Consider the following 224,875-nt stretch of genomic DNA (forward strand, 5'->3'; position numbering starts at 1 on the left):
CGTCGGGGACGGAGAAGATCACGGTGGTCCAGAGCCCGTCCCAGGGCCGGCCGGGGGTGCCGAACTCCATCACGCGCCGTTGTGTCTGTTCCAGTACGCGGGCCGTGACCGGCGTCATCCGGTAGTACGTGCGGCGCCCCCGCTTCTCCGCTTCCAGGACACCTCGGCGGGCGAGCCGCCCGATGGCCGCGCGGGCACTGACCGGTGTGCTGCCGAAGTCGGCGAGCAGGGCCACCAGGGCGGCGGACGGCAGCGGTTCAGCGGTCGCGGACCAGTGGTCGGTGAACAGGCCGAGGACGAGGTGCTGCGGGTTGGCACCGGTCTGGGACCTCGGCAGGTCGACATCGGCGAGAATCTGCGCGTTCATCGGCGTGAGCGTACGTGGCCTCACACCGCGGGTTCGACGAGGGTGTCGAAGTGCGCGGCGCCGGCGTCGGGGATGCTCGGCTGCTCGAACACGTTCACCGCGTACGAGACGAGGATCATCGAGAACAGCAGCCGCAGCAGCCGCAGTTCGGGCTCGGGAAGGTCGTCGATGTCGAGGGGGTCGAGATGGGCGATGGCGGCCTCGGCGCGCGGTGCGATGGCGTCGTAGAACGCACCGAGTTCCGTCATGTCCTTGCTCAGGCGCATGTCGTAGCGCTCCTGCCTGGTGGGCAGCGCCCAGTCGGCGACGTACGGTTCGAGCGCGCGGAAGCCCTCGGGAAGCATGGTCATCGTGTCTCCTCGTGGGCGGCGACGGTGTCGCGGACGGTCTTGTGGAAGTGCCGGATGAGGAGTTCCTGGTCGCTGAGGTGGAACTCGCGGTTGGCGCGGGACTTGAGGCCGGAGTGGGTGGCCTCGATGGTGTTCACGTCCTGCATGGCGAACTCGATGGTGCTGTCGACGACGAGTTCCTGCGCGAGCCGCTGCTGGGCGTTCTCGGGCGGCACGAAGTAGAGGTCGATGTCGTAGGTGTGCGAGTCGACGCTCTCGGGCCAGTACGTGTACGTGACGTAGAAGCCGCGGGCCCAGATCTGCACGGAGAGGTTGGGGAAGAGCCAGAACTGGTCGTTGCCCCAGGAGCGGATGTTCCCCTTGTTGAGGAACTCGGGGAGCGGACCGAGCTCGGGCACGTCGTCGGGGCCGAACAGTCCGGCGCGGAACAGCCGGTACACCCACTTCTGGTCGCCCTGGGCCGGCCCGAGCACGCCCGGCTCACGCGGGGGCAGCGGCGGCGGCCCCGGCACCGAGGTGAGCATGTGCGGGGTGAACAGGTCGTAGTGGTAGGAGTCGACGGGTGGCACCATCTTCTCGGCCTTGGAGACGTCCTTGTCGATGAAGCGGGCGTGCACGTACGGCGGGTGGTACCACTCGCACACCGAGTCGACGGCGAGCTTCCAGTTGCCCTTGATGTGCGCGCGGAAGCCATGGCGCCGTGTCATCTTCTCGAAGGGGTACTGCTCCAGCTCGAGGAGACGGTCACCGAGGTAGCTGCGCAGCGGCACCGGGTCCTCGGCCAGGTTGACGAACACGAACCCGGCGAACTCCTCGCAGTGCACCGGCGGCATCCGCAGCCGCTTCTTGTCGAGGTCGAAGAACTCCTGCTCGTTCGTGACGTGGCTGACCTGTCCGTCGAGCCCGTAGCGCCAGCCGTGGTACTTGCAGTGGAACTGCCGGCACAGGCCGGCGCTCTCTTCCTGCGGGTGCTCCTGCCACACGACCTTGTTGCCCCGGTGCGCGCAGACGTTGTGGAAGGCGTGCACCTGGCCGTCGGTACCGCGGGTCACCACGATCGAGGCGAGGCTGCCCGGCAGTTCGCGCGTGAAGTACGCGCCACGGCGGGCCAGTTGCTCGGCGCGACCCACGTAGAGCCAGGACCGCTGGAAGATCGCGGCGCGCTCGGCCTCGAAGAACTCGGGCGAGACGCAGTCCTCGTAGGAGACGGGTCCGGTGCCGAGCTCCGGGTAACCGGGCGTGAACTTCCCTTTCCCGGTGGCCAGTCGTTCCTGAAGTTCCGTCATGGAGCGCTTCCTCTCGGTCACTTGTGCCGATCGCTCGCTGTCACACCCCCATATTAGACAGATTCAGCAACTAGGCGCCACAGAACTGTCTCCTATCAGGTCCACGGCTCCTCGTCGTACGCGCGGTCCAGGGGCGCCATGCCGCCGCCGAAGGGGAAGAACTCCTGCTGCGCGTACGTTTCGCGGCCCAGGCCATGACCGAGTTCGTCGAGGAAGGCGCGCTTGAGGTTCTGGGTGAACAGCTGCCGGGTGTAGCGCAGGACCAGATACGGGCGCTTGGCCAGTTCACGCGCCAGCTCCCACGCGCGGTCCAGGACCGCGTCCTTGGGGTGCACCTCGGCGACGGCGCCCCACTCCTTGGCCTCCTGCGCGCCGAGCTGCTTTCCGGTGAGCAGCAGGTAGCGGGCGCGGTTGTGGCCCACCAGGAAGGGCCAGATGACGTGCTGCCCGTCGCCCGGGACCTGGCCGCGCGGGAAGTGCGAGACATCCTGGAAGTAGGCGTCCTGCGAGGCCAGCACGATGTCGCCCATGAGCGGGACCTCGGAGTGGATGTTGCAGGGGCCGTTGACCACGCTGATCATCGGCACGTCGACATCGAGCACGTTCCACATGAGGTTGCGGTTGTACCAGGCCTTCTCGTCGAGCTTGCGCAGCCCGCGGACGCCCGGCATCGCGTCGTACATGGGTGTCTCGGGGAGTTCGCCGCCTGGCAACCGCCCCCAGTCGGCGTTGTAGTTGGCGCCCGTACCCGTGTGGATGAGGACCTTGATCTCGCGGTCGCCGGCGACGTCGGCGAACGCGTCGGCCATGTCGTCGTGCGCCTTCCAGTCCCACACCAGGCTGTCGCCGTCGGTGTGGCACTGCATGAACAGGATGCCTTCCTCGCTCAGCTCGAAGCGGTAGTTGCGGTAGCGGTCCTTGTACTCGGCGAAGCGTGCGCGCTTGACCACAGGCCCGGCCCTCCCGTTCCCGATCGTCGCGGTCAGGGCATGGCGCCCCAACTGCTGGACAGTTATCGTGAGTTGCGTGACAAGTGTGCAGCCATTCAGGTTCGCCGTCCAGGCGACGAAGGCAATATCCGCGAAGGAGTGGCGTGACACCGCGCGCTCCGTCCAGGACCTCGGTTACAGCACCCTGTTCCTCGCCGACCACTACCTCGGGCCGGGGCCGGCCCAGCGCGAATCCCGGTGGCCCGCCCAGCACTTGGCGCCGCTGACGGCGCTGGCCACGGCCGCCGCCGTCACCGACACACTGCGGGTCGGCTGCCGGGTGTTCTGCGTCGACTATCACGCGCCGGGCGTCCTGGCGAAGGAGGCCGCGACGCTCGATCTCCTCTCCGACGGGCGCCTCGAGTTCGGCATCGGCGCGGGGTGGAGCGAGCCCGAATACCGGGCCATGGGGCTGGAGTTCGCGCCCGCGGGGCGGCGCGTGGACAAGCTCGTCGAGGTGGTGGCGCTGATGAAGGCGCAGTGGAGCGGTGAGCCGCTGGAGCTGCGGGGCGAGCACGTGACCGCGGTCGACCACGCGGGGCTGCCCCTGCCGGTGCAGCGCCCGCACCCGCCCCTCATGATCGGGGGCTCCCGGCGCCGTGTGCTGTCGTTCGCGGCGCGCGAGGCGGACATCGTGAGCCTGGCGAACGTGCCGTTCGACGCCCGCAACGCGGCGGGCCGCACACCCACCGAGGAGGCGGCGCACCGCTACGGGACGGTCAGGAAGGCGGCGGGCGGGCGCATCTCCCGCCTGGAGGTGGAGAGTTCACCGTTCTTCGCCCGGATCACCGACGATCCGGCGTCCGCAGCGGATCGCGTGGCTCGCACCCTGGGTGTCCCGCCGGACGGGCTGCCCGACCACCCGAACGTACTCATCGGCACTCTCGAAGAGGTGATCGACCGCCTCCGGGAGCGGCGCGAGCACTTCGGCGCCAACTACATCACCGTGCAGCAGGGCGAGGCGGAGCGCTTCGCGCCCGTCGTCGCGCGGCTCACCGGGACCTGAGGAGGCACCGTGACACACGGTCCGCTGCACGGCCTGCGCGTCATCGAAATCGCCACGCTCGCCGCGGGCCCCACCGTGGCGACGACGCTCGGCGAGTTCGGCGCCGATGTCATCAAGGTCGAACAGCCCGGCTCCGGCGACCCCATGCGCACCTGGGGCGATCGCCGCGACGGCATCGGCCTGCTGTGGAAGAGCATCGCCCGGAACAAGAAGTGCACCACGCTCGACCTGCGTACGGAGGCGGGACAGGACCTGCTCCATCAGCTCCTGGAGGTGAGCGACGTCCTGGTCGCGGGCAACAGGCCCAGCGCGCTGACCCGTTGGGGTCTCGACTACGACTCCGTCCACGCGGCTCACCCGCACATCGTGATGGCACACATCACCGGCTACGGAAGCGGCGGGCCGAAAAGCGACCGCCCCGGCTACGGCACCCTCGCCGAGGCCATGAGCGGCTTCGCCCACCAGACCGGACAACCCGACGGGCCGCCCACGCTGCCGCCGTTCATGCTCGCCGACGGGGTGGCCGGGCTCGCGACGACGTACGCGGTGATGATGGCCCTCTACCACCGCGACGTGCACGGGGCGGGCGGCCAGCTCGTCGACGTCAGCCTCGTCGAACCGCTCACCCGCCTCCTGGAGACGGGGACCCTCGCCTACGACCAACTCGGCCTGGTGAAGGGCCGGTCGGGCAACATGCTGCCGGCCAGCGCGCCGCGCAACACCTACCGCACCGCCGACGGGCGATGGCTGGCCATCTCCAGCGCCTCGCCCAGCATCGCCGCGCGGGTGTTCCGTGCCATCGGCCGGGTAGACATGGCACGCGACCCGGATCTCATCGACCCGGTGCGCCGCCAGGAACGGGCGGTGGAGGTGGACGAGGCGGTCGCCGACTGGGTGGGGCGCCACACCCTCGACCAGGCGATGACCGTATTCGAGGCGGCCGAGGCGGCGGCGACCGCCGTGTACGACGCGCCGGCGCTGCTGGCGGACGAACACCTGCGGGCCCGCGGGACCTTCGTGGGCGTCCCGGATCCGGACTTCGGCGAGGTCACTGTGCAGTCACCGGTGGCGCGCCTCAGCGGAACTCCGGGACAAGTCGTCCACCTGGGACGCGGCCTCGGCGCGGACAACGAAACCGTCTACGGCGAACTGCTCGGCCTCTCCCCCGCCAAGCTGGACGAACTGCGCGCGGAAGGAACGATCTGATGCCGGTTTCCGGAACGGCCCGGACACACCGGCGCCACCCCCGACGCAGCGAACTGGCCACTCCCGCGAGCAGCGAGCGCATGTGCGCCAAGGCCCCGGCATCGGGCGCCGACCTGGTCTTCCTGGACCTGGAGGACGCCTGCGCCCCGTCCGCCAAGGAGTCGGCGCGGTCCACCGCGGTGGCAGCCCTCACCGAACAGAACTGGGGAGGGACACTGCGCGCGGTCCGCGTCAACGGCCTGGACACACCCTGGTGCCACGACGACCTGATCGAGGTCGTCACAGGCGCCCGGGAGGCGCTCGACGTCGTCATCATCCCCAAGGTGCGCACGGCGTGGGACGTGTGGTGGGTCGACGTCCTCCTCACTCAACTCGAACGGAAGCTGGGTCTGGGCAAGCGGATCGCCCTGGAGGTGCTGATCGAGGAGGCGGAGGGCCTGGCGAACGCCCTGCCGATCGCCCGCGCGAGCACCCGCCTGGAAGCCCTCATCTTCGGCGCGGGCGACCTTTCCGTGTCATTGCGGGCCCGCGTGGACGGCAACTTCGATCCGCTCTCCCCCTACCCCGGCGACTTCTGGCACTACGCGCGCGCCCAGGTGCTCACCGCCGCACGGGCCGCCGGGATCGACGCGATCGACGCGCCGTTCCCGGCGTACGGCGAGCCGGAGGCGTACCGCGAGTCGGCCCGCCAGGCCGCCTTGCTCGGCTTCGACGGCAAATGGGCCATCCACCCCTCCCAAGTGCCGTTGGCACACGCGGAGTTCACCCCATCCAAGGAGGAGATCACGTCAGCCGAGGACGTGATCGCACGCTATCGCGCCGCCGAGGCCGAGGGCACGGGAGCGATCGGCCACGACGGTCGCCTCATCGACGCGGCCCACGTCCTGCTGGCCACCAACGTGTTGGACAGGGCATCCCAACAACCAACGGAGTTCTGATGCACATCACGGGCGACCAGGTGGCCGTCATCACCGGCGGAGCCAGCGGCATCGGCTACGGCCTCGCAGAGGCCCTCGCCGGGCGCGGGGTCCGCCTCGTCGTCTCCGACGTACGCGAGGAGGGCCTGGCGAAGGCCTGCGCCGCGCTCGCGGAGGCCGGTGCCGAGGTGACAGCGGTGGTGGCGGACGTCAGCGACGAGGCGTCGGTGCGCGCGCTCGCCTACCGGACGGTGTCCGCGTACGGACGGGTGGACCTGGTGTGCAACAACGCCGGCGTGGTGTCACCCGCGGCGCCCCTATGGGAACAGACCTCCCACACCTGGGAGTTGATGATCGGCGTGAAGGTGCTCGGCGTCGTCCACGGCGTCCGCGCGTTCGCTCCCCTGCTCATCGAGCGCGGCACGGGCCACTTCCTCAACACGGCGTCCTCCGGCGGCCTCGCCCCACTGCCCGACCGGACGCCGTACACCACGACCATGCACGCGGTGGTCGGCCTGACCGAGACACTCGACGCGGAGCTCAAGCGTGTCTCCCCCGCCCTCGGCGCCACGGTCCTCTGCCCGGGCCTGGTCGACACCCCTCTCGGCCAGAACTCCGAAACCCTGGGCGCGATCCGCCTCCCACCCGGCGCCCCCACGTCAATGCGCGGCATGGCTGCCGCACGCGGCGGCATCCTTTCCCCGCGCGAGGTCGCGGAGGCGGCGCTTACGGCCGTGGAGGCGGGGCGGGTGCATGCGGCGCCCGGCGGGGGTGTGGTGGAGCGGGCGCGGGCGCGGGTCGAGGGGCTGCTCAAGAACCTTGAGGAGGGTGAGCGGTGATCGGGCGGGCGGGAAGTCGGAGGCGTACGGGCCGCGGCATTCAGAGGGATATCGCTCCCGTGACGAGCGCCGCCGCCGTCATCACGAGCGTCGTGCCGAACGCCCAGCGGAAGATGAAGCGCTGGTGTTCGCCGAGCTGGACGCCGCTCATGCTGACGAGGATGAAGGTGGAGGCGGTGAGCGGGCTGAGCGGGAAGCCGGTGGTCATCTGGCCGAGGATGGCGGCGCGGGCGATCTCCGCCTGGTCGGCGCCGAAGCCGGACGCCGTGTGGGAGAGCACGGGCAGTATCCCGAAGTAGTAGGCGTCCGGGGTGAAGGCCAGGCTCAGCGGCATGCCGGTGACGGCGACGATCGGCGCGAGGTGGCCGCCGAGAGAGTCGGGGACGACGGAGACGAGTGCCTCGGCCATCTCGGAGATCATCTTGGTGCCGGTGAGGACGCCGGTGAAGACACCCGCCGCGAAGATCATCGTGGTGACCAGGACCACGCTCTTGGCGTGCTTCTCCAGAAGTGCCTGCTGCTGTTCCCAACGCGGGTGGTTGACGACGAGGGCGAGGGCGAAGGCGACCGCGAACAGCACGGGCAGCGGCATGACCTGCAGGACCAGTGCCACGATCAGGACGACGGTCAGCAGGGCGTTGAACACGGTGAGCGGAAGGGGAGGGCGGGTCGCCGCGGGCATCAGCGGGGTGCCGGGGCCGTCACCGACGACGTGGGCTCCGGTCTCCTGCCGGTCCTCGCGCTGGGCCGGCACCGCGCCGAGGCGGCGGCGTTCCCGGCGGCCGATCCAGTACGCGGCGAGCAGCACCCACACGATCCCGCAGGCCATCGCCGGCAGCACCGGTGTGAAGACCTCCGAGCTGTCCAGCTTCAGCGCCGCCATGGCCCGCACCGTCGGCCCGCCCCACGGGACCATGTTCATCACGCCCGCGCCCAGACACACCACACCGGACAGCACGAGCGGGCTCATGCCGAGGCGCTTGTAGACGGGCAGCAGCGCGGAGACGGTGATGAGGAACGTCGACGCGCCGTCGCCGTCGAGCGACACACACATGGTGAGGACGGCGGTGCCGAGCGCGATCCGTGCCGGATCGTTGCGGGCGAGCCGCAGGATGCCGTTGATGAGCGGGTCGAACAGTCCGGCGTCGACCATCAACGTGAAGTAGAGAACCGCGAAGGCGATCATGATGCCGGTGGGTGCCACGGTGTTGAGGCCGTCGAGGATCATGTCGCCCATGTCCCCGGCGAAGCCGCCTGCGAGGGCCGCGAGGACCGGCAGCAGCACGAGCGCCACCAGGACGGAGACCCGTTTGGTCATGGTGAGCACGAGGAACAGCCCGATCGTGGTAAATCCCAGCGCTGCCAGCATGGTTCTCGCTCACCTTCTCGATCGGCTTGTTCCCGCCGATGAGTGTCGGAGCGGCGGCGTATCGGCGTCCAGCATCAAACCGAGATCTATCCATGCGGTTCCCGCATCAGTTTCCGTATCCATGGCGCGGGCGGGCACGTAGGGTCCCTGGCCATGGACAGCACTCTGCGTCAACTCACGGCCTACGCCGCCGTGGCCCGCGCGACCAGTTTCACGGCGGCCGCGACACACCTGCGTGTCTCCCAGTCCTCGCTCAGTCGCGCGGTGGCCGACCTGGAGCGGCAGTTGGGGGCACGGCTCATGGAGCGTGACACCCGTAACGTGGAGCTGACCGCGGCGGGTGTCGAGGCGCTGCGCATAGCCGAGCAGATCGTGAACGCCCACCGCTCCGGCATGAAGGAGCTGGAGCGCTTCCTGCTCGGCGAGTCGGGCACGGTCGCCGTCGCCACCCTGCCGTCCGTCGCCGCACTGCTGCTGCCGCAGGTGATCCTCGACTTCCGGCGGCAGCGGCCGCAGGTGGCGGTGCAGCTCATGGACGGGCTCGAGCAGTCCGTGCTGAGCCGGGTGCTGTCCGGGGACGCCGACTTCGCGATCACCACCGGCGAACCGTCCGGGCAGCTGGAGCACCGGCCGCTGGTCCGCGACCGGTTCGTGGCGGTGCTGCCGCAGGAGCATCCGCTGGCCGAGCGCGCCGAGGTCACCTGGGACGACCTGGCCCGCGAGCCGTTCCTCGCGGTCGGCCCCGACTCCAGTGTGCGGCGCCTCACCGATGCCGCGTTCGCCCAGATCGGCGCGGGGTCGGTGCCGGCCGCCGAGGCGGGCAATGTCGCCACCGTCGGCGGGCTCGTCGCCGCGGGCCTCGGGGTCACCGCGATGCCCGCGCTGGTCCTGCCGCTCCTGGGCACGGGGCCGTTCGTGCACCGGCCGCTGGTCGAGCCGACCGTCCATCGCCGTCTCGACATCGCCGTACGTGCCCGCCGCCCGCTCCCCCTCGCGGCCGACCGGTTCCTGGAGACCTTGCAGGAGTTCCGCGCGCGACGCCACGAGCTGCCGCCCGGAGTCACGTGGGCCTGAGCCGGGCCACTCCACTTATGCGCAGATCGCAAGGATTGATCGACCTTTCATGCTGGACGCTCATGCCTACGGCTCGGCAATCTGAGGTGTGCCGCAAACGAGCGCGCGATTCGGGGAGTTGGGGAGCGCAGTGGTGTCGATCAAGGAACAGGGAACCGCCGGACGGGGTCAGTTGCAGGGCCTCAAGGTGGTCGAGTTCGCGCATGTCGTGGCGGGGCCCCTGGCCGGTTCCATGCTCGCCGACCAGGGCGCCGACGTCGTACACGTGGAGCCGCCGGGGGCCGGTGACGCGGCACGGGCCATGGGGCCGAAGAAGGACGGGCAGCCGCTCTGGTTCAAGGTCGCCGGACGCAACAAGCGGTCCGTGACGCTCGACCTCCACCAGGAATCAGGGCGCGAGCTCGCCCAACGCCTCGTCGCCTGGGCGGACGTCGTCATCGTCACACTTCGAAACGGCCGGCTCCGCTCCTGGGGCCTGGACTGGGAGTCAGTGCACCGCGTCAACCCGAAGGCCGTACTGCTGCAGATATCCGGTTTCGGCGCCACGTCGTCGCGCGCCGACGAACCGGGCTTCGGCAAGGTCGGCGAGGCCCGCAGCGGCGTCGTACACCTCACCGGCTTCGCCGACACCCCGCCCGTCCACACCGGTTTCTCCCACGGTGACGCCGTGACAGGGCTGATGGGCGCCTACGCCGTGCTGGCCGCCCTGCACCGCCGTGACAATGACGGGGACTTCGACGGCGAGTGGATCGACCTCGCCCTGTTCGAGCCGCTGTTCCGCCTCGTCGAGTGGCAGGTCATCGTGCACGACCAGCTCGGGACGGTGCCGGAGCGCACCGGCAACCAGCTCGCTGTCGCGCCGGCTGCCGTCATCAACACCTACCAGTCGCGGGACGGCGAATGGATCACGGTGACATCGGCGACCCTGCGCTCGGTCCGGAACGTGGCCGTGCTGCTCGGCCACGACGAGGCCGACTTCGCCACCACGGAGCAGCAGTTCGCGGGGAGGGCCCAGCTGGACGCGGGTCTGCGGGCGTGGGTGGCCGAGCGCACGGCGGCCGAGTGCCTTGAGGCCTTCGCGCGCGCCGAGGTCGTCGCGTCACGGGTGTTCAGCGCCGCCGACATCGCCGCGGATCCCGTGTACGCCGAGCGCGAGGACATCGTCACGGTCGACGACGCCGACCTCGGTCCCGTACGGATGCAGTCGGTCATCCCGCACTTCCGGCAGCGGCCGGGAGCGGTGTGGCGGACCGGGCCCGCGCTCGGGCAGGACAACGCACTCGTCTACCGGGAGTGGCTCGGCCTGGGCGAGGACGAACTCACGGATCTGGAGAAGCACGGTGTCGTCTGACCTGTCGTCCGCCGCCTCCGTGCCTACGCACCGGCTGCCGCTGCGCTCCCTGCTGTTCGTGCCCGGCAACAAGACCACTGCCTGGCTGCCCAAGGCACGGTCGGCCGGCACCGATGCCGTCGTCCTCGACCTGGAGGACGCCGTACCCGAGGCCGACCGGTCGGCGGCCGTGCGTCAGGTGACAGAGGCGCTCGCGGGCCGGGCCACCGACGCCTCCGGCCCGGCGCTCTTCGTCCGCGTCAGGCCGCTGGACGGGTGGGCGGCGGCCGAGGAGCTGCGTGCGGTGTGCGGGGCGGGCCTGAGCGGGATCGTGCTGCCCAAGGTGGCGGGCGCTGCCGACGTGCGGCTCGCCGACCGGTTGCTCACGTGGTGCGAACGCGAACACGAGCTGTCTCATGGGCAGTTGGCGCTTGTGCCGCTGCTGGAGACGGCTGCCGCACTCCGGGACGCGTACGGCTGCGCGACCGCCGCCGCCGACCGTGTCGCGTACCTCGGAGCGGTCACGGGAGCGGGTGGCGACGTCGAGCGCGCCGTGGGCTACCGCTGGAGTCCCGAAGGACACGAGACACACGCCCTGCGCTCCCGTGTCCTGCTCGACGTACGAGCGGCGGGAGCGCCACATCCGGTGGCCGGGCTGTGGACGCGGATCGGCGACCTCGACGGCCTGCGCGCCTTCGCGGAGCAGAACCGGGCCATCGGCTACACGGGGATGATGGCGATCCACCCGTCCCATGTCCCGGTCATCAACGAGGTGTTCGCCCCGGCCCCCGACGAACTCGCCCGCGCGGCACGACTGATCGCCGCCATGGAGGAGGCACAGGAACACAGCGTGGGCGCGGTGACATTCGAGGGCGAGATGGTCGACGAGGCGATGGCGGCGACGGCGCGGGCGTTGCTGGCCAAACACACCTGAGAGACGCTTCCATGCGTCATACCGACCATCGAAGAGAATCCCATTTACGCGTAGCGGTAACGTTATTGACACCCACTCGGCGTACCCATAGCGTGATTCGGCGCGCAGGCCGCAGCCGAGCCGAGGAGGTTCCATGGGTTCCACGGGTGATGAGACATCTCCCGTACTTACCGTGACCGCCGACAACGACGTTCGCGTCGTCACGCTCAACCGGCCCGATCAACTCAACGGTGTGTCGGCCGAGTTGCACCGTCGGCTCGCCGAGGTCTGGGACGAGATCGCCGCGGACGGCGACGCGCGGGCCGTGGTGCTCACCGGCGCCGGGCGGGCGTTCAGTGCCGGTGGGGACTTCGAGCATCTGCTGCGCCACACGAGCGACGCCGAGCTGCGTGAGCGTTCCATCCGGCTCGACCGGGCGATCCAGACGGCGATGATCCGCTTCCCGCTCCCGGTGGTCGCCGCAGTCAACGGGCCCGCAGTCGGGCTTGGTTGCTCGCTTGCGCTCGGGTGCGATCTCGTCTTGATGTCCGATGACGCGTATCTCGCCGATCCGCATGTGTCCATCGGGCTCGTCGCGGGGGACGGCGGTGTCACTCTGTGGCCGCTGCTGACCAGCCTGTTGCGGGCCAAGGAGTATCTGTACACCGGGGATCGCATTCCGGCCGAGACGGCGGTCGAGTTCGGGCTCGCCAGCCGGGTCGTGCCGGCGACCGAACTCACCGAGCGGGCCATGGCATTGGCGCACCGGCTCGCCGCCCAGCCGGCGCAGGCGCTGCGCGCGACGAAGGCCGCGCTGGCCGTGGTCGTGGAGCAGATGTCGCGCGGCGGCATGGAGGCCGCGCTCATGGCCGAGCAGGCCACCATGACCAGCCCCGACTATCTGCGGATCGTCAGCGCGCTCGCCGAGCGCGGCGCCAAGGGTGCGGGGCGCGTCTCGTCCGGCGACGACCGGACGGAGTGAGCGGTGCAGGCGGAGGAGTTCCGGCTGGTCCGCGAGGCGCTCGGCGCCTTCGTCGCCGATCACCGGTGCGCGTCGGCCGAGCCGACGGCGGCACAGCGGGCCGCGGCCCAGAAGGCGCTCGATGGGCTCGGACTCGTCGAACTGCGGCGCAGTGCGCGGCCGTTGGCGAGCGCACAGGAGTGTGCGCTGCTCGCCGAGGACTTCGGCCGGCAGCCGATGTCGGCATCGTTCCTCGGCACGGTGCTGCTGGCGCCTGAGGTGCTGCGGCTCGTCGAGGCGGGCGGCGGGGACGTGTCCTACGAGGGCACGCCCACCATCGCGCTCGGCCGTGATCTGCGGTTCGACAGCGGCAGCGGCAGCGACAGCGCGGACGACTACCGCGCCTGGGACGCCGAGGGCGCCGACAGCGCCTTGGCCGTAGCCGCCGACGGGGTCGTGCGATCCCTGGCGCTCGGTGATGCGGCGCCCACCACCGATCCGCTTCGTACCGTCCGCGTGTCCACGGCGCCGTCACAGGTCGTCGGGCGGCTGGACCGCGAGCACGTGTGTACCTGGCAGGCCTGGGCGCTGGTCATGGTGAGCAGTGAACTCGTGGGCGCGGCCACCTCGTTCGTCGAGCAGGCTGCCGCCTACGCGCGCGATCGCGTGCAGTACGGGCGGCCCATCGGCTCCTATCAGGCGGTGCAGCATCTGCTCGCCGATGCCACGGTCGCCGTCGAGGCCTGCGCCAGTGCCACCCGGTACGCCGCCTGGTGTCTCGATCACGCCAGTCCTGACGCGGCGCTCACCGCTGCCCGCGTCGCCAAGGCCGAGGTGGACGTGTCGGCCCTGGAGGCGGTGTACGCGGGGATGCAGATATTCGGTGGGATCGCGCAGACGTGGGAGCACATCGCCCATCTGTATCTGCGTCGGGTGCGCGTGGGCGCCACGGTGCTGACCGGCACCGCCGAGCTGCTGTCCGCACTCGCCGCCCCGCCGACCGCTGACGCCACGGAGACGACCGATCCCGCGGAGGCGATGTGACCCGCCAGGACCTGCCTCTGGACTTCGGTGACCCGTCGGACCTCACCCGGCTGCGCCACGAACTGCGCGCCTGGCTCGCCGAGCACCCGCTGCCCGAGCGCCGCCCCGACGAGGAACCAGCCCTGTTCCTGCACCGCTGGCACCGCATGCTGCACTCCGGCGGCTGGGTGGGCCTCGACGTGCCCGAGGAGTACGGCGGCCGGGGCCTGACCGCACTGCACCAGGTGGCGGTCAGCGACGAACTGGGCGCCTGCCGGGCGCCGGGCGTGCCGCGCATCGGCTACCTGGCCCACGCGCTGCTGGAGTTCGCCTCGCACGAGCAGCGGGCCCGGCTTCTTCCGCGCATGCTCACCGGTGACGACGTGTGGTGTCAGGGCTTCAGCGAGCCCGGCGCGGGCTCCGACCTCGCGGGCATGGCGACGTACGCGCGCCGCGCCGAGGACGGCGGCCACTACACCATCAACGGGCAGAAACTCTGGACCAGTTACGCCCAGTACTCCCGCTACTGCCTGCTGCTCGCCCGCACGGACACCGAGGCTCGTGCCCACCGGTCGATCACCGCGTTCGTGCTGCCGCTCGACCGCCCCGGTGTGACCGTGCGCCCCCTGAAGGCCGCCAACGGTGATGACGAGTTCTGCGAGCTTTTCCTCGACGACGTACGCATCGAGGCCGCCGAGCGGATCGGCGCCGAGGGCGACGGCTGGCCGCTGGCCATGACCACCGTGAACTACGAGCGCAACGCCCTCGACACCGGCCATCTCTCCAAGTACGGGCTGCTACTGGAGCGTCTGCGGCGCGAACTGCACGACCGCTCAGGGGGGTTGCCGGACGGCATCGTCTCCGCCGTCGGGCGGTGCGTCGTCGACTATGAAGTACTGGTCGCACACGCCCGGCGCCGCACCGCCGAACGCCTCGCGGGCCGCACTGCCGGGCCCGAGTCGTCGATCGACAAGCTGCTGATGACGCGCGCCGAGCAGCGCCTGTACGAGACCGCGCTCCGGGTGCTGCCGGATCAACTCGCGGAAGCGGGCGGGGCGGTGTACGGCGAGTACCTGTACTCGCGCGCCGCGTCCGTGTACGGCGGCACGTCCCAGATCCAGCGGAACATCATCGCCAAGCGGCTGCTGCGGCTGCCGTCGACCTCGTGAGTGTCGTGCAGGGGAAAACGGAGCCCATGATGCGCTACGACCAGGAATACCTCAGCATCCCGAACGTCGTCCGCCGGGCCGCCGCACAGTACGGTGACGCACCCGCCCTCGTGGACGGCGCGACACGTTGGAGCTTTCGCGAGCTCGACCGGCAGATGACGCGAGCGGTGCGCGCCGCGCTCGCTCTCGGTGTCTCCCCCGGCGACCGGGTCGGCATCTGCGCCCCGAACCGCGCGGAGTGGATCGTGGCCGCACTCGCCGTGCAGGGCGCGGGCGGCATCGTCGTCCCCCTCAACACCCGCTTCAAGGCCGCCGAACTCGCGTACATCCTGCGCAAGTCGGGAGCGAAGGCCCTGTTCGCGGCGCCGTTCCTCGACACCGACTATGTGGCGGAACTGCGCAAGCACGAGCCCGAGTTGAGTGCCTTGCACACCACCGTGTCCCTGACTGCCGAGCGCGGGGACGCCGACTACTCGTGGAACGACTTCCTCGGCGAGGGCAGTCGCGCGGGAGACGAAGACGCCGCACGCGCCTCCATCGACCGGATCACCCCCGACACCGTCTCCGACATCATGTTCACCTCCGGCACCACGGGCCACCCCAAAGGCGTCGTCCTCACCCACGGGCAATCGCTGCGCGCCTACGGGTGGATGGCCGAGCAGTACACCTTCCGCACCGGCGACGTGTTCCTCGTCGTGCCGCCCTTCTTCCACTGCTTCGGCTACAAGGCGGGCTGGCTCGCCTCGTTCCTGCACGGGGTGACCGTCGTCCCGATGGCGATGTTCGACCCGGCCCTGGCCCTGGAACTCATCGAGCGGGAGCGCGTCTCCATCATGCTGGGGCCCCCGACGATCTTCCAGGATCTGCTCGCCGCCCCGGACCGCGACCGCCGTGACACCTCGTCCCTGAGGATCTCCATGACGGGCGGCACCACCATCCCTGAGCAGCTGATCCACGCGATGAAGGACGAGCTGTCGTTCGACATCGTGATGAGCGCGTACGGGCTCACCGAGGCCTCCGCCCTTGTCACCACCACCCGCCTCGGGGACACCCCGGCGACGGTGGCCCGCGGCAACGGCCGGCGGATCCCCGACGTGGACGTACGGATCGCCGACGACGCGGGCAAGCCGGTCCCGGTCGGCGGGACGGGCGAGATACAGGTGCGGGGGTACACCGTCACCAGCGGTTACTGGGACGAGCCGGAGGCCACGGCCGCCGCGATCGGCGACGACGGATGGCTGCGCACCGGTGACATCGGCAGCCTGGACGACGAGGGCAATCTGGCGGTCGTCGACCGCAAGAAGGACATGTTCATCGTCGGCGGCTTCAACGCCTACCCGGCCGAGATCGAACGCCTCCTCCTCGGCTACGGTCCGGTCGCCGAGGCCGCCGTCATCGGCGTGCCCGACCAGCGCCTCGGCGAGGTCGGCTGCGCCTACCTGGTGCTCCGCCCGGGTGAGACGACCACGGCCGCGGATGTCATCGCCTGGTCACGCGCCAACATGGCCAACTTCAAGGTTCCGCGGGACGTCCGCTTCGTCGACCAGCTGCCACGCAACGCCAGCCGCAAGGTCCTCAAGCACGAGCTGCGCGCAGCGTTCACCGGCCCCGCTTCCCAGGGCGGCGACGCGTGACGGCGGGCCCGCTGGCCGGTGTCACCGTCGTCTCGGTCGAGCAGGCGGTGTCGGCGCCGCTGTGCACGCGGGCACTCGGCGACCTGGGCGCCCGCGTCATCAAGGTGGAGGCACCCGGCGGCGACTTCACCCGGTACTACGACGACGTGGTGCACGGCCTCGCCGCCCACTTCGTGTGGGTCAACCGGGGCAAGGAGTCCCTGACACTCGACCTGAAGTCGGCCCACGGCACACACGTCCTGCACCGGCTCCTCGACCGGGCCGACGTCTTCGTATCGAACCTCGCGCCGGGCGCCGCCGCCAAACTCGGCATCTCCGCAAGCGACCTGACGGCCCGCCACCCGGATCTCATCACCATGGAGATCGACGGCTACGGCCCCGGTGGCCCGCTCTCCCACAAGCGCGCGTACGACCTGCTCGTCCAGGCCGAGGCGGGTGCGTGCGCGATCACCGGACTGCCGGGACAGCCCGCGAAGCCGGGACCGCCGATGGCAGACGTGTGCACCGGCCTTTACGCGGCACTGTCCATCACGGCACTGCTGGCCGAGCGTGGACGCGGAACCGCCACCGCCACGGCCACCGGGTCCCCTCAAGGGTCCGCCTCCGTCTCGGTCAGCATGTTCGACACGATGACCGAGCTGATGGGCTACGCCCTGACGTACACCCGCCACACCGGCATCGACCAGCAGCCCGTGGGCATGGGCTCCCCCGCCGTCGCCCCCTACGGCGCGTACGCCACCGCAGACGGTCACACCGTGGTCCTCGGCACGACCAACGACCGCGAGTGGCAGCGCTACGCCCGCGACCTCCTGGGGCGCCCGGACCTCGCCGACGATCCCGGCCTCGCCACCACCGCCGACCGGGTCGCCGCCCGCGAACGCCTGGATGCGGAGATCACCCGCTGGTGCGCCGCACACACCCTCCACGACATCCAGGCGGCGGCAGACACGGCGGGCATCGGCAACGCCAAGCTCAACACTCCCAGCGAAGTCCTCACCCACCCCCAACACACCGCACGCGACCGCTGGCGCGAGATCGACACGCCGGGCGGGCCGACCCTGGCGCCGCTGCCACCACCCGTGTTCGAGGGACGCGGTCAGCCGCCCATGGGGGACGTACCGGCGCTCGGCGAGCACACGGGCGCGATCCTGCGCGAACTCGGAATCACCGACGGTGAGTTGACCTCGACCATGAAGGAGGGCGAACAGTGACACCCGACCGTCGTGAGGCCGTGATCGTGGAGGCCGTGCGCACCCCCGTCGGCAAGCGGAACGGCTCGCTCGCCGACATCCACCCCACCGACCTGTCCGCGCACATCCTGAGCGAGCTGGTCACCCGCACCGGCATCGACCCCGCCGACGTCGAGGACGTGATCTGGGGCTGCGTAGGGCAGATCGGCGACCAGTCCGGGAACATCGGACGCTACGCGCTGCTCGCCGCCGGCTGGCCGGAGACGGTTCCGGCGACGACGGTGAACCGGGCCTGCGGCTCCAGCCAGCAGGCCATCGACTTCGCGGCACAGGCCGTGCTGTCCGGCCAGTACGACATGGTGGTGGCGGGCGGTGTCGAGGTGATGAGCCGGGTGCCGCTGGGAGCGGCGCGGACCGGCGGGGCGCCGTGGTCTCCGAGCGTCCTTGAGCGCTACGACCACTTCAGCTTCAACCAGGGCGAGTCGGCGGAGAGCATCGCCCGCACATGGGGCTTCGACCGGCAGCAACTGGACGAATACGCTTCCCGCTCGCACGAGTTGGCGGCTGCGGCGCAGGACGCGGGGGCCTTCGACGCCCAGCTCGCCCCGCACCCCGACACCGCGCTCACGGCCGACGAGGGAGTCCGCCGGGGTACCACGCCCGACACACTCTCCCGTCTGAAGCCGTCCTTCGACCCGAGCGGCGTTATCCACGCGGGCAACGCCTCGCAGATCTCCGACGGCGCCGCCGCCCTCCTCGTCACCACACCGCAGCGGGCACGCGAACTGGGCCTGACTCCACTGGTGCGCTACCGGGCGGGCGCGGTCACGGGCGCCGACCCCGTCCTGATGCTGACCGGGCCGATCCCGGCGACCGTGCGGGTGCTGACCCGGGCCGGGCTCACCCTCTCCGACATCGGCGCCTACGAGGTCAACGAGGCCTTCGCGCCAGTGCCGCTGGCGTGGCTCGCGGAGACCGGCGCCGATCCGGCCCGCCTCAACCCGCTCGGCGGCGCGATCGCGCTCGGTCACCCGCTCGGCGCGTCCGGCGCGGTCCTGATGACACGCCTGGTCCACCACATGCGGGACCGTGGCATCCGCTACGGCCTCCAGACGATGTGCGAGGGCGGCGGCACCGCCAACGCGACCGTCGTCGAACTCGCCGAATAGGACCTGGGGTCACGGGATGCGCCGAGACATCTACACCGCCGACCACGAGGCGTTCCGGGAACTGGTGCGGGACTTCGTCGCCCGCGAGGTCGTCCCCTCCTACGAGGAGTGGGAGCGGGCGGGGCGGATGCCGCGCCGGGTCATCGAGCAGCTCGGGGACATCGGCGTCATGGGCCTGGCGATCCCCGAGGAGTTCGGCGGCGCGGGCACCGACGACTACCGCTACAACACGATCCTCCAGGAGGAGGCCTCGCGCGCCCTGGTCACCCTGGGCACGGTGCGCACCCAACTCGACGTGATCCTCCCGTACTTCCTCGCCTACGCGAACAAGGAGCAGCGCGAGCGCTGGTTCCCTTCGCTCGCCGCGGGCCGTCTCCTCACGGCGATCGCCATGACGGAGCCCGGCACCGGCTCCGACCTCGCGGGCATCCGCACCACGGCGGTGCGGGACGGCGACGACTACGTCCTCAACGGGGCGAAGACGTTCATCACGGGTGGCCTGCTGGCCGATCTGGTGATCGTCGTGGCCCGTACGGCGAAGGACCCGGACAACCGGCGGGCGGGTCTCACGCTCCTCGTGGTGGAGGACGGCTTGCCCGGCTTCACGAAGGGCCGCGAGCTGGACAAGATCGGGATCCGCGTGCAGGACACCGTGGAGCTGGCCTTCGACGACGTACGCGTCCCGGTCGCGAACCGGCTCGGCGAGGAGGGCGAGGCGTTTTCCTACCTGGGCCGCAATCTGCCGCAGGAACGGATGACGGTCGCGGTCGGCTCGGTCGCCCAGTCCCGTGCGGCCCTCGACACCACGCTCGCGTACGCGAGGGACCGCAAGGTCTTCGGGAACGTACTGGCCTCGTTCCAGAACACGAAGTTCGAACTCGCGGCGGTGTCCACGGAGGTGGAGGCGGCGCAGGCGATGCTCGACCGGGCGATCGTGGAACTGGTGGAGGGCCGTCTCTCGGGAGCGGACGCGGCGCGGGTGAAGCTGTTCTGCACGGAGGCGCAGGCCCGCTGTGTGGACCGATGCCTTCAACTCTTCGGCGGTTACGGATATATACGCGAGTACCCGATAGCCCGGCTGTACGCGGACGCGCGCATCACGCGGATCTACGCGGGGACCAGCGAGGTCATGAAGGTGATCATCGCGAAGTCGCTGAACCTGTGAGGGAGTTGACGAGTTGACGGACGACGACAACCAGGACTTCGGTGGCCGCAAGGGCGCGGCACTCGTCGCGGGCGGCACCGGCGGCATCGGCGCGGCCGTCGTCCGCACGCTGGCCCGGCGCGGCAGCGCGGTGCTGTTCACGTACCGCGCGAGCGAGAAGTCCGCCGAGGACCTCACCGCCGAACTCCGTGCGGAGGGCGCCCAGGTGGAGTCCGTGCGGGCGGACCTGACGGACGAGGACGAGGCGGCCTCGGCGATCCGCTCGGCGGTGGACCGGTTCGGCGCGCTGCACACGCTCGTCTACGCGGCGGGCCCGCACGTGCCGATGGTGCACCTGAGCCGGGTACCGCCGTCCCAGTACCGGCAGCAGCTGCACGCCGACACCCTGGCCTTCTACAACCTGATCCACCCGGCGCTCGACGCCCTCCGCGCGAGCGCCGGCAGTGTCGTCGCCGTCACGACCGCGGCGACCCGGCGCTACCCCGTCCGCGACGGCCTGTCCTCGGGCACGAAGGGCGCGGTCGAGGCCGTGGTCCGTGCCCTCGCAGCGGAGGAGGGGCGCTACGGGGTGCGGTTCAACTGCGTGGGCCCCGGCATGCTCACCGACGGCATCGCCGCCCGCCTCATCGAGGACGGCGAACTCGACGACGCCGCCCTCCAGGTGACCCGCCGCAACATCCCCCTGCGCCGCTTCGGCAACGCCCAGGACATCGCGGAAGCGGTGGCCTTCCTGGCGTCGGACCGGGCCGGTTTCATCACGGGCCAGCACCTGGCGGTGGACGGCGGCTATACCGTCTGAGGATGCAGAGATCCGAAGCCACGCGTGGGGTGACCGCGGCCAAGTCGATTGCCGCCTCACTTGGACTCGACACCGCCGACGCCGTCGTGCTTCACGACTCGAACAAGCTCACCCTGCGGCTGCTGCCGTGTGACGTGCTGGCCCGTGTGGCGCCGGTCGACGATCAGATCGCCGAGTTCGAGGTCGAGCTGGCGCAGCGGCTCGCCGAAGCCGGGTGTCCCGTGGCCGCACTCGACCCTCGGGTGGAGGCGCGGGCCTACGAGCGGGACGGGTTCGTGGTCACGTTGTGGACGTACTACGAGTCCGTGGCACCGTACGACCTGACGCCGGACGACTACGCTCAGGCTCTCGCGCGGCTGCATGCCGGCATGCGCGAGGTCGACGCGGAGACTCCGCACTACACGGATCGTGTCGCGCATGCGGAACGGCTGCTGGCGGACCACGAGCGGACTCCGGGGCTCGACGCCCCGGACCGGGAACTGCTCCGCACGGCCTTGCGAAGCGCGGTGCGGACGATCGGTGAGCGCGGTGCCGGTGAGCAACTGCTGCACGGTGAGCCGCACCCCGGCAACGTCATCGCTACCCGGCACGGGCCGGTCTTCATCGACCTGGAGACCTGTTGCCGAGGGCCCGTCGAGTTCGATCTCGCCCATGCGCCCGAGGATGTCGCCGCGCACTGTCCGGGTGTCGATCAGGAGGTGCTGCGGGCGTGCCGGATCCTCGTTCTGGCCGTCATCACGACCTGGCGATGGGATCGGTACGACCGGTATCCGCGCGGGCGTGCCATGGGTCTGGAGTGGCTCGGCCGGGTCCGCGCGGCGGTCGGCTGATCAGGGGCGCGGAGCGGCGACCTCCGTGCCGTCGACGGCGATGCGCTTCATCCCCGTCTCGCGCGGGGCGTCGGCCGCCGTCGTCCGCTCCCCCAGCGTCGACAGGTCGTACGACTGCCGCGCCAGCCAGAACCGCAGGAACCCGGTGAGCGAGTACCGCAGGTACACCGCGCCGCCCACCACCGCGCACACCACACCGGTGAGGCCGATGGCGAGCGCGTCGCGCTGGGCGAGCGGGTCGTCGGTGGCGTGGGTGAGGGGGAAGGTGAGCACGCCCAGGACGAGGCCCACCAGGAGGAGGGCGCCGCCCGCCCGCAGCCACAGGCCGTTGCGGGCGGTCGCCGGGTCGGGGATCTTGAGCGCGGCGAGGTCCCGGGCGAAGCGGTCGGCGCGGTCGGTGGTGTGGTCCGGCTGAGCTGTCATGCGGCGCTCCCGAGGTAGTAGGAGGACAGTTCGGCGTGCAGGGAGCTGTCGGGGTGGCCCTGCCACTGGACGCTGCCGCGTACGACGACGGCCGCGTGGTCGGCGATCTTGAGGACTGCGGTGGCGAACTGTTCGACCACGAGGACGGCCACACCCCTGCGGGCCAGCTCCGCGACGTGTTCGTACAGTTCACCGACCACCAGCGGTGCGAGGCCCATGGACAGTTCGTCCAGGAGGAGCACCGCCGGGTCGGTGGCGAGGCCGCGGGCCAGGGCTAGCATCTGCTGTTCGCCGCCCGAGAGGGTGCCGGCGGCCTGGCGGTGCCGTTCGCCGAGGACCGGGAAGCGCTGGTACGCGATCTCCTCGATCTCCGCCCGGTCGCGGCCGGTGAAGGTCATCATGCGGAGGTTGTCGCGCACGGAGAGGTTGGGGAAGATGCCGCGGCCCTCGGGGATGAGGCAGACCCCGGCCCGGGCCAGATCGCGCGGGTGCGCCCCGGTGACCTCGCGTCCGCCGAGCAGCAGACGTCCCGCACTGGGGCGGTGGGCGCCCGCCGCCACGTTGAGGGTGGTGGTCTTGCCTGCGCCGTTGGGGCCGAGGAGCGCGACGACCTGGCCCGCCGAGACCTTCAGGTCGATGCCGTGCAGCACGGCGATCCGGTCGTAGGCGGCGCACACGCCGCGCAGTTCGAGCAAGGGGTCCATCGCCATCACCTTCAGGCCTCTCCCAGGTAGGCGGCCAGGACCGTCTGGTCCTGCTGGATGTCGGCGGGCGGGCCGCAGGCGACGATCTTGCCGAGGTCGAGGACGTACACCTGGTCGCAGACGCTCATCACCAGGCCCATGTCGTGTTCGACGAGGACGACGGCGCAGCCCTCGGCGGCGACGTCGCGCAGCAGAGTGGCGAAGCGCTGGGTCTCGTCGGCGTCCTGGCCTGCGGCCGGTTCGTCGAGGAGGAGGACGCGGGGCCGGCCGGCGAGGGCCCGGCCGACCTCCAGGAGGCGGGCGGCGCCGGTGGGCAGTGCGTCGGCGGCGGTGTCGGCGTCGGCGGTGAGGCCGATGCGTTGGAGGATGCCGTCGGCGGTGCCGGCCGAGTTCCGGCCGCGGGCGCCGAGTTCGGCGGCGACGAGCAGGTTGTCGCGGACGGTGAGGCGGCCGAAGAGCTCCAGGCGCTGGAAGGTGCGGGCCATGCCGCGCCGGGCGCGCCGGGCGGGGGTGGCGCGGGTGATGTCGTGCCCGTCGAGGGTGACCGTGCCCGACTGGGGCCTGCGCAGGCCAGAGACGACGTCGAAGAGGGTCGACTTCCCGGCTCCGTTGGGGCCGATGAGGCCGGTGATGCGGCCGGCCTCGGCCTCGAATCCGGCCTCATCGAGGGCGCGGTTGCCGCCGAAGACGACGGTGACTCCGTCAGCTCGCAGCGATGCCACGCGCGATCACCTCCCGGTCCTCGGGCCGCCAGGGGCGGCGTATCCCCCACCACTCGACGGGGTCGGGCGGCAGGTGCGGCCCGGCCTGCCGTGCCGTGGCCCACATGCGCAGGGCCGTCGACGCCACGATCAGCGTGACGAGGAAGAGCGCGCCGCCGACCCGGTCGGTTCCGTACAGGAGCCACAGCAGCCCGACCACCGCTCCGGTGACCGGGAAAAGCACGCGGTCGCGCACCAGCGGCAGCCATTCGGCCCGCAGGCGCGGCACGATGCCGCCGGGGCTGTGCGCGAGGCCCATTCCGGCGAGCGCGATGAGGAGCGTCGACGCGTCGTGGGCCCAGTCGCCGAAGTGGCCGAGCAGTTGGGGCGGGGCCACGTAGGACAGGCCGGTGAACAGTCCGGTGCCGACCGCGCCGAGGCCGCCGATGACGGCGATCAGGAAGATGGGCAGATTGGCGACGAGGTTGAACTGCTCGGCGGTCACGGTGCGTTGGACCATCCCGTAGAGGGCCCCGCCCAGACCGGCGAGTGCGGCGGACAGCGCGAACACGGCGACCTTCGCGCCGAGCGGCCGGCCGCCGAGCGTCGCGTAGGCGGCCTCACTGTCGCGGAGCGCGATGAGCGCGCGCCCGAACCTGCCGCGCCGCAGCCAGGCGACGGCGAGCGAGGCCAGGGCCAGCAACACGGCGCAGAACAGCAGGAGTTCACGTTCGGAGGCCAGTTGCCAGCCCAGCAGGTTCGGGCCGTGCACCTCTACCGAGCCCTGGTCGAACAGGGCGATGCGGACGCCGAGGATCTCGAAGGACGGCAGCGTGAACACCCATCGGTCAAGCACCACCGCGAACGCCGCCGTACCCAGGGCGAGATAGATACCGGACAGGCGCAGCGCCGGTATCGCGATGAGCGCGCCGACCGCCGCCGCGACGAGCACCGCCACCGGCAGCGCCCACAACTGGCCCTGGCCGCCCAGGTGTCCCCACACGATCGCCCCGATCCCGGCGATGCTCAGCTGGCACAGGGAGATCTGCCCCGCGTACCCGGCCAGCGGCACATACGAGAGGGCGACGACACCGAGTGCGAACAGCGGCCCGTACGAGATGAGGCCCTCGCTGTCGAGGACGGTCGCAAGGAACACGGCGAACAGCAGCACACACCCCGCGAACACGAGTGTGCCGCGCAGGGTCGGCAGCGGCACCTGCACGAGTCGGCGGTCACGCCCGCGCAGGCGCCGGTGCGGGAAGACGATCAGCGCGAGGAAGAGCAGCAGCGCGGGGGCGGCGAGGCGCAGGCCGGGCAGGTAGTCGTTCTGCGGCAGATAGCCGGTCAGGAAGCTCTCCAGGCAGCCGACGACGAGCGCGCCGAGGAAGGTCAGCGGCAGGCTGCGCAGTCGGCCGAAGACGGCGGCGGTGTACGCGGAGACGATGAGGAGGGAGAGCTGCTGGGCGTCGAGGGCGACGGTGGGCGCGATCAGGATGCCGCCGATGGCCGCGAGTTGGGTGCCGAGCACCCACGCGAGCCGGGCGGCGCGCTGTGGCGAGGCCCCGGTGAGTCCGGCGAGCGCCCGGTCGTCGACACACGCCCGCATCTCGGTGCCGGCGCGGGTGCGGCCGAGCAGGAACCACAGCCCTGCGGCGACGAGTACGGCGACCGCGAGGGTGAGCGCCTGGTGCCAGGTGATGGCGGCGGGGCCGAGGTCGATCGCCGGTGAGTCGGCGAAGAAGGGGCGCAGCGGGCGGGCGGCGCTGGGGTCCCAGATCCAGCGGGCCATCGAGATGCAGCCGGTGAGCAGGGCCACGGCCATGACGAGCCGTTCCGCCTCCCCGAGCGACTGCACGGGACGCATCAGGACCCGCTCGACGAGCAGCCCGAAGCCGGGCGCGAGGACGAGGAGGACGAAGGCGAGGGCGAGCGGCACCGGCCAGCCCCACCCGAAGGCCAACTGCCAGTAGGCGAACGCGGAGAGCATGCCGGCCGCGCCGTGCGCGAAGTTGAAGACTCCAGCGGTCGTGTACGTCAGGACGAGGCCGCTGCCGACGATGGCGTAGATGGCGGCGGTTGTCAGTCCGACGACGCCGAAGGTGAGGAACTGTTCCACGAGTTTTCCTCCCCGGCCCTCTCCATTGGCTGGGCCTAGGGGTGGAAACTAGCTTCTCGCTGTCGGAGAATCAACCATCCACACCAACTGGAAGGGATGGGCACCCCGTTGACCGCTGAACACACACCTACCGGATCCAGTCGCAGGTACGACGACCTCGCCGACATCCAGCAGCTGCTCGCCCGCTACGCCGTGGCGATGTCACAGGGCGACACGGACCGCGTCCTGGCCGTCTTCACCCCGGACGGCAACTACAGCGCGTTCGGCGACACCTATCCGCTCGACGACTTCCCCGAGCTGATCGCCGCCGCCCCCCAAGGGCTGTTCATGACGGGCACGCCGGCCGTGGAGTTCGCCGACGACGGCCGGAGCGCCACCGGCACCCAGCCCCTGTGTTTCGTGGAGCACTCACGGCACGACATGCGCATCGGTTACTACAACGACACCTACCGGCGCACCCCGGACGGCTGGCGACTGCACACCCGCGCCATGACGTTCATCCGCCGCAGCGGCGCTCACGACTCGGGCCGCCCGCACGCCTTCGAGCGGACACGGACGTGACCTCCATGGACACTGCCACGTTCCGCCGGGAGCTGCGCGACTGGCTGGACGCAAACGACCTGTCCCCCGACCCGACGGACGATTCTCTCGACGGCCACGTCGCCCAACTCGACCGCGTACGCCGTGCATTGTGGGAGGCAGGCTGGATGCGGCACGGCTGGCCGGAGGCGGTGGGCGGGGTCGGCGGACCGAGTGTGCTGCGCGGCGTGCTCGGCGAGGAGGTCGCCACGCGGGGGCTCGCCCAGCCGGGCCTGTACTCCATGGTCGAGGTCCTCGTGCCCACACTGCTCTCGTACGCGCCGCCCGCGCTGGCCGCCGACATGGTGCCGCGGCTGCTTGGCGGCCGGGAGCAGTGGTGCCAGGGCTTCTCCGAGCCGGGCTCCGGCAGCGATCTGGCGTCCCTGACCACGAGGGCCGTACCTGCCGACGACGGCGACGGATGGGTGATCAGCGGGCAGAAGGTGTGGACGAGCCTCGCCCAGTACGCGGCGCGCTGCGTACTGCTCGCCCGGACCGGGCCCGACCCCGGGCACGCCGGTATCAGCGCGTTCTTCCTCGACATGGACTCGCCCGGCATCACGGTCAGGCCGCTGCGCACGATGCACGGCGTGGACGAGTTCGCCGAGGTGTTCCTCGACGACGTACGCGTACCGGGTGACCGGCTGCTCGGCGCCGTGGGCGACGGCTGGAAGCTGGCCATGGACCTGCTGCCGCACGAGCGCTCCACCTGCTTCTGGCACCGGGTCGCCCACCTCTACACGCGCCTCGACCGGCTCGTCGACCGGATGTCGGCGCCAAAGGACGAGGCGGCGGCGCTCGGCGAGGCGTTTCTGGCGCTGCACACCGTGCGCTGCCGCTCACACGCCACGCAGGCGCGGCTCGCGGCGGGCGGCCGGCTCGGCCCGGAGACGTCCGTCGACAAGATCCTCCTCGCCACCGCCGAGCAGCACCTGTACGACACGGCACGGGACCTGCTGCCGGGAGCCGTGGAGCTGACGGATCCCGGCTGGCGCACGGAGTACCTGTACTCGCGTGCCGCCACCATCTACGGCGGCACCGGTGAGGTCCAGCGCAACATCGTGGCCCGGCGCCTGCTCGACCTCGGCAAGGAGTGATCGTCGACGTGACCGGCACCATGGACGACAGCGAACGGGAACTGCTCGAAGAGGCGTTCCGCAAGACGATGACCGCCCCCGCCGAGGATCGGGGGCCGCTCGACGCCGCGCTCACCGGCCTCGGCTGGCCCGAGATGCTCAACGAGGCCCCGGCCGACGCGATCCGCACCGTCTTCCGCCTCCTCGGCGAGACCGGCACCCGGACACCCGCTCTCAACGATGTGCTGCTGCACGAGGCGGGGCGGCCACTGGGCGGCACGGTGCCGATGCCGTACGCGGGTGGGCTGTGGGTGTCCTGGGAGCGGGACGCTGCCGGGGTGGAGCCCGCCGGTATCGACCCGGAGCTTCCGCTGCGGGTCCTGCCCGAACCGAGCGCCCCGGTACCGCTCGCCCTCGGGCGCCAGGCCCTCGGCTGGTGGCTCGTCGGCACGGGGCGCGCGATGCTGACGCTGGCCCGCCAACACGTCCTGGACCGCCACCAGTTCGGCCGCCCGCTGGCTTCCTTCCAGGCCCTGCGGCACAAACTGGCCGAGACACTGGTGGCCCTGGAGGGCGCGGAGGCCACCCTGCTCGCCGCCGACGGCGACCTCAGCTCCCTCCTCGCCAAGGCGGCCTCCGGCCGTGCCGCCCTCACCGCCGCCCGGCACTGCCAGCAGACCCTCGGCGGCACCGGCTTCACCGCCGAACACGAACTCCACCGGCACGTGAAGCGGGCGCTGACCCTGGACGGGCTGCTCGGCAGTGCGCGCGAACTCACCCGCGAGGCAGGACAGTTGATCGCGGCACGCGGCACGACTCCCCGTCTCGTACACCTGTAGGCACGGCACCTGGAGGAGTTTCGAATGACCGACCTGTGGAACGATCTGCTCCACTGCCTCGCCCCCAAGCCCCTCGGGCAGGGCGTGTACGAGGCACCTTCCCAACAGCTCGCGTACCACCGCCTGTTCGGCGGACAGCTCCTCGCACAGACCGCGCGCGTCGCCGAACTCACCTGCCCGGGCAAGGCGGTCAAGTCCCTGCACGTCCTGTTCCCGCGCGAGGGCAAGGGCGGGCAGCCCGTGCGCTACGAGACGGACTGCGTACAGCAGGGGCGGACGTACGGGACCGTGCAGATTCAGGCGCGGCAGGATCACGGCGTCGTCGCCGTGGCCACGGTCGGCCTGCACACGTGGGAGGGCGGGCCGCAGCGGCAGACCGTGGAGCCGGCGGGCCAACTGCCGGGCGAGGAGCGGCGGATCGACCTGGAGCTGCTGCCGTGGGAGACCCGCGCCGCCACCGACCTGGACTCCCCCGACAGCGAGACACCCGCCTACGAGCTGTGGACGCGCACCCCACCCGTGGCCGCCGAACTCGGCCCCGCACTGCTCGCCTACGCCACCGACCTCACCCTCATCGGGACGGCACTCCGCCCCGTCTCCGGGGTCACCCAGCACGACGCGGGCCGCGCCTTCGCCTCCGCCGTGACCTCGCACTCCCTCTGGTTCCACCAGCCGGTGCGCGCCGACACCTGGCTGCTCCTGCGCCAGCACAGCCCGCTCGCGGCGCACGGGCGCTGTCACGGGCGGGGCGATGCCCTCACCGTGCAGGGCGAGTTGGTGGCGTCGTACGCGCAGGACGCACTGCTGCGGTTCACGGAGCAGTAGGGAACAGAGCGGTCACCCGGCCTGCACGGGAGCGGGCCGGGTGTCCGTCGGTCTCTCCCCCACCGGCTGAGTGCCCAGCAGCAGCACCGCCATCGTCTCCCGCACCGTGTCCTGGTAGCGCTCGTCGTCGCTGTCGACCATCCACTGCTGCTGCATGCCCTCGAAGAGCGCCATCAGGGCAGTGGCCGCGGTGCGGGGCGTGAGACCGCTGGGGAGGCGTTCGCCGAAGCGTCCGGTGAAGCCCTCGGTGAGCATGTCGATCAGTTCGCGGTAGCGCTCGCGGGCGAAGCCGCGGGCCGGCTCCTGACCGGTGGCCGCCTCCGCCATCACCACGCTGTGCACCTGCGCGAGGGACGGGATGCCCTGGTCGAAGGCGAGGGCCTCGGCGAGCGTCGACGGCATGTCGGGGTCGTTCCAGTCGGACTGCAGGTGCCGCCGGTTGAGGTCCTCGCGCAGGTGCATCATGGCGAACAGGAGGCGCTTCTTGCTGGGGTAGTAGTGCAGCACACCCTGCCGGGTCAGGCCCGCGCGCTCCGCGACGGCGTCGATGGACGCGCCCCGGTAGCCGCGCTCGGCGAACACCTCCAGCGCCGCCTCGAGTATCTCCTCATGCCGCGCCGAGGCCATGGACCCACCCGCCCTCTCCGCTCTCCGTCGTCCGGTAGCGAACCGTTCGCGCTGCTCACCCTACGTACGGTGGGCGCGCTGCGGGAGAGGGCGGGAACCCGCGATCAGCGGGCGCCGGCGTCGGTCACTTCACGTCGGACATCGACTTGCCGACGTCGGCGAGGGTGGCGGGCTCGACGTACTTGCCCCGGTACTTCACGGCAGGCGCGTCACAGCGGTAGGGGCCCTTGTCCGGCTTGAAGTCGGCCGGCTTCCAGCCCTTGGAGGTCGCCTCGACGATGGAGTAGCACTTGTCGGGCGTCTGGAGCTTGGACAGGTCGAACGGGGCCTGGATGCCGCCGGCCGTCCAGCCGGTGTTCTTCGTGGCGTTCTCGTAGACGCACGTCCGCGTCAGTTCGGCGCAGTCGCGGGCCGAAGTGGCGAACAGCAGCCAGGAGGAGAAGGCGCGCAGCGACAGGTAGCTGACCTTCGCGTCGGGGGCGTACTTGGCGTACAGCTGCTTGATCTTGTCCGTGGTGGGTGACGATGTCTCCAGGGGCGCCGTGGCGAACAGTTCGGCGTAGTTGTGCTGGGTCTTCAGGGCCGACCCGGCGAGCTTCAGGAAGGGGTCGCCGTAGGAGTTGCTGTTGGAGTCGATCCAGTCGGGTGCGTAGCCGAGGCTGGTGAGGGACTGCTCCAGCTTGGCGAGCGAGCTGAAGTCGCCGAGGAAGACGAGGCCCTTGACCTTCTTGTTCTTGATGGACTGGGCGTACGGCGTCCAGTCCGATACGCCGGTCGCCGGGTACAGCTCGGTGTAGGAGACCTTGCCGCCGAGCTGGGCGATGGACTCCTTGAACTGCGCGGTCATCATCTTGGTGACCGGGCTGTCCCCGGAGATGATGCCGACGTTCTTGGCGGACGACGGGTACTTCTCGGTGATCAGCCACTTGTAGAGGCCGGCGTACTGGAAGTAGTCGGCATACGGTCCCGAGCCCACCACCTGCAGGTCGGAGCCGATGGCGGGTGCCAGGCTCGACTGGGCGGCGAAGTTGGGGAGCAGGCACTTCAGGCGGTCCTTGACGCCGAGCCCGTCGAGCGCGGCGGCTCCGCCGGCCAGGACGAAGTCCTCCTTGCAGGCCTGCTGCATGCGCTGGCGCACTTCGAGGAGCTTCGCGTCGTGGGTGACGGGTGTGAGCTTGCGGCCGTTGATCCCGCCGTTGTCGTTGCACCAAGAGGTGAACACCTTGGCGGCGTCGACGAAGTCGGGGGTCTTGTTGAAGCCGACGTCGGTGAAGACACCGGTCTTGATCTCCTTGGCGGTGACGCCCTGCGCGCTGCCGCCCTTCGTCTCGCCCTTCCCGCACACGTCCTTGAGTGTCCCGAAGTCGGCGCCGCCTGCGGCCGCGGCCGAGGCACTCGCCTTGGCGGGCTCCTTGTCCTCGGTACCGGCGTTCTTCGAGTCCGAGCGGGTGGAACATCCGGCGAGCAGCACCGCGAGCACGGTGACCACGCCGATGAGTAGCCTTCGCAACGGTCCTCCCCAGGGGGCGTACCTCGATTGCGGCGGAAACTACATTCTCTGTTGAGGCGAAGCAACGTTCCGGACAGGAGAATCTTGCCCAGCATTCGTGCGGTGGACGATTCGGTAGGGCGATGCCACACGCTTTTCACAGAGGCGGAGTATCGTTCTGCCATGAACGCCGTCCCCGCCGAACCCGCTCCGCCCGCCTGGCGCCAACGCGCCGTCGAGCGGTCCACCCGTGCCGCCAAGCTCCGTGCCGAGGAGCGCATTCAGCGTTTCCTGGATGCCGCCCAGGAGCTGATGGGCGAGAAGGGCACCACCGACTTCACCGTGCAGGAGGTCGTCGAGCGCTCGAAGCAGTCGCTGCGCAGCTTCTACCAGCACTTCGACGGCAAGCACGAGCTGCTGCTCGCGCTCTTCGAGGACGCCCTGTCGCGGTCCGCGGACGAGATTCGCACGGCGACCGCCGCCAAGAAGAAGCCGCTGGAGCGGCTGCGGGTCGCGGTGGACCTGCTCTACAAGAGCTCGCAGCCACGCCCGAACCAGCAGAGCCCCCTGTTCACCGACTTCGCGATGCAGCTGCTCGCCACCCACCCCGCCCAAGTGGCCACCGCGCACGTACCGTTGCTCGACGTGTTCACCGAACTCGTCGAGCAGGCCGTCGAGTCGGGCGACGCCCGTGCCGCCAAGCCGCGCCGGGTCGCCGCGCTCGTGATGCAGACGGCCATGTTCACGGCCCAGACCCCCGGCGTCCCGACAGGCAGCAAGTCGACCCCCGTCACCTCCAAGGAGGTCTGGGACTTCTGCCTGGGCGGGCTGGTGGGGACCGGCAGCTGATACGACCCCTGCCCGTGCGGGCATGCTGGGGCGATGACCGAATCCCCCTTGCCCGGAGGCTCCATCAACGCCGTGGTACGCATCGGGGACACGGTGCATCGACCCGCGTCCTCGGAGTTCACACGTGACCTGCTGAGATGGTTCGAAGTACGAGGCTGGAGCGGCGCTCCCCCGTATCACGGCTCCGACGACGAGGGCCGTGACGTCCTCGGCTTCCTGGAGGGCCATGTCGCGTGGGAGGCCCGGCAGCCGGCGTCCGTCTCCTCGGACGGGAGCCTGGTCGCGCTGGCCCGGCTGACGCGCGAGTTCCACGACCTCACGGCCGGTACCGAGTTGGCCGGCGCCGAGGAGGTCGTGTGCCATAACGACCTGTCACCCAAGAACACCGTCTACCGGCCGGTCGACGGCGCCCTGAGGCCGGTGGCGTTCATCGACTGGGATCTTGCGGCGCCGGGGATGCGGGTCCATGACGTGGCGCATGTGTGCTGGCAGTACCTCGGGCTCGGCCCCTCGACGACCGACGTGGACGACGCGGCCCGGCGCATGCGGCTGATCGCCGATACCTACGGGCTGGACGAGCGGCGCGGACTCGTGGCGGCGGTGCTGTGGTGGCAGGACCGGTGCTGGCGTGGCATCCAGGCCGGGGCCGACAGGGGCGATGCCGCGATGGCGCGCCTGCGCGACTCCGGCGCGGTCGACGACGTGCGCGGGGCGTACGAGTGGGTGCGCGGGCACCGGGCCGTGCTGGAGCGGGCGTTGGACTGACCCGATCGTCACCGTGCGCCACCAACAGGCCTTCTCTTCTTGACAGTTGATGCGTGCGGTCACACACTCATGGCGAAAGCGAAGACGGTTTCGCTATTGCGAAATACACAGGTGGCCCAGCGGCGTTCCCCGTCGAGGCCGGAGGCGTATTCGCGAAGGAGAGATTCGATGAAGCTCGATCTGCTCTACGAGTTCCAGCCGAAGATCGGCCCCTCGGCCGAGCCGTTCCCGCTCGGGCAGAAGCGCGCCGAGCAGCAGACATACGCCGAGGCGCTCGAAGAGATCAAGTTCGCCGACCGGCTCGGCTTCCAGACCGCGTGGGTGGTCGAGCACCACTTCCGCAAGGGCCGTTCCGCGTCTCCGTCCAACGAAACCATCCTCGGCGCGCTGTCCCAGGCCACCGAGAACATCCGGCTCGGCTTCGGCGTGGTCCTCCTCCCCTCCGGATTCCAGCATCCCGTGCGCGTCGCCGAGAAGGTCGCCACCGTCGACGTGCTCAGCGGCGGCCGCGTGGAGTGGGGATCGGGCCGCTCGACACCCAACGAACAACTCGCGTTCAACGTCCCGGCCGACGACCGCTCCCGCGACATGTGGCGCGAGGCCTTCGAGTTCGTCATCGCCGCGTGGACGCAAGAGAAGCTGAAGTGGAAGTCCGAGACCATCGACTTCCCCGAGCGCTTCATCACCCCACGCCCCTTCCAGGACCCGCATCCCCCGGCATGGCTGGCCGCAGCCAGCTCCCAGTCCGCCCACAACGCCGGGAAGCTGGGCCTCGGCCTGCTGTCGTTCGCGCTGATGCAGCCGGTGGAGAAGATGGCCGAGCAGATCGCCGTGTACCGGGCCGGCCAGGCCGAGTGCGTCGAGCCGCTGCCCCGGGCCGTCAACGACCGGGTCGGCGCCTACACCCTGGTGCACTGCACGGACGACCCCGAGGAGGCCGCACGCTACGGGCTGTGGGACTCGGTGAAGTGGTGGTACCAGAACCTCGCCGAGTTCACCCTCGAATGGGAGCTGGCACATCTGCCGGAGGAGGAGAAGGAGAAGGCGTTCCCGCTGCTGCGGCCCACCATGCGCGGCGAGATCGACCTCGCGGAGTACACGGAGCAGGACATGATCATCGTGGGGACGCCCGAGGAGTGCCTGGAGAAGATCCTCAGGTACGAACAGGCCGGTGTCGACCAGCTGTTGTGCTACACGCAGTTCGGTTCGCTGCCGCACGAGAAGGTCATGCGCAGCCTCGAACTCCTCGGCACCCGCGTCATCCCTGAGCTGGAGCGGCGGGGCCACCGAGTCGACTACGAGGCCCTCTTCGGCGGCGCCTGACAGGAACCATCGCGCGGGGCGCTAGCCGGGAAACCGCCCACGAGTCTGCTTCGTCACCACGGTCGCGCACGCCCGCACACACTCCGCGACACGCACGGTCTCCCTGCCGCTGAGGCCCGGCGAGAATCCGGACGCCGTGATGGCGACGAGCACCCGCCCGTCGGCGTCGAAGACCGGTGCCGACGCCATCCCGAGGTCGTACTCCCCCTCCGGGTCGACGGACGGCAGGTCGTAGTCGTCGTCGAAGGAGGCCGTCCAGGTCCACACGTCCCGGTCCGTCGCCGGCCGGTCCTCGGCCCTGGTGCCCTTCAGGGCCCGGTGGGCCGACGTGGCCAGGCCGAGCGCGTAGCCGCGCTCGCGCACCGTCGTCAGCGCCAGCTCGACCCGGTCGCGGTCCACCGCCTCGGGGGCGCGCTTCAGCCACGACTCCACCTCCGCGGGAGGCGCCCACGCCATGAACACGAGGCCCAGCGGCGGCGTGAGCGGCACCCGCTCGCCCTCCCGGAAGCCGGGCCCGTACCGGGAACCCGTCCCGCCCACGGCGACGGACACGATCTCGGTGGGGGTGCCCGCGCTCACCACCACGTCGGCCTCGAGTTCGGCGGCGAGGGGCCCGATGCGCTCGGCGGCGACCCGGATCGCCGGATGCTGCTCAAGGGCGGCCATGCCCGCGCTCACCAGGGCGGGGCCGAGCCCGTAGGTCCGCCGGGCCGGGTGCCGGGCCAGATAGCCGGACTCCTCCAGGACCGCGAGGACCGCGTGCGCGGAACCGAGGCTGCTCCCGGTGCGCCGGGCGATGTCGGAGATCGTGAACTGTTCACCGCGATGCGACACCAGCAGGTCGATGATCTTCAGCGCCTTCGCGGCTGCGGGGGCCGGTCGCGCCATCACGTCCTCCTCCGCGGATCGGGGCGGGCAGCCGCCAACGTACCTCACCTGTACGGGATTTCGCCTTGCCGAAGAATCCTTCATGGAAGCGAACGATGCACGAGTCGATGGGCTCCCCGCCCCGGCCGGCGCTCCCCGGTGTGGACATCCGCGACATGCGGTACGGGGACGTGCCCGGCGTGGTGTGTACTCCGTCCCAGCCGCGCGGCACCGTGCTGTACTTCCACGGCGGTGGCTACCGGATGGGGTCCATGGCACTGTCCACGGCATTCGCCGCGCGGCTCGCCATCGCTACGGGCGCCCGTGTGGTGGCCGCTGACTACCGGCTGGCGCCCGAGCACCCCTTCCCCGCCGCGCCGCACGACGCGGCGCAGGTGTACGAGCGGCTGCTGGCCGGTTCCGGCGTCCCGCCCGTCGTGCTGGGCGACTCGGCGGGTGGCGGGCTCGGGGCGGCGCTCGCGGTGGCGTGCGCGCGGTCCGGCGTGCCGGTCCCGAGCGGGCTCGTACTGCTGTCGGCGTGGCTCGATCTGCGCTGTACGGCGGGGAGTTACCGCTCGCGGGCCGCCACGGACCAGCTGTTCTCCCACGAAGCGGCCCGGCAGGCCGCGGACCAGTACCTTCAGGGTCATCCTGCGGACGATCCCCTGGCCTCCCCGCTCCTCGGCGACCTCTCCGGGTTCCCTCCCACGCTGCTGTGCGCGAGCACGGACGAAATCCTGCTCGACGACTCCGTGGCATTCGCCTCGGCGCTCGCCCGCGCCGGAGTGCCGACGTCCGCCTCGTACGTTCCCGGAGTACCGCACGCATGGCCGAGCGTCTTCCTCGACCTCCCGGCGTCGGCGCGGGCCCTCGACGTCATCACACGGTTCGCCCGTCCCCTACTGGCGAAGGAGCCGTCATGACCTGTCGGGAGGAGTACGCGGCCCACGTGAGCTGAAAAAGAGCGCAACTCTATTTATGCGAGAACGCCACTTCCCAAATTGAACAGTGTGCCTCTACCGTGGCAACGCCGGGTCGACTCGGACCGCGGCGAGCGGGAGGTGCTCGATGGGGAGCGAAGCGTTCGACGGCGTACGGGTGGTCGAGCTCGCCCAGTGGGTGTTCGTGCCGGTGGCCGGCGCCCTGCTGGCCGACTGGGGCGCGGACGTCATCCGCATCGAGCGGCCCGAGGGCGACCCGTACCGGGGGCTCGCGACCCAGCGCATCGGAACCGACGGCGGCGGTGTGAACCTGTCTGTGGCGCTCGCCAACCGCGGCAAGCGGTCCGTCGCCCTCGACCTGCGCCGCGAGGAGGGGCGGGCGCTGCTCGACCAACTCCTCACCACAGCCGACGTGTTCCTCACCAATCTGCGGCCCGGCGCCCTCGACCGGCTCGGGCTCGGCGCCGAGGAACTCGCGCGCCGCTTCCCCCGGCTCGTGTACGCGCGGGGCCACGGCTACGGCGTCCGCGGCCCGCATGCCGACCGGGCCGGGTACGACTCGTCCGCGTTCTGGGCACAGGGCGGGATGGCCCATGTACTCACGCCGCCGGAGCGGGAGTACCCGATCAGTCAGCGCGGGGCGATGGGCGACCGCAACGGCGCCATGGCGCTCGCGTTCGGCGTGGCAGGCGCGCTGCTGAAGCGCGAACGCACCGGTGAGGGCTCCGTGGTGGATGTCTCGCTGCTGGCCACCGCGATGTGGACGCTGTCGTCCGATGTGCTGTCGGCGCTCGCGGGCGGAGAGCCGCGCGGTGTGTCGGGGCGCGGTGGTTCCGTGAACCCACTCGTAGGGGCGTACCGGACCAAGGACGGGCGCCACATCCAGCTGGTGTTCCTCCAAGGGGACCGGTACTGGCGGGAGTTCTGTGCGCTCATCGGGCGCCACGAGCTCGCCGACGACCCGCGCTTCATCGATCTGCGGGCGCGCGGCGAGAACCGGGAGGCGTGTGTCGCCGAGCTGGAGGCCGAGTTCGCGCGGCGGACGTTCGAGGAGTGGAAGGGTCTCCTTGAGGGGATCGACGCGCCGTGGGCGCCGGTTCAGGCCGTCGAGGAGCTGCTGACCGATCCGCAGGTCGTCGCCAATGACTACCTCGGCGAGGTCGAGCTGGAGGACGGTGGCTCGTATGCGATGCCGACCGTTCCCGTGCAGTTCGACGAGCGGCCGCCTGCGCTGCGGCGGGCTCCCGAGCACGGCGAGCACACCGAGTCCGTGCTCCTCGAACTCGGCTACGGCTGGGCGGAGATCGCCGAGTTGAGGGACGCGGGGGCGATCACATGAGCGCCCCACGTCCCGTGCCCGTACCGGACGCGCAGTCCGCCCCGTACTGGGAGGCGACCGCGCGACACACCCTCGTTCTCGCTCGCTGCGGCCGGTGTACGGCCTTCGCCCTGCCGCCCGGCCCGACGTGTCCGCACTGTCGCGCGACCGATCCCGACTTCTCGTACGAGCAGGTGAGCGGCCGGGGCACGGTGCGGTCCTGGACCGTGGTGCGGCAGTCGGCGCTGCCGGGCTTGGCGGATGAAGTGCCGTTCGTGCTGGTGGATGTCGAGCTTGAGGTGCAGTCCGGACTGCGGATGATCGGGCGACTGCTGGACGGGCCCGATGCCCCCTTGCGTGTGGGCGATCGCGTAAGGGTCGGCTTCGAGGATGTCGAACCCGGTGTCTGCGTAACCGCGTTCGCGCTCGGCGAGGTGGCGTCGTGAGCGGGAGGTTCGCCGCCGGTGGGCAGGTCGCGATCGTCGGGTACGGGCACAGTGCCGTACGGCGGCATGCCGAGCGGCCGCTGGGCACCCTCGCGGTCGAGACGGCCCGCGCCGCGATCGCCGACGCGGGACTCACCTCGCATGACGTCGACGGGTTCGTCGGCTCCGCGCTGTTCCCGACCTCCGGGGGACACGCCGCCGAGGACGGTGTCAGCACGGTCACACCGGCGTGGCTCGCCGAGCACCTCGGCGCCCGGCCGTCCTACGTCGCCGGGTTCCAGGGCATCGGGCAGATTCCCGGTTCCGTGGCGATGGCGGTCAACGCGGTGGCGAGCGGCGCCGCCGACCACGTCCTCGTCCACCGTGCCCTGCACAATCCGCGTGCCTCGTATCACGGCACCGCACAGCGGGAGTTCGGCGGAGCACAGCAGTGGACGGCACCGCAGGGCTTCTTCGGGCCGCTGCCGATGATCGGGCTCGCGTACAACGAGTACCTCCAGCGGTACGGGGCGGGCCGTGAGGCGATGGCCGCGGTCCTCGTCGAGGCACGCAAGAACGGGGCGCGGATCCCCTGGTCGTACTGGCACGGACGGCCACTCAGCGCCGAGGAGTACCTCACCGCCCCGATGGTCAACGACCCGATCTGCCGCTACGACTGCGACATCCCGGTCGACGGAGTCGCGGCCTTCGTCCTCACGTCCGCCGAGCGGGCCCGCGACCTGCCGCACCGGCCGGTGTACGTCGCCGGATACGCGGGCAGCGCTCCGGGACCACGCCGCCTTCCCCTCCACTGGCCGCTCGACGACATCATGGCCGGGGGCGCGGGCACGGCACGGCGGCTGTGGGAGCACGCGGGCGTGAAGCCCGCCGACATCGACGTTCCGCAGCTGTACGACGGGTTCTCGCCGTTCGTGTACTTCTGGCTGGAGGCCCTGGGCTACTGCCCGCCCGGCGAGGCACACCGCTTCGTCCTGGACGGCGGCATCGACAGCGACACACCGGGCGGCCTCCCCGTACTCAGCGGCGGCGGCGCGCTCGGCAACGGGCGCATGCACGGGGTGCCTCAAATGTTGGAGTGCTACCTGCAGTTGGCGGGGCGGGCCGGTCCGCGCCAGCGGGCGCAGGCCACGTTCGGGCTCGCCTGCCACTCGTCACCCCATTACGGGGGCGCGGTCGTGTACAGCGCACTTCCCTGGTAGCTCCACCAACTCCCTTGTTCGCCGCGCCGGTTCACGGCGCGAGAGAGGCGGAACCGTGCACGACATCATCGAGCAGCGGCGCTCGTACGTCGCCGGGAAGTGGGTCGACGGCGAGGAGCGGCTGGCCGTCGAGAACCCGGCCGACGCCTCGCACGTGACCGATGTGTCGGTGACACCGCTGCCCGAGATCGAGCGCGCGGCCGTCGAGGCGCGAGAGAGCTTCGAGCGCGGTGTGTGGGCCGACATCCCGGCCGCCGAGCGGGCCCGCGTCCTGTACGCCTTCCTCGATCACGTCGAGGCCTCGCGGGACGCGCTGGTCGCCACGATGGTCGCCGAGGCCGGACAGCCGCCCGCGTTCGCCGAACGCGCCCAGTTGCGGGGCGGGTTGGCGGTGGCACGTGGCGCGATCGACCTGTACCTGCGGATGCCGCACGAGTCGGCGACGCCCGTGCCCGTCGACGAGCTGGTCCGCGGCCGGGTCGCGCTCAGTGTGGAGCGGCACGAGCCGGTGGGCGTCGTCGTGGCGATCACGCCGTACAACGGGGCGATCGTGATGGCGTTGCAGAAGCTCGTCCCGGCGCTGATGGCGGGCAACTCCGTGATCCTGCGGCCCAGCCCGCTGACCCCGCTGTCGTCGTTGGTGTTCGGCGCGGCGGCGGACGCGGTGGGACTGCCGCCGGGTGTGCTGAGTGTGGTGGTGGAGGGCGGCGCGGACGGCGCCGAGCTGCTGACGGGCCACCCGGCCGTCGACATGGTGTCGTTCACCGGGTCCACGGCCGTGGGCCGCCGCATCCTCGCGCAGGCCGCACCCACCGTGAAGCGTGTCGCCCTCGAACTGGGCGGCAAGTCGGCGCAGATCTACCTCGACGACGCGGTGGGCCGGGCGGCGGCCGGAGCGGTCGCCGTCGTGGCGGCCACCGCGGGCCAGGCGTGTGTCGCCGCCACGCGAATGCTCGTACCGCAGGAGAGGAAGGACGAAGTCCTGGAGGCCGTGAGCGCGGCGTACGCGCGGCTCGTCGTCGGCGATCCGACGGACCCGAAGACCACGCTCGGGCCTGTCATCAGCGCGGCCCAACTGGCGCGCTGCGAACGGTTCGTGGCGCTCGCCACCCAGCACGGCGGCACCGTGGTCAGCGGCGGACGCCGCCCCGAAGGTCTGCCACCAGGACACTACTTCGAGCCGACCGTCCTCGACCTGCCCGGGGGCGACAACCCCGCCGCCCAGGAAGAGATCTTCGGCCCGGTCCTCGCGGTCCTCGGCTACCGCGACCTCGACGACGCCGTACGGATCGCCAACGACAGCCCCTACGGCCTGTCGGGCCAGGTCTACGGCGCCGACACCGCCGCCGCGACCGCCGTGGCCCGCCGGCTGCGCACCGGGGCGGTCAACGTCAACACCGCCGTCTTCAGCGCCTACGCCCCCGGCGGCGGCTACAAGCAGAGCGGCCTCGGCCGCGAGCGCGGGATCGACGGCATCCGCGCGTTCCAGGAAGTCAAGCACCTGGCAATCGGCGAACTCCACTGAGCACGCACCGAGTTGAAGGAGCAACCGTGTCCACAGACCGCACCGCCCCCGATGTCACGGCAGACCGCTCGCTCGACTGGCTGATCTCCGTCGACGACCACATCCTCGAACCGCCCCACCTGTGGGTGGACCGCGTCCCGAAGGCCGACCGCGACCGTGCGCCGCACATGGAGACGGACGACAACGGCCTGGACTACTGGGTCTACGACGGCAAGCGGTTCCCGAGCTCAGGACTGAGCGCGGTGGTCGGCAAATCGAAGGAGGAGTTCAGCCCCGAGCCGCTCCCGTACAGCGAGATGCGGCCCGGCTGCTACGACCCGAAGGCCCGCATCGAGGACATGAACCAGGCCGGGATCCTCGCCTCGCTGTGCTTCCCCACGGTCACGCGCTTCTGCGGGCAGCTGTTCATGGAGGCCGGCGACCGCGAGTTCGGGCTCGTCTGCCTCAAGGCCTATAACGACTGGATGCTGGAGGAGTGGTGTGCCGCCGCGCCCGGCCGCTACATCCCGCTCGTCCTCATCCCGCTGTGGGACCCGGCGCTCGCCGCGAAGGAGCTGGAGCGCTGCGCCGCCAAGGGCGCCACCACGTTCGCGTTCTCGGAGAACCCGGCGCCGCTCGGCCTTCCCACCATCCACGACAAGGGCCGCTACTGGGACCCGGTGATGGCCGCGGCCAACGACCTGGGGATGGTCGTGTCGATGCACGTCGGCTCGTCCTCCACCGTGCCGCAGATCGCGCCCGACGCCCCGTTCCTCGCCAACCTCGCCTGGGGTGCCACGCGCACCTCGGGGGCCATGCTGTCGTGGCTGTTCAGCGGCATGTTCCAGCGCTACCCCAACCTGAAGATCGCGCTGTCGGAGGGCGAGATCGGCTGGATGCCGTACTTCCTGGAGCGCGCCGAGCAGGTCCTCGACACGCAGCGGCACTGGATCAAGCGCGGTGTCCGCTTCAACGACCACGCGGGCAGCGACGCCGTCGACCTGGACACCCTCGACATCCGCGCCACGTTCCGTGAGCACGTCCACGGCTGCTTCATCGACGACGTGCACGGCATCGCCAGCATCGACGTGATCGGCGAGGACAACATCATGTGCGAGACGGACTATCCGCACTCCGACTCGACGTGGCCGAACTGCATCGACCTCGTCAAGCGCCGCGTCGCCCACCTGTCGCCCGAGCGGCAGTACAAGATCCAGCGCGGCAACGCGGAGCGCCTCTACCGCTTCACCCCGGCGAAGCCGCCCGTTCTCGCGGCAGCGAAGGCCTGACGTGTCAGGACCGCGGGTGGTCGTCGACCGGGAGCGGTGTCTCGGCACCGGCATCTGTGTCGTCTACGCCCCCGACACCTTCACCCACGACGAGGAGGCGAAGGCGGTCGTCGTCGGGCCGCCCGAGCCGCTGGACGCGGTCCGGACGGCGGTCGAGGGATGCCCCACGCAGGCGTTGCGGCTTGCACACAGCGATCAGGAAGGGCGGTGACGTACATGCTGCTCGAAGGACGAACGGCCATCGTCACGGGCGCCGGGTCCGGCGTCGGCGCCGCGTCCGCGCTGCGGTTCGCGCAGGAGGGCGCCCGCGTGGTGTGCGCGGACATCCGCGCCGACGCCGCGAAGGAGACGGTGCGTGTGATCGAGAAGGCCGGCGGCACCGCCGCGGCGGTCGCTTGCGACGTGTCCCGTGAGGAGGACGTGGTGACCGCCGTCGTGGCGGCTGTCGAGCGCTTCGGCCGGCTCGACATCGTCTTCAACAACGCGGGCATCCCAACACCCCGGCTGGGCGCGCAACTTGAGGACCACACGGCCGAGGACTTCCAGCGCCTGGTCGGCGTCAACTTCGCCGGGGTGTTCCACGGCTGCAAGCAGGCGGTCCTCCAGTTCAAGCGGCAGGGCGGCGGCGGAGCCATCCTCAACACCGGTTCCGTCGCGGGACTCGTGGCCTGGGGCGGCTCGGTCTACGGGGCCACCAAGGGGGCCGTGCACCAGCTCACGCGGGCGGTCGCGATCGAAGGTGCCCCCTTCGGGATCCGCGCCAACGCCATCGGCCCGGCCGGGATGCCGCTGACCAACTTCATGCCGACGGGCGGGCTCGGCACCTCGGACGCGGACGCGCTGGAGCAGACGGTGCGGCGGGTCGCGGCGAGCCATCCGCTGGGGCGGGCCATCACGGCCGAGGACTGCGCCGAGGCCGCCCTCTTCCTGGTCTCCGACCGGGCCGCCAACCTCACGGGCGTCGTCCTGCCGGTCGACGGCGGATACGTGGCGAGGTGACGCCATGACCACGCCCGCGAACCTCGACCGCGACCGGGTCCGTGAACTGTTCGACCTGCGCGGCGCCTACCTCGCACAGGTCGGCGGCGGCTACCACGACGACCCCTACCCGGCCTGGCACCGGCTGCGCGCCGAGGCCCCCGTCCACCCCGGAACCGTGCACGAACTCACCGGCTACGACGGGCCCGCGCACTTCCAGGGCCTGCCGTACCCGGACCGCCCGCACTTCTCGGCGTTCAGCTACGCGGCCTGCGACGAGGCGTATCGCAACGCGGACGTCTTCGCCGCCGCACCGACACCCATCGACCCGCGTACCGGTGAACTCGCCGCGCAGAACAGCATGTTGTCGATGGGCGGCCCGCAGCACCGCCGGTACCGCGCCCTGGTGCAGCCGTCGTTCGTGCCCGGCAGGGCGCAGTGGTGGATCCGCAACTGGATCGAGCAGACGGTTCACCTCCTCGTCGACTCCTTCGCCGACGACGGCCGCGCGGAGCTCAACGTGGACTTCTGCGCGGCCATTCCCGTGCTCACGATCACCGGCAGCTTCGGTGTCCCGGTCGAACGGGCCCTGGACATCCGGGCCGCGCTGCGCGATCCGCAGGCCATCGTCGAGATCCTCGCGCCGGTCGTCGCGGCCCGCCGTACCCACCCGCAGGACGACCTCATCAGCGTACTGGTCGAGGCGGAGATGACCGACGAGGACGGTGTCGCGCACCGCCTTTCCGATGCCGAGATCTACTCCTTCGCGGTCCTTCTGCTCACGGCCGGCTCTGGTACCACGTGGAAGCAGATGGGCATCACGCTCACCGCGCTGCTCCAGCGCCCCGAGGTCCTTGCGGCCGTGCGCGAGGACCGTGACCTGCTGCGGCCCGCCATCGAGGAGGCGCTGCGCTGGACGCCGACCGACCCGATGTTCTCCCGGTACGTCACACGCGACACCGATCTGCACGGCGTACACCTCCCGGAGGGCTCCGTCCTGCACCTGTGCATCGGCGCGGCCAACCGCGATCCGGCGCGCTGGGAGCGGCCCGACGAGTTCGACATCACGCGCAGGTTGCGCCCGTCGTTCGCGTTCGGCGGCGGCGCGCATGTGTGCCTCGGGATGCATGTGGCGCGCGCCGAGATGCGGGTCGGAATCGGAGCACTGCTCGACCGGCTGCCCGGGCTGCGCCTCGATCCGGACGCGGCGCCGCCGCGCTTCATCGGTCTTTACGAGCGGGGCGCCACGGAGATCCCGGTGGTCTTCGAGCCCTCGACGGAAGGGAACGGCAGTGAGTGAACCCGCGTACCAGAAACCGGACTTGGCGCTCGTCGGCGCCGAACACGTGGACCGCTACCGGGAGACCGACGGCGAGGTCGGCTACGAGTGGAACGGCGTCCCCGTCCTGCTGCTCACCACCACGGGCCGCAGGTCCGCCGAGCCCCGCACCAAGGCGCTGATCTTCGGACGCCACGGGGACGACTACCTGGTGGTCGCCTCGACCGGCGGGGCGCCGAAGCATCCGTCCTGGTATCTGAACCTTCTCGCCCACCCGCGAGCGGAGATCCAGGTCAAGGGCGAGCACATCCCGGTCGTCGGGCGCGGTGTCACCGCGGGCGCCGAGCGGGAGCGCCTGTGGCGGGCCGTCAACGACTACTGGCCCAACTACGACACCTACCAGGCCCGGACCGAACGCCTCATCCCGGTCGTCGTGCTGACACCCACCACGGACACGTAGGACGAGGAACCGTCACATGTCGAATCCGAACCCCACCACCTGGGCCGACCACGCGGCCGACCGCTCCCCCTCCGTACAGCGGTCGCGGGCGCGCAGCGTCCAGCAGGCGCAGGCGATCACGCGGGCCGCGCACCGGCTCGCCTCGGAGAAGGGAAGCGCCTTCACGACACAGGAGTTGACCCGCGAGTCCGGCGTCGCCCTCCAGACGATCTACCGGCACTTCCCGAGCAAGGACCACATCCTGCTCGCCCTCGTCGAGGAGATCATCGCCGTCCAGGCCGCGCGCATGCGGGCCGCGGCGCGCGAGCTTCCCGACCCGGTCGGCCGTCTGCGGTTCTACATCTCCCACATCCTCGACGGGCTCGGCGGCGGGCGGGAGCGCACGGGCCCGCGGTTCATCACCGCCGAGCACTGGCGGCTGCACCAGCTGTTCCCGGACGAGATGGCGCGCGCCGCTCAGCCCTTCGGTGACCTTGTCGAACGCGAGTTGCGGGAAGCGGCGGCCCTGGGGCTGCTGCGGCCGAGGGATCCGGCGCAGGACGCGTGGTTCGCGATGAAGCTGGTCACGTCCGCCTACCACCACTACGCGTTCGCCACCGCGCACGAGCCGGTCGAGGACGTCGCCGGCCGGCTGTGGGAGTTCTGCCTGGCCGCGTTCGGCGGACCGCCGACCGAAGGGACGGGGGAAGCATGAGCGAGGCTCCGGTCTTCGCCAAGGGCCGTGATCTCGACGCGGCCGCGGAAGCCCTGCGCCCGTGGCTGGCCGTCCGGCTGGGCGCGGGCACCGCACTGGACGTACGTCTCGCGAACCTGGTGTACCCCCTGGGCGCCGGTGTCTCCAACGAGACGATCCTCTTCGACGCCCACGCGGAAGGGCGTGTGCATGAACTCGTCCTGCGCGTGGCTCCCGCTCCCGAGCACCAGATGTTCCTCGATCCGAGGTTCCGGCTCCAGTACGAGATGCTGACCGCGCTGCGCCGCCTCGGCACGGTCCGGGTGCCCGAAGCACTCTGGTACGAGGAGGATCCCGCGCTGCTCGGCCGGCCGTTCTATGTCATGCGCCGGATGCGGGGCCGGGTTCCGGTGAGCATGCCCGTGTACAACGAGACGGGCTGGCTGACCGGGGCGACATCCGGCGAGCGCCGCACGCTGTGGGAGGGCGCCGTACGGCAGCTCGCCGCCATCCACCGCGCACCCACCGAGGACGTCGCCTTCCTCCACGACCCCGGCGAGGGCGCACCCGGGGACGAGCAACAGCTCGTGTACTGGCGCCGGTTCGCGGACTGGGCGCTGGAGGACGAGATTCCCGACACCGTGCGCGAGCTCTTCGCCTGGGTGACGGCCACTCGTCCGGCGACGTCAACTCCTGGCCTTTCGTGGGGAGACGCTCGCATCGGAAACATGATGTTCGGCGACGACTACGAAGTCATCGGCGTCATGGACTGGGAACAGGCCTCGCTCGCCGGGCCGATGGCCGACCTCGGCTGGTGGCTGCTCTTCGACGACATCCACAGCGTCGAGCAGGGCATCGCACGCCTCGACGGACTCGGCACGAGACAGGAAACCCTCGACCTGTGGCGGGAGTTGACGGGCCGTCCGGTGGAGCATCTGCACTGGCACGAGGTGTTCGCCGGGCTCAAGGCGGGCCTGCTGGCGCTGCACACACGGCGCTCCATGAAGCTGCCCGCGGCCGGGCGGCCGAACCCGTTCATCGAGCGTTCGTGCCGCTTGCTGGGTTGGCCGGCAGCAGGGCGCGACACCGGAACCGTGGAGGCGTCATGACCGTCACGAGCGTTCCCGGCGGCCCCGCGCCGCACGACCTCGACACAGCCCTCTCTCCGGCCTGGCTCACCGCCGTGCTGCGGCAGCGGCACTCCGGCGTCACGGTCACCGCGACGGAGGTGACCGAGCGGATCGAGACGGTGGCCACCAAGGTGCGCTTCGACGTCTCGTACGCGAACGGGGCCGCGCCCGAAGGCGCCCCGCGGGCCCTGTGCGTGAAGGCCTACTTCAACCCCGCCACCCGGCAGCGCGGCACATCGCGCGCCGAGGTCGACTTCTACCGGCTGCTCGCCGGATCGCTGCCCGTGCGCACGCCGCCGTGCGTGCACGCCGAGGTGGACGAGGAGACCGGGCATCCGCTGCTCCTGATGCACGACCTGGTGGCCACGGGCCACCGGTTCGGTGACCCCCTGATGGGCTTCGGCCGGGACCAGGCGGCGGGCACGCTCGACCAGTTGGCGGCGCTGCACGCGGCGACGTGGGACGGCGCCGGGCAGAAGGTGGACCTCGCCGCCGCCTTCCCGCCCCGGCTGGCCCGGCTCACCGGCTACATGGGCCCCGAGCGCCTGCAGGCCCAGCTCGACGACGGCCGGGCCCCTGACGTCCCGGCCGGTGTGCGCCGCGCCGACCGGCTGCTCGCCGCGGTGAACGCACTCGCCGAGCTGTCGCCCGCGCACCCGCGCTGCCTCGTCCACGGCGACGTACACACCGGCAACGTCTACGCGACGGCCGACGGTTCGCCCGGACTCATCGACTGGCAGGTGGTGCAGTACGGAGTGTGGGCACTCGACGTCGGGTACCACCTCGCCGCCGTCCTCGACCCCGACGAACGCGCCCGCAGCGAGCGGGAGTTGCTCGACCACTACCTCGACCGGCTCGCCGCGCACGGCGGCACACCACCCGGCCGCGACGAGGCGTGGTGGGCGTACCGGGCGCAGCTGCCCTACGGGTTCTTCCTGTGGGGCATCACGCGGGCCGTCGAGCGGCCGATCACCGAACGGCACACGGGGCGGCTCGCGCAGGCCGTCGCGTGGCACGACAGCTTCGGCCTGCTCGGCGTCTGACACCCGGCACCCGGCACCCGAACGTCCCGTCGGCTCATCTGGAGGAGTACGACCATGGAACGCGGAACGAGCATCGCCCTGTTGATCAGAAAGCTGGCGGCATCGTGCACGGGCGCCGAGGTGCTGCACCATGTCGCCGCGGACGGCACCGAATCCGCCTACTCCTGGCGGAAGTTGGACCGCCTCTCGGACCAGCTGGCCGGCGCGCTGGCGGCACGCGGCCTCCGCGAGGGCGACCGCCTCTCGCTGGCCCTGCGCAATTCACCCCAGCTCGTACTCGGTGTCTTCGCCGCGTGGAAGCTGGGCGCGGTGCCCGTGCCGGTGCGCTGGGATCTGCCCGAGTGGGAGTCGGACCGGTTGCGCGAGGTGGTGCGGGCGGCCGTCCACCTGGGCGCCGAGGACCTGCCGTGGATCGACGCGACGGCGCACGCGCATGTGCCCACCCTGCCGTTCGACGTGATATCTCCCTACGCGCACGGCATTTGCAGCAGTGGCTCGACGGGTACCCCCAAGGTCATCCTCACAGCGCGTCCGGCCCTGCACGCCCCCGCGTTCAGCACCCCGCTCATGCAGTCCTGGACCCCGGTGCCGCGCCCGCAGACGATCCTCGTACTCGCGCCGATGTACCACGCCAACGGATTCACCACGCTGTTCGGCCTGTTCGACGGTGACCGCTTGGTGGTGATGGAGAAGTTCGACGCCGCCCGTGTGGTGTCGGCGATCGAGGACCACCGGGTGACGACCTTCACGGCCACCCCCACCATGCTGCAACGCATCGCGGACCTGCCCGGTGTCGACGCGCGCGATCTCAGCAGCCTGGAATGGATCCTCCAGGGCGCCGCCCCCATGCCTCCGGCCCTCGTACACCGCTGGGCGGGCCTGATCGGCGCCGAGCGCATCGTCATGGCGTACGGCATGACCGAGGGCCTCGGGATCACCGCGCTGCGCGCCGACGAGTGGATGGCGCACGAGGGCAGCGTCGGCCGCCCGCTGCGCGCCACCGAACTGCGCATCCTCGACCCCGGGGGCAAGGAGGTACCCGTCGGCGAGACCGGCGACATCTACCTGCGCTCCCCCAGCTACCACGGCTACGAGTACCTGGGCGACGCCCCGTCCCTGAAGACGACACCCGACGGCTTCCAGACGGCCGGGGACGTCGGACACCTGGACGCCGACGGCTATCTCTACCTCCTCGACCGCCGGGTCGACATCATCATCAGCGGCGGCGCGAACGTCTTCCCCGCCGAGGTCGAGGCGGCCCTCATCGACCACCCGGCCATCGCCGACGTCGTGGTCATCGGCCTGCGCGACCCCGAGTGGGGCCGCCGGGTGCACGCGCTGATCGAACCCTCGGACCCGGCCGCGCCACCCTCCCACGAGGACGTCGTCGCATACGCACGCGCTCGCCTTGCCGCGTACAAGCTGCCCAAGACGACCGAGTTCGTCGACGTCATGCCGCGTAGCGCGGCGACCAAGGTGAACCGCGGCGCGCTGGTGGCGGCACGCGGTGGCTGATCACCAAGCACACACCATCGGTCAACTTCCCTTCCCCGAAAGGCAGGACAGCCCGTGAGGCCCCAGAGGACCATCACCGCCCTGACGGTGGTCGCCGCGCTGTTCGCGGCCGGTTGTTCCACCCGTGGCGACAGCTCCGGCCGCGGCGACCCCGAGACCGGCGAGAAGGCCGCGGCCCGAGCGTCCGCGGCGCCCGCGTCGGGCGACTTCGGCGACCTGAAGAACGTCTGCGGCTCCGGTGACCCGAGCGGTTCCCCGGCCCAAGGCGTCACCGCGAAGGAGATCCACGTAGGTGTCATGTCGGACGTCGGCTTCACCAAGAACACCGAATTCGCCGACGCCGCCAAGGCGTTCACGTCCTGGTGCAACGAGGCCGGCGGCATCAACGGCCGCAAGATCGTCCCGACGGTCCGTGACACCAAGATGGTCGAGGTCCGCCAGCGGGTGAACGATGCCTGCCGCGCCGACTTCGTCCTCGCCGGCGGCAGCGCGGCACTGGACGGGCTCGGGGTGAAGGACCGCCTCTCCTGCCTGCTGCCCGACTTCCCCGCCCAGACGGTGCAGCACAAGAACGAGGGCTCGGAGCTGCAGCTGTCCATGCAGGCGGGCGGCCCCTCGTACTTCCGCTACGCGGGCTTCTACGAATGGCTGATCAAGAAGGCCTACCCGGACACGGCCGACTCGGTGGGCATCATCTCCGGCGACTCCCCCGTCACCCGCTCCTCCCTCGACCAGCGCGTGGACTACTTCCGCTCGCGCGGCGTCAAGCCCGCCTACACGGACCTCTATCCCGCGACCGGTGTCACCAACTGGACGCCCTACGCCCAGGCCATCAAGAACGAAAAGGTGAAGGGCCTGATCTTCATGGGTGACTTCAGCTCCCTGGCGAAGCTGGAGCAGGAACTCACCGCGATGAACTACAAGCTCGACTGGATCGACGCGAACAGCAACGCCTACGGTCCGGCCTTCCTCAAATTGGCCGGCCCCGCGGTCCTGGCCGCCCAGAACAACCTCGCCGATGTCAGCGGCATCTACCCCATGGAGAAGTCGGGCTCGAACCCCGCGACCCAACAGGTCGTCGACCTCTTCAAGAAGTACGCACCCGACAAACAGCTCACCCTCCCCGCGGTCAAGGCGATGTCCGCCTGGCTCCTCTTCGCCAAGTCCGCGACGAGCTGTGGCAACGACCTCACCCGCAAGTGCGTCCACGACGCGGCCCGCGAGGAGACCTCGTGGACCGGCGGCGGCCTCCAGGCACCGGTGAACGTGTCCGTCCAGGACTCCCCCGTGAAGTGCATGAACATCGAGAAGGCGACACCGGACGGCTGGAAGCCCGCCGACTTCGACGCCGACAAGGGCGCCTACCGCTGCGACATCGCGTCGTACAAGCTCAGCGACCGGTACGGGAAGGCGGGGAAACTGGCGGACGTGGGCAAGACCCTCAAGGACCTGAAGTAGGCCGTGTCGTTCCGTCCCGCACTCCCGCCACCACGTCCCGCAGCGCCTCCCCCAACGGCAGCTCCACCCGCACACCCCACCGGTCCCCGCGGGTCGGCTGGTTGTTGACGATCAGGACCGGTGTTCCGGCGTCCGCGGCCTGGCGCACGAACCGCAGGCCGGACATGACGGTCAGCGAGGAGCCGAGGACGAGCAGTGAGGTGGCCCCGGCGACCAGTTCCCGACAGGCGGCGACCCGCTCGGGCGGCACGTTCTCGCCGAAGAAGACGACGTCCGGCTTGAGCACTCCGAAGCCGCAGGCCGCGCACGGCACCACCCGGAACTCACGCACGGCCTCGTCCGGGAGCTCCACGTCGCCGTCGGGGTTGACCCGCGCGGACCGGTGCCGCTCCGCCTCGGCCTCGAACCGCGGGTTCGCCTCGCGCAGCCGCCGGTCGAGGTCGGCACGGTCGGTGACCGCGCGGCAATGAAGACAGACCACCCTGCTGAGGCTCCCGTGCAGCTCGATCACGTCAGGGGTACTGGCGGCCTGCTGCAGACCGTCGACGTTCTGCGTGATCACGCCGGTGACCAGGCCCGCCGCGGCGAGCTCGGCCACGGCCCGGTGTCCGGCGTTGGGCTCGGCGCGGGTCATCGCCCGCCATCCCAGCTGACTGCGCGCCCAGTACCGCTGCCGGGCCTGCTCGCTGCCGGTGAATTCCTGGTACGTCATGGGGGTGTGCCCGCGCCGCAGGGATCCCAGCTCCCCACGGTAGTCCGGGATCCCCGACTCGGTGGAGAGCCCGGCCCCGCTCAGCACGACGACACCGCCCGCACGCACGCTCTCGACGACGGGCCGCACGTCGGTGGTGGCGGGCGGCAGGTCTCCGCTGGGTTCCCAGGTCAGGGTCGGACGGGTACGCATACGAGCCAGCTTACGTATGCGGGGCGGAGAACCACGGGTGTGTTGCCCCCGTAGCCGATCTCGACCTGACCTCCCGGCGGCACGGCGGTGGAGGCATCGCCCCCGGATCAGCCCGTGAGCGAGGCCAGCAGGTCCCTCGTACGCTTCCGGGATGCCCGCCGATCGGCGCCCACCGGAACGGCGAATGCCTGGATGTCGGTCGCGCCCGCGTCGAGCAGGGCTCGCAGTTGGCGGGTCACGCTGTTCTCGTCGCCGAGGACGGCGACGTCGGCCGGGCTCCGAGCGTCGCCGATCGCCATGATGCGCTCATAGTTGGGCAGCCCCTCGTAGACGTCCGCCGTTTCCGCCGTCGCGGCGCGTGCCTCTTCCACGTCGTCGTGGACGGCCACCGGGAGACCGGCGACGATCCGTGGCTCGGGCCGGCCCGCCGCCTCGGCGGCAGCACGCAGCCGAGGCGCCACATGGGTTTCGATGGCGCGCGCCGACGCCATGAACAGGACCACTCCATCGGCCAGTTCACCGGCGACGCGCAACAGCCTCGGCCCCAGGGCCGCAAGCAGGACGGGCACCGGCCGGGGGACGGAGATACCGGCCCCACGAGCCGTCCACTCCGCGCCCTCGTGCGTGACCTCCTCCCCATGCAGCAGCCCGGTGAGGATGCGCAGGTACTCCTCCGTGTTGAGACCGGGGCGGTCGTACGAGAGGCCATAGCGCCCGTTGACGACACGTTCGTGGGACGGGCCGATGCCCAGCACGAGCCCCGACCTGCCCATGGCCTCGGCGGTCGCGGCCACGCGGTTGGCCTGGAGCAGCGGATGGCAGGGGTAGGTCTGCAGGACGGCCGTGCCCAGCTCGATGCTCGATGTCTCGCGTCCCGCGACGGCCATGGCGGCGAGCGGGTCGCCGAGGACGGTGCTGTCGAACCACATCGAGCCGAACCCGTCCTCCTCGGCGGACCTGGCCTGCTCGATCAGTTTGTCGGTCGTGTACGGGCGGGCCGTCAGGCCGATTCTCATGCCGGGGCCTCTCGTCGCGACGCGAGTTTCCTCCCGCACCCCTTCGGGTCCGGTCGCCGATGTTATACGTTCGTAAAACACGCGCGGAAGGTGTCGGCGCACCCGAACTTCTTCACACCCGGGAGGCACTCATGTCCGTACCGGAGTCCAAGTCCGTGAAACAGGAACTGCAGGAACTGCGCACCACGGTCCGGTACTTGACCGACCGCTCGGCGATCCTCGACTGCGTCATGAAGCAGGCGCGCGGACACGATCGCCACGACATCGAGTTGATGGCCGGCGTCTACCACGCCGACGGGGTGGACGAGCACGGACCCGCGGTGGTCCCCGGACCGGAGTACGGCGAGCACGCCAACACCGCCCACGCCTCCGTCTTCGTCGACCACTTGCACAACATCACGACACACACCTGCGAGATCGACGGCGACGAGGCCCACTGCGAGAGCTATGTCATCGGCGCGATGCGCTCCCGCGACGGCAAGAGCGTGCATCTCTTCGGAGGCCGGTACCTCGACCGCGTGGAGCGGCGTGCCGGAGCCTGGCGCATCGCGCTGCGCCGGTGCACGCTCGAGTGGACCATGAACGGCGACACATCATTGCTCGCTTCCGGAGCGTTCAATGGTTTCATCAAGGGCGCCTGGGACACGTCCGATCCGTCCTACGCCCGCCCGCTCGACCTCGAGGAAACCCCGGTCCGCAGGTGGTGACGGCGCCGGGTGACGGCGCCCACCCGGAGTTCCCGGTCGCGAAAGGAAGCCGATGGCCATCACCCGACGAGTCGGTACGGCGCAGTCCAAGACCCGCGCGCTCATCCTGGACTGCGCCGAGCGGCTTCTGCTGAAGAAGGGCTACGCGTCCCTCTCCTACCGCACCTTGGGCACCGAGGCCGGGGTGACCGGGGCTCTGGTGCAGTACTACTTCCCCACCTTCGACGACCTGTTCGTCGCGCTGGTCAGGGACCGGTCGGAGCGGACCCTGAAGACGCTGACAGCCGGGCTGGACACGGACCACCCCCTGCGCGCCATCTGGGACTACGCGAACAACAAGCACGCCGCCGCCCTCACCGCGGAGCTGATGGCCGCCGCCAACCACCGCAAGCGCCTGCGCGCCGAGATCGCGCAGGCCGGCGAGCAGGCACGGGCCGCGGCGCTCGAAGCGGTGTCACGGACCACGGAGAACTGTCCGTGGCCCGCGGCACCGATCCCGCTGGAAGTCCTGGTCTTCCTCATCACCAGCACGCCCCGCATGATCGTGATGGAGCGCTCGATGGGCATAAAGACCTCCCTGGACGAGACCATCGCGTACTTCGAGCGGTTCCTCGACGAGGTCGAGCCCCTGGACGGCACCCAAGGCTGAGGCGAGCTCTGCCCTGAGGCCGACCTTCACCGAGCGCCTCAGCGCAGCTTGTTCACCGCCGTCACCGTGGTCTTCTTGAAGGCGGCCACCGGCGCGTCGCCATAGGAGCCCATCCGACCCCAGCGGACCACCGTCACGGTGTTGCCGTCCCGGCCCACCGAGAGCAGGTTGATGTCGGACGCGCCCCACGTGGTCGTGGTGTGCACGCCGTAGACGTACGCGCCCTCCTCCACGGGGAGCCGGCCGTAGTACTTCTGCGTGGCGTTCACGTCGGGGTTCTGCCGCATCACCGCCTCGGCACAACCGGCGAGCTTCTTGCGCAGCAGCGCCGCGAAGTCCTTGGCGCGCTGGTTGTCGCGCTCGACCACCGTCACCTGGAGCGCGGTGGCGTCGAGGTCGGTGTGGTACGCCCGGTGCACGGAGATCGACGGCAGGGCCTCACCCACGCACATCGGCAGCGGGTCCGGCTGCCCGGCGGTGACCGGGCCGGCGTACCAGGGCGACGACGGGTGCGGCGGGAGCTGGGACGCGGCCAGGAACCCCGGGCCGCCGGACGCGGACGCGGCCGTCGGCGTGACCGCCACGCCCACCGTCGCGGCGGCGAGGGCGGTCAGCCCCAACAGGCCTTTGCGGATACGGGAGTTGGCGCTACGGGTGTGGATCCGGGTGTTCGTCATCGCTGCGTCGGCAAGGCTCATCGGTACATCCCCACATGGTTGTGCATGACTTCGCGCATGCTTGTTCCGAATGTTCCGTACGCCCTGTACGACCGGCGGCGCGACACTCCCGTTGCCCTGGTTTGTGTCACGGCTGTGTCACCGCATGCAGTGCCTCACCGTGTCAGGCGGTGCTGCCCTGGACTCCGCCGGTACCTCCCTCGTAGCGCCCCCGCGCGAGTTCGTGCACGGTGCCGAGCGTGCCCCACTCGTCCTTGCCCAGCCGCGACAGTGGGCGCAGCCGGGTGACCTCGGGGTGTCCTTCGTCGCACACGGCCTCGTCCACGGCGATGTGCACGACCCGGCCGAAGACGACCGTGGAGTCGCCGAGCCGGACGGTGCTGTGCAGCTCGCATTCGAGGGCCACCGGCGACTCCGCGACCCGTGGCGGCCGTACGACGGCGCTGGGCTCTCGCCGCACGCCCACCGCGTCGAACTCGCTGACGGTCCGCGGGAAATCGGTGGCGGTGGCGTTGACCTGCTCGATGAGCGGCTCGGGCGCGAGGTTGACCACGAACTGACCGTTCGCCTCCACGTTGCGCAGCGAGTCCTTGCGGCCGACGGAGGTGAACTGCACGATCGGCGGGCTGGCGCAGGCGACGGTGAAGAACGAGTGCGGAGCCAGGTTGTCCGTGCCGTCCGGGGACACGGTCGACACCCAGGCGATGGGGCGAGGCACCACCGTGGCGGTCAGCAGGCGGTAGACGCTCCGGGCGTTCTGTTCGGCAACATCGAAATCGAGACGCATGCCCGCCAGTATGCGCTCACCAGCACAGACGCCTGCCGTGACCTCCCCCGCACCCACCAGGACGGAGTGACACGGGGCGCCGTCACACATCCGAGCTCCGGATCGCGCGGCCTCAACTGCCGGGAAAGGAGACCTTCGTGAGCTCTTCGGAGACCTGCCACATGCGTCGGGCCTCCTCCCCGCCACTGAGGCGCGAATACAGCTTCTGCTCCGCGGGCGGGCCGCCCATGTGCCCGATTCCGCGAGGCCCGTAGAACCGGCCGCGCTCGGCTCCCGGGGAGGTGGCGGCGTAGAGGGCGGGAAGCTGCGCCGTGTGCACGGTGCCGACGATGAGGCCGCGGGCGGACAGCGTCCTGATCAGGCGTACGCCCATCGTGTCCTTGGCGCGGCCGACCTCGGGGCGGGCGGCGAGGAGGTTCGTGGGAGCGATGCCGGGGTGGGAGAGGTTGCTCGTGATGCCCCAGCCGCCGGCCCGGCTGCGCCGGTCGAGTTCGAGGCCGAAGAGACCGAACGCGATCTTCGACTGGCTGTACGCCTTCATACCGTCGTAGGAACGCTCCCAGTTGAGGTCGTCCCAGTTGATGGCGCCCTGGTTCGCCGCGACGCTCACCTGCGAGGTCACCCGAGCCCGGCCGGCGCGCAGCAGCGGCAGCAGGTGGGCCACCAGGGCGAAGTGGCCGAGGTGGTTGGTGCCAAACTGCAGCTCGAAGCCGTCGGCGGTCGTCTGGCGCTCGGGCGGCGTCATGACGCCGGCGTTGTTGATGAGCAGGTGGATCGGCCGGTCCTCCGCCCGCAGGCTTTCGCCCAGGGCCGCGACGGAAGCGAGCGAGGACAGGTCGAGTTCGCGCAGCGACACATTCGCGTGCGGGACCTTCTCACGGATCGTGACGAGAGCGGCCTCGCCCTTGCCCGGATTACGCACGGGCAGGAGCACCTCGGCCCCGGCCGCGGCGAGCCTCGTGGCGAGGCCGAGCCCGATGCCGTCGCTCGCTCCGGTGACCACGGCACGCTTGCCGGACAGGTCGGGGACGGTGATGTCGATGGGTTTGCGTGGCATGCTCCCGAGCTTCGACCGGCGCCGCGACGACGGCAACCGGTGAAGGGGGGATCGACAATCCGTGGTTACCGCGGCGCGCGGACGGTAGTAATGGACGTCAGGGCAGGTGCCGGCGGCGGTATCGGAGGCACGGGTGATCGACAGGACGGGCCTCGCGGAGTTCCTCCGGCGCCGCCGCGAGTCGCTGCAACCGGAGGATGTCGGCCTGCCGCGTGGACGCCGCCGCAGGACGACCGGTCTGCGGCGGGAGGAAGCGGCCACGCTGTGCCACATGTCGACGGACTACTACGCGCGGCTGGAACGTGAACGCGGGCCCCACCCGTCCGAGCAGATGATCGCCTCCATCGCGCAGGGGCTCCACCTCTCCCTCGACGAGCGCGACCACCTGTTCCGGCTCGCCGGACACACTCCGCCCCCGCGCGGGCCGGACGGCGAGCACATCGGCCCCGGCCTGCTGCGCGTCCTCGACCGCCTCCACGACACCCCCGCGGAGATCGTCACGGAGCTCGGCGAGACGCTGCGCCAGACCCCGCTCGGCGTCGCGCTCACCGGCGACCAGACCGTCCACACCGGCCCCGCCCGAAGCATCGGCTACCGCTGGTTCACCGACCCCGCCACACGCCGGCTCTACGCCCCCGAGGACCACGCCTTCCTCACCCGCATGTTCGTCTCGGGCCTACGGGGCGTGGCGACACTCCGGGGGCCCGGTTCCCGCGCGTCCCACTACGCCGAGCTGCTGCTCGCGCAGAGCGAGGAGTTCCGCCGGGTGTGGGACGCCCACGAGGTCGGCATCCGCCCCCACGAGGTGAAGCACTTCATCCACCCCGAGGTCGGCGCACTGGACCTGACCTGCCAGACCCTCGTCGACCCCGGCCAGTCCCATCTGCTCCTCGTCTACACGGCCGTCCCGGGCAGCGAGAGCCACGAGAAGCTGCAGCTGCTGTCGGTCATAGGGGCGCAGGAGCTGCTGCGCTGAGCCGGCGGCCGGGCGACTCCTGAGTCCGGACGTCAGGAGTCGCCCGGCGCGCCGGCCATGACGCGGGCCGCGAACTCCGCCAGTTGGGCCCGCATCCGTTCTCTCGGTACGCGCTCCTGACCGGCCAGGTGCTCGACGAGGTCGGCGCGCGTGGCGGCCAGCAGCGCGTGGGCCGTGAAGTCTCCGTCGACCAGACCGGGAATCCGCTCCAGCACGGAGCGGAGCAGGCCGTGCCACCACTCGTAGTGCTCCGCCCGATACGGGCTGCCGCTCCCACTCCCCTCCAGGGCCAACGCGAGCCGACGGTTGTCCAACTTGAAGCACAGCACGACGTCGAGCAGGGCGGTGACACGCTCCCGCGGTGGTGTGTCGGGGCCGAGGGGCGACGGGCCGGATTCGACGGCCTCGGTGACCGGTTCGAGCCGCGCCTCGTACAGCGCGCGGAGCAGTCCGGTCCGGTCGCCGTAGGCCCGAAAGAGCGTGCCCTTGCCGACCCCGGCCTCGGCCGCGATGTCGGCCATGGTGATGTCCTCGGGACTCGCACCGCGGGCGAACAGCGCGTCGGCGGCGGCGAGGACGGCCTCCCGGTTACGGGCGGCGTCCTTACGGGGCTTGCGTTCGGGCATGCGGTTCCTCTCGTTCCCCTTCATTGCAAAACGGACCGACGGTCCGCTACATTCAGAACCGGACCGCTAGTCCGGATTCTACGTGCTCGGTCGTGGGCGGGTGAGGACGACGACGGCTGCCGCCGCCGCGAGGGCGCAGAGCAGGTCGAGGCGGCGACGCGTTCCGGCGAGGGCGACGGTGAGCGGGCCGAGGAATTCGAGGGTGACCGCGAGGCCCAGGCCGATCCGGTCGATGGCCGAGTACAGCGTCAGGTTCATCGTGGCGAAGACCGCGGCCAGGGCGAGCACGAGGCGCCACTGGGCGGCGGTGAAGGAGCGGATGCGCGGCCGGCCCGCCGTCAACAGCACTACGGCGGCGACCCATTGACGTACGGCCACGACACCTGTGGGGCCGAGGACGGGGAAGGCCAGAGCCCCCAGGGACGCGCCGACCTGGTTGGACAGTCCGCTGCCGAGCATCAGCGCGACACCGGCGGCGGGAGCGGTATCGGTGGTGCGGGTCGGCTGCGCGGAGGGGTGGGAGGTGGTCGCCATGGTGTGAGATTCGCCCCGTCCGGGCCATACGCAAAATGCATGTGCCGCCACTCGCATACGCTGAGCGTATGGATGAGGGAAGCGGCCTGGCGGGGCTCGAACTGCGGCATCTGCGCTGTCTGCTCGCGATCGTCGACACGGGCAGCTTCACCGACGCCGCGATCCAACTCGGCGTCTCCCAGGCCTCGGTGTCCCGCACCCTGCACTCGCTGGAGACCGTGCTCGGCGTACGCCTCCTGCACCGCACGAGCCGCACCGTCACACCCACCACCGTCGGTGTCCGGGTCGTCCACCGCGCCCGGCAGCTGCTCACCGAGGCCGAGAACCTCGTGCGCGAGGCCACGACGGGCCACTCGCGGCTGCGGATCGGGCACGCCTGGGGAGCGTTCGGGCGGCACACCACCGAGTTCCAGCGCCGCTGGCACGAGCGGTATCCCGACGTCGAGTTGCTCCTGGTGCGGCACAACAGCCCCACCGGCGGACTCGCCGAGGCGGCGTGCGATCTCGCCGTCGTACGCCACCGGGCGGATCTGCGCCGCCGTTACGCCTCCGCCGTCGTCGGTCACGAACCCCGCTACGTCGTCATGGCCGCCGACGATCCCTGGGCCAAGCGCCGCCGCGTCCCCCTCGCGGACATCCGCGGACGCACCGTCGTCGTGGACCGCCGCACCGGCACGACCACCGCCGACCTGTGGCCCGGCGATCCGCACGGCGACGTCGAGTACACGGCCGACGTCGACGACTGGCTCGCCGCCATCGCCACCGGCCGCTGCGTAGGTGTCACCCCGCAGGCCACGGTCGCCCAGTACCGGCGCGAGGGCGTCGTGTTCCGGCCGGTGCCGGGGGCGGATCCCGTGCCGGTGCGGGTGATATGGGACGAGAGGGATCCGCATCCCAGTACGCACGCGGCCATCGCGTTGCTGAGCGAGTTGTACGGCGGGTGAGGCCTGCTGAGGCCGGCGCGGCAGAGTCTCTCACTCCAGTCCCAACCGGCCCAACACCCTCTCCATTGCCGCCGTCACCGCCTCCCGTGCGGAATCACTGTGGTCCACTCCCTCGAATGCGTGCGGCGCCCCCGGTACGTCGATCACCTCGACCGGAGCGCCGCCCGCCTCCGCCGCCCCGACGAACTCGGCCACCGTCGCCGCGACCGCGGAGGCCTCGCGGCCGACCCGGATGAGGACGAACGGCGGCGTCCCCCCATGCGCCACCACGTCCGCGGGCCGGAACCGAGGGTCGGTCACACCCCAGCCGGGCAGCGGCGCCATGATCGGATAGCTCGCCGCCAGGCACCGCAGCCACGTCGGGGCCTCGCTCAGCCACGGCGCCGTCAGCGGGCCGCCGCCGGAGAAGAACCACAGCGCGATCCGGTCCGCGTCGACCCGCGGATCGGCGCGCACCTCGGCCACCGCGGCGGCCACGTCCTCGGCCGCCGTCGGATACGCCGTGACCGCGTGCAGCCGGTGGTCGAGGGTGACGCCGATCGCGCCGCGCGTCGCCGCGAGGCGGGCGTAGCCGATCAGGGTCGGCCAGTCGCGTGGTGTCGGTCGCGCGTCCTCCGGCACGGGGCCGCCGTGCACGATCACGATCGCCGGGCGGGGCTGCGCCGACGCGTCCTCGGGGACGTACAGGTCGATGGCACCGCGTCGTTCGCGCGGGATCTCCGGTACGTCCAGGAGGAACGGCCGGAGGTATCCCGACTGCTCCGTCCCTTCCTCCCCCACGGGGTCGAGCCGGGTGCCTTCGTCGGCCGCCGCCCGCAGCAGCACGTCGGCGAGTGCGTCCGGGCAGGAGAGCATCGGCCAGTGCCCGGTGGGCAGTTCGAAGAAGGTCACCTCCGGGCGGACGAGCGCCTTGATCGTCGGGTCGCCGAAGCGGAGCATCATGCGGACGGTGTCGATGGTCGCGCCGCTCTCCGTGCAGAGCACGCCAGTGGTCGGCAGGGCGTCCCCCGCGCCGGTCAGCCGCAGTGGTTGCAGCAGGGTGCCGAGCGGCTGGGGCGAGGCGCGCGCGGTCAGCCGGTCCAGGGCCTCGCCGGAGACGCCGGCGGTGCTGCCCCAGCGCTGCCACTCCTCCTGGGAGGGAGCTGGCAGTTCTCCCTTCGTATCTCCCTCTTTGGCGAGGCGCTCGCGCAGTTCCTGGTCGAGGACCGTCGCGAGGGCCACGGCGCCGTCCTGCACCGGTCCCGTGTCGAGGTACACGACCCGTGCGACGCGGTGGGCCCGCCGGTCCGCCGCTCCCACCGCCGCGTACGCGCCGTAGTCGTGCCCGACGAGGACGATGTTCGGGCCCTCGGCTCCCTCTGCGACGGTGTCGATGGTGTCGATGGCCGCTACGACACGTGCGATGTGCGCGTCCAGGTCGGTGGCGGGACCGAGGTCCACCACCTGGACCTTCGCGCCCTCGGACGCCAGTTTCCCGGCGGTCTCCCGCCACGTGTCCGGGCCGGTGAACAGGCCCGGGACCAGCACGAACGCCTTCGTCCCCGTATCCATCTCCACGTCCTCCCTCAGTGCTTGTCAGTGGTGGGAGGTACGTTAGGAACTCCCCCTGAGGGAGGTTCAAGTGAACGTGCCGACCGGATCGTCCGATGGGCTGTGGAGCATCGGTGAGCTCGCCGAGCACGCGGGCACGACCGTCAAGACCGTCCGCTTCTACTCCGACAACGGTCTGCTCCCGGAGCGCACCCGCAGCGCGGGCGGGCACCGCCGGTACGGCTCCGACGCGCTGGACCGGCTCCGGATGATCCGCTCGCTGCGGGGGCTCGGCCTGCCGGTTCCCGAGGTGCGGCGCATCGTCGACGAGCGGGCGGGGGCGGACGGGGCGCTGGAGGACGCCGTCGCGGGGCAGTTGCGTACTCTCGGCTCCCGGCTCAGCGCGCTGCGTTGGCAGGAGGCGGCGCTGCGCCTCGTTCTGGAGTGCCCGCCGCAGGAGCGGGCGGATCGGCTGCGGCTCGTCGGCGCGCTGGACACGCCTCCGAGTACGGCTCCGCTGGCGAGGTTCTGGCGGGCCTGGCTGCCGCCACGTATGCCGGCCGCGTCCCGAACGGCCTTCCTGGAGGCCGCCGTTCCGCAACCGCCCGACGCCCCGGCCCCCTCCCAGGTACTCGCCTTCGCGCGCCTGTGCGCGCTGGTGTCACGCCCCTGCACACCTGACACGGGTCCCACCCAGCCCGCCGCGCACAGCACGGTCGGCGCGCGCGAATCCTCCGTGCTGTACGCCGGGTTGGCCGAGTCCTACGATCTGGCGGGCAGACCGATGCGGGCGGGCGAGACCCCCGCGCCGGGTGAGGCCCTCGACTGCTTCGTCACGACGTACGCGAGTGTGACCAGGTCCCGCGACACTCTGGCCTTCCGCCGGGGGCTCGCACGCCAGCTCGCCTCCGACCCGCGCCTCGACCGCTACTGGGACCTGGTGTCGGAACTGACCACCCCGGACGGCGCCCACCCGGAGCCGACACCTGGGACGGCCCACGACTGGCTCCTCGCGGCGCTCGACACCCAGCTCGCCGACGCCTGACCTCCCGCCTCACGTCCTCCGGTCGGACGGTTTCGCTCCGGACGAGGGGAAGAGCGGCGAGGGTGTGTACCCGGAGGTCGGCACCCGAAGGGTGGGCAGCCCCGGCTGCTTGGGCTTGGTCGGCCGCTTGTCGCCGTGGTCCGACGGGCTGTCCGAGGGTGAAGGGGAGGGGGACGGACTGGACGAAGGCGCTTTCGACTGCGAGCCGCCCTTACCCTTGCCCCTGCCCTTCTCTCCCTTGCCGCCCTCTCCCTTCCCCTTGCCGTCGTTCCGCTTCCCGGACTTCCCCGGCGTCTCACCTTCTCCGGGCAGCCCGGCCGTCGGCACCGCCCCGTCCCCGTACGCCCGCATCCAGCTCAGCACCAACCGCAGGTACGAATCCGAGTGGTTGTACGCGAGCACGGCCCTGCGGATGCCGGCGCTCCGCGTCAGGTCGCCGCCCGCCGCGCACAGGTAGCGGCCCGCCGCCAGCCATGCGTCGTCGATCTGGTGGGGGTCGCGGGTGCCGTCTCCATTGCCGTCGCTGCCCCAGCGGCGCCATGTGGAGGGGATGAACTGGGCGGGGCCCACGGCGTGGTCCCAGGCCCGGTCGCCGTCCCAGACTCCGTTGTCCGAGTCCTGGATGGCGGCCACACCAGGGCTGCCGTCAAGTCGGGGACCGAGTATGGGAGTTCGGGTACGGCCGGTCGAGTCCAGTGCGCCGCCGCGGGCGTGCCCGGACTCCACCCGGCCGATCGCCGCGAGCAGCGGCATCCGGACTCCGCACTCCGGTGTCTCGGCCGCGAGGTCCTTGACGGCGGTCCGGTAGGCGGCGAGGACGCGGCCGGGAATCCCGTGCGTCGTCGGTAGCGCCGGGAGTGCCTTCCGGGCGTCACCGCCGTCGCGTTTCCCGCTCTTGAACGGCACCGGCCGCGTCCCCGGAATCTCCGTCGGCGCCTGCGGATACAGCGGCGGGCTGCCGCCGCCCGCCTGTGAGCTGCCGGACGAGGGCGTCGTGGCCCCGACCGGTGACATGTCCGCCAGCTGCCAGACCGTCGCCGTCGCCATGCCGCCCGTCGCCGCCACGGCGACCGCCCCGGTGACGATCTGGTGCCAGAGCAGGCTGCGGCTGCGTCCGCTGCGCCGAGCCTCCGGTCGGCGGCTCACCAGCAGAACGCCTTTCCACCGGACATCGCCGTCCACTGGCCGCCCGAACCCCGCATCCCGAAGGCGCACTTGGTGTCGTTCGAGCCCTTGCTGGTGTACGTCAGTGGAACGGTCAGGCCGTCGAAGCGCTGACCGCGGAAGGTGCGCAGCTCCTTGATCAGTCCGGCTCTCGTGATGTCGCCCGCGCCGCGCGCCGCCTTCTCGAACACCTTCGCCGAGGCCCAGCCCTGCGCGGCCGAGGGGCCGGGCGCCTTGCCGCCGCCGTACTTGTTCCAGGCGGAGTTGAACTGGGCGAAGCCGGCCGCCGACGACCCCTTGAACGGGAACACCGGGGTCGCCGCCAGTACGTTCTTCAGGCCGGGCTTGGAGGCGGTGGTGCCGTCGACCGTGGCGCCCGGTTGCAGGAACTGCGGGTTGAAGTTCTGCCTGCTGCACGACGACGCGACCCGGTTCACGGTGTTGGGGTCACCGGTCACCAGCATCAGGTCGACGTCCGCGTTGCGCGCCTGGATGCACTCGGCGGTGAAGTCGGGCTGGGTGACGGAGATCTTCGCGTTGTAGACGGGGTCGAGGCCGTAGCGCTTGGCGGCGTTTCCGCTGCCGAAGAACCGCTCGTGCACATGGGTGCAGGCGTCGGAGTCGGTGCAGAACAGGGCGCCGAGCTTCTTGCCCTTGCCGTACTTCGCGCCGACCTGGGCGAGGCCGTCGAGCGCGGAGTTGGTGCCGGGGCACTCGCTGAACAGCATCGGGCTCGCGGTCCACGCGGTGGTCGAGCAGTCGCCTCCGATGACGGGGACCTGCTTCTTCTCCACGTAGCTCTTCCAGGCGTTCATGGTCTGCGTCGTGGTGAACGAGGCGACGATCGCGACGACCTTGCGCTGTTCGACGAGTTCCTGCATCTGGCTGCGCCCCTTGGAGGCGTCGGCGCCGTCGTCCATGACGACGACCTGGACCTTGCGGCCGTCGATGCCTCCCTTGCCGTTGACGCTCGCCGCCCAGGCCTGGAGGGCTCGCGGGCCCTGCGCGAAGGCGACGCCGCCGGGCCCCGATGTCGTCCCGACGCTGCCGATGACGATGGGGCCGCCGCCGGACTTGCCTCCTCCCGCCTTTCCGCCACCGCCGCCGGAGTCCGAGCCACCACCACCGCCGCCACCGCCGGCTCCTGTCCCGCTCCCGGACTTCCCTTCCGTCTTCGAACCGTCGCCGGACGTCGCAGTGTCGGACGAGCCGTCGGCGCCGACTCCGGTGTCCGAACCGGCGGCCCCGGTGGCCACTTTCCCGCCGCTGCCGACGGAACGTACGACGGTGTCGTGGTCGACCCGGCTGCCGCAGGCGGCGAGCACCAGGCTCAGCGCCGCCACGGCCGCCAGGGTGGCGCGTGCACGGGTTGGGGTCATGGTTCTCCTCCGGAGCGGGTACGAAGCGGTGTGCGCTGGGGTCAGGTGTGAGTACGCGGGTGTGGTCAGGTGTGCGTACGCGGGTGTGGTCAGGTGTGAGCACCCAGGTACTGGGCGACGAGCCGGTCACCGTCCAACTCGCCCGGTTCTCCGGCGAATTCGATGCGGCCACGGTTCATCAGGTAGACGTAGTCGGCGAGTTCGAGGGCGCGGGAGACGTACTGCTCGACGAGGAGGAGGGCGCGGCCGTCCTGGGCGAGTTTGCCGAGGAACTCGAAGATCTCGTCGACGACGACGGGGGCGAGGCCCATCGACACCTCGTCGAGGAGTACGTAGTCGGCATTGGTGACATAGGCGCGGGCGAGGGCGAGCATCTGCTGCTGGCCGCCGCTGAGCGAGCCGGCGGGCTGGCCGAGTTTCCGGCCGAGGATCGGGAACGCCGCGACGGCGCGTTCGACGGCTTCGTCGACGTCGCCGCCCGCCGCTTGGATGAGGATGTTCTCCTTGACGGTGAGGGTCGGGAACACGCCGCGCCCTTCGGGGACATGGCAGACACCTGCGTGGGCAAGGGTGTGCGGGCGCTTGCCGGTGAGGTCCTTGCCGGCCACGGTCAGGCGCCCGGAGGTGGGTGCGAGGATCCCGGAGGCGACCTTCAACAGGGTTGTCTTTCCTGCTCCGTTGGTGCCGAGCAGCGCCACCACGGACTTCGGCGGCAGCCACACACTCACCTCGCGCAGGACGCGGGCGCCACCGTATCCGGCGTCGATGTCGTCGAGTTCCAGCACTACGCGGCCTCCGATCCCAGGTAGGCGGCGCGCACGGCGGGGCTCGCGCGCACCTCGGCCGGGGTGCCGTCGAAGATCATGCGGCCGAAGTCGAGTACGTAGAGGTGGTCGCAGACCGACATGACGAGGCCCATGTCATGCTCGACGAGCAGCACGCCGCAGCCGCGTTCCGCCACGACTCTGGTGACGATCGCGCCGAACTTCTCCGTCTCGGCGGTGTCGAGGCCCGACGACGGCTCGTCGAGCAGCAGCAGCTTGAACTCCCCGGCGAGGACCCGGCCGAGGTCGACGAGGCGGCGCTGTCCGGTGGAGAGCGCGCCCGCGATCTCGTGGCGCAGGGCACGAAGCCCGCACAGTTCGAGGACCTCCTCGGTGGCGGCCCGGACGGACTTCGACTCGGCAGGCGTGGCCAGGAGCTGCTTGAGGGGGTTGCCGCGGGCGAGACCCGCCTCGCGTCCGAGCGCGATGTTCTGCTCGACTGTGAGGGAGTCGAACAGGTCCATGCGCTGGAAGGTGCGCCCGAGGCCGAGTTGGGCGCGGGCGGCGGGCGGCAGCCCGGTGATGTCCTTGCCGAAGAGCCGGATCGTTCCCTGGGAGGGGCGGAGCAGCCCGGAGCAGGCGTTGAAGGTGGTGGTCTTTCCGGCACCGTTGGGCCCGAGGAGCCCGGTGACGCGGCCGAGCGGGGCGGCGAAGGTCGCGGAGTCGACGGCGGTGTTGCCACCGAAACGGATGGTGAGGTCGCCGATCTCCAGGCCGCGGTCGCCGATCTCCAGGCCGCCCCCGCCGGGTGTCTGCCCTTCCCTCTCGCTCATCGCGCCGCCTCCTTCCGCAGGCCCGAGCCGACCCGGACCCGTGCCGGGGCCGTCCGCGCGGCCCGCGCTCTCCTTGCCGCCGTCAGGCGCTGTCCCGCCGGGCCCGGCACCCCGAGGCGTTCGTCGGAGCGTGACCCCTGCGGCCGGTCCCGCGGAGGCGTCCCCGCGCCTCGCCGTTTCGACGCGCCCGCCTCGTACAGGGCGACGAGGAGCGCCCCGAGGCCGAAGAAGACCGGGAGGGCCTGGGCGAAGGTGTCGTTGGTGAGGTAGGCGGGGACGACCGCGACCAGGACCGCCGCCAGGGGTGGGCCCGCCGCGCGCAGGCCCGCACACAGGACCAGGACGGTCAGCCAGGTCAGCGAGGTGTACGAAAGGAAGGGCGCGCCCGTGGCCGAGCGGCCCTGGGCGGCGTACAGGGCGCCCGCGATTCCGGCGACGAACGCCGAGATGGCGAAGACGGTGACGCGGGTGACGTTCACGCCGAGGCCGAGCGTGGAGAGTGTCGTGGGCGAGTCGGCCATGGCGCGGAGCAGGCGTCCGAGGCGGCTGCGGCCGACGAGCGCGATGAGCAGCGAGCCCGCGACGGCGAAGGCCAACAGGACGTAGTAGAAGGCTTCGTCGCCCTCGAAGAGGCCGGGGCGGGGCGCGGGCAGTGTGTTGGTCTTGCCGAACATCCAGGACGTGCCGTAGATCGCCCGTTCCAGGAGCAGCCCCAACCCGAAGGTGGCCAGGGCCAGATAGAGCCCGGAGAGCCGGATCGCGGGGATCGCCACCAGCATGCCGACGGGCACGGCGACCACTCCGGCGAGGAGCACGGCGAGCAGCCACGGCAGTCCGGCGCCGACCGCGAGGTGGGAGAAGGTCGAGGCGCCCACCGCGACCAGCGCGGCATGGGCCAGCGAGACCTGTCCCGAGGTACGGACGAGGAGTTGCAGCGAGGCGAAGATCAGAACGTACACCAACGCCGAGGAATAGACGGGGAGTTTGGACGCCGCCACGAGCGGGACGCAGCCCGCGACGACCACCGCGACCACGGCGACGATCCGGCCGGTCGCCCGGCTGACCAGCGGTTTCGACGCGGGCGCAGGACGGTGTCCGCCGATCTCGGCGAGCCTGCCCCGGCCCACGAGGAGCAGCACGGCGAACAGCACCACGAATGGCATCGCGGGCGGCAGGCCTGAGAGTGTCTCGGACGTGGAGACCCACTTCGTGGCGAGGGCGGAGAGTACGCCGATGAGCAGCCCGCCCGCATAGGTGAGAGGGAGGCTGGAGAAGAGACCGACGGCCGCGGCGCCGTAGGCCTGGACGACCAGGAGCGTCAACAGCAGTACGTCCAGGCCGAGTTGGGGAGCCAGCAGGACGCCGGACGCGGCGGCGAACCAGCAGCCGATGAGCCAGGCGCGGGTGCGTACCGCGAACGCGCTGGTGCCGGAGAGTTCCAGCAGGTCCGGGTCGTCGACGACGGCCCGCATCCGGACGCCCATGGAGGACAGCCGGAAGAGGAGGAAGAATCCGAGAGCTCCGGCCGCGGCCACGATCGCCGAGGTCAGCTGGTCGATGCCGACGTGTACGCCGATCACCGTGACCGTGTCGGTGGGCAGGAAGCCGGGGAAGTCGAGGGCCGAGCTGCCGTAACCGGCGATCAGCGCGCTCGTGACGACGAGTTGCAGTCCGACGGTGGCGACGACCTTCGTGGCCACCGTGGCCGCGGCGAGCGTGCGCGTGACGCGTTCCATGAGCAGCGCGATGACCGGCGGCACGACGACCACGGCGACGGCGAGCGCCACGGGCCAGGGCAGCCCCCGCAGCGTACGCAGGTCGTAGTACACGAACGCGGAGATCGCGGCGATGGCACCGTGCGCGAAGTTGAAGATGCCCGAGGTCTTGTAGGTGAGGACGAGGCCCATGGCGGCGAGCCCGTACACGGATCCGGTGGTGACACCGACGACGAGGAACGGCAGCAGTTCGTTCACGGCGCGCACACCCCGCACGGTTCGCCGGCGCCGATCGCGGCCGGCGTCACCTCCTTGCCCGCGACCAGCGGGCAGTCGGGTCGGTGCGGGCGGTCCATGCCCTCGGCGCGCACGAGCGGCAGGGCGAGTGTGTCGTCCGTGCTCTCGGCGCGACGGGCGGGCCTGGGCCGCGTGTCCTCGTCGTCGTCCGCGGGTGCGAGGGCGATCAGGGTCACGCGCCGCTCGCCCAGTGCCCGGCGTGCCCGCAGCAGCCACAGGCACAAGCCGCCCGCGCCGACCGCGAATCCGGCGACGCCGAGGTTCAGCCAGGCCGCCTGCCGCGACGTCGACACCTCGGCGCTCGCGCCGAACCACGCGGTCACGATCAGGGCGAGCCCGGCGAGACTGGTGCCGCAGACGGTGACGACGTCGCGGTCGCTCCAGGGCACGGCGCGCGGGTCGACGCCATTCATTGCACGCTCCCATCAACCTTGGGAACCACGGCAGTTGGTGTCTCGTCGCCGCCTGGCGCCTCGGTGGGGGGCGGCACCTCGGCGGCAGGGGCCGCCCCAGCGGGAGGGGCCGCCCCGCCGCCCGCCCGCAGCGCCTGCTCGATCCGGTCGAGTTTGCGCCACTCGTCGCGCAGGTCGGCCGAGAGCCACAGCGCGCTGGAGAGGCCGAGCAGGAACAGGCTGCCGAGCCCGGCACTGACCACGTACGGCAATTGCTCGGCGGGGTACGGTGTGCCGCTCACCCCGCGCCAGCCGAGGACGAGGGTCGCGGCGCCCGCGAACGCGGTGACGGCCGCGGTCAGCCGGTCCCACTGGCTGCGTATCCGGGTCACGATGTCCAACGTGTCTTCACTCCCAACAGGCGCAGCAGGGTGCCGGCGGCGAACGTGGCCACGGCGCCGAACGCGAGCACGAGGTAGAGGCCGGTGACACCCATGTCGGTCGGATTGGTGGCGAGTTGGACGGGCCGGGTGTCCTTGGGCGTGGCCGGGCCGTCGTTCTCGGACGGTGTCTTCGGGGTGTCCGGACCGCCGCCCGCGGGTGCCTGCGCGCCCGCCCCGTCGTCGGTGCCCGGCTCGGCGGGGGCCTGCGGTGCTCCGGCGGGCGGCAGGTCGCCGCTGCCGGGAGGCGCCTCGACGCGGTTCGCGTCGGCGGAGGCGCGGCCGAACACGTAGGTGACGGTGAAGACGGACCCGGACTGGGTGTCCTGCTGACGGGCCGTCACTTCGAGCCCCGCCGACACGATTCCGTGCCCGGTGTGCTTCTCGTCCAGGTATCGGATCTTGACGCCCGCGTTCGCGAGGGCCTTCGTCAGCGGCGCGAGCGGATCGGTGCCGGGCAGTTTCGCGGACTGCCCCAGGACCTTGAGCCCGTCCGGTGTGACCGCCACGCCCTGGCCGGCGATCTCGGTGCGGCCGATGCTGAGTTCGGAGTCGCGTACGACCTTGCCGTGGCGGTCGACGCCCGCGCTCGCGGAGCTGAGGACGCGGCCGAGTTCGAGGACCCCGTTGACCGACCACGGCCTGGTGTCGGCGGACGCCTTCGCCTCGCCGGTGAGCGCGCCCGGGTCGACCGACGCGTCGGCGACCGCCTTGGTGGACGCGCCCGTGCCGTCCTGGCCGAGGACCGTACTTGCCTGCGCCTCGGTGGACGTCTTGGTGCTGTGCGCGCGCATGACGTGCGGCGTGCGGCCCGCCTTCGCGCTGTCCTGCGAGGGGTACTTGGAGGCCGCGTACAGCGGGTAGTCGGGGAACTTCTGCCCGGTCTGACTGCCGATGAGGGCGGGTGCGGAGATGACCGTCTCGCCCGGGTACGGGCTGCTGGCCCAGCCTGAGGACTCGCCGACCGCGTAGTCCACACACGACTTGGCCACCGGGATGCCGGCGCCGACGGGCGCCTGCAGCAATGTGTCGTTGCTCTTGCTCACGGTCACCTGCACGCCCTGCGCCGTCGCGGTCACCGGGCAGTCCCCGCCCTCCGCCGCGTCCGGCTCGGCGGCGCCCGCCGTCCCGGCCGTCGCCGGCAGGAACACCAGGAGCGCGGCCGTACCGGCGCCGCAGAGCGCGCGGGCCCGCCGAGGGGAGGCGTGGGATCCTCGCACGGACATCGATGCCCTTCACGTAGATTCACCTGGACCCGGCGGTCGGGGACCCGACAGCCGGTGACGAGTGCATTCGACGGACTTGACAGACCGTCAGATGCGCCCGACCCGCCGCACTCTGTGGGTGAGCGGCGCGACTCGGAAGGGCCTGAGCAGCAACATCCCACTGGCCGGGCCTGCCACTCCCGCTCAGTGGGACTCACCGACGGACGCGCACCACACCGCCGGGCCCCCGCGCCCCGCCGCCTGCCATCCACCGCTCGCCGCCTGCCCGCCGCCCACTCAAAGGTGAGGATTCTGTATGCGCACGGCAGGAGCCTCGCAAGGGGCTCGCCGCGCACCGGGATCACGGTCGATACTCGGGCGTCCCGGTCAGCACGCCCCGCCAGGGAGGCGACCATGACAGCACCGGCGACACCCGGCACACAGGCGACATCCAGCACACACGCGAGTGACGCTCCCGCCCCGATCTCCATGATCGAACGCATGACGGTGATCCTCGACGCGTTCGACCCGCACACCCCGAGCCTCTCCCTGCTCGACCTCGCCGACCGCACGGGTCTGCCGCGCTCGACGCTGCACCGCATCCTCGACCAGATGATCCGGCTGCGCTGGCTCACCCACTCCACCGGCGGCTACCGCCTCGGCATGCGCCCGCTGGAGCTCGGCGGGCGGGCCGCGGGGCACAGCGAGATCAGGGACGTCGTCACGCCGCTGCTGCACGAGATGTGCCGGCGCACCGGGCTCGCCGGACACCTCGCCGTCCTCGACGGGCGCGAGGTGGTCTTCCTCGACAAGGCGGGCGGCCGCCCCGCGGCCCGCCTTCCCACCCGGCTGGGCGCCCGGCTGCCCGCGCACACGACGGCCGTCGGCAAGGCGATCCTCGCCACCCTCGAACCCGGTCTCGTCGACTCGGTGTACCGCGGGGCGCTGCCCCTGAGCACCGCGCGCAGCCTGCGCACGGCCGCGGATCTGCGCCAGGAGCTGACCCGGATCCGGGGGCGCGAGGGTCTGGCCGTCGACAACGAGGAGACGCTGTCGGGCATCCGCTGCATCGCCGCGCCCTTGCGCGGCAGCGGCCCGGCCACGGCGGCGCTGTCCCTGTGCGGGGACCAGCAGGCGCTCGACTTCAAGGAGCTGGCGCCGCTCGTGCACGACCTCGCGGGCGAGGCGCGGCGGGCGCTGTTCCCGCGGCTTGGGCAGCACCGAACGGGGTAGAGCCGGTTCGGGACCCCGCCCGCCCTCAGGAGGCCGCCATGCCGGAACTCGTCGACGCCCTCGCCGACCTCGACGCGCTGTCGTACGAGCCGCTGACCCCCACCGCGTACCTGGACCGTGCTGCCGCGGCGCACGGCGACAGGATCGGTGTCGTCGACGGTGAACAGCGGTGGACCTACGCGGAGTTGCACGAGCGCTGCACCCGCCTGGCCGGCGCTCTCGCACCGCTGGCCGACGGACGGCCGGTGGCGGTGCTCGCGCCGAACTCCCACGTACTCCTGGAGGCGCACTACGGCGTGCCGTGGGCAGGTGTGCCGCTCGTGGCGGTGAACACGCGGCTCGCGGCGGCCGAAGTGGCGTACATCCTGGGCCATTCGAAGGCGGCCGTACTGATCCACGACCCGTCGTTCGACGTCCTGGTGGATGACGCGCTGGCCCGCCTGGACACCCCGCCGCCGCACCGGATCCGGGCGGGCGCCGAGTACGAAGCGCTCCTGTCCGCCGCCGAACCCCTGCATCGCACCCCGTCCGACGAACGCTCCCTCCTCGCCATCAACTACACATCGGGCACGACAGGCCGCCCCAAAGGCGTGATGTACCACCACAGGGGCGCGTATCTGCAAGCGGTGGCGATGGTCGGCCATACAGGGCTCACCCCCTCCGCCGTGCACCTGTGGACCTTGCCGATGTTCCACTGCAACGGCTGGTGCTTCCCCTGGGCGGTGACCGCGGCGGCGGCCACGCACGTGTGTCTGCCGAAGTTCGACCCCGCCGAGGTGTGGCGGCTGATCCGCGAGGAGGGCGTGACACACCTCAACGGCGCGCCCACGGTCCTCTCGATGATCGCGTACGCGGCGGAAGCGGCCCCCCTCCCGCCGGGGCGGGCCATCCGCATGGCGACGGGCGGCGCCCCGCCCTCCCCCGCGATCCTGCGCCGGATGAGCGAGTTGGGCTTCGACGTCACGCATCTGTACGGGCTCACGGAGACGTACGGCCCCGCGATGCTGTGCGACTGGCGCCCCGAGTGGGACTCCCTCGACGGCGCGGCGCAGGCCCGCCTCAAAGCCCGCCAGGGCGTGGGCAACATGATCTCGTGCACGGCCCGCGTGATCGCCGACGACGGCTCCGACGTCCCGGCGGACGGCACGACCACCGGCCAGATCGCGCTGCGCGGCAACAACGTCATGCTCGGCTACTTGGACGACCCCGGGGCGACGGCGGCCGCCGCCCCGGACGGCTGGTTCCGTACCGGTGACATCGGCGTCGTGCACCCCGACGGCTATGTGGAACTCCGTGACCGCTCCAAGGACGTCATCGTCTCGGGCGGCGAGAACATCGCGTCGGTCGAGGTCGAGCAGGCCATCATGGACCACCCGGCGGTCCTGGAGGCGGCGGTGATCGCGGTCCCGGACGAGCGCTGGGGCGAGGTCCCGGCCGCGTACGTCACCCTCCGGGAAGGCACTTCGGCCACCGATACGGAGATCATCGACCACGTCCGCACCCGGCTCGCCCGCTTCAAGGCTCCGAAGTCGGTGACCTTCGGCGAGCTCCCCAAGACGTCGACCGGGAAGATCCAGAAGTATGTGCTGCGGGAGAAGGCGTGGGCGGGGGCGGAGCGGCGCATCAATTGACCGGGAGCCACGCATCAATTGACCGGCCCCTCGGAAGACGAGCCGTCGTGGTCTAGCCTCGGCCCCGTGATCGGCAATCGGATACGTGAGCTGCGCAAGGCCCACAAGATGACCGTGCGGGAGCTGGCGGCGGCGGCCGGCGTGTCGACCGGGCTTGTCAGTCAGGTCGAGCGCGGGCTCACCGACCCCAGCCTGGAGACGCTGCGCCGGCTCTCGGCTGCGCTCGGGCTTCCGCTGTTCGACCTGTTCCGGCAGGACGAGGCGGAGGAGGTCGCGCTGGTGCGGCAGGACCGCCGGATCCAGGTGCGGTCGCCGCAGGGCGGGATCGAGTACACACGCGTGTCGGCCGGGTCGGCGCGGCTCGAGGTCCTGGAGGGCACTTTAGAGCCGGGCGGGGCCTCGTCCGACGAGCGGTACAGCCATCCGTCCGAGGAGTGCGTGCTGCTGCTGAGCGGCAGCCTGGTCGTCGAAGCAGGCGACGGGCGCTACGAGTTGGGGCCGGGCGACAGCTGCACGTTCGACTCCCGTGTCCCGCACCGCTACGTCAACGAGGGCGGCGAGACCGCGCGGTTCCTGGTCAGTGTGACGCCGCCGAGCCGGTAGCCCGCAACTCCTCGTACGCACCCACCCATTGACGCTGCACACATCCGGCTGGTTCGATCACCCGCACTGAACACGTTCACCGGGATTGAATGCGAGTCACCCGTGCCGATCGACACCCTGGACACCCCCGAACGCTTCCGCGCCCGCTTCCCGTCCCTCAAGGACACGGTCCACCTGGCCAGTTGCAGCCAGGGAGCGGCCTCGGAGCACATGCTGACGGCGCTCCAGGAGTTCCAGTGGTCCATGCGCAGCCACGGCGCGCCCTGGGGCGAGTGGATGGTGCAGGTCGACGCGGCTCGGGCCGCGTTCGCCGCGCACATCGGCGCCGCCACGGACGAGATCGCGGTGGTGAGCTGTGCCTCCGAGGGGGCGTACCAGGTGGCGTCCACGCTGGACTGGTCGCGCCGTCCGGGCCTTGTCACGACGGACATGGAGTTCCCGTCCATCGCGCATGTGTGGCTGGCGCAGGGCGGGCGGGGCGCCCAGGTGCGGCACGTGCCGGACGAGGACGGGATCGTCCCCGCCGCCGGGTACACGGCCGCGATCGACGAGTCCACCAACCTCGTCTCCATCCCTCTCGTCTCGTACCGCAACGGCGTCCGGCTGCCGGTCGCCGAGACCGTGCGGGCGGCGCGGGCCGCGGGCGCGCGGGTGTTCGTCGACGCGTATCAGGGCCTCGGCGTACTCCCCGTCGACGTACGGGAGTTGGACTGCGACTACCTGGTGTGCGGCGCGCTGAAGTATCTGCTGGGCGTGCCCGGCATCGCCTTCCTGTATGTGCGGGGCGGTGTGCGCGACGAGGTGGCGCCGCAGCTCACCGGGTGGTTCGGGCGGGTGGACCCCTTCGGTTTCGACCCCCGTTCACTCGACTTCCCTGACACCGCGCGGCGCTTCGAGACCGGCACGCCGTCGATTCCTTCCGCGTACGCCGCCGCTGCCGGGCTTCGCACGCTGGCGGAGGTCGACGCCGAGGACATCGAGGCGCACATCCGCGAGCTCACCGCGTACGCACACCAGCGCCTCACCGAGGCCGGCGAGACCCTGGCCTCACCCGCCGACCCCGAACTGCGCGGACCCCAGGTGGCCATCACCGACCCGGCCCCCGACGCGCTGGCCGCCGCGCTCGGCGAACGCCGCATCGTCACCAGCCCGCGCGGCACCCTGCTCCGCGTCTCATTCCACTACTACAACACCCTCTCCGACGTCGACGCGCTGATCGCCGCGCTCGGCGAGATCCGCGCCAAGTAGCACCAGCACGTCCAGGAACACCGCACCCACCACGGAGCGAGTGACATGCCCGACGAGCCCCGCAACGACTCGGCACCACCGCAGGACCACGGCCTCAAACGGTCCCTGACCGGGCGTCAGCTCAGCATGATGGGGCTCGGCGGCGCCATCGGCACCGGCCTGTTCCTCGGTTCGAGCCTCGCCATCTCGGCCGCGGGCCCGGCCACGGTGATCGCGTACGTGGTGTGCGCCCTGATTGCCCTGGTGATCGGCTGGGCGCTCGCCGAGATGACATCCGTGCACCCGGCGGCCGGCTCCTTCGGCAGCATCGCGCGGCACTATCTGGGCCCGCCGGCGGGGTTCGTGATCCGCTGGACGTACTGGACGATCCAGGTGATCGCGATCGGCGGCGAGGTGATCGCAGCCGGTATCTATATCCGCTTCTGGTGGCCTCAACTCCCCCTCTGGCTCCCGGTGGTGGCGTTCTCGCTGCTGCTCCTCGCGGCGAACGCGCTGAGCGTCGGGGTGTTCGGCCGCCTGGAGTACTGGTTCTCCACCATCAAGATCACCGCGATCGGTGTCTTCGTCCTGCTCGGCTGCGCGTACGTGTTCCTCGGCCTGCCGGGACACCCGGCGGTCGGCACCTCGAACCTTTCCGGCCACGGCGGACTGCTGCCGCACGGCATGAGCGGCCTCGCCACCGCCTTCGTCTTCGTGATCTTCAGCTACATCGGCACGGAGATCATCGCGGTGACCGCGGCCGAGTCCGAGAATCCGGTGCGCGACATCCCTCGCGCGGCCCGGCGGATGGTCGTCCGCCTCGCGCTCTTCTACGTCCTGGCCATGGCGGTCGTCGTCACCGTCGTGCCGTGGACGCGCACCGCGAAGGGCGGCGACGTCACGGCGAGCCCCTTCGTGCAGCTCTTCGACGTCGCGGGCATCCCGGCAGCGGCCGGCATCATGAACTTCGTCGTCCTCACCGCGGCCCTCTCCAGTGCCAACGCCAACACCTACCTGGCCACCCGCATGATCCATTCCCTGGCGGTGGACCGGCACGCGCCGCATGTGTTCGCACGGGTCGGCACGCGAGGCGTCCCGCACCGGGCGCTCGCCGTCTCCGGCATCGGCCTGGGCGCGGCCGCACTCCTCTCGGTGCACTCCGAGGACACGGCGTACATCCTGCTCTTCGGCATCTCGGTGTTCGGCGCGCTGGTGGTGTGGATCCTCATCCTGGCCACGCACTTGGCCTTCCGCCGCCACCGCACCCGGCACGGCCTGCCCGCCGCACCGGCCCGGCTGCGCGGCGCACCCTTCACCACGGTCGCGGCGGCCCTCGTCCTCGCGGCGATCCTGGTCTCCACCGTGTTCATCGATGGCCTGGACGACTCCTGGAAGGCGGGCCTGCCGTTCTTCGCGGTGCTCCTGTTGGTGTACCGGTTCGGGGCCCGGCGGTACGAGACGGCGACGGCGCTGCCGGACAGTACGGCGCCGGAGACTGCGCTCCCTGCCGCCCGCGAACCGGGGGAACACGCCGACGAGCCGGATCACTCCAGGTAGTGGGCGCGCCCGTCGTCGTCCATGTCAACGGACCCTTCGGGCAGGATGCAGAACTCGTTGCCCTCCGGATCCGCCATCACCAGGAACCCGCCCTCGTCGTACTCCGTGAGCCTCCGCCCACCGAGCGCCTCGATCCGCTGTTGCTCGGCGGCCAGGTCGGGCGAGGTGAGGTCGACGTGCATGCGGTCCTTGCCGGGCGTGGGCGTCGGATTCCGCTGGAACCCAAACACGAGGCCGTCCGTGCGGCGCAGCCAGATGTACGGTCCCGTCCGGCTCTCGATGGGCCGCCCCAGCACCTCGGACCAGAACGCGGCCAGCCGCTCGGGGTCCTCGGCGTCGATGACGAGGGCGGTGATCTGCGGGAGTTTCGCTGACATGCGGTGACCTCCAAGGGGTGTGCCTCTCACGTCCATCGGCATCCAGCGGTCGGCCCCGCGGGCACGACGCGAAGGACTTGGCCCATGACTGTCCACCCGATGCGGTGCGGCTCGGGACCGACGTGGGGACGGGCATGTGCACGTGAGCCTGCCCGGCGAACGTTCCCTCGGCACGGCCGAGAAGCCGGCAGAGGCGAAGCTCGGTGGGCTGCCGGTCCGCCGCGAGCAGATGGCGGTGGTGGCCAATGTCCACCGTGCCGCCGCGGTCGTGCGGCAGCACCTCGAAAACTCGGTGCTGCGCGAGTCCGAGCTGACCTGGACCGCCTTCGTGGTGCTGTGGGTGGTCTGGGTGTGGGGCGAGTCAGAGACCCGGCGCGTGGCGGAGGAGGCCGGGATCTCCAAGGGGACGCTCACGGGCGTCGTCCGCAGGCTGGAGCCGCGGGTTTCGTGCGGCGGGCCGGCCATCCCGAGGACGGCCGGCTCGCGCCGCTCAGCCTCACCGACGAAGGCGAGGGCGAGGCCGAGGGCGAGGCGCAGCGGTCGCCGCCTCAGGGCGTGATCACCAATTCCGCCCCGGCGGCGTCCGGTTGCCTGACAGAATGCCGGTCGTGGCTCTGCGAACCGTCCTCCTCTACTGCTGCGCGGTGGCCGTCATCGTGCCCGGCATCCAGATCCTGGCGGCCGTGACCTCGGCGTCGACGGGTACGGACGGTCCGCCCACGCCGCGCCGGATCTGGCATCGGCCGGTGCCGCCGGCCGCCGTGCTGCTGGTGGCCGTAATGGTGGCCCTCGCCGTCGTGCAGAGCGTCGTTCCCTCGCTGGTCGACCATCTTGAGCGGGTCCCGGGCGGGCCGTGGTGGCGGGCGGTCACCGCCTTGCTGGTGCAGTCCTCGGGCTGGTTCCAGGTCGTGTTCAACCTGGCCGCCCTGGCAGTGGTCGCGCCGATCGCCGAGCGGGCGTTCGGCGCCGTCCGCATGCTGGGTGTCTACGTGGTGAGCGGGGTGGCGGCGCAGGTCGTGAGCATGGCGGGCTGGAGCCCACGGGGAGCGGGTGACTCCGTCGCCGTGTGCGGTCTCGTCGGCGCGCTGGCCACCGCGTACGCGCTGCGCGGCCCCCTGCACACCGTGCGTCGACTGGCCCTGCTCGTGCCCGTGAGCGGCATCGTTTTGTGCCTGATCGACAACAACCACGGAGTGGGCGTCGTTGTCGGCTGCGCATTGGGCGCGGTGTTCACCGTGTCGGGGGACGTCGCGCTCGCCGACCCGTCAGCGGGTTCCTGACGTCTCCACCAGCGCGTCGAAGATCTGCTGCTGCGCCGGGTCTTCGTGGGCGGTGTCCTCGGGGTGCCCCTGCACGGCATGGAACAGCGCGTGGTGGGTGGGCAGTTCGAGAGCTTCCACGATGCCGTCGGCGGCGCGGGCCGTGCTGTGCAGACCCTCTCCCGCCCGACGATGCCGACCTGCATCTCGTTGCAGGCGAGCAGGGCGACGTACGCCGCGCCCGAGCCCCACGGCGATGTAGGTGTAGGGGGTGGGGCGGCGGGTTCGGTGATGAGGCCGACGGCCATGACGCGCCCAAAACGGCTTTCCGGCAAGGGGGCTGTCATGGAGATGTCTCCGTAGGCGCCCACTGGGCCGACGGCCCACGGCCGACCGGTCCGGTTCGCGTCACTGAGCGCGGACTTGAGGAGCCGTCACCCCCGGTCCAGATACGCCAGCACCGCAAGCACTCGCCGGTTGTCGTCGTCCGACACGGTGAGCTCCAGCCTTTGGAAGATGTTGGCGGTGTGCTTGGACACCGCGCGTTCCGTGACGACGAGTTTCTCGGCGATGGCGGCGTTGGAGCGGCCCTGGGCCATCAGTTCCAGGACTTCGGTCTCCCGGGGCGTGAGGCGGTTCACAGCGCGGTCGCGGGTGGAACTGCGGGCCAGGAGCTGGGAGATGACCTCGGGGTCCATCGCGGTGCCGCCCGCGGCCACGCGGCGTACGGCGTCGACGAACTGCGCGGCATCGAACACGCGGTCCTTGAGCAGGTAGCCGGTGCCGCCCTTGCCGTCGGCCAGGAGTTCGCGCGCGTACAGCTGCTCGACGTGCTGGGAGAGGACCAGGATCGGCAGGCCGGGGCGGGCGCGGCGGGCGGCGAGGGCGCACCGCAGGCCCTCGTCGGTCTGGGTCGGCGGGAGCCGGACGTCGACGACGGCGACCTCAAGGCTCGGCTCCTCGAGCGCGCGGGCGAGGTCGGGTCCGTTGTCCACCGCCGCGAGCACCTCGAAGCCGAACGCCTCCAGCATGCGGACGAGTCCGTCGCGCAGCAGGAAGAGGTCTTCGGCGATCACTACGCGCACGCTGGCTCCCGTGGGGATCTCGGCAATCGGCTCACGCCACGCTACCGGGCGGGAGCAGTCGGCACGGGATCTCCATCGTGACGCTGGTGGGGCCGCCCTCGGGGCTGTGCACGGTGAGGGTGCCGTCGAAGGCGTCGAGGCGGCGTGCGATGCCGCGCAGACCTGAGCCTTCGGGGTCGGCGCCGCCGCGGCCGTCGTCGGTGACGTCGATGCGCAGGACGCCGTGCCGGTGGGTGAGTTGGAGGAGGACGCGGGTCGCGGCGGCGTGCTTGGCGGCGTTCGTCAGCGCCTCGCTCGTCGCGAAGTAGGCGGCGGATTCGACGGCGGCCTCGGGGCGGCCGGGCAGCTCGGTCCGGGGATCCACGGGCACGGGCATCCGCAGGGCCAGCGCGCGGACGGCGTCGGCGAGGCCGCGCTCCGCGAGGACCGGCGGGTAGATGCCGCGGACGAGCTCGCGCAGTTCCTCCAGCGCCCGGACGGAGTCGGCGCGGGCCCGGGCGAGCAGCGCACGGGCGGTCGCCGGGTCGCTTTCCATGAGTGCGTCGACGGTGCCGAGGTGCATGCCCATGGCGACGAGTCGGGCTTGCGCGCCGTCGTGCAGATCGCGTTCGATGCGGCGCAGTTCGGCGGCGGAGGCGTCGACGGCGTCGTGCCGGGTCCGGGCCAATTCCTCGACGCGGTGCCGCAGTTCGGCGCCGCGCGGGGCGAGCAGCCGTCGGGTGAGCGTGAAGTGGACGCGGAGCAACGGCTCCGCCGCGTAGTAGGCGGCGCAGGCGATGAGGGTGGCGAGTACGGCGGCGGCCAGTGCGGTGCCCTGACCACTGACCGGGACGAAGCCGTACCACCACGCTCCCCCGCCGAGTACGCGCCAGAGCCCCGCCGCGAGCGCGTAGCCCTCGATCGGGTAAGCGACGAGCGCGGCGGGCAGCAGCGCGGTGCCGAAGCCGGCGGTCATGTCGGCGGCCAGCCAGCGCAGGTCCCGCCAGGTCGCCGGGTCGCGCAGCATCCGCAGACACGCGTCCGGCTGCCCGAGCGGACCGGGCAGCCGGTCGCCGGGCCGGGGCCGGGGCCGGTACGCGGCCCGCGGGATCGTCACACCGCACCAGCGCTCCGCCAGTGTGCGCCGCACGTCGACGTGGGAGCGGACGAGCCGCAGCAGCGCCGGGGTGGTGAACAGGCCGACTCCGACCACGACGCAGACGATCGAGACGATGCACGTCACCAGCAGGGTGAGGGAACCGGCGAGCGACAGCAGGGACAGCGCGAGGCCACGAGCCCCGGCCAGCGCCGCTGCCTTGATCCGTTTGATCCGCTCGACCCGTTTGATCCGTTCGATCCGTATGCCGTGCATGTCGGTGATCCGTCCGCCGCCCCGTAGGCCCGTGCCGCTCCGATTATGCCGGGCCGCCCCCGGCGCTTCAGGCGGCAACGGCCACCGCCTCCACCGCCGGGGCCCGCAGCACCCGCCGTGTCGTGGCGAGACCGGTGCCGAACGTCGCCGCGACGGCGACGGCCACCGTGGCCAGCCAGATCCACGGCGCCTGCCCCGGCAGCACTCCGTCGGCGCGCACCACGGTGTACGGCACGAGCCCGGCGATCGCCGCGACCGTCCCCGCCACCACGCCGGTGACCGTCAGGACCGCGCTCTCCGCGCCGACCATCGTGAGGACCTGGCCCGGGGTCGCGCCCGCGAGCCGCTGACCGCCGAACTCGCGGCGCCGGTGAACGGTCGCCGCGTACAGGCTGTTGATCAGCATGATGCAGGCGAAGACGACGATGACACCGACGACGATCAGGTTGAGGGACGCGAGGTTCTTGTCGTCGACGGTGCGCGCCAGACCGGAGGCCGCGACCGCGTCGTTCTCCACGGCCTGCATGGAAAGCGTCGCCGTCGCCACACCGATGAACAGGATCAGCGGCATCAGCACGGCGGAAAGGTCCCCGGCTCGCTGTCGCAGGTTGTGGACCGTCAAGTACCCGCTCGCGCCGGTCAGCGAGATGAGCGGCCAGGTGAGCACCGCGAGCGCGGTGCGCAGCAGCGCGGGGGCGAACGCGGCGAAGCCGATGGAGAGCAGAATCGAGCCGTACGCGGGGAGCGCCATCAGCGCCGGATCGGTCGTGTCGAACGCGAAGGTGGCGCTCGCCGAGCAGACACCGAGCACGAACGCCGCCGTCCCGCCGACGGTCCGCAGGCGTCCGCGCGGTCGTCGCTCGCCGGCCTGCTGCCGGGTGGCGCGGCGCACCGCGAGGAACGCGGCACCGGCCGACGCCAACACCGTCACCGCGGCGCCGCTGCCCACCGCGACCGTCCCGAACACCGGATCGACACCGTGCGCGACCTGTTCGGTGTCCTGGAAGGCACCCACCAGCGCACGCCCGCCGAGCACCGCGGGCCCGATGGCGAGCAGCGATGCGACGACCCCGATCACGGCCGCCTCGCCGACGACCATGCGCTTGATCTGCGCGGGCGTCGCTCCGCAGCTGCGGAGCAGGGACAGTTCCACGGCGCGCTGCCGTACGTTCACGGTCAGCGTGGAGGCGATCGCGAAGAACACCAGGAGCGTGCCGTATCCGCCGACGACGCTCGCGGACGTGGTCAGGGTCGTGGCGCTGGTGTCGTCGACGCCGGCCTGGGCGGCGGTGTCGTAGAGCGAGTCGAAGGACATGACGATCACCGCGCCGAGGAACGCGGACAGCAGTGTCGCGGCGAACCGTCCGGGGCGGTGTCGCACGGAGCGCAGGGCCAGGGAGAACATGCGCTCACACCTCCATCTTGGTGTGGGGCGCGGCGTTGGCCGTGGCGGTGGCGGTCGCCGTCGGACGGTCCCCGAGATGCGCGAGCCGTTCGGCGACGGCGTCCACGCTCGGCGCGTCGAGACGCCCGACGAGCCGGCCGTCCGCGAGGAACAGCACCGTGTCGGCGTACGAGGCGGCCACCGGGTCGTGCGTGACCATGACGACGGTGCGGCCGTGCAGCCGCGCCGCCTCCCGCAGCAGGGTGAGGACCTCCCGCGCGCTGCGGGTGTCGAGCGCGCCGGTCGGCTCGTCGGCGAAGACCACGGCCGGTTCGGCGACCAGCGCGCGGGCGATCGCGACGCGCTGTCGCTGGCCGCCGGACAGTTCGGCGGGACGGTGGGCGAGACGGTCCGCGAGCCCCACCTGCCGCAGCATCTCCCGGACCCGCGGCCGGTCGACCCGCCGCCCGGCGAGTCGCAGCGGCAGGGTCGTGTTCTGCTCCACGGTGAGGGTGTCCAGGAGGTTGTACTGCTGGAACACGAACCCGATCCGTGTGCGCCGGAACTTCGTGAGCGCCGCTTCGTTGCCGCCGGTCAGCTCTTCACCGTCGACCGCGACGATCCCGCCGTCCGGCCGGTCGAGCCCGGCCGCGCATTGCAGCAACGTCGACTTGCCGGAGCCGGACGGTCCCATGACCGCGGTGAAACTCCCGGCGGGCAGGCTCAGCGACACCTCGTCCAGCGCGGTCACCGCGGCGTCGTCCGTCCCGTACACCTTGCGCACCCGGTCGAGCCGCAGTGCCTCCGGGCTCCGTGCCGGCCGGGCCTTCCTGCGCGCACGACTCGTACGTCCGAACATCGTCGGCACCTCCACGTCATCACGTGGGGCACCGCTTGTGCCCCGGTCACGACGCTATGGAGCGACAGGTGCGGGCGCATTGGGCGCAGTGCCCGTCGGCGGGGTGGAGTTTCCTACACCGGGCGGCGGGGGTTTCCCTGCGATCCTCTCGTCTCGTCCGGGGCCCCGGTCGGAGCGGTCACCGTCACGTTCACAGGCGGGCTCGCCGCGCTCGGCATCTACGCGGTGCCGGCGGTGGCGTTCCTCGGCGCGCCGGCCGCGTCCGTCCTCGTGTACGTGCTGGTCGCGGCCAGCGGCGCCATCGCCTTCGTCGGCCTGGTGCTGCCGCACCTGGTGCGCAGGGTGGTCGGTGCCACCCACGCCCGGTTGCTGACCGTCGCGCCACTCGCCGGGGCCGTTTTCATGGTCTGGGTCGACCTGGTCTCCCGCACCCTGGCCGCCCCTCGCGAGCTGCCCCTCGGTGTCATCACCGCGCTCGTCGGCGTGCCGGCCTTCATCACGTTGATGCGCCGCAACGGCTATGTGTTCGGGAGCCGACCCGAGGTCGTCATCGTCCTGGACTACGGCGACCAGCCCGCCAAGAAGAATCGGCCCGTCAATGCTCCGAGTCGCGGACCAGGAGGGCGATCTGTACCCGGTTCTCGACCCCCAACTTGGCGAACAGGCCACCGATGTGCGCCTTGACGGTACCGACGCTGATGCGCAGCCGCTCGGCGATCTCGGGGTTGCCAAGCCCGTCCGCGATGGCCCTGGCGGTGTCGAGTTCGCGCGCGGTCAGCAGCGACAGCCGTTTGCGTGCCGCCTCGCGTGAGGTGTCGCGGGAGTGGGCTGAGTCCGGTGCGGTGGCCGCCGCGATGACCCGTGCCGTGGCCGCGGGGGACAGCACGGGTTGGCCGTCCGCGACGGTGCGCACCGCGTCGACGAGCTGTGCCGGCCTGGTGTCCTTGAGGACGAATCCGAGGGCGCCCGAGCGCAGCGCGCCGAGCACCAGCTCGTCGGAGTCGAAGGTGGTCAGCATGAGCACCTTCGGGGGTGTCGGTCGGCCGAGCAGTTCCCGGGTCGTGCTGAGGCCGTCGCGTCCCGGCATCCGTACGTCCATCAGCACGACGTCCGGCCGCAGTTCCGCGGCGGCCGCGAGCGCGCTGTCGCCGTCGGCCGCCTCCGCGACGACGGTCAGGTCGGGTTCACCGTCGATCACGAGCCGCAGTGCCATCCGGACGAGTTCCTCGTCGTCGACGATGAGGACGCGCACTGACTCCTGCCGGCTGGTCACTCATGCCCTCTTTCGTTGTGCTGCTTCGCGTTCGGCCAGGGTAGGCGAGCCGTGAGGACGTAGCCGTCGTCGGCCGTGGGGTGGTGGTCGAGTTCGCCCCCGGCGAGGGTGATGCGTTCGCCGAGTCCGAGCAGCCCGTATCCCGAGCGCGGTGGTGGTGCGACCGCCGTGGTGGCCCGGGAGTTGCGGACGCTGACGTGCAGTGTGTCGCCGGCCGTGCCGTCCAGCGTGATGTGCACACGGGAGCCCGGAGCGTGTTTCGCGGCGTTGGTGAGTCCTTCTTGGACGAAGCGGTAGCAGGTGCGCCCCAGTGCGTCGGGCGGGTCGCCCGTCACAGTGGCGGTGCAGTCGACGTCCACTCCGGACGAGCGGGCTTCGGCCACGAGGTCCGGGATCCGGTCGAGGGAGGGCTGCGGTGGTTCCGGTCCCGCCGGGTCGGCGCGGAGCACCCCGAGCACGTCACGTAGTTCTTCGAGTGCCTGTCGGGAGCCGTCGGCGATGCCGCGGACCAGCGTGCGGTTCTCCTGCGCCGGCAGATCGCCACGGTGGTCAAGGGCTCCGGCCTGCATGGCGACCAGGGAGATCCGGTGTGCGAGGACGTCGTGCATCTCGCGGGCGATCCGGTTGCGCTCCACTGCCCGCACCTGTGCCACGCGGGCGGCGTGTTCCCGCTCCATGCTGTGCGCCTGGTCCCGCAGGGACCGTACTTCGACGCGCCGCGCGCCGATGGCCATGCCCACGGCCACGGCGATGCCCGCGGCCAGCGCCGGGAGCACGATCTGGAGCCACCACGAGCCCTCCGGCGTCCGGACCGGGTAGACCCGGCCGGTGAACTGCGCCCCGGTCACGTAGGCGAGTACGACTGCCCCGGTCTCCAGCGGGCGGCGGCGGGTGGCGATCGAGCCCAGCGCCCACAGCACCGCCCCGGTGGCAGCCGCCGAGACGGTCCCGGCGGCCACGACCGTAAGGGCGACGGCGACAGGGAAGCGCCGCCGCCACAGCAGCACCGCCAGGCATCCGAGCGCCACCAGCGGATCGCCGACGAGGAACCAGGCCCCCGTCCCGTCACCCTGCCAGTGCACCGCCACGCCGGTGTAGAGCCAGGCGACACCGCCCACGGCCGCGGCCGCCAGCAGCCGCCAGGTCTGCTGCCACGCTCCGGGGCGTGGCGCGTTGTCCGTGTTCACCCGGCAATTATCGCGAGGGGATCCGGCCGGTGCGTCCGACCTGAGGCGGGTGCGCCTATGACCCAGGTCGAAGACGGTCCGGGCCGCCGGGTCGATGTGCGGGCCGCACCGGGCGGCCAGAGTCGATCACACGCCGTGCCGGCCGGAACCGCCGGGCGCTCCCAGGCCACCCCGCAGGAGGAAAGCAGATGCGCAGAACGCCCCTGTCCCTCGCCCTCGCCATCCGCGCGGTCGCGGCGACCGCGGCGACCGCGACGACGACCGGAGCGTCGGCGGCGACGCCGGACACCCCGGCGAGAGCGGCCCGCTGGGGCGCCTGCCCGCAGAAGCAGGACTCGTCGCCCTGCCTCGAATGCTCGACGCTCCAAGCCCCTCTCGATTACGGCGAACCGGAGGGTCGGCAGATCGAGACCGCCATCTCCCGCCTGGCAAGCGAGAAGCCCTCCAACGAGAAGCCCTCCGAGCGTCGTGGCGTCCTGTTCCTCAACCCTGGCGGTCCCGGTGGCGAGGGGCTCGACTACCCGGCCCTGCTCGCGCCATCGCTGCCGCAGGGTGTACTCGACTCCTACGCCGTGATCGGCTTCGACCCCCGCAGCGTCGGCCGCAGCACACCGGTGAACGGCACTGGGCGCGCCGATGCCGTCCTACCTCGGCCACTCCTACGGCACACACCTCGGCGCGGTCCAAACGACGCTGTTCCCCGAGCGCGGCGACCGGAACGTCTTCATGGCGCAGGACGAGCGGGATCCCGGTACGCCGCCGGCCGGGGCAAGGAAGCTGCGTGCGGCCTTCGGTATACGGGCCACGATGGTGACGGCCGATCAGGGCGGGCACGGTGTCCATCTGTTCGGCCGCAACACATGCGCGAACGACACGGTGACCGCGTTCCTGACGATCGGTCAGCGCCCGTCGCGGGACCTCGCGTGTGCGGCGGAGCCGGCCAAGTGACGGGGGCGCGCACATGATCGGGGAATGGCAGCGGCGCCGGGCGCTGCGGCGCGTGGAGCCGGGTGACGGCCGTCCGCTGAAGCGGTTCCGTTGGTGGCAGCTACCGTTCCGGGCACTGTTCCATCTGCGCCTGACACACCCCGACGGCCACCTTGAGGTGTACTCCGTCGACGTCAGGCACGGCCAGAACCAGTCGTCCGGCAACGTCAAAGCCCGCCTCTACCTCTCCGGCAGACTCCACTCGCAGTGCCGGCTTCCCGCCGTCCTGCCCGTCCCCGGCGGCGTCGTAGAGGTACGGATGAGCGGTTTCGGACTCAGGCGCTGCCACTACGTCACCCATGACGGGGCCGAGTACCAACTCGCCCCGGATCCGGCCTCGGCCGAGGGACGCCGGGCGCGCCTCGACCGGGCGCACCCCACGCTGAGCCGCTGCGTCGCGGCCCTCTCGGTACTCGTCCTCCTCGCCGCGGTGGCCGTCCTCGTGCCGCAACTCGTCGAACAGCTCACGGCGCCTCCCGCCGTCGCCGAGCACACCGGCCGCTTCCACTCCCCCGTAGACCTGTCGAAGTGGGGCAACGTCGCGGTCGGCATCGCCACGGCGGCGGCCAGCACGGAGCGGGCGCTGCGGCTGCGCTACAGCCGGCTGCTCGACGGCGCGGCGGGCTGAACGAGCCGGTCCCGTGGCCGTGGTGCGGCGTCAGCCCCCGGGCCGCACCGTCGACGCCCGCGGGATCAGCCGCAGCGGCATCTCCCGGTGCGGGGCGGGATCGGCCTCCGGGTCCGCGATCAGGTCGGTGACCAGGCCGCCGGCCACCGTGCCGAGGCTCACCGGGTCCTGCGCGACGGTGGTCAGGCGGGCCCACTCCGCCACCGGGTGGTCGTCGAAGCCCACCACGGAGAGCTGTTCGGGGACCTCGATACGGGCCTCGCGCAGGGCGGTGAGGAGTTCCAGCGCGAGTTCGTCGGTCTCGGCGAAGACCGCGGTGGGCGGGTCGGACAGACTCGTCATGTCACCGATGGCTTCCAGTGTCTCGCGCCGCCCGCGCGGCACCTCGCGGACGAGGGCGGGTTCCGTCCCGGCCGCTTCCAGGGCCTGGAGGCAGCCGGTCCTGCGCTGCCGCGAGCTGTAGGTGAAGCCGGCGCTGCGGCTTCCGCAGAGGTAGGCGATGCGACGGTGACCGAGGTTCAGCAGGTGTCGCGTGGCAGCGCTGCCACCGGCGACGTCGTCCACGTACACGCTCGGCCGGCCCTCGACCTTGCGGCTGACGTACACGACCGGCATGCCGAGGCCGTCGAGGCGTGCCGTCTCCTCCTCGGTGAGGTCGAAGCTGAGCACCATCAGCGCGTCGGCGTTGCGCCGGGCCGGGAGCCGCTCGAAGAAGGCCTCCCGCTCGGCCAGTTCGGCGACGGGGTAGATCAACAGGTCGAGGCCGGCGCCGCTCAACTGTGTGCTCAGGCCCTGAAGCACACACCCCACGAACCAGGAGGAGAGCGTGGGCGCCAGCACGGCGACGTTTCCCGTGCGCCCCGTGACCAGTGAGGACGCCTGCCGGGACACGACGAACTCCAGGTCCCTGGCGGCCTGTTCGACGCGGCGGCGCGCCTCGGGAGAGACGGTGGACATGCCGCGCAGGGTGCGCGAGACGGTGGAGACCGACACCCCGGCCCGCTCGGCCACATCCGCCATGGTCGGGTATCGCTGGTCGGGTATCGGCATGGCGGGAACGTAACACGTCCTCGACGCGCTTCGACAGGAGCGTGAAAACGTTGTCTCGGGCTCCGTGCTGTGCAGACCCATTGACCTCACCGGACGGTGCTGCCTAGCGTGCAAGCGTTCTCAGGAAGTTGTCAGCGATGGGTCAGCCGCCCCTTCGGCAGGAGCACCTCCCCATGACATTGAGCCGTAGAAGAACCTTGTCCTCCTTGGGTATCGCTGCCGGTGCCGCCGCCGCTGCCCCGCTCGTCTCGTCCTGTTCCCGGGCTTCCGCCACTCCCCCGGATCCGGCCGAGGCGCAGCAGGTGCCACGCCACAAGACGACCATCGACTGGTGGTACAGCTCGGTGGCCGCCAAGGACGGCGGTGATCTGGCACCCCGCCTGATCAGCGCTTTCCGTGAGCGGTACCCGCAGATCTCGGTGAACATCATCAAGGCGCCGGCCAGTACCGACACCCAACGCTCGGCACTGTCCACGCAGTTGGCGGCGGGCAGCGCGAGTCCCGACGTCTACCAGGGAGACATCACCTGGGCCGCCCAGTTCGGCGCCGCCTCCTTCGCGCTTCCGGTGGAGTCACTGCTGGACGAGGAGGAGTGGCAGCGTTATCCCAAGGCCCTGCTCACCTCGCTCGGTTATCAGGGTCACCGGTACGCCTTCCCGCTGTACCAGGACCAGCCGTACCTCTACTACCGGCGCGATCTGCTGCACAAGCACGGGCTGCGAGTACCGCGCACCTGGGAGGAGTTGATGCGTACCGCGCAGAAGGTCCAGCGGGCGGGGGACATCCGGCACGGCTTCGTCTGGCAGGGCAATGTCTACGAGGGGATGACCTGCAACGTCACCGAGATCCTCGCGGACGCCGGGGGCCAGGCGCTCTCCGCCGACGGCAGCCGCGCCACCTTCGCGGGACCTGCCGCCGAGCGGGCCCTGGGCCTGATGCGGGACCTGGTGACCAGCCGTGTCTCGCCGTCCGCGGTGGCCACGTTCATCGAGCAGAACACGATCGACGACTTCTCCGCGGGCCGCTCGCTGTTCCTGCGCAACTGGCCGTACGCGTGGGGCGTGGTCGCCAACCCGGACTCCTCCTCCGTCGCCGGGAAGGTCGGTGCCGCGCTGCGTCCCGGCTTCGAGGGGCGCGAGGGCGGACTCGGCTGCCTGGGCGGCTGGTGCAACTACCTCAACCCGCACTCCCGCAAGCTGGGCGCGGCCGCGGCCTTCGCCAAGTTCATCGCCCAGGAGGGTCAGATGGTCCTGGCCGAGCACGGCGCGCAACTGCCCACGACCCGCGAGGCGCTCAACAGCCGGTGGATCCGCGGCTCGAAGAACCCCGTCTACGCCCTGGCGCCGGAGATGACTCTCGTCGCGCGCCCGACCCGCAATCCTTCGTATCCGCAGGTGAGCAAAGCGATCTACACGCACGCGAACCGGGTGCTCACCGGTGTGCCGGTGGCCCGTGCGGTCGCCGACGCGCAGGACCAGCTGACCGCCGCGCTCGCCGGGGAGTCGCTGTGACGGCCCCGGTGCGTACCCGGCCGGACACGACACCGACGGTGCGGAGTTCCGGGACCGAGGTCAGGGAAGGCGGGCTGCGGCGCCGCAAGGCACGTACCGGATGGCTGTTCACCGCGCCGACGCTGGTCGTGGTGGGTCTGGTGACACTCTTCCCGGTGCTGTACTCCGTCGTGACCAGCTTCGCCAAGATCCGCTTCACCTTCGGAGGCATGGAGGTCGACGAGTGGACGGTCGCCAACTACGCGACGATGTTCTCCAGTTCGGCCTGGCTGGACGCGCTGGTGTTCACCGTGGGCTACACGCTGGGCACGGTCGCGGTGGAGATCGTGCTCGGTATCGCGGTGGCGGTGCTCCTTGAGCGTCTGGAGGCGGGGCGCGGCTGGATCCTGGCGCTGCTGCTCATCCCGTGGTCGCTGATCACCGTCGTCTCGGCGCAACTGTGGGCGTATCTGTACGACGCCGGGTACGGGGCGGTGACCTGGCTGTTCGGTCTCGTCATGGACGCACCGCCGGTGATCCTCGGCAAGCCCGTGCCGGCGATCGCGGGGCTCGCGGTGGCGGACATCTGGAAGACGACCCCGTTCGTCGCCGTGATCATCCTGGCCGGCCTGGTGAAGATCCCTCAGGAACGGTACGAGGCCGCCGAGATGGACGGGGCGAGTGCCTGGACGACGTTCCGCCTGGTGGTGCTGCCGGCGCTGCGGCCGGTGATCGCGGTGGCGGTCCTCTTCCGTGTCCTGCAGGCCTTCGGCATCTTCGACCTGCCCTTCGTCCTCACCCAGGGCGGCCCCGGCACGGCCACCCAGTCGCTGGCGATCCTCGGCTACAAGGCGCTGTTCCAGGACCTCAACGTCGGCCTCGGCGCGGCGATCGCCACAGCGACTGGAGCGCTGGTCGCCATCGGCTGTCTGCTGTTCCTGCGGGCCTTCAAGATGCAGGTGGACGAGGGAGGGGTGGGCCGATGAGCCGCAGCGGACGACAGGCCACGGGCGTGCGCCGCTGGCTGAACGTCGTGAACATCGGGGCGTTCGTCCTCGTCCTCGCGGTCTCGCTGCCGCTGCTGTGGATGGCGGTGACGTCCTTCAAGTCGGAGGGCGAGCTGGGCGCGTCACCGCCCACCGTGCTGCCCAAGGACCCCACTTGGGCGCATTACGCGCGGGCGCTGACCTCTGCCGGCTTCGACCGCTATCTCCTCAACAGCGCGGTGGTCTGCCTCAGCGCCACCGCCATCGTCCTCGGCCTCGGCCTGTTCTCGGGCTACGCCCTGGGCCGGCTGCCGCTGCGCGGCCGCGGCCCCATCATGGTGGCACTGCTGATGATCTCGGTGTTCCCGACCATCGCCGTGGTCACCCCGCTCTACCTGGTAGAACGGCGGCTCGATCTGCTCAACAGCTACTGGGGACTGATCATCCCCTACGTCGCCTTCCATCTGCCCTTCGCGGTGTGGATCCTGCGCAACTCGCTGCTCGACATCCCGCACGAGCTGGAGGAGTCGGCGACGGTCGACGGCGCGTCCCCGGTCCGCACGCTCCTGTCGGTGATCCTCCCGCAGGCCAGACCCGCCCTGTTCACCGCCGGGGTGTTCACCTTCACCGCCACCTGGACCGAATTCCTCATGGCCCTGACCTTCAACTCCGCCGACGACTTCCGCACCGTGCCGGTGGGCATCGCCCTCTTCTCCGGTGTCTACGAGATCCCCTTCGGCACCATCTTCGCCGGAGCCATGGCCGCGACGGTTCCCATCGTGCTCCTGGTGCTGGTCTTCCGCCGCAGCGTGCTGTCCGGTCTGACCGACGGCGCGGTCAAGGGATGACCCCACCCCCACTCCCCTCCACTTCCGGTCCCCTCCACTTCCGGCCACCCGACAATGTACGGAGTCCCGCATGACCGAGCACACCGACAACTCCCCGCAGAACGCCGACTGGTGGCGTCAGGCCGTCGTCTACCAGATCTATCCGCGCAGCTTCGCCGACGCCAACGGTGACGGCATCGGCGACCTCGTCGGAATCACCGGGCGCCTCGGCCACCTCGCCGATCTCGGCGTGGACGCGATCTGGCTGAGCCCGTTCTACCCGTCGGAGCTGAAGGACGGCGGCTACGACGTCGCCGACTACCGGGACGTCGACCCGCGCCTCGGCACCCTCGACGACTTCGACGCCATGGTCACCGAGGCCCATCACCTCGGGCTGAAGGTGTTCGTCGACATCGTCCCCAATCACACTTCCGATCAGCACATCTGGTTCCAGGAGGCGCTCGCGTCCGCGCCGGGCTCGCCGGCCCGCGAGCGCTACGTCTTCCGCGACGGGTCGGGGCCCGACGGCTCGCTCCCGCCCACCGACTGGGAGGCCAGCTTCTCGGGCAACGCCTGGAAGCAGGTGCCCGACGGGCAGTGGTACCTGCACCTGTTCGCCCCCGAACAGCCCGATCTGAACTGGGCGCACGAAGAGGTACGCGCCGACTTCCGGGAAACCCTCCGGTTCTGGTCGGACCGCGGCGTCGACGGCTTCCGCATCGACGTGGCCCACGGCTGCGCCAAGGACCTGGCCGAGCCCCTGGCCGACATCGGCCGCCCCCAGTACAAGGGCATCCACGACGACATGCCGCCGGGCACCCACCCGTACTGGGACCGCGACGAGGTGCACGAGATCTACCGTGACTGGCGCACCGTCCTCGACTCCTACACCCCGCCGCGCGTCGCCGTGGCCGAGGCCTGGGTCACCAACTCCCGCAGGGTGCTCTACACCCGCCCCGACGAACTGCACCAGGCCTTCAACTTCGAGTTCCTGAGCGCCCCTTGGCGCACTCCCGATCTCGCCAAGGTGATCGAGGAATCGCTGCACGCGGCCGGCTCGGTGGGCGCCACGGCGACCTGGGTGCTGTCCAACCACGACGTGGTGCGGCACGCCTCGCGCCTCGGCCTGCCGCCCGGCACCGACCTGGAGGCCTGGCTGCGCGGCGACGGCCACCTCCCCGAACCCGACCGCGCACTCGGCCTGCGCCGCGCCCGCGCGGCCACACTGCTGATGCTCGCCCTGCCCGGCTCCGCCTACATCTACCAGGGTGAGGAACTGGGCCTGCCCGAGGTGGCCGATCTGCGCGTCGAGGACCTTCAGGACCCGGTGTACGGGCAGTCCGGCGGCCGCCGCAAGGGCAGGGACGGCTGCCGGGTGCCGCTGTCCTGGGAGACCGATGGCCCGTCGTACGGGTTCGGGGACGCGGCCGGCTGGCTGCCGCAGCCGGAGGCCTTCGGCGCCCTGTCGGTGGCGGCCCAGGACCGGGACCCGGACTCGCACCTCGCCTTCTACCGGGCGGCACTGCGCCTGCGCCGCGAGCTGCTGCGCCCCGGCGCGCCCGGGAGCGAGGTACTGGGCGAACCCCGCCGCAAGTGGGGGCTGCCCGCCGCGGACGAAGCCGACGGCGTCGCGGACACGGGCGAGGCGGGCATGGGAGAGGCGGAGCAGCTGCTGCACTTCACCCGCCCCGACGGCTGGGAGTGCGTGGTGAACGTCGACGGCCCGCCCGCTCATCTCCCGCCCGGTGACGTGCTGTTGGCGAGCGGGCCCCTGACGGATGACGGGTTGCTGCCCGCTGACACGGCCGTGTGGCTGCGCACGGGTAGCGGTGACACCGCCGGGGTCGAGGTCGAGGGCTGACGTTTCGGTGGGCGGCCGCGCGCCGCCCACCGGGTCCGTCACATCCCCTTCGCGCCCTCCCGGATCGCCTCCCGGATCCGGAAGTACGTGCCGCACCGGCACACGTTCCGGATGCCGTCCAGGTCGGCGTCGGTGATCGCGCGGCCCTCCTCCTTCGACCGGCGGACCACCGCCACCGCGGCCATGATCTGGCCGGGCTGGCAGTAGCCGCACTGGGCGACGTCCTGGTCGAGCCAGGCCTGCTGCATCGGGTGCAGGTCGGCGTCCACGGTGTCGGCGAGGCCCTCGATGGTCGTCACCTCGTCGTCGGAGGCCAGCTCCTTGACGGGTATCGAGCAGGGGTTGACGGCCTTGCCGTTGAGGTGGCTGGTGCAGGCCTTGCAGACGTTGATGCCGCAGCCGTACTTCGGCCCCGTGACACCCAGGATGTCGCGCAGCACCCACAGCAGCCGTACGTCGTCCTCCACATCGACCGTCACCTGCTCGCCGTTGACGCGAAAAGTGTGCTTGGGCACGTGGTTCTCTTCCTTCTGGTTCGGCGGTGGGTCAGATGGCGTGGTCGAGGCCGTCGGTCGGCGACTGCGGCACCGGCGGGACGGTCGGCTTGGGGGTGAAGGAGAGGGTGTCGTGGTTGATCGGGAACGTGGTGGGCGTCGTTCCGGTCGCCCTCGCGTACGCGCACGCCACCGCCGCCATGGCTGCCGCGACCCCCAACTCCCCTGCCCCGCCCGGCTTTTCGCTCGTGTTCGGCATGACGATGATGTCGAGTTCGGGCGGGGTGTTCCACTGCCGCGTGTAGAGGTAGTTGTCCCAGCTCGCTTCCAGGAAGTGGCCGTCCTTGAGGTGCAGGCTGGAGGTCAGGGTCTGGGCGATGCCGTCCATGAGGCAGCCCATCATCTGGGCCTCCAGGCCGCGCGGGTTGACGGCGAGGCCCACGTCGACCGCGCAGACCGCCTTGGTGACACGGGGTCCCGTGACACCGTCGCGGATCGGACGGTTCACCGTCTCCGGACGGCAGTCGATCTCGACGAGGACCGCGTTGGCCGCGTGGTACTCGGTGTGCACGGCCACACCTTGCGCCACCCCCTCGGGCAGACTCCGCCCCCACTGGCCGGCCTCTGCGACCTTGTCGAGGACCGCGCGGGCCCGCTCGTCGTGCAGGAAGTCCCGGCGGAACGCGAGCGGGTCCTTGCCCATCTTCGCGGCGAGCCGGTCCACGATGAGCTCGCGGGCGCAGGTCACGTCGGGTGAGTAGACGTTGCGCATGCTGCCGGTGTTGAAGCCCTTGTCCGTCTCGTTGAGGAGCCGGCTGTAGGCCCCGAACTCGTACGGCATGGACTGCGACAGCTGGAAGAAGGTCTCGGAGAAGGCGAGGTCGGCGACCGGCAGCTTCGCGGCCACGGAGGTGAGGGCCTCGCCGAAGCCCATGGTCAGGTCCGTGGCGACGCTGGTGTGCCGCTGCTTGAAGCCGAGCACCTTGTCACCCGAGTACGCGGCGCGCACGCGCGAGGTGGCCATCGGGTGGGCGCGGCCCTGGCGTGCGTCGTCGGCGCGGTGCCACATGAGCCGGACGGGCTTGCCCAGCTTCTGGGAGATCTCGGCGGCTTCGAGGGCGGCGTCGAAGAACAGCTTGCGGCCGAAGGAGCCGCCGCTCTCGGTGACATGGACGGTGACGGCGCCGACCGGGAGGCCGAGCCGTGCCGCGATGGTCTGCTTCGCGACGATCGGCGACTTGAGGCCGCCCCAGATCTCTGCCCTGCCGGAACGGACGTCGGCAATGGCGCAGTTGGGCTCCAGTGCGCTGTTGCCGCGGAAGTGGAAGGTGAAGGTCTCCTCCACGGTGCGGCTCAACGAGGGCAGCCCCATGGAGGGTTCGGCCCTCTTCAGCTCGGCCAGGACCGTGTCGTCGGACTTGCCTTCCGCCGTGCCGCCTCGCCACGACACCTCCAGGGCGCGTACGGCGTCGATGCACTGGCCGAAGGTGCGGGCCCGCACGGCGACGCCGGTGCAGACGACCACGGCGTCGGTGACACCGGGCATGGCGCGTACCGCGTCGAGGTTGGCCACCGAGCCGACCTTGCCGTTGATGGTGGGCGCGCGGCACACCATCGTGGGCAGCGCGTCCGGAACGGCGAGGTCCATGGCGAACTTCTTGGCGCCGGTGACCGCGTCGCGGGCGTCGACGCGGCCCTGGGGCGTGCCGATGACGGTGAACTCGTCGGCCGACTTGAGCCGCGCCGTGGCCTTTCGCGTCGTGGCCGCGGCGGCCTTCTCGGTCAGCTCCCCGATGCCGATGCTCTTTCCCGCCGGGCCGAGGACGACGCCCGCCTTGATCTTCAACTCGTCGACGAGCGCGTCCAGTACGAGCGCCGCGGCGTCGAGGAGTCTGCCGCGTGCGATGGCCGCCGCCACCCGCACCGGGGTGTAGGTGGCGATGGTCGTGTTGGAGGCGCCGGTGAGCTGGTTGAAGAGGAGTTCGGGGCGGGCGTCGGCGAGTGTGACGTGCACCCGGTCGAGGGGCACGTCCATCTCCTCCGCGATCAGCATGGCGGTCGACGTGGTGATGCCCTGGCCGACCTCGGCGCGGGGCAGCGCGAAGGACACCGTGCCGTCCTTGTTCACCTGCACCGTGATGAGTGCGGCGGTCGGCGCCGCCGCCAGGGTCAGGGCGTCGTTGAGGTCGATGACCTCGGTGATGTCCAACGACGGGGCGCCGGCGGCCCCTTCGGCCGCCGCCGCTTCCTTCACGGGTACGAGTTCGGCCGCGGCCACCAGCGTAGGTGCCGCCAGTACGTAGCCGAGCAACTGTCGTCTGCGCATGCTCCCTCTCACTCCGGCCGGTTCATGTCCGGAAGATTGATGGCGATCGGCTGCCCCTCGGCCAGGAACAGGAGCACGAACCGTCGGATCGCCTCTTCCAACGTCCACATCACTGCCGGCACCCCCGGTATGGGGATGAGCCCCTCGCGGAAGGCCACGAGCAGCGGCCAGGCGCCCGCGACGAGCGGTTCCAGGATCGGTTCCTTGGACAGGCCGATCATGTCTCCGACCCGGTCGCCCAGCGTATACCGGGAGAACGCGCTGATCAGGGGCCGGGTGAGCCCCAAGTCCAGTTCGGCCACGATGCCGAGGAGGACGTCGGTCAGCTCCTCGCCCTCCTTGGTGTGCGCGAGGATCGGGTCGAGCACCTGCTTCGACTGGGCCTCGGCGGCGTCCCACGTCTTCGGGATGTACTCGTCCTGGACGCCGAGCATGGCGGCACTCACCTGCCACACATGCAGATACGCGTCCGCGTCGGCGGCACTGATCCGCACACCCCAGTCCTTCAGCTTGCGCATGACGAGGGTGGCGAGGCTGTGCCAGGTGACGAGGATGTCGGCCTGGCTGATCGGAATCTTCTGCCCGCCGCTGACCTGCGTCCATGCCGGGGACTGGGGCAGCAGGTGTCGCACCGCCGCGTGCACCATGCGGGTCTTGACCGCGGTCACGACCATCGACCCCTCGGGCTTGTAGGCGTTCACGTCCCCGATGTCGTAGCCGAGCCGGGCGGTCTTGGCGATGCGGTCCTTCATGTCCGCGCCGCCCTTGGAGTAGTACACGGCGCGCGACTCACGGGGGATGGCGGTGCTCATGAGGCCGCTGCCGAGGCCGTACAGGGCGCCCACGTAAATACCCTTGGTCTTGCTGAACTTGGAGCCGCGGTCGAGCTTGGCCCGGTCGGCCCAAGCCGGTAGTTTGCGGGCGTCCTCCATGAACTCCCGCAGGTCCGCAGGGAGTCCGTCGGGCAGCGGCTGGTCGTTGCGCTTCCACTGGGCGAGCAGGTCGTTGACCTTGGCCACTTCGCCGCGCTTGATGACTCCGGCGATCACCGGGTCGGCCTGCTCGTCCCACAGCCACTCGGGGTCGACACCCGCGCCGGAGCCGGCGACGGAGGCCGTCGGTGACCAGGTCCACAGGGACCGGGCGCTCGCCGGTGACGCGAGGCCGATGGCACCGAAGGCGCCTAATGCTCCGCCGCCGAGCAGCATGTTCCGCCTGCTGAGCCCGCGTGTTCCGTCGTTTCCGTTCACCATGGTGCTCGTCTCCTCAACTGGCGCTGGGCCGGTTGGTGTCGGGGATCTCGATCGCTGTGCCCTTGCCCTTGGTGAGGAACAGGAGGATGTACTGGCGGATCGCCTCGTCGAGCGTCCAGGCGAGGGGTGGCACCATCGGCAGCGGGATGAGCCCCTCGCGGAAGGCGACCAGCTTCGGCCAGACCGTCGCGATCGTCTTCTCCCAGAACGGCTCCTCGGGGATGCGGTCCATGTCGGCGACGCGGTCACCGACGAGGTAGCGGGCCAGCGCGTTGCACAGCGGCCGGTCGATCCCACCGGGACTTGTCTGCTCCGCGAGCTGCCCGAGCAGGATGTCGGTGAGTTCGACGCCTTCCTTCGTGGAGGTGAGGATCGGGTCGAGGACCTGCTGCGACTGGGCGTTCGCGGCGTCCCATGTCTTCGGGATGTACTGGTCCTGGACGCCGAGCATGTGCACGGTCACCTGCCACAGGTGCAGATAGGCAGCGGACTCGGCGGAGCTGACCGGCACCTTCCACTGCAGCAGCTTGCCCATCGCGTACGTGGCGAGGCTGTGCCAGGTGACGAGGATGTCGGCCTGGCTGATCGGAATCTTCTGCCCGCCGCTGACCTCCGACCACGCCGGGGACTGGGGCAGCAGATGCCGTACCGCCGCGTGCACCATGCGGGTCTTGACGGCCTGCACGATGCAGTCGCCGTCGGCGCGGTACGCGTTGAGGTCACCGACGGCGAAGCCGAGCATGCTCGTCTTGGCGACGCGGTCCTCCATGTCGGCGCCGCCCTTGGAGTAGTACACGGCGCGCGCCTCGCGCGGGATGGCGGTGCTGAGCATGCCGCCGCCGACCCCGTTGAGCAGGTTGAGGTAGAGGCCGCGCGTCTTGTTGAACTCGGCCGCCACCTCCAGTTTCTCCCGGTCGGCCCAGGAGGGCAGTTGGCGCGCCTTGTCGATGAACTCCCTTACGTCCTGCGGGAGTCCGGACGGCGCTGCCTGGTCGTTGCGGGTCCAGGTGCGCAGTTGTCCGTTCACCTTCGGTACGTCGCCGCGGTCGATGACCGAGGCGACGAGCCGGTCCACCTCGTCGTCCCAGACCCACTCGGGGTCGACACCGGCGCCGGCCCCTGCGACCGAGTCATCCGGTGGCCAGGTCCACAGAGACCTGGCGCTCGCCGGGGAGGCCGCACCCAGCGCGCCCAACGCACCGAGGGCACCACCCGCGAGCAACATGTTCCGCCTGCTCAAGCCATCCATCGCTGCGAACTCCTCCTTGAGTTCCGTGACTCGTCGGACCGTCAATACGCCCTGCCGGTACGGCAGTTGCCTTGATACGATGAAACACATCGAGCATCTCTGTATCAGCTGCAGGACAGGGGAGCACAGACGCGGCATGAACACCAGAGGCCGCACACAATCAGGGAGGCACCTGTGGAACCGAACGTGCTCGAGCTGGCCTTCAGCGAATCCGCCCTCGAGGCCGACACGGCCGACGCCACGGACGAGGTGACCGTCCGACTGCTCGACGCCGCCTACGAGCAGTTCTGCCGCATGGGCATCAAACGCTCCACGATGGCCGACGTGGCACGGCTCGCGGGCGTCTCCCGGATCACCGTCTACCGCCGGTTCGCCACGAAGGAGGCGCTGGTCGAGCACGTCGTACGGCGCGAGTTCCGGCGCTACTTCGAGCAGTTCGCGAGCGAGATCCGGGGCGCGGACACGGTCGCCGACCGGGTCGTCCTGGGCTTCGTGAGCTCGCTGCGCACCATCCGCCACAACCGGCTCATCGGCGGCCTCATGGCGGTCGAACCGGACTCCGTGGTGCCGTCGATGACCACCGACGGGGGCCGCACGCAGTACGTGGTGCAGCAGTTCGTCGCCGGGAGGCTCCGCGAGGAGCAGCGGGCGGGACAGGTCGCCGCCGGGGTGGACGTGGACGTGGTGGCCGAAATGATGGTGCGGGTCTGCACCTCGTTCCTGGTCGTGCCGAGTCATGTGATCGACCTGGACGACGACGAGCGGATGCGCGAGGTGGCCCGGCAGTTCCTGGTGCCGATGCTGGGGCCACCACCGGCGTAGGCCCTGGCGGCGGACTCGATCCCCGGTGACGGCGACGCGAGTTATTGACACAGTGCCAATAACGGTCCACGGTGGGCACCGCTCACGCACAGTCCACCCAACCCCGCACGTTCCACGTCGTACGTATCCGGGAGCCGCCGTGACGCCAACAGAGCCGCTACGCCAGTCCGTCGACGGGCTGACGATCACCAAACTATTGCGCCGCAACGCCCAGGAGTTCGGGGGCAGGCCCGCCCTCACCACCGGCATCGGGCCGGACGCGGGCACCCTGACCTGGAGCCAACTGCGCGCCGAGACCGCCGCGCTCACCCGCGGCCTCGGCCAACTCGGCCTGAGCCGCGGCGATCGCCTGCTCATCGCGATGTCGAAGCGGGCCGAGCACTGGGTCACCGACCTGGCCGCCGCCCACATCGGGGCGCTGCCCTGCAGCACGTACGACACCCTGAGCACCGAGCAGATCGGTGTCATCGCCCGGCACAGCGCGGCCACCGTGCTGGTCCTGGAGGGCGAGGAGCAGGTGCGGCGCTGGGCGCCGGTCCTCGACGAACTGCCACGGCTACGGGCCGTCGTCGTCCTCGACTGGTCGGCCGCGCCGGCCGACGACCCGCGATTCGTCAGCTACGCGGCGGTGCGCAACGCCCTGCCGCCCGACGACGCGGCCTTCGAGTCGCTCACCGACGCCGTGACCACGGATCAGCCACTGGCCCTCGTCTACACCTCCGGCACCACCGGCGACCCCAAGGGCGTGGTGCTCTCGCACCGCAATGTGATCCACGAGTCCGTGATGCAGGAGCAGTTGGTACCGCTGCCGCCGCATCCACGCTCGGTCGCGTACCTGCCGATGGCACACATCGCGGAGCGGGTCCTCGGGATCTACATGCCGATCTGCAGCGCCGGCCATGTCACCATCTGCCCCTCCCCCGACCAGCTGCTGCCCGCGCTGCGGAAGGTCCGCCCGCACGGCTTCTTCGGTGTGCCACGGGTGTGGGAGAAGCTCACCACCGGCCTGCGCGCCCAGCTCGCCGCGCTCCCCGAGCAGCAGGCGACCGCCCTGGCGCAGGCCCAGAAGACGGCCCTCGAAGTCTTCCGGCTGCGCTCCGCCGGCAAGGGCGTCCCACCCGAACTGACCGAACAGCTCCAGACGTTGGACGAGCTCGCACTGCGCCCGCTGCGCGCAGCGATCGGCTTCGACGACTGCCTACGGGCATTCAGCGGCGCCGCGCCGATCCCCACGGCCGTCCTGGAATTCCTGGCGAGCGTGGGCCTGCCGGTGTACGAGGTGTGGGGCCTGAGTGAGACGACGGGCGCGGCCACGGTCAGCACGCCCGACGTGTTCGCCCTCGGCTCCGTCGGCCGTCCGGGACCGGGTATCGAGGTCAAGGAGGCCAAGGACGGCGAGCTGTTCGTGCGCGGTCCCGTCGTCTTCTCGGGGTATCTCCAGGAGGACGGCGGCATCGCCTCCGGCACGGACGCCGACGGCTGGCTGCCGACCGGCGACGTCGGCACCGTCGACTCCCGGGGCATCGTCACCGTCACGGACCGCAAGAAGGAACTCATCATCACCGCCGGAGGCAAGAACATCGCCCCGACGAAGATCGAGTCGCTGCTGCGCGCCCACCCGCTGATCGGCCAGGCCGTCGCGATCGGCGACCGGCGCCGCTACGTCACCGCACTGCTCGTCCTCGACGAGGAAGCGGCACCGCAGTGGGCGAAGTCCAAGGGGCTCACCACCACCGGGCTCGATGAACTCGCCGAGCACGCGCAGGTGTTGGCGGCACTGGACGCCGCGGTCGAGGAGGCCAACGCGGTGCTCTCGCGGGTGGAACAGGTCAAGCGGTACCGGGTCGTCGCCGGTCCGTGGACGACGGAAACCGGCGAGCTGACGCCCAAACTGAGCCTGCGCCGCCGGGCCATCGACGACCTGCACGCGGCGACGATCGAGTCGATGTACGAGGCGGACGACCCAGTGGACCGGGCCCCCATCGACAGGGATCCCCTGGACAGGGACAAGGACTAGCCGCCCATGGGAGGCAAGACCCAGGTCACCCGGCGGCGCCGGATGGAACCGGACGCGCGCCGCGCCGAGATCCTCGCCGTGGCCCGCCGACGGTTCGGCTCCGCCGGCTACGCCTCGGTGTCGATCTCGGACATCGCGGGCGAGGCCGGCGTGGCCCGGGCCCTGGTCAACCACTACTTCGGCGACAAGCGGCGGCTGTATCTGGAAGTGGTGCGGCAGATGATGGTCATCCCGGCCTCCGTGTCACAGCGGCTGCCGCGGACCACGGCCGAGGAACGCCTGGCCGTCTGCGTCGACCGCTGGCTCGAAGTCGTCGAGCGGAACCGGGAGATGTGGCTCGCGGCCATCGGCATGGAGTCCCTCGGCGACCCGGAGGTCGACCGGATCATGCTGGAGGCCGACGAGATCGCCACCGACCGGATCCTCGAGGCCGCCATGATGACGGACGTCACCGAGGACGCGGGCCGGGAGACGCTCCGCGCGATGATCCGCGCCCACAGCGCCATGCTCAAGTCGGCGTCCCACGAGTGGCTGGCGCGCGGCACGCTCACCCGCGACGACCTGCACGTGATGCTCACCCGCTCGATTGTCCACCTGCTGCACACCGTCTTCCCCGCGGTACGCGACGGCTGATCACACGCCACGTACACCCTTCATTTCTGATGCCTCGAATGACTCAGACGACTGAGGAGACACCCCATGCCCCGAGTCCTGTCCGACGAACGCGGCGATCTGGTCAAGGCCATCGCGGACTTCTGCGGTCGCGAGTGCGGCACGAAGGAGCAGCGCGACAAGCTGACGTCCAACGGCGCGGAGCACCACAACCAGCAGCTGTACGAGAAGATGGCGAAGCTCGGCTGGCTCGGCATCGCCGTCCCCGAGGAGTACGGCGGCGCAGGACGCGGCATGGTGGACCTCTCCCTCTTCCTCCAGGAGACGTCCTACGGCCGCGCCCCCATCAGCGGTTTCGGCACGACGATCATCACCGCGGCGGCGTACGAGAAGTTCGGTACCGAGGAACAGAAGCGCACCGTCCTCGAAGGCGTGGTGAACGGCCGCGTCGAGTCCGTCTCGATGTCCGAGCCGGGAGCCGGTTCCGATGTGGGCGCGCTGGCCTGCCGCGCGGAGCGCACCGCGGGCGGCTACCTGGTCAACGGGCAGAAGACGTGGTGCTCCAACGCCCACTTCGCCGACCACATCCTCCTCATCGCCCGTACGGAACCGGGTTCGGCGAAGCACGAGGGCCTCACCCAGTTCATGGTGCCGACGGATGCCGAGGGCCTGACCATCCGCGGCATCGACACGATGGGCGGCAAGGAGGTCAACGACCTCTACTTCACGGACTGTTTCGTCCCGGACTCGGCGGTGGTCGGCACACCGGGGAAGGCCTGGACGCAGTTGATGGCGGGCCTGAACCTGGAGCGGATGATCCTCGCCGCGATGATGCAGGGCGTGGCGCGCCGGGCCTTCGACGACACCCTGGCGTACGTCCGGCAGCGCGAGCAGTTCGGCCGTCCCATCGGCTCCTTCCAGGCGCTCAAGCACCGCATCGCGGACATGGCGACGGAGCTGGAGTGCGCGCAGCTCCTCCTGGACGACGTCGCCGCGACGATCGACGCGGAACCGGGCAAGGTGTTCGCCCGCGAGGCCTCGATGGCGAAGCTCAAGTGCACGGAGCTGGCGAAGCACATCACCCTGGAGGGCATGCAGATGATGGGTGGCTACGGCTATGCCACCGAGTACGGCATGGAGGCCCTGCTGCGCGCGACGGTCGTGTCGACGGTGTACGGCGGGACGAGCGAGATCCAGCGCGACATCATCGGCAAGACGTACGGGCTGTAGGTCTCTCGGGCGCTGCCACGCGGTGTGCTCCCAGAGGTCCCGTCGATGAGTTTGCGGCGGTCGGCCGGTCTACCCGTCGACGAAGGGAGCACACCATGAGCAGGATCATTGTCTGTACGTTCCTGACGCTGGACGGCGTGATGCAGGCGCCGGGTGGGTCGGACGAGGACATCGAGGACGGGTTCGAGCACGGCGGCTGGCAGAAGCCGACGGACGACGAGGAGGTCGGCGCGGCCATCGCCGGCTGGTACGAGCACTCCGAGGCGATGCTGCTGGGGCGCAAGACGTACGAGCTTTTCGCGTCGTACTGGCCGTCCGCCGATCCCGGCAACCCGTTCACCGCCCGGATGAACAGCATGCGCAAGTACGTGGCCTCGCGGACCCTGACGTCGGTCGACTGGCAGAACTCCACGCTCCTGGAGGGCGACGTCGTCGACGCCGTACGCAGGCTCCAGGCGTCCGGCGGTGGCGACATCAACGTCGTGGGCAGCGGCGACCTCGCTCAGACCCTGATGCGGGGCAGGCTCGTCGACGAGTACCGGCTGACCATCCACCCGGTGATCATCGGCACCGGCAAGCGGCTGTTCGCCGGAGGGGCGATTCCCACCGCCCTTGAGCCGGTCAGCGTCTCGACGACGAAGGGCGGCACCGTCGTCGGCGTCTACCGGCCCAACGGTGAGCCCAGCTACGACAGTTACTGAGCGGGCGGCCGGGACGCGGTCCGCTGGGCGAGGAGGTCGGTGACCAGTGCGAGCGGTGGCCAGCCCAGGCGGCCGTGGCGCCCGACGACGTGGGCGCGCAGCACCACCTCGGGGCCGGTGAGCGGGATCAGCCGGACCCCGGGGACGGTGGGGGTGCCGACGGGGAGCAGTCCCACTCCGAGCCCAGCGGTGATCATGCCCTGGACCAGGTCGAGGCTGTCGGCCTGGTGGGTGACGCGGGGCGTGAACCCTGCCATGGAGGCCAGGGTGTGGATGACGGTCGCGTCCGACGTGCCGCGTGAGTTGACGATCCAGTCCTGCGCGCGGAAGCGGCCGAAGACGTCGAGGGTGTCCGCGTCGTCCGGCACCGCGGCGTCGGCGGGGACGCCGAGTCCCCAGGGCGCGGTCCACAGAGCCGTGGTGTGCAGTGCGGGGTCCGGGTCCGCGGGCGCCAGGTTGTAGTCGTAGGTGAGCGCGAGATCGGTTTCGTCCGAGGCGAGCAGTTCCAGGGCCTCGGCGGGTTCGTGCTCACGGACGAGCATGTGCAGCCGGGGGTGGCTCTCCGCCAGCTCGGTGACGAGGGGCAGCAGGTGGACGCGGATGGCGGTGGCGAATCCGGCCACTCGCAGCGTTCCGTTCGGCTCGGCTCCGGGAGCGAGGTCGAGGCGCGCGGTCTCGACGGCCGCGAGGATCGTCACGGCGTGCTCCGCCAGTCGCCGGCCGGCCGGGGTGAGCCGCACCCGCCGCCCCTCCGGCTCGATCAGATCGGCCCCCATCTCCCGTGCGAGGACGGCGAGTTGCTGGGAGACCGTCGAGGTCGTCGTGCCCACCGTGTCGGCGACCGCGCGCATCGACCCCAGCCGGGACAGCTCCACCAGTAGCCGCAGGCGCCGTGTCTCCATCGTTCCATTGTCCAGGATCGTCGAACGGAATGTCCATGATCGGCACGTGGACACGAACGATGCATGGAGCATTGACTACGGCCCATGAGTTCGCCCCAGCCCCCACAGCGGTCCCGTCCCAGCGGCGCGCAAGCCGGATTCGCGATGGCGGTCGCCTCCATGTCCACCGTCCAGCTCGGCTCGGCCCTGACCGTGCCCCTCTTCGGCCAGCTCAGCGCGCTGGGCACGGCGGGCCTCCGACTGGGCTGGGCCGGTCTCCTCCTGCTCGTCCTCGTCCGGCCCCGCCGCCGTGACTTCACAGCCTCGGATCTGCTGGCCTGCACGGTGCTCGGCGCCGCGACCGCGGGCATGATGGTGTTCTTCATGCTGGCCCTCGACCGCCTGCCGCTCGGCACGGCGAGCGCGCTGGAGTTCCTGGGCCCGCTGGCCGTCTCCCTGTTCGGGCCCGGCCACGGCCGCCGGACATGGACCGCGGCGGCCGCGATCGGTGTCGTCCTGCTGACCGAGCCCTGGCACGGCGGCCTCGACGCGCTCGGTGCGGTGTACGCGCTGTCCGCAGCGGTCTGCTGGGCTGCCTACATCCTGCTCACCCAACGCGTCGGCGACCGTGTCACCGGCCTGAAGGGGCTCGCGCTCTCCATGCCCGTCGCCGGTGTGCTCGGCATGCTCATCGCCGCACCCGCCGTCTCCGCGCACATCACCTGGCCGACCTTGTGGATCATGCTCGCGCTTGCCGCCCTGAGTCCCGTCCTGCCCTTCGCCCTCGAATTTCTCGCCCTGCGGCGCCTGACGACGTCGGCCTTCGGCACCCTGATGAGCCTCGAACCCGCCATCGCGATGCTGGTCGGCCTCCTCGTCCTCGGCCAGACGCCCGCCCTGGCCCCCGCGGCCGGCATCGCCTTCGTGGTCGCCGCCGGCATCGGAGCCACCCGCGCGGGTACCCGTCGACCGCCGGTGCCGAGCGGCAGCCCCCTGCCCGACACCGGCTCCACGCGTCCCAACGCGGCGCCGAGTGAGGCGTGACCGAGCGGACCGACGACCGTGAAACAGCCGACGTACGACCACGACATGCCGCAAAGCTCCGCCCCGACCACGGGAGCTGCTGCGGGCGACGGCCGCCCGGCCGGGCACGGTCTGCTGATCAGGCCTGCCGGCGGCGCTCGAAGCGAGCGCGTGCCGCGTCGTGCGCGGTGCGCAGCAGCCGCAGAACCGTGTCGTACGTCCGCTCGGCCGGATTGACGACGCAGATCCAGTTCTGGGCGCCGTACACGGGATGCGGCAGCACGGTGTCGACGGCCGCGTGGTCCACCGGGGACGCGCCGGTGAGCTGTTGGAACGTGGCCCGGTCGAGCTGGATGTTCACCCGCAGGCGGCCGGGTGCGTCGAGGTCCGAGAGCCCGTCGCCCGGATAGTTCTTGGTGACGACCGTCCCGTACGGCTGCACATTCCTGGGGACCTCGCCGTCCGGTGCGAAGTAGAAGAACGCGTCGCCCCACGCGATCTCGGGGAAGTCGCCGCCGGGCTCCGGAGCGAGGACGAGCGCGCCCTCGAAGGCGCGCACGGTCGCGATGATCTGTTCCATACTCGGGTTGCTGCTCATGGTTCAAGCATCGGCTTGAAGCGCTTATGTGGGGTTGAGAGGGTTGGGAGGGGATCGATGGCCGACGGGAACGCACTCAGGACCGTCGATGTCGCCAGGGAGTCGGGGTACTCCGTGCAACAGGTCCGCGACCTGGAGCGGCTCGGGGTCGTCCCGCCGGCCGTGCGGTCGAGCAACGGCTACCGGGCCTACACACCCGTCCATGTGCGGGCGCTGCGCGCCTACCGGGGGCTCGCCGGAGCCATCGGGCCCGTCGCCGCCCGGCAGCTGATGGCCGATCTGTGGACGCGGACGGTCACGGAGGCGGCCGCCACGATCAACGACGTACACATCGGCCTCGCGCGCGAGCGCGACGAAGTGCTGCGCGCCCAGCAGGCGTTGTGGGCCATCGAGTCCGAGGCGGCACACCACGGCGCGGCCGGGGTCGATGACACCATGACCATCACCGAACTCGCCGCCGCGCTCGGCGTCCGCACGTCGACGCTGCGCTTCTGGGAGCGGGAGGGCCTCGTCATTCCCGAGCGGGTGACGTCACTGCGGGCGCGCCGTTACGACGCCTCGGCGATCGGCGCGGCCAGGATCGTGGCCGCACTGCGCGGCAGCGGATACGGCATCCCAGCGGTGCGGGACATCGTCGGCTCGCTGCACTCGCTGCACTCGCTGGAGGAGGGCGACGGTCCTGAGCGGGTCCGGCGCATCCTCGTGGAGCGCCTCGACCGGATCGGCGCGCGCTCCGTGGAACTCCTGCGCGCGGGCGCGGACCTCGCCGCCGTCCTGGACTCCCTCACTCCTGCTCGGGCTTGACCGCGACGAGCCGTTCGATCACACCGAAGCTGTAGCGCTCACGCTCGACGACGCCGAATCCCGCCTCCCGTACGAGGTGCAGGGGGCGCCGCAGTTGGTGGTCGTCGGCGAGTTTGAGCATCAGGGGTTCGATGGCGCGCTGGACCGTGCGGACGGCGAACCGGTGGCTGATGACATGGTCCATCAGGAGCAGCGTGCCGCCCGGTACGAGGACGCGGCGGATCTCGGCGACGGCCGCGCGGTCGTCGGGGATGCAGCACAGGGCCAGCGCGCACACGACCGTGTCGAACGAGCCGTCGGGGAACGGGAGTCGCGTCGCCGACGCCTCGCTGAGCGTGGCGTCGACGCCGAGATCGGCCGCCCGCATCCGGGCACGGGCCAGCATGTCCGGGGAGAGGTCGACCCCGGTCAGGTCGGTGCCCTTGGGGTAGTGCGGCAGGTTCAGGCCGGTGCCGACGGCGACCTCGAGGACCCGGCCGCGGGCTCCCGCACACAGCCGGGCCCGGCCGCCGCGGAGCATGTGGCGGTCGAAGCGGCGCATCCAGCCGTCGTAGTGGGGCGCGTCGCGGGCCCAGATCTTCTGGGCCCGCAGGTCCTGATCGCGAGCGGTCACGGGGGCCTCCCCTTCGGCGCGGGCATCCGGTCCCAGCATGCGACCCGTCCGCGCCGAAGGCGAGCACTCCCGCACGCCGACTTACGCGAGCCGTGCGCCCTTGCGCTCCGGGATGACGAACATGGCGAGGATGTCGGCGACGTAGATCGCGGACAGCAGGCCGATGGCGACGGCGAAGCCCCACCGGTCCGCGCACAGCGCCACGACGACGGGCGCGAAGCCGCCCACGGCGCGGCCGATGTTGAACAGGGTGTTCTGCGCGGTGGCCCGCACCTGCGTCGGGTACAGCTCGGCCATCAGCGCCCCGTAGCCGCCGGTCATCCCGTTGGCGAAGAGGCCCATCACGGCGCCGCCGACGAGCAGCGCCCAGGGCGACACGAGCTGGCTGTACGCGAGGACGGAGACGGCCGCGCCGACCTGGAACAGCCAGAACGTCCTGCGGCGCCCGAGGCGGTCGGCGAGTTCACCGAAGAGGAGGATGCCGAGCGCCATGCCGACGACGGTGACGGCGGTCCAGCCGGAGGACTTGGTGAGGCTGTAGCCGAACCGCTCGCTCAGGTACGTCGGCAGCCACGTCATGATGCCGTAGTAGCCGAAGTTCTGGACCGACGTCAGGACGAGGACGCCGAAGCTGGCGCGGGCCGTGGGACCGTCCTTCACCAGCAGCTTCAGTGCGGCGAGCGCCGACAGCCGAGGCCCCTCGCTGCGGGTGCGCGTGAAGTGCTCGGGCTCGTGCAGTCGGGAGCGGAGTGCGATGGCGACCACGGCGGGGACCGCGCCGATCAGGAAGAGACCCTGCCAGCCCCAGGCGGCGAGCACGGGCGCCGAGACGAGCGCGGCGGCCAGCACGCCCGCCTGGAATCCGAGCGCGACCAGCGACGTGGCGCGCGCCCGCTTCTTGCTCGGCCACGCCTCCGCGGCGAGTGTCATGCCGATGCCGAACTCACCGCCGATGCCGACTCCGGCCAGGAACCGGAACGCGGACAGTTCCCCGTACGAGGTCGCCAGCGCCGAGAGGCCGGTGAAGACGGCGAAGAAGATCACCGAGTAGGTGAGGACCTTGACCCGCCCGATCCGGTCGGCGAGCACCCCGAAACCGAGTCCGCCGACGACGGCGCCGATGAGCGTGATGGTCGCGAGCGAGCCGCCCTGCGCCTTGTCGAGACCCAGATCGGCCGAGATGGCGGAGAGGGCGAAGCTCAGGATCAGCAGGTCGAAGCCGTCCATCGCGTAGCCGAGGGAGGAGGCGAACACCGCCCTCTTCGCGTAACGGCTGGGCTTGTCGCCACCGCTGTCCGCCGGTGCTGCGGCCGCTGCCGGCACATCAACTTGTGTCATCAGGCTTGGTTCCGTCGTTTCCGTCGCACGTGGGGTCAGGGGCGCCGACGCGGGCGTCCTGCCCCACCTGCTCATGCGTACGTCCGGACACGGCGCGTCCGGGGGAAACGGGCGCGGCATCCGGAGAACGGAAGAGGAGTGGTGACGGCGACGGTCTCGGCCGAAGCCTCGGAACCGTGCACGCACCGGCAGGATGAAAGTCTTTCACACGTGGACCGGGGCCCTCGACGCGGCCTCCCGCGAACCCCGCTCACCGGCCGTGGGTCGTTCCGGACCGGTAATCCGTGTACGTGTACGGGTTGTCGAGGATCTTCGTCTGGGGGATGTCGGGGTTCATCCCGGCACGCCACACCTCCTCGCCCAGCGTCGACCGCAGGTGCTCGACGGTGGCCTCGGCCTCGCGTCGTACGGCGGCGAGGTCGATGTCGACGAGGCGGTGCTCGTGCTTCACCACCCGACCGTCGACGAGGACGGTGTGCACGTCGCCGCGCTGAGCCTGGAAGGCCACGTGCCCGTAGGGGTTGAGAAGCGGGAAGGAGACGGGCGAGTGGTCGTTCTTGATCAGCACGAGGTCGGCCTTCTTGCCCTCCTCCACGCTTCCCAGGTCACGGTCACGGCCGAGTGCCCGCGCACCACCGGCGGTCGCCCACTCCACGACCTGCTCCGCCCGCAGCGCGCAGTGCGTGACGGTCTCCCCCAGTGCGTGCGCCTCCAGGTGCTCGCGGGCCCGGTCGGCCCCCAGCGTCGTACGCATGGCGGAGAACAGATCGCCGCTCCACCACACACTCGTGTCCATCGACAGGGACACGGGGATGCCATGGGCGCGCAATGCCCAGGTCGTCGGATAGCCCTGGCCCGCGCTCTGCTCGCTCTCCGTGGAGACGGACACCGAGCCGCCGGTCGCCGCGATGCGGTGGTACGAGTCGGGGGACAGTGTCGCCGCGTGCACGTAGACCGTCTCGGGTGTCATGAAGCCGTGCTCGTGCATGAGGCGGATGCCGTCGTCGTTGGTGGCGCCCCACACCCCCGCGTGCGTGCTGACGGGGACGCCGAGTTCGCGGGCGGCCTCGAAGGCGGGACGCTCGGGGAAGGCCGGGTCGCCGGTGACGTCGAAGGCGAGCTGGAAGCCGAGCAGGTCGTCGGCAGCGGTGATGTGCCGGCGCGCGAAGGCGCGGAAGTCGGGGGTCGTGGCCCATTCGGCGGGCGCCTGCTGGATGTTGCCGTACGCGAGGACGTACCGGCCGGGAACGGAGCGCAGCGCGTCCACGGCGGCCTCGGCGTGCCCGGTGCTCTGTAGTCCGTGCGACCAGTCGACGACCGTCGTGACTCCCGCGTCGAGCGCCTCGACGGCGGCGAGCACGTTGCCCGCGTGGATGTCCTGAGGGCGGAAGGCCGTGCCGTGCTCGAGGTAGTACCAGACGAAATACTGGGTGAGCGTCCAGTCCGCGCCGTAGCCGCGCATGGCCGTCTGCCACATGTGCCGATGCGTGTCGATCATGCCGGGCATGACGATGCCGTCGGTGGCGTCGATCTCCAACGCACCTTCGGGAACGCGGAGTTGTGGACCCACGCCCGCGATGCGGTCCTCGATGACGAGCACGTCGGTGCCGGGGAGGACCCGGCGGGCGCGGTCCATGGGCAGGACGGTGCCGCCGCGCAGGACGACGGGCCGTCCGGACGGGAACGATGGCGCCGGGCGGGGCGAATCCGAGGGAGTCGGTGTCGGGGTGGGAGTCGGAGCTGGAGCTGAGCGATCCATCATCGGTCTCCTCTCCGGCACTCCGTTTCACTACGGGCCACTTCGGACGAGTGTCCGGATGCCGGTTCGGCCATTGCCACCGATGCTGATGAAGGCGCACCCTGATGTCAATCCCCGTGAACCAGCGGGGAGTTGGATCCGCCCATGGCACGGAGGAACCACCATGCCCCGCGAAGGAACCGGCCCGGACTTCATCGAGGCACTGGCCCGCGGCCTTGACGTGATCACCGTGTTCCGGCCGGGCCGACCGGTGATGTCGCTCGCCGAGATCGCGAGCGGGACGGGCCTCGCCCGCCCGACCGCGCGCCGCATCCTGCTGACTCTGACCGAACTCGGTTACGTCCGCCAGTGCACCACCGGCTTCGCGCTCACGCCACGCGTGCTCGACCTCGGGGTTTCCTACGTCCGGTCGATGGGCCTGTGGGACGTGGCGCGCCCCCACCTGGAGCGGCTAGTCGAGCAGACGGACGAGTCCTGCTCGATCGCGCAGCTCGACGGTTCGGACATCGTCTACGTCGCCCGGGTGGCCCGCCCGAAGCTCGTCACACTGTCCGTGCAGATCGGCACCCGCTTCCCCGCGCTCCAGACCTCCCTCGGCAAGGTGCTGCTCGCCGCGCTGCCCCCGGACGAGGCGGCACGCGTACTCGCCGAGCCGAGCCGTTCGGGCCTCACCGCACTCTGGAACCCCGAACGCACCGAATGGGAAGCGGAGTTGAGCGAGGTGCGCGCCCGCGGCTGGGCCCTCACCGACGAGCAGCTCGCCCGCGGCATCCGCTCGGTGGCGGCACCCCTGCGGGACGGTACGGGCCACGTGATCGCAAGCCTCAACGTCAACGCGCACGCGGCCGAGACCTCCGTCGAGACCCTGATCCACGACCACGTACCACGCCTGCTGCACACGGCCGGCGACATCAGCGCCGACTTCTCCCGGGTGGGCCATTCAAGCCCCTGCGGCGATTGAGCAGCGGGGTCCGGGGCGGAGCCCCGCGAGCGCGCCCACCACTCCATGACGCCACACCGACACCGACACCACAATCCCCGCACGGACAAGTGTCCGCCCCCGGACACGGAGAGGCCGGCCCCATGCCACCAAACACCCCACCCGACCAACCACCCCCCACCGCGGGGCCGCTCTCCGGCATCCTCGTCGCCGACTTCTCCCGCATCCTCGCCGGACCGTACGCGACGATGCTGCTCGCGGACCTCGGCGCCGACGTCATCAAGGTCGAGGGCCCGCGCGGCGACGACACCCGCACGTGGATGCCCCCGGTCCACGACGGCGTCTCCACGTACTACCTGGGCATCAACCGGGGCAAGCGCTCCCTCACCCTGGACCTCCGGGACGGAGCCGACGCCACCCTCGCGGCCGAACTCGCCGCCCGCGCCGACGTGTTGATCGAGAACTTCCGGCCCGGTGGCCTGGACCGCTACGCCCTCGACTTCGAGACGGTCCACGCCGCGAACCCCCGCCTCGTCTACACGTCCATCACCGGCTTCGGCACTGGCGCGGGCCGCGACGTCCCCGGCTACGACCTGATGGTGCAGGCCATGTCCGGCCTGATGAGCCTGACCGGTGACCCGGAGGGCCCGCCGTTCCGTGCCGGCATCTCCGTCTTCGACGTCATGGCGGGCAACCACGCCGCCATCGGCACCCTCGCCGCGCTCCGCCACCGCGACGCCACCGGCGAGGGCCAGCACGTCGAGGTGAACCTCCTCTCCTCGGCGCTCACCGGCCTCGTCAACCACAGCTCCGCGTACGTCGCCGGGGGCACGGTCCCGTTCCGCATGGGCAACGCCCACCCCAGCGTCTTCCCGTACGAACCGCTGCCGACGGCCGACCACGACCTGATCGTCGCCGCCGCCAACGACAGCCAATTCCACACGCTGTGCGCGGTGTTGGGGATCCCGGAGATCGCCGACGACCCACGTTTCGCCCGCAACGCCGACCGCACGGCCCACCGCGAGGAACTGCGCCCGATCCTCGTCGAGCGCCTGGCCACGCGTGGCGCGCACGACTGGTTCACGCTGCTCGTGCGGGCCGGAGTGCCGAGCGGCCCGATCAACACGATCGACGGCGGCTTCGCGATGGCCGAGGAGTTCGGCCTGGACCCGGTCGTCACCGTCGGCGAGGGCGACCGGGCCCTGCCCACGACCCGCCACCCGATCCGCTTCTCCGCGACCCCGGCCGCGTACCGCCTGCCACCGCCCGAACTGGACGAGCATGGCGCGGAGTTGCGCGCATGGCTGGCGAAGCCCACGACCACGGAGCCCCCACATGCCTGACCAGCCGCACCTCCCCGCATCCCCCACTCCCCCCACGTCCCCCACCGTTCCCTCCTATCCCACGGCCCTGGGCGCGTCGGACCCGAAGCGGATCACACTCCTCGGGCAGGACCTGGCCGAGGACATCATGGGCTCCGTCGGCTTCGGCGAGCTGGCGTTCTGGCTGGCCACGCAGCGCCGCCCGAGCCCCGGCGAGACCCGCGTCTTCGAAGCGGTCCTGGCCGCACTCGCCGACCACGGCTTCACCCCGACCGCGATCGTCTCCCGCCTCACGTACCTCTCCGCCCCGGACTCGGTCCAGGGTGCCCTCGCCGCAGGCCTGCTGGGCGGCGGCTCCCGCTTCCTGGGCGTCACCGAGGACACGGGCCATTTCCTCAACGCGGTGGTGACCTCGCTCGGCGACGACCGACCGGCGCCGGACGACCGACCGGCCTGGGACGCGATCGCACTCCGCACGGCCCAACACAGCCGCGACGCGCACGAGTTGATCCCGGGTCTCGGCCACCACCTCCACAAGGAGGGCGACCCGCGCACCCAGCGCCTCATGGACATCGCCCACGAAGAAGGCGTCTTCGGCCCGCACCTCACCCTCTTCGAGGCCATCGGCCGCACCCACCCGAGCGTCCTCGGCCGCACACTCCCCCTCAACGGCGCCGGAGTGTGCGGAGCCGCCCTCGCCGACCTGGGCCTCCCGCTCCCCCTCCTGCGCGGCTTCGCCCTGCTCGCCCGGACGGCAGGCCTGATCGGACAGCTGGCGGAGGAGATCCGCACGCCGGTCGCCCGCGACATCTTCGCCTCAGTGGAACAGCACAGCACTCCGATCCCACCGAGCCCCGCCTCCCCAGAGGAGTAACCCATGCCCTCCGACGAGCACGACCTCACCGAACTGGCCGCCGAGCGCTGGTCGACGGCCGAATCCCCGCGCCTGGCCGAGCTGATGACCTCCCTCGTCCGCCACCTCCACGCGTACGCCCGCGAGGTGAACCTGACGGAGGAAGAATGGGCGGCCGCGATCACCTGGCTCACGGCGGCAGGCCAACTCAGCGACGACAAACGCCAGGAACTCGTCCTCGCCTCCGACGTCCTGGGCCTGAGCATGCTCACCGTGGAGCTCGGCCACCGCTTCTCCGAGCGTGCCACGCCCGCCACTGTCCTCGGCCCGTTCCACATCGACGGCTCCCCCGACGTGGCGTACGCCCACGACATGTCGGACGGCCTCCCCGGCACCCCGCTCTTCCTCACCGGCACGGTCACCGACACCGCGGGCACACCGCTCCCCCACGTCGTCCTCGACGTATGGCAGGCCGACACCGACGGCGCGTACGAGTCCCAGGTCCCCGACGTCGACGAGGCCCGGCTGCGCGCGAAGTACACCACCCGCGAGGACGGCACGTACTGCATCCGCACCGTCGCGCCCCTCGGCTACGCCATCCCCATGGACGGCCCGGTGGGCGAGCTCATCCACAGGACCCGGATCAGCCACTTCCGCCCGGCCCACGTGCACTTCCTCATCGACCACCCAGGACACCGCAGACTGATCACCCACCTGTTCCGGGAAGGCGGCGCCTACCTGGACAGCGACGTCGTCTTCGGCACGAAGGACTCCCTGATCGTCCCCTTCGCGGAACGCCACCCGGCCTCCACCCCGCCGCCGGACGGCAGCAAGCTCACGGAGCCGTACCTCCAGGCCGAGTACACCTTCGTACTGGAGCCGGAGTAGAGCGTGATCCCCACAATCCCCACCGCTCGTCCGGGACTGTGACGCCCAACTACGAATATGTCGTAGTCAGCCGTCACAGTTCCGCGGCCGGCACCGCCTGTGCCGCCTTGCGCGCGTGCAGCGCGGCGTCCGTGTCTCCCGTGAACGTCGCGACGGTCATCGCTCCGTCGAACAGGACGGCCAACTGGGCGCCCACCGCAGCCGAGTTGCGCACACCGGCGCCCTCCGCCACTTCGGCCAGCAGGGCTCGCAGGGCTCGCAGGGCTCGCAGGGCTCGCAGGGCTCGCAGGGCTCGCAGGGCTCGCAGGGCTCGCAGGGCTCGCAGGGCGAGCTTGTGGGTCTGCACAGCGGTCACGACGATCGGTGCGGGATCCTCGATCGAGCCGACACGCTGCCCCATCGCCGAACGCGCCACCTGGTCCCGGACAGCACGTTGCTCAGCGGGAGGTTCGTGGGCTGAGCCCGCGCATTACCGGACAGCGATCAGGCGCGGGACCGCCCAGCAGCCTCACCGTCGGCGGACCGCCGTCACGCCTCCCCGTCCGCGGGCCCAATCTGCCCGCGCAACGCCGCCACCACGAACCCCACCATGTTGGCGAGGATCAGTGCCGCGACGATCCCCCAGATGATCGGAAGCGACCGTGCGGGCCAGTCGTTGGCCGACTGCAGCCACAGCGTGAGGATGGCGGTGACACCGAGCGGGATGCCGTGCAGGCGCACCATTCTCCCGGCCGCGTCGTGACGCCTGTTGCCGCGGGCGAACGCCGACCACAGGGAGCCGATCAGGGCGGCCGCGCCGAACGAGAGGCAAGCGAGCGCACCGCCGAGGCGGTCCGTCGGCCGGTCCAGAGGGCCCTCGGACGTCTCCTGACGCTCGCCCTGCGCATCGCGCAGGTCGACGACGTCGCCACGCCAGATCAGCCCGACCACCTTGTCGCGCGGTTCGAGGCCCGACGCCACGGGGTTGGCATTCCGGAAGGTCACATGCCACGCCTTGCCGGAGGGCAGCAGCAGGGTGGCCTCCGGCGACCTGTGCCTCGAACCGCGGTGCAGATCCACGCTGCGTACGGTGAACTTCTGCTTCCACCGGCAGTTGGACACCTCGACCGGGACCGATAAGCACACCGGCGCCGCCCGGAACTCCCGCTCCAGTTGCTGCGCCGCACGGAACTCGGGGATCATCGCCGCCCCGACGGCGAGCATCAGCACCGCGCCCAGCATCCACATGACTGTCCGCGCGCCTCTGTCCCCCGCGCCTGCCATCCCGCCACCCGCCCTTTCGCCGCGCCGACCCGCGCGGCGATCCGCGCGACATCTCGCTCCCTCGGCCCGGATATGGGAACACATGGTGATTCGGGAGGTCCTCGCAGGGTTCCGGTGGGCTGCGTCGACCGGGGTGAGACCTGTCGCTCAGTCCACGGTGACCACCACGGAGTGCCATCCGGACGCCCCGTCGGGGACGGTCGGGGTGCGCTTCGCCGTCTGAGTGGCGCCGGTGAGGTCGGTGGCCCGGACCGTGAGGGTGTGCCCACCCTTGGTGGCCTCCCATTCGTGGGACCACTGCCGCCAGGTGTCGCGGGTGTCCTCGGCGGCGAGGCGGGCCTCCTGCCAGGGGCCGTCGTCGACGCGGACCTCGACCTTGTCGATGCCACGGTGCTGCGCCCAGGCGACGCCGGCGACCATGACGGTGCCGGTGTTGGGGCGGGCGAACGGCTTGGGGGTGTCGATGCGGGACTGTGTCTTGATGGGCGCCCGCCGGGCCCAGTCCCGCTTGACCCAGTACGGGTCGTAGGCGTCGAACGTGGTCAGCTCGATGTCCTGGATCCACTTGCAGGCGGACACGTAGCCGTACAGGCCGGGGACGAGCATGCGGACGGGGAAGCCGTGCTCGAAGGGCAGCGGTTCGCCGTTCATGCCGACGGCGAGCATCGCGTCCCGCCCGTCCAGCACGTCCTCGACCGGGCTGCCGATGGTCATGCCGTCCACGGAACGCGCCACCAACTGGTCGGCCGGGCCGCCTTTCGACGGAGGCTCGACCCCGCACCGCTGCAGCAGGTCGGCGAGGCGGACACCGATCCAGCGGGCGTTCCCGGCGTAGGGGCCGCCCACTTCGTTGGAGACGCAGGTCAGGGTGATGGTGCGCTCGATGAGCGGCATCTTCAGCAAGTCCGCGAAGGACAGGGTGAGTTCCCGCTCGACGCCCTCGCCGTGGATGCGGAGCTTCCAGGTGTTGGCGTCGACCTTGGGGACGACGAGGGCGGTGTCGACGCGGTAGAAGTCCGCGTTGGGTGTCACGTACGGACTGATGCCGCCGATCCGCAGGGCGGCGCCGCGGGGCGTGGGGGCGGCCTTCGACGAGGGCGCCGGCAGCACCACATCCTTGCGCGAGGCGACGGCGTTCTGCCCCTGCGAGCCGTTCAACGCCCGGCCCACAAGACCGGCGCCGGTCGAGGCGGCCGCTGCCGCCGTGGCGGCGAGGATGAACCCGCGCCGGTCCCAGCCTGGTTCACCGGAGCCGCGTGCCGCCGTGGCCCCGCTGGGGGCTGTGAGGCGTCCGATCAGCCAGTACAGCAGTAGGCCGCCGCCGAGCGCGCCGGCCATTGACGGCAGGGCGTCGGTCGCGCTCGTCGAGTCGGGCCTGCTGGTGGCGGCCAGCGCGCCGACGACTCCGAAGGCCAACACACCGAGCGAACCGGCCAGGCGCCATCGGGCGGCCACCATGCCAAGTGCCAGCGCGAGAACGGTCAGCACGGCGAGGATGCCGAGCTGCAGCACCAGCTTGTCGTTGGTGCCGAACTGGCGGATCGCCCAGTCCTTCACGGCGGGCGGGGTGCGGTCGACGGCCGCCCCGCCGACCGCGATCACCGGACCCGACTCCGGCCGGACCGCGGCGGAGACCAGCTCCGCGATCGCGATGGCCGCGTAGCCGGCGAGCAGACCGCTCAGCGCGCCGAGTGACAGCCGCTTGATGCCGAGGGGCCGTTGCCGTGTCATGTCGTCGTCCATGTCGGGGAATCCGTCCCCGTTCCTGGCCCGGATTGGTCGTGCGTCCCATCGGCGTACGAACTTTCACTCTTTGAGGAACCCACCAATCCGCCTGCGGTCCCGCCCCGGATTACCGGCGATGAGGGCAGAAAGCCCTCACGGATCCGATCGTCGAGGGATTTCCATGCACACTCCAGTCCGTCGTGTCGCCATCGCTGTCGCCGCTGCCGCCATGCTGCCGCTGGCCCTGACCGCCTGCTCCGACAGCAGTTCCAAGGACACCGCGTCCGACAGTTCCTCCGCCTCCGCGTCGAAGGGCAGCGAGAAGGCCAGTCCCTCCGGCGACACCGGAACGATGAGCGAGCCGTTCGGTCCCGGCTGTTCGTCGGTGCCCAAGGACGGCGCGGGTTCCTTCGACGGCATGGCGAAGGACCCGGTCGCCACCGCCGCGTCGAACAACCCGGCCCTGTCGACCCTGGTGACCGCCGTGAAGAAGGCCGGCCTGGTCGACACGCTCAACAACGCCAAGAACATCACGGTCTTCGCGCCCACCAACGACGCCTTCGCCAAGATCCCGAAGGCGGACCTCGACAAGGTCCTTGCGGACAAGGAGCAGCTCACCAAGATCCTCACCTACCACGTGGTGGGCCAGAAGCTCGCGCCGAAGGACCTGGAGAAGGGCTCGTTCGAGACGCTGGAGAAGTCGAAGCTGACGACCTCGGGCTCGGGCGAGTCCTACAAGGTCAACGGCTCGGCGAACGTGGTCTGCGGCAACGTGAAGACCGCCAACGCCAACGTGTACATCATCGACAACGTCCTGATGCCCAAGAGCTGAGCCAGGGCCGGCCGCCCTTGACTTCACCCCTCCCCCAATCCGCCGAGTGATCGGCTCCGGATTACCCGTGAGACAGCGTTCGCAGGCGGGTGAGAGGAGAGGCGATGTCGAGGGCGCCGGGGAGCAGCTCGGAAGAGGCCACCCCAGGGGTGGTGGGGCGGCGGCGCACTGCCGTGATCGGCAGTGGCGTCGCCGGGCTCACCGCCGCGCACGTACTCGCCCGCGCACACCACGTCACTCTGTACGAGGCCGCCGACCGGCTCGGCGGACACGCGCACACCCACGATCTGACCGCGCCCGACGGGTCGGGGCACCGCGTCGACTCCGGTTTCATCGTGCACAACCGGCACACCTATCCGAACCTCCTGCGACTGTTCTCCGAACTCGGCGTCGCCACGCAGGAGTCGAAGATGAGCATGTCGGTGCGGTGCGAGGGATGCGGCCTGGAGTACGCCGGAGCGCGCGGTCCCGGTGGGCTGTTCGCCCGGCCCCGCAACGCTCTGCGCGCGGACTATCTGCGCCTGCTGGCGCAGGTGCCCGCGTTCCACCGGGCCGCACGGCGCCTGCTGGAACAGGGGCCCGACCAGACCTTCACCCTCGGTGGGTTCCTGGACCGCGAGGGCTTCTCCGGCTATTTCCGTACACACTTCGTGACACCACTGGTGTCGGCCGTGTGGTCCTGCGATGCCGCGACGGCGCAGCGTTACCCGGCCGCGTATCTGTTCCGGTTCCTGAAGCACCACGGGATGCTGTCGGTGAGCGGTTCGCCGACCTGGCGCACCGTGACCGGCGGTTCCCGAAGCTATGTCGACCGGGTCGCCCGGGGCATCGACACGGTGCGCCTCGCGGCTCCGGTCCGTGCCGTGCGGCGGCATCCGGACGGCGTCGGCCTCACCACCGCCGACGGCGTGACCCACGCGCACGACGCGGTGGTCGTCGCCACCCACCCGGATCAGGCCCTGAGCCTGCTGGCCGACGCGACCCCGCGGGAGAAGGAGACACTGGGCGCTTTCCGGTACTCGCGGAACACCACGCTCCTGCACACCGACACCGCGCTGCTGCCGCGTGCCCGGGGCGCCCGGGCCTCCTGGAACTACCTGATGCCGTCCTGCTCGGCGAGCGCCGACCGGGTGCGCGTCAGCTACGACATGAACCGGCTCCAGCGCCTGGACGCACCCGAGACCTACGTGGTCACGCTCGGCGGCGAGGACCGCGTCGACCCGGCCCTGGTCCGTGCCCGCATGGCCTACGAACATCCGGTCTACACACCGGAGTCGGTGGCCGCGCAGCGACGGCTGCCCGAACTGAACACCCCCGTCGTCGCGTTCGCCGGGGCCTACCACGGCTGGGGCTTCCACGAGGACGGCTGCGCCTCCGGTGTCGCGGCCGCCGCGGCCCTTGGAGTGTCATGGTGAGCGGCGCCCCGGCCCTGTACCGCGTCGCGATCACCCACGTCCGCACCGGGCCGCGCCGATACACTCTGCGCCACCGCACGTACATGTGGCTCATCGACCCCGACCGCCCACCCGAACTACCCTTTCCGCTAAGGCCGTTGGCGCGCTTCGATGCCCGTGACCACTTCACCGGCGAGCGACGATCGTCCCTCCGCTCCGGGCTCGACGCCTTCCTCCACGAACATGGAGTGGACCTGGACGGCGGCCCGGTCGTGATGCTGACCCACGCGCGCGTCTTCGGGTACGTGTTCAACCCGCTGACCCTCTACTGGTGTCACGGACCGGACGGCGCCCTGCGCTGTGTCGTCGCCGAGGTCCACAACACGTACGGCGGACGTCACAGCTATCTGCTGCGCCCCGATGCCTTGGGGCGTGCGGTGACCGACAAGGCGTTCCACGTCTCGCCGTTCTTCCCGGTCGACGGCCGCTACCGCATGCGACTGCCCGCTCCAGGGGACCGGGTCGACCTCACCGTGCACCTGGAGCGGGACGGCGGCAGGCCCTTCACCGCAACCGTTCGCGGCACCAGGAAGGAAGTACGTGCACGAACCCTGCTGGGACTCGCCGTGCGCAAGCCGTGGTCCACGCTCGCCGTGTCCGCGGCCATCCGCCTGCACGGTATCCGCCTCTACCTGCGGGGACTGCCCGTCCAGCCCCGCCCCGACCAGCACGAGAACAGCACTCCGGAGAACACCTCATGAGAACCGGCGACACCCACCCCACCACGGCGACCCCGTCCGGGCCCGCGCACTTCCCCGTGGACCCGGCCCGCCGGCCCAGCGCAGCCGCGCCGCCCGCCGCCTCCTCACCCCGGACCGCTGTCGCCGCGGCCGTCGTCCGCCGCGCCCTGCGTGAACTCCCGTTGCGCGTACGGTTCGCGGATGGCACCGAGCTCGGCAAGGGCGGGCCTGTCCTGCACATCCACCGGCCGGACGCGTTCCACGCCCGTATCGGCAAACACGGGCTGGTCGGTTTCGGTGAGTCGTACATGGCCGGTGAGTGGGACGCGCCCGATCTCGTGGCGGCCCTCACTGTCCTCGCCGCGCACGCCTCCGAGCTGGTGCCCGCACCACTGCAACGGCTGCGCGGGCTGTGGGCGCTGCGGCAGCCGTCCGCCCGGCGCAACACCCCGGGTGGCTCCCGCGCCAACATCAGCCACCACTACGACCTGTCCAACGAACTGTTCGCGCTCTTCCTCGACGAGACACTCAGCTACTCCTCGGCCGTCTTCCGTGGCCTTCCCGCCGCTTGGGAGTTGCTCGCGGAAGCCCAGCGCCGCAAGATCGACCGGCTGCTCGACCTCGCCGAAGTCCGCGACGGCAGCCGGGTGCTGGAGATCGGCACCGGCTGGGGCGAGCTCGCGATCCGCGCCGCCGCGCGCGGGGCCCGGGTCACGTCGCTCACTCTCTCCGGCGAACAGCGCGAACTGGCCATGGAACGCGTCGCGGCAGCTGGGCTGACGGACCGTGTCACTGTCGAACTGTGCGACTACCGCGAGGCACGCGGCAGTTACGACGCCGTCGTCAGCGTCGAGATGATCGAGGCGGTCGGCGCCGAGTTCTGGCCCGCCTACTTCCGCACCCTCGACGCACTCCTGGCGCCGGGTGGCCGGGTCGCGCTACAGGCCATCACCATGCCGCACGACCGGATGCTGGCGAGCCGGTCCACATACACCTGGATCCAGAAGTACATCTTCCCCGGCGGGCTGCTGCCGTCCGTCGAGGCGATCTCCGAGACGGTGCGCGACCACACCAGCCTCACGATCGCCCGCCGCGACGGCTACGGAGCGCACTACGCGGAGACGCTGCGGCTGTGGCGGGAGCGGTTCGCGGAGCGGGCCGACGCGGTCGCCGCGCTCGAATTCGACGAGACGTTCCAGCGCATGTGGACGTTCTATCTCGCCTACTCCGAGGCCGGTTTCCGCTCCGGATACCTCGACGTACAGCAGTACCTGCTCACCAAGGAGGAGATCAGCCGATGACCGGCGCCGCCCACCGCCTCGCCGCACTCGCCGAGACCGCGCTCGGCGGGCCGCTCCCGGTCCGCCTGCGCACCTGGGACGGCGCCGAGGCGGGCCCGGCCGACGGCCCCGTGGTCGTCGTGCGCTCCCGCCGCGCGCTGCGCCGACTGCTGTGGAACCCCGGCGAGTTGGGGCTCGCGCAGGCGTACGTGACCGGTGACATCGACGTGGAAGGGGATCTGGCCGCAGGGCTGCGCGCCATGTGGTCGGCGGCCCGCAAACGGAAGCTGCACGCGCCCCGCCTCTCCCTGACCGGTCGCGCCCGTGCGGCGGGCACCGCCGCCCGCCTCGGCGCGGTGGGCCCTCCCCCGGCCCCGCCCGCGTCTCAGGCGCGGCTGCGCGGCGCCCTGCACACCAAGTCCCGGGACCGGGCCGCGATCAGCCACCACTACGACCTGTCGAACGCCTTCTACCGGCTGCTCCTCGACGAGACGATGGCGTACTCGTGCGGGTACTGGGCGGGTGAAGGACCGGAGTTCACCGCGGCCGACGCGCAGCGCGCCAAGCTGGAGCTGATCTGCCGCAAGCTCGGCCTGGTGCCCGGGGCCCGGCTGCTCGACATCGGCTGCGGCTGGGGCTCCCTGACGCTGTGCGCGGCCGAGCGGCACGGGGTGCAGGTCACAGCGGTGACTCTGGCCCGCGAGCAGGCGGCGTACGTGGACGAGCAGGTGCGCTCGCGGGGTCTCGCGGACCGGGTGCATGTGGTGTGTCAGGACTACCGGGACATCACCGGCGGTGACTACGACGCGGTCGCCACGGTCGAGATGGGCGAGCACGTCGGGGACGCCGAGTACCCGGCGTTCACCGCTGCGCTGCACCGTCTGGTGCGGCCCTCGGGACGCGTCCTGGTCCAGCAGATGTCGCGCGGGGCGACGGCTCCGGGCGGCGGCGCGTTCATCGAGGCGTACATCGCGCCCGACATGCACATGCGTCCGCTGGGCGAGACGGTCGGCCTGCTGGAAACGGCCGGTCTGGAGGTGCGGTCGGTGGAGTCGCTGCGCGAGCACTACGTGCGCACGGTCGCCGCGTGGCATCACACACTGGCAAAGCGCTGGTCCGACTTCGTGGCGCTCGTCGGTGAGGAGACGGCCCGCGTGTGGCGCCTGTACCTGGTGGGCGGCGCCCTCGCCTTCGAGGAGCGGCGCATGGGCGTCGACCAGATCCTCGCCGTCCGTCCGACGGCCGCGGGGCACAGTGGTGTGCCGGCGACGCCGCGGGACTGGTACCCCGGTCTGGACCGGTCATGAGCGGCTTCGCCTGGGGGGACTTCGCGACCGGTCTCGGGTGGGCGGCCGCCGCCTCGTTCGCCGTCATGCTCGTCACGTTCGCCGTGGCCGTGCGCAAGGGTGTGCACCGGGTCGTCGACGTGGCGTGGGGTGTCGGGTTCGCCGCGGTCGCCGTGGTGGGTTTCCTGGTGTCGGCGGGCACCGGCGATCCGGGGCGGCGGGTCCTGGTGACCGTACTGACAGTGGTGTGGGGTGGGCGCCTTGCCGTGCACATCGCGCGGCGCGGGCGCGGCCACGGCGAGGACCCGCGATACGAGCGGATGCTGGCCAGGGCCCCCGGAAACCGGAACCTGTACGCCCTGCGCATGGTGTACCTCCTCCAGGGCGCTCTCGTCTGGCTGGTGTCCCTGCCCTTGCAGGCCGCGCAGTACGTGACGGGGCCGATGACCGGGTTCGCCTGGGCGGGGACGCTGCTGTGGGCGGTGGGCATGTTCTTCGAGGCGGTGGGGGACGCGCAGCTGGCCCGGTTCAAGGCGGATCCCGCGGCCAAGGGCCGGATCATGGACCGGGGGCTGTGGCGGTACACCCGTCACCCGAACTACTTCGGGGACTTCTGCGTCTGGTGGGGCCTGTTCCTGATCCTGTGCGACTCGTTCGGCGCGGCGGCCGTCTGTGCCGTGTCCCCGCTGGTGATGAGCCTGTTGCTGACCAAGGGCAGCGGAAAGCGGCTGCTGGAACGGCACATGGCCGAGCGTCCGGGCTATGCCGAGTACGCGGCCCGCACCAGCGGCTTCTTTCCGCTGCCGCCCCGCCGTTGAAGGCGGCGGGGCCCCGTGGTCGACCGCTCAGGCGGGCAGTCGCATCAACGCCACCGGGTCGGTGGTCGGCCGCTTCGAGCCGCCGGCCGGCTCGACGGTGATGCCCATGCCCGACGCCCCGTCCACGCCGCCGCTCAGCAGCACGGCCTGGTCACTGCGGGTGGTGTCCATGAGCCCTGCCGAGCGCATGGTTCCGTCGTCGTCGTACCAGAGTTGGTAGACCTTGCCCTGCGGTGGGTGCGCCATCCCTGAAGCGATGAACACGGATCGGTCCTGGCTCTTGGAGACGACGACGGTGCCGTTGGCGCCGTCGCCCAGTTGCGCCGAGTCGCTCTTGGCGTCCGGCGCCGCGAGCACGGCGGCGATCCGGTCGTTGTCCTGATCCGCCTGCCGGGCCTGTTCCTGAGCGTCCTCGGCGCGCTGGTGCTGCCACACGGCCGTGCCTCCGAGCGCGGCGGCGGCCGCGAAGCAGGCGGCGAGCGCCCACCGCGACAGGAGCCACCGCCTGGCGCCCGCCGTGCGCCCGGTCCGGGACAGGGCCGGTTCACGGGGCGAGTCCTGGCGGACCGTGGTGATCCGGCGCAGTACCTGGCCGCGCAGATCGGGACGGGGTGTGACGGTCGCGGCCAGGCCGAGACGGGCGGCGGTCGCGGAGAGTTCGGCGCTCTCTTGAGTGCATGCCTCGCAGTGCGCGAGGTGCTGCTCGAAGTCGGCCCGCTCCTCGTCGGAGAGCGCGTGCAGCGCGTAGGCGCCGGTCAGGGTGTGCAGCTCGGCGGTGGTCACGCGGTCACCCCCAGGCAGTCACGGAGCCGGATGAGTCCGTCGCGCAGCCGGGTCTTGACCGTGCCCAGGGGCAGGGTCAGGGACTCGGCGACCTGGCGGTAGGTGAGCCCGCGGTAGTAGGCGAGAGCGACGGCCTGGCGCTGGATCTCGGTCAGGGTGCGCAGGCAGCGGCGCACCTGCTCGCGCTCGAGGCGTGCCTCGACCTGCTCGGTGACCTGGTCGAAGTCGGGCATGTGGTCGAGGAGCGCGGCCTTCTGGTCGCGCGCCGCCGCGGCCTCGACGGAGCGGACCCGGTCGATGGCGCGCCGATGGGCCAGGGTGAGGATCCAGTTGATCGCCGTGCCGCGGTCGGTGCGGTAGCGGGGAGCGGTACGCCAGACCTCGACCATGATCTCCTGCGCGACCTCCTCGGACTGTGCCAGGTCCCGCAGCACAGCGCGTACGGTACCCAGCACAGGGCCCATCACCATGTCGTACACCGAGGCGAACGCGTCCTCGTCGCCGAGGGCCACGCGTCCCACCAACTCCTGCAGATCCGGTTCGGCGGCTGGGTCTCTGCCGATGTGTACGGCTTCTTTCACGGGGCCCTCCGTGGTCGGGAACTGTCCAGACGTAATCCGGAACCGGTGCGGCCACGGATTGGTCCGGCCCGACCATAGATCCAGTCGATCGGCCCCTGCGTGCCGACGTCACCCCCGCGTCACCGCCGGATCCGCGTCATCTCCGGGTCGAACAACGGCTCCGCCGCCGTGACGGCGACCACGCGATCGCCGAAGTAGCCGATCTCGACACGGGTGCCCGGCTCGGCGTGCTCGGCCGGGAGCCAGGCGTAGGCGATGGGGCGGCCGAGGGTGTAGCCGTAGGCGGCGCTGGTGATGTAGCCGCTGGGGCGGCCGTTCACGAAGACCGGTTCGTGGCCCATCACCACCGAGTGGTCGTCCTCGATGAGGAGGGCCGTGAGGCGGCGGTCCACGGTGTCCTTGGTGATGTCGCGGATCGCGTCGAGGCCCAGGTAGTCGCCCTTCTTCTTGCGGACGGCGAAGCCGACACCGGCCTCGTAGGGGTTGTGTTCGCTGGTCATGTCGTGGCCCCAGGCCCGGTAACCCTTCTCCAGGCGCAGGGAGTTGAAGGCGCTGCGGCCCGCCGCGATGACGCCGTGGTCCTGCCCGGCCCGCCAGAGGGTGTCCCACAGGCGCAGGCCCAGGTCGGCGGTGGTGTACAGCTCCCAGCCCAGTTCGCCGACGTAGGACAGGCGCATCGCGGTGACCGGGACATCGCCGATGAAGGCCTGCTTCGCCTTGAAGTAGCCGAAGTTCTCGTGCGAGAAGTCGGCGTCGGTGAGGGGTTGCACGAGGTCGCGGGCGCGCGGGCCCCACACACCTATGCAGCAGGTGCCGGCCGTGATGTCCCGGACCTGCACGGTGCCGTCGGCGGGCAGGTGGCGGCGCAGCCAGGCGAGGTCCAGGTTGCTGTTGGCGCCAACCTGGAAGCGGTCATCGGTGAGCCGGGCGACGGTGAGGTCGCTCAGGACGCCGCCCGCTTCGTCGAGCATGAGCGTGTAGGTGACCGCGCCGACTGCCTTGTCCAGCTGGTTCGTTGAGAGGCCCTGGAGGAATGCCAGGGCTCCTGGGCCGGTGACCTCCAGGCGCTTGAGCGGGGTCATGTCGTACATCGCCACGCGTTCGCGGGTGACCAGTGCCTCGGCTCCCGCAATGGGCGACCAGAAGCGGGAGGCCCACTCGCTCCGCCCGCTGATGCGGGACACCTCGGGCAGGTCGGCGTTGGCCTCGTACCAGTGCGGGCGCTCCCAGCCGCCGCCCTCCAGGAACACGGCGCCGAGTTCCTGCTGGCGGGTGTGGAAGGGGCTGACGCGCAGCGGGCGGGGCCGGTTCGGCGGCTGGAGCGGGTGGATGATGTCGTAGACCTCGGAGAAGCTCTGGCAGCTGCGCTCGTGTACGTAGTCGGGGGCGAGCTGCACGTCCTCGAAGCGGTTGATGTCGCACCCATGGACGTCGATGCCGGGCCGACCCTCCACCATCCACTTCGCGACGGCCCGCGCGACGCCCGCCGAGTGTGTCACCCACACCGCTTCGGCCAGCCAGAAGCCGGACACCGTCGGGGATTCGCCGATCAGGGGCATGCCGTCGACGGTGAAGGAGAACAGGCCGTTGAAGCCGTCGGCGATCTCCGCGTCGTTCAGCGCGGGCAGCAGCCTGCGGGTGTCGGCCCAGGCGCCTTCGAAGTCGGCCTTCGTGAAGTCGAGCTTCGAGGGCTGGTCGGGGCTGTCGGCGGGGTGAACGACGTCGTCGGCGGAGATCGGCATCGGTCGGTGGGCGTACGAGCCGATGCCGATCCGGTCGACGAGTTCGCGGTAGTACAGACCGGCGTCCTGGTTGCGCAGGATCGGCAGGTTCGCCTCGTCCAACTGACTGTTGCGGCCCTTGAGTTCGGTGATCGGTGTGGTGGTGGCGTACTGGTGGCCCATGGGGACCAGCGGTACGTCCTGGCCCACCATGCGCCCGATGCGCGGGCCCCAGAAGCCCGCGCAGGACACCACGATGTCCGCGGGGAAGGTGCCGCGGTCGGTGACGACGGCGCTGACGGTTCCGCCGGTTGTCTCGATGTCGGTGACGGTGTGGTGGCCGAGGAAGGTGGCACCGCGAGCGAGGGCGCGGCGGGCCTGCGCCTCACCGATCCGCAACGCCTTGGCGAGGCCGTCGCTGGGGATGTGGTAGCCGCCGAGGATGGCGTCGGGGTCGAGCAGCGGGTGCAGCTTGGCGGACTCGGCGGGGTCGAGGAGGTGGCTCTCGACGCCCCAGGAGGTGAGCCAGCCGTGCCGGCGTTCGAGTTCCGCGAGGCGTTCGGGAGTGGTGGCGATCTCCAGGCCGCCGACCTGCCGGTAGCACCAGTCGCCGTCGAGGTCGAGGGCGCTGGTCTTCTCGACGGTGTAGCGCGCGAACTCGGTCATGGTCTTGGAGGGGCTGGTCTGGAAGACGAGGCCGGGGGCGTGCGAGCTGGACCCTCCGGTCGCGAAGAGGGGGCCCTGTTCGAGGACGGTGATGTCCGTCCAGCCGAGTGCGGTGAGTTCGTCGCTGAGGGAGCAGCCGACGATGCCGGCTCCGATGATGACCACCTTGGGCTGCGAAGTCATGGAGTTCCTCCGGGAGTTCAAGGGCGCACGAGGGTGACGTGACGTGGGAGGGGTCTTGGGTGGTGTCGTCAGGGGCGGACGACCGGGCGCAGCACCTCGCCGCGGCTCATCCGGTCGAAGGCACCCCGCACATCGGTGAGGTCGATCGTCTCGTTCACGAACCGGTCCAGGTCGGCGGGAACGATCGCGTGTCCACGTGGAATTGACACGACAGTTGAACGTGATTGATATACCAGCGGTCGGCTCACTAGAACCGCTGCGCGGCGGCCGTCAATGGGCCCCGCGTTCCCCATGGTTGAGGGGCGGAGGACGGCCTCAGATGATGGAGCGGATCGCTCGCTCGAAGTTCTCCACGTGCTCGGCAGCCACGGCCGAGGCCTTGGCCGCGTCGCCGTCGATGACGGCCCGCAGCAACTGCCCGTGTTCGTGGACGTGTTGCTCGAGTCCGGCCAGGCGGTCGATGAACAGGCACCAGATCCGCGTGGCGAGGTTGTCGTAGTTGACCAGCGTGGCTTCGAGGTACGGGTTGTACGTGACCGCGTAGACGGCGCGGTGCACCGCCATGTCGAGGCGGAGCAGGGCGACATCGCCGGGCTCCGGCGCGGTCTGCGACTCCTCCTCGACGCGGGTGAGCAGTGCGCGCAGCCGCTCCCGGTCCGCCGCGGTCGCCCGCTTGCTGGCGCGCGCGGCGGCGAGGGGTTCGAGCTCCTGGCGCACTTCGGAGATGTGGCCGAGGTCGGCGATCTGTACTTCGGTGGCGAAGGTGCCGCGCCGGGGGAAGGCGACGATGAGCCGCTCGGTCTCCAGGCGCTTGAGGGCCTCGCGGACCGGGGTGCGGCCGAGTCCGAGATCGGCGGCGAGGCGCCCGTCGTGGACGGGTTCGCCGGGGCGGATCTGCAGGGTGACGAGCCGGTCCGTGATCTCCTGGTACGCCTGGTCGGCCAGCGTCGCGCCGTTCGACTGGTCCCCGGCGGCAGGCACAGATGGCATTTCGCCCCTCCCATGACGTGTCCGCGATGAGACCTCACCGTACCGCACCCTTGCATTGATATATCAGGGGTGCGGGGCGGCGGGAGAGGCGAAGGCATGGTGGTGGGCCCGTCAGACTGCGGCGGGCGCGATCCTTTCCGTGGCGGGGATCAGGGTGCGGCGCAGCCGGTTGAAGATCTTGGAGCGGTTCATCGCGAGGACCGCGGTGGGTGCCCCGTCCTCCTTGTAGAGGGCCGCGAAGGACCGGTCCTCGTACGAGCCCTCGACGAGCTCCAACTCGGCGCCGGGATTCACGACGCCCGCGAGCTGGATGCGGACGTCGTACTGGTCGGACCAGAAGGACGGCGGGGTGGCCCGGGGGATCGCGGACTCGCCGGTGAGCAGGGTGCGGGCCGCGGTGGCGGCCGACTCGGTGGCGTTCGACCAGTGCTCGATGCGGGCGTGCCGGCCGGTGAAGGGGTGCGGGCGGCGGGCCACGTCGCCGACCGCGACGACGTTGGGGACGCTGGACGCACCGCCCGCGTCGCACACCACGCCGTTGTCCACCCACACACCGGAGTCGGCGAGCCAGTCGTCGACCGGGCGGGCCCCCACCCCGACGAGCACGATGTCCGCGGGCAGCAGCCGCCCGTCCGTGAGCCGCACTCCGGCGACCCGGCCGCCGCCGCTCTCCAGTTCCGCCACACCCGTGCCGCACAGCAGGCGGACGCCGTGATCGGTGTGGAGGGAAGCGCATAGGCGGCCCATCTCGGCGCCCAACTGGCGTTCCAGCGGGGTGTCGAGCGCCTCGACCACGGTGACGTCGAGGCCCAAGTAGTGTGCGGTGGCCGCGACCTCGGCGCCGATGAACCCGGCGCCGATGACGACCATCCGGGGCACCCCGCTGACCAGCTCGGTGCGCAGGCTCCGGGCGTCGTCCAGGGTGCGCAGGGTGTGCACGCCCGCGAGGCCCTCCGCGCCGGGGAGGCGACGGGCGGTCGAGCCGGTGGCGACCACGACGCCGTCGGTGTCGATCCTGCGCCCGTTGCCGAGGATGACGGAAGTGGTGGAGCAGTCCAGGTGGACGGCGCGTTCACCCAACTCCCAGTGGATGCGCAGTTCTTCGTACTCCTCGGCGTCCCCGAGCGCGAGTGCGTCGGCCGTGACGTCACCCTTGAGGTATCCCTTGGACAGGGGCGGGCGGTCGTAGGGCCGGTGCAGCTCCTCTCCTACGACGGTGATCTCTCCCTCGTACCCCTCGGCGCGCAGCGACCGGACGGCGCTGAGGCCGGCGAGCGAGGCTCCGACGACAGTGATGTGCTTCATGCGGGCTCCCCAACGGTGACGTGAAGCAGGACCTGACCGTCCTGGACGGTGACGTGGTGGGTGCGGACGGGCGTCTTCGCGGGCGGGCAGGTCGGGCGGCCGTTGCGCAGGTCGAACGACGCCTCGTGCAGGGGGCATTCGACGAAGCAGCCCTCCAGGAAGCCGTCGGCGAGCGAGGCGTCCTGGTGGGTGCAGGTGTCGTCGATGGCATACACCGTGCCGTCCGCGTTGAAGACGGCTACGGGGGCCGGCACGCCCTCGGTCACGCGGATGGACTCACCAGGCGGCAGATCTTCGATGCGGCACACCGGGATCATGGGGAACCTCCAGGAAACAAATGGACGGTCAATTGGCGCGCTGTGCACCGAGCCTGGCCTGGAGCCAGGTGTGGAACTCTCCGATGTGGTGTTCGCTGGGGACGAGGACGCCGCCCTTGACATAGGCGCGCGAGCTCATCGCGGGCTGGGTGCGCTCGCAGGCGTCGAAGTCCTGTTGGTTGACGCGGTGGAAAAGCTCGACGGAGCGCGCTATGTCCTTGCTGTCCCCGCCGCCGTCCACGACGTGCGGCAGGTACAGCCAGTCGCACTCGACGATCGTGCGGTCGTGGGCGACCGGGTACATCCGGTGGATGATCACGTGGTCCGGGAGCAGGTTGATGAAGACCTGCGGCCGCACGGTGATCGCGTAGTAGCGCCGGTCCTGCTCGTCGGCGACCGAGGGGATGCGGTCGAGTCCTTCGGATCCGTCGACGGTGAAGCCCTGCGCTTCCTCGGCGAACTCGGCGCCGTGCCCGACGAAGTACTGGGCGGCCAGGCCATCCTTGAACTCCGGGAGCACTTCGGTGAGTTCGGGGTGGATGGTGGCGCAGTGATAGCACTCCATGAAGTTCTCGATGATGAGTTTCCAGTTGGCCCGGACGTCGTACGTGACGCGCCGGCCGAGGTCGAGGTCCTCGATCGCGTAGTTCTCGATGGCTTCGGCGCCGCCGAGGCGCTCGCTGACCGCGCCGATCACCGCGTCCTCGAAGGAGGGCGGCTGCTCGGCCAGGCACACCCAGACGTATCCGAGCCACTCCCGCACGTGCACGGTGACCAGACCGTATTCGGTGCGGCCGATGTCCGGCATCGACGTCAGGTTGGGTGCGGCGACCAGCTTGCCGTCGAGGCCGTAGGTCCAGGCGTGGTACGGGCACTGGAAGTTCCGCTTGACCTCGCCTGACTCCTCGGTGCACAGCTTGGCGCCGCGGTGCCGGCAGATGTTGAGGAACGCGCGGACGGAGCCGTCGCGGGAGCGGGAGACGAGGACGCTCTCGCGGCCCACCTGGTAGGTGCGGAAGCTTCCCGGTTTGGAGAGGTCCGCCGCCCGGCTCACGCAGAACCACATGGACTCGAAGATGTGCTCCTGCTCCCGCGCGAAGATCTGCGGGTCGGTGTAGTAGTCGCCAGGGAGAGTGGAGATGAGGCTCGGGGGCAGGCTCGTGCTGCTCATCAGATGTCACCTCGGTAGATGTCGTACGGACATGCGGCAGGTGCCGAAGCGATGCGAGTTGTGTGTGGTGGGGGCTCAGAGCGCCCGTGCGCTCACAGCGTCACCACTGAGCGCAGTACGTCTCCGCGACGCATGGCGTCGAACGCGGACTCCACCTCGTCGAGGCCGATCTCCTCGCTGACGAACGCGCCGAGGTCGAAGCGGCCCTGGAGGTAGAGGTCGATGAGGGCGGGGAAATCACGGGAGGGCAGGCAGTCGCCGTACCAGGAGGACTTGAGGGCGCCGCCGCGCCCGAAGACGTCGGCGAGCGGCAGTTCCAGCTTCATCTCGGGGGTGGGCACGCCCACGAGGACCACGGTGCCCGCCAAGTCGCGGGCGTAGAAAGCTTGTTGATAGGTCTCGGGGCGGCCCACCGCCTCCACGACGACATCCGCGCCGAAGCCGCCGGTGAGGGAACGGACGGCCTCGACGGGGTCGGTCCTGGAGGAGTCGACGGTGTCGGTGGCACCGAACCGCTCGGCCTTCGCCAGCTTCCGCTCGTCGATGTCCACGGCGATGATGCGAGCGGCGCCGGCCACCTTCGCCCCGGCGATCGCCGCGATGCCCACGCCGCCGCAGCCGATGACGGCCACCGAGTCGCCCCGGCCGACGCCGCCGGTGTTGACCGCCGCGCCGAAGCCCGCCATGACGCCGCAGCCGAGCAGGCCCGCAGCGGCGGCCGGTGCGGTCCGGTCGACCTTGGTGCACTGCCCGGAGGCGACGAGGGTCTTCTCGGCGAACGCGCCGATGCCGAGGGCCGGCGAGAGCTCCGTGCCGTCGAGGAGGGTCATGGGCCGTGTGGCGTTGCGCGTGTCGAAGCAGTACCAGGGCCGGCCGCGCCGACAGGCCCGGCAACTTCCGCACACGGCACGCCAGTTGAGGATGACGAAGTCACCGGGCGCCACGTCGGTGACCCCGTCGCCGACGGACTCGACGACGCCGGCGGCCTCGTGACCGAGCAGGAACGGGAACGCGTCGTTGATCCCGCCCTCCCGGTAGTGCAGATCGGTGTGGCAGACGCCGCAGGCCCGCACCTGCACCAGCGCCTCCCCCGGCCCGGGCTCCGGGACCAGGATCGTCTCCACGGAGACGGGAGCGCCCTGTTTGTGGGCGACCACTGCGCGTACCTCGTGAGTCACGGTTGAGCTCCTTGCTGCGGGGACGGCCGGACGCGGCGGCCCGACGGAGTCTGTTGAGGGGAGGCAGAAGAGCCGTGAGGGAGCTTTTGAAGATCTGTTGAAGCACCGAACTCTGTTGCGCATGAAGAACCTTGACGCGTTCTACGCAACGCCCAAACTGTCGTCTCCGTCGGAGGCGCGTGTCAAGAGGAATCTGAGAACTGTCCCGCCCCACAGAAACCCCGCACCCCGCACCGCCCGACGCCGCCACCACGGCGCCGTCAACGACGTTGCAGCGCACGGGGGTTGGGGGCCGCGTCGGGGCAGGCCCACCCACGAGGACGCCGACTACGGCAGAGGTATCGAACGGCCTCGCGTGTCCGCGTCAAGACGGTGCGCAAGGGTGCATGACTCCCGCCGACCCGGGTAGCGGAAGTGGCTAGGCGGGTCTTGTATGCCCTAATTCAGGAGACGCCGCTTATCGGCCGCGATCATACGGCCGGAGTCGAAGATCCGCTTCCGCATCGCCCTGCCGCCAGCCCACGGACAGCGCCTATAGTCGCGCCATGAGAAAGCGTGACGCAGACAGTGAGACATCGGGCCCGTCGGGCGCCGGAGTGCAGTCCGTCGACCGTGCCGTGAGCGTTCTGGAGATTCTCGCCCGGCGCGGGGAGGCCGGCGTCAGTGAGATCGCCGCGGAAATCGACGTGCACAAGTCGACGGCCTTCCGTCTGCTGGGCGCACTGGAGGCGCGCGACTTGGTCGAGCAGTCGGCCGACCGGGGGAAGTACCGGATCGGTTTCGGCATCGTACGCCTGGCCAGCTCGGTCACCGACAACTTCGATGTGACACAGCAGGCCCGGCCATTCTGCGAGCAGCTCGCGGAGGAATTCGGCGAGGCCGTCAACATCGCAATCCTGCAGGAGCATTACGCGGTGAATGTCCTCCAGGTACGCGGACCGATGGCGGTCAGCACGCACAATTGGGTCGGCCAGCTCACCCCGATGCATGCCACATCCAGTGGCAAGATATTGCTCGCTCACGTGCCGGAGCAGGAGCGCACGGAAATGCTCGCGGCCTCCCACATGAAAAAGATGACACCGCACACCCTGACCGCCAAGGGAAAACTCGAGAAGGATCTCGCGCAGACCCTTGAGCGCGGATATGCGGTGACACTGGAGGAATTGGAGATCGGGCTGCACGGAATGGCCGCACCGATCAGAAACGCCCAGGGTGAGGTCATCGCCGCCATCAGCGCCTCGGGCCCGGCCTACCGGTTCACCGAGGAGCGGATGCACGAGCTCTCCCCCACGCTGCTGCGGAGCGCGCAGGACGTCAGCCGCAAGATGGGCTACCTGGACTGACCGGGGACGTCCCCCTCGGCCGGTTCCATCCGGATGATCACGGCCTTGGACGTGGGGGTGTTGCTGTTCTCGGCGACGCTGTCCAGCGGCACGAGGACGTTGGTCTCCGGGTAATAGGCGGCCGCGGAGCCCCGGGGCGTCGGATAGCCGACGACGCGGAACGCGGGCGCCCTGCGCTCGCTGCCGTCGGTCCACACACTGATCAGGTCGACCAGGCTCCCCTCCTCGATGCCGAGTTCGGTGAGGTCCTCCGCGTTCGCCAGGACGACGCGCCGCGCGCCCTTGACGCCGCGATACCGGTCGTCCATCGCATACGGGATGGTGTTCCACTGGTCGTGCGAACGGAGCGTCTGCAGAATCAGGTGGCCGGGCGGCGCGGTGAGCCCGGTGAAGGTGTTCGCGGTGAAGACGGCGGTGCCGCTCGCCGTCTGGAAGACGCGCTTGTTGACGGGGTTGGGCAGGTTGAAGCCGCCAGGTTCCCTGACGCGCCGGTTGAAGTCGTCGAATCCCGGCACCACGTTCGCGATGTGCTCGCGAACCGTGTCGTAGTCGTTCTCGAAGGCCTGCCAGGTGATCCCGTGCCGTTCGCCGAGGGTCCTGCGGGCGAGCCGGCTGATGATGGACACCTCGCTGAGCAGCGCGGGTGAGGCGGGCGCGAGCCGGCCGCGGGTGGCGTGCACATCGCTCATCGAGTCCTCGACCGTCATGAACTGCTCACCGCCCGCCTGAACGTCGCGGTCGCTGCGCCCCAGAGTGGGGAGAATCAGCGCGGTGCGGCCACACACGGCGTGCGAGCGATTCAGCTTCGTCGAGATGTGGGCCGTCAACCGGCAATTGCGCAGGGCGCGTTCGGTCACGTCGCTGTCGGGAGTGGCGCGGACGAAATTGCCCGCGACGCCCACGAACACCTGGGCCCGGCCGTCGCGCATGGCCCGGATCGCGTCGACCGCGTCGGCCCCGTGCCGGGTGGGCGGAGCGAAGCCGAATTCCTTCTCCAGGGCGTCGAGGAACGACTGCGGCATGCGCTCCCACACGCCCATGGTGCGGTCGCCCTGCACATTGCTGTGGCCGCGCACCGGGCAGACTCCGGCGCCGGGCCTGCCGATGTTTCCGCGCAGCAGAAGGAAATTGACGACTTCGCGGATGGTGGGGACGCCGTGCTTGTGCTGGGTCAGGCCCATGGCCCAGCACACGATGACGTTCTTGGCGCCGAGCACCCGCTGGTGGACCTCCTCGATCTCCTCGCGGGTGAGTCCCGTGGCCTTGAGGACCTCCGCCCAGTCGAGCCCGCGGATGTTGTCGGTGAAGACCTCGTAGCCCGAGGTGTGGGCATCGATGAACTCGCGGTCGATGACCGTGCCGGGCGCCTTGTCCTCGGCCTCCAGGAGCAGCAGGTTCAGCGCCTGGAAGAGGGCCAGGTCGCCGCCCGGCCGGATCTGCAGGAACTGGTCGGCGATCTCGGTGCCGCGGCCGATGACACCCCGCGCCTTCTGCGGGTGCTTGAAGCGCAGCAGCCCCGCCTCGGGCAGCGGGTTGACCGCGACGATCTTTCCGCCGCGCCGCTTGGTCTCCTCCAGCGCCGTGAGCATCCGGGGGTGGTTGGTGCCGGGGTTCTGGCCGACGACGAACACCAGGTCGCTGTTGTGCAGGTCGTCGAGGCTGACGCTGCCCTTGCCGATGCCCAGCGTCTCGTTCAGGGCGGAACCGCTTGACTCGTGGCACAGATTGGAGCAGTCGGGCAGGTTGTTGGTGCCGTAGGCCCGCGCGAAGAGCTGGAGCAGGAAGGCGGGCTCGTTGGCGAGTCGGCCCGAGGTGTAGAACAGCGCCTCGTCCGGGGTGTCGAGGCCGTTCAGCTCGTCGGCGAGCGCACCTTCCCAGCCGATCGGCTCGTAGTGGTCGCTGTCCGGGTACTTGACCATGGGCTCGGTCAGCCGGCCCTGCTGGTTGAGCCAGTAGTCGGAGGCCTGCGCCAGCTCGCTGACCGGGTGCTCGGCGAAGAACTCGCGGGTGACGCGGCGCGTGGTGGCCTCGTCGGCGATGTGCTTGGCGCCGTTCTCGCAGTACTCGTTGCGGCTCCGCTTGCCGGGTGTCTCCTCGGGCCAGGCGCAGCCCGGACAGTCGATGCCGCCGGCCTGGTTGAGATTCAGCAGGGTCAGGGCGGTGCGCTTCGGCGAGGTCTGGCTCAGGGCGTACTGGAGGGCGTGGGCCACGGCGGGCGCCCCGGTGGCCCAGGTCTTGGGCTTGCTCAGGGAAAGATCCTCTTCGGGCTCTTCGATCGCGCGCACGCCCATCACCTCTACGTTTCCGACTCACCGGGAGCCGACACGCCCCCGCCACCCAGCATTCGTCGGCGCCCGGCCCACGGTCAAAGCGGAAAATCCGATCGTTGATAGGCAGCTACGATCATCGGTGGGCGCTGTCCACCGAAATCGGCCGGGAAGGGGGTGGGACCGTGCTCCTGCGACAGCTCGAATACCTCGTCGCACTGACCGGTACCGGCCACTTCGCGAAGGCCGCCGAGCAGTGCTTCGTGTCGCAGCCGACGCTGTCCGAGGGCATCCGCAAGCTGGAGACGGAGCTCGGCGTGCCGCTGGTGCGGCGCGGCCGGCGCTTCGAGGGCCTGACGGCGGAGGGCGAGCAGGTCGTCCTGTGGGCGCGCCGGATGCTCGCGGACCGGGACGCCATGCAGTCGGGGCTCGCGGCGCTGCGCGCAGGGCTGAGCGGTGAGCTGCGGCTGGGCGCCGTGCCCACGGCGGTCGGTGCGGTCGCCCTGCTCACGCAGCCGTTCTGCGCGGCCAACCCGCACACCACGGTGAACGTCCAGGCCGATCTCCAGGGTGATGACATCGTGCGCCGGCTGCGCGCCTTCGAGCTGCACGGGGCGGTCTCGTACCACAGCCGGAACCTGGATCTGCCGTTCGTGCCGCTGTACCGGGAGCGCTATGTCGTGCTCACCCAGGAGGACCCGGACCGGTCGGCGCAGGAGATCAGCTGGGCCGAGGCGGCGGCGCTGCCGCTGTGCCTGCTGCATCCGCGGATGCTGGGGCGCCGGGTCCTGGACGACGTGTTCGCGGAGCTGTCTCTGTCGGTGGCGCCGCGCGTGGAGACGGACTCCATCGCCTCACTGATCGCGCATGTGCGCACCGGCCAGTGGTCGAGCATCATCCCGCACACCTGGCTGCACGTCTTCGGGATCCCCGCCGGGATGGAGGCCGTGCCACTGATCGGGCCCCGGCGCAGCGCACGGATCGGTCTGCTGCTGCCGCCGCGCGATCCGCTGTCGGTGATGGAGCAGGCGCTCGCGGACCTGGCCCGCGCCTCGCGGATGCACACGGTCCTGGACGTGCTGCCGGGCTGAGATCCGGCCGCCGCAACTCGCCGCATCGATGCGGCGGTTACCGGCTTGTTTTCCTCCTCCGGACACCATTGACGCGCCCCTGAGCCGCTGGCTACCGTGACGACGACCCGCCGCTGATATATCAGAGTGTCACCAGTCGGTTTTCAAGGAGTCCTCATGACCCCCGACGCACACGACCTGCCCGACCACCCCGACTTCCTGTGGCGCAACGCCGACCCGAAGAAGTCCTACGACGTCGTGATCGTGGGCGGTGGCGGACACGGCCTGGCGACCGCGTACTACCTCGCCAAGAACCACGGCATAACGAACATCGCCGTCCTGGAGAAGGGGTGGCTGGCCGGCGGGAACATGGCCCGCAACACCACCATCATCCGCTCCAACTACCTGTGGGACGAGAGTTCGGGCATCTACGAGAGCTCGCTCAAGCTGTGGGAGACGCTGGAGCAGGACCTCGACTACCCGATCCTGTTCAGCCAGCGCGGCGTCCTCAACCTCGCGCACAACCTCCAGGACGTCCGCGACAGCAAGCGCCGGGTGTACGCGAACCAACTCAACGGCATCGACGCCGAGTGGCTGGAGCCCGACGGGGTCGCCAAGGTGTGTCCGATCGTCAACACGAGCCCGGACGTGCGTTATCCGGTGCACGGCGCCACGTACCAGCCGCGCGCGGGTATCGCCAAGCACGACTACGTGGCGTGGGGCTTCGCCCGCCGCTGCGACGCGTACGGCATCGACCTCATCCAGAACTGCGAGGTCACCGGCATCGATGTGAGCGGGGGCCGGGTCACCGGGGTTCAGACCACGCGGGGCCGGATCGCCGCCGGGAAGATCGCGCTCGCGGCGGCGGGACACACCTCCGTGCTCGCGCAGATGGTCGGCCTGCGGCTTCCGTTGCAGAGCCATCCCCTCCAGGCACTGGTGTCGGAACTGCTTGAGCCCGTGCACCCGACCGTCGTGATGTCCAACGCCGTGCACGTGTACGTCTCCCAGGCGCACAAGGGCGAACTCGTCATGGGCGCGGGCATGGACAGCTACAACGGGTACGGGCAGCGCGGCGCCTTCCACATCATCGAGCGGCAGATGGCAGCGGCCCTGGAGCTGTTCCCGGTGTTCGCCCGCGCCCACATGCTGCGCACCTGGGCCGGCATCGTCGACACCACACCGGACGCCTCCCCCATCGTCGGGCTCACGCCGGTGGAGGACCTTTACCTCAACTGCGGCTGGGGTACCGGCGGTTTCAAGGCGACTCCGGGAGTCGGCTGGGCGTACGCGCACACCATCGCGACCGGTGAACCCCATGACACCAACGCGCCGTTCACCCTCGACCGGTTCACGACCGGCGCCCTCGTCGACGAGCACGGCGCCGCCGCCGTCGCGCACTGAGCACCTGCCGAGCCCTGAGGAGACCGAGAGATGCAGCTGATTCCCTGCCCCTGGTGCGGACCGCGCGAGGAGGCCGAGTTCCACTACGGCGGTCAGGCGCACGTCGAGCACCCCGCCGACCCGCACGCGATCGACGACGAGCAGTGGGCCCAGTACGTCTTCTTCCGCGACAACCCCAAGGGCCCCTTCGCCGAGCGGTGGGCGCACACGGCGGGCTGCCGACGCTGGTTCAACGCCGTGCGCGACACCGTGAGTTACGAGTTCCTGACCGTGTACCCCGTGGGTTCCCCGAACCCTCTCGGCACCGCCGCGCGAGAGCGCCAGGAGGCGACCGCATGAGCACTCCCTTCCGCTCCCCCGGCACACACGGCCGCGTCGACCGCTCCACCACGCTGGACTTCACCTTCGACGGCACGGACTACACCGGTCACCCCGGAGACACCCTCGCCTCCGCGCTGCTGGCGAACGGCGTGCACCAGGTGGCTACGAGCATCAAGTACGGGCGGCCGCGCGGCATCCTCGCCGCCGGTGTCGAGGAGCCCAACGCCCTCGTGCAGATCGAGGCGCCGTTCCCCGAGCCCATGCTCACCGCCACCACGGTCGAGCTCTACGACGGTCTGGTGGCACGCGGGCTGAGCGGCCAGGGGCGGCTCGCCGCCGAGGCCGATCCCGCCCGTTACGACGCGAAGCACCTGCACGCCGAGTTGCTGATCGTGGGGGCCGGACCGGCCGGTCTCGCGGCCGCGCTCGCCGCGGCCGACGCGGGAGTCCGGGTCGTCCTCGTCGACAGCGCACCGGAGTTGGGAGGCAGCCTGCTCGGCACGCAGGAGGCCATCGACGGCCGCCCGGCGCAGGAGTGGGTCGACTCCGTGGCGAGCCGGCTCGCGGCGTCCGGGAGCGTCACCGTCCTGACCCGCACCACCGCCTTCGGGCACTACGACGACAACCTCGTCCTCGCCCTGGAGAAGCGCACCGACCACCTCGGCGCCGCGGCCCCGAGCCACGTGTCACGCCAGCGGGTGTGGCGCATCCGGGCCGAGCAGGTCGTGCACGCGACCGGCGCCACCGAGCGTCCGATCGCCTTCGACGACAACGACCGCCCCGGCATCATGCTCGCCTCCGCGGCCCGTACGTACCTGGGCCGGTACGGCGTCCTCGCCGGTCGCCGGGCGGCCGTCTTCACGACGAACGACTCCGCGTACGACACGGTGCTCGAACTCGCGGACGCGGGCGTGGAGTTCGCTGCGGTGGTCGACGCGCGGCCGACCGTTTCCGAGCGGCTCGCGGGGGCTCTCGCCGAGCGCGGCATCCCGTTGCACCGGGACCATGTCGTCACCGGGACCAGCGGTGTCGAGCGCATCTCCCGTGTGCACATCGCCCGGCGTTCGGCGGACGACGCCCGGCGGCACGGCGTCGACTGCGACGTGCTGCTCGTCTCCGGCGGCTGGAACCCGGCCGTGGCCCTGTTCAGCCAGGCGCGCGGGAAGCTGCGCTACGACGCGGAACTCGCCACGTTCGTGCCCACCGAGGCGCCGGCCACCGTACGGACCGCGGGCGCCGCGGACGGTCTGCGTACGCTAGGGGAGTGCCTGGGCAGCGGGATCGCCGCGACGGCCACGGCGCTTGAGGCGCTCGGCGTCGCGGTCACGCCAGTCGGCGTTCCGGCGGCCGCCACCGAACTCCCCTCCCCCGTCGCGGTGTTGTGGCGCGTGCCCAGCCCGCGGGACGGCGCGGACGGTACGGCGCAGTTCGTCGACCTGCAGCGCGACGCGCTCGCCAGTGACGTGTTCCGGGCGACCCGCGCCGGGCTCCGCTCCGTCGAGCACGTCAAGCGCTACACCACCATCGGCACCGCCCACGACCAGGGCCGTACGTCCGGGATCCTCACCTCGGGCATCGTCGCCGAGGCGCTCGGCGCGGAGGTCGCGGACCTCGGCACCACCAGTTTCCGGCCTCCCGTACAGCCCATCGCCTTCGCGGCGTTCGCGGGCCGCAACCGGGGCGAGCTGTTCGACCCGGTGCGGGTGACCGCACTGTACGCCTGGCACGAGCGGCACGGCGCGCTGTTCGAGGACGTCGGCCAGTGGAAGCGGCCGTGGTACTACCCGCTGCCCGGCGAGACGATGGACGACGCGGTGCGGCGCGAGTGCCACGCGGCACGCAACGGCGTGGCGATGATGGACGGCTCGACGCTCGGCAAGATCAGCGTGCGGGGCCCCGACGCGGGCGAGCTGCTCAACCGGCTCTACACGAACATGATGGCCACACTGAAGCCTGGCCGGATCCGCTACGGAGTCATGTGCGGCGTCGACGGGATGGCCATCGACGACGGCACGGTCATCCGCGTCTCGGAGGACGAGTTCCTCGTCACGACCACAACGGGCAACGCCGCCAAGGTACTTGAGTGGATGGAGGAGTGGCTCCAGACGGAATGGCCCGAGCTGCGCGTGCACCTCACGTCCGTGACCGAGCACTGGGCGACGATCCCGCTCGTGGGCCCGCGCTCACGAGAGGTGCTCGCCGCGGTCGTCGGCGATGACCTGGACGTCTCCAACGAGGCGTTCCCGTTCATGAGTTGGCGCGACACCGTGATCGCCGGCGTCGACGCCCGGCTGTGCCGGATCAGCTTCTCCGGCGAGCTCGCGTACGAGGTCAACGTGCCGGCCTGGTACGGGACCCACGTCTGGCAGGCGCTGTGCGACGCCGGGCAGCCGCTCGGCCTCACCCCGTACGGCACCGAGACCATGCACGTGCTGCGCGCCGAGAAGGCGTACCCGATCATCGGGCAGGACACCGACGGCACAGTCACCCCGCAGGACCTCGGCATGAACTGGGTGATCTCCAAGAAGAAGCCGGACTTCGTCGGCAAGCGGTCCTTCGCCCGGCCCGAGAACCAGCGCCCGGACCGCAAACAGCTCGTCGCGCTGCTGCCCACCGACGAGCGCACCCTGCTCCCGGAGGGCGCGCAGATCATCGCCACCGAGGCGGTCCCCGCACCGCCCGTCCCGATGCTCGGCCATGTCACCTCCAGCTACCGTAGCGACGCCCTGCAGCGCACCTTCGCCCTGGCGCTCGTGCGCTCCGGCGCCGCCCGCGTCGGCGAGACCCTCTACGTCCCGCTCGACGGCGCCACCGTGCCGGTGACCGTCGCCGAACCCGTCCTCTTCGACAAGGAGGGAGCCCGCCGTGACGGCTGACACCCCCGCCCCCACACCCGCACGCATCAGCCCGCTCGCCGACTGGTACCCGCAGCTCCCGTCCGGCCTGAGCGCACACGAACTCCCGTTCCTGACCCAGCTCACGCTCCGGGTGACGCCCGGCAGCGCGGCGGCCACCGCCGTCGAGGGGTACCTCGGGTACGCCCTGCCGGACGCCGGCCGTGCCCACCTGGACGCGGAGGTCAAGGCGCTCTGGCTCGGCCCCGACGAATGGCTCCTGGTGGCGCCCGCCGGGCGCGCCGAGGAACTGACGGCCGGGCTGCGCCTCGCCATCGGCGAGGAGTTCGCCACCGTCACCGACACGTCCGCGCAGCGCACCGTCCTCGCCCTCGCGGGGCCCTTGCTGCCGGAGATCCTGTCGCAGGGCTGCGCCCTGGACCTCGCGCCCGACAAGGCCGACGCCGGCGCCTGTCACACCACGCTGCTCGCGCAGACCGGTGTCACGGTGGTGGTGCGCGAAGCGGGCCCGCGCGCGGTCTGGCTGTTCGTCCGGTCGTCCTTCGCCGGATACCTCGCGGCGTGGCTGGCGGACGCCTGCACCGAGTACGCCGGGGCCGCTTGATGAGCGTCAGCGTCGTCGACCTGTTCAAGGTCGAGTACAAGGAGACCGCACGCGGAGGCCTCGCCCTCAACGTCGTCGAATGCTGAGGAGACACCTGTCGTGACCACCGCACGCAGTGCACGCACCGACAGCGACCAGTACATCCTGACCCTCAACTGTCCGGCCCGCCCTGGCATCGTGCACGCCGTCACCGCCTTCCTGGTCGGCGAGTGCTGCGACATCACCGAGCACCAGCAGTTCGACGATCCCGACAACGCCACCGTCTTCCTGCGGACGAGTTTCACCGCGCCCGCCGGGACGGAACCGGCCCACCTGGAGGAGCGCTTCGCCGCCACGGCCGAGGCGTGCGCGATGGACTGGCGGCTGCGCGACGCGGCGGCCAACCCCCGGTTGCTGGTCATGGTGTCGAAGTTCGACCACTGCCTCGCCGACCTGCTGTACCGGTGGCGCAGCGGCACCCTCGACGGGGACATCGCCCTCGTCGTGTCCAACCACCCCGATCTGCGCGAACAGGTGGAACATGCGGGCGTGGAGTTCCTGCACCTGCCGGTCACCCGGGCCACCAAGCCGGAGGCCGAGGAGCGGCTGCTGCGCCTGGTCGACGAGCACGCCATCGACCTGGTGGTGCTCGCCCGGTACATGCAGATCCTCTCCGACGACCTGTGCAAGGCGCTTGAGGGGCGGGCCATCAACATCCACCACTCGTTCCTGCCGAGCTTCGCCGGAGCCAAGCCGTACCACCAGGCCCACGCGCGGGGCGTCAAGCTCGTCGGCGCGACCGCCCACTACGTCACCGCCGACCTGGACGAAGGGCCCATCATCGAGCAGGAGGTGATCCGTGTGGATCACCGTCAGAGCGCCCAGGAACTCGTCCTGGTGGGCCGCGACGCCGAACGTCTGGCCCTCGCCCGCGCGGTCAACTGGCACTGCCAGAACCGCGTCCTGCTGCACGGAAACCGCACGGTCGTCTTCAACTGAGCCCGGCAGTCGGGCAGGTTGTTCGTGCCGTACTCGCGGGCAGAGAGCTGATACGGGAAGGGCTCAGTCCACCGCCACCGTCCTCCGCGCCAACTTCGTCGCCTCGCCCACATCCGTCAGGGGCCGCAGCCAGTACGTGTACGCGTAGTCCCGGTCGGCGAGCAGTTTGTAGGGGGCGTGGGTGTGGGCTCCCCAGCTGTCGTCGCCGCCGACACCCATTTGGCGGTGGTTGACCCGCAGGACGACCTCGTCGCGCGGGTCGAGCTGGTAGTCGTGGCGCGCACCGACGGACAGGTCCTCCGGGGTGAGGTGCGAGGCGGTGAGTTCCAGCAGCGGGTGGTCCGCGCTCGGGTCACCGGCGACGAGCAGGCCGCGGCCCCGTCGGTCGGTGAGCGCCGCCCAGCGCACGTCCGTCTTGTTGCCGTTCTCCTGGGGGCGGATGTACGAGGTCCACTGCTCGGTCACGGTCGAGTCCCAACGCCCCACGTCCGTACCGTCGTTGCGGTCCCAGTGGTTCTCCTCCGGGCCGCGTCCGTAGTAGTGCAGCCGCTCAAGAGCCGCGGGCAGCCGCAGGATCGTGCCGACCTCGGGGAGGTACGGGAGGGTGGCGGCGCCGGGGTGCAGGGTGTTGTCGACCTTGACGGCGCCGTCGCCGAAGACCGTGTACGTGGTGGTGTAGGTGGACTCGGTTGTGGTCGGCAGGGTGCCCTTGACCTCGATGCGCACGGCCCGGCCGTCGAGGCCGCTGACGCTCACTCCGGTCACCTTGCGGCGCGCTCCGGCGTCCCGCCAGGTCTGGTTGCGGGTGTGCTGGCCGTTGCCGTGGTCGTTATCGGTCGGGGCCCGCCAGAAGTTGGGTACGGGGCCGGAGTCGACGAGCCGGACGCCGCCGGCTTCGTAGGAGGTGATGACGCCGGTCGCCTTGTCGAGGGTGAGCGTGAAACCGTCGCCGGTCACGGAGACGGCCCCGCCCCCGTCCTCGTGGCGCAGTGCCGGTACGTTCTTCAGCGGTACCGGAGTCACCTTCGGGCTGCCCGCGTCGAGCGGGAGTTGCGCCCGCGCCACCTCGAAACCGGCGTCGGCCCAGGCCGTGTCGTCCTTCAGGCGGAAGGACAGGTGCAGGAAGAACTCGGCGCCGGGTGCGGGGGCGCTGGGCAGCTTCAGCGGGACGGTGATGTCCTTGCGGGCGAGCGGGGCGACGTCGAGCTGGGCGCGGCTCAGGCTGCCGCGCTGGATCACCTCGCCGTCCCGGGCCAGTTCCCAACGGCCGTCGTACTCGCGGAGGTTGGTGAAGAGGAACTCATTGGTGACGGTGACGTCGCCCGCTCCCCCGGCGCCCTCCTTCGGTGACACCTGGATCGCCTGGTAGACGCGCTTGACCTCGGCCGCCTTGCCGGTGTGGCCGCGGTCCGCGGTGATGATGCCGTCGGCGACGAAGTTGCCGTCGTTGGGGTTGTCGCCCCAGTCGCCGCCGTACGCGAAGAAGGTCTTGTCGCGCGGCTGCTTCTCCGTGACACCGACCGTCCTGGCGTCGAACCAGAAGCGCACGCCTTCGCCGTCCGGGCCGCGTCCGTCGTCGGCGAGTTCGGTGGCGCTCAGGGCGCGGGCGTACACACGGGCGCGGCGGATGGTGCCGCTGAACTCGCGGGTCATGTTGTCGACGTCCACACCGAGGGCGAGCGGCGCGGTGTTGCTGGTGGGCCTGCTGGTGGTGTTCTTCGTGGCCTTCGCCGAGCCGTCGACGTACAGCGTGAGCGTGCCGGCGCTCGCGTCGAAGACACCGGCGACATGGTGTTCGCGGCCCGTCCAGCCGTCGGCGGGCGTGGCCCAGGTCGCGGTGACCCACTGGCTGCCGGAGTGGATGAAGAACTCCAGGCTCTTGTCGTTCTGCTTGAGGGCGTACTGGGTGTCGCCCTTGGCCACGATCGGCTGGTGGTAGCCGGTGACATGCGGGGTGACCCAGGCTTCGAGGGTGAGCGATCCGGTCAGGTCGAGGCGGTCGTCGCGCGCGAAGACGGTGGCGCCGCTCAGGCCCTTGTCCTTGCTGAACTTCCCTGTGGGGTTGAGGAGTTCACCCTTGAGCCCGACCGGGCCGGTCTCGGTCAGCAGTGTCCGCGGCGGTGTCGGCCAGCTCAGTGACTGGTCCACGAAGTCCCAGATCCAGCCGCCCTGCAGTACGTCGTAGCGGCGGACGAGGTCCCAGTACTCCTTGAAGTTGCCGTTCGAGTTCCCCATCGCGTGGCAGTACTCGATCATCACGTACGGGCGGGTGTCGGCGGTGTCCTTCGCCTTCGACTCGACGTGGCTCGTCGACGGGTACATCTCGGAGCGGATGTCGCTGACGCCGGGACTGTCGTCGCCCTCGTACTGGATGACGCGGGTGGTGTCGTAGGAGCGGATCCAGTCGTGCATGGCGGTGAAGGTGGAACCGGCGCCCGCCTCGTTGCCGAGCGACCAGATGACGACGGAGGCGTGGTTCTTGTCGCGGTGGACCATGTTCTGGGCGCGGGCGACGCACGCCTTCGTCCAGTCGGGGCGGCTCGCGGGGTAGTCGTCGCGGACGCCGTGCGTCTCGAGGTTGGTCTCGTCGACGAGGTACAGGCCGTACTCGTCGGCAAGTTCGTACCAGATCGGGTTGTTGGGGTAGTGCGAGGTGCGGATGGTGTTGATGTTCATCCGCTTGACGATTTCGATGTCCTGGACCAGGTCGGCGCGGGTGAGGGCGGTGCCGCGGTCGGGATGCATCTCGTGACGGTTGGCGCCACGGAAGGACACCGGCTGTCCGTTGATCCGCATCAGTCCGTCCTTGAGCGCGAACTCACGCAGGCCGACACGGTGCGAGAGTGTCTCGACCACCTTGCCCGCCGGGTCACGCAGGCGGAGCACTGCGGTGTAGAGGTACGGGCTCTCGGCGGACCAAAGGCGCGGCGAGGGAACGGACTTGGCGGCCCGTACCGTCACCTCGGCATCGGTGAGGTCGGCCTTCTGGGTGAGCGGGCGGGACCAGACGGGATGCCCGGCGGCGTCGTAGAGCTGACTCTCGACGCTGTACGCGCCCCCGTCACCGGCGTAGTCGTGCACGGTGGCGGTGACCGAGAGCTCGGCGGTGGTGTATCCGTCGCCGAGCGGGGTGTCGAGCTTGAAGTCGCGCAGGTGCACGGCGGGCGTCGAGTACAGGTACACCGAGCGGAAGATCCCGCTCAGCCGGATCATGTCCTGATCCTCCATCCAGTCACCGTCGGAGAAGCGGTAGACCTCGACGGCGAGCTGGTTGGTGCCTTCGGTGAGGTGCGGGGTGATGTCGTACTCGGCCGGGGTGAAGGAGTCCTCGTGGTAGCCGACGAGCTTGCCGTTCACCCATACGTAGTGGGCCGACTTGACTCCCTCGAAGTGCAGGAAGACGCGTCTGCCCTGCCACCCCTTCGGCACGGTGAAGGTGCGCCGGTACTGACCGACGGGGTTGTAGCGGGTCGGCGACGCGGGCGGGCGGGCCTCCTCGCCGAGGCCGTTGGCGCCCCACCACGGGTACGTGATGTTGGTGTAGATCGGGAAGTCGTGCCCGTGGAGCTGCCAGACCGCGGGCACGGGGATGGTGCCCCAGCCTCTGTCGTCGAGATCGGTGCGGTGGAAGTCCTCGTCGCGCTCCGAGGGACGGTCGACGTAGGCGAACTTCCAGTCCCCGTTGAGGCTTTGGCGGTACGGGGAGCGGGTCCGGTCGGCCGTGAGGGCCTGCGCCACGCCCTCGTACGGCATCAGGGTGGTGTGCGGGGGTTCGGTGCCGAGCCGGAACAGGTCGATACGGCCGTTCCACTCGTCGCCGTCGGCCGCGCCGGCCGGTGCCGCGGGGAGGCCCAGGGGCAGGGCGAGCGCGCCTGCGACGGCCGCGCTCGCCTGGAGGAGGCGGCGACGGCTGAGCGGCATCGGGTGGGAGGGGTGCGGTTGCGGCATGGCTGTGCCCTTCTGCGGGTGTGGACACGTGCAACTGGTGTGGTGCGGGACGCCTGTTGAGCCGCCACCACCCTAAGAAGACAACACAACCGACACAATGACGCCGTAGAACTTTGTTGAGTTCTGAGCAGAACGAGAAGGGTCGCACCGCCGGTGCGGCGGTGCGACCCCTACGTTTGGCGCAAGAAGCTGCGATTCAGTCGGCCGATGCGGCGCGGCGCGGGATGAGGAACAGCGCGCCCATGGAGAGCACACAGCAGCCCACGATGTAGAGGCTGATGCCGGTGCTGGACCCGGTGTCCTCCAGGATTGCGGCGGCGATCAGCGGGGCCGGGCCGCCGGCGATGACCGAGGCCAGCTGGTAGCCGAGGCCCGCGCCGCTGTAGCGGACGTTGGCGCCGAAGCCCTCGGCGATGAGCGCGGCCTGGGGCCCGTACTGCATGTCGTGGAAGACCAGGGACAGCACGATGGCGAGCAGCACGAGCCCTGGTGTCTTCGTATTGAGCAGAGCGAAGTACGGAAACGCGAACACACCCACGCACACGATGCCGACGCCGTACACCAGGCGGCGCCCGTAGCGGTCGGAGAGGTGCCCGAAGACGGGGATGGTGACCAGCCCGATGGCGGCGGCGACCAGCGTGTCATTCAGCAGATCACCGCGGGCGAGACCGAGGTGCGAGGTCCCGTACGTCAGCACGAAGGTGATGAAGAGATAGAACGGCGCCTGCTCCGAGAGCCGGACGAACGCGGCGGCGAGCACCTCGCGCCACTGGTGTCGCAGCACGTCCCACAGCGGCATGCGGACGACGGCCTCCTCGCGCTTCACGGTGGTGAAGTCGGGGCTCTCCATGACCTTGAGGCGTACGTAGAGGCCTACGGCGACGAGCACGGCGCTCGCGAGGAACGGGACCCGCCAGCCCCAGCTCTCGAAGCCGTCCCCGGAGGCGGAGCTCAGCCACTTCACCATGCCGGTGGAGACGAGCAGCCCGATCGGCACACCCATCTGCGGCCAACTGGCCATCAGCCCGCGGCGCTTCTTCGACCCCCACTCCATGGACAGCAGCACCGAGCCGCCCCACTCGCCGCCCACGCCGATGCCCTGGAAGACGCGGAGCACCACGAGGAGGACGGGTGCGGCGAGCCCGATCGATGAGTAGGTGGGCAGACACCCGATCAGGACGGTGCTCACCCCCATCAGCAGCAGGGTGACGACAAGCGTCGACTTGCGGCCGACCCGGTCTCCGAAGTGCCCGAAGATCGCGGCACCGAGGGGCCGGGCGGCGAACCCGACGAACTGCGTGGCGAAGGAGGCGAGCACGCCCGTGTACTCGGACTGCCCGGGGAAGAACAGGTGGGGGAAGACAAGCGCGGCGGCCGTGCCGTAGAGGAAGAAGTCGTACCACTCGATGGCGGTACCGACCGTACTGGCGACGACCGCGCGATTGCGGTGACCGCGCACGGTGCTCCGCCCCGCCTGCACCCCTGAGATTTGCGTGTCCACGACGACTCCTTGCCCTGCCATCGGTCGAGCCACGACGCACGGGAACGAAACCTCCGCGAGAGTGCTCTTCCGTCGCGTTCATGTCAAGTAACCGCGCAATGTTCAACTACCGGTGGCGACTGCGCACGGGCCCGCCACCGTGCGCCTCGTTGATAGCCTGCGACGTCATGGTGCGTGTATGGGCCCTGCCAACACTCCTGCTGCTCGCCGGCGTGAACTCACCGCTGATCTTCCCGAGGTCCTGTAGCGCATCGGAGGCCCGGCGACGCAGCGCGCAGGACGGCCTCCCGGTCATCTACTGGCGTCCGGGCTGCACCTTCTGCATGCGACTACGCCTCCGCCTGGGCCGCACCGCAGAACGATTCCACTGGGTGAACATCTGGCAGGACCCGGACGCCGCGGTGGTGCCCGCCTGCCTGCGCGGCCAGTAGCCGCTCTTCTCAACTTTCCCGACGGAGGACCATCGGCGCCGCCCGTACGACTTGCCCCTGACGCCCAACGACGTGCGATGCCGAAGCCCGCCGCCGACGACGAGTAGCAGGAGCAGGACGTTCGACGGCTGCGCCCGGTGGATCCGCTCCACCGGGCTGTCCGGAACCCGAACCCCGCACAATGGACCCGTGCCCCACGTCCCGCCCTCCCGCCATCTGCTCCGCGCCCGCGATCTCGCGGACGCGCGGTACGCCGAGGCGCTCACGGTGGGTGATCTCGCCGCGGCTGCCGCGCTGTCGCCCGCGCACTTCAGCCGCCGGTTCAAGGACGCGTTCGGGGAGTCGCCGCATCAGTATCTGCTGACCCGGCGGCTGGAGCGGGCGGCCGATCTGCTGCTTGCCACGGATTGGACGGTGGCCGATATCGGGGTCGCGGTGGGGCTGCGCGGCATCGGGTCGTTCACGACGAGTTTTCGGCGCATGTACGGGGTGCCCCCGCAGGCGTACCGGGCGGCGCACCCTCCGGCCGCGCGGCATGTGCGCATCCCCCGGTGTGTCGCGATGGCGTACGGACGGCCGCGGAACCGCACGTTTCGAGAAGACAGCGCCCGACCGGATGCCTAGCGTCGGTGTCGGGACCATTCACGTCCCGAAGCAGGACGGCCGATGAGTGAGGCGCGAGGACCGACATGCCGACCACGATCAAGATCGCCAATGCGCAGTTCTGGGTGCACGACCAGGACGAGGCGCTCGATTTCTACACCACGAAGCTGGGCTGGGAGGTCCGGTCCGACGTGACGATGGAGTCCTGGGCCTTCCGGTGGCTGTGTGTCGGGCCGCCCGGCGGCGAAGGTCCCGCGCTCGTGCTGATGTCTGTGCCCCGCCCGCCGATGCTCGACGAGAAGGACAGCGTCCAGTTGTCGGAGCTGGTGGCCAAGGGGGCCGGTGGCACGCTGTTCCTGGAGACCGACGACTGCAAGGCCGCCTACGACGAGCTGTCCGCACGGGGCGTCACGTTCAACGACCCGCCGACCTCGCAGCCGTACGGCATCGACACCTCGTTCCGGGACCCCTCGGGCAACAACATCCGGTTGACGCAGGTGCTCGATTTCGATCCCGGGCGGAGCTGACCGCGCGGGGCGTCACGGACCTCACGAGGCCCTGACCTGGCGGCCGTCCTGCGCGTGCTCCGCGCGGGCCGCCTCAAGCAGGTTGCGCCAGGACGTGACGGTGGGGCGCCTGCGGAGCAGGGCCCGGCGTTCGCGCTCCGTGGCGCCGCCCCAGACGCCGTACTCGATGCGCTCGTCCAGGGCGTGCGCCAGGCACTCGGTCCTGACCACGCACGTGTCGCAGAACCGCTTGGCGTGGGACTGCGCCGCGCCTTCCACGAACAGGTCCTCAGGGTCCGTGGCCTTGCATGCCGCCTTGTCCCACCACGAGTTGAAGATGTCCGCCACTGTGCACTCCCTTGCTCCTGGCAAATTCGGTCTGTCTCAGGTGCGATTGGCGACCGTACGCCATAGATCTTCAACAGGCAGCCCATGACCAGGAGTTGAACGGTGTGTTACCGGCGGTTTCGGGCCGTCGGCAGCCGTCGGCCACCGTCAGCCGGGCCCTGCCACCGCTTCGCCGAGCGGTCGCCGGGTCTGATGTCGTCTCAGATGTCAGGACCGGATGCTAGACCCGGTCCGTCAACTCCTCCGCGTACACCTGGGACAGCGGCTGAGGCCCCACGTACTGCTGGCAGTTGCACTGATCCGCCTCGTAGCGGAGCGGCTTCTTGTTCTCGTCCCAGGCCGTGGGGACCTCGACGCGTTCGTGGCAGCGGCCCGTCTTGTCGTGCTTGGCGAGGTGGTGGGCGCAGCCGCAGACCGGCTCCGGCGGCTTGTTCGCGGCCTCCACCGCGAGACGCGCCTCCTTGGCGGCCTCCAGCCGCTCCAGCTTCCGCTCGTGCCGATGGCGCAGCGCGCCGCGTCCGGTGTCCGCCACCCAGGCGAACGCCCCCGTCCAGAACAAGATGAGGACCACCCAAAACCAGTTCATCTACCGCCCCTTCCCCCCGAACGACCGCGCGGTGACTTACAGGATAGGCGTCCCTCCCCGGCTACGCGCCCTCTCGGCGCACCCGCACGACCCCCGCGCTCCCGTCCACCGTGATCACGTCACCGGTCCCGATCCGCGTCACGGCGTCCGGCACCCCGACCACGGCGGGGATGCCATACTCGCGGGCCACCACCGCACCGTGGGAGTTGGCGCCGCCCATCTCCATCACGAGGCCGCCCGCCGTGAGGAACAGCGGGGTCCAGCCGGGGTCGGTGGAGGGTGCGACCAGGATCTCGCCCGGCTCCAGGTGCGCGCCGACAGGATCGGTCACCACGCGCGCGTGCCCGGTGATCCCGCCCGCGGAGGCGGCGGTGCCGACCAGGTCTCCGGGCGCGCGGGGTGCGGTCCGCGCGCCCGGGCTCGTCTCGGGTTCGGTTCCGTCGGAGAGGAGGACACGCGGGATGTGCCGGCGCCGCATCTCCCGCTCGTACTCCTCCTTGCGTACGGCGACCGTCGGGCGCAGGTCCCCGTCCGTCGAGCGCAGCTCATCGAAGTCCAGGAAGAAGACGTCCGACGCGGCGTCGAGGCGCCCCTGCGCGTGCAGTTCGGTTCCACGTGCGGCGATGCGGGTGCGGAGGGCGCCGAGGAGCGTGATCGCCAGGTACTTCGGGTATTCGCGCAGTCCTGCCAGCAGCCGGGTGCGGCGCAGGGCGAACCGGACGAGCCGGCCGCGCCCCTTGGCCCGGCGCGCGAGCCGCTCGATCATCGCCTCCGCCTCGGCCGCTCCGCGCGCGAACACGGCGTCGGGGCGGGCCTGTTCGTCGTCCAGGCGCAGGTAATTGCGGAGGACGCCGATGATGTGCGTGGGGTCGTCGGACCAGCGCGGAAGGCCGATGTCGATCTCGGCGACGGCCCGGTGACCCCACTGGTGCAGGAAGGCGCGGAGCCCGTCTTGCGCGACCGGCGGCAGTTCAGCGGCGCGGTAACGGGCCACCAGTTCCTGGACGTCCGCGTCCTGGAACACGTCCACGGCGTCCTGCTCGGCACGGATCGTACGCGCCAGGTTCCACAGGTCGAGGTCCATCTCGGTGGTGACGTTGTTCGGCAGGCTGCGCAGGACCGTCTGCAGTTCGCCGGGTTCGGTGCGGACGAGCCGGCCGGCGAGGCCCAGCATCGCGAAGCCGACCAGGGCGGTCGGGGCGACGGTGGGCAGGACCGGGATCACGCAGTCGCGCAGCGCCTCTTCGATGGACCTGTTTTCGGCCATCTTCCGTACGCGCGCCTCCGTCTCCCGTGCGCGCCGCACCGCCGCCTCGGGGTTGGTGAGCGCCCGCAGCGCGGTGGAGGGGGCGTGGAATCTGCGGGCGAGGCGGGCCACCCGCCTGATCGCGGGCCAGGGCGAGGTGTGGGTGAGGCCCAGGCGCGGATCGTCGTACAGGCTGCGCAGGACATGCGCCGAGCGGGCCTCCATGACGTCGAGTACGCGCGGGAAGAAGGCCCTTCCGGTTTTGCTTCGGAGCACGTTGGTGACGTCGACGAAGATCCGGCCGCCGGCCTCGGTGCAGCCGTTCGACGCCGGGTCGCCGATGATGATCCGGTCGGCGGCCCCGGCGATCTCCCGGATCGCGGCGTGCCCGGCCGGGGTGATCGGCCGTTCCAGGCCCTGGGCGAGACTGAAGCAGAAGTACACGTGGAAGTCGCCGTCGGCGTGTTCCGGCACCGGGAAAAGGGTGGTGATGGGACGCGACTGGGTGAGGTGCAAAGCACCCCGGGCGTCGATGGCCCACTCGGTGTCCTGCGGACTCCCGTAGTGCGCCTGCACCTTGGCGCCGAGTGCGGAGAGTTGAAGGATCTGGTCGTCGGTGAGGCAGGGCGCAAGGTTCTCGCCGATGTCGACCTTCTCCGTGCCGCCTCCGGCCAGTGAGCAGATGAGGAACCGCTTGTCGCCGAGCTTCCGTTCGACGATCTCCTGGCCGTCGACGACGAAGTGGTCCGGGTTGACCGCCCCGGAGACGACGGCCTCGCCGAGGCCGGGGCTCGCGTCGATGACCGCCTGGTCCCGCTTGCCGGTGACGGGGTTGGCGGTGAAGAGGACGCCGGACACCGCCGAGTTCACCATCTGCTGGACGACGACGGCCAGTTGGACCGAGGCGTGGTCGATCCCGTTGCTCTCGCGGTAGCTCACCGCGCGGTCGGTCCACAGCGAGGCCCAGCAGCGGCGTACGGCATCGAGGACGGCGTCGGCCCCGACGACATTCAGGTACGTGTCCTGCTGCCCCGCGAAGCTGGCGAACGGCAGGTCCTCGGCGGTGGCGCTGGAGCGCACGGCTACGGCCACGTCGTCACCAAGTCCCGCGTACGCGGCGTGGATCGCCTCTCTCAACTCCCCCGGCACCGCCGCCTCGAGAACGCGCCGGCGCGCCTTGGCGGGTTCCAGGCCCGCGAGGCCGTCCGTCTCCGAGATCGCCCGGTACGCGTCCGTGGTGACACAGAAGCCGTGCGGCACGGGCAGTCCGGCTCTGGTCAGTTCGCCGAGGTTGGCCGCCTTGCCGCCGACGGTAGCGAGCATCGTCGCGTCGAGGGAACGGAGGTCGAGGACGAGCGGCATGGCGTACCTTCCTGCCTGCGGTGAGCGCCCGGCGTGCCTGGTGACACCGGACCGTACCGTTATTCATCATGCGATGAATAAGGGTGGCACGTCAACGCACCCACCCGGGCCGACGCACGAGAATCACGTCGGGCGCAGGACCGACGCGCGCCGCCTCACCGCGCCGCCCTGAACCCCTTCCCGTCCACCACCGCTTCGACCCGGGTGACGCGCTGCCCTGCGCCCCGGCAGAGCACCAGCGCCGTCGCCGAGGCCCCGTCGACGAGTACGTCCCGTGTGCCGTCGCAGGCGCCGCGTACGGCATCGGTGGCTCCGGCGCGCCGGATGCGGGACCCGGGGCCTTCGTCGTCGGGGTCAATGGGGTCGCGCTGCCTGTACTCGTAGCGGACGGCGGTGAGCAGGCCGCTCTCGCCGAGCGCGAGGAGGGTGTCACGGTCGCCGGCCGTGCGTCCGGGGCCCACGAGCGCGGCGATGCGGTCGCCTCGGGCGGGAGTCACCGAAGGGCGCCCCTCCGCGTCGAGTTCCTCGCCCCACCCGAGCCGGACCGTGTCACCGACGGCACCCGCGTCACCGTTCTCGAGGTTGACGACGGGTTCGAGCTGGGAGCGGTCGGGCGAGGTGCGCACCCACGGGCTCCGACGGGGCCAGTCGTAGGAGAGGTTGAAGGTCGCGCGGGCATGGAACCGCTCGCGGCGGGCGCCGGACCCGCACCGCCACCTGCCCATCACATACGCGTACCGCGGCGACGTGGCCCGCAGCCGCTCCACCGCACCGCGGTCACAGCCGGAGGGCGAGGGCACCGGACGTTCCCGTGGTGCGAGGAGCGGCGGCAGGTCCGGGACGCGGTAGTCGGGGCGACTGCGGCGGTCCTCGCCGGGCACGGTGACGTCCGGGAGCGTGACGAGCATGTCCTGGCTGCGGCAACCCGTCATGAACAGCGTGCCCGGAGCGGCGTCCGCGGCGTAGTCGGCGAGGTACTGGCACCCGGAGCCGCTGGGCGTCCCCCACGCGACGGGCTTCGCGTCCTCGCGCCGCAGCGCGACGATGCCGGCGTCCCCCGCGTCGACGTGCGCGAGATCCGCGTCGGTCAGCGTCACCATCCGCGGCGCCTTCGCCACGGACTGCCGGTAGGAGGTGACGAACCGCCAGCCGGTCCGGCCCGGCATGGGCAGCACGGACGCCCCACCGACCCTGCCCGTGTACGAGTCGACACCGACGACCATCGAACCGACCAGCACCAGGACCGCGCAGCCCTCGCTCACCGCGACCTGCGAGAACTCGGTCCGTTTCGACAGCCGCACGGTGAACGACCAGCGCAGCCGCCCGCTTTTCGCGTCCCGGCCGGACACCCGTGCCGTACGGCGCCCTTCCTCCAGTGCCACGAGGGTGCCGCGCGCCCGGCCCTCGTAGGTGCAGGTGCTGAGCGCGACGGGCCCGGTGAACGTGTGCCGCCAGGCGACCGCGCCCGGCTTCGCGGGGGCGCCCGGCGCCCGGGTCTTCTCGGTGACCTTGCGCGAGCCGTCGTGCAGTCGCTCCCGCGGCACCGGCGAGGAGTCGGCGAACTCCGTCCACCACGGGCCGAGCGCTTCCACTCGCGCGTCGCGGGCGGCGCGAGCGCCCTCCACGGCCGCGGCGGAGAGTACCCCGCCGAGGAGCACACCGACCAGACTCCAGCTCAGCACGGACCGGATCCTCCGCCCCAACTCATCGACATCGACCGGGAGTTCGTCCACGCCGCATCCACGAAGGTGCGCCAGCAGAAGCCCCACCACCGCCACCCCGGCCCCTGCGCAGGCCGCCGCCAGCAGCGCGGCGTCGGGCCATGCCGTGAGCACGGCGTGCAGCTCGTTGTCGAACGGGCCGAAGTGCCAGCCCTCCGACGTCGCGGCGGCACGATCCCGGCGGAGCCCCTCGGCGATCTCGCCGGACCGGCTCCAGAGGGCGAAGGCGAGTCCTCCGCCGAGCGCGGCCGCGGCCCCGGCCGCCGCGGCGCCCCAGGCCCACTTCCGTCTCCCGACGCCGGCGACACAGGCGGCCCCGGCACCGAGCAACAGGACACGCAGCCACCACGGAACCGTCCCGAACCCGTCGCCGTCCGTGCGCCCGCTCCACGAAGGGAAGGCGCCACCCACGGCGAGCGCCGCGCCCGCGCCGGGCAGCAGGAGATACCCCACTCGCTTCACGCCAGGCCTCAAGTGCCCACCCCCGTAGGGAGGTTAAGGGCGAATACCGCGTTCCGGGCCGGTACTGCCGACGCCGGGAGGCACCGCTCACCGCGCTACGGGGGGGGGCGCCGAGCCGGGCTGCGCCGTCGACCCGACCCCGCTCGCAGGACTCGCGGCGCTCGACGCGACGGAGCCGAGCGGCGTGCCGTTCACCGCCGGGGGTGGTGCCGCACCTCCGACGCGTGCGGCTCAGCCCTGCCGCGAATCCGGCAGCGGCTCACCGGTCTCCAGGAGGGTCTTGAGGCTGGAGAGCAGCGCCGGCCAGCCGTCACCGATCATCGTGCGGACCGTACTGTCTGGGTCGAACCCGTCGTGGACCACCGTCAGCTTCACGGTCTCCCCCATCGCCTCCAGATCGAAGGACACCTTCGAGCGGCCCTCGCGGGCGATGCGCTGCCGCAACTCTTCGTCGACACCCACGGATTGCGCCCACGCGGGGGTGAAGGTGTGCCAGGTGTAGGCGAGGCGGCGCGGCGGGTCGGCCTCCAGGACGACCTGCTCGGGATCCTCGACGCGGCCGCCGCCCTCCAGCCACACCATGGGCGATCCGGGCTTCCAGTCGGTCTCGAAGGTCACACCCCAGTAGCGGCGGGTGAAGGCCGGCGAGGTGAGCGCCTCCCAGAGCCGCTCGGGGGTGGTGCGGATGTAACTCGTGTGAACGAAGGGCTCCGTAGCGGTGGGGCCCGCGTCGGTGGCGTTGCTCATGGGGGATTCCTCTTCCAGTGCGGTACGGAGGTCGTCGAGGGCGGCGGCGCGATGCCGGTCGTAGCGGCTGAGCCAGCGGTCGGCGACCGCGTTGAGGGGCGCGGCGTCGAGGTAGTGCAACTTCTCGCGGCCCCGGCGCACGCTCGTGACCAGACCCGCGGCCTCCAGGACCGCGAGGTGCTTGCTGACCGACTGCCGGGCCATGTCCAGTTCCCCGCACAGTTCGCCCAGCGTCTGCCCGCCCCGGTCGTTGAGGCTGTCGAGCAGCCGCCGGCGGCCGGGGTCGGCTAGCGCCTTGAATATCGCGTCCACGGGGGTCGTGCCCTCTTTCGGTCGACTCGACATGCAGCCGACTGGCTGCGTAATCGCGTATCCGACGATAGGCAGCCATTCGGCTGCATGTCAATCGGGGCGGAGCCGCCGCGGGTCCATCAGTCCACCGACTTGATCGTTTTCATCGTGAGGTGGGAGCTGAAGCGCCGGCCCCCGGGGAGTCCGCTCGGCTTCTCGGCGAGGAAGGCCTCGCAGGCGGCATGCTCGGCCACCGCGGCGCGGATGAAGTAGTCGGCGCGGCCGACCGGCTTCCCGCGCCCGAGGGGCTCGCCTCGTGTCCGCTGACATCCGTGTGGCCGGGCGGCTACATCGCCTCGATACTCACGGTGCACCGGCAGGCCTCCCGGGAACTCTGAGCAATCGGAGCCAGTTGGGAGTGTCATGGAGTTCGTCTTCTTCATGACGCTGCCGGGTCTTGTCATCGTGCTGACGCTGCTGGCGTTCGTGGACCAGTTGCTGTTACGCGCGGGCCGGGCCGGTGTGCTGCCGTGGCGCCCCGGCATCCGGCAGGGCCAGGTGTCGGCGACCGGGTTCGAGCAGTTGCACGGCGCGTTGTCGCCCGGCAAGCAGCACGAGCTCAAGGAGCGCCAGTCGGCCCTGGTCATGCCGGACAACGAGGACGACGGGGCGCCGCCGAACAGGACGACGGTGAATCTGGACAGCGGGACGGCGGTCGTCCGCCTCCCCCGCGCCCACGGCTGACCGACGCCCGAGGCACCCTCTACGCCGCCTTCACAATCCCGCCACGCTCGGCTGCCGCCCACTGCGCGACCAGCGCCTCGTACTCACGACGCTGCTCGGCACTCAACCGCCCACCGGAGCGCAGCATCAGGTCGCGGATCCGCTCGTTGAGTTCATCGGCGGACCGCGCAGCAGCATCCTCGGGTGTGGGGGCCATGTGAAGAGAATAGTGGGCGCCACTGACAACGGACACACAAATTCCACCGCCTCGGACGTGCTGTGCCACACACCACACCGCCGACGGCCCCGTAGCCACCATGATTTTGCGCGAAGCCCACGGAGTCACGCCGACTCGGCCTCGGTCACATCGCGTTCGGCCCGCGCCGGCTAGCGCTGCCCGTCCCACTTCAACGTCGCCACCCGGTGCAGCACCCCGTACCGCACCCACCGCTCCTCCGCCGCCGCGACCGACGCGGCCGTGCGGTCGGGGTCGAGAGCGGCGAGTTCGGCGACGATCGACTGACACAGGGCCAGGCCCGCCGTGAGGGAGGGGAAGAAGGACGTGCCCTCGGCGGGAGCCAGCAGCACGCCCTCGGCCGCGGCGGCGAGCGGGGGGCTGGCCGCGTCCGTGATGACGAAAACGCGCGTACCGCGCTCGCTCGCGTCCTCCGCCGCTGTCACCGTGCTCTGGTAGAGGCGCCAGAAGGAGATGGCGATCAGGAGGTCCTCCGTGCCCAGCGCAGCAACGGAGTTGACGAGATCCGCGCCGCCCGTGGCCTCGAGCCGGACGTCGTACCCGGCGAGGCGCGCGTTGTGGGCGAGGGCGGTGCCCGCGGAGGCGTAGCTGCCTGCGGCGATGACGAGGGTGCGGCGGGCGGAGGCGATGGCCCGGGCGATCCGTGCGACCGCCTCGTCGTCGGCATGGGCCGCGAGTTGGGCGAGGTTCTCCTGGTCACGGCTGAGCGAGCCGGCCCACGATGTACCACCCTCCTCGCGGTGCGCGGCGTTGACCTGGGCCGCGCTGAGGTGGGAGAGATAGCGCGCCCGCAACTCCCGTTGCAGGTCGGGCCAGCCGCCGTAGCCGAGCGTCTGGGCGGTGCGGGTCACGGTGGCGGGGTTGGCGCCGACACGGCGGGCGACGTCCGCGACGGAGGCGTAGGCCGCCTGCTGAGGCTGCGAGATGAGGAAGTCCACGATCGCGGCGGCCTTGGGGCGCAGCCCGCGGGCCGGGGTGGCATCACGCAGCCAGGTTGCCAGTTCGCCGTGCACACACAACTCCGCGGTAGAGGACACCGGGCTCCTCCGAGCAAGGCGTTCGCCCAGACTCTACGTTCCCGGAATGTAACGCAAAGATCGTTGCGTGAATAGCACTACGCAATCTACTTTGCGTGGGCGGTGAATGTCCCCCGCGTCCCCGACACCCCGAGGACGCCCCCGACACCTTCGAGGATCCGCCCATGTCCCTCCTCGCTCGCCTGGACAGACTCCCGCTGTCCAGACCCCATTACGTCCTGCTGCTCATCGGCGGGCTCGGCTATACCTTCGACGGCTTGGACGCGGCCGTGGTCGCGTTCCTGCTGCCGAGCGTCCAGGATCTGTGGCACCTGGACAACGGGGCGCTCGGCCTGATCGGTTCGGCCTCGCCGTTCGGCTATCTCTTCGGTGCCGCGATCGCCGGCATCCTCGGCGACCGCATCGGCCGCAAGCGCGTGATGATGTACGCCCTCGCCTTCTACGTCGTGTTCACCCTGGTCGCCGCCGCGGCCCCGAACTTCCCCGTCTTCCTGGGTGCCCGCGTCCTGGCCGGGGCCGGCACCGGCGCGGAGAGCGCGATCATCGCGCCGTTCCTCTCCGAGTTCGTGCCGTCCAAGCGCCGCGGCTGGTTCGTCGGCGCGCTCGCCGGGTTCTTCTCGTTCGGATTCGTGGCCGCCGCGCTGATCGGCCGGTTCATCGTGCCGCTGGGGGCGGACGGCTGGCGCTGGGCCCAGGTCGTCACGGCAGTACCCATCGTGATGCTGCTGTGGTGGCGCCGCGCCCTGCCGGAGTCGCCACGCTATCTCCTGGAACGGGGTCGCACCGCGGAGGCGGAGCGGGTCGTCGCCGAGCTGGAGCGCCGCGTGGAGAAGTCAACCGGCCAACCGCTACCGCCGGTTGAGAACCTGCGTTCAGAGGCTTCCCCCGCCGCCAAGGAGACCGCGCCACCCAGTGTATGGACCGGGCTGCGCTTCCTGTGGTCGCGTCGGATGGCCCGCCGTACGGCCGTCACCTGGGTGATGTGGTTCGTCATCACCTTCTCGTACTACGGGTTCTTCTCCTGGATCCCGACGCTGCTCGTCCAGCGCGGCATCACGGTCACCCAGAGCTTCTCGTTCTCGCTCATCATCTACGCCGCCCAGGTGCCCGGCTACTTCTCCGCCGCCTGGCTCAGCGAGCGCCTCGACCGCAAGCACACCATCGCGCTCTACCTCACCGGCTCGGCCCTCTCCGCGTACTGGCTGAGCCAGACCTCGACACCGGTGGCCATCACGGTGTCCGGAGCCGTGCTGTCCTTCTTCCTCAATGGCACCTACGCGGGTCTGTACGCGTATACGCCCGAGGTCTTCCCGACCTGGATCCGCGCCACCGGCAGCGGTCTGGCCAGCGCGTTCGGCCGGATCGGCTCGATCATCGCGCCCACTGCCATCGGGCTGATGGCCGCCGGAGCAGGGTTCGCCGGTGTCTTCGGCATGACGACGGCGGTGCTCGCCGTCGGAGTCGTGGTCACGCTCGCCTTCGGCCTGTCCACGGCCAACCGCTCGCTCGAGGACATCGGTGCCCCCGTCACCGTCGCCCCGAGCACCCCCGCAACCAAGGAGTGACCCCAACCATGATCAGCAATCCCTCGAAGCGCACCAGTGACACCCTCGTGCTGCGCAACGCCCACCTCCTCGACCTGGAAGCCGGCACCTGGCACGAAGGTGACCTCCTCTGCGTGGACGGCCGGATGTCCGAGGACGGGGCCGAGCGGCCGGACGACGCCCAAGTACTGGACGTGCGGGGCGGGTTCGTGCTGCCCGGACTCATCGACGCGCACGTCCACGTGACCGCCTTCACGGCCGCGCTCGGCTCGCTCGCCTCCACCCCGCCGAGCTACGTCACCGCGCAGGCCTCCCGCATCATGGGCGAGATGCTCGACCGCGGCTTCACCACCGTCCGTGACATGGCGGGCGCCGACTTCGGACTCGCCAGGGCTCAGCGGGAAGGGCTCGTACGCGGCCCCCGACTGGCCTTCGGCGGGAAGGCGTTGAGTCAGACCGGCGGGCACGGCGACAGTCGCGACGCGGGCAGTTGGCACCACGACGAGCACCCGTGCTGCGCCGATCACGGGCGGGTCGCGGACGGCGAGGCCGCGGTGCGCGTCGCCGCCCGCGACGAACTGCGCAAGGGCGCCCACCACATCAAGGTGATGGCGTCCGGTGGTGTCGCGTCGCCCACCGACCGCATCGATTCCACCCAGTACTCCCCCGCCGAACTGCGCGCCGCCGTCGAGGAGGCGGAAGCCGCGAACCGGTACGTCGCCGCGCACGCGTACACCGCCCGCGCGGTCAACCGAGCCCTGGAGGCGGGCGTCCGGTCGATCGAGCACGGCAACCTGATCGACGACCGCAGCGTCGAACTGCTCACGGAGCACGGCGCGTTCCTCGTGCCGACCCTGGTCACGTACTGGGCGCTCAAGAGGGAGGGCCGCGAGTTCGGCCTCTCCGAGGACAGCTGGCGCAAGGTCGACGACGTGCTCGGCGCGGGCCTCGGCGCCCTGGAGCGTGCCGCGCGCGGCGGGGCCCGGATCGCGTACGGCTCCGATCTCCTCGGTGGCATGCACCGCCACCAGAACGAGGAGTTCAGGATCCGTGCGGAGGTGCAGAAGCCCCTCGACGTGATCCGTTCCGCGACGTCGGTGGCCGCCGAACTCCTCGGGATGAGCGGGGAGATCGGGACGATCGCCGCCGGGGCCCGCGCCGATCTGCTGGTCCTCGACAGCGATCCACTCGCCGACATCGCGGCGCTGGCCGAACCCGCGCGGCATCAGGTGGCCGTCATCCAGGGAGGGCGTCCGGTCCGGTAGCCCCGTGGGACCGCGGAGGCCGGCCGAACACACCAACCGGCCCCCGCACACCACCCGTCACGCCCCCGCGACCAGCTCCAACCCCTCCGCCACGACCCGGCCGTCGTGCAGCACCGTGCGGTCCTTGCCGCGGTCCATGACCGCGGCGGCCGGGGTCTCGCCGTCGACCAGTACGAGGTCCGCACGGTCGCCCACCGCGAGGCCCGGGCGGTCGGTGACGCCGGAGAGGCGCGGCACGTCGTGGCTCATGATGGAGGCACCGCCCATGGTCGCCACCGCCAGGGACATCTCGATGTGGTCGTCGCGGCGGAAGTTGTTGGTGAAGGCCAACTGCCAGGTGCGGTCGAGGAGATCACAGTTGCCGTACGGGCTCCAGTAGTCGCGCTGGCCGTCCTCGCCGAGGCCGACGCGGACACCCGCCTCGGTGAGCTCGACGAGCGAGAGCTGGTTCCGCGCCGCGGGGGCGACGGTCGCCATGGCGATGTCCAGCTCCGCGAACTCCTCGATGAGGCGCCGGCTGGTGGACTCGTTCACGGAGCCGAGCTCGTAGGCGTGCGACATCGTCACCTTGCCCTGCATGCCGAGGGCGCGGACCCGTTCCAGGATCAGGTCCGTGGAGAAGACGCCGAGTTCGCCGGGCTCGTGCAGGTGGATGTCGACCTCGACCTGGTACTTCTCGGCGAGTCCGAAGACGACGTCGAGGTGGCCCTTGGGGTCGCGGTCCAGGGTGCACGGGTCGATGCCGCCCATGACGTCCGCGCCCGCCTTGAGCGATGCCTCCAGGTACTGCTCGGTCCCCGGCTCGCGCAGGATGCCGGCCTGCGGGAACGTCATGATCTGGACGTCGGCCAGGTGCCCGTGCTTCTCCTTGGCCGCGACCACGGCCTCGAACTTCTCCAGCTTGCAGTCCACATCGACCTGCGCGTACGAACGCACCCGCGTCGTACCGCGCGCGATCATGCGCTCCAGGGTGCCCGCGACCCGCTCCGGCAGCGGAACCTCCGCGTCACGCCAGTTCTCGCGGTCGTTCATCGTCATCGTCCACACGCCGGGTCCTCCGGTGTGCGGGCGGAACGGCAGGCCGATGCGGGTGGAGTCCAGGTGGACGTGCACATCGCTGAAGGAGGGGAAGAGGAGCCGGCCGCGGCCCTCGACGACGTCCCCGACGGGCTCGGCCCGCGGGTCGTGCGGGCGGATCGCGGCGATGCGGGCGCCGTCGACCTGTACGTCACTGCGCTCGCCGCCCCAGGGGCGTACGTCACGGATGAGCATGTGGTGCGACTTCCTTCTGTTCGGTGATGTCACTGATGGGTAGGTGCGTGGGGTGCGTAGGTGTGCGGACCGGTCAGTGGGCCGCGAGGGCTGTGTCCACGAAGTGGCACGCGGGTCCCCCGGCGCCCGCCAAGGGCGGCAACTCGCCGGCGCACCGCGCCTGTTCGGACTCGCCAAGGGTCGGCCGCAGCGGGCACCGTGTGCGGAACACGCACCCGGAGGGAGGGTTCGCCGGCGTGGGCAGGTCGCCGCTGAGCCGGATCCTGCGGCTCCGGTCGGCGTCCGGGTCCGGCTGCGGCACAGCGGAGAGCAGGGCACGGGTGTAGGGGTGGCGCGGGTCGTCGAAGACCTCGTGTGTCGGCCCGCTCTCCATGATCCGGCCCAAGTACATCACGGCGACCTCTTCCGCGAAGTGCCGGACGACGGACAGGTCATGGGCGATGAAGACGTACGACACACCGGTGTCGGCCTGGATGTCCTGGAGGAGGTTCACCACCTGCGCTTGTACGGAGACGTCGAGGGCGGAGACCGGTTCGTCGCAGATGATGAGGCGGGGTTCGAGAGCGAGGGCGCGGGCGATGCCGACGCGCTGCTTCTGGCCTCCGGAGAACTCGTGCGGGAACCGGTTGTAGTGGTCGGGGCGCAGGCCGACGCGGTCCATCAGCTCGCGCACCCGTGTCTTGACGCCGCCGGGCGGGTTGATGCCCTGCGCGTGCAGCGGCGCGGCGATGGCGCTGCCGACGGACTGGCGGGGGTTGAGGGAGGAGGACGGGTTCTGGAACACCATCTGGACCTGGCGCCGGTACTCCTGGGCCTCGGCCCGGTTCATCGAGCCGAGGTCCTGTCCTTCGAGGCGGACGGTTCCGGCCGTGGGGTCGAGCAGGCGCATCAGCAGCCGCCCGGTGGTGGACTTTCCGCAGCCCGACTCGCCGACCAGGCCGAGCGTCTGCCCGGCGCCGACGGAGAAGCTCACGCCGTCGACGGCCTTGACCGGCGCGCCGCCCCGGCCGAGCAGTCCGCCGCGTCCCGGGAAGTGCTTGGTCAGCCCCTGCGCTTCAAGGAGCGGGGTGGTCGATGTCATCGCGCGGCCTCCTCGGCGGTGGCGAGGTTCTCCTGGTGGCACCGGGAAGGGTGACCGGCTTCGTTCGTCACGAAGAGGGGGCGCTCGGCGTGGCACAGGTCGTCGGGGACGAGGTGGGTCTGCGGGCAGCGGTCCGCGAACAGGCACCCCGCGGGCAGCGCGGTGAGCGACGGCGGGAACCCGGGGATGGGGCGCAGCCGTTCGCCGTCGTCGCCGAGTGTCGGCATGGAGGCGAGCAGGCCCTGCGTGTACGGGTGGCGCGGGTCGCGGAACAGTTCGCGCACGCTCCCCCGTTCCACGCACTGCCCGCCGTACATCACGGCGACATGGTGGCAGACCTCGGCGACGACACCGAGGTCGTGGGTGACCATGACGATGGCGGTGCCGGTCTCCTGCTGGAGTTCGCCGAGCAGGTCGAGGATCTGCGCCTGGACGGTGACGTCGAGGGCGGTGGTCGGTTCGTCGGCGATGAGGAGTTCGGGTTCGCAGACGAGGGCCATGGCGATCATCGCGCGCTGGCGCATACCGCCGGAGAACTCGTGCGGGTACGCGCGGGCCCGCTGCTTCGGGTCGGGGATGCCGACGCGGCCCAGTATGTCGACGGCGGCCGCGAGCGCGGCCCGCTTCGACACCTTGTTGTGGACCCGGTACGCCTCGGCGATCTGGTCGCCGACCGCGTGGAAGGGGTGCATCGCGGAGAGCGGGTCCTGGAAGATCATGGCGATCTTCTTGCCGCGCCAGGCCCGCATCCGGTTCTCGGAGAGGCTGTTGAGGTCGGTGCCGTCGAGGACGATCTCGCCGGTGACCTGGGCGCGGGTCTCCTTGAGCAGGCCCATCAGGGCCTGGCTGGTGACCGTCTTGCCGGAGCCGGACTCGCCGACGAGGCCGACGGTCTCGCCCCTGGCGAGGCTGAGGTCCATGCCGTTGACGGCGTGCACGAGCCCGTCGTCGGTGGGGAAGGCCACGTGCAGATCCCTGATCCGCAGCAGGGGTTCGCCGGAAGAAGGTCCGGAAGAAGAGCCGGAGGAAGGAGTGGTCATCAGGCGGCCCTCACTCGCGGGTCGATGACGGCATAGACGGCGTCGACGACGACATTGGCGATGATGATGAAGAAGGCGGCGAGCAGCGTGATCGCCATGGTCACGGGCAGATCGCCGGCCTGGGCGGCACGGACGGCGGTGAAGCCGATGCCGGGTACGGAGAAGATCTGCTCGGTGAGCACGGCGCCGCCGAGCAGCAGCCCGATGTCGAGGCCCAGCATGGTGACGACGGGGGTCAGCCCGGCGCGGGCGCCGTGCCGGACGACCATGGCCGGCTTCGACAGGCCCTTGGAGCGGGCGGTGCGCATGAAGTCCTCGCCGAAGGTCTCCAGCATGGAACTGCGGGTGACACGGATGTACTGGGCGCTGAACAGCACCGCCAACGCGACCCACGGCAGCAGGTAGTTGAGGAACCAGCCGTCGAACCCGGCGGGCCCGAAGGGTGACGTGATGGCGTTCGTCGTGAACGGCAGCACGTCGAAGGTCGAGACGAAGACCAGCAGCAGGAGCAGTCCGGTGACCGGGATCGGCAGCGAGACCCCGATGGACGCGGCGCCGACGATCAGCTTGTCGGTGAGCTTGTTCTTGCGCAGCGCCGCGAGCGTGCCGAGGGTGACACCGGCGACGGTCCACAGCACGATGGCGCCGACGGCGACCGACACCGTGTAGGGCAGTGCGCGCTCCAGGACGGCGGCGACGTCCTCGTTCGTCTGGAAGGACTTGCCGAGGCAGGGCCACTGGCAGAGTGATTCGGCGCCGGGCGCCCCGATCGTCCGGCCGTGGAACAGGCCCGACATGTAGTTCACGTACTGGGTGAGGAACGGCTTGTCCATGCCGAGGGCGACCCGCGCCTCGGCGACGCGTTCGGGCGTGCACTCCTGGCCGCAGGCTGCGGCCGCCGGATCTGCGGGCCCGAACTGGAAGAGCGTGAAGGTGACGAAGCTGATGACGATCAGCAGGGCGACGGTGGCGCCCAGACGCCGCGTCAGAAAGGCGATCATGTCAGGTCACCCCTTCCCCGAGCCGGTGGCGACGGAGACCGTCGACAGGTCGATGCCGCCGAAGAAGTAGCCGACCTGCGCGCCCCGGACGTGGGAGCCGACGACGCTGCGCGTCACGTTCCTGATCAGCGGGACGAGCGGATAGTCCTGCATGGCGCGGTCGAAGAGCTTCGACCACTTGCGGCCCAGCTCCTCGCTCGTGCCGTTCTCACCGCGCAGCGCGTACATGGCCTTGGAGATCTCCGGGTCGTGGTAGCGGGGGATGTTGGAGAAGCCGAAGGTCTTGCCGTCGACGCTCGGGCCCAGGTTCGGGTCGATGGTGGTGCGCACCGATCCGCTGTCGGCGCCGCCGCACCAGCCGCTGCGGGCGAGGTCCGGCATCGCCTTGCCGGCGAGGGTGGTGAAGTAGTTCGCCGCGGGGATGGGGCGCAGTTCGAGGTCGATGCCGAGCTGGCGGAGGTTCTCCTGGAGCGAGGTGCCCATGTTCTTGAAGCGGGGTGTGGCGTCCGCGTAGCCGTAGATCAGCTTCTTCGGGTACGAGCGCCCCTTGAGCAGCTTCTTCGCCTCGTTCAGCTTGGGCTGGCCCGTCGGGTCGAGGTCGGTGTGCTGCTGCACGTAACCGCGCTGCTGGGGGTTGATGTACGACTGTGTGAGCTTGCCGAAGCGGGCGCCGCCGTACTGGAGTTGGATGGCCTTGCGGTCGATGGCGAGCGCGAGCGCCTTGCGGACGACCGGGTCCTTGATGGTCTCGGTGTTGAAGTCGAGTACGTCGGTGCAGCCGATGATCCCGGAGGCGGTGCGCCGGGCGATGCTCGGCTGGTCGAGCTTGGCCGCGTCCGATGCCTGGAGCCCGCCCGCGCTGTCGAGGGTGATGGCCGTGGGGTCGGAGTCGGCGAGGAGCTGCTGGCTGATGGTGGACTGCGCGGTGGAGAGGCTGAACGTGAAGGTGTCCGGCAGGGCGCTGCGGTTCGGGTCGGTGGCCTGCTCCCAGTGCTTGTTGCGGACGAGCTTCATGGCGCGCCCGCGCTGGTACGACTCGATCTTGTACGGGCCCGTGGACACCGGGTGGTTCGTGTAGTCGAGCTTGGTGTCCTTGGCACGGGGCACGGGCGCGGTGTTGGAGCGGGAGACGAGGGCGGGGAACTCGGCGAACGGCTGCTTCAGTTTGAAGACGATGGTGCGCTCGTCGGGTGTCTCGATGCCCTTGAAGTCACCACCCTTGTACGGGCCCTTGTACGTGTCGTCGGACAGGGCGGCGTTCAGTTCCTGCGGCGCCTGGGTGTAGACGTCGCGGGCGTAGGTGCGCTCGACGCCGTACTTGACGTCCTTGGCCGTGATGGGCTTGCCGTCCTCGAACCTCAGCCCCTTCTTCAGGGTGTAGGTCCAGGTCAGCCCGTCCTTGGAAACCTTGCCGAGGTCGGTGGCGAGGTCGGGGACGACCTTCGGCGGCTTGCCGGCCTCCTCCTTCGCCATGGTGAGCGTGCGGTAGTAGAGCTGGCCCACGTTGGCGGTCTGGACGTAGTTGCTGTTGCCGGGGTCGAGGGTCTGGAAGTCGGTGGACATCAGGACGTTGACGTTGCCGCCCTTGGTGGTGTCTCCGTCACCGACCTTGACCGGGTCGAAGGCGTCGGCGGGGGCGCGGGAGCCCGAGCCCGGCGCGGGCTTGGCGCCGCAGGCGGTGAGGGCCAGCCCGGCGCTCACCGTCAGGGCGAGCGCCGCCACGGTGCGTCGATTCACTGCTGCTCCTGGTGTTCCTGGCCGGCGGGTACGAGTCCGTACGGGGTCAGCCACGGGAGGACTTGGGGTCGAGGGCGTCGCGGACGGCGTCGCCGAGCAGGTTGAAGGCGAGCACCGTGATGACCAGGGCGCCGGCGGGTACGGCGAGGAACCAGGGGTCGGTGAGGTACCAGTTGCCCTGCTGGGCGGCGTTGAGCATCTGGCCCCAGGACGGGGTGGGATCCTTCACGCCGACGCCGAGGAACGAGAGCGCGGCCTCGGCCGTGATGTTGGTGGGGATCATCATCGTGGCGTAGACGAGGACGACGCCCATCACGTTGGGCACGATCTGCTTGAGGATGATCGAGCGGTGCGAGGCGCCGTAGGCGCGGGCGGCCTCGACGAACTCCTGCTCCCGGATGGACAGCACCTGTCCACGCACGACGCGGGCGAGATAGGCCCAGCCGAAGAAGCCGAGGATGATCACCAACGAGGCGATCGGCAGCAGGCTCCCGTTCCCCAACGCGGTGTCGCCGAGCCGGGACTGCAGGATCGGCGTCAGCGAGAGCACGAGCAGCAGGTGCGGGAAGGCCAGGAACAGGTCCATGACCCGGCTGATCACCATGTCGACCTTGCCGCCGAAGTAGCCGGCGGCGGCGCCGAGCACGGTACCGAGGACGACGGAGACGACGGTCGCGAGCAGCGCGATGACCAGCGAGACCTGGGCGCCGTGCGCCATGCGCGCGAAGATGTCGCGGCCCAGGCCCGGTTCGAGTCCGAGCCAGTGCTCGCCGGAGGGGTAGCGGTAGTAGGGCAGCGGCAGGCCCGGCGTGCCGTAGTCGTCCAGGACGTCCGGGCTGGTGCTCGTGGTGTACGCGTCCTGGCCCTCGATCGCGGTGAGTACGGGGGCGAGCACCGCGAAAAGGATCATGAGCACCACCACGGCGAGCGCGGCGAGGGCGACCCGGCTGCGGCGGATGCGCAGCCAGGCGGTACCGAGGAGGGAGCGGGCGGCCACCACGGGTGGCCCCGAACTCGACGCATCCGAGGGCGAGTTGGGCGCGGCTGCGCCGTCGGCGTCGGAGGGCGGCCGAGCGGGCAGCACTGGGGAATCCGTCACGTCGCGTGATCCATTCGGCGCAAGGGGGAAGGTTGGCGGGACGGTATACCAGCTCTATCGGGAAGCGATAGAGGTAACCGCATTTTGGTATACCGGCTACCTGAAGTAAGCCCCACTGCTGGACATTGCGACCCCCATCTGCGTCCCGCCGGCACTCGAAGGTCACTCCGTGGACACCGTCTTCCCGTCGCGGTATACCAACTCGTACGATCGGCCACATCCGCAACACCCCCACCCCAGGAGGCACTTATGCGCACCCGCTGGCGCGCCCGACACGTCCTCGCCCACCAGGACGGCGGCCACGCGCTGCTGCGGGACGGCGAGGTGGTGTGGCAGGACGACACCGTGATCTACGTCGGACCGCGTGACGAAGGCTTCGACGGCGAGGTCGACGACGAGCGCGACCTGGGCGAGTCCCTGGTGATGCCGGGCCTCATCGACCTCGACGCGCTCACCGACGTGGACCACCTCGTCCTCGACTCCTGGGCCGGGCCCGAGCGGGGCAAGGGACTGCAGTGGTCCCTGGACTACTTCGCCCACCGCCGCCACGACGTGTTCACGCCGCAGGAGCGGGCCACCATCCGCGCGTACGCGCTCGCACAGCTCGCCCTCCACGGCATCACCACCTTCATGCCGATCGCCTCCGAGGTGCACAGCCGGTGGGCGGAGCCCTACGACGAACTGGTCGACATGGCGAAGACCGCACGCCGTATCGGCCTGCGCGGTTACCTCGGCCCGGCCTACCGCTCCGGGGTCAACGTCGTCCTGCCGGACGGCACCCGCGACGTGGCCTTCGACGAGGAGGAGGGCCGCGCGGGACTGCGCGACGCCGTCCGCTTCCTGGACCACATCGACGACCTGAACGACCCCCTTCTCACCGGTGTCCTGCTCCCCTGCCGCATCGAGACACTCACCGAGGAACTGCTCGGTGAGACGGCCCGGATCGCGCGCGAGCGCGGGGCCCTGATCCGGCTGCACGCCCTCCAGGGCTTGGCCGAGCGCGAGATCATCCAGCGCCGGCACGACGGCCTGACGCCGCTCGAACTCCTCGACAAGCACGGCCTGTTGAGCCCGAACCTGCTCATCCCGCACACGGTGCTGCTCGACCGGCACCCGGCCGTCCACGGCGAGGACCGCGGCGACCTGGCACTGCTCGCCGCCAGTGGTACCTCGGTGATCCACTGCCCGCAGACGTCCCTGCGCTACAGCGAGATGCTGCACTCGTTCCGCGCCTACCGCGAGGCCGGCGTCAACCTGTGCCTGGGCACCGACTCCTTCCCGCCGGACCTGATCCGCGGCATGGACGTCGGCGTCCACCTGGCGAAGATCGCCGAGGGGCGTTCGGACGCCGCGCCCGCCGAGCACTATGTGGAGGCGGCCACGCTGGGCGGGGCCCGCGCCCTCGGCCGCGAGGACCTCGGCCGGATCGCCGTCGGCGCGCAGGCGGACCTGGTCGCCTTCTCCCTGGACGACATCCGCGACGGGGTCATGGACGACCCGGTCCGTACGTTCCTGCTCAACGGCACGGCGCGGCAGGCCACGAACTCGGTCGTCGCGGGCAACCCGGTCCTGGTCGACGGCGCGCTGCCCGGCACGGACCTGCCGCAACTGGCGCGCGATGCCCAGGCCTTGTTCGAGAAGATGCGCGCGGCCTACAGCGAACGCGACACCGAGCGCCGTGACACCGACACGCTCTTCCCGCCCACGTTCCCCGCGTTCCGTGCGCCCGGCTCCGCCGCACCCGAGAGCGGGTCGCCCGCGTGACACTCACGGCAGAACGCGCCGGTACCGGAGCCCCAACCGTCGGCGGAACCGGAACCGGAACCGGCCCCAACTCAGGGCCGGCCGCCGCCTCGCAGGTGGCGCGCACCGAGGAGCTGATCCGGGCCGGCATCCACTCCGGCGCGTACCCGCCCGGCTCGCGGCTGCGGGAACGCGAGCTGGCGGAGGCACTCGGCGTCTCACGGGTCCCGGTCCGCGAGGCGCTCATGCGTCTCGCGGCCGAAGGGCTCGTCGAACTGGAACCGCGCCGGGGCGCCCGCGTGCGCCGTCTGACCCTCAGGGACGTGGCGGAACTCTTCGACCTGCGCCTGAGCCTGGAGGTGTTCGCGGCGCGCCGGGCGGCGGAGATCGTCGCGGACGGGGGCGGCCACGAGGGCCTGCGGACCGTGATGGCCGAGGCCGACGCGGCGACCCGGAGCGCGGACCAGGCCGGAATCGCGTCCGCGAACACGGCCTTCCACGCCGAGCTGATCACGATGACGGACAACCGGCTGCTCCAGTCCTCGTTCCAGCGCTCGCTCGGCCTCATGCACTGGCTGTTCCGGCTCACGGCCACCGAACACGGCGCCGTACAGCACCGCACCGAGCACGACCAGATCTGCCGGGCGATCGGCGACGGACGCCCCCGGCTCGCCGAGGCGCTCACCTACGCGCACATCGACATCCGACGGGAGCCGGTGCTGCGGGCGTTGGCGAAGGTGCTGCCCGCGGAGTAGCCCCGGACGTGCCTCTACCTACCGGACCCGACCCCCGTTAACATGTTCGAACTGCGACGATCATCCAGATCGTCGCAGTTGCCCGCAGCCGGAACCAAGCCACCAAGTCGGACAATTGAAGACCACACCACCTCCCATACCCCTGCCGCACCAGCGCGGCGCCGAACCCCGGCCGCCCGCATGGCGGCAGCCGCGCACCCTCCTGTGGATCGCGGCCGGCCTGGCGACGCTCGGCTTCCACATCGCCCTGGAGTTCGTGGCGCGCCGTTACGGGCAGCCGGGGCCGATCACCGTAGAGGCCCAAGAGGTGATCTTCGCGCCGCACTCGGGGCCGCTGCTGTACGGCGGCCTGGCGCTCACGATGGTGGTGCTGACCTGGCGGCAGCGGGCGATCGCGGCCTGCGCGGCGGTCGGCATCGACATCGTGTTCTGGCTCGTGCGGTTGATCGTCGGCGCCGACATGAACTTCGGCAACGGCGCATTGTGGGTGATCCTGGGCATCGCGGTCCTCGGCCTCGTACGTCACACAGGCCGGGAGAGATCGGTCCTCCTCAAGGGCTCGGGCCTCGGGCTTCTTCTGGTCTTCGGCCACAAGACGGGCGACACCTGGCTCCTCATCACGTCCAAGACCCGCCCGATGGTCCTCGACCAGTACGTGGCCGCCGCCGATCACGCCCTCGCCAACCCTTCGTGGCTGGTCGGTCAACTGGTCGAGATGACCTCGCCGATCAGCAGCGGCCTCCTCACCCTGGTCTACGGTCAGCTGCCCATGGCCGCCGCCCTCGTCGGCCTGTACCAGCTGCGCCACGTGGCGAAGGAACGCCGCTTCCCCGCCCACCACTTGGTGCGCACGTTCCTGGCCATCGGCCTCCTCGGCCCGGCCATCTACATGATCTTCCCGGTCGTCGGCCCGCTCTACGCCTTCGGCCCCGACGGCGGCCACTGGGCGGTGGCGAACATCTGGCCGGACACCCTCCCGGCGATCGGCGTCCCGCACCCCTTCCCGTTCGACGAGATCACCCCGCGCAACTGCATGCCGAGCCTGCACACCGCGTGGGCGATCTCGCTCTTCATCCACACCCGCGAGGGCAACCGCGCCATGCGCTGGGCGGGCACCTTCTGGCTGGTCGGCACGCTCACGGCGACCCTGGGCTTCGGCTACCACTACGGTGTGGACCTGCTCGCCGGCACGGTCTTCGCGCTGTCCATCGAGGCCTCGATGCGCGCCTTCTCCCGCGGCTGGGACCGCCACGCGACGCTGATGGTGAGCTACGGAGCGGCCGTCCTCACGATGCTGCTGGTGTCCTACCGCTACCTCCCGACCCACATGGCCGCGCACCCCTGGGCGTTCGGCCCGCTGCTCCTGCTGCTGGCGGGTTCCGTGGTTCTCCTCTACGTACGGACCGTCAGGCAGTGGGGTCCGCGGGCCACGCCTCCGCCCCCGCGCCCGTCGAAGGCGGGCACGCCCGATCCGCAGCCGGAGCTCGCGTAACCTCATCGCCAGGACCGTCAGGAGGGGAACATGTCGGGAGAGATCTCGCCCACCGGCCGCCGTTCCGGTTCCGGCCCGGCACCTGAGCCGCGGGCCTCGCACGCCGACCGGGACCGCGTCGTGGACGTGTTGCGTGTCGCCGCGGGGGACGGCATGCTGACGGCGGAGGAGCTGGACGAGCGTCTGGAGGCCGCCCTGTCGGCGCGGACACTGGCCGAACTGGCCCCGCTCACCGCCGACTTGCGGACCGCTGCCGAGGCCAAGGACGTCGTCCGGATCGAGCAGGCCCACAGCGGCGCCGTCGAGCGGCTGGGGCGCTGGGTGGTGCCGCGCCGGCTGGAACTCGTGGTGACCTTCTGCGACGTGACGCTCGACTTCACCGACGCGGTACTCACGCACGACACGTTGGTGATCGACTCGAAGATGACCGGGAAACGGCTGACGCTGATCACGAGGCCGGGTGTCGTGGTCGACACCGACGGCCTGCAGCTCGCGCACTGCAAGGTCAAGCGGCGGAACCAGAACCTGGATCCGGACGCGCCTGTCGCTCTGCGCGTCGAGCTCGTCGGCGGCAAGGCCTTCGGCAGCGTAGTGGTACGTCCCCGGCGTCGGACGATCGGGCAGTGGTTCCGGCGGCGCGGGTGACGAACGGCGCCGGTACTCTCGGCCCATGTCCGAGACCACCGTGGCGCCGAGGTGCTCGACTGTTCCTGCGGCATCGGCACGCAGGCCATAGGTCTGGCGTTGCGCGGGCACCGCGTCACCTCGCCGACAGCCGTTCGACGTGGCGGTGTGCGCCGACAACTCGTTGCCGCACCTGCTCACCTCCAGCTCCTCCCGGACGCCGAAGAGGGCTGGCGTGTACGGGTGCGCCGGGCCACCTACTGGGCCCTCGGTCAAGAGCGGCTGGCCGGGCTCGCGGCTCGGGCCGGGTTCGTCGACGGCGCATGGCGGGCGCCGTCGGAGTCCGGCTTCTTCCAGCCGCTGTTCGTGGCCCGCGCCGGTGCCACGTAGGCCCACTCAGCCGGTGAACACCAGCGTGACGTTGTGCCCGCCGAACCCGAACGAGTTGGCCAGGCCCGCCGACCACCGTCCGGAGCGGCGCTCACCCCGGACCACGTCCAGGTCCACGCGCGGGTCGAGTGTGTCGAGGTTGCGGGTGGCCGGCAACGCGCCGTCCCTGAGTGCGAACAGCGCGGCCATGGCGCCCACTGTCCCGGACGCGCCCAGCATGTGACCGGTCATCGACTTGGTCGCCGTGACCGCGGCGTGCCTGCCGATCACGCGGCCGATCGCCTCGGCCTCCGCCACGTCACCGGACTCCGTGGAGGTGGCGTGGGCGTGCACGACCCCGATGTCCGCCGGGGTCACGTCGGCGTCGCGCAGCGCCAGTTCCATGGCGAAGGACTGGCCGTCCGCGTCGGACGCCGTGATGTGGTCGGCGCTCGATGTCACGGCGCTGCCCGCCAGCGTGCCGTGGACGCGCGCGCCGCGGGCCCGCGCGAACTCGGGGCGTTCGAGCACCATCATCCCCGCGCCCTCGCCCATGACGAACCCGGACCGCTCGACGTCGAAGGGGCGGGACACCGCCTCCGGGTCATCGGACCGCGTCGACAGCGCCTTCATCTGGGCGAACGCCGCGAGGGTGAACGGGTGCAGGCACGCCTCCACCCCACCGGCGACCACCACGTCCGCCCGCCCGGCCCGGATCAGGTCCTGCCCCATGGCGAGCGCCTCCGCCCCGGACGCACACGCGCTCACCGGGGTCCTCGCGCCGCCCTTCGCGCCCAGGTCCATGCTCACCCAGGCCGCGGGGCCGTTCGGCATCAGCATGGGGACGGTAAAGGGTGAGAGCCGGCGGATCCCGGAGGCCTCGAAGATGTCGTCCTGCCCGAGCGTCGTGAGCACACCGCCGGTCCCGGTGCCGATGACGACGGCGAGCCGCTCCGGCTCGACCTGCGGGGCGCCCGCGTCCTGCCATGCCTCGCGCGCGCTGAGGAGGGCCATCTGCTCACCGCGGTCCAGCTTCCTGGCCTCGGGTCGCGGCAGCAGCGAGGTCGGGTCCACCGTGAGCCCGGCCGCGACATGCACGGGCAGCTGCGCGGCCCACTCCTCCTGAAGGAGCCGCACTCCCGATGTGCCGTCCAGCAGCCCCGACCACGACGTCGGCGCGTCGGCTCCCAGCGGTGTCATCGCTCCGACGCCCGTCACCTGCACATGACCGTTCCGAGTCACCTGAGCCTCCTTGCATTGTTCAGATGCTACATAGTTGCCGCTCTGGTCTCCGGGCGATCATGTCAACGATCAGCTGGCTTATCAGGCAAGGAGTCGACGGATTCTCCCGCGAGACATTGTCGTGTTGCCACAATCGGCCCACCCCCCGCTCCCCCCACCCCAAGGGCCCGCCCCCACCACCCGACCCCTTGATTTCCCAGATCGTACGTGCTCGGATGATCTCGGCAGGCGGGTTCACGAGAACCCCCGGTGGCGCCCCCGTACGGCGTCCGCCGCGGTGCTCCCGCATGCCTTCGCACCCTCCGCACCACCCGCACGTGCCCAGTACGTCCGCGCTCGTCTCCCGGAGGAACACCCGATGTTCGACTTCTCGTCCGTCGACGTCCTCGACGCCTTCACCCGTGAACTGCAGCTGTGCAAGGTCCGCGAGGGAGAGCACGTCGTCGTGCTCTCCGAGCCCGGCAGCCGTGGTGACTACGTCGCCGCCGCGTTCGGCGCCGCCAAGAGCCTCGGTGCCCACGTCGTGTCCGCCACGGTGCCCGGCGGCAGCCCGGCCCCGCTGCCCAGCACCCACACGGGCGCGGGCCCCGGCCTCGTGTCCGTCCTCAACGACACCGCCGCGCAAGAGCTGTTGAAGGCGGCAGACCTGGTCGTGGACCTCACCCGCGAGGGCTTCATCCACGCCCCGCTGCAACAGGACATCCTCAAGACCGGCACCCGCATCATCTTCGTCTGCGACGCCCCCGACGTCCTCGTCCGCAACCTGCCGACCGAGCAGGACAAGGTGCGCGTCCAGGAGGGCGTGGACCGCGTCCGCACCTCCTCCGTCATGCGCGTGACCTCCGACGCCGGTACGGACCTGACCGTCCAACTGGCCGACAGCCACCCGGAGTTCCAGACCGGCTTCGCCGACGACCCGGGCCGTTGGGACCACTGGCCGAGCACGATGGTGCTGTGCTGGCCGGAGATCTCCGACGGACAGATCGTGCTCGCCGAAGGCGACATCCTGCTGCCGTTCAAGGAGTACGTGCAGCGCCCCGTCACGCTCCATGTCTCCGGCGGCCACATCCAGGAGGTCACCGGCGGCGCCGAGGCCAAGCTGCTGAACACCTTCTTCGAGGACTCGCACGACAAGTGGGCCCGCAGCCTCTCCCACATGGGCTGGGGCCTGATGAAGTCCGCCGACTGGTTCGCCACCGCGATGTACGGCAAGGACGAGTTGATGGGCATGGACGCCCGCGCCTTCGCCGGCAACTTCCTGTGGTCCACAGGACCGCACCCGCACCTCCAGCGCGACTCCTACGCCCACCTCGACATCGCGATGCGCGGCTGCACGGTCAGCCTGGACGGCACCGACGTCGTCACCGGCGGCCACCTCGTCGAAGGCTGAACCCCGGTCCCCCGCCCCAACGCCGCACCCCTGGAGGAGCCTTGCCTCTCAGCCAGTCCTACGAAGTCACCGTCGTCGGCGGCGGTCTCGGCGGCCTCACCGCCGCCCTGGCCCTGCGCCACAAGGGACTGCGCGTCACCGTCCTCGAACAGGCCGCCGAGCTCGGCGAGGTGGGCGCCGGCATCCAGACCGCGCCGAACGCCAGCCGGGTCCTGATGCGCCTCGGCCTGCGCAAGCAGCTGGAGGCCATCCGCACCGAGCCGCAGGACCAGGTGCGCCGGCGCTGGCAGGACGGCAGCATCATCGGACTCACCCCGCTGGGCCGCCGCGTCCAGGAGGAGTTCAACGCCCCCTACTGGCACTACCACCGCGCCGATCTGCACCGCACCATCCTCGACGCGTGCACCGACCCGCTCGGCCCCGGACCCGCCGTCGAGATCGTCACCGGCGCGCGCGTCGTCGAACTCGACCGTACGTCCCCGGACCGTCCCGTCGCGGTCACCGACGACGGGACCCGGCACGAGGCCGACGTCCTGGTCGGCGCCGACGGCATCCACTCCCGCGTCCGCGACCTCATCGGCGCCGAGGACACGCTGGTCTTCTCCGGCGACATGGCCTTCCGCACCCTGATACCCGGCGAGCTGCTGCACGCCGACCCGGCCACCCGCTTCCTCTTCGACCGCTACCAAAGCACCATCTGGTACGGCCCCGGGCGCCACCTCGTCCACTACCTGATCCGCGGCGGCGAGTGGCTCAACATCGTCGGCTGCGTCCCATGGAAGGACGAGTACGGCGAGAAGACGACCTTCTCCGGCACCACCGAGATGCTCGTCGACGCCTACACAGACTGGGACGACCGCGCCCCGGCCATGCTCGCCAAGGCCAAGGGCGACATCACCTGCTTCCCGCTCTACCACCGCCGCCGCGACCCGAACTGGGTCGACGGCCGTGTGGCCCTGCTCGGCGACGCCTGCCACGCGATGCTCCCCTACCAGGCGCAGGGTGCCTCGCAGGCCATGGAGGACGGGGCCGTGTTGGCCGAGGAGTTGGGCGCGGTGACCCGCGAGGGCATCGCCGGTGCGCTCCAGCGCTACGTCAACCGCCGCGCCCGGCACGCCGGGATGGTGCAGCAGGCCTCGCTGCGCAACCAGGTCTTCTACCGCTTCCCCGACGGCCCCGAGCAGCAGGCCCGCGACGCCCAGCTCGGCGAGCGCTACGACGGCGAGTCCGATGTCTCCTACGACTGGCTGTGGCGCGGCACCCCGCTGGACACCGCCGACGACGAGTCCTTCGCCTACCGCCACCACCACTGACCGCTGCCGTTAAGGCACTTGGAGGCCGTGTGCCCACCCCGTACGACCCCGCCACCGACCGCGTCTACGAGCGCGCCGGATTCGGCGCCGCCGTCGCCCGCGGGAACCGTCCCGCCCTGATCGTCGTAGACCTGACGCGCGGCTTCACCGAGCCGGGCTTCGCGACCGGCAGCGATCTGACCGCCCCCGTCGAGGCCACGGCGGAGCTGGTGCGCGCGGCCCGCGCCGGCGGCGTACCCGTGGTGTGGACGGCCATCGCCTACACGGCCGCGGAGGCCGAGGGCGACTCGGTCACCTGGCTCGCCAAGGCGCCCGGCATGCGTGCCCTGCGCGAGGGCGGCGAGGCCGTCGCCCTGGACCCCCGGCTGCCGTACGAGGAGGGGGACCAGTTCATCGTGAAGAAGGGCGCGTCCGCGTTCTTCGGCACCGCGCTGGCCTCGCTGCTCACCGGCCTCGGCCGCGACACGGCGGTCGTCTGCGGCGCCACGACGAGCGGCTGTGTGCGCGCCACCGCGGTGGACGCGGTGCAGTACGGCTGGCCGGTGCTCGTGCCCGCCCTGGCCTGCGGCGACCGGGCCGCGGGGCCGCACGAGGCGGCGCTCTTCGACATCCAGGCCAAGTACGGGGATGTCGTGGGCCACGAGGACATGGTGAAGTACCTGACGACGAAGGGAGCTTGAGATCATGGACGCGTCTTCCGGAGCCGCGCAGGATGCCGCACACGACCGCGAGGCTCGACGGCGGGAGCGTTTCCTGACGCAGCCCGGCCTGGCGGATCTCGCCGACATCCCGGCCACCGGCCGCTGGGTGCACAGCGGGGACGTACGGCTGCACGTCCTGGACTACGGTGGCGACGGCGTCCCCCTGTTGATCCTGCCCGGCATCACCAGCCCGGCGATCACCATGGACTTCGTCGCCCGCGAACTCGCCGATTTGGTAAGGCCGTTGGTTCTCGACATCCGCGGCCGCGGCCTCAGTGACGACGCCGAGGACCACTCACTCGACGCCCTCGCCGCCGACACCGAGGCCGTGATCCAGCAGCTGAATCTTGCGGACCCCGTCCTGTTCGGCCACTCCATGGGTGCCCGGATCGCCGCCGCCACCGCGGTGCGAGGCCAGGTCCCGCTCGGCGGAACGCTGTTGGTGGACCCGCCGATGAGCGGCCCCGGACGGGGGCCGTATCCGACCACGCTGGCGGCGTTCACGCGCCAGCTGTCGCAGGCCCGGCGCGGCACGGACGCCGACGAGGTGGCCGGCTTCTGGCCGACCTGGCCGCGCCGGGAGCTGGAGCTGCGGGCCCGCTGGCTCGCGAGCTGCGGCCTGGAGGCGATCGAGCGCGCCCACCAGGGCTTCGAGAGCGAGGACTTCTTCGCCTGGTGGCCGCGGGTGCCGGTCCCCACGACGCTGCTGTACGGGGCGAACAGCCCCGTCGTCACCGCGGAGGGCGCGGCGGAGGCCGCTGCCGCGAACCCCGCGGCGCGCATGGTTCGCATCCCGGACGCGGGACATATGGTCTTCTGGGACAACCCGGCACCGGCCCTGGACCTGCTGCGCACCGCGCTGCGGCAGACCCTCTCTCCGGAGCCGGACGCCCCCACGAGCCCTCCACACGACAGCGGTGCCATGACCTCGCCCTCCACCCCCGACCGGGCCGACGACGTCGCCACGCCCGACGAACTCAGCCACGCCCCGGGCTTCCTGGCCCGCCGGATGTACCAGGCCTACCTGGCCGCCTGGCTGCACGACGTCGACGCGACGCTGACCGGACCACAGTTCGCCGTCCTGCAGATCACCGGCGAGAACCCGGGCTGCGACCAGCGCTCCATCGCCGACCTTGTCGCGCTCGACACCTCGACGATGGCCGATGTCGCCCGGCGCCTGGAGAACCGGGGCCTACTGTCCCGCACCCCCTCCCCCTCCGACGCGCGGCGCAAGCTCCTCAACCTCACCGACGAGGGCCGCGCCACCGTGCACGACGCGAACCTGCGGGCCCGCAAGCTGGACGAGGAGCTGCTGCGCCCGATCCCGGCGGAGGAGCGCGCCGACGTACTGCGCAGCCTGGCGGTGCTCGCCGATCACTGGGAGCGGCTCGGCCAGGAGCACTGACCTCCGTAACCGACCCGTCCGAAGAGCACACTCAGGCCCCCGCCCTCATCAGGCATGCCTCAAAACTTGGAGCGAACCATGCCGGACCACCACATAGGGATGATCGTCCCCAGCTCGAACCTCACGATGGAGACCGAACTCCCCCGTCTGATGCGGGCGCGCGAGGCCGTCTCCCCTGAGGACCGCTTCGTCTTCCACAGCAGCCGGATGCGCATGAAGCACGTCACCCCCGAAGAGCTGCGGGCGATGAACGCACAGACGGAGCGCGCCGTCCTGGAGCTGGCCGACGCCCGGCCCGACGTCGTCGCCACGGCCTGCCTCGTCGCCATCATGGCGCAGGGCCCCGGCCACCACTGCACGGCCGAGGACGAGATCAAGGACGTGCTGCGCGCCCAGGACGCGCTGGTGCCCGTGGTCTCCAGTGCCGGGGCGCTGCTCGACGGGATCGCCGCGCTCGGTGCGAAGAAGGTCGCCATCGTCACGCCCTACATGAAGCCGCTGACCCGCAAGGTCGCCGACTACATCGAGGACGCGGGCGTCGAGGTGGTGGACGCGCTGAGCCTGGAGGTGCCGGACAATCTGGCCGTCGCCCGGCTCGACCCGCAGGACCTGCGCGAGCACTACAAGCGCCTGAAGCTCGGCGACGCGGAAGCCCTGGTGCTGTCCGCGTGCGTGCAGATGCCGTCCCTGCCGGCGATCCAGCCGGTCGAGGACGAGCTGGGGCTGCCGGTCCTGTCCGCGGCCACCGCCACGGCGTTCCGGATCCTGTCCGAGCTTGGCCTGCCGCCGCTGGCACCGGACGCGGGCAGCCTGCTGGCCGGCCCGACCGCGCCGTGAAACGACCCGGTTAACTCAGCGCGCGACCCCTTGCCAAGGGCAATCGTACGTGCTCGGATTACCTCCATTTCCCCCACTGCTCCCCCGCCTCATCGGTAACTCAGGCACCTCCCGTCGCAGTTCGTCCCCCGACACGACCCTGTGGAGCGCACATGAGAACAGGCGATCAGATCGTTCAGGATCTCCCCTGGAGATGGAACGTCCAGGGAAAGATCTTCATCATCGGAGGTCTCGGCTACCTCTTCGACGCGTACGACATCGCCCTGAACGGCTTCCTCATGCCGCTCCTGGGCCAGCACTTCGACCTCTCCCTCGGCGCCCGAGGTCTCGTCGCCACCGCCAATCTGGTGGGCATGGCCGTCGGCGCCATCGCCTGGGGCGCCGTCGCCGACCGGATCGGCCGCAAGAAGGCGTTCAGCGTCACCCTGCTGATCTTCGCCCTCTTCTCCGTCCTGGGCGCGCTCTCCCCCACATACGAGGTCTTCCTGCTGCTGCGCTTCCTCGCGGGAGTCGGGCTCGGCGGCTGTATTCCGGTGGACTACGCGCTGGTGGGCGAGTTCTCGCCGCGCAAGTACCGGGGCCGGGTGCTCACCGCGCTCGACGCCTGGTGGCCGGTGGGGGTGACCCTGTGCGGGCTCGTGTCCACGGGCATGCTGTCCCTCGACGGCAACTGGCGCTGGATGCTCGCGACGATGGTGCTGCCCGCGCTGCTGCTGTTCTGGGCGCGCCGGGGCATTCCCGAGTCGCCCATCTACCTGACGAAGAAGGGCCGCGAGGCCGAGGCGCGAGTCGTCATCGACGACCTGGTGGCCCGCACGGGCGCGACCGTCGAGCCGTACGTCATCCCCGAGCCGGTGCCGGACGAGGGCCCGCGCGGGGTCGCCGCAGCCGCCCAACAGCTGCGCAACATCTGGGCGTTCAGCCCGCGCATCACCTCGGTGGCCTGGCTGCTGTTCGCCACCATCATGCTCGTGTACTACGCGGCACTGAGCTGGATGCCGTCGATCCTCAAGGAGGAAGGGCAGGGTGACACGGCCGCCTTCATGAGCACGACGCTGATGAGTGGCGTGGGCATCGTCGGTGTGCTCGTCTCGACGGCCCTGGTCGATCTGGTCGGCCGCAAGTGGCTGATCGGTGTCTCGGCCCCGGTCGCCTCGCTCGCCCTCGTGATCTTCGCGATCGTGCGGGACATGCCGACCGGCTCGGTCGTGACCATCGGCGTGTTCGGCTTCCTCGCCCAACTCGCCATCCCCGCCCTGTACGCGTACGTATCCGAGCTGTACCCGACCGAACTGCGGGCCAGCGGCTTCGGCTGGGCCTCCTCGGTCAGCCGGGCGCTCACCGGCTTCGCCCCGCTGTTCTTCGGCTCGGTGCTGTGGCCCCTGCTTGGCCTTCCGCTGACGTTCGCGGTGCTCGGCGCGGCCGTGCTCCTCGCCGTGGTCTGGATGGCCGTGGCAGCGCCGGAGACGAAGGGACGGGAACTGGACGATCCGGACCACGACGGCGGCGGTCAGCCCTCCCCGCGACAGGAAAACCAGGAAGACCGGAAAGACCAGGAGAACCATGAAACCAGCCCCCTTCGGCTATCACAGGGCTCGTGACGTCGACGGCGCCACCCGGCTGCTGGCCGAGCTCGGCGATGACGCGAAGGTCATCGCCGGCGGCCAGAGCCTGGTCGCCATGATGAACTTCCGGCTCGCACGGCCCGGCCACCTGGTCGACATCGCGGGACTGCGCGAACTCGACGGGATGCGCCGGGACGCGTCGGGCGCCCTGCACATCGGGACGCTCACCACCCATCACACGGTGGAGACCGACCCGGAAGGTGTGCTGGGCCGTGAGTTCGCGGTGCTGCGCGAGGCCATGCTGTGGATCGGACACCTGCCCATCCGTACGCGCGGAACCATCGGCGGCAGCATCGCGCACGCCGACGCCACCGCCGAGTGGTGTCTGCTCGCGCTCGCGCTCCGGGCCGAATTCGTGGCCCGCGGCCCGCGCGGTGAGCGCCGCATCGCGGCCGGGGACTTCTTCCTCGGCTACTACACCAGCGCGCTCGACCCCGACGAGCTGCTGGTCGAGGTCGTCTTCCCGCACCCGGCCCCGCACGCCGCGCTCACCGAGTTCGCCGAGCGCCAGGGCGACTTCGCGCTGGTGTCCGCCGCGGTGGACCTGGATGTGGAGGGTGGTTCGGTGCGCGGCGGCCGGGTGGCGCTCGGCGGGGTCGCGGCCATGGTGGTCCGGGTGCCACAGGCGGAGGCGGTGCTCGCGGACGGCGGTACCTTCGCCGACTGCGCGGAGGCGGCGGCCGAGGGCATCGAGCCCCCGTCGGACGCCTCGGGCAGCGCGCACTACCGCAAGCAGCTTGTCCGCACGCTGGTGCTGCGTGCCTGTGAGGAGGCGATGAGCCGATGACACACCCGGATCAGCCGATGGCACATCCGGATCGGCCGGTGACACACCCGGTTCAGCCGGTGACACATCCGGCAGACACCAACGGGCGGTTGACCGGGCGGTCGGTGGCACGCCGCGAGGATCCGCGGCTGCTGTCCGGGCGCGGCCGGTTCGTCGACGACATCGCGCTGCCCGGCATGCTGCACGCCCAGTTCGTGCGCAGCACGGTCGCGCACGGCGAGATCGCCTCCGTCGATCTGACGGCGGTACGCGAGGTGCCGGGCGTGGTCGCCGCGTTCACCGCCGATGACCTGGACCTGACGGACATCACGGCCGAACTCGGCCGTCCCCGTGAGGAGTTCGTGCCCACCGCCATGCCGGTGCTCGCCCGCGACCGGGTGCGCTATGTCGGCGAGCCCGTCGCGATCGTGGTGGCACGGGACGCGTACGCCGCCGAGGACGGCCTGGAGGCGGCCAAGGTCCGTTACACGACGCTGCCCCCGGTCACCTGCGAGGCCGAGGCCCTGGCGCCCGGCGCCCCGCTCGTCCACGAGGAGGCAGCGCGCAACACCCTGGTCGATGTCTCGCTGTTCGCCACGGAAAGCATCGACGAGGTCTTCTCCTCGGCCGAGTGTGTCGTCCACGTCGAGTCGCGGACCGGCCGGCAGAACGCCCTCCCGCTGGAGACGCGCGGGGCCGTCGCCCACTGGGACGACCGGGAGGAGCAGCTCGTCCTCAACACCTGCACCCAAGTCCCTCACCAGGTACGGACGGTGGCCTCGCGCTGTCTGCACCTCGACGAGCGGGCGGTGCGGGTCGTCGTGCCCGACATGGGCGGCGGCTTCGGTCAGAAGTGCGTCGTCGGCCGCGAGGAGATCGCCGCGGCCGCCGCCGCGCTGCGGCTGCGCCGGCCCGTGAAGTGGATCGAGGACCGCAAGGACGCGCTGTCCGCCTCGTTCCTCGCCCGCGAGCAGCACTACGACGTCCGGGCCGCCTTCGACACCGACGGACACATCCTGGGGCTCGACGCGGACGTGGTGTGCGACATGGGCGCGTACTCCTGCTACCCGTTCACCGCCGGCATCGAGCCGCTGATGGCCTCGGCGGAGATGCCCGGCGTCTACAAGGTGCCCGCCTACCGGGTACGCGGCCGTGCGGTCACCACCAACAAGGCGCCCACCGCCCCGTACCGCGGAGTGAGCCGTCCGCAGTACGTGATGGTGATGGAGCGTCTCTTCGAGCGCGCCGCCCGCGAGTTGGGCCTCGACGCGGTCGAGATCCGCCGCCGCAACGTCATCACCGAGTTCCCGTACACGGGCGTCAACAACATCACGTACGACCCGGGCTCCTACCTGGAGTCGCTCGACCTGTGCGAGCGACTCGTCAGGGACGAGGGCTGGTACGAGAAGCAGGCGGCCGCCGCGGCCGAGGGCCGGTACCTCGGCATCGGCTACTCCTGCTTCAGCGAGCGCACCGGATATGGGTCCACGGCCTTCGCCCAGCGCAAGATGCAGGTCGTGCCCGGTTTCGACATCTCCGAGGTGCGGATGGACACCAGCGGAGCGATCACCGTCACCAGCGGCACGATGAGCCACGGACAGAGCCACGAGACGACGCTCGCGCAGATCGCGGCGGACGAACTCGGCCTGGACCTGCGGAAGGTGAAGCTGCATCAGGGCGACACCGACCGGATCACGTACGGCTACGGCACCTTCGCCAGCCGCTCCGTCACCATCGGCGGCAGCGCGGTCCGGCTCGCCGCGGCCAGGCTCGGCGAGAAGCTGTGCCGGATCGCGGCGGCGCTCTGGGAGTGCGACCCGGGCGAGGTGGAGCTGACGCGCGGCGGTGTGCGACGCGCGGACGGCAGCGTCCTCACGTACGAGGAGCTGGCCGACATCGCGTACCTGCGCGCCCACCTGCTGCCCCGCGACATCGAGCCGGGACTGAGCGCCACCGCCACCTTCGACGTGTTCAACGACGGCACCTTCTCCAACGCCACGCACGCGGCCGTCGTCGAGCTCCACCAGGGCACCGGGCAGGTGGAGATCCTGCGGTACGTGTGCGTCGAGGACTGCGGTGTCGCCATCAACCCGCAGGTCGTGGAGGGTCAGTGCCGTGGTGGCATAGCCCAGGGCATCGCGGGCGCGCTCTTCGAGCAGGTGACGTACGACGCGCAGGGCGAGCCCTCGGCGACCAGCTTCATGGACTACAAGGTGCCGACCGCCCACGAGATCCCCGACGTGCTCATCCACCACCTCGAGACACCGTGCACGTTCAACGAGACCGGCGCCAAGGGCACCGGTGAGGGCGGCACCATCGGCGCGCCCGCCGCGATCCTCAACGCCGTCAACGACGCGCTGCGCCCCACCGGCACGGAACTCGACCACACACCGATCACCCCGGAGACGGTGCACCGCGCCCTGAACCTGGAGTCCTCAAGCCTGGAGCCCACCTCATGACCACCACCCCGGACAACCTGCTCCTGCTCACGTTGACCGTCAACGGAGAGGAGCACGAGGTGATCACCGAGCCGCGCCGCACCCTCGTCGACGTACTCCGCCACGACCTGCGCCTGACCGGCACACATGTCGGCTGCGAGCACGGCATCTGCGGGGCCTGCACGGTCCTGGTCGACGAGCGGCCCGCGCGGGCCTGCCTGATGTTCGCCGCGCAGGCCGAGGGCGCCCGGATCCGCACCGTCGAGTCCCTCGCGGACCCGGCGACCGGTGAACTGAACGATCTGCAACGGTCGTTCACCGAGCACCACGGCCTGCAGTGCGGCTTCTGCACACCCGGATTCCTGATGCTCGCGGACGGGTTCCTCGCCGAGCGTCCGGAGGCGACCAAGGAGGAGATCCGCGAGGTCGTGGCCGCCAACCTCTGCCGGTGCACCGGCTACCAGACCATCGTCGAGGCCATCGACTCCTGCGCCACCGCCCGCCGCACCGGCTGCGCCAAGACCTGCACCACCAGCGAGGAGACAGCATGCAGCTGACCAACACCGTCGTCGTCAACGCCGCCCCGGACGCGGTGTTCGCTCTCGTCAGCGACGTGGAGAAGGTGGCGTCCTGCATGCCGGGCGCGGCCCTCGAGGGCCGGGACGGCGATGCCTGGCGGGGCGCCGTCAAGGTCAAGGTGGGCCCGATCAGCGCCGCGTACGCGGGCACGGTGCGCTTCCTGGAGGTCGACGCGGAGAAGCGCCGCCTGCGCGTCCACGCCAGCGGCGCCGACACGCACGGCAACGGTGACGCCGAGGCCGAGGTGATCCTGGACATCGGCGAGGACGCGGCGGGCGCGCGGCTGGAACTCAGCACCGATCTGCTGATCCGCGGCAAGCTGGCCCAGTTCGGCAAGGGCGCGATCGCCACGGTCTCGGACCGGATCCTTCAGCAGTTCGCGCAGAACCTCGGGAATCTGCTGCTGGACCGGGGGCCCGCCGCGGCTGCACAGCCCAGGTCCGCGACCACCGCGACCGCAACCACCGCCACCTCAACCGCCGCCACCGCTCCCGCCGAACTCGACGGCCTCTCGCTCGTCGCGGGCCCCCTCTTCGCCAAGTACGGTCCGGTCGCCGCCGGTCTCGCCGTCGGGCTGTTCCAGGGTTGGATGCTCGGCAAGCTGCGGGCCCAGTCGTCCCAGCTGAAGGACCTGCGCCGGCAGGGGTGACTCACGCGGACTCGCAGGTGGCGATCGTGGGTTACGGGTCCACCGGCGCGGCGCTCGAACAGCGCCTGCTCGCGTGCGAGGCCACCGTTGTGCGCGCCGACGCCCTCCTGGATCGAGTCCGCCGCACCTCGGTGCGACTTTGACTTGCCTGGATGGAAAGTCGAGCGTAACTTTCCCCCTGGGAAAGTAGAGCGGGGACGGGAGGGCGAGACGCGTGAGCACGCCGGTCGATGCCGAGCAGGCATGGAGGGATCTGCAGCGCATTCGTGTGCCGCAGGAGCGGGTGTACGACGAGGTGGAGCGGTCCGCGGCGGCCGGCTCGGGCAGCCCCTGGGTCACGGCCGCGATCATGTGGCTGTTCCTGGCGGGCCTGGGGCTGGAACTGCCCGGGTGGGGCGTGGGCCTGGTCATGGCGGCGTACGTCGCGCTGCTGGGCGGTCTCGCCGTGCGCCATCAGCGGCGCAGCCGGGTGCTCCTGCACCACACCCGGACCACACCGCGCATGTTCGCCGCCTTCGCGGCGGGGGCGGTGGTGACCGGAGGGACGGTGCTGCTCTCAGGACACCTGGTCGATTCGCTGGAGCCGATGACCGGCAGCCTGATCCAGGCCACGGTCTCGGCGGCTGCGTTCGTCCTTTTCGTCGGGCCGACGAGCCGCTGGGCGGCCAGGTCGGCGCGGAGCCACGAGGCCCGCACGCCGGGCACGACGGCGGAGGCCGGCCGATGAGTGTTCCCGCGGGATTCGACGAGCTGATCCACCCCGCCACCCGGCTTTCGGTGGTCTCGCTGCTCGCCGCCACGGAGTGGGCGGAGTTCTCCTTCGTCCGCGACAGCCTCTCGCTCAGCGACTCCGCGCTCTCCAAGCAGCTGCACACCCTTGAAGAGGCCGAGTATCTGGAGCTCCGCAAGGAGGGCGGCGGCCGCAACCGGCGCACCAGGGTGCGGCTGACGGACCGTGGACGCACCGCCTTCGAGGGCCATGTCGCGGCGCTGCGGGCCATCGTCCAGGGCGCCGGCTCGGCGGTACCCACCACCTCAGAGGTGGCGCGATGACGGCCGAGCGCACATCCGACCGGCCCGTCGTCGTGCAAGCTCGCGACATCACGATGACGTACGGCGACATCGACGTCCTGCACGGCGTGGACCTGGACATCCACCGTGGCGAGGTCTTCGCGCTGCTCGGTCCCAACGGGGCGGGGAAGACGACCACCGTCGAGATCCTGGAGGGCTTCCGGCGCCGGTCCGCGGGGGAAGTGAGCGTGCTCGGTACGGATCCGGAGCGCGGCGACGACGCGTGGCGGGCGCGGATCGGGCTCGTTCTGCAGTCGTGGCGCGATCACGGCCGCTGGCGGGTCGGCGAGTTGCTGAGGCACTTCGCCACGTATTACCCCGACCCGCGCGACCCGGCCGAGCTGCTGGCCCTCGTCGGCCTCACCGACCAGGCCGACCGGCAGGTGGCCCGGCTCTCCGGCGGTCAGCGCCGGCGTCTCGACGTGGCCCTCGGTATCGTCGGCCGCCCCCAACTCCTCTTCCTGGACGAGCCGACCACCGGTTTCGACCCGGAGGCGCGGTACGAGTTCCACGCCCTGGTCGAGCGCCTGGCCCGCGACGAGGGTGTCACCATCCTGCTCACGACCCACGACCTGGTGGAGGCCGAGCGGCTCGCCGACAGGATCGCCATGCTGGTCGGCGGCCGGATCCGGGCCTGCGGCACACCCGCGGAACTGGCCCGCAGGGCCGCCGCCCGCGCCGAGGTCCGCTGGACGTCCGAGGACGGGACGCCTCGCCGCGAACGCACCGCTGACCCCTCGCAGCTCGTCTGGGATCTGCACCGGGACGCGCCAGGGCCGATCGCCGACCTGGAGGTCCGGCGGCCGACGCTCGAAGACACGTATCTGCACATGGTGAACCTGGCGGCCGACGGCACGGACATGGAGCCGGATTCGGACGAGCACGAGACAAGGAACAAGGAGTCGCGGGCCGCATGAGGAATCCGTCCATGACGAACAGCTGGCGCGCCGGGATCCAGCGCGGCGGCATCGAGCTGCGGCACCTCGTGCGCAACGGCAAGGAGATGTCCGGCCATCTGACCAACGTGGTCGTCGCGCTGGTCATCGCGGCCTACATGAGCAGCGACGTGCCGGGGACCCGGACGCCGATGGCGCACTTGGTGGTGGCGGGCTTCGCCGCGTATCTCCTCTTCCAGGTCGGCCTGGTCACGCTCCCGCAGATCCTCGTGACGGAGCGGGAGGAGGGGGCCCTGCTGCGGCTGCGTGCCACGCCCGGCGGGATTCCGGCGTACCTGGTCGCCAAGTGCCTGCTGATCGTGGCCGTTTCGGTCGCCACCCTGGCCCTGCTCCTGGCGGCCGCGGCGCTGGTCGCCGACGGTCCCCTGCCGCAGGGGCCGGGCGGCTGGCTGACGCTGGCGTGGGTCACGACGCTCGGACTGCTGGCCGTCGTGCCGCTCGGCGCCGCCATCGGCGCGGTGCTGCCCAACCCGCGCGAGGCACTGGCCCTGATCATGCTGCCGGTGATGGGGCTGCTGGTCACCTCCGGGGCGGTGTTCCCGCTCACCGTGCTGCCCGTTCCGGTGCAGCAGGTGGCGTCGGTCTTCCCGCTCAAGTGGATGGCGCAGGGCCTGCGTTCGGCGCTGCTGCCGGATGCGGCACGGGCCGCCGAGCCGGCCGGTTCCTGGGAACTGCCCATGGTCGCCCTGGTGTTGACCGCCTGGACCGTCCTCGGCTTCCTCCTCGCGATCCCGCTGCTGCGCCGCGCCGCCCGCCGCGAATCCGGCTCGCGCCTGACGGAGCGGCACCGTAAGGCGGCGCTCCAGAGCTGACGGGCGGCCCCGCGCACGGAACCAAAGGCCCTACGCCTTCCGGCCGACCCTGCGCTGGGCGATCTCGTGGGTGTCGTCGACCGTGGGGATACCGGTACTCGGGTTGTCCGGGTCACCCCGCCTGCGCCAGTGCCACCGTCCGTCCGCCGAGCGCCGCGGAGAACCGGTCCGTGACCTCGGCGAGTGCCTCCGCGGACGGCTCGGCGATAGCCAGGTCACCGTTCTCGTCGACCGTGACGTCCCGGTCGAGGGTGAACCAGCCGGGGAGGATGTGATGCGGGCCCATCGAGTTCAGGACGGGGCGCAGGGCGTAGTCGAGGGCGAGGACGTGGGCCGTGGTGCCGCCCGTCGCGAGGGGCAGCACGGTCTTTCCGGCCAGGGCGTACTGCGGGAGCAGGTCGAGGAGCGACTTCAACAGGCCCGAGTAGGCGGCCTTGTAGACGGGTGTGCCGATGACGATGCCGTCCGCGCGCTCGAACCGGGCGACGGCGTCGACGATGGCCGGGTGCCCGAACTCCGCGCCCAGCAGCGCGTCGGCAGGCAGGGTGCGCACCTGCAATGAGGTCACCTCATGTCCCTGGTCGCGCAGCCGTTCGTCGAGGTGTTCCAGGAGTCGCGCGGTGCGGGACGTCGCGGAGGGGCTGCCGGACACGGAAAGGATGGTGGCCATGGTGGGGCCTTTCGTGAGAGGTGTGGGGCGGGAGCGGGCCAGGGACTACGGGTACCGCCGGTGGGTGGTGTTCACCACGCGCTCGACACGACCGTGACCGCGGGCGTCAGGCCTTCGCGCAGTGCTTCGAGGAACGTCACGACCTCCGCGGCCACCGAGCGGTGCTGCTTGTCGTTGAGCACGTCGTGGTGGGCGCCGTGGACGACGGCCAGGCGGGCCGAGGCCAGCTTCTGGGCCGTGAGCGCGAGGGCGTCGCGGTCGGACAGGGGGTCGGCGTCGCCGGCCAGGAGCAGGTGCGGGAGGTCCGCCGCGCTGTCGTGGGCCCGCTCCAACACCGCTTCTGGCACTGGTGTGTTCAGCTCTCCGCGGCGTACGCGGGTGTCGTCCGTGAGCACGCCGCGGTGGGTGGGGCAGGAGGTGCGGACGTCGAGTTCCTCGTCCCACGCCTCGGTGGTGGCGGCCGCCCTGCCCGGCAGCCCCGCCAACACCACGGCGTCCGCCCGCAGCCGGAGCGCCCGGGCCGGGTCCGCGATGAGGGCGGCGACCGCCGCGGCGCCGCTGTCGGCGCCCACCAGCACCAGCGGGGCGACCGCTTCGGACGTCGTGCCGTCAGCCGCCTCGACGAGCTGCTCGGCGAGGACGTCGAGGGTGGCGTCGAGGTCGTCGCCGCTCAGGTCAGGGGTGTCCACGACCCGTACACGGTAGGCGTCCGCGGCGAGCCGCTTGCCGAACCGCTCGTAGACGGCACGTGTCTCGCCGCGTCCGGGCACCACGAGGACGGTGCCGCGGGTGAGCAGGCCCTCGGGGGCGAGGTGGTCGGTGTACTGGCGGGTCATCGCAGGGCTCCAAGGGGCGCGGATTCGATGGTGTTGCGGTTGGCCGGGATCGGCAGGCCGAGGTGGCCGCGCAGGGTGTCGGCCTCGTACGCGGTGCGGAACAGGTCGCGCTTCTGGAGGATCGGTACGACGCCGTCGACGAAGAGCTCCAGTTCGTCCTCGGTGCGGAAGGCGAGGTTGATGCCGTCGAAGGTGCCGGCGTCGAACCACTCCTCGATCCGGTCGGCGACCGTCTCCGGCGCCCCGACGAACGGCGAGCGGCGGAACTCCGCCAGGGACTGGGCGACTTGACGCAGAGTGAGGTTCTCGGTCCGGGCCCGTTCGATGATCTTCGCGGCCCCTGTCCTGCCGCCCTTCTCGGCCAGGTGGGCGACGTCGGGGAAGGGGGCGTCGAGGTCGTGGACGCTGAAGTCGTACGCGCCGAAGGAGCGGCCGAGCAGGGCGAGGTGGCGGTCGAAGTCGTTGTCCTCCTCGAAGATCTCGCGCTCGCGGCGGCGGGCTGCCTCGTCGGTGGCGGCGACGATCGGGCCGCCGTGGATGAAGATCTTGATGTGTTCGGGGTCGCGGCCGTGGGCGGCGGTGCGGCGCTTGATGTCGGCGTAGTACTCCTGGGCCTGCTGGAGGGGCCCACCGGGTGCGTAGATGCCCTCGGCGACGCGGGCGGCGAGGTCGCGGCCCTCCTCGGAGACACCGGCCTGGAAGATGACCGGCTGGCCCTGCGGGGAGCGCGACAGGTTGAGCGGGCCCGCGACCCTGAAGTGCTCGCCCACGTGGTTCAGTTCGTGCAGCTTGGCCGGGTCGAGGAACACGTTGCGTTCTACGTCGGCGGGGAACGCGTCGTCCTCGTACGAGTCCCACAGGCCGCGGGCGACCTCGACGAACTCCAGGGCCCTGCCGTAGCGGGTGGCGTAGTCGAGGTGTTCCTCGAACCCGTAGTTGCGCGAGGTGCCGGTGTCGAAGCTGGTGACGACGTTCCAGCCGGCCCGGCCGCCGCTGATGTGGTCGAGGGAGGCGAAGCGGCGGGCCAGGTTGAACGGCGAGTTGTACGTCGAGCTGGCCGTGCCCACGAGGCCGAGGTGGCGGGTGTGCGTGGCAACGGCGGAGAGCAGGGTGAGGGGTTCGAGCCGGTTCAGGTAGTGGGAGGGGTACGTGGCGTTGATGAACTGGCTGTCGACGACGAACAGGGCGTCGAACAGGGCGTGTTCGGCGGCCTGCGCCTGCCGTATGTAGTAGTTGATGTCGATGCTGGCGTCGTTGGCGACGCGCGGGTCCTTCCACAGGCCGTGCTGGCCGGGGCCGCCGACGCCGTAGGGGTGCAGAGCGAGGTGGATCTTCTTGCGGGGCATGGGTGTGCCTCTCTGTGGGAGCGGGCGACGGGAGGCTCAGGCGGGCAGCAGGGCGCGCAGCGCCTGGCGTTCGGCCCGGGTGGCCGGGGCGCCGTGCAGGGTGGGTGCGGAGCCGAGCAGGAGACGCGTGTAGGGGTGCCGCGGCTCGTTGACGACGGTGTCCGTCGCACCGGTCTCGACGAGTTCGCCGCGATACAGGACGGCGACGCGGTCGGCGACACCGGCGACCGAGCCGAGGTCGTGGGAGATGAACACCAGCGCGGTGCCGTCCGCGCGCAGCTCCTTGAGGATCTCCAGGATCTGGACGCGGTTGGCGGAGTCGAGGGCGCTGACGGGTTCGTCGAGGATCACGAGGCGGGGGCGTGTCACCAACGCCCGTGCCACGGCGACGCGTTGACGCTGGCCACCGGAGAGTTCGCCGGGAAGCCGGCTCAGCAACTCCTCGCTCAGGCGCACCCGTTCGAGATACTCCCGGATCCGCTCGGCCGCCTCGGCGCGCGGCACTCCGCCGACCTGCAGCGGTTCGCTCAGCGACTCCTCGATGGTGAGGTCCGGGTCGAGGCTGCGCAGCGGGTCCTGGAAGACGTACTGGATCACGCCTCGGCGGCGCAGGCCGCGCCATTGGCGGCGGCTGTGGGCGGTGACGTCCACTCCCCCGACGGTGATGGTTCCGGAGGTGGCGGGGACGAGCCCGAGGACGGCGCGGGCGAGGGTGGACTTGCCGGATCCGGTCTCGCCGATGAGCCCGAGTGTCTCGCCGGGCGCGACGCTGAGCGAGACGCCGTGCAGGGCCTGGCGGCGGCGCCGGCGTGGGCCGTAGTGGACGTCGAGCGAGGTGATGTCGAGTACGGAACGCGGGGTGGTGTCACTCATGAGTCCCCCTCCAAGGAAGCGGCCGTCGTGCGGAACCTTTCGAGGCCGTACAGCTCGTGTTCGGCGATGAGCAGCCGGGTGTACTCGTGCCGCGGGGCGTGCAGCACCTCGCTCGTGGGGCCCTGTTCGACGACGGTGCCCTCCTTCATGACCAGCACCTCGTCGCACAGTTGGGCCACCACGGCGAGGTCGTGGGAGACGACGACGAGGGCCAGGCCCGCGCGGTCGCGCAGGTCCGCCAGGAGGTCGAGGATTTCCGCCTGGACCGTGACGTCGAGTGCCGTCGTGGCCTCGTCGGCGATGAGGATGCGGGGCTCCGCGGCGATCGCGGTGGCGATCAGGACGCGTTGGAGCATGCCGCCGGAGAGTTCGTGGGGGTACTGGTCGTAGCTGAGTTCCGGGTCGCGCAGGTGCACGGTGCGGAGCAGCTCGACGGCCCGTTCCCGCGCCTCGCGCCGTTTCAGGCCCTTCTTCACGCGAAGCACCTCGGCGAGCTGTGCTCCGACGCGGATCGAAGGGTTGAGGTAGGAGGCCGGGTCCTGGAAGACGGCGGCGATGGTGGTGCCGCGCAGCCGGGTCCACTGCTTCGGGGTCAGGGTGGCGGTGTCGGTGCCGTCGAGTTCGACGTGGCCGCCGGTGATCTCGAAGTGCGGTGGCAGGATGCCGAGCGCCGCCCGGCAGGTGAGGGTCTTGCCGCTGCCGGACTCGCCGACGATGCCGATCGTCGTGCCGGGCCGGAGGTCGAGGCCGACGCCGTGCACGATCTCCCGGCCGGTGGCCGTGTCGGCAACGCGTACGTCATGCAGGGACAGCACGGGGGCGGCCCGGATGTCGTCTTCGTGCTTCCGCTCGTGGGCGAGGCCGGTGGGCGCTGTGGTCATGTCGTACCTCCGGCGGGGGCGGTCTGGTTCCTGCCGACGCCGACGGGGGTACCGGCGCTCGCGGCCGTGCCCGATACGTCGCGGATCGCGTCGGCGAGCAGGTTCGCGGCCCACACCGTCGCCATGATCAGCAGGGCGGGCGGGAGCGGGGCCCAGGGCTGCTGGCCGAGGTAGCCGAGGTCGGAGGCGAGCAGCCCGCCCCAGGTGGGTTCGGGCGGCTGGACGCCGATGCCGAGGAACGTCAGGCTCGACACGATCACGAAGCCGGTGCCGATGGTCTGCGCGAGGGCGACCGCGAGCGGCGGCAGCACCTTCGTCCAGACGTGCCGCCGGACGATCCAGCCGATCGAGGCCCCGGAGATCAACGCGGCCTCTACATACGGGGATCGGGCCACCGCCAATGTGGCGGCGCGGGACACCCGGTAGAACAGCGGGGACACCAGGGCGCCGGTCACGAGCATCGCCTGGGTGATGCCGTTGCCGAGCAGGGCGATCACCGCGACCACGAAGAGCAGGAACGGCAGCGCGACGAGGGTGTCGGCGAGGCGCAGTGTCAGCCACTCGAAGACGCGGCCGAGGTACACCGACAGGATGCCCGGAATCGAGCCCACGACCAGTGCGGTCAGGGCGACTTCGAGCGAGCCGAGGACACTGACACGGGACCCGTCGAGGAGCCTGCTGAGCACGTCGCGGCCGAGGTAGTCGGTGCCCAGCCAGTGCTCCCACGAGGCGGCGGCGAGGGTGTCGCCGCTCGTCGCGAGGGGGCTCTGCGGGGCGAGCAGCGGGCCGAGGACGGCGAGCAGCGCGACGACGGTGAGGATGACGACGGCGATGCGGCCCGTGGTGAGGGCGAGTATGCGTCGGATCATGGTGGCTCACACCCCCCGCTGGGCGGCCGGCGTCACGCGCGCCAGGACCAGGTTGACGATCAGGTTGAAGCCGACGACGAGGACGATCGACACGACGAGCACTCCCTGTACGGCGGGTACGTCGCCGGCCTGCGCGGCGTCGTTGGCGAACCGGCCGAAGCCCTGCAGGCCGAAGATCCATTCGGTGACGACGGAGGCACCCACGAGCGCGGGAAACTTCAGGCCGAGGGTGGCGAGCGTCGGGCCGAGGGCGTTGCGCAGGACATGGCCGAGGAAGATGCGGCGCGGGCTGAGTCCACGGACCACGGCCCCGGTGACGTAGTTCTCGGTGGAGGCGGCGATGAGGCTCGTGCGCAGCTGGCGTGCCACGTCGGCGACGACGTCGCAGCTGAGTGCGAGGGCGGGCAGCAGGATGTGCAGGGACCACGGCCCGAATCCCTGGGCGGGCGGCACGTATCCGGCGGACGGGAACCAGCCGAGACCGACCGCGAACACGGTGACGAGGACGATGCCGACGACGAACGCCGGCATCACCGAGATCACGGTGACGAAGCCGGTGACCGCCCGGTCGATCCAGGTGGTCCGGCGCAGCGCGGCCACGGTGCCGAGGACGAAGCCCAGGACCACGCCGATGACGAGCGCGGCGCCGGCCACGGACAGGCTCACGCCGAGGCCGGTCCCGATGAGGGTGGAGATGTCGGAGCCGTTGGTCCAGCTGGTGCCCAACTGGCCGTGCAGGACGCCGTTGAACCAGTCGCCGTACTGGGCGAGGAAGGGCCGGTCGAGTCCCCACTGGGCCTCGACGCGGGCGATGGCCTCCGGGGTCGCGTTCTCCCCCAACTGGATGCGGGCCGGGCTGAGTCCGCTCATCGAGCGCAGCGCGAACGTCACGAACGTCGCCACCACGAAGACCGGGATGAAGATGGCCACGGAGCGCCCGACGGTGGCCAGGACGCGGCCCAGGATGTGTGCGGTTCTCTTGCGCGTGTGAGTACTTATTTGCGTGTCAGGCATGCCGCTCACGACCCCGGCTTGATGGTGACGCCGGTCCAGTCGATGTGTGCCGGGTTCTTCGGGAGGCCGGAGACCGTCTTGCTCTTGGCGATGAGGTTCGGCTGGGAGTAGGTGAAGACCAGTGCCTTGCTGTGCAGTCCCGCACGGGTCGCGGCCTGGAGGACCTTCGGGTAGTCGGGGTCGTCGATGCGGGTCTCGCGGACCTTCGCGATGGCGTCCTCGAAGCCCTGCGGCTCGTACGGGGTGCTGAGGTTGAGCGGTCCGTCGGGACCGAAGTGCGCGGTGAGGGTCTGCGCGGCGGAGTCGCGTCCGGTCGTCGAGTACAGGGAGAACGTCAGGTCCTTCGCGAAGAACGGTGTCGCCCAGTTCTTGTCGATCTTGATGTTGACCTTGATGCCGACCTTGGCGAGCTGCGACTGCACGATCTCGGCCTCGGGCTGCTCCTCCGGGATGACGAGGTCGAGCTTGATGTCACCCGCCTTGTAGCCGGCGTCGGCGAGGAGCTTCTTGGACTTCGCCGGGTCGTACGGGTAGGCGTTCGCCGACTTCGGGTCGTAGGCCGTGTATCCCTTGGGGAACGGCTGGTCGGTCTCCTCCCCGTAGCCGAACGTCAGCTTGTCCACGAACTCCTGACGGTTGATCGCATGACGGACCGCGTCGACGACCTTGTCGTTGTCGAACGGCTTCTTGTTGACGTTCAGGCTGATGTTGGAGGCGTTGAAGCCGGGCTGCACGAAGACGTCGAGTCCGGCCTTCTTGGCGGCGTCGGCCTGGCTGGGCTCGATGTCGGCGAAGTTGTAGACGCCGGTCTGCAGGCCGGAGACGACGGTGGAGGCGTCGGGCGCCGAGGTCAGTTCGACCTGGTCGATGTGGATGTTCTTGGCGTCCCAGTACTTCGGGTTCTTCTTCAGGACGGCCTTGGTGCCGGGGATGAGCTGGGTGACGGTGAACGGTCCGGCGCCGACGGGCCGCTGGTCGAGCTTCGCGGGCGACTTGGCCGCCTTGGGGCTGGCTATCTGGAGGACGCGCTGGCCGAGCAACTGCGGTATCTGGTAGTCGACTTGCTTCAGGTCGACGATCGCGTCGAGCCCCTTCGCGCGCACCGATTCGATCGACGTGAGGTCACCGAACAGGGCGGAGTTCTTCTGCTTCTTGGCCCGCTCGATCGCCGCCTTGACCGCGGCCCCGTCGACGGGTTCGCCGTCGCTGAACTTCTGTCCCGGGCGCAGGTGGAACGTGATCTGGTCGCCGCGCTTGTTGTAGTCCCAGCTCTTGGCGAGGTCGGGGACCGCGTCGCCCTTCTCGTCCGTGCGGGTCAACGAGGCGTAGACCATGGAGAGTTCACGGAACTGGGCGCCGCTGCCACCGACCACCGGGTCCCAGTGGGTCGGGAAGTAGGTGGAGGTCCACTTCAGGGTTCCGCCCCCGCCCGTCGCCGAGGCGCTGTCGCCACCGCATCCGCTGAGGGTGGAGACGAGGAGGAGGGCGGCCCCGGCGGCCGGGACGGCGGCCTTCAGGGTGCGTCGGCGCGTTCTGGGCATGGGGCGTCCGGACATGAGTGTCTCTCTGCGACGGCTCCCGCGCTTCGAGGGCAGCGCGAAGGAGCGAAGGACAAGGCACGCGCAGCCACCCCACGCAGTGCGCAGGGGCACACCGGTGGGCAGGGCAGAACGCGGTGAAGGAGGCATGACGGATGAGCGGCTCGAAGAGCCGGCCGTCAGGAAGCGGCGCCCGCGGCATCCGCAGAACGGGATCCGGGCACGCTCGAAGCTACATGGAGGCAGGGAGGGTCAGCGACAGAGTGCGCTACACGTGCGCCGCAGGTCCACGTAGCGGCACACCACGCCGGGGTGCGTCGTCAGCATGCTGCACATCCTGACCTGCCCGGCACCCGACTGTCAATGGACACCAATTGGTGTCTCATTACGCGGGACGCGTCGATGTCGCTGGTCAACGCGTTGTCAGCGGGCAGGAGTTGTCGCGGGTCGCGTCGCCGGATGCGTCTCGGCCTCGCTCGGGCACAGCCACAGCGGGCCGTTCGCGGTGTCGGTACGGACCGCGTCCGGGGGCGGCCAGGGACCGCACACCAGGGCCGTCCGCTCGGGTTCGGTCAGGGTGCGGTGGTGGCGCAGCACCTCACCAGCGGGCCCCGGCCGCACCGGTGCCATCAGGCCGGGACTCAACTCCTCCACGGCCGCGGCATACTCGTCGTACGGCCGCCATCCCGGCACCGCCCGATACCCCGCCTCCCCGCGCACCAGCACCGTGGGCAGCGCGTACCGCAGCCCCGTACCGTCGTCCGTCTCCTTGGCCGCGCCGGGGTGCGGCGTGTCACCAGGCGGTGGCGCGAGGACCTCGGGGACCGGCCGCCGGGCCTCGGCCCGATCGGCAACGACCGCCTCCCGTACGGATTTTGACGCGGCATCACTGACCAGCCGATCGGGATCCAGTCCGGGTACGTCGCGTACGGCGCCCAGGGCGAGGTCGAGCGTGTCGGCGGGCTCCCCCAGGACGAAGACCGTCTCGCGCAGGCGGCGCAGCGCTCGCGCGGCCACCTTCTCCCCCTGGGCCTCCGCGGCCTTGGCCACCAGGGACGAGGGCCAGGAGCTCGCCGCGACCCGGCTCAGGCGGGCGGCGTACGGGGCCCGGGTGTGCGCGCCGATCTCCTCGACGTAGCGCGCGTACCAGGCTGTCTCCGCGGCCAGGTCGGGGGCCGGGTCATCGTCGTCGTCGAAGAGGATGCAGTACACGCGGCGCCAGCGGGCCCGCCCCTCCAGCGCCTGCCGCAGCCTGCGGAAGGTCGGCTCGGAGCCCCAGGCCCAGGGGCACAACGGGTCGGTGTACTCGACGACTTCGAGCCGCGGGGCCACCGGTACGCCGCTCACGCGACGCCCCGGGCGGCCACGGGCTCCACCCCGTCCCCAGCCTCGGCCTCCGCCAGAAGCGCCGCCACGGTCACCCCGCCCAGCACGGCGGCGGCGTCCGCCTCGATCCGCCGCCACACCTCCGGCAGCCCTCGCGCGGCACCGGCATAGCCGAGCCCGGACAGCGGCTCGCCGCGCAGGGTGATCAGCTCACCGTCGACGGCACGGGTGACATCGAGCAGCGTGATGGCATCGGCCGGCACACCCAGCCAGTACCCGCCCACGCAGCCGCGCTGGCTGCGCACGAGGCCGGCCCTGCGCAGCTCGCCCACCACCGATTTGAGGAACCGGAACGGAATCCCCTGGGCGTCGGCGATGGCCTCGCAGGTCAGCGGCTGGTCGGGGGCGCGGGCAAGCTCGAGGAGCGCGCGCGTGGCGTAGTCCGCCTTCGCGGAGATATGCATGGCCACATGATGCCCGAAGACCGCGGCGTGGCAAGGTCCGAACGCATCCCGCCTCGAACATTGCGGGAACATTGCCGCAGGTGAGAGCCAATGGACACCTCTTGACATCTTTTCTGTCGCCGCTCTAGCGTCGACACCATGACCGAGCCGTTGACGACACCCGGTGAGGGCTTCCACCCCCATCTCCACGACGCCCCGAACTCCGCCTCCGCTCCGCTGCGTTCGCGGCTGCACCACATCCGCGCCGACGCCCTGGACGGCGACACCGCGCAGAGCGGCGGCATGCGGCGCTTCGCCGCCGTCAGCGGGAACACGGTGGGGTCCGAGAAGCTGTGGATGGGCCAGACCCATGTCGCCCCGTCGACCGCGTCCTCCGACCACCACCACGGCGAGTCCGAGACCGCGATCTACGTGGTGAGCGGACACCCGGAGTTCGTGTTCCTCGACGACTCGGGCGAGGGCGAGGACGGCGAGGAGGTCAGGCTGCGCACCTCGCCCGGCGACTACATCTTCGTCCCGCCCTACGTGCCGCACCGCGAGGAGAACCCCGACCCCGCCGACGAGGCCGTGGTCGTCATCGCCCGCAGCACGCAGGAGGCCATCGTGGTCAACCTGCCGAAGCTGTACGCGCTTTCGGATCCCGAGGAGTCCTGACCGGCTCTGCGAGGATGGGGCCATGAAATCGATCTCCTTCCCCGGTGCCAAGGCGCCGTCCTCGAACGTCGTCCTCGGTCTGATGCGCATCGCCGAGATGGGCGACAAGGACATCCGCGCCCTCTACGACAGCGCCCGCGACGCCGGGATCAACAGCTTCGACCACGCCGACATCTACGGGCCCACGCGGCACGCCTGCGAGGAGCGCTTCGGGCAGGCGGTCACGCTGAGCGCCGCGGAGCGCGAGTCGATCGTCATCCAGAGCAAGGTCGGCATCCGCCCCGGCTTCTTCGACTTCTCGCGTGAGCACATCCTGCGCACCGTCGACGAGTCCCTCGCGGCGCTGCGCACCGACTACCTCGACATGCTGCTCCTGCACCGCCCCGACACCCTCGTCGAGCCGGAGGAGGTCGCGGCTGCCTTCGACGAGCTGCACGCGGCGGGCAAGGTCGTGAACTTCGGCGTCTCCAACCACACGCCGGGCCAGGTCGAGCTCCTGAAGTCGGCGGTGCGTCAGCCGCTGGTCGCCAATCAGGTCCAACTGAGCATCACGCACGCCCCGTTGATCGCTCAGGGCGTCGCCGCGAACATGGCGGGGCTCGACCAGTCGGTGAGCCGTGACAACGGACTGCTCGACTACTCGCGGCTCAACAAGATGACGTTGCAGGCGTGGTCGCCGTTCCAGAAGGGCTTCTTCGACGGCGTCTTCGTCGGCGACCGTGAGAACTATGCGGAGCTCAACACCGCGCTCGACGAGCTGGCTGCGAAGTACGAGGTGACACCGACCGGCATCGCCGTCGCCTGGATCACCCGGCACCCGGCCGACATGCAGGTCGTGCTCGGCACCACCAACCCGGGGCGGGTCGCCGAGTCCGCGGCGGGCTCGGAGATTCCGCTGACCCGCGAGGAGTGGTACCGGCTGTTCCGCGCGGCGGGTCACACCCTGCCGTAGGGCCTTCCGGCGGATCCCGCCGCAGTCGCGGGCCGTAGCCGCACCGGGCCCCGCCTCCAGAGGCGGGGCCCGACCGCGGTCAATCGCAGTGCTGCCGCGACCGCTCGGCATCGGTCTTCGAGGCCACCTTCGCCGGGGAGCGGGCCCCCACCGCCGGGGCGAGGAAGACGGCCACCGTAGTGAAGGCGAGCACGACCACCATGGCCGTCCGCAGCCCGTAGTGGTCCCCGAGGAAGCCGAGGCACGGCGGTCCGACGAGGAACGCGACGTAGCCGAGCATCGCCACCAGGCTCACCCGCGCCGCCGGGTTCTCGCCCGAGTCACCGGCCGCCGAGAGCGCGACGGGGAAGCCGAGCGAGGCACCGAGCCCCCAGAACAGCACGGCCGCACTGGCGAGGACGGCGGAGTCGGAGAAGACGACCAGGGCGATGCCGAGGGTCGCCGACACGGCGCTGGCCCGCACGACGGGCCCCCGGCCGAGCCGGTCGATGAAGAATCCCCCGACGAACCGGCCGATCGTCATCGCGGCGGCGAAGCCGGTGTAGACGGCGGAGCCGAGCGCGGCGTCCATGTCGTGACCGTCGACCATGAGCAACGGCAGCCAGTCGTTCGCCGCTCCTTCGGCGAGCGCCATCGCGAGGATGATGCCGCCGAGGAGCAGCAACTGCCGGTCCCGCCACACTTTCGCCTTGGACGCGCCGTCCGCGGAGCCCTCCGTCGGAGCACCGCCCGACGCCTTGCCGACTCCGGCGGGGATGGCCCGGATCGCGTAGCCGAACATGGCGGTGGTGACCACGGCGACGGCGATCAGGTGCCACTGCACGGGGAAGTCGACCGCCGTGCACAGGATGCCGACCGCCGCTCCCACGACCGTCCCCAGGCTGAAGAAGCCGTGCAGCGTCGGCAGGACGGTGCGCGCGGTGATCCGTTCCACCTCGGCGCCGTCGATGTTGATGGCCACCTCTCCCCCGCCCATTCCGGCGCCGAAGAGGAGCAGTCCCGCGGTGACGAGGGGCGCGGACGAGGCCATCGCGCCGAGTCCGATGACCGCCATGCTGACGGTGATCAGCACCGTCGCCACGCCCATGACGGGCCGCGAGCCGAACCGGGCGACGAGCGTGCCGGAGCACAGGATGCCGATCATCGAGCCGACCGAGAGCCCGAAGAGGATGAGCCCCATCTGCGCGGTCGACGCGCCCAGTTGATCCCGTACGTCGGGGGTGCGCGTCACCCACGACGACATCGACAGGCCGGGTATGAGGAAGAAGAGGAACAGTGCCGTCCGCCTGCGGCGGGTGTCCAGGTCCATCGGTTGCGTGCTCTCTCTTGCGTGGAGATCGAGAAAAGGATCATCGCCACGCTCCCACATCCGGGGAGGCGGCGGGCCCGTGCTGCTGTTCCGCGCATCAGTAGGGGCGGCGCCCACCTGCTTCGGTGGACGCCGCCCCTGGACTGCTGCCGTAAGGGAGTTACGCCTCCGGGTGCGCCAGCCGGATGTCGAGATCACCGGGCTCGGCGTCGCCCACCCGCAGCGTCTGCGCGGCCGGCGGGTACCCCGTCGCGATGACCGAGTAGTCGCCCGCGTCCAGGTCGGTGAACGCGTACGCGCCGTCCGAGCCGGTCGTCGTCGTGGCGATCACATTGCCCGCCGCGTCGACCAGGGTGACCCGGGCGTCGGCCAACGGGCCGTCCTCCGTGCCGGCCCGGACCACTCCCTGCACCCGCTTGCCGACGCCGAGCACGAGCTCGACCCGGGTCACTCCCTGCGCGCCGGTCTCCACCTGCTGCGCCGTGGGCCTGAAGCCCGGCGCGTTGACGGCGAGCGTGAACATGCCGTTCACCAGGCCGCCGCAGGCGAAGTCGCCGTGCAGTCCGGTGCGCGCGGTGGCCACGACCTCGCCGCGGACATCCGTCACGACGACCAGCGCCTCGGGCACCGGACGGCCGCCGGACTCGCGCACAAGGCCCGCGAGGCCGCCGGTGCCGGTGAGCACGATGTCGTGGGAGAGGAGTTCCCCGTCCACGGTGACCGTCGAGGCCTGCGGCTGGTGCCCGTCGGCCGCGACGATCAGCACGTAGGTTCCCGCGCCGGGTACGTCGAGGCTGTAGGCGCCGCCGGAGTCGGTGACGGAGCGGCTGATCTGCCGGCCGCCGGTCGAGATCAGCGTGATCGCGGCGCGTGCCACGACCTCGCCGCCGCCGGTGCGGACGGTTCCGAGGATGCCGTTGCCGTTCGGGGTGAACGACCGTGCGTCCCCACCGACTTCCGCGGACGACGCCGTCGCCAGGTGCTTCTGCGGCTGCGCCGCTCCCTGCGCGCCGACCGAGGCCGTCACGAGCTCGCGCTCCGGCTCGGTCGGGTGCGGGACGGCGCCTTCGGGCACCTCGTCGACGGGCCGCGCCGCGCGGGCCTCGTCGAGCTCGCGCAGGCCCTCGCCCTCGACGTCGACGTTGGGCAGCGCGCGGTCCAGCCACTTGGGCAGCCACCAGGCGCCGCGTCCGATGAGCGCGAGGACCGCCGGAACGATCGCCATGCGCACGATGAACGCGTCGAAGAAGACGGCGATGGCGAGTCCGAAGCCGATCATCTTGATCATGGATTCGGTCGAGCCGATGAAGCCCGCGAACACGGCCATCATGATGACCGCGGCCGCCGTGACCACGCGGGCGCTGTACCGGAAACCGGTGACGATCGCCTCCTTGGCGCTCTCCCCGTGGACGTACGCCTCGCGCATCCGCGTCACGAGGAAGACCTCGTAGTCCATCGCGAGGCCGAAGACGACACCCACCATGAAGATCGGCATCATCGACATCACGGGCCCGGTCTCCTCGACGCCCATGAGGTCGGCGAGCCAGCCCCACTGGAACACGGCGACGACGGCGCCGAGCGCCGCGAGGACCGACAGCAGGAAGCCGAGCGCGGCCTTCAGCGGCACCAGGATCGAGCGGAAGACGACGATCAGGAGCAGGAATGCGAGACCGACGACGAGCCCCAGGTACGGCAGCAGCGCGTCGTTGAGCTTCTGCGACACGTCGATGTTCATCGCGGTGGAGCCGGTGACCATCAGCTCGGCGCCCGAGTCGGCCTTGAGTCCTTCACCCGCGTCGCGGATGTTGTGCACCAGGTCCTCGGTGTCCGTCGAGGTCGGCTTCGACTTCGGGACCACGCTGAGCATCGCGGTGTCACCGGACTTGTTGAACGTCGCCGGGGTAACCACGGCGACGTCGTCGAGTCCCTTGACGGTCTTGGTGACATCGGCGACGGCCGCCTTCGGCGCGTCGCTGCCCTTGGCGTCGACGACGACCATCAGCGGCCCGTTGAAGCCGGGTCCGAAGCCTTCGGAGAGCAGGTCGTACGCCTTGCGCTGCGTGGTGTCGGTGGGCTGCGAACCGTCGTCGGGCAGGCCGAGTTCGAGGTCCATCGCCGGTACGGCGGCCGTGCCCAGGGCGATCACGCCGAGCAGCAGCACGGCGACCGGGTGCTTGACGACGAGGCGCGCCCAGCGGGTGCCCAGGGCGGGCTTGGGTTCGGCGTGCTCCCCGTGGACGTGGCCCTGCTCCTGCGCGGTGCGCTCGGCCTTGCGTTCCTTGCGCTTGCTCTTGGCCCCGGCGGGGCGCACCCGGCGCCGGGCGATGCCGAGCAGGGCGGGGATCAGGGTCAGTGCGACGAGGACGGCCACGACGACGGTCCCCGCGGCCGCGAAGCCCATCTTCGTCAGCATCGGGATGTTCACGACGGCGAGGCCGACGAGGGCGATGACGACGGTCAGTCCCGCGAAGACGACGGCGGACCCGGCTGTGCCGACGGCCCGGCCGGCGGCTTCTTCGCGCTCGCGCCCCTCGGCCAGTTCGGCCCGGTATCGCGTCACGATGAACAGCGCGTAGTCGATGCCGACCGCGAGGCCGATCATCATCGCGAGGGTCGACGTCGTGGAGTCCAGTTCCAGCGGCTTGGCGAGCGCGGTGATGGCGGAGACACCGATCCCGACGCCGAACAGCGCGGTGAGGAGCGGCAGTCCGGCCGCGATCAGCGAACCCAGCGTGATCACGAGGACGACGGCGGCGACCACGACGCCGATGACCTCGGTCGAGCCGGTCTCGGGCACGGTCTGAAGCGCGTCACCGCCGACCTCGACGGTGAGCCCTTCGTCACGGGCGTCCTGCGCGGCGTCCTTCAGCGCGTCGCGCGAGGATTCCTCCAGCTCCATGCCGGAGACCTTGTACGACACCTGCGTATAGGCGATCTCGCCGTCGCGGCTGACCGACTTGGACGTGAAGGGGTCGGTCGCGCTCTGGACCTCGGAGCCACCGCCGAGTTCCTTGACGGTGTCGCGCACCGCGCTCTTGTTGGCGGCCGAGGTGATCTTCTCCCCGTCCGGCGCCTTGAACACGACGCGCGCGGTGGCGCCGTCGGCGCTGCCGCCGGGGAAACGTTGTTCCAGCAGGTCGAAGGCCTTCTGGGCCTCGGTGCCCGGGATCGAGAAGGAGGAGGATGCGGCCGTGGGGGCCTGGGAGGCGCCCACACCCACGGCGGCGAGGACCACCACCCAGAAGAGGGCGACGAAGTACCGTCGCCGGAAGGCGAATCGGCCCATTTTGTAGAGGAATCGAGCCACGAGGGCGTACTCCCGGTCAGGTCGTATGTGGTGCTGGGCAGGGGACTTCGGCCCGACGACGGTGAGCGGTGGCGTCAGGTACGGGGAGAGTCGGTGATGTGTGGTGGGGGGGGATCAGGCGCAGAGGGCGGGGAGTACCACTGCGTCGATGTATGAGATGAGGTACTCCTGGGTGGGCGGCAGTTCGTCGATCACACCGCGGGTCGCCATGGCGCCGACCATCATGTGCAGCGTGAAGTCCATCGCCGGGTTGTCCTGGCGGATCTCGCCCCGGGCGACGGCTCTCTGGAGGACCTGGTCCAGCTCCTCCAACTCCGGTTCGATCAGCAGCTCCCGGAAGGCGCGCAGCAGATCGGGATCACTGTGCATCGCCATCGCGAGTCCCCGCATCAGGGCGGTCGACTCCTCGACCGAGCAGTCGTCCTGACGCCGGGCCAGTGTGAGGAGATCCCCGCGCAGTGTTCCGGTGTCGATGGCGGCGATGTCGACCGGCTTGTGGTGCCGCATCGCCTTGACGACGAGTGCGGCCTTGCCGCCCCACTGGCGGTAGAGCGTGGCCTTGCTCGACCGTGTGCGGGCCGCGACGGCGTCCATGGTCACCGCGTCGTAGCCGACTTCACGCAGCAGTCCGAGCACGGCGTCGTACAACTCGGCCTCGCGCTCCGCCGTCATACGTCTGCGCCGCACGGTGCCGGTGCCACTCACGCGTTGCTCCCCCATCACTGCTGTGCGGAAATCACTGCTGTGCCGAACGAAACGGTTTCGTACGGTGGCAGACTAACCCGCCACCCAGATGAAACGAAACCGTTTCGTTAGTGTCGCGGATCACTCCCTGTGCGAGGGTGAGGCCCCATGAGCGAAGCGATCACCTGCGCATGGCGCGACCCGGTGACCGACGAGGAGATGGTCGACCTGGTCCGGTCCCATGGCGGAAATGACATCGCCGGCTGGTGGACCAAGATCCAGAAATACAGCCTCGGCTGGGCGACGGCCCGCGACACGGACGGGCTCCTCGTCGGCTTCGTGAACGTGGCCTGGGACGGCGGCGACCACGCGTTCCTCATCGACACCAAGACCCGGGGCACACACCGGCATCGCGGCATCGGCACGGCGGTCGTGCGCCTCGCGGCGTCCAGTGCGCGGGAGTCGGGCTGCGAGTGGCTCCACGTCGACTTCGAGCCCGAACTCCACGACTTCTACTTCAAGGCGTGCGGATTCCGGCCCACGGATGCGGGCCTGATCCATCTGCGCCCTTGAGTCCCGGACACAGACTCTCAGCCCTTGGCGCGTCCCCTCTCACGGAGCGAGGTGACGGTGACGCCGGGAGACAGCCGCCCCTCCGTCACCTTGAGCTGGATGATCGCCGCGCGGCCGCACGCCAGCGCACGGTCGAGGGCCGGGGCGAACTCCTCGGTCGTGGTGACCGTCTCGCCGTGGGCGCCGAAGGCGCGGGCGTACGCGGCGAAGTCCGGGTTGCCGAGGGCCGTCCCGCTCACCCGGCCGGGATACTCCCGCTCCTGGTGCACGCGGATCGTGCCGTACTGGGCGTTGTCCAGGACGAGGATCAGCGGAGCCGCCCCCTCGGCCACCGCGGTGGCGAGTTCCTGACCGTTCATCAGGAAGCAGCCGTCGCCCGCGACGGAGACGACACGCCGGTCCGGGTGCGCGATGGCGGCCGACACGGCGGCGGGGACGCCGTAGCCCATCGAGCCATTGCGCGGGCCGAGTTGGCGCATGCCGTCGCGGTATGTCAGGAAGCGCTGCGCCCAGATGGCGTGGTTGCCCGCGCCGAACGTGACGATCGCGTCGGCCGGGAGCCGACTGTCCAGGTGAGCGAAGACCTCGCCGAGGTCGAGCGGGTCGCCGTCCGGCTCCGGGGTACGGGCGGCCAGGTGCTCGGCCCTGGCCTGCTTGGTGCGCTCCGCCCAGGGCACGGGCGCGGCGGGGCGCGGGGTGCGTATCGCGGCGCCGAACGCCTCGGGCGCGGCGAGCAGGGTGAGTTCGGCGCGGTGGACGACGCCGGGCGGTTGCGCCTCGGGAAGCACCTGCACCAGGCGCGGGCCCGCGTCGTCGCCGCCGACCGTGGGCAGCGACCGGTACCCGTCCGTCGTGACGTCCCCCGGCGCCGCGCCGACGCTCACCAGCAGGTCCGCCTCGCGCACCCGCTCGGCGAGCGCCTTGGCACGCCCGTAGCCGAGGTTGCCCACGTAGACATCGGCCTCGTTGTCCATCAGGTCCTGGCAGCGGAAGTCCACGGCGACGGGCAGCGACCACGCCTCGGCCCATGCGCGTACGTCGGCGCGCGCCCGGTCCGTCCAGCGGCTGCCGCCGAGCAGCACCACGGGTCGCTCGGCGGTGGCCAACAGGCCTTCCAGTACGTCCAGTTCATCGGCCGACACCCCGCCCTGCGGCACCGGCAGCGGCTTGGCGTCGGCCACCTCGACTGTATCCGTCAGCATGTCCTCCGGCAGCCCGACGACGACGGGCCCCGGCCGGCCGCTGCTCGCGACGGCGAAGGCGCGGGCCACGTACTCGGGGACGCGGGCCGCGTCGTCGATCGTCTCGACGAGCTTGGCGTTGGTGCCGAACGTGCCCCGCAGGTCCAGCTCCTGGAACGCGTGCCGGTCGGTGTGATCGCGCGGCACCAGGCCGACGAAGAGGACCAGCGGGGTGGCGTCCTGGTGGGCGGTGTGCAGGGCGACAAGGGCGTTGGTGGCGCCGGGGCCCCGCGTCGTGAAGCACACGCCGGGGCGCCCGGTGAGCTTGCCGGAGGCCTCCGCCATGTACCCGGCGCCGCCCTCGTGGCGGCACACCACCATGCGGACCGGCGCGTCGTACAGGGCGTCGAGGACGGCGAGGTAGCTCTCGCCGGGCACACCGTAGACGGTGTCGACGTCGTGGGCCCGGAGTTGGTCGACGAGGACCTGACCACCGGTGCGGGCGGGATGCTGCACGGTCATGCGGGAACCTTTGCGTTCAGGGTGTCACTGGAGGGAAGGGAGCCGTGCCGGCGCAGCACCGTACCGGCCGCGACGGACCCGGCGACGGTGCAGGCGGCCACGAGGACGAGGAGCAGTGCGGCGCCCCACGAGGCGCCGCCCGCGGCGCCGGTGACCGAGGCCGCGATGAGCGGGATGAAGCCGCCGATGACGCCGGCGAGGTTGTACGACATGGCCACCGCGCTGTAGCGGAACTCCTCGGGGAAGAGCGAGGCGACGACCGCGCCGATCGGTCCGTACGGGATGGACAGCGCGCCGATGCCGAGCGCGACGCCGAGGTACACCAGCGGGGTCTGCTTGGTGTCGACGAGCCAGAAGGCGGGGAACGCGGCCACCATGGTGACGGCGGCGCCGACGGCGCACACCTTCCACGAGCCGATGCGGTCGGCGAGGCGGCCGCCGATGATGATGACCACGACCTCGACGACGGCGCCGACGACGGTGGCGTTGAGCATCGTCTGTTTGTCGATGCCGAGTTCGCCGGTGCCATAACTGATGATGAACGTGGTCATGAGGAAGAAGCCGCCGACGCCGAGGAGCGCGGCCCCGATGCCGACGATCATGCGACCCCAGGTACGGCGGAACGCCTCGACGAGCGGCGCGGGCGGCGGCCCGTTGCGCTCGGCGTCCTCCTGCATGGCGCGGAAGACCGGGGACTCCTCGATGCGTACGCGCATGTAGAGCGCGAAGCCGAGCAGCGGGAACGCGGCGAGGAACGGCAGACGCCAGCCCCAGGAGTAGAAGGCGTCGTCGGGCAGCATGCCGACGAGCGCGAAGGCGCCGCTGGACATCAACGTGCCGACTGGCGAGCCGAGTTGGGGCACCGAGGAGTAACTGCCGTGCTTCTCCTTCGGGGTGTGCTCCAGGGTGAGCAGCATCGCGCCCGACCACTCGCCGCCGACGGAGATGCCCTGCACGAAGCGGAGCACGGTGAGCAGGATCGGCGCCCAGATGCCGATGGTGCCGTATGTGGGCAGCAGGCCGATACAGCCGGTGGTGGCGCCCATCATGACGACGGTGATGATGAGGGACACCTTGCGCCCGTAGCGGTCGCCGATGTGGCCGAAGATCGCGGCGCCGATGGGTCGGGCCACGAAGCCGACGGCGAAGGTACCGAAGGAGGCAAGGGTGCCGGCCGCCGGGCTGAGGTCGGTGAAGAACAGCTTGTTGAAGACGAGCGCGGCGGCGGTGCCGTAGAGGAAGTAGTCGTACCACTCCAGGGCGGTGCCGCTGAACGCGGCGAACAACAGCCTTCTGATGTCCTTGAGCGGGGGCTTCTCGGTCGTGCTCACGGGGTCTCCTGGGGAGGGGCGGCCTGGGTGGCCGGAGCGGAAGGGGGACCGTGGCGTGCGGGGGTGCCAGTGAGATGGTGCGGGTCGTGGGCGGGGTCGCCGGCCACGACGGTGGCGAGGACGCCGATCGCGCCGATGCGGTCGGGGTCCGTGCGGACGGGGTCGCCGGCCAGGACGGTGAGGTCGGCCAGATACCCGGGGGCGAGCCGCCCCTTGCGTCCGCCGAAACCGGTGGCGAGGGCCGAGCCCTCGGTCCAGGCGCGCAGCGCGGCGAGGACCGGCACACCTTCGTCGGGACCGTACGGCACCTTTGTTTCGGTCAGGCGCACGACCATCGACTGGATCGCGGGCAACGGGGCACCTGGTGCCACGGGCCGGTCGGAGCTGCCGGGGACGGGCAGCCCGAGGTCGAGGAAGGTGCGCATGCGGTACGACCACGGGGTGCGCTCGGGGCCGAGCGCGGCGGCCATGGCGTCGCCGAAGGTGTGCAGGAAGTTGTGCTGCGGGACGGGGACGACACCGAGTTCGGCGAAGCGGGCGAGCTGTTCGGGGCGGACCACTCCGGCGTGCTCGACGCGGTGGCGGACGCCGGGCCGCGGGCGTTCCTTGTGGGCGCGGGCGAAGGCGTCGAGGGCCAGGTCGACGGCGCGGTCGCCGATGGCGTGCGCGGCCACCGTCCAGCCGGAGCGGTGCGCGGCGACGACGAGGTCGGTCATGGAACCGGCGTCGCCCTGGAAGTACCCAGTGGGCCTGTCTTCGTTGTGCGGACACCCGCAGAAGGGTTCCGTGACGGCCGCCGTCCTCCCCAGCAGCGAGCCGTCCAGGAAGATCTTGACCGGGCCGAGGGAGAGCGTGTCGTCGCCGAAGCCGGTGCGCATGCCGAGGTCGAGGCCGAGCGTGATGTCGTCGTCCGCGTGCGCCGTCAGCGGGTGCAGCACGTCGGAGGCGGCCATCAGCTGGGCACGGGTGTGCAACCGGCCAGTGTCGCAGGCGAGTTGGTATGCGGCCAGCTCGACCGGTGTCTGCCCGATCCAGCCGCCGCCGATCCCGGCCTCGGTGAAGCTGGTGACACCTTCGGTGAGGTAGTGCCGGGTCGCCGCGTCGACGGCGTCGGCGACGGTCTCCACCGGGTACGGCAGCACCTGGCGCTGCGCGAGGCTCTGCGCGGTCTCCTCCAACAGGCCGTCGGGGCGCCCGTGTTCGTCACGGGAGACGACGCCGCCGTCCGGGTCTTGAAAGCCTTCCTCCAGCGCCCCGGCCGCGTGCAGCACGGGCGTGTTGACGACGCAGGCGTGGCCGGAGGTGTGCTTGATCCAGACGGGCCGGCCGCCCGCCGCGCGGTCGAGGGCGTCGCGGTGCGGCCAGTGGCCCCCGCAGTTGTTGTGGTCGAGCCCGGCGCCCAGCACCCAGGCGTCCGGGGCGAGTCCTTCGGCGTGCGCGGCCACGGCGGCGTACACGTCGTCGACCGAACGGGCCGTGGAGACGTCGAGCTGGGTGAGGTTCAGGCCGAACCAGGCGGTGTGGCAGTGCGCGTCGTTGAAACCGGGGACGACGGTGGCGCCGCCAGCGTCGAGGACCTTGCGCGCGCCGAGTCCGGCCACGTCCTCGCCCAGTCCGACGACGACGCCGTTCAGGACGCCGAGCGTGGAGGCGGTGGGCCGTTCGGGGTCGAGGGTGCGGATGTGGGCGTTGCGGACGAGCAGATCGAGCTGCATCGGCGGGCCTCCGTGGACGTCAGGCGAAGTGGTGCAGCTGCGCGAGCGGCAGTTCGGTGGCGGCCGGCGTCCCAGTCTCGACCCCGTCGACGAGGACCGGCGCGGGCTCACGCGGCACCACGACCCGTGGCGTCGCCGTGTTGTGCAGCATGTCGGCGCGGGTCAGGCCGCGGCTGTCGCGGATCGGGGCGTACGTGAGCCCCTTCGGCAGTGCCGCTCGCGCGGCACGGTCGTTGAGCGCGGCCTCGGCGACGAACACCTTGGCGAGCCTGGCGGGCGCGGCACCCAGGGACCCGAAGTAGGGCTTGTAGGAACGGGGTTGGGTGAGCCGGGTCGACCCGGACCCCGAGCCCGTGTTGCCCCACGCCACGAACCCCGACTTGATGACCAACTCCGGCTTGCTGCCGAACCACTTCGGGTCCCACAGCACCAGGTCGGCCATCCGCCCGGCCTGCACGGTGCCGACCTCGTGGGCGAGGCCATGCGCGATGGCCGGGTTCAGTGTGATCTTCGCGAGGTAGCGCAACGCCCGTACGTTGTCGGGGTGTTCCACTCCCCCGCCACCGTTCGCGAGCGCCTGGACGTGGGCGAGCTGCCACGTCCTGCGCACGGTCTCGGCGATCCGGCCCATGCCCATGGAGTCGGAGTTGACGATGGAGATGGCGCCGAGGTCGTGCAGGGCGTTCTCGGCGGCGATGGCGTGCTCGCGGATCCGACCCTTGGAGATGGCGACATCGCTCGCGGAGGCGTGGTTCTGCCGGTGCACGGTCATCGTCATCGGGAACAGCTCACCGACCGTGTTCGGGGTGTACGGCACGGTGGGCGTCGTCGACGAGGGCAGGATGTTCGGCTCGGAGAGGATCTCCAGGAGGTCGGGGTGACCACCGCCGCCCTCCACGTGGTACGCGTGCACGGTGCGCCCGCGGGTGGCGCCGAGGGTGTCCCTCAAGTACCCCGACTCGTTCATGGAGTCGGTGTGCAGCGCGACCGGGAGGTCGGCCTGTTCGGCGGTGTCCAGGCAGGTGTCGATGATGCGCGGGGTCGCCCCGAAGTCCTCGTGGATCTTGAAGCCGCCGGCCCCGGCGAGGGTGATCTCGTCGAGCAGCGCCCGCGAGCTGGACGAACCGCGGGCCAGAAAGGCGATGTTGAGCGGGGTGTCCTGCCAGGCGCTCATCAGCGTATGGAGGTTGTGGGTCGGGTTGCAGCCGATCTCCCACACCCCGCCGAGCCCCATCCCGACGAGGGTGGTGACTCCGGCGGACAGCGCGGCGGGCGCGACCTCGGGCGAGGACAGGTGGACGTGGCTGTCGACGACGCCGGGCGTGGCGATGAGCCCTTCGCCAGGCACCACCGAGGTGTGCGAGTCGATGGCGTACTCGACGTCCATCACGTCCGGGTTGCCGACGCCTCCGACGGAGACGATCCGGCCGTCCTTGATGCCGATGTCGGTCTTGCGCACGCCGAGCACCGGGTCCATGAGGACGACACCGGCCACCACCATGTCGAGGGCGGAATCGCGGTCGGAGCGCGGCGAGGCGAGGAGTCCGTCGCGGACCGTCTTGCCGCAGCCGCCGAGGAGTTCGTCGCCCGGGGTGCCGTCGTCGGCCTCGACCTCCACCCACAGACAGGTGTCTCCGAGCCGGATCCGGTCGCCGGTCGTGGGCCCGTACAGGGCGTGGTACGTGCGGCGGTCGACGCTGGTCATGCGCGCTCCTCGGTCGTACGGGTCTTGCGGTCGGCCGGAGTCCTGTGGCTTGCGGGGATGACGACGACCTCGCGCCGCTCGCCGGGTTCGAAGGCGAGGGCGGTGCCGGCGGCGATGTCGAGCCGCAGCCCGCGGGCGGTCTCGCGGTCGAGTTCCAGCGCCTGGTTGGCCTCGTGCAGCGGGTAGTGCGAGGAGATGTAGACGACGCGGTCGCCGGTGTTGCGGAGGGTGAGCGTGGAACGCGGGCGGCCCACGTTGATCTCGACGGGTGGCGCCTCGGCGGTGCGCACGGCGCCCGGCCCCTCGGGACTCGCGGGACCGATCGGGCGGTCGACGGCCACCAGTGACGTGCCGCTCGGGAACAGCGCCTCCACTTGCACGGTCGTCACGATGTCGGCGACCCCGTCGAGCACGTCGTCGACGGTGAGCACCCGCTCCGCCGCCTCGATCACCTCGTCCAGGCTCAGCCCGTCCCAGGCGGCCTCCAGGATCTCGTCGCAGATCAGGGCGATCGCCTCGGGGGCGTTGAGCCGGCGCCCGCGCGCGCGGCGGCGGCGCGCGAGTTCGGCGACGGTGAACAGCTGGAGCCGTTCCTGTTCGCGAGGGGTCAAGTGCACGGTCGGCTGGCCCTCCTGGTCGGCGGGCCCCGGACGCTTCGCCCAGGGATCGCACCAGGATCCTCGGCACCGGGCACAGAACCAACGTTGAAACATCGCCCCCGCACCACCGAGAATTGGTCACATGCACAATCCCCAAGGCCGGAGCCGCCCCGGCCTGCCCCCGACCTCGCCGCGCATCGCGGAACTCGCCGGGCAGTGCCTGGACAATGTGGACGACCTGATCGGCGAATGGCTGGAGATGGTGAGCCCGGTACGCACCGCGTACGCGACCCAGGTACCGGACGTCCAGTTCCGCGATTCGGCCTGGCAGGCCTTCGAACTGCTGCTGCGCACGGTGGCGCGGCTGCCCGTGCCGCCGCACGTCGCGGACGTCTCACGGCGGGTGGGCGAGGAGCGCGCCCGGCAGGGCGTCCCGCTCGACGAACTCCTGGAAGCGGCGCGGCTCGACTTCCGGGTGGTGTGGCAGGCGCTCGTGAACCGGGCACGACCGGAGGACATGGCCGATCTGGCGGGCTCGGCGTACCACGTGTGGGAGGCGGTCGAGCGGCATGTCACCGGGATCATGACGGCGTATCAGCGCACGGTCCTGGAGATGGGGCGCCGCGAGGAGGACGAGCGGCGCATGTGGTTCGCCAGGCTCCTGGAGACCGAGGGGCGCAATCCGACCGTCGTACGTGACGCGGGCCGCGCCCTGGGGCTCGCGGACGACGGCCGGTTCCTGTGCGCGGCGTCGTCCGCGGCGGCCGGGCCAGGACTGCACCGCGCGGGCCTCGCGCTGCGCGGGGCGGGGGCGGCGGTGCAGCAGCAGATGGTCGGCGGGGACGCGGTCCTGGTGGTGCAGCTCAGCGGCCGGATCACCCGGGCGTACCTTCTGGACCAGTTGCAGGACTCGCCGTGCGGGGTGGCTCCGCAGGCGGCCGGGCTCGCCGCCGTGCCGCGGGCCACGGTGCTCGCGGTGGCGACGGCGCAGGTGCTGCCCGCGGACACCCGCTCGCCGCGGCTCCTGGAGGACAGCTGGCTGGATGTCCTCGCCCATCGTGCGGGGGACTTCGGGCGTGACCTGGCCGCGGATGTGCTGGGCGCGTTGCACGGGCCCGGTGTCACGCGTGGCGAGGCGGACCGGCTGCTGCACACCGTGCGGGTCCATTTGGCGGGGTCGGGGTCCATCGCGGACACGGCCGAGGCGTTGTACTGCCACCGGAACACGGTGCAGCATCGGTTCCATCGGTTTTACGAGTTGACCGGGCGGGATGTGCGGAGGCCGGTGGATGCGGCGCTTCTCGCGGTGGCGTTGCGGGTGAGGTGACCGGGTGGCCGTGGTTGCGGACGCGGGGCTCTGCCCCGGACCCCGCGCCTCAAACGCCGGCGGGGCTGGAATTGGTTACCTTTCCTGTGTGCCTAAGGACGAGAAGAAACGGCGGCTGAGCCGTCGTGGTCGGTTGGTCGTGTTGGTTGTCGTGGGTCTCGCGGTCGTCGCAGCGATTGTCGTGACGCTGGTAGTGGTCCTCGGTGGGAAGGAGGAGGCGCGGTCCGAGAAGCTCGTGATTCCCGAGGGGTACCGCGCGAGCCAGGTGTACGAGGCCGTGGACAAGGCGCTCGCCGTCGACGACGGGACCACGAAGAAGGCCGCGTCGAAGGCGCACCTCACCCTGCCGAGCGACGCGGACGGCAACCCCGAGGGCTATCTGTTCCCGGCCACGTACCCGGTGGACAAGAACACCACCCCGGCGTCCCTGCTCTCCTACATGAACACCACCGCGAACCAGCGGCTGAAGGCCGACCATGTCACCAAGGGCGCCGACACCAACGGCGTCTCCGTCTACGAGACCGTCGTCATCGCCAGCATCGTGCAGGCGGAGGCCGACACCCACGAGGACATGGGAAAGGTCGCCCGGGTCATCTACAACCGGCTCGACCAGGGCATGCCGCTCCAGATGGACTCCACCATCAACTACGCCCTGAACCGCTCCACCCTCGACACCAGCCATGCCGACACCAGGACCGACAGCCCGTACAACACGTACAAGCACAAGGGCCTGCCGCCCACGCCCATCGGCAATCCGGGAGAGGACGCCCTCGACGCGGCGATCGCGCCACCCAAGGGTGACTGGCTGTACTTCGTGACGGTCGCGCCCGGGGACACCCGGTTCACCGACAGCTACGAGGAACAGAAGAAGAACGTCGAGGAGTTCAACTCGCGTCAGGCGAGCGCGAAGGAGTAGCGCGCGAGGTGCGGCGCGAAGGCGGGGTGCTCGGAGAGGCGTCGCAGGTACGCCGAGAGCCGGGGATGGCCGATGGCACGGTGTGCGGTGTCCGGGTGCACCAGCGTCGACCACAACCGCACGTCGGCGAGGGTGAGTTGGCCGCCCAGTACGAACTCCCTGCCCGCGAGCCGCCGTTCGAGGACGTTCAGCGCGCGCAGCAGGGTGGCGAGCCCGGTGTCGTCGCCGCGCCGGGCGGACGCGGTGATGCCCCGCTCGCACAGCCGGCCCACCGCGTCGATCGCGTCCTCGGCGCCGCGTGGGAGGAGGTCGGGGCCGTGCTCGGCGAAGTGCCGGGCGAGGTCGCGCAGGATGTCTCCGGGGTGGGTGCTGACGATCCGCCCGGTCCAGTCGTCGCTGAGCACCGGCACCAGGGCCGGCCCCGGGTACTGGTGGGACGTGGCCTCGTACAGGGGAGCAAGGGCCCGGTGCCCGCCGCCGGGTGCGTCGGGCACGGTGGACAGCAGGGTCACCGGGAGGGTGTCGTCGAGGCGGAGCAGGCTGTGGGTGACGGCGATCTGCAGACAGTGCGGGCAGGACGGCGACAGGTGGAGCCGGTAGCGGTGCGGGGCGGCGTAGTACCCGCTGCGCGCGTCGCAGCCGATCCTGCTCCGGAAGGTGGGCACGGTGGACGGGGCCGGTGCGGACATGCGTCTCCCTGGGGTGTGCTCGATCACGGGCGTACGGGCAGGCGTACGGAAGTGTCAGGCGCGGGCGGCGAGTTGGCCGCCGAAGAGGGGAGAACTCGCCGCGCTGCACACCCGCGCGAGATCGATGTGACGGCGGGACGTGAGCCGGGGCAGTGCCCCGACGGCGGCGCGGACAGCCGGGCTGCCGAGGTCGCGCGCCGCACCGTCCATCATTCCCTACCGTTTCACTAGGATTCCCTTAGAGGAGTGTGTGGCCGTGTGGACTTCGCGTCAAGAGCGCTTCCACTCCTCGGCCAGCAGCTCGTAGGAGCGGACCCGGTCGGCGTGGTCGTGGGTGATCGTCGTGATGAGCAGTTCGTCGGCGCCGGTGGCCTCCTGGAGCTGGGCGAGACGGCGGGCCACGGTGGTCGGCGAGCCGACGAACTGGGTGTCGAGGCGGTCCTGCACGAGCGCGCGGTCTGCCTCGCTCCACTCGTACGCGCGGGCCTCGTCCGGCGTCGGGAAGTCGATGGCCCCCTCGGCGTTGCGGATGCTGCGCACCCACGGGCCGTAGCCGGTGGCGAGTTCGCGGGCGGTGGCGTCGTCCTCGGCGACGACGACGTCGGCGGAGACACTGACGTACGGCTTGTCGAGGGCGTCGGAGGGCTGGAAGAAGGACCGGTAGCCCTCCACCGCCTCGAGGACCGTGGCGGGGCTGACGTGGTAGTTCGCGGCGAACGGCAGTCCGCGCGCGCCTGCCACCTCGGCGCTCTCGCCGCCGCTGCTGCCCAGGATCCACACGTCGACATCGGCCCCCTCCCCCGGCACGACGTGTGCCTCGACCCCGTCGGGGGATATGTAGGCGCCTGCGAACAGGGCGAGGATGTCGTCGATCTGCTCGGCGTAGTCCTGCGCCTGTGCGCCCGGCTGCTGGAGAAGCTTGCGTTGCAGCGCGACGCGGGGCGAGCCGAGGAGGTGCTCGAAGGAGAAGCGGGGCGGGATGACCAGGCCGTTGGGGGCCTCGCCGTCGACGACCGGGGTCGCGGTCGGCTTCGGCGCCGCGGGCTGCGCGGGCGGGCGGCCTCCCGAGCGGCCGAGGCCCAGGTCGATGCGCCCGGGGTGCAGCGCGTCGAGGAGGCCGAACTCCTCCACCGTGGACAGCGCGGTGCGGTGTCCGAGCTGTACGGCGCCGGAGCCGAGCCGGATGGTCTCGGTGGCGGACGCGGTCAGGGCGAGGACGACGGCGGGCGAGGTGCCGGCGACACCGGGGTTGAGGTGGTGCTCGGCGAACCAGTAGCGGGCGTAGCCGAACCGCTCGGCCTGCTGGGCGAGGTCGATGGAGTTGCGCAGGGCGTCGCCCGCGGTCGAGCCGGACGACACCGGGACCAGGTCGAGGACGGCGAGAGGGATGTCAGGCACGGGAGAACTCCTCGGTGGGCGCGGGGACGTCGTCGGGGTGGGCCAGGCCGAGGTGGTCGCGCAGGGTGGTGCCCTCGTACTCCGTACGGAAGACGCCCTGTTCCTGGAGGAGCGGGACCACCTTGTCGGCGAACTCGTCCAGGCCGCCGGGGGTGATGTGCGGGACGAGGATGAAGCCGTCGGCGGCGTCGGCCTGGACGTAGTCGTTGATGGTCTTGGCGATGGTGGCCGGGGAGCCGACGAAGTTCTGGCGGTTGCCGGTGTGGATGACGAGGTCGCGGATGGACCACTTGTTGGCGGCGGCGAGCTCGCGCCACTCACGGGCGGTGGCCAGGGGGTCCCGGTACATGCGGACCTGGGCGCGGCCCTCGGCGATGTGCCCCTCGCTCACGTCCGGGTCGATGTCGGGCAGCGGGCCTTCCGGGTCGTATGAGGACAGGTCCCGGTTCCAGACGAACTCCAGGTGCTTGAGGGCGGTGGCCCCGCTGACCTGGTGGCGGCGCACCTCGCGGGCGAGCTCCTCGGCCTCCGCGTCGGTGTCGGCGAGGGCGAAGGTGGCGGCGGGCAGGATGAGCAACTGGTCTTCCGCGCGGCCGTACTTGGCGACGCGGGACTTCACATCCGCGTAGAACTCCCGGCCCGCGTCGAGGGTGCCGTGCCGGCTGAAGATGGCGTCGGCCTCGGCGGCGGCGAACTCGCGGCCCTCGTCGGAGTCACCGGCCTGGAAGACCACCGGGCGGCCCTGCGGGGAGCGCGGGACGTTGAACTGCCCGTGGATGTCGAAGTGTTGTCCGGTGTGGACGAAGGAGCCCGCCTTGGCGTCGCGCAGGAAGGCGCCGGTCTCCTGGTCGGCGAGGATCTCATCGGCGTGCCAGGAGTCGAACAGTTCGTTCGCGGTGTCGAGGAACTCCCGGGCGCGTGAGTAGCGTTCGCGCTGCGGGAGGAAGCCGCCGCGCCGGAAGTTCTCGCCGGTGAAGGCGTCCCAGGAGGTGACGACGTTCCAGGCGGAGCGGCCGCCGGAGAGGTGGTCGAGGCTCGCGAACTGGCGGGCCACTTCGTAGGGCTCGTTGAAGGTGGAGTTGATGGTGCCGGTGAGCCCGATGCGCTCGGTGACGGCGGCGAGCGCGGCGAGCACGGTGAAGGTGTCGGGGCGGCCGACGACATCCAAGTCGTAGATCTCTCCGCCCTGTTCGCGCAGGCGCAGGCCCTCGGCGAGGAACAGGAAGTCGAACTTGGCGCGTTCGGCGGTCCGCGCGAAATGGGCGAAGGAGCTGAACTCGATGTGGCTTCCGGCCCGCGGGTCGCTCCACACGGTGGTGTTGTTGACGCCGGGGAAATGCGCGGCCAGATGGATCTGCTTCAGCGGCTTGGTCATGAGTGTTCCCTCCGGCTCACGCGGCGGCATAGCGGTTGGCGGGGCGGTCGAGGCCGAGGAGGCCGCGCAGGGTGTCGGCCTCGTACGCGCGGCGGAAGACGCCGCGGCGCTGGAGTTCGGGGACGAGGCCCCGGGTGATCGCCGGGAGGTCGTGTCCTGCGACGGCGGGCCGCAGCCGGAACCCGGAGAGTCCGGCGCCGCTCAACTCCTGGAGCAGGTCGGCGAGTTGCTCGGGGGTTCCCGCGAAGGTCGGAGCGTCGCTCTTGTACGGCGCTCCGTCCAGCGCGTCGAGCCGGTCCCGGCGGTCCTTCGCGGCGGCGGGGTCCTCGTCGAGGAACACCACGAGGTCACCGAAGACATGCAGGGTCTCTCCGGCCCGCCCGGCAGTGTCCTGCTCGGCGCGGATCCGGTCCACGATGGCGCGGGCCTGCTCGGCGTCGTGCGGGGTGACGTATCCGACGTCGGTGGCGCGAGCCACCAGGCGGTACGGGACGGTGTCGTGCGCGAGGGCGGTGACGAGCGGCTGGCCCTGCGGCGGTCGGGGTGTGATGGCGGGGCCGCGGACGCTGAAGAGGCTGCCCTGGAAGTCGATGTAGTGCAGCTTGTCCCGGTCGATGAAGCGGCCCGTGTCGGCGTCCCTGATCTCGGCGCCGTCCTCCCAGCTGTCCCACAGCCGCCGCACGACCTCGACGTAGTCGGCGGCCTCGTCGAAGAGCTCGGTCACCAACTCCCCTGCCTCCGGGCTGTCGTAGGCGTCGATGCGGTCGATGGTGCGGCGGCCGAAGTGGGCGGCCTCGTTCGGGCGGGCGGTGACCTGTACGCGGACTCCGGCGCGGCCCTCGCTGACGTAGTCGAGGGTGGCGATCGCCTTGGAGAGGTGGAACGGTTCGGTGTGTGTGACCACGGCGGTCGGGACCAGGCCGATGTGCCTGGTCAGGGGGGCGATGCGCGAGGCGATCAGTACGGCGTCGAGGCGGCCGCGGACCTGGTCGGTGCGCTCGTCCGGATCGAGGAAGTGACTGGACTGAGGTCCGAGCCCGTCCTCGATGGTGACGAAGTCGAGCAGGCCCCGCTCGGCCTCGGCGACGAGCTCGGCCCAGTAGGCGGCGGTGAACAGCTCGCGCGGCCGGGCAACGGACTCACGCCACGAGGCGGGGTGCCACCCGGTGCCGTCGAGGGCGACGGCGAGGTGCAGAGAGGGAGATGGAGACACGAGGGGTGCCTTTCTGGAACAGCCGACAGGAGCAACTACAGGCGTGGCTACAGGCGTTACTACAAAAGCGACTACTTGCCGGTCTTCGGCAGTCCGGGCGGATTGATCCTCGACTTGGTCACGGCCTCGTCGGACAGCCCCCAGCGCTTGAGGACCTTCGCGTAGCTGCCGTTGTCGATGACATGGTCGAGCGCGTCCGCGAGCGGCTTCACGAGCCCGCTGTCCTTCTTGGTGGTGGCGGCGATGAGGCCCTGGAGCTTCGCGCCCGCACCCGAGTACGTGCCGACGACCTCGGTCTTTCCGGTGCTCGCCGCGTGGTAGGCGGCGGTCGGGTTGGGGCCGAGGTAGATGTCGATGCGGCCGGACTGCAGGGCGAGGTAGCTATCGGCGTCGTTCTGGTAGTACTTGATGTCGACCGGCTTGCGGCCCGCCTTGACGTTCGCCCTGCTCCACTCGATGAGCAGCTTCTCCTGGTTGGTGCCGCTGCCGACGGCGACCGTCTTCCCCGCCACGTCCTTCGGTCCGGTGACCTTCAGGCCGCTGCCCTTCTTGGCCTCGAAGCCGAGGTTGTCCTTGCGGTAGGTGGCGAAGTCGTACTTCTCCTTGCGGTCCTCGGTGACCGTGATGTTGCTCAGGCCCACGTCGTACTTGCCGCTGTCGAGGCCGACGAAGATGTTCTCCCAGGAGGCGGTGGTGCGACGCACCTTGAGGCCGAGGACGTCGGCGACGAGGTGGGCGAGGTCCGGCTCGACGCCGATGACCGTCTTGTTGTCGGTGGCGTGGAATCCGAGCGGCGCGGCCGAGCTGGAGGAGCCGATGACCTCCAACGTTCCTCTCTTGCGGATCCGCTGGGGCACCTCGTCGGCTATGGAGTCGACCTTGCCGGTGGTGACGCGGTGCTGCTCGGGGCTGAGGTTGATCTTCGCCTTGGCGCCCGAGCCGTCCGCGACCTCGGTCGTACCGCCGTCGGAGGGGTTGCTGCAGGCGGCGAGGAGCAGGGAGGCCGCGAGCGAGAGCGCGGCCGCGGTGGTGGTGCGGCGACGGACGAGGGTGGTGGACACGGTGGTGGTACTCCTTGCGTACGAAGCGGGGTGGGGGCCGATCCCAGGACCCGGAATCACAGGACCTTGGAGAGGAAAGCGCGGGTGCGTTCCTGCTGCGGGGCATCGAGGACGACCTCGGGGGTGCCCTGCTCCACGACGACACCTGCGTCCATGAACACCACGGTGTCGGCGACCTCGCGGGCGAAGCCGATCTCGTGGGTGACGACGATCATCGTGGTGCCGGTGCTCGCCAAGTCCTTGATGACATCGAGGACTTCACCCACCAGCTCCGGGTCGAGCGCCGACGTGGGCTCGTCGAAGAGCAGCACCTTCGGTTCGAGGGCGAGCGCGCGGGCAATGGCGACGCGCTGCTGCTGGCCGCCGGAGAGCTGGCGCGGGTAGGCGTCGGCCCGGTCGCCGAGCCCCACGCGTTCGAGCAGTGCCCGTGCGGTGTCCTCCGCCTCCTTGCGCGGGCGGCGCAGGGCGGAGACCGGGGCCTCGACCAGGTTCTCGAGGACGGTCAGGTGCGGAAAGAGGTTGAAGTCCTGGAAGACGAACCCGATATTGGTGCGCTGCTTCAGGACGTCCTTCTCCCTCAGCTCGTGCAGCTTGCTGCCCGCGCGGCGGTAGCCGATGAGTTCGCCGTCGATGCTGATCCAGCCGCTGTTCACCTTCTCCAAGTGGTTGATGGTGCGCAGCAGCGTGGACTTCCCCGAGCCGGACGGGCCGAGGATCACGGTGACCTCGCCGGCGTGCACGCGCAGGTCGACGCCGCGCAGCACCTCCAGCGGGCCGAAGCTCTTGTGGACGTCCTGGATGTCCACCATGGGCTTGCTCATCGTCGGCCTCCCAGGGCCCGGAGGGTCTTCGGAGCGGTGCCCCGTGCGGTCTTCGGGGCGGCGCCCCGTGCGTATCGGCGTTCCACGTAGTGCTGGGCAATGGACAACAGCGAGGTCAGCACCACGTACCAGGCGGTGGCGACGAGGAGCAGCGGGATCACCCGGCCGTTGCGGCCGTAGATGACCTGGGCCTGGTAGAAGAGCTCGCCGATGGACATCACGTAGACCACGGAGGTGCCCTTGAGCAGGCCGATGATCTCGTTGCCGGCCGTGGGCAGGATCGCGCGCATGGCCTGCGGCAGCACGATCCGGCGGACCTGCCGCAGGCGCGGGATGCCGAGAGCGGCTGCCGCCTCCAGCTGGCCCCGGTCGACGGAGATGACGCCACCGCGCACGATCTCGGCGGCGTACGCGGCCTGGTGCAGGGTCAGGCCGATGATGGCGGCGCCGATGGTGCCGATGAGGCTGTTGCTGTCGACGGACCAGAAGACCGGGCCGAAGGGGATACCCAGGCCCAACTCCTTGTAGAGCGCGCTGAGATTGAACCAGAAGACGAGCTGGACGATCATCGGGATGGACCGGAAGATCCAGATGTACGTCCACGCCACGGTCTGCAGCACCGGACTCTGCGAAAGCCGCATGAAGGCAAGGACCGTACCGAGCAGGAACCCCAACACCGTCGCGTAGGCGGTGAGTTGGAGCGTCACCCAGACGGCCTGCACGATCGTCTCGGACAGCACGTAGTCGCGGAAGACGTTCCATTCCCAGACGGGGTTGGTCAGCAGGCCGTGTGCGAACTGGGCGACCAGGACGAGCACGGCGGCGGCCGCCACCCAGCGGGCGTAGTGGCGGATCGGGACCACTTTGAGCGAGGCCGGGTCGTCCGGGGCGGTCGGGGCCGGTGCGGTGCGAGCGGCCCCGGGAAGGTCCTTCTCGAACGGCAGCGGGCCGATGGACTCGGGGTCGGCCTCGGTGTCGAAGAGCGGCGTGTATCCGGTGGCCAGGTACAGGCCGCGGGCCTCGGGCTGGCGCGGGCCCGTGGTCAGGTAGATCCGCCGGTAGCCGCGCTCGCCCGCCTCGCGCTCCAGCTCGTCGACGACGCGCCGGGCGAGCCCGCGCCGCCGGTGGGCGGAGTGCGTCCAGATCCGCTTCAGCTCGGCGGTGCCGGCGTCGTAGCGGCGGTAGGCACCGCCCGCGACGGGTTCACCGTTCTCCAGGATGAGGAGCAGCAGTCCGCCGTGAGCGGGCGTGAACTCCTCGTCCGGGTAGCGGGCGATCTCGGCGTGGGCGTCCTTGCCGTAGCGGGTCGAGTACTCGTCGCCGAGCTCGCGCAGCAGGGGTTCGACGCGCGGGTCGGAGACCGGGACGTGGACGACCGTCAAGTCCTCTTGTGGCGCGGGGGGTTGGGCGAGGGAGGTCATGCGCCCACCGCCGCCGGTGCCTCGGTCCCGCGTGCCGCGCGCTCGGCGTCGCGCTTGGCGACCTCCTCGCGCACGATCGGGATCACGTACCGGCCGAAGTCGACGGCGTCGTCCAGCAGGTCGTAGCCGCGCGCGGAGAGGATGTCGACGCCGAGGTCGTAATAGTCGAGGAGCGCCTGGGCGACGGTCTCCGGGGTGCCGACGAGGGCGTTGGAGTTGCCCGCACCGCCGGTCGCGGCGGCCGTCGGGGTCCACAGGGCGCGGTCGTAGCGCTCGCCCGCCTCGGCGATGGCGATGAGCCGCTGAGAGCCCGTATTCTGCGGCTCGGCCTGCCCGTGGTGGCGCCTGCCGATGCGCTCGCCCCGCTCCTTGCGGGCCTTGATCGCGCCGACCGTGCGATGGGCCTTCTCCCAGGCCAGCTCCTCGGTCGGGGCG

213 protein-coding genes and 5 pseudogenes (2 of these 218 cut by a window edge) are annotated in these 224,875 nt (G+C 70.9%); 113 read left to right on the top strand and 105 right to left on the bottom strand.

Annotation, left to right across the window (positions count from 1 at the left end):
• The 4 genes from ACIRHA_RS15840 to ACIRHA_RS15855 all read right to left on the bottom strand — a co-directional run.
• Positions 1–367 carry the 5' end (the start) of a PaaX family transcriptional regulator C-terminal domain-containing protein gene (locus ACIRHA_RS15840; protein ID WP_403845253.1) on the bottom strand. Its footprint begins 545 nt before the window's first position, so the window shows 367 of its 912 coding nt (coding positions 1–367); it begins with the start codon at positions 365–367; the stop codon falls past the left edge of the window.
• A gap of 20 nt (positions 368–387) precedes the next feature.
• Positions 388–717, bottom strand: a complete 330-nt coding sequence (locus tag ACIRHA_RS15845) for a hypothetical protein (RefSeq protein WP_403845256.1) — start codon at positions 715–717, stop codon at positions 388–390.
• The gene (locus ACIRHA_RS15850; RefSeq protein ID WP_403845259.1) at positions 714–2,003 is read right to left on the bottom strand and encodes an aromatic ring-hydroxylating dioxygenase subunit alpha; all 1,290 of its coding nucleotides are present in this window, start codon (positions 2,001–2,003) and stop codon (positions 714–716) included. The genes ACIRHA_RS15845 and ACIRHA_RS15850 overlap by 4 nt, the downstream gene beginning before the upstream one ends.
• A gap of 95 nt (positions 2,004–2,098) precedes the next feature.
• Positions 2,099–2,953 (bottom strand): enoyl-CoA hydratase/isomerase family protein, encoded by an 855-nt coding sequence (locus ACIRHA_RS15855; protein ID WP_403845262.1) that lies wholly within the window; start codon positions 2,951–2,953, stop codon positions 2,099–2,101.
• Between the two features lie 76 nt (positions 2,954–3,029).
• On the opposite strand from ACIRHA_RS15855, the gene ACIRHA_RS15860 reads away from it, so the two are divergent.
• The 4 genes from ACIRHA_RS15860 to ACIRHA_RS15875 are packed head-to-tail and all read left to right on the top strand — an operon-like array spanning position 3,030 to position 6,960.
• Positions 3,030–3,998, top strand: coding sequence for a TIGR03621 family F420-dependent LLM class oxidoreductase (locus ACIRHA_RS15860; protein ID WP_403845265.1), 969 nt, complete (start codon positions 3,030–3,032; stop codon positions 3,996–3,998).
• 9 nt (positions 3,999–4,007) lie between these two features.
• A complete protein-coding gene (locus tag ACIRHA_RS15865) occupies positions 4,008–5,204 on the top strand; it encodes a CaiB/BaiF CoA transferase family protein (RefSeq protein ID WP_403845267.1) in 1,197 nt (398 codons plus the stop codon).
• A complete protein-coding gene (locus ACIRHA_RS15870; protein WP_403845270.1) occupies positions 5,204–6,142 on the top strand; it encodes an HpcH/HpaI aldolase/citrate lyase family protein in 939 nt (312 codons plus the stop codon). Before ACIRHA_RS15865 ends, ACIRHA_RS15870 begins: the two co-directional genes overlap by 1 nt.
• The gene (locus ACIRHA_RS15875) at positions 6,142–6,960 is read left to right on the top strand and encodes an SDR family NAD(P)-dependent oxidoreductase (RefSeq protein WP_403845273.1); all 819 of its coding nucleotides are present in this window, start codon (positions 6,142–6,144) and stop codon (positions 6,958–6,960) included. The genes ACIRHA_RS15870 and ACIRHA_RS15875 overlap by 1 nt, the downstream gene beginning before the upstream one ends.
• A 40-nt stretch (positions 6,961–7,000) precedes the next feature.
• Here ACIRHA_RS15875 and ACIRHA_RS15880 read toward each other — a convergent pair whose 3' ends face one another.
• On the bottom strand, positions 7,001–8,329 hold the full coding sequence (locus ACIRHA_RS15880) for a CitMHS family transporter (RefSeq protein ID WP_403845276.1): 1,329 nt from the start codon (positions 8,327–8,329) through the stop codon (positions 7,001–7,003).
• 153 nt (positions 8,330–8,482) lie between these two features.
• Here ACIRHA_RS15880 and ACIRHA_RS15885 point away from each other — a divergent pair, with 153 nt between their 5' ends.
• From ACIRHA_RS15885 to ACIRHA_RS15940, 12 genes are all read left to right on the top strand, one after another.
• Positions 8,483–9,403 carry a LysR family transcriptional regulator gene (locus ACIRHA_RS15885; protein ID WP_403845279.1) on the top strand — a complete coding sequence of 307 codons (921 nt, stop codon included), beginning with the start codon at positions 8,483–8,485 and terminating at the stop codon, positions 9,401–9,403.
• Positions 9,404–9,536: 133 nt separating this feature from the next.
• Positions 9,537–10,754 carry a CaiB/BaiF CoA transferase family protein gene (locus ACIRHA_RS15890; protein ID WP_403845282.1) on the top strand — a complete coding sequence of 406 codons (1,218 nt, stop codon included), beginning with the start codon at positions 9,537–9,539 and terminating at the stop codon, positions 10,752–10,754.
• A complete protein-coding gene (locus ACIRHA_RS15895; protein ID WP_403845285.1) occupies positions 10,744–11,667 on the top strand; it encodes an HpcH/HpaI aldolase/citrate lyase family protein in 924 nt (307 codons plus the stop codon). Before ACIRHA_RS15890 ends, ACIRHA_RS15895 begins: the two co-directional genes overlap by 11 nt.
• 172 nt (positions 11,668–11,839) lie before the next feature.
• Positions 11,840–12,628, top strand: a complete 789-nt coding sequence (locus tag ACIRHA_RS15900) for an enoyl-CoA hydratase/isomerase family protein (protein ID WP_403845288.1) — start codon at positions 11,840–11,842, stop codon at positions 12,626–12,628.
• 3 nt (positions 12,629–12,631) lie between these two features.
• Positions 12,632–13,651, top strand: a complete 1,020-nt coding sequence (locus tag ACIRHA_RS15905) for an acyl-CoA dehydrogenase family protein (RefSeq protein WP_403845291.1) — start codon at positions 12,632–12,634, stop codon at positions 13,649–13,651.
• Positions 13,648–14,799, top strand: coding sequence for an acyl-CoA dehydrogenase family protein (locus tag ACIRHA_RS15910; protein WP_403845293.1), 1,152 nt, complete (start codon positions 13,648–13,650; stop codon positions 14,797–14,799). The genes ACIRHA_RS15905 and ACIRHA_RS15910 overlap by 4 nt, the downstream gene beginning before the upstream one ends.
• Entirely contained in the window at positions 14,796–16,433 is a 1,638-nt protein-coding gene (locus ACIRHA_RS15915) for a FadD3 family acyl-CoA ligase (protein ID WP_403845295.1), read from the top strand. Before ACIRHA_RS15910 ends, ACIRHA_RS15915 begins: the two co-directional genes overlap by 4 nt.
• Complete coding sequence (locus tag ACIRHA_RS15920) at positions 16,430–17,644, top strand: CaiB/BaiF CoA transferase family protein (RefSeq protein ID WP_403845298.1); 1,215 nt, start codon at positions 16,430–16,432, stop codon at positions 17,642–17,644. The genes ACIRHA_RS15915 and ACIRHA_RS15920 overlap by 4 nt, the downstream gene beginning before the upstream one ends.
• Positions 17,641–18,792: a thiolase family protein gene (locus tag ACIRHA_RS15925; protein WP_403845300.1), complete on the top strand. Its 1,152-nt coding sequence runs from the start codon at positions 17,641–17,643 to the stop codon at positions 18,790–18,792. Before ACIRHA_RS15920 ends, ACIRHA_RS15925 begins: the two co-directional genes overlap by 4 nt.
• A 16-nt stretch (positions 18,793–18,808) precedes the next feature.
• Positions 18,809–19,957 (top strand): acyl-CoA dehydrogenase family protein, encoded by a 1,149-nt coding sequence (locus tag ACIRHA_RS15930; RefSeq protein ID WP_403845303.1) that lies wholly within the window; start codon positions 18,809–18,811, stop codon positions 19,955–19,957.
• A 13-nt stretch (positions 19,958–19,970) separates the two neighbouring features.
• Positions 19,971–20,756: an SDR family NAD(P)-dependent oxidoreductase gene (locus tag ACIRHA_RS15935; RefSeq protein ID WP_403845305.1), complete on the top strand. Its 786-nt coding sequence runs from the start codon at positions 19,971–19,973 to the stop codon at positions 20,754–20,756.
• Positions 20,757–20,758: 2 nt separating this feature from the next.
• Complete coding sequence (locus ACIRHA_RS15940) at positions 20,759–21,586, top strand: phosphotransferase enzyme family protein (RefSeq protein WP_403845308.1); 828 nt, start codon at positions 20,759–20,761, stop codon at positions 21,584–21,586.
• Here ACIRHA_RS15940 and ACIRHA_RS15945 read toward each other — a convergent pair whose 3' ends face one another.
• From ACIRHA_RS15945 to ACIRHA_RS15960, 4 genes are read right to left on the bottom strand one after another with little or no spacing between them, the layout of a single operon-like run.
• Positions 21,587–22,009 (bottom strand): hypothetical protein, encoded by a 423-nt coding sequence (locus ACIRHA_RS15945; RefSeq protein ID WP_403845311.1) that lies wholly within the window; start codon positions 22,007–22,009, stop codon positions 21,587–21,589.
• Positions 22,006–22,713, bottom strand: coding sequence for an ABC transporter ATP-binding protein (locus ACIRHA_RS15950; RefSeq protein ID WP_403845314.1), 708 nt, complete (start codon positions 22,711–22,713; stop codon positions 22,006–22,008). The genes ACIRHA_RS15945 and ACIRHA_RS15950 overlap by 4 nt, the downstream gene beginning before the upstream one ends.
• A gap of 11 nt (positions 22,714–22,724) precedes the next feature.
• Entirely contained in the window at positions 22,725–23,435 is a 711-nt protein-coding gene (locus tag ACIRHA_RS15955; RefSeq protein WP_403845317.1) for an ABC transporter ATP-binding protein, read from the bottom strand.
• Entirely contained in the window at positions 23,416–25,530 is a 2,115-nt protein-coding gene (locus ACIRHA_RS15960) for an ABC transporter permease (RefSeq protein WP_403845320.1), read from the bottom strand. Before ACIRHA_RS15960 ends, ACIRHA_RS15955 begins: the two co-directional genes overlap by 20 nt.
• Positions 25,531–25,638: 108 nt before the next feature.
• Here ACIRHA_RS15960 and ACIRHA_RS15965 point away from each other — a divergent pair, with 108 nt between their 5' ends.
• The 4 genes from ACIRHA_RS15965 to ACIRHA_RS15980 are packed head-to-tail and all read left to right on the top strand — an operon-like array spanning position 25,639 to position 28,849.
• Positions 25,639–26,091: a nuclear transport factor 2 family protein gene (locus tag ACIRHA_RS15965; protein ID WP_403845323.1), complete on the top strand. Its 453-nt coding sequence runs from the start codon at positions 25,639–25,641 to the stop codon at positions 26,089–26,091.
• A 5-nt stretch (positions 26,092–26,096) separates the two neighbouring features.
• A complete protein-coding gene (locus ACIRHA_RS15970; protein WP_403845326.1) occupies positions 26,097–27,206 on the top strand; it encodes an acyl-CoA dehydrogenase family protein in 1,110 nt (369 codons plus the stop codon).
• A gap of 8 nt (positions 27,207–27,214) precedes the next feature.
• Positions 27,215–28,024, top strand: coding sequence for an acyl-CoA dehydrogenase family protein (locus tag ACIRHA_RS15975; RefSeq protein WP_403845328.1), 810 nt, complete (start codon positions 27,215–27,217; stop codon positions 28,022–28,024).
• Positions 28,025–28,048: 24 nt separating this feature from the next.
• Positions 28,049–28,849: an acyl-CoA thioesterase gene (locus ACIRHA_RS15980; protein WP_403845331.1), complete on the top strand. Its 801-nt coding sequence runs from the start codon at positions 28,049–28,051 to the stop codon at positions 28,847–28,849.
• Positions 28,850–28,861: 12 nt separating this feature from the next.
• Here the strand turns inward: ACIRHA_RS15980 and ACIRHA_RS15985 are convergent, their stop codons facing one another.
• Entirely contained in the window at positions 28,862–29,476 is a 615-nt protein-coding gene (locus ACIRHA_RS15985; RefSeq protein ID WP_403845334.1) for a TetR/AcrR family transcriptional regulator, read from the bottom strand.
• A gap of 124 nt (positions 29,477–29,600) precedes the next feature.
• Positions 29,601–30,986 carry an ABC transporter substrate-binding protein gene (locus ACIRHA_RS15990; protein ID WP_403845337.1) on the bottom strand — a complete coding sequence of 462 codons (1,386 nt, stop codon included), beginning with the start codon at positions 30,984–30,986 and terminating at the stop codon, positions 29,601–29,603.
• A gap of 162 nt (positions 30,987–31,148) precedes the next feature.
• Here ACIRHA_RS15990 and ACIRHA_RS15995 point away from each other — a divergent pair, with 162 nt between their 5' ends.
• The 3 genes from ACIRHA_RS15995 (at position 31,149) to ACIRHA_RS16005 (ending at position 33,902) form a co-directional block, all read left to right on the top strand.
• Positions 31,149–31,814 (top strand): TetR/AcrR family transcriptional regulator, encoded by a 666-nt coding sequence (locus ACIRHA_RS15995; protein WP_403845339.1) that lies wholly within the window; start codon positions 31,149–31,151, stop codon positions 31,812–31,814.
• A 33-nt stretch (positions 31,815–31,847) separates the two neighbouring features.
• A complete protein-coding gene (locus ACIRHA_RS16000) occupies positions 31,848–32,579 on the top strand; it encodes a phosphotransferase family protein (RefSeq protein ID WP_403845341.1) in 732 nt (243 codons plus the stop codon).
• Positions 32,580–32,747: 168 nt separating this feature from the next.
• Positions 32,748–33,902 carry an LLM class flavin-dependent oxidoreductase gene (locus tag ACIRHA_RS16005; protein ID WP_403845344.1) on the top strand — a complete coding sequence of 385 codons (1,155 nt, stop codon included), beginning with the start codon at positions 32,748–32,750 and terminating at the stop codon, positions 33,900–33,902.
• Between the two features lie 21 nt (positions 33,903–33,923).
• Here ACIRHA_RS16005 and ACIRHA_RS16010 read toward each other — a convergent pair whose 3' ends face one another.
• The gene (locus ACIRHA_RS16010; protein WP_403845347.1) at positions 33,924–34,790 is read right to left on the bottom strand and encodes an IclR family transcriptional regulator; all 867 of its coding nucleotides are present in this window, start codon (positions 34,788–34,790) and stop codon (positions 33,924–33,926) included.
• A 95-nt stretch (positions 34,791–34,885) separates the two neighbouring features.
• Here ACIRHA_RS16010 and ACIRHA_RS16015 point away from each other — a divergent pair, with 95 nt between their 5' ends.
• From ACIRHA_RS16015 to ACIRHA_RS16085, 15 genes are all read left to right on the top strand, one after another.
• Positions 34,886–35,692 carry an alpha/beta hydrolase fold domain-containing protein gene (locus ACIRHA_RS16015; protein WP_403845350.1) on the top strand — a complete coding sequence of 269 codons (807 nt, stop codon included), beginning with the start codon at positions 34,886–34,888 and terminating at the stop codon, positions 35,690–35,692.
• A 145-nt stretch (positions 35,693–35,837) separates the two neighbouring features.
• Complete coding sequence (locus ACIRHA_RS16020; protein WP_403845353.1) at positions 35,838–37,049, top strand: CaiB/BaiF CoA transferase family protein; 1,212 nt, start codon at positions 35,838–35,840, stop codon at positions 37,047–37,049.
• Complete coding sequence (locus ACIRHA_RS16025; RefSeq protein WP_403845356.1) at positions 37,046–37,474, top strand: Zn-ribbon domain-containing OB-fold protein; 429 nt, start codon at positions 37,046–37,048, stop codon at positions 37,472–37,474. Before ACIRHA_RS16020 ends, ACIRHA_RS16025 begins: the two co-directional genes overlap by 4 nt.
• Positions 37,471–38,673 (top strand): thiolase family protein, encoded by a 1,203-nt coding sequence (locus tag ACIRHA_RS16030; protein WP_403845359.1) that lies wholly within the window; start codon positions 37,471–37,473, stop codon positions 38,671–38,673. Before ACIRHA_RS16025 ends, ACIRHA_RS16030 begins: the two co-directional genes overlap by 4 nt.
• 55 nt (positions 38,674–38,728) lie before the next feature.
• A complete protein-coding gene (locus ACIRHA_RS16035; RefSeq protein WP_403845361.1) occupies positions 38,729–40,198 on the top strand; it encodes an aldehyde dehydrogenase family protein in 1,470 nt (489 codons plus the stop codon).
• A gap of 26 nt (positions 40,199–40,224) precedes the next feature.
• The gene (locus ACIRHA_RS16040) at positions 40,225–41,466 is read left to right on the top strand and encodes an amidohydrolase family protein (RefSeq protein ID WP_403845364.1); all 1,242 of its coding nucleotides are present in this window, start codon (positions 40,225–40,227) and stop codon (positions 41,464–41,466) included.
• Position 41,467: 1 nt separating this feature from the next.
• Positions 41,468–41,677: a ferredoxin gene (locus ACIRHA_RS16045; protein ID WP_403845366.1), complete on the top strand. Its 210-nt coding sequence runs from the start codon at positions 41,468–41,470 to the stop codon at positions 41,675–41,677.
• A gap of 5 nt (positions 41,678–41,682) precedes the next feature.
• On the top strand, positions 41,683–42,465 hold the full coding sequence (locus ACIRHA_RS16050) for an SDR family NAD(P)-dependent oxidoreductase (RefSeq protein ID WP_403846478.1): 783 nt from the start codon (positions 41,683–41,685) through the stop codon (positions 42,463–42,465).
• 4 nt (positions 42,466–42,469) lie between these two features.
• The gene (locus tag ACIRHA_RS16055; RefSeq protein WP_403845369.1) at positions 42,470–43,744 is read left to right on the top strand and encodes a cytochrome P450; all 1,275 of its coding nucleotides are present in this window, start codon (positions 42,470–42,472) and stop codon (positions 43,742–43,744) included.
• On the top strand, positions 43,737–44,183 hold the full coding sequence (locus ACIRHA_RS16060) for a nitroreductase family deazaflavin-dependent oxidoreductase (RefSeq protein ID WP_403845372.1): 447 nt from the start codon (positions 43,737–43,739) through the stop codon (positions 44,181–44,183). The genes ACIRHA_RS16055 and ACIRHA_RS16060 overlap by 8 nt, the downstream gene beginning before the upstream one ends.
• A gap of 16 nt (positions 44,184–44,199) precedes the next feature.
• A complete protein-coding gene (locus ACIRHA_RS16065; protein WP_403845375.1) occupies positions 44,200–44,877 on the top strand; it encodes a TetR/AcrR family transcriptional regulator in 678 nt (225 codons plus the stop codon).
• Complete coding sequence (locus ACIRHA_RS16070) at positions 44,874–45,965, top strand: phosphotransferase family protein (RefSeq protein WP_403845378.1); 1,092 nt, start codon at positions 44,874–44,876, stop codon at positions 45,963–45,965. The genes ACIRHA_RS16065 and ACIRHA_RS16070 overlap by 4 nt, the downstream gene beginning before the upstream one ends.
• A complete protein-coding gene (locus ACIRHA_RS16075) occupies positions 45,962–47,029 on the top strand; it encodes a phosphotransferase family protein (RefSeq protein WP_403845381.1) in 1,068 nt (355 codons plus the stop codon). The genes ACIRHA_RS16070 and ACIRHA_RS16075 overlap by 4 nt, the downstream gene beginning before the upstream one ends.
• 54 nt (positions 47,030–47,083) lie before the next feature.
• Positions 47,084–48,544 carry a class I adenylate-forming enzyme family protein gene (locus tag ACIRHA_RS16080; RefSeq protein WP_403845384.1) on the top strand — a complete coding sequence of 487 codons (1,461 nt, stop codon included), beginning with the start codon at positions 47,084–47,086 and terminating at the stop codon, positions 48,542–48,544.
• Positions 48,545–48,598: 54 nt separating this feature from the next.
• Positions 48,599–50,002 carry an ABC transporter substrate-binding protein gene (locus tag ACIRHA_RS16085; protein ID WP_403845386.1) on the top strand — a complete coding sequence of 468 codons (1,404 nt, stop codon included), beginning with the start codon at positions 48,599–48,601 and terminating at the stop codon, positions 50,000–50,002.
• Here the strand turns inward: ACIRHA_RS16085 and ACIRHA_RS16090 are convergent.
• Together ACIRHA_RS16090 and ACIRHA_RS16095 are read right to left on the bottom strand one after the other, a co-directional pair.
• Positions 49,986–50,906 carry a Sir2 family NAD-dependent protein deacetylase gene (locus tag ACIRHA_RS16090; protein ID WP_403845388.1) on the bottom strand — a complete coding sequence of 307 codons (921 nt, stop codon included), beginning with the start codon at positions 50,904–50,906 and terminating at the stop codon, positions 49,986–49,988. The genes ACIRHA_RS16085 and ACIRHA_RS16090 overlap by 17 nt on opposite strands.
• 107 nt (positions 50,907–51,013) lie before the next feature.
• Positions 51,014–51,922: a TIGR03564 family F420-dependent LLM class oxidoreductase gene (locus ACIRHA_RS16095; protein ID WP_403845391.1), complete on the bottom strand. Its 909-nt coding sequence runs from the start codon at positions 51,920–51,922 to the stop codon at positions 51,014–51,016.
• Positions 51,923–52,053: 131 nt separating this feature from the next.
• On the opposite strand from ACIRHA_RS16095, the gene ACIRHA_RS16100 reads away from it, so the two are divergent.
• Positions 52,054–52,629: a nuclear transport factor 2 family protein gene (locus ACIRHA_RS16100; protein WP_403845394.1), complete on the top strand. Its 576-nt coding sequence runs from the start codon at positions 52,054–52,056 to the stop codon at positions 52,627–52,629.
• Between the two features lie 52 nt (positions 52,630–52,681).
• On the top strand, positions 52,682–53,278 hold the full coding sequence (locus tag ACIRHA_RS16105; RefSeq protein ID WP_403845396.1) for a TetR/AcrR family transcriptional regulator: 597 nt from the start codon (positions 52,682–52,684) through the stop codon (positions 53,276–53,278).
• 38 nt (positions 53,279–53,316) lie between these two features.
• On the opposite strand, the gene ACIRHA_RS16110 is transcribed toward ACIRHA_RS16105, so the two are convergent.
• From ACIRHA_RS16110 to ACIRHA_RS16120, 3 genes are all read right to left on the bottom strand, one after another.
• Positions 53,317–53,976, bottom strand: coding sequence for a hypothetical protein (locus tag ACIRHA_RS16110; protein WP_403845398.1), 660 nt, complete (start codon positions 53,974–53,976; stop codon positions 53,317–53,319).
• Between the two features lie 142 nt (positions 53,977–54,118).
• Positions 54,119–54,742: a flavin reductase family protein gene (locus tag ACIRHA_RS16115; protein ID WP_403845401.1), complete on the bottom strand. Its 624-nt coding sequence runs from the start codon at positions 54,740–54,742 to the stop codon at positions 54,119–54,121.
• 112 nt (positions 54,743–54,854) lie between these two features.
• Positions 54,855–55,799, bottom strand: a complete 945-nt coding sequence (locus tag ACIRHA_RS16120) for an SDR family oxidoreductase (protein WP_403845404.1) — start codon at positions 55,797–55,799, stop codon at positions 54,855–54,857.
• A gap of 133 nt (positions 55,800–55,932) precedes the next feature.
• Between ACIRHA_RS16120 and ACIRHA_RS16125 the strand changes: the two genes are divergently transcribed.
• Entirely contained in the window at positions 55,933–56,775 is an 843-nt protein-coding gene (locus ACIRHA_RS16125) for a helix-turn-helix transcriptional regulator (protein ID WP_403845407.1), read from the top strand.
• Positions 56,776–56,807: 32 nt separating this feature from the next.
• On the opposite strand, the gene ACIRHA_RS16130 is transcribed toward ACIRHA_RS16125, so the two are convergent.
• Together ACIRHA_RS16130 and ACIRHA_RS16135 are read right to left on the bottom strand one after the other, a co-directional pair.
• Positions 56,808–57,401, bottom strand: a complete 594-nt coding sequence (locus tag ACIRHA_RS16130) for a TetR/AcrR family transcriptional regulator (RefSeq protein ID WP_403845409.1) — start codon at positions 57,399–57,401, stop codon at positions 56,808–56,810.
• Between the two features lie 81 nt (positions 57,402–57,482).
• A pseudogene (locus ACIRHA_RS16135) lies at positions 57,483–57,935 on the bottom strand (EamA family transporter); the annotation flags it as partial.
• A 68-nt stretch (positions 57,936–58,003) separates the two neighbouring features.
• Here ACIRHA_RS16135 and ACIRHA_RS16140 point away from each other — a divergent pair.
• Complete coding sequence (locus ACIRHA_RS16140) at positions 58,004–58,879, top strand: LysR family transcriptional regulator (protein WP_403845412.1); 876 nt, start codon at positions 58,004–58,006, stop codon at positions 58,877–58,879.
• 30 nt (positions 58,880–58,909) lie between these two features.
• Here the strand turns inward: ACIRHA_RS16140 and ACIRHA_RS16145 are convergent, their stop codons facing one another.
• A complete protein-coding gene (locus ACIRHA_RS16145; protein ID WP_403845415.1) occupies positions 58,910–60,430 on the bottom strand; it encodes an alpha/beta fold hydrolase in 1,521 nt (506 codons plus the stop codon).
• Between the two features lie 70 nt (positions 60,431–60,500).
• On the opposite strand from ACIRHA_RS16145, the gene ACIRHA_RS16150 reads away from it, so the two are divergent.
• Entirely contained in the window at positions 60,501–61,454 is a 954-nt protein-coding gene (locus tag ACIRHA_RS16150; protein WP_403845418.1) for a MerR family transcriptional regulator, read from the top strand.
• Between the two features lie 9 nt (positions 61,455–61,463).
• Here the strand turns inward: ACIRHA_RS16150 and ACIRHA_RS16155 are convergent, their stop codons facing one another.
• From ACIRHA_RS16155 to ACIRHA_RS16190, 8 genes are all read right to left on the bottom strand, one after another.
• Positions 61,464–62,600: a lytic transglycosylase domain-containing protein gene (locus tag ACIRHA_RS16155; RefSeq protein WP_403845421.1), complete on the bottom strand. Its 1,137-nt coding sequence runs from the start codon at positions 62,598–62,600 to the stop codon at positions 61,464–61,466.
• Entirely contained in the window at positions 62,597–63,997 is a 1,401-nt protein-coding gene (locus tag ACIRHA_RS16160; RefSeq protein WP_403845424.1) for an ABC transporter substrate-binding protein, read from the bottom strand. Before ACIRHA_RS16160 ends, ACIRHA_RS16155 begins: the two co-directional genes overlap by 4 nt.
• A gap of 89 nt (positions 63,998–64,086) precedes the next feature.
• Positions 64,087–64,782: an ABC transporter ATP-binding protein gene (locus ACIRHA_RS16165; protein WP_403845427.1), complete on the bottom strand. Its 696-nt coding sequence runs from the start codon at positions 64,780–64,782 to the stop codon at positions 64,087–64,089.
• The gene (locus tag ACIRHA_RS16170; protein WP_403845431.1) at positions 64,782–65,594 is read right to left on the bottom strand and encodes an ABC transporter ATP-binding protein; all 813 of its coding nucleotides are present in this window, start codon (positions 65,592–65,594) and stop codon (positions 64,782–64,784) included. Before ACIRHA_RS16170 ends, ACIRHA_RS16165 begins: the two co-directional genes overlap by 1 nt.
• Complete coding sequence (locus tag ACIRHA_RS16175) at positions 65,591–67,576, bottom strand: hypothetical protein (RefSeq protein ID WP_403845433.1); 1,986 nt, start codon at positions 67,574–67,576, stop codon at positions 65,591–65,593. Before ACIRHA_RS16175 ends, ACIRHA_RS16170 begins: the two co-directional genes overlap by 4 nt.
• On the bottom strand, positions 67,564–68,019 hold the full coding sequence (locus ACIRHA_RS16180; RefSeq protein ID WP_403845436.1) for a hypothetical protein: 456 nt from the start codon (positions 68,017–68,019) through the stop codon (positions 67,564–67,566). Before ACIRHA_RS16180 ends, ACIRHA_RS16175 begins: the two co-directional genes overlap by 13 nt.
• Complete coding sequence (locus ACIRHA_RS16185; protein WP_403845439.1) at positions 68,016–68,390, bottom strand: hypothetical protein; 375 nt, start codon at positions 68,388–68,390, stop codon at positions 68,016–68,018. Before ACIRHA_RS16185 ends, ACIRHA_RS16180 begins: the two co-directional genes overlap by 4 nt.
• On the bottom strand, positions 68,387–69,664 hold the full coding sequence (locus tag ACIRHA_RS16190) for a hypothetical protein (RefSeq protein ID WP_403845441.1): 1,278 nt from the start codon (positions 69,662–69,664) through the stop codon (positions 68,387–68,389). The genes ACIRHA_RS16185 and ACIRHA_RS16190 overlap by 4 nt, the downstream gene beginning before the upstream one ends.
• 393 nt (positions 69,665–70,057) lie before the next feature.
• Between ACIRHA_RS16190 and ACIRHA_RS16195 the strand changes: the two genes are divergently transcribed.
• The 5 genes from ACIRHA_RS16195 (at position 70,058) to ACIRHA_RS16215 (ending at position 75,894) form a co-directional block, all read left to right on the top strand.
• On the top strand, positions 70,058–70,876 hold the full coding sequence (locus ACIRHA_RS16195) for an IclR family transcriptional regulator (RefSeq protein WP_403845444.1): 819 nt from the start codon (positions 70,058–70,060) through the stop codon (positions 70,874–70,876).
• 38 nt (positions 70,877–70,914) lie between these two features.
• The gene (locus ACIRHA_RS16200) at positions 70,915–72,507 is read left to right on the top strand and encodes an AMP-binding protein (RefSeq protein ID WP_403845447.1); all 1,593 of its coding nucleotides are present in this window, start codon (positions 70,915–70,917) and stop codon (positions 72,505–72,507) included.
• Positions 72,508–72,573: 66 nt separating this feature from the next.
• Positions 72,574–73,110 (top strand): helix-turn-helix domain-containing protein, encoded by a 537-nt coding sequence (locus ACIRHA_RS16205; RefSeq protein WP_403845451.1) that lies wholly within the window; start codon positions 72,574–72,576, stop codon positions 73,108–73,110.
• Between the two features lie 102 nt (positions 73,111–73,212).
• Entirely contained in the window at positions 73,213–74,358 is a 1,146-nt protein-coding gene (locus tag ACIRHA_RS16210; RefSeq protein ID WP_403845454.1) for an aminotransferase class V-fold PLP-dependent enzyme, read from the top strand.
• A 45-nt stretch (positions 74,359–74,403) separates the two neighbouring features.
• Positions 74,404–75,894, top strand: a complete 1,491-nt coding sequence (locus ACIRHA_RS16215; RefSeq protein WP_403845457.1) for an amino acid permease — start codon at positions 74,404–74,406, stop codon at positions 75,892–75,894.
• On the opposite strand, the gene ACIRHA_RS16220 is transcribed toward ACIRHA_RS16215, so the two are convergent.
• Positions 75,882–76,271, bottom strand: coding sequence for a VOC family protein (locus ACIRHA_RS16220; RefSeq protein ID WP_403845460.1), 390 nt, complete (start codon positions 76,269–76,271; stop codon positions 75,882–75,884). The two genes, ACIRHA_RS16215 and ACIRHA_RS16220, sit on opposite strands and share 13 nt — an antisense overlap.
• A 148-nt stretch (positions 76,272–76,419) precedes the next feature.
• Here ACIRHA_RS16220 and ACIRHA_RS16225 point away from each other — a divergent pair.
• Both ACIRHA_RS16225 and ACIRHA_RS16230 read left to right on the top strand, forming a co-directional pair.
• Positions 76,420–76,784 (top strand): annotated as a pseudogene (locus ACIRHA_RS16225) (MarR family winged helix-turn-helix transcriptional regulator); the annotation flags it as partial.
• Positions 76,785–76,879: 95 nt separating this feature from the next.
• Complete coding sequence (locus ACIRHA_RS16230; protein WP_403845463.1) at positions 76,880–77,551, top strand: rhomboid family intramembrane serine protease; 672 nt, start codon at positions 76,880–76,882, stop codon at positions 77,549–77,551.
• Here the strand turns inward: ACIRHA_RS16230 and ACIRHA_RS16235 are convergent.
• The 6 genes from ACIRHA_RS16235 to ACIRHA_RS16260 all read right to left on the bottom strand — a co-directional run bounded on the left by ACIRHA_RS16235 (position 77,537) and on the right by ACIRHA_RS16260 (position 82,613).
• Positions 77,537–77,917: a gamma-glutamyl-gamma-aminobutyrate hydrolase family protein gene (locus ACIRHA_RS16235; RefSeq protein WP_403845466.1), complete on the bottom strand. Its 381-nt coding sequence runs from the start codon at positions 77,915–77,917 to the stop codon at positions 77,537–77,539. The two genes, ACIRHA_RS16230 and ACIRHA_RS16235, sit on opposite strands and share 15 nt — an antisense overlap.
• A 47-nt stretch (positions 77,918–77,964) precedes the next feature.
• Positions 77,965–78,615: a LuxR C-terminal-related transcriptional regulator gene (locus tag ACIRHA_RS16240; protein ID WP_403845469.1), complete on the bottom strand. Its 651-nt coding sequence runs from the start codon at positions 78,613–78,615 to the stop codon at positions 77,965–77,967.
• A 31-nt stretch (positions 78,616–78,646) separates the two neighbouring features.
• The gene (locus tag ACIRHA_RS16245; protein ID WP_403845471.1) at positions 78,647–79,966 is read right to left on the bottom strand and encodes a sensor domain-containing protein; all 1,320 of its coding nucleotides are present in this window, start codon (positions 79,964–79,966) and stop codon (positions 78,647–78,649) included.
• A gap of 67 nt (positions 79,967–80,033) precedes the next feature.
• Positions 80,034–81,371, bottom strand: coding sequence for an FtsX-like permease family protein (locus ACIRHA_RS16250; protein WP_403845474.1), 1,338 nt, complete (start codon positions 81,369–81,371; stop codon positions 80,034–80,036).
• 4 nt (positions 81,372–81,375) lie between these two features.
• Complete coding sequence (locus ACIRHA_RS16255) at positions 81,376–82,209, bottom strand: ABC transporter ATP-binding protein (protein WP_403845476.1); 834 nt, start codon at positions 82,207–82,209, stop codon at positions 81,376–81,378.
• A 218-nt stretch (positions 82,210–82,427) separates the two neighbouring features.
• Positions 82,428–82,613, bottom strand: coding sequence for a hypothetical protein (locus ACIRHA_RS16260; RefSeq protein ID WP_403846534.1), 186 nt, complete (start codon positions 82,611–82,613; stop codon positions 82,428–82,430).
• Between ACIRHA_RS16260 and ACIRHA_RS16265 the strand changes: the two genes are divergently transcribed.
• Positions 82,525–82,893, top strand: coding sequence for an iron chelate uptake ABC transporter family permease subunit (locus tag ACIRHA_RS16265; RefSeq protein WP_403846480.1), 369 nt, complete (start codon positions 82,525–82,527; stop codon positions 82,891–82,893). The two genes, ACIRHA_RS16260 and ACIRHA_RS16265, sit on opposite strands and share 89 nt — an antisense overlap.
• Here the strand turns inward: ACIRHA_RS16265 and ACIRHA_RS16270 are convergent.
• Both ACIRHA_RS16270 and ACIRHA_RS16275 read right to left on the bottom strand, forming a co-directional pair.
• Positions 82,805–83,482 carry a response regulator gene (locus ACIRHA_RS16270; protein WP_403845479.1) on the bottom strand — a complete coding sequence of 226 codons (678 nt, stop codon included), beginning with the start codon at positions 83,480–83,482 and terminating at the stop codon, positions 82,805–82,807. The two genes, ACIRHA_RS16265 and ACIRHA_RS16270, sit on opposite strands and share 89 nt — an antisense overlap.
• Positions 83,479–84,669 carry a sensor histidine kinase gene (locus ACIRHA_RS16275; protein WP_403845482.1) on the bottom strand — a complete coding sequence of 397 codons (1,191 nt, stop codon included), beginning with the start codon at positions 84,667–84,669 and terminating at the stop codon, positions 83,479–83,481. Before ACIRHA_RS16275 ends, ACIRHA_RS16270 begins: the two co-directional genes overlap by 4 nt.
• A 188-nt stretch (positions 84,670–84,857) precedes the next feature.
• On the opposite strand from ACIRHA_RS16275, the pseudogene ACIRHA_RS16280 reads away from it, so the two are divergent.
• A pseudogene (locus ACIRHA_RS16280) lies at positions 84,858–85,617 on the top strand (alpha/beta hydrolase).
• 13 nt (positions 85,618–85,630) lie between these two features.
• Positions 85,631–86,284, top strand: coding sequence for a hypothetical protein (locus ACIRHA_RS16285; RefSeq protein WP_403845485.1), 654 nt, complete (start codon positions 85,631–85,633; stop codon positions 86,282–86,284).
• Between the two features lie 30 nt (positions 86,285–86,314).
• On the opposite strand, the gene ACIRHA_RS16290 is transcribed toward ACIRHA_RS16285, so the two are convergent.
• Positions 86,315–87,334, bottom strand: coding sequence for a LacI family DNA-binding transcriptional regulator (locus ACIRHA_RS16290; protein ID WP_403845487.1), 1,020 nt, complete (start codon positions 87,332–87,334; stop codon positions 86,315–86,317).
• A gap of 302 nt (positions 87,335–87,636) precedes the next feature.
• Here ACIRHA_RS16290 and ACIRHA_RS16295 point away from each other — a divergent pair, with 302 nt between their 5' ends.
• The 4 genes from ACIRHA_RS16295 (at position 87,637) to ACIRHA_RS16310 (ending at position 92,498) form a co-directional block, all read left to right on the top strand.
• A complete protein-coding gene (locus ACIRHA_RS16295; RefSeq protein WP_403845489.1) occupies positions 87,637–88,845 on the top strand; it encodes an extracellular solute-binding protein in 1,209 nt (402 codons plus the stop codon).
• Positions 88,842–89,810, top strand: a complete 969-nt coding sequence (locus ACIRHA_RS16300; RefSeq protein ID WP_403845492.1) for a carbohydrate ABC transporter permease — start codon at positions 88,842–88,844, stop codon at positions 89,808–89,810. Before ACIRHA_RS16295 ends, ACIRHA_RS16300 begins: the two co-directional genes overlap by 4 nt.
• The gene (locus ACIRHA_RS16305) at positions 89,807–90,658 is read left to right on the top strand and encodes a carbohydrate ABC transporter permease (RefSeq protein WP_403845495.1); all 852 of its coding nucleotides are present in this window, start codon (positions 89,807–89,809) and stop codon (positions 90,656–90,658) included. Before ACIRHA_RS16300 ends, ACIRHA_RS16305 begins: the two co-directional genes overlap by 4 nt.
• A 70-nt stretch (positions 90,659–90,728) precedes the next feature.
• Positions 90,729–92,498, top strand: a complete 1,770-nt coding sequence (locus tag ACIRHA_RS16310; RefSeq protein WP_403845498.1) for a glycoside hydrolase family 13 protein — start codon at positions 90,729–90,731, stop codon at positions 92,496–92,498.
• A 38-nt stretch (positions 92,499–92,536) separates the two neighbouring features.
• Here ACIRHA_RS16310 and ACIRHA_RS16315 read toward each other — a convergent pair whose 3' ends face one another.
• The 4 genes from ACIRHA_RS16315 to ACIRHA_RS16330 are packed head-to-tail and all read right to left on the bottom strand — an operon-like array spanning position 92,537 to position 97,820.
• Positions 92,537–93,013, bottom strand: a complete 477-nt coding sequence (locus ACIRHA_RS16315; protein ID WP_403845501.1) for a (2Fe-2S)-binding protein — start codon at positions 93,011–93,013, stop codon at positions 92,537–92,539.
• Between the two features lie 31 nt (positions 93,014–93,044).
• Positions 93,045–95,318, bottom strand: coding sequence for a molybdopterin cofactor-binding domain-containing protein (locus ACIRHA_RS16320; protein WP_403845503.1), 2,274 nt, complete (start codon positions 95,316–95,318; stop codon positions 93,045–93,047).
• 8 nt (positions 95,319–95,326) lie between these two features.
• Positions 95,327–96,571, bottom strand: a complete 1,245-nt coding sequence (locus ACIRHA_RS16325) for an oxygenase MpaB family protein (RefSeq protein ID WP_403845506.1) — start codon at positions 96,569–96,571, stop codon at positions 95,327–95,329.
• A 13-nt stretch (positions 96,572–96,584) separates the two neighbouring features.
• Positions 96,585–97,820 carry an oxygenase MpaB family protein gene (locus ACIRHA_RS16330; RefSeq protein WP_403845509.1) on the bottom strand — a complete coding sequence of 412 codons (1,236 nt, stop codon included), beginning with the start codon at positions 97,818–97,820 and terminating at the stop codon, positions 96,585–96,587.
• A gap of 174 nt (positions 97,821–97,994) precedes the next feature.
• Between ACIRHA_RS16330 and ACIRHA_RS16335 the strand changes: the two genes are divergently transcribed.
• The 5 genes from ACIRHA_RS16335 to ACIRHA_RS16355 all read left to right on the top strand — a co-directional run bounded on the left by ACIRHA_RS16335 (position 97,995) and on the right by ACIRHA_RS16355 (position 103,202).
• Complete coding sequence (locus tag ACIRHA_RS16335) at positions 97,995–98,642, top strand: TetR/AcrR family transcriptional regulator (protein WP_403845512.1); 648 nt, start codon at positions 97,995–97,997, stop codon at positions 98,640–98,642.
• A gap of 139 nt (positions 98,643–98,781) precedes the next feature.
• Positions 98,782–100,659: an AMP-dependent synthetase/ligase gene (locus tag ACIRHA_RS16340; RefSeq protein ID WP_403845514.1), complete on the top strand. Its 1,878-nt coding sequence runs from the start codon at positions 98,782–98,784 to the stop codon at positions 100,657–100,659.
• A gap of 6 nt (positions 100,660–100,665) precedes the next feature.
• A complete protein-coding gene (locus ACIRHA_RS16345) occupies positions 100,666–101,292 on the top strand; it encodes a TetR/AcrR family transcriptional regulator (protein ID WP_403845517.1) in 627 nt (208 codons plus the stop codon).
• 66 nt (positions 101,293–101,358) lie between these two features.
• Positions 101,359–102,501, top strand: coding sequence for an acyl-CoA dehydrogenase family protein (locus ACIRHA_RS16350; RefSeq protein ID WP_403845520.1), 1,143 nt, complete (start codon positions 101,359–101,361; stop codon positions 102,499–102,501).
• 95 nt (positions 102,502–102,596) lie between these two features.
• Positions 102,597–103,202: a dihydrofolate reductase family protein gene (locus tag ACIRHA_RS16355; RefSeq protein ID WP_403845523.1), complete on the top strand. Its 606-nt coding sequence runs from the start codon at positions 102,597–102,599 to the stop codon at positions 103,200–103,202.
• On the opposite strand, the gene ACIRHA_RS16360 is transcribed toward ACIRHA_RS16355, so the two are convergent.
• Positions 103,196–104,104 carry a LysR substrate-binding domain-containing protein gene (locus tag ACIRHA_RS16360; RefSeq protein ID WP_403845526.1) on the bottom strand — a complete coding sequence of 303 codons (909 nt, stop codon included), beginning with the start codon at positions 104,102–104,104 and terminating at the stop codon, positions 103,196–103,198. The genes ACIRHA_RS16355 and ACIRHA_RS16360 overlap by 7 nt on opposite strands.
• An 84-nt stretch (positions 104,105–104,188) precedes the next feature.
• Here ACIRHA_RS16360 and ACIRHA_RS16365 point away from each other — a divergent pair, with 84 nt between their 5' ends.
• On the top strand, positions 104,189–105,127 hold the full coding sequence (locus ACIRHA_RS16365) for an EamA family transporter (protein WP_403845529.1): 939 nt from the start codon (positions 104,189–104,191) through the stop codon (positions 105,125–105,127).
• Positions 105,128–105,245: 118 nt separating this feature from the next.
• Here ACIRHA_RS16365 and ACIRHA_RS16370 read toward each other — a convergent pair whose 3' ends face one another.
• A complete protein-coding gene (locus ACIRHA_RS16370; RefSeq protein WP_403846482.1) occupies positions 105,246–105,686 on the bottom strand; it encodes a DUF6194 family protein in 441 nt (146 codons plus the stop codon).
• A gap of 75 nt (positions 105,687–105,761) precedes the next feature.
• Here ACIRHA_RS16370 and ACIRHA_RS16375 point away from each other — a divergent pair, with 75 nt between their 5' ends.
• Positions 105,762–106,508 (top strand): MerR family transcriptional regulator, encoded by a 747-nt coding sequence (locus tag ACIRHA_RS16375; protein ID WP_403845532.1) that lies wholly within the window; start codon positions 105,762–105,764, stop codon positions 106,506–106,508.
• On the opposite strand, the gene ACIRHA_RS16380 is transcribed toward ACIRHA_RS16375, so the two are convergent.
• From ACIRHA_RS16380 to ACIRHA_RS16390, 3 genes are all read right to left on the bottom strand, one after another.
• Positions 106,489–107,121, bottom strand: a complete 633-nt coding sequence (locus ACIRHA_RS16380; RefSeq protein ID WP_403845535.1) for a class I SAM-dependent methyltransferase — start codon at positions 107,119–107,121, stop codon at positions 106,489–106,491. The two genes, ACIRHA_RS16375 and ACIRHA_RS16380, sit on opposite strands and share 20 nt — an antisense overlap.
• A gap of 81 nt (positions 107,122–107,202) precedes the next feature.
• Positions 107,203–108,459 (bottom strand): MFS transporter, encoded by a 1,257-nt coding sequence (locus ACIRHA_RS16385; protein WP_403845538.1) that lies wholly within the window; start codon positions 108,457–108,459, stop codon positions 107,203–107,205.
• Between the two features lie 250 nt (positions 108,460–108,709).
• The gene (locus ACIRHA_RS16390) at positions 108,710–110,095 is read right to left on the bottom strand and encodes an amidohydrolase family protein (RefSeq protein ID WP_403845541.1); all 1,386 of its coding nucleotides are present in this window, start codon (positions 110,093–110,095) and stop codon (positions 108,710–108,712) included.
• A 286-nt stretch (positions 110,096–110,381) separates the two neighbouring features.
• Here ACIRHA_RS16390 and ACIRHA_RS16395 point away from each other — a divergent pair, with 286 nt between their 5' ends.
• The 4 genes from ACIRHA_RS16395 (at position 110,382) to ACIRHA_RS16410 (ending at position 114,221) form a co-directional block, all read left to right on the top strand.
• Positions 110,382–111,179: an IclR family transcriptional regulator C-terminal domain-containing protein gene (locus tag ACIRHA_RS16395; protein ID WP_403845544.1), complete on the top strand. Its 798-nt coding sequence runs from the start codon at positions 110,382–110,384 to the stop codon at positions 111,177–111,179.
• Positions 111,180–111,301: 122 nt separating this feature from the next.
• Complete coding sequence (locus tag ACIRHA_RS16400; protein ID WP_403845546.1) at positions 111,302–112,501, top strand: CaiB/BaiF CoA transferase family protein; 1,200 nt, start codon at positions 111,302–111,304, stop codon at positions 112,499–112,501.
• Positions 112,494–113,354, top strand: a complete 861-nt coding sequence (locus ACIRHA_RS16405; protein WP_403845548.1) for a citryl-CoA lyase — start codon at positions 112,494–112,496, stop codon at positions 113,352–113,354. The genes ACIRHA_RS16400 and ACIRHA_RS16405 overlap by 8 nt, the downstream gene beginning before the upstream one ends.
• Before the next feature lie 3 nt (positions 113,355–113,357).
• Positions 113,358–114,221: a dioxygenase gene (locus ACIRHA_RS16410; protein WP_403845550.1), complete on the top strand. Its 864-nt coding sequence runs from the start codon at positions 113,358–113,360 to the stop codon at positions 114,219–114,221.
• A 73-nt stretch (positions 114,222–114,294) separates the two neighbouring features.
• Here the strand turns inward: ACIRHA_RS16410 and ACIRHA_RS16415 are convergent, their stop codons facing one another.
• The 3 genes from ACIRHA_RS16415 to ACIRHA_RS16425 all read right to left on the bottom strand — a co-directional run bounded on the left by ACIRHA_RS16415 (position 114,295) and on the right by ACIRHA_RS16425 (position 117,227).
• Positions 114,295–114,621, bottom strand: a complete 327-nt coding sequence (locus tag ACIRHA_RS16415; RefSeq protein WP_403845552.1) for a hypothetical protein — start codon at positions 114,619–114,621, stop codon at positions 114,295–114,297.
• Between the two features lie 128 nt (positions 114,622–114,749).
• The gene (locus ACIRHA_RS16420) at positions 114,750–115,442 is read right to left on the bottom strand and encodes a hypothetical protein (protein WP_403845554.1); all 693 of its coding nucleotides are present in this window, start codon (positions 115,440–115,442) and stop codon (positions 114,750–114,752) included.
• 189 nt (positions 115,443–115,631) lie between these two features.
• Entirely contained in the window at positions 115,632–117,227 is a 1,596-nt protein-coding gene (locus ACIRHA_RS16425) for a sulfite oxidase (protein ID WP_403845557.1), read from the bottom strand.
• Between the two features lie 163 nt (positions 117,228–117,390).
• On the opposite strand from ACIRHA_RS16425, the gene ACIRHA_RS16430 reads away from it, so the two are divergent.
• From ACIRHA_RS16430 to ACIRHA_RS16455, 6 genes are all read left to right on the top strand, one after another.
• Positions 117,391–118,041 carry a fasciclin domain-containing protein gene (locus tag ACIRHA_RS16430; RefSeq protein ID WP_403845560.1) on the top strand — a complete coding sequence of 217 codons (651 nt, stop codon included), beginning with the start codon at positions 117,391–117,393 and terminating at the stop codon, positions 118,039–118,041.
• Between the two features lie 104 nt (positions 118,042–118,145).
• Entirely contained in the window at positions 118,146–119,456 is a 1,311-nt protein-coding gene (locus tag ACIRHA_RS16435; RefSeq protein WP_403845562.1) for an NAD(P)/FAD-dependent oxidoreductase, read from the top strand.
• Complete coding sequence (locus ACIRHA_RS16440) at positions 119,450–120,196, top strand: DUF1365 domain-containing protein (RefSeq protein ID WP_403845564.1); 747 nt, start codon at positions 119,450–119,452, stop codon at positions 120,194–120,196. Before ACIRHA_RS16435 ends, ACIRHA_RS16440 begins: the two co-directional genes overlap by 7 nt.
• Positions 120,193–121,476, top strand: coding sequence for a class I SAM-dependent methyltransferase (locus tag ACIRHA_RS16445; protein ID WP_403845566.1), 1,284 nt, complete (start codon positions 120,193–120,195; stop codon positions 121,474–121,476). The genes ACIRHA_RS16440 and ACIRHA_RS16445 overlap by 4 nt, the downstream gene beginning before the upstream one ends.
• Positions 121,473–122,762 carry a class I SAM-dependent methyltransferase gene (locus ACIRHA_RS16450; protein WP_403845568.1) on the top strand — a complete coding sequence of 430 codons (1,290 nt, stop codon included), beginning with the start codon at positions 121,473–121,475 and terminating at the stop codon, positions 122,760–122,762. The genes ACIRHA_RS16445 and ACIRHA_RS16450 overlap by 4 nt, the downstream gene beginning before the upstream one ends.
• Positions 122,759–123,559: a DUF1295 domain-containing protein gene (locus tag ACIRHA_RS16455; RefSeq protein ID WP_403845571.1), complete on the top strand. Its 801-nt coding sequence runs from the start codon at positions 122,759–122,761 to the stop codon at positions 123,557–123,559. The genes ACIRHA_RS16450 and ACIRHA_RS16455 overlap by 4 nt, the downstream gene beginning before the upstream one ends.
• Before the next feature lie 27 nt (positions 123,560–123,586).
• Here ACIRHA_RS16455 and ACIRHA_RS16460 read toward each other — a convergent pair whose 3' ends face one another.
• From ACIRHA_RS16460 to ACIRHA_RS16500, 9 genes are all read right to left on the bottom strand, one after another.
• Positions 123,587–124,342, bottom strand: a complete 756-nt coding sequence (locus ACIRHA_RS16460) for an anti-sigma factor domain-containing protein (RefSeq protein ID WP_403845573.1) — start codon at positions 124,340–124,342, stop codon at positions 123,587–123,589.
• The gene (locus tag ACIRHA_RS16465) at positions 124,339–124,923 is read right to left on the bottom strand and encodes a sigma-70 family RNA polymerase sigma factor (RefSeq protein ID WP_403845576.1); all 585 of its coding nucleotides are present in this window, start codon (positions 124,921–124,923) and stop codon (positions 124,339–124,341) included. The genes ACIRHA_RS16460 and ACIRHA_RS16465 overlap by 4 nt, the downstream gene beginning before the upstream one ends.
• Positions 124,924–125,042: 119 nt before the next feature.
• On the bottom strand, positions 125,043–127,493 hold the full coding sequence (locus ACIRHA_RS16470) for an FAD-dependent oxidoreductase (protein ID WP_403845579.1): 2,451 nt from the start codon (positions 127,491–127,493) through the stop codon (positions 125,043–125,045).
• Between the two features lie 68 nt (positions 127,494–127,561).
• Complete coding sequence (locus ACIRHA_RS16475; protein ID WP_403845581.1) at positions 127,562–127,702, bottom strand: hypothetical protein; 141 nt, start codon at positions 127,700–127,702, stop codon at positions 127,562–127,564.
• A 106-nt stretch (positions 127,703–127,808) separates the two neighbouring features.
• On the bottom strand, positions 127,809–128,483 hold the full coding sequence (locus ACIRHA_RS16480) for a GntR family transcriptional regulator (RefSeq protein ID WP_403845584.1): 675 nt from the start codon (positions 128,481–128,483) through the stop codon (positions 127,809–127,811).
• Positions 128,484–128,594: 111 nt separating this feature from the next.
• On the bottom strand, positions 128,595–129,788 hold the full coding sequence (locus ACIRHA_RS16485) for an NAD(P)/FAD-dependent oxidoreductase (RefSeq protein WP_403845586.1): 1,194 nt from the start codon (positions 129,786–129,788) through the stop codon (positions 128,595–128,597).
• On the bottom strand, positions 129,785–130,105 hold the full coding sequence (locus tag ACIRHA_RS16490; RefSeq protein ID WP_327659154.1) for a bifunctional 3-phenylpropionate/cinnamic acid dioxygenase ferredoxin subunit: 321 nt from the start codon (positions 130,103–130,105) through the stop codon (positions 129,785–129,787). Before ACIRHA_RS16490 ends, ACIRHA_RS16485 begins: the two co-directional genes overlap by 4 nt.
• A 28-nt stretch (positions 130,106–130,133) precedes the next feature.
• Positions 130,134–131,276, bottom strand: a complete 1,143-nt coding sequence (locus ACIRHA_RS16495; protein ID WP_403845588.1) for an aromatic ring-hydroxylating dioxygenase subunit alpha — start codon at positions 131,274–131,276, stop codon at positions 130,134–130,136.
• 92 nt (positions 131,277–131,368) lie between these two features.
• A complete protein-coding gene (locus ACIRHA_RS16500) occupies positions 131,369–132,454 on the bottom strand; it encodes an S-(hydroxymethyl)mycothiol dehydrogenase (RefSeq protein ID WP_403845591.1) in 1,086 nt (361 codons plus the stop codon).
• Between the two features lie 545 nt (positions 132,455–132,999).
• Between ACIRHA_RS16500 and ACIRHA_RS16505 the strand changes: the two genes are divergently transcribed.
• On the top strand, positions 133,000–133,797 hold the full coding sequence (locus ACIRHA_RS16505; RefSeq protein ID WP_403845593.1) for an IclR family transcriptional regulator: 798 nt from the start codon (positions 133,000–133,002) through the stop codon (positions 133,795–133,797).
• On the opposite strand, the gene ACIRHA_RS16510 is transcribed toward ACIRHA_RS16505, so the two are convergent.
• Positions 133,785–136,082 (bottom strand): FdhF/YdeP family oxidoreductase, encoded by a 2,298-nt coding sequence (locus ACIRHA_RS16510; RefSeq protein ID WP_403845596.1) that lies wholly within the window; start codon positions 136,080–136,082, stop codon positions 133,785–133,787. The genes ACIRHA_RS16505 and ACIRHA_RS16510 overlap by 13 nt on opposite strands.
• Before the next feature lie 167 nt (positions 136,083–136,249).
• Between ACIRHA_RS16510 and ACIRHA_RS16515 the strand changes: the two genes are divergently transcribed.
• From ACIRHA_RS16515 to purU, 6 genes are all read left to right on the top strand, one after another.
• On the top strand, positions 136,250–137,155 hold the full coding sequence (locus tag ACIRHA_RS16515) for a LysR family transcriptional regulator (protein ID WP_403845599.1): 906 nt from the start codon (positions 136,250–136,252) through the stop codon (positions 137,153–137,155).
• 156 nt (positions 137,156–137,311) lie between these two features.
• The gene (locus ACIRHA_RS16520) at positions 137,312–138,538 is read left to right on the top strand and encodes a sarcosine oxidase subunit beta family protein (protein WP_403845601.1); all 1,227 of its coding nucleotides are present in this window, start codon (positions 137,312–137,314) and stop codon (positions 138,536–138,538) included.
• A gap of 30 nt (positions 138,539–138,568) precedes the next feature.
• Positions 138,569–138,877 carry a sarcosine oxidase subunit delta gene (locus ACIRHA_RS16525; protein WP_403845604.1) on the top strand — a complete coding sequence of 103 codons (309 nt, stop codon included), beginning with the start codon at positions 138,569–138,571 and terminating at the stop codon, positions 138,875–138,877.
• The gene (locus tag ACIRHA_RS16530) at positions 138,874–141,735 is read left to right on the top strand and encodes a 2Fe-2S iron-sulfur cluster-binding protein (protein ID WP_403845606.1); all 2,862 of its coding nucleotides are present in this window, start codon (positions 138,874–138,876) and stop codon (positions 141,733–141,735) included. The genes ACIRHA_RS16525 and ACIRHA_RS16530 overlap by 4 nt, the downstream gene beginning before the upstream one ends.
• Entirely contained in the window at positions 141,725–142,318 is a 594-nt protein-coding gene (locus tag ACIRHA_RS16535) for a sarcosine oxidase subunit gamma (protein WP_403845608.1), read from the top strand. The genes ACIRHA_RS16530 and ACIRHA_RS16535 overlap by 11 nt, the downstream gene beginning before the upstream one ends.
• A 99-nt stretch (positions 142,319–142,417) precedes the next feature.
• Entirely contained in the window at positions 142,418–143,296 is an 879-nt protein-coding gene (purU, locus tag ACIRHA_RS16540; protein WP_403845611.1) for a formyltetrahydrofolate deformylase, read from the top strand.
• Between the two features lie 63 nt (positions 143,297–143,359).
• Here the strand turns inward: purU and ACIRHA_RS16545 are convergent, their stop codons facing one another.
• Both ACIRHA_RS16545 and ACIRHA_RS16550 read right to left on the bottom strand, forming a co-directional pair.
• Positions 143,360–147,244: a glycoside hydrolase family 2 TIM barrel-domain containing protein gene (locus ACIRHA_RS16545; protein WP_403845613.1), complete on the bottom strand. Its 3,885-nt coding sequence runs from the start codon at positions 147,242–147,244 to the stop codon at positions 143,360–143,362.
• Between the two features lie 196 nt (positions 147,245–147,440).
• Positions 147,441–148,745, bottom strand: a complete 1,305-nt coding sequence (locus tag ACIRHA_RS16550; RefSeq protein WP_403845616.1) for an MFS transporter — start codon at positions 148,743–148,745, stop codon at positions 147,441–147,443.
• Positions 148,746–148,912: 167 nt separating this feature from the next.
• Between ACIRHA_RS16550 and ACIRHA_RS16555 the strand changes: the two genes are divergently transcribed.
• From ACIRHA_RS16555 to ACIRHA_RS16565, 3 genes are all read left to right on the top strand, one after another.
• Positions 148,913–149,176 carry a hypothetical protein gene (locus ACIRHA_RS16555; protein WP_403845619.1) on the top strand — a complete coding sequence of 88 codons (264 nt, stop codon included), beginning with the start codon at positions 148,913–148,915 and terminating at the stop codon, positions 149,174–149,176.
• A gap of 189 nt (positions 149,177–149,365) precedes the next feature.
• Positions 149,366–149,800 carry a helix-turn-helix domain-containing protein gene (locus ACIRHA_RS16560; protein ID WP_403845621.1) on the top strand — a complete coding sequence of 145 codons (435 nt, stop codon included), beginning with the start codon at positions 149,366–149,368 and terminating at the stop codon, positions 149,798–149,800.
• A gap of 65 nt (positions 149,801–149,865) precedes the next feature.
• Positions 149,866–150,306: a VOC family protein gene (locus tag ACIRHA_RS16565; protein ID WP_403845624.1), complete on the top strand. Its 441-nt coding sequence runs from the start codon at positions 149,866–149,868 to the stop codon at positions 150,304–150,306.
• A gap of 21 nt (positions 150,307–150,327) precedes the next feature.
• On the opposite strand, the gene ACIRHA_RS16570 is transcribed toward ACIRHA_RS16565, so the two are convergent.
• The 5 genes from ACIRHA_RS16570 to ACIRHA_RS16590 form a co-directional block, all read right to left on the bottom strand.
• On the bottom strand, positions 150,328–150,624 hold the full coding sequence (locus tag ACIRHA_RS16570) for a WhiB family transcriptional regulator (protein WP_403846485.1): 297 nt from the start codon (positions 150,622–150,624) through the stop codon (positions 150,328–150,330).
• A gap of 229 nt (positions 150,625–150,853) precedes the next feature.
• Positions 150,854–151,219 carry a hypothetical protein gene (locus ACIRHA_RS16575; RefSeq protein ID WP_403845626.1) on the bottom strand — a complete coding sequence of 122 codons (366 nt, stop codon included), beginning with the start codon at positions 151,217–151,219 and terminating at the stop codon, positions 150,854–150,856.
• Between the two features lie 61 nt (positions 151,220–151,280).
• Positions 151,281–153,827: a PEP/pyruvate-binding domain-containing protein gene (locus tag ACIRHA_RS16580; RefSeq protein ID WP_403845629.1), complete on the bottom strand. Its 2,547-nt coding sequence runs from the start codon at positions 153,825–153,827 to the stop codon at positions 151,281–151,283.
• Positions 153,828–153,982: 155 nt separating this feature from the next.
• On the bottom strand, positions 153,983–156,010 hold the full coding sequence (locus tag ACIRHA_RS16585; protein ID WP_403845631.1) for a hypothetical protein: 2,028 nt from the start codon (positions 156,008–156,010) through the stop codon (positions 153,983–153,985).
• Between the two features lie 231 nt (positions 156,011–156,241).
• Entirely contained in the window at positions 156,242–157,069 is an 828-nt protein-coding gene (locus tag ACIRHA_RS16590; protein WP_403845634.1) for an ArsR/SmtB family transcription factor, read from the bottom strand.
• Between the two features lie 152 nt (positions 157,070–157,221).
• Here ACIRHA_RS16590 and ACIRHA_RS16595 point away from each other — a divergent pair, with 152 nt between their 5' ends.
• Together ACIRHA_RS16595 and ACIRHA_RS16600 are read left to right on the top strand one after the other, a co-directional pair.
• Positions 157,222–157,446, top strand: coding sequence for a hypothetical protein (locus ACIRHA_RS16595; protein ID WP_403845637.1), 225 nt, complete (start codon positions 157,222–157,224; stop codon positions 157,444–157,446).
• Between the two features lie 25 nt (positions 157,447–157,471).
• The gene (locus tag ACIRHA_RS16600; protein WP_403845639.1) at positions 157,472–157,792 is read left to right on the top strand and encodes a DUF6191 domain-containing protein; all 321 of its coding nucleotides are present in this window, start codon (positions 157,472–157,474) and stop codon (positions 157,790–157,792) included.
• Between the two features lie 19 nt (positions 157,793–157,811).
• Here the strand turns inward: ACIRHA_RS16600 and ACIRHA_RS16605 are convergent, their stop codons facing one another.
• Both ACIRHA_RS16605 and ACIRHA_RS16610 read right to left on the bottom strand, forming a co-directional pair.
• Positions 157,812–157,988 (bottom strand): hypothetical protein, encoded by a 177-nt coding sequence (locus tag ACIRHA_RS16605; RefSeq protein WP_403845642.1) that lies wholly within the window; start codon positions 157,986–157,988, stop codon positions 157,812–157,814.
• A 170-nt stretch (positions 157,989–158,158) separates the two neighbouring features.
• Positions 158,159–159,064: a MurR/RpiR family transcriptional regulator gene (locus tag ACIRHA_RS16610; protein ID WP_403845645.1), complete on the bottom strand. Its 906-nt coding sequence runs from the start codon at positions 159,062–159,064 to the stop codon at positions 158,159–158,161.
• A gap of 164 nt (positions 159,065–159,228) precedes the next feature.
• On the opposite strand from ACIRHA_RS16610, the gene ACIRHA_RS16615 reads away from it, so the two are divergent.
• Together ACIRHA_RS16615 and ACIRHA_RS16620 are read left to right on the top strand one after the other, a co-directional pair.
• Complete coding sequence (locus ACIRHA_RS16615; protein ID WP_403845648.1) at positions 159,229–160,629, top strand: MFS transporter; 1,401 nt, start codon at positions 159,229–159,231, stop codon at positions 160,627–160,629.
• A gap of 8 nt (positions 160,630–160,637) precedes the next feature.
• The gene (locus ACIRHA_RS16620) at positions 160,638–161,873 is read left to right on the top strand and encodes an amidohydrolase family protein (protein ID WP_403845651.1); all 1,236 of its coding nucleotides are present in this window, start codon (positions 160,638–160,640) and stop codon (positions 161,871–161,873) included.
• Positions 161,874–161,930: 57 nt separating this feature from the next.
• Here ACIRHA_RS16620 and ACIRHA_RS16625 read toward each other — a convergent pair whose 3' ends face one another.
• From ACIRHA_RS16625 to ACIRHA_RS16650, 6 genes are all read right to left on the bottom strand, one after another.
• Positions 161,931–163,145: an amidohydrolase gene (locus tag ACIRHA_RS16625; protein ID WP_403845654.1), complete on the bottom strand. Its 1,215-nt coding sequence runs from the start codon at positions 163,143–163,145 to the stop codon at positions 161,931–161,933.
• Between the two features lie 73 nt (positions 163,146–163,218).
• A complete protein-coding gene (locus ACIRHA_RS16630; RefSeq protein ID WP_403845657.1) occupies positions 163,219–164,226 on the bottom strand; it encodes an ABC transporter ATP-binding protein in 1,008 nt (335 codons plus the stop codon).
• The gene (locus tag ACIRHA_RS16635; RefSeq protein ID WP_403845660.1) at positions 164,223–165,266 is read right to left on the bottom strand and encodes an ABC transporter ATP-binding protein; all 1,044 of its coding nucleotides are present in this window, start codon (positions 165,264–165,266) and stop codon (positions 164,223–164,225) included. Before ACIRHA_RS16635 ends, ACIRHA_RS16630 begins: the two co-directional genes overlap by 4 nt.
• Positions 165,266–166,267: an ABC transporter permease gene (locus ACIRHA_RS16640; RefSeq protein WP_403845662.1), complete on the bottom strand. Its 1,002-nt coding sequence runs from the start codon at positions 166,265–166,267 to the stop codon at positions 165,266–165,268. Before ACIRHA_RS16640 ends, ACIRHA_RS16635 begins: the two co-directional genes overlap by 1 nt.
• A 6-nt stretch (positions 166,268–166,273) precedes the next feature.
• Positions 166,274–168,004 carry an ABC transporter substrate-binding protein gene (locus tag ACIRHA_RS16645; RefSeq protein ID WP_403845665.1) on the bottom strand — a complete coding sequence of 577 codons (1,731 nt, stop codon included), beginning with the start codon at positions 168,002–168,004 and terminating at the stop codon, positions 166,274–166,276.
• A gap of 46 nt (positions 168,005–168,050) precedes the next feature.
• The gene (locus tag ACIRHA_RS16650) at positions 168,051–169,088 is read right to left on the bottom strand and encodes an ABC transporter permease (protein ID WP_403846487.1); all 1,038 of its coding nucleotides are present in this window, start codon (positions 169,086–169,088) and stop codon (positions 168,051–168,053) included.
• Between the two features lie 264 nt (positions 169,089–169,352).
• Here ACIRHA_RS16650 and ACIRHA_RS16655 point away from each other — a divergent pair, with 264 nt between their 5' ends.
• The 5 genes from ACIRHA_RS16655 to ACIRHA_RS16675 all read left to right on the top strand — a co-directional run bounded on the left by ACIRHA_RS16655 (position 169,353) and on the right by ACIRHA_RS16675 (position 174,107).
• Complete coding sequence (locus ACIRHA_RS16655; RefSeq protein WP_403845667.1) at positions 169,353–170,867, top strand: chlorohydrolase family protein; 1,515 nt, start codon at positions 169,353–169,355, stop codon at positions 170,865–170,867.
• 95 nt (positions 170,868–170,962) lie between these two features.
• Positions 170,963–171,601 (top strand): GntR family transcriptional regulator, encoded by a 639-nt coding sequence (locus ACIRHA_RS16660; RefSeq protein WP_403846489.1) that lies wholly within the window; start codon positions 170,963–170,965, stop codon positions 171,599–171,601.
• A gap of 115 nt (positions 171,602–171,716) precedes the next feature.
• Positions 171,717–173,093: a phosphatase PAP2 family protein gene (locus tag ACIRHA_RS16665; RefSeq protein WP_403845669.1), complete on the top strand. Its 1,377-nt coding sequence runs from the start codon at positions 171,717–171,719 to the stop codon at positions 173,091–173,093.
• A gap of 30 nt (positions 173,094–173,123) precedes the next feature.
• Positions 173,124–173,738 (top strand): DUF1707 domain-containing protein, encoded by a 615-nt coding sequence (locus tag ACIRHA_RS16670; protein ID WP_403845672.1) that lies wholly within the window; start codon positions 173,124–173,126, stop codon positions 173,736–173,738.
• A gap of 51 nt (positions 173,739–173,789) precedes the next feature.
• Complete coding sequence (locus tag ACIRHA_RS16675) at positions 173,790–174,107, top strand: hypothetical protein (protein ID WP_403845674.1); 318 nt, start codon at positions 173,790–173,792, stop codon at positions 174,105–174,107.
• A gap of 6 nt (positions 174,108–174,113) precedes the next feature.
• Here the strand turns inward: ACIRHA_RS16675 and ACIRHA_RS16680 are convergent, their stop codons facing one another.
• Positions 174,114–175,328 (bottom strand): beta-ketoacyl-[acyl-carrier-protein] synthase family protein, encoded by a 1,215-nt coding sequence (locus ACIRHA_RS16680; protein ID WP_403845676.1) that lies wholly within the window; start codon positions 175,326–175,328, stop codon positions 174,114–174,116.
• A 358-nt stretch (positions 175,329–175,686) separates the two neighbouring features.
• Between ACIRHA_RS16680 and ACIRHA_RS16685 the strand changes: the two genes are divergently transcribed.
• The 15 genes from ACIRHA_RS16685 to ACIRHA_RS16755 all read left to right on the top strand — a co-directional run bounded on the left by ACIRHA_RS16685 (position 175,687) and on the right by ACIRHA_RS16755 (position 189,870).
• A complete protein-coding gene (locus ACIRHA_RS16685; protein WP_403845679.1) occupies positions 175,687–176,718 on the top strand; it encodes a hypothetical protein in 1,032 nt (343 codons plus the stop codon).
• A 41-nt stretch (positions 176,719–176,759) separates the two neighbouring features.
• On the top strand, positions 176,760–178,031 hold the full coding sequence (locus ACIRHA_RS16690) for an FAD-dependent monooxygenase (protein ID WP_403845681.1): 1,272 nt from the start codon (positions 176,760–176,762) through the stop codon (positions 178,029–178,031).
• A gap of 29 nt (positions 178,032–178,060) precedes the next feature.
• Entirely contained in the window at positions 178,061–178,711 is a 651-nt protein-coding gene (locus ACIRHA_RS16695; protein ID WP_403845684.1) for an isochorismatase family protein, read from the top strand.
• Positions 178,712–178,715: 4 nt separating this feature from the next.
• Positions 178,716–180,137, top strand: a complete 1,422-nt coding sequence (locus ACIRHA_RS16700) for an alpha/beta fold hydrolase (protein ID WP_403845687.1) — start codon at positions 178,716–178,718, stop codon at positions 180,135–180,137.
• Between the two features lie 78 nt (positions 180,138–180,215).
• On the top strand, positions 180,216–180,974 hold the full coding sequence (locus ACIRHA_RS16705; RefSeq protein ID WP_403845690.1) for an aspartate/glutamate racemase family protein: 759 nt from the start codon (positions 180,216–180,218) through the stop codon (positions 180,972–180,974).
• 152 nt (positions 180,975–181,126) lie between these two features.
• On the top strand, positions 181,127–182,575 hold the full coding sequence (locus ACIRHA_RS16710) for an MFS transporter (RefSeq protein WP_403845693.1): 1,449 nt from the start codon (positions 181,127–181,129) through the stop codon (positions 182,573–182,575).
• On the top strand, positions 182,538–183,386 hold the full coding sequence (locus ACIRHA_RS16715) for an FAD binding domain-containing protein (RefSeq protein ID WP_403845696.1): 849 nt from the start codon (positions 182,538–182,540) through the stop codon (positions 183,384–183,386). Before ACIRHA_RS16710 ends, ACIRHA_RS16715 begins: the two co-directional genes overlap by 38 nt.
• A gap of 17 nt (positions 183,387–183,403) precedes the next feature.
• Entirely contained in the window at positions 183,404–185,824 is a 2,421-nt protein-coding gene (locus tag ACIRHA_RS16720; protein WP_403846492.1) for a xanthine dehydrogenase family protein molybdopterin-binding subunit, read from the top strand.
• A complete protein-coding gene (locus tag ACIRHA_RS16725) occupies positions 185,821–186,360 on the top strand; it encodes a (2Fe-2S)-binding protein (RefSeq protein ID WP_403845700.1) in 540 nt (179 codons plus the stop codon). The genes ACIRHA_RS16720 and ACIRHA_RS16725 overlap by 4 nt, the downstream gene beginning before the upstream one ends.
• Positions 186,351–187,031: an SRPBCC family protein gene (locus ACIRHA_RS16730; RefSeq protein ID WP_403845703.1), complete on the top strand. Its 681-nt coding sequence runs from the start codon at positions 186,351–186,353 to the stop codon at positions 187,029–187,031. The genes ACIRHA_RS16725 and ACIRHA_RS16730 overlap by 10 nt, the downstream gene beginning before the upstream one ends.
• Positions 187,028–187,174: a hypothetical protein gene (locus ACIRHA_RS16735; RefSeq protein WP_403845705.1), complete on the top strand. Its 147-nt coding sequence runs from the start codon at positions 187,028–187,030 to the stop codon at positions 187,172–187,174. The genes ACIRHA_RS16730 and ACIRHA_RS16735 overlap by 4 nt, the downstream gene beginning before the upstream one ends.
• Before the next feature lie 71 nt (positions 187,175–187,245).
• A complete protein-coding gene (locus ACIRHA_RS16740) occupies positions 187,246–187,758 on the top strand; it encodes a hypothetical protein (RefSeq protein ID WP_403845708.1) in 513 nt (170 codons plus the stop codon).
• A complete protein-coding gene (locus ACIRHA_RS16745; RefSeq protein WP_403845711.1) occupies positions 187,755–188,084 on the top strand; it encodes a transcriptional regulator in 330 nt (109 codons plus the stop codon). Before ACIRHA_RS16740 ends, ACIRHA_RS16745 begins: the two co-directional genes overlap by 4 nt.
• Positions 188,081–189,019, top strand: coding sequence for an ABC transporter ATP-binding protein (locus ACIRHA_RS16750; protein ID WP_403845713.1), 939 nt, complete (start codon positions 188,081–188,083; stop codon positions 189,017–189,019). Before ACIRHA_RS16745 ends, ACIRHA_RS16750 begins: the two co-directional genes overlap by 4 nt.
• An 11-nt stretch (positions 189,020–189,030) precedes the next feature.
• Positions 189,031–189,870 (top strand): ABC transporter permease, encoded by an 840-nt coding sequence (locus ACIRHA_RS16755; protein ID WP_403846494.1) that lies wholly within the window; start codon positions 189,031–189,033, stop codon positions 189,868–189,870.
• Between the two features lie 112 nt (positions 189,871–189,982).
• Here ACIRHA_RS16755 and ssuE read toward each other — a convergent pair whose 3' ends face one another.
• From ssuE to ACIRHA_RS16805, 10 genes are all read right to left on the bottom strand, one after another.
• Positions 189,983–190,540 (bottom strand): NADPH-dependent FMN reductase, encoded by a 558-nt coding sequence (gene ssuE / locus ACIRHA_RS16760; protein WP_403845715.1) that lies wholly within the window; start codon positions 190,538–190,540, stop codon positions 189,983–189,985.
• Between the two features lie 71 nt (positions 190,541–190,611).
• Positions 190,612–191,376 carry an alpha/beta hydrolase gene (locus tag ACIRHA_RS16765; protein ID WP_403845717.1) on the bottom strand — a complete coding sequence of 255 codons (765 nt, stop codon included), beginning with the start codon at positions 191,374–191,376 and terminating at the stop codon, positions 190,612–190,614.
• On the bottom strand, positions 191,373–192,722 hold the full coding sequence (locus ACIRHA_RS16770) for an LLM class flavin-dependent oxidoreductase (RefSeq protein ID WP_403845719.1): 1,350 nt from the start codon (positions 192,720–192,722) through the stop codon (positions 191,373–191,375). Before ACIRHA_RS16770 ends, ACIRHA_RS16765 begins: the two co-directional genes overlap by 4 nt.
• Positions 192,723–192,758: 36 nt before the next feature.
• The gene (locus ACIRHA_RS16775; RefSeq protein WP_403845721.1) at positions 192,759–193,595 is read right to left on the bottom strand and encodes an ABC transporter ATP-binding protein; all 837 of its coding nucleotides are present in this window, start codon (positions 193,593–193,595) and stop codon (positions 192,759–192,761) included.
• Positions 193,592–194,476 (bottom strand): ABC transporter ATP-binding protein, encoded by an 885-nt coding sequence (locus ACIRHA_RS16780; protein ID WP_403845724.1) that lies wholly within the window; start codon positions 194,474–194,476, stop codon positions 193,592–193,594. The genes ACIRHA_RS16775 and ACIRHA_RS16780 overlap by 4 nt, the downstream gene beginning before the upstream one ends.
• The gene (locus tag ACIRHA_RS16785; RefSeq protein ID WP_403845726.1) at positions 194,473–195,345 is read right to left on the bottom strand and encodes an ABC transporter permease; all 873 of its coding nucleotides are present in this window, start codon (positions 195,343–195,345) and stop codon (positions 194,473–194,475) included. The genes ACIRHA_RS16780 and ACIRHA_RS16785 overlap by 4 nt, the downstream gene beginning before the upstream one ends.
• A gap of 6 nt (positions 195,346–195,351) precedes the next feature.
• A complete protein-coding gene (locus ACIRHA_RS16790) occupies positions 195,352–196,359 on the bottom strand; it encodes an ABC transporter permease (protein WP_403845728.1) in 1,008 nt (335 codons plus the stop codon).
• 5 nt (positions 196,360–196,364) lie between these two features.
• Positions 196,365–197,900: an ABC transporter substrate-binding protein gene (locus ACIRHA_RS16795; RefSeq protein WP_403845730.1), complete on the bottom strand. Its 1,536-nt coding sequence runs from the start codon at positions 197,898–197,900 to the stop codon at positions 196,365–196,367.
• Positions 197,901–198,320: 420 nt separating this feature from the next.
• Positions 198,321–199,244, bottom strand: coding sequence for a DsbA family protein (locus tag ACIRHA_RS16800; RefSeq protein WP_403845733.1), 924 nt, complete (start codon positions 199,242–199,244; stop codon positions 198,321–198,323).
• Positions 199,241–199,687 (bottom strand): RrF2 family transcriptional regulator, encoded by a 447-nt coding sequence (locus tag ACIRHA_RS16805; protein WP_403845735.1) that lies wholly within the window; start codon positions 199,685–199,687, stop codon positions 199,241–199,243. Before ACIRHA_RS16805 ends, ACIRHA_RS16800 begins: the two co-directional genes overlap by 4 nt.
• Positions 199,688–199,825: 138 nt before the next feature.
• Between ACIRHA_RS16805 and ACIRHA_RS16810 the strand changes: the two genes are divergently transcribed.
• Both ACIRHA_RS16810 and ACIRHA_RS16815 read left to right on the top strand, forming a co-directional pair.
• Positions 199,826–200,341, top strand: a complete 516-nt coding sequence (locus ACIRHA_RS16810) for a cupin domain-containing protein (RefSeq protein ID WP_403845737.1) — start codon at positions 199,826–199,828, stop codon at positions 200,339–200,341.
• 22 nt (positions 200,342–200,363) lie between these two features.
• Entirely contained in the window at positions 200,364–201,293 is a 930-nt protein-coding gene (locus ACIRHA_RS16815) for an aldo/keto reductase family oxidoreductase (protein ID WP_403845741.1), read from the top strand.
• Positions 201,294–201,372: 79 nt separating this feature from the next.
• On the opposite strand, the gene ACIRHA_RS16820 is transcribed toward ACIRHA_RS16815, so the two are convergent.
• The 4 genes and pseudogenes from ACIRHA_RS16820 to ACIRHA_RS16835 all read right to left on the bottom strand — a co-directional run bounded on the left by ACIRHA_RS16820 (position 201,373) and on the right by ACIRHA_RS16835 (position 206,581).
• Positions 201,373–202,602: an MFS transporter gene (locus ACIRHA_RS16820; RefSeq protein WP_403845743.1), complete on the bottom strand. Its 1,230-nt coding sequence runs from the start codon at positions 202,600–202,602 to the stop codon at positions 201,373–201,375.
• A 160-nt stretch (positions 202,603–202,762) separates the two neighbouring features.
• On the bottom strand, positions 202,763–203,677 hold the full coding sequence (locus tag ACIRHA_RS16825) for a collagen binding domain-containing protein (RefSeq protein WP_403846496.1): 915 nt from the start codon (positions 203,675–203,677) through the stop codon (positions 202,763–202,765).
• A 27-nt stretch (positions 203,678–203,704) separates the two neighbouring features.
• A pseudogene (locus ACIRHA_RS16830) lies at positions 203,705–205,909 on the bottom strand (MMPL family transporter); the annotation flags it as partial.
• Between the two features lie 114 nt (positions 205,910–206,023).
• Positions 206,024–206,581 carry a TetR/AcrR family transcriptional regulator gene (locus ACIRHA_RS16835; RefSeq protein WP_403846500.1) on the bottom strand — a complete coding sequence of 186 codons (558 nt, stop codon included), beginning with the start codon at positions 206,579–206,581 and terminating at the stop codon, positions 206,024–206,026.
• A gap of 180 nt (positions 206,582–206,761) precedes the next feature.
• Between ACIRHA_RS16835 and ACIRHA_RS16840 the strand changes: the two genes are divergently transcribed.
• On the top strand, positions 206,762–207,166 hold the full coding sequence (locus tag ACIRHA_RS16840; protein ID WP_403845745.1) for a GNAT family N-acetyltransferase: 405 nt from the start codon (positions 206,762–206,764) through the stop codon (positions 207,164–207,166).
• A gap of 17 nt (positions 207,167–207,183) precedes the next feature.
• Here the strand turns inward: ACIRHA_RS16840 and ACIRHA_RS16845 are convergent, their stop codons facing one another.
• From ACIRHA_RS16845 to ureA, 5 genes are read right to left on the bottom strand one after another with little or no spacing between them, the layout of a single operon-like run.
• A complete protein-coding gene (locus tag ACIRHA_RS16845) occupies positions 207,184–208,869 on the bottom strand; it encodes a thiamine pyrophosphate-dependent enzyme (protein WP_403845748.1) in 1,686 nt (561 codons plus the stop codon).
• The gene (locus ACIRHA_RS16850) at positions 208,866–210,200 is read right to left on the bottom strand and encodes an MFS transporter (protein ID WP_403845751.1); all 1,335 of its coding nucleotides are present in this window, start codon (positions 210,198–210,200) and stop codon (positions 208,866–208,868) included. The genes ACIRHA_RS16845 and ACIRHA_RS16850 overlap by 4 nt, the downstream gene beginning before the upstream one ends.
• A complete protein-coding gene (locus ACIRHA_RS16855) occupies positions 210,197–211,915 on the bottom strand; it encodes an amidohydrolase (protein ID WP_403845753.1) in 1,719 nt (572 codons plus the stop codon). The genes ACIRHA_RS16850 and ACIRHA_RS16855 overlap by 4 nt, the downstream gene beginning before the upstream one ends.
• Positions 211,916–211,934: 19 nt before the next feature.
• The gene (locus tag ACIRHA_RS16860) at positions 211,935–213,620 is read right to left on the bottom strand and encodes an urease subunit alpha (protein WP_403845755.1); all 1,686 of its coding nucleotides are present in this window, start codon (positions 213,618–213,620) and stop codon (positions 211,935–211,937) included.
• Entirely contained in the window at positions 213,617–214,237 is a 621-nt protein-coding gene (ureA, locus tag ACIRHA_RS16865; RefSeq protein ID WP_403845757.1) for an urease subunit gamma, read from the bottom strand. Before ureA ends, ACIRHA_RS16860 begins: the two co-directional genes overlap by 4 nt.
• Before the next feature lie 124 nt (positions 214,238–214,361).
• Here ureA and ACIRHA_RS16870 point away from each other — a divergent pair, with 124 nt between their 5' ends.
• Positions 214,362–215,546: a PucR family transcriptional regulator gene (locus ACIRHA_RS16870; RefSeq protein ID WP_403845759.1), complete on the top strand. Its 1,185-nt coding sequence runs from the start codon at positions 214,362–214,364 to the stop codon at positions 215,544–215,546.
• Between the two features lie 88 nt (positions 215,547–215,634).
• Positions 215,635–216,462 (top strand): endolytic transglycosylase MltG, encoded by an 828-nt coding sequence (mltG, locus tag ACIRHA_RS16875; protein ID WP_403845761.1) that lies wholly within the window; start codon positions 215,635–215,637, stop codon positions 216,460–216,462.
• Here the strand turns inward: mltG and ACIRHA_RS16880 are convergent.
• From ACIRHA_RS16880 to ACIRHA_RS16925, 10 genes and pseudogenes are all read right to left on the bottom strand, one after another.
• Positions 216,441–217,151: a glutathione S-transferase C-terminal domain-containing protein gene (locus ACIRHA_RS16880; RefSeq protein ID WP_403845764.1), complete on the bottom strand. Its 711-nt coding sequence runs from the start codon at positions 217,149–217,151 to the stop codon at positions 216,441–216,443. The two genes, mltG and ACIRHA_RS16880, sit on opposite strands and share 22 nt — an antisense overlap.
• A 54-nt stretch (positions 217,152–217,205) precedes the next feature.
• Positions 217,206–217,361: a hypothetical protein gene (locus tag ACIRHA_RS16885; RefSeq protein WP_403845766.1), complete on the bottom strand. Its 156-nt coding sequence runs from the start codon at positions 217,359–217,361 to the stop codon at positions 217,206–217,208.
• Positions 217,362–217,421: 60 nt separating this feature from the next.
• The gene (locus tag ACIRHA_RS16890; protein ID WP_403845769.1) at positions 217,422–218,549 is read right to left on the bottom strand and encodes an LLM class flavin-dependent oxidoreductase; all 1,128 of its coding nucleotides are present in this window, start codon (positions 218,547–218,549) and stop codon (positions 217,422–217,424) included.
• Positions 218,542–219,924, bottom strand: a complete 1,383-nt coding sequence (locus ACIRHA_RS16895) for an NtaA/DmoA family FMN-dependent monooxygenase (RefSeq protein WP_403845771.1) — start codon at positions 219,922–219,924, stop codon at positions 218,542–218,544. The genes ACIRHA_RS16890 and ACIRHA_RS16895 overlap by 8 nt, the downstream gene beginning before the upstream one ends.
• Before the next feature lie 16 nt (positions 219,925–219,940).
• Positions 219,941–221,137, bottom strand: coding sequence for an LLM class flavin-dependent oxidoreductase (locus tag ACIRHA_RS16900; RefSeq protein WP_403845774.1), 1,197 nt, complete (start codon positions 221,135–221,137; stop codon positions 219,941–219,943).
• Between the two features lie 71 nt (positions 221,138–221,208).
• A complete protein-coding gene (locus ACIRHA_RS16905) occupies positions 221,209–222,198 on the bottom strand; it encodes an ABC transporter substrate-binding protein (RefSeq protein WP_403845777.1) in 990 nt (329 codons plus the stop codon).
• 56 nt (positions 222,199–222,254) lie between these two features.
• Entirely contained in the window at positions 222,255–223,019 is a 765-nt protein-coding gene (locus tag ACIRHA_RS16910; protein WP_403845779.1) for an amino acid ABC transporter ATP-binding protein, read from the bottom strand.
• Positions 223,016–223,963 (bottom strand): amino acid ABC transporter permease, encoded by a 948-nt coding sequence (locus ACIRHA_RS16915; protein ID WP_403846502.1) that lies wholly within the window; start codon positions 223,961–223,963, stop codon positions 223,016–223,018. Before ACIRHA_RS16915 ends, ACIRHA_RS16910 begins: the two co-directional genes overlap by 4 nt.
• Before the next feature lie 45 nt (positions 223,964–224,008).
• A pseudogene (locus ACIRHA_RS16920) lies at positions 224,009–224,440 on the bottom strand (GNAT family N-acetyltransferase); the annotation flags it as partial.
• Positions 224,437–224,875: the 3' end of an LLM class flavin-dependent oxidoreductase gene (locus ACIRHA_RS16925; protein ID WP_403845781.1), read on the bottom strand. The gene runs 698 nt beyond the window's last position; only the last 439 of its 1,137 coding nucleotides appear in the window; the start codon falls outside the window, past its right edge — the gene reads right to left on this strand; it ends in the stop codon at positions 224,437–224,439. The gene ACIRHA_RS16925 and the pseudogene ACIRHA_RS16920, both read right to left, overlap by 4 nt.

The organism is Streptomyces sp. NPDC102360 (assembly GCF_044766085.1).
Classification (GTDB): Bacteria; Actinomycetota; Actinomycetes; order Streptomycetales; family Streptomycetaceae; genus Streptomyces.

Bases quoted from the DNA above. Each gene is read 5' to 3' on its own strand.
- ACIRHA_RS16130 (WP_403845409.1), bottom strand. From the start codon at position 57,401: ATGCCCGAACGCAAGCCCCGTAAGGACGCCGCCCGTAACCGGGAGGCC.
- ACIRHA_RS16390 (WP_403845541.1), bottom strand. From the start codon at position 110,095: ATGGACCGCGCCCGCCGGGTCCTCCCCGGCACCGACGTGCTCGTCATC.
- ACIRHA_RS16860 (WP_403845755.1), bottom strand. From the start codon at position 213,620: ATGACCAGCGTCGACCGCCGCACGTACCACGCCCTGTACGGGCCCACG.
- ACIRHA_RS16425 (WP_403845557.1), bottom strand. From the start codon at position 117,227: ATGGACGACGACATGACACGGCAACGGCCCCTCGGCATCAAGCGGCTG.
- ACIRHA_RS16630 (WP_403845657.1), bottom strand. From the start codon at position 164,226: ATGACATCGACCACCCCGCTCCTTGAAGCGCAGGGGCTGACCAAGCAC.
- ACIRHA_RS16795 (WP_403845730.1), bottom strand. From the start codon at position 197,900: ATGCCCAGAACGCGCCGACGCACCCTGAAGGCCGCCGTCCCGGCCGCC.
- ACIRHA_RS16640 (WP_403845662.1), bottom strand. From the start codon at position 166,267: ATGATCGCCTTTCTGACGCGGCGTCTGGGCGCCACCGTCGCCCTGCTG.
- ACIRHA_RS16450 (WP_403845568.1), top strand. From the start codon at position 121,473: ATGACCGGCGCCGCCCACCGCCTCGCCGCACTCGCCGAGACCGCGCTC.
- ACIRHA_RS16140 (WP_403845412.1), top strand. From the start codon at position 58,004: ATGGATGAGGGAAGCGGCCTGGCGGGGCTCGAACTGCGGCATCTGCGC.
- ACIRHA_RS16120 (WP_403845404.1), bottom strand. From the start codon at position 55,799: ATGCCACGCAAACCCATCGACATCACCGTCCCCGACCTGTCCGGCAAG.
- ACIRHA_RS16070 (WP_403845378.1), top strand. From the start codon at position 44,874: ATGAGCGAGGCTCCGGTCTTCGCCAAGGGCCGTGATCTCGACGCGGCC.
- ACIRHA_RS16750 (WP_403845713.1), top strand. From the start codon at position 188,081: ATGACGGCCGAGCGCACATCCGACCGGCCCGTCGTCGTGCAAGCTCGC.
- ACIRHA_RS16370 (WP_403846482.1), bottom strand. From the start codon at position 105,686: ATGGAACAGATCATCGCGACCGTGCGCGCCTTCGAGGGCGCGCTCGTC.
- ACIRHA_RS15970 (WP_403845326.1), top strand. From the start codon at position 26,097: ATGGACACTGCCACGTTCCGCCGGGAGCTGCGCGACTGGCTGGACGCA.
- ACIRHA_RS16725 (WP_403845700.1), top strand. From the start codon at position 185,821: ATGACCACCACCCCGGACAACCTGCTCCTGCTCACGTTGACCGTCAAC.
- ACIRHA_RS16080 (WP_403845384.1), top strand. From the start codon at position 47,084: ATGGAACGCGGAACGAGCATCGCCCTGTTGATCAGAAAGCTGGCGGCA.
- ACIRHA_RS16785 (WP_403845726.1), bottom strand. From the start codon at position 195,345: ATGATCCGACGCATACTCGCCCTCACCACGGGCCGCATCGCCGTCGTC.
- ACIRHA_RS16180 (WP_403845436.1), bottom strand. From the start codon at position 68,019: ATGAATGGCGTCGACCCGCGCGCCGTGCCCTGGAGCGACCGCGACGTC.
- ACIRHA_RS16000 (WP_403845341.1), top strand. From the start codon at position 31,848: ATGACCGAATCCCCCTTGCCCGGAGGCTCCATCAACGCCGTGGTACGC.
- ACIRHA_RS16410 (WP_403845550.1), top strand. From the start codon at position 113,358: ATGCCCTCCGACGAGCACGACCTCACCGAACTGGCCGCCGAGCGCTGG.
- ACIRHA_RS16220 (WP_403845460.1), bottom strand. From the start codon at position 76,271: ATGTCAGCGAAACTCCCGCAGATCACCGCCCTCGTCATCGACGCCGAG.
- ACIRHA_RS15985 (WP_403845334.1), bottom strand. From the start codon at position 29,476: ATGGCCTCGGCGCGGCATGAGGAGATACTCGAGGCGGCGCTGGAGGTG.
- ACIRHA_RS16705 (WP_403845690.1), top strand. From the start codon at position 180,216: ATGCCGGACCACCACATAGGGATGATCGTCCCCAGCTCGAACCTCACG.
- ACIRHA_RS15885 (WP_403845279.1), top strand. From the start codon at position 8,483: ATGGACAGCACTCTGCGTCAACTCACGGCCTACGCCGCCGTGGCCCGC.
- ACIRHA_RS16835 (WP_403846500.1), bottom strand. From the start codon at position 206,581: ATGACGGCGGAGCGCGAGGCCGAGTTGTACGACGCCGTGCTCGGACTG.
- ACIRHA_RS16115 (WP_403845401.1), bottom strand. From the start codon at position 54,742: ATGCGTCTCGATTTCGATGTTGCCGAACAGAACGCCCGGAGCGTCTAC.
- ACIRHA_RS15880 (WP_403845276.1), bottom strand. From the start codon at position 8,329: ATGCTGGCAGCGCTGGGATTTACCACGATCGGGCTGTTCCTCGTGCTC.
- ACIRHA_RS16575 (WP_403845626.1), bottom strand. From the start codon at position 151,219: ATGAACTGGTTTTGGGTGGTCCTCATCTTGTTCTGGACGGGGGCGTTC.
- ACIRHA_RS16730 (WP_403845703.1), top strand. From the start codon at position 186,351: ATGCAGCTGACCAACACCGTCGTCGTCAACGCCGCCCCGGACGCGGTG.
- ACIRHA_RS16530 (WP_403845606.1), top strand. From the start codon at position 138,874: ATGAGCACTCCCTTCCGCTCCCCCGGCACACACGGCCGCGTCGACCGC.
- ACIRHA_RS16685 (WP_403845679.1), top strand. From the start codon at position 175,687: ATGTTCGACTTCTCGTCCGTCGACGTCCTCGACGCCTTCACCCGTGAA.
- ACIRHA_RS16365 (WP_403845529.1), top strand. From the start codon at position 104,189: ATGAGTTCGCCCCAGCCCCCACAGCGGTCCCGTCCCAGCGGCGCGCAA.
- ACIRHA_RS16495 (WP_403845588.1), bottom strand. From the start codon at position 131,276: ATGAGCAGCACGAGCCTGCCCCCGAGCCTCATCTCCACTCTCCCTGGC.
- ACIRHA_RS16715 (WP_403845696.1), top strand. From the start codon at position 182,538: ATGAAACCAGCCCCCTTCGGCTATCACAGGGCTCGTGACGTCGACGGC.
- ACIRHA_RS16050 (WP_403846478.1), top strand. From the start codon at position 41,683: ATGCTGCTCGAAGGACGAACGGCCATCGTCACGGGCGCCGGGTCCGGC.
- ACIRHA_RS15870 (WP_403845270.1), top strand. From the start codon at position 5,204: ATGCCGGTTTCCGGAACGGCCCGGACACACCGGCGCCACCCCCGACGC.
- ACIRHA_RS16455 (WP_403845571.1), top strand. From the start codon at position 122,759: ATGAGCGGCTTCGCCTGGGGGGACTTCGCGACCGGTCTCGGGTGGGCG.
- ACIRHA_RS16055 (WP_403845369.1), top strand. From the start codon at position 42,470: ATGACCACGCCCGCGAACCTCGACCGCGACCGGGTCCGTGAACTGTTC.
- ACIRHA_RS16330 (WP_403845509.1), bottom strand. From the start codon at position 97,820: ATGGATGGCTTGAGCAGGCGGAACATGTTGCTCGCGGGTGGTGCCCTC.
- ACIRHA_RS16565 (WP_403845624.1), top strand. From the start codon at position 149,866: ATGCCGACCACGATCAAGATCGCCAATGCGCAGTTCTGGGTGCACGAC.
- ACIRHA_RS16480 (WP_403845584.1), bottom strand. From the start codon at position 128,483: ATGCCATCTGTGCCTGCCGCCGGGGACCAGTCGAACGGCGCGACGCTG.
- ACIRHA_RS16755 (WP_403846494.1), top strand. From the start codon at position 189,031: ATGACGAACAGCTGGCGCGCCGGGATCCAGCGCGGCGGCATCGAGCTG.
- ACIRHA_RS16345 (WP_403845517.1), top strand. From the start codon at position 100,666: ATGGGAGGCAAGACCCAGGTCACCCGGCGGCGCCGGATGGAACCGGAC.
- ACIRHA_RS16555 (WP_403845619.1), top strand. From the start codon at position 148,913: ATGGTGCGTGTATGGGCCCTGCCAACACTCCTGCTGCTCGCCGGCGTG.
- ACIRHA_RS16635 (WP_403845660.1), bottom strand. From the start codon at position 165,266: ATGACCACTCCTTCCTCCGGCTCTTCTTCCGGACCTTCTTCCGGCGAA.
- ssuE (WP_403845715.1), bottom strand. From the start codon at position 190,540: ATGGCCACCATCCTTTCCGTGTCCGGCAGCCCCTCCGCGACGTCCCGC.
- ACIRHA_RS16765 (WP_403845717.1), bottom strand. From the start codon at position 191,376: ATGACCCGCCAGTACACCGACCACCTCGCCCCCGAGGGCCTGCTCACC.
- ACIRHA_RS16170 (WP_403845431.1), bottom strand. From the start codon at position 65,594: ATGAGCGAGAGGGAAGGGCAGACACCCGGCGGGGGCGGCCTGGAGATC.
- ACIRHA_RS16020 (WP_403845353.1), top strand. From the start codon at position 35,838: ATGGGGAGCGAAGCGTTCGACGGCGTACGGGTGGTCGAGCTCGCCCAG.
- ACIRHA_RS16360 (WP_403845526.1), bottom strand. From the start codon at position 104,104: ATGGAGACACGGCGCCTGCGGCTACTGGTGGAGCTGTCCCGGCTGGGG.
- ACIRHA_RS16720 (WP_403846492.1), top strand. From the start codon at position 183,404: ATGGCACATCCGGATCGGCCGGTGACACACCCGGTTCAGCCGGTGACA.
- ACIRHA_RS16010 (WP_403845347.1), bottom strand. From the start codon at position 34,790: ATGGCGCGACCGGCCCCCGCAGCCGCGAAGGCGCTGAAGATCATCGAC.
- ACIRHA_RS15995 (WP_403845339.1), top strand. From the start codon at position 31,149: ATGAACGCCGTCCCCGCCGAACCCGCTCCGCCCGCCTGGCGCCAACGC.
- ACIRHA_RS16215 (WP_403845457.1), top strand. From the start codon at position 74,404: ATGCCCGACGAGCCCCGCAACGACTCGGCACCACCGCAGGACCACGGC.
- ACIRHA_RS16615 (WP_403845648.1), top strand. From the start codon at position 159,229: ATGTCCCTCCTCGCTCGCCTGGACAGACTCCCGCTGTCCAGACCCCAT.
- ACIRHA_RS16190 (WP_403845441.1), bottom strand. From the start codon at position 69,664: ATGTCCGTGCGAGGATCCCACGCCTCCCCTCGGCGGGCCCGCGCGCTC.
- ACIRHA_RS16815 (WP_403845741.1), top strand. From the start codon at position 200,364: ATGAAATCGATCTCCTTCCCCGGTGCCAAGGCGCCGTCCTCGAACGTC.
- ACIRHA_RS15845 (WP_403845256.1), bottom strand. From the start codon at position 717: ATGACCATGCTTCCCGAGGGCTTCCGCGCGCTCGAACCGTACGTCGCC.
- ACIRHA_RS16025 (WP_403845356.1), top strand. From the start codon at position 37,046: ATGAGCGCCCCACGTCCCGTGCCCGTACCGGACGCGCAGTCCGCCCCG.
- ACIRHA_RS16305 (WP_403845495.1), top strand. From the start codon at position 89,807: ATGAGCCGCAGCGGACGACAGGCCACGGGCGTGCGCCGCTGGCTGAAC.
- ACIRHA_RS16355 (WP_403845523.1), top strand. From the start codon at position 102,597: ATGAGCAGGATCATTGTCTGTACGTTCCTGACGCTGGACGGCGTGATG.
- ACIRHA_RS16870 (WP_403845759.1), top strand. From the start codon at position 214,362: ATGCACAATCCCCAAGGCCGGAGCCGCCCCGGCCTGCCCCCGACCTCG.
- ACIRHA_RS16325 (WP_403845506.1), bottom strand. From the start codon at position 96,571: ATGGTGAACGGAAACGACGGAACACGCGGGCTCAGCAGGCGGAACATG.
- ACIRHA_RS16255 (WP_403845476.1), bottom strand. From the start codon at position 82,209: ATGTTCGGACGTACGAGTCGTGCGCGCAGGAAGGCCCGGCCGGCACGG.
- ACIRHA_RS16200 (WP_403845447.1), top strand. From the start codon at position 70,915: ATGCCGGAACTCGTCGACGCCCTCGCCGACCTCGACGCGCTGTCGTAC.
- ACIRHA_RS16440 (WP_403845564.1), top strand. From the start codon at position 119,450: ATGGTGAGCGGCGCCCCGGCCCTGTACCGCGTCGCGATCACCCACGTC.
- ACIRHA_RS16490 (WP_327659154.1), bottom strand. From the start codon at position 130,105: ATGATCCCGGTGTGCCGCATCGAAGATCTGCCGCCTGGTGAGTCCATC.
- ACIRHA_RS16320 (WP_403845503.1), bottom strand. From the start codon at position 95,318: ATGCGCAGACGACAGTTGCTCGGCTACGTACTGGCGGCACCTACGCTG.
- ACIRHA_RS16525 (WP_403845604.1), top strand. From the start codon at position 138,569: ATGCAGCTGATTCCCTGCCCCTGGTGCGGACCGCGCGAGGAGGCCGAG.
- ACIRHA_RS16820 (WP_403845743.1), bottom strand. From the start codon at position 202,602: ATGGACCTGGACACCCGCCGCAGGCGGACGGCACTGTTCCTCTTCTTC.
- ACIRHA_RS16545 (WP_403845613.1), bottom strand. From the start codon at position 147,244: ATGCCGCAACCGCACCCCTCCCACCCGATGCCGCTCAGCCGTCGCCGC.
- ACIRHA_RS16745 (WP_403845711.1), top strand. From the start codon at position 187,755: ATGAGTGTTCCCGCGGGATTCGACGAGCTGATCCACCCCGCCACCCGG.
- ACIRHA_RS15980 (WP_403845331.1), top strand. From the start codon at position 28,049: ATGACCGACCTGTGGAACGATCTGCTCCACTGCCTCGCCCCCAAGCCC.
- ACIRHA_RS16065 (WP_403845375.1), top strand. From the start codon at position 44,200: ATGTCGAATCCGAACCCCACCACCTGGGCCGACCACGCGGCCGACCGC.
- ACIRHA_RS16005 (WP_403845344.1), top strand. From the start codon at position 32,748: ATGAAGCTCGATCTGCTCTACGAGTTCCAGCCGAAGATCGGCCCCTCG.
- ACIRHA_RS16435 (WP_403845562.1), top strand. From the start codon at position 118,146: ATGTCGAGGGCGCCGGGGAGCAGCTCGGAAGAGGCCACCCCAGGGGTG.
- ACIRHA_RS16845 (WP_403845748.1), bottom strand. From the start codon at position 208,869: ATGACCGTGCAGCATCCCGCCCGCACCGGTGGTCAGGTCCTCGTCGAC.
- ACIRHA_RS16605 (WP_403845642.1), bottom strand. From the start codon at position 157,988: ATGGCCCCCACACCCGAGGATGCTGCTGCGCGGTCCGCCGATGAACTC.
- ACIRHA_RS16775 (WP_403845721.1), bottom strand. From the start codon at position 193,595: ATGAGTGACACCACCCCGCGTTCCGTACTCGACATCACCTCGCTCGAC.
- ACIRHA_RS16770 (WP_403845719.1), bottom strand. From the start codon at position 192,722: ATGCCCCGCAAGAAGATCCACCTCGCTCTGCACCCCTACGGCGTCGGC.
- ACIRHA_RS16310 (WP_403845498.1), top strand. From the start codon at position 90,729: ATGACCGAGCACACCGACAACTCCCCGCAGAACGCCGACTGGTGGCGT.
- ACIRHA_RS16880 (WP_403845764.1), bottom strand. From the start codon at position 217,151: ATGTCCGCACCGGCCCCGTCCACCGTGCCCACCTTCCGGAGCAGGATC.
- ACIRHA_RS16350 (WP_403845520.1), top strand. From the start codon at position 101,359: ATGCCCCGAGTCCTGTCCGACGAACGCGGCGATCTGGTCAAGGCCATC.
- ACIRHA_RS16840 (WP_403845745.1), top strand. From the start codon at position 206,762: ATGAGCGAAGCGATCACCTGCGCATGGCGCGACCCGGTGACCGACGAG.
- ACIRHA_RS16700 (WP_403845687.1), top strand. From the start codon at position 178,716: ATGGACGCGTCTTCCGGAGCCGCGCAGGATGCCGCACACGACCGCGAG.
- ACIRHA_RS15950 (WP_403845314.1), bottom strand. From the start codon at position 22,713: ATGGACCCCTTGCTCGAACTGCGCGGCGTGTGCGCCGCCTACGACCGG.
- ACIRHA_RS16625 (WP_403845654.1), bottom strand. From the start codon at position 163,145: ATGCTCATCCGTGACGTACGCCCCTGGGGCGGCGAGCGCAGTGACGTA.
- ACIRHA_RS16100 (WP_403845394.1), top strand. From the start codon at position 52,054: ATGTCCGTACCGGAGTCCAAGTCCGTGAAACAGGAACTGCAGGAACTG.
- ACIRHA_RS16505 (WP_403845593.1), top strand. From the start codon at position 133,000: ATGAGAAAGCGTGACGCAGACAGTGAGACATCGGGCCCGTCGGGCGCC.
- ACIRHA_RS16895 (WP_403845771.1), bottom strand. From the start codon at position 219,924: ATGACCAAGCCGCTGAAGCAGATCCATCTGGCCGCGCATTTCCCCGGC.
- ACIRHA_RS16245 (WP_403845471.1), bottom strand. From the start codon at position 79,966: ATGCACGGCATACGGATCGAACGGATCAAACGGGTCGAGCGGATCAAA.
- ACIRHA_RS16780 (WP_403845724.1), bottom strand. From the start codon at position 194,476: ATGACCACAGCGCCCACCGGCCTCGCCCACGAGCGGAAGCACGAAGAC.
- ACIRHA_RS16580 (WP_403845629.1), bottom strand. From the start codon at position 153,827: ATGCCGCTCGTCCTCGACCTCCGTTCCCTCGACGCGACGATGCTCGCT.
- ACIRHA_RS16620 (WP_403845651.1), top strand. From the start codon at position 160,638: ATGATCAGCAATCCCTCGAAGCGCACCAGTGACACCCTCGTGCTGCGC.
- ACIRHA_RS16405 (WP_403845548.1), top strand. From the start codon at position 112,494: ATGCCTGACCAGCCGCACCTCCCCGCATCCCCCACTCCCCCCACGTCC.
- ACIRHA_RS16160 (WP_403845424.1), bottom strand. From the start codon at position 63,997: ATGACCCCAACCCGTGCACGCGCCACCCTGGCGGCCGTGGCGGCGCTG.
- ACIRHA_RS16385 (WP_403845538.1), bottom strand. From the start codon at position 108,459: ATGACACAAGTTGATGTGCCGGCAGCGGCCGCAGCACCGGCGGACAGC.
- ACIRHA_RS16075 (WP_403845381.1), top strand. From the start codon at position 45,962: ATGACCGTCACGAGCGTTCCCGGCGGCCCCGCGCCGCACGACCTCGAC.
- ACIRHA_RS16810 (WP_403845737.1), top strand. From the start codon at position 199,826: ATGACCGAGCCGTTGACGACACCCGGTGAGGGCTTCCACCCCCATCTC.
- ACIRHA_RS15945 (WP_403845311.1), bottom strand. From the start codon at position 22,009: ATGACAGCTCAGCCGGACCACACCACCGACCGCGCCGACCGCTTCGCC.
- ACIRHA_RS16470 (WP_403845579.1), bottom strand. From the start codon at position 127,493: ATGACTTCGCAGCCCAAGGTGGTCATCATCGGAGCCGGCATCGTCGGC.
- ACIRHA_RS16910 (WP_403845779.1), bottom strand. From the start codon at position 223,019: ATGAGCAAGCCCATGGTGGACATCCAGGACGTCCACAAGAGCTTCGGC.
- ACIRHA_RS16885 (WP_403845766.1), bottom strand. From the start codon at position 217,361: ATGGACGGTGCGGCGCGCGACCTCGGCAGCCCGGCTGTCCGCGCCGCC.
- ACIRHA_RS16145 (WP_403845415.1), bottom strand. From the start codon at position 60,430: ATGGATACGGGGACGAAGGCGTTCGTGCTGGTCCCGGGCCTGTTCACC.
- ACIRHA_RS16420 (WP_403845554.1), bottom strand. From the start codon at position 115,442: ATGCTGGGCGCGGTGCTGATGCTCGCCGTCGGGGCGGCGATGATCCCC.
- ACIRHA_RS16090 (WP_403845388.1), bottom strand. From the start codon at position 50,906: ATGCGTACCCGTCCGACCCTGACCTGGGAACCCAGCGGAGACCTGCCG.
- ACIRHA_RS15850 (WP_403845259.1), bottom strand. From the start codon at position 2,003: ATGACGGAACTTCAGGAACGACTGGCCACCGGGAAAGGGAAGTTCACG.
- ACIRHA_RS16710 (WP_403845693.1), top strand. From the start codon at position 181,127: ATGAGAACAGGCGATCAGATCGTTCAGGATCTCCCCTGGAGATGGAAC.
- ACIRHA_RS16485 (WP_403845586.1), bottom strand. From the start codon at position 129,788: ATGAAGCACATCACTGTCGTCGGAGCCTCGCTCGCCGGCCTCAGCGCC.
- ACIRHA_RS16105 (WP_403845396.1), top strand. From the start codon at position 52,682: ATGGCCATCACCCGACGAGTCGGTACGGCGCAGTCCAAGACCCGCGCG.
- ACIRHA_RS16655 (WP_403845667.1), top strand. From the start codon at position 169,353: ATGCGCACCCGCTGGCGCGCCCGACACGTCCTCGCCCACCAGGACGGC.
- ACIRHA_RS15940 (WP_403845308.1), top strand. From the start codon at position 20,759: ATGCAGAGATCCGAAGCCACGCGTGGGGTGACCGCGGCCAAGTCGATT.
- ACIRHA_RS16375 (WP_403845532.1), top strand. From the start codon at position 105,762: ATGGCCGACGGGAACGCACTCAGGACCGTCGATGTCGCCAGGGAGTCG.
- ACIRHA_RS16095 (WP_403845391.1), bottom strand. From the start codon at position 51,922: ATGAGAATCGGCCTGACGGCCCGCCCGTACACGACCGACAAACTGATC.
- ACIRHA_RS16670 (WP_403845672.1), top strand. From the start codon at position 173,124: ATGTCGGGAGAGATCTCGCCCACCGGCCGCCGTTCCGGTTCCGGCCCG.
- ACIRHA_RS16290 (WP_403845487.1), bottom strand. From the start codon at position 87,334: ATGCCGATACCCGACCAGCGATACCCGACCATGGCGGATGTGGCCGAG.
- ACIRHA_RS16445 (WP_403845566.1), top strand. From the start codon at position 120,193: ATGAGAACCGGCGACACCCACCCCACCACGGCGACCCCGTCCGGGCCC.
- ACIRHA_RS16400 (WP_403845546.1), top strand. From the start codon at position 111,302: ATGCCACCAAACACCCCACCCGACCAACCACCCCCCACCGCGGGGCCG.
- ACIRHA_RS16110 (WP_403845398.1), bottom strand. From the start codon at position 53,976: ATGAGCCTTGCCGACGCAGCGATGACGAACACCCGGATCCACACCCGT.
- ACIRHA_RS16195 (WP_403845444.1), top strand. From the start codon at position 70,058: ATGACAGCACCGGCGACACCCGGCACACAGGCGACATCCAGCACACAC.
- ACIRHA_RS16415 (WP_403845552.1), bottom strand. From the start codon at position 114,621: ATGGGGCAGCGTGTCGGCTCGATCGAGGATCCCGCACCGATCGTCGTG.
- ACIRHA_RS16855 (WP_403845753.1), bottom strand. From the start codon at position 211,915: ATGCAGCTCGATCTGCTCGTCCGCAACGCCCACATCCGCACCCTCGAC.
- ACIRHA_RS16805 (WP_403845735.1), bottom strand. From the start codon at position 199,687: ATGCATATCTCCGCGAAGGCGGACTACGCCACGCGCGCGCTCCTCGAG.
- ACIRHA_RS16600 (WP_403845639.1), top strand. From the start codon at position 157,472: ATGGAGTTCGTCTTCTTCATGACGCTGCCGGGTCTTGTCATCGTGCTG.
- ACIRHA_RS16395 (WP_403845544.1), top strand. From the start codon at position 110,382: ATGCCCCGCGAAGGAACCGGCCCGGACTTCATCGAGGCACTGGCCCGC.
- ACIRHA_RS16790 (WP_403845728.1), bottom strand. From the start codon at position 196,359: ATGCCTGACACGCAAATAAGTACTCACACGCGCAAGAGAACCGCACAC.
- ACIRHA_RS16430 (WP_403845560.1), top strand. From the start codon at position 117,391: ATGCACACTCCAGTCCGTCGTGTCGCCATCGCTGTCGCCGCTGCCGCC.
- ACIRHA_RS16015 (WP_403845350.1), top strand. From the start codon at position 34,886: ATGCACGAGTCGATGGGCTCCCCGCCCCGGCCGGCGCTCCCCGGTGTG.
- ACIRHA_RS15875 (WP_403845273.1), top strand. From the start codon at position 6,142: ATGCACATCACGGGCGACCAGGTGGCCGTCATCACCGGCGGAGCCAGC.
- ACIRHA_RS16285 (WP_403845485.1), top strand. From the start codon at position 85,631: ATGATCGGGGAATGGCAGCGGCGCCGGGCGCTGCGGCGCGTGGAGCCG.
- ACIRHA_RS15930 (WP_403845303.1), top strand. From the start codon at position 18,809: ATGCGCCGAGACATCTACACCGCCGACCACGAGGCGTTCCGGGAACTG.
- ACIRHA_RS16520 (WP_403845601.1), top strand. From the start codon at position 137,312: ATGACCCCCGACGCACACGACCTGCCCGACCACCCCGACTTCCTGTGG.
- ACIRHA_RS16250 (WP_403845474.1), bottom strand. From the start codon at position 81,371: ATGTTCTCCCTGGCCCTGCGCTCCGTGCGACACCGCCCCGGACGGTTC.
- ACIRHA_RS16260 (WP_403846534.1), bottom strand. From the start codon at position 82,613: ATGAAAACGGCCCCGGCGAGTGGCGCGACGGTCAGCAACCGGGCGTGG.